Source organism: Rubrobacter calidifluminis (genome assembly GCF_028617075.1).
GTDB lineage: Bacteria > Actinomycetota > Rubrobacteria > Rubrobacterales > Rubrobacteraceae > Rubrobacter_E > Rubrobacter_E calidifluminis.
Map to the genome: position 1 here is coordinate 1 of NZ_JAQKGV010000003.1, position 215,968 is coordinate 215,968.

The window sequence follows — 215,968 nt, forward strand, 5'->3', positions numbered from 1 at the left end:
CCCGAGCTCCTCCCCGAGCGCCTCCCCGGCCACAACGTGCCCGCTCCCCACGGCGGCCGTGAGGATGAGGACGCGCCCGGCGGGAGAGCCGCCCGGCCCGGTCTCTCTACCCTTCGCCAAACCCCCTCCCCACCGCTCCGACGTCGGCGAAAGTCTCGGCGGCCCCGAGCAGACGCGGTTTCGCCCCCGGAGCGGGCTGGCGGGGCCTCTTGCCGAAGGTGGCCAGCCGCTCCAGCCGGGTGAGCTGCAGGGCGGTGGGCTTGGGATGCTGCCAGAGCTCCACCCTGAGCCTGGTCCCCCGCACGAAGACCCTCACGTGGGTGAGCATGAAGGTGGGAACGAAGACCGGCGGCCCCTTCAGCCAGGCCCGAATCGGGGTGAGCCAGCGCAGCCAGCAGCCGCTGTTCGCGACGATCGTCCGTCGTCCATCGTGCCGGTCGAGCACCCTCAGATCGGGCGTGTGGGTATGACCGGAGACGAAAGCATCGATGTGCGGGACGTCGCGGTCGAGCATCGGAGGGCGTCGGCCCTGGACGACGAGCTCGTCTATCCGCTGCTCCTGGGACGGCCCGACGCCCGAGTCCGTATTCACCTCGTGCATCGCCGAGACGAACCGGCGCAGCGTGCGCCCGAGCAACAGCACCAGCGCGGCGAACAGGAGAAGCGTTATGCTGACGAAGAAGACGACATCCTTTATGGCCGCATCCACCCTGGGAACCAGCAGGTAGGCTTTGTAGAAGATCCGGGGCGCATCGTCCGAGACCGTGGAGAAGAACGCTGCGGCCCGGTAGAAGAGGTAGAGGAGCATGAAGGGAAGCATGAGCTTCCCGGTTATGCTCCCCAGCACGTTGTAGAAGTACTTGCTCGACATCCACTGCGGGATCGCCGAGAGCGGACGGACGTCCCGCATCTCCGAGAGGTCGAGGTTGCGTGAGATCCTGCCGAGGGGCACGATCCGGCGCTCGAAATCCCGTACGATGTGGAAGCCGAGCGGGGTGCTCAACGGTGAAGAGTAGTCGTCCACGCGGTTCGGGGGGTCGAACTGATCCCCGTGCTCGCAGTAGACCGTATACCGCTCCCCGTCCCTCCCCCGCAGCCCCACTAGGTAGGAGAGCGCGAACTCGTCCACCCCGATCCCCTCTTCGAGGCTGCCGCGGGCCTTCTCGTTCCACCACACCTCGGCGTCGTGGTTGCCAGGCAGGTAGACGAGGTGCCGGGCCCTGGACCGGGAGAAACGGCGCAGCGCCTCAAAGAGACGCTCGTACTCGGGACGCCCGAGCACAAACCCGGCGCGATCTCCGCCTCCGACTGGTTCTCCGACCAGCAGCAGATCAAGGAAATCCCCCGCGAGGACCAGCTCGACCGGCCCCTCGTGGGTGGAGATGTCCTCGACGAGCTGGGTGAGTTCCTCCGCGGCCTCGAACCCGTCGCACCCGGGGTCCCCGCCTATGTGACAGTCCGAGACGAATACGACGAGCGCGTCTTCTCCGAGGACTCTCAACGGCCCTCCGACAGCCTCTCACATTCGGAATCCATCGCCGCCATTCTAGTTTCCCTTTTGAAGAATTCGGTAAGAATCAGATCGAGAACACAGGCAGAAGAGGAGGTGTTGAGATGTCCGACCTGGCGAGCAGGACGTGCGTGCCCTGCAAGGGCGGGACCCCACCGCTCAAAGGCAGGGAGCTCGAGGAGCTGGCCCGGCAGGTCCCGGAATGGGAGGTGGTAGATGAGCACCACCTGCGCCGGGAGTTCCGCTTCGAGGATTTCCGGCAGGCGCTCGAGTTCGTCAACCGTGTCGGAGAGCTGGCCGAGGAGCAGGGGCATCACCCGGACATAAACTTCGGCTGGGGCCGGGTGGAGCTCACCGTCTTCACGCACAAGATCGACGGGCTGACCGAGAGCGACTTCATCTTCGCCGCCAAGGTGGACCGGCTCCCCGGAGCTTCTTCGTAGCAGAGCTGGAGGGGCTCCCGGATGGAAGCCCCTCCAGCTCTCACCGGCTTTTCGGCCCTCAAACGCTCCGCGTCTGAGCCTCGTGCCGTCCCTCGGCGAACTCCTCGATGACCTTGGAGCAGAAGGCCTCGAGATCACCCGGATGGCGGCTGGTCACGAGCCCGCCGTCGGTGACGACCTCCTCGTCGACCCACTCGCCCCCGGCGTTGCGGATGTCCGTCTTGATACTCCAGTAGGAGGTCAGCCTCCTGCCACGCACCACGTCGGCCTCGACCAGGGTCCAGGGACCGTGGCAGATCACACCGACCGGCTTGCCCTGCTCGAAGAACGACCGCACGAAGCCGACCGCCTCCTCGTTTGCGCGCAGCTGGTCGGCGCCGACGCAGCCGCCGGGGACGACGAGACCGTCGTAGTCCTCGGCGGAGACCTCGGAGAACGCCTTCTCGACCGTGAAGGTATCTCCGGGCTCGGTGTCGTGGTTCATCGTCTGAACGTCTCCGGTCTCGACCCCGACGACGTCGACGGAAGCCCCGGCCTCCTCTAGTGCCCTCTTGGGCTCGGTGAACTCGACCTGCTCGGTACCCTTGGGCGCGAGCAGTATCGCGACCTTTTTGCCCCGAAGCTCTCCTGCCACCCTTATCAGCTCTCCTTCCGGGTTCGCCCGATCTACCAGAGAGAGCGTTACCCGCAGGGTGCGGCGGCTAAACAGAGACGCAGACTACCAGAGGTGGTGTACCTGCGGCCGGATGCTGCGGTCGTAGACCTCGCGGATGCGGTCCATCTCCTCGATGGAGAGCGGCGGCATCTCCGAAGCGGCGAGGTTCTCCTCGAGCTGGTCCGGGCGTTTGGCACCCGGGATGGCGCAGGAGACCTCGGGGTGCATCAGGATCCAGCGCAGCGCGAGCTGGGCCAGGGTGTATCCCTCGGGCACGAGCCCTTTGAGCTCCTCGGCGGCGGCGAGCCCGGTCTGGAAGTCCACCCCGGAGAAGGTCTCTCCGCGGTCGAAGGCCTGCCCCTCGCGGTTGAAGTTGCGGTGGTCGTCCGGGGAGAACTCCCTGTCCGGGCGCATCTTGCCGGAGAGGAGCCCGCTCGCGAGCGGCACGCGCACGATCACACCGACGTTCCGTCCGGAAGCGAGCGGGAAGAACTCCCCGGCCGGCTTCTGGCGGAAGATGTTGAAGATGATCTGGACGGTCTTCACGCCAGGGTAGTCGAGGGCGAGCCTGGCTTCCTCGACCTTCTCGACGCTCACCCCATAGTTCTTCACCATTCCCTGCTCCACCAGGCGATCGAGCGCCTCGAAGGTCTCGTCCTGGGTGTATACGGCGGTCGGCGGGCAGTGCAGCTGCAGCAGATCGAGGGCCTCGACCCCCAGGTTCTTCAGGCTGCGCTCGGCGAAGCGGGCGAGGTTGTCGTAGGTGTAGCCTCCGGCGGTGTGTGGGTCGAGGCGCCGCCCGGCCTTGGTGGCGACGAAGATCTCCTCCTCGCGCTCCGCGAGGAGCCTGCCCAGAAGCCGCTCACTCCTGCCGTCGCCGTAGACGTCGGCGGTGTCGAAGAAGTTCACCCCGAGGTCCACCGCGCGGTTGAGGGTGGCGTAGGACTCCTCGTCGTCCACCTCCCCCCAGTCTCCCCCGAAGGCCCAGGTCCCGAGGCTCACCTCCGAGACCCGCATTCCGGTCTTTCCAAGCTCTCTGTAGCGCAAGCGCATCCTTTCCGATCTCATCCTGCTCTGCCGGTCGTCATGAGGTTAGCAGGTCGGTGGCAGGTCATGCTCCGCTACCCGTAACGCGGGCTTTGCACCGGCCGCACCGGCACGCCACCCCGGTAGGAACCGTAGGGCTCGAGGCGCACTTCTCCGAGCCCCCCGCCGGAAGCATCCGGGTTCCAGACCGCCAGCGCGAGCGTGTTGTACCCGCGCGGGTCGAGCAGTCCCTCCGGCAGGTAGAAGAGTCGCTGGGGCCCGAGATCGTTCACGTAGCGCCCGACGAGCCATCCGTTGAGGAACACCAGCACCCGGTAAGGTATTGAGGGGTCGTCTTCGAAGCGCAGGCCGACCGGCACGTCCTCTCCCTCCGGGAGGTCGAGCCGGAAGACCGTCCTGTACCACGCGACGCCGGGCTCCCCGAAGCGGTGCGGCAGGGAAACCTCCCTCCAGCTCCCGTCCGGATAGCCGGGAAGATGCCAGCCATTTCTCTCACCGTACAGGCCGCCGTTGTTGAACGGCCCGCGCACCCCATCTCTGATGTCCTCCCCGCCGCGGTTTCCCTGTATACGCCAGGTGAGGCTGGCACCGGAGCCCTCGAGGCGAGCTTCACGCAGACCTCGGGGTGCCTTGTACTCGTCGCGGGCGGAATAGTCTTCATCGTGGCCCATGTTCTCGAGCAGCACGGCGAGCACGTTCTCCCGACCCGGCCGCAGGACGCCGTCGGGGAACCGGAAGGTGTTCGTACCGCTCCCGTGGCTCCCGAGGAAGGTCCCGTTGAGCCAGACGGCGTAGAGACCGTGGTCACCCCCCTCCCCATCCAGGGTGATGCCGGTCTCGCTCCCGGTCGCGGTGAAGCGACCCCTGAACCACACGTCGCCGTGGTGGAAGCCATAGTCGTCCTCGTAGAGTACCGGCAGGGTGGCGGGTTTGTTGGGGTTGTTGGTCGTGGTGTGGTCCGCCTTGCCCCACCCCGAATCGTCGAAGTCCGGGGATTTCTCGAAAGTCTCGTATCTGAAGCGCCAGCGCGAGAGGCCGGGCAGGTCGGTCCGCGATGGCCCCTGCACCCATGCCGTGAGGGTACCAGAGGGGCTGCGGTGGACCGGAATGATCTCCCCGTTCCAGCTCAGCCGGCGTATACCCGGAGTGCAGAAGACCTCGATCTTGCTCCTTCGGTCCGTATCACCACGCAACTTTAGGATGCCGCCCGAGACCTCCGCGGAGCGCACCAGGTAGGGTCCGCGCACCAGTACGGTCCCGCGCCGGGTCTCCTGACACCAGAAGCGGCCGGCTTCCTCGTCGGTGGCGATGAGCAGGAAGAGCGGCCGTCCTCTACCTTCCAGCAGCACCCTGATGAGCCCCTCGTGGGTGTAGTCGAGGCGGAGGTCGCCGCTCGCGGGATCATGGCGCGTGCGCACCGAGCCCGAGATGACCCGCACGCGCTGGCGTCCTCCGGGGTGACGCAGCACGGTCTCCCCGTCCTCGCCCCTGCGCCCGTAGAGGAGAAGAACGTCCCGCGGACCGATGCTGGCGTGGGTCATCAACTCAGAGGTGGAGTAGACGAGGTGGTGCGTCCCGAAGCGGTAGTTTATGACGAAGAGCTTGGAATCCCGCCCGTTCACCGTTATCGTGGTCCCCGGCTCCTGCGGAACCTTCGGGTAGTAACGGGCACCGGAGGTCGCCGGGGGAATGTCTATCGCGTCGATTACCACGTAGGAGCCGTTCGAGGCAGGGTTCTTCCTGCCGGTCACCTCGATCCTCAGGGTGTGCTCCCCGGAAGGGAGCCCGCTCTTCTCGAAGAGCACCTCCTGGTAGAGCTTGGAGGTGGCGTAGGTGTCTACCGTGGCGGCGAGCTCACCGTCGAGGTAGACGTTCGCGATACCGTGGTTCTGATCCTTCGAGGAGATCCAACGCACCCCCGTGCCGCTGAACGAGACCTCTGCATAATCCCCCGTGGTGTCGCTGTAGGTCTCGGTGTCCTGGTAGTCACCGGATGTCCAGCTCTGGTTCGAGGCGTGGGTCCAGCTGCCATGGTAATCAATGGCGGAATCCATGTCGTCGTAGGTGTAGCCAGCGTGGGCCGCGAGGTTTATGGAGATGTGTGTGGTATCCCGGGCGGTGGAGGTTCCGTCGGCGTGACGCAGAACGTAGAACTGGGTCTTGCTCGCGGGATCGATCCTCCCGTCGAGCCTGAGCGAGGGGTTCTCCGGCGCCGGTGGTTTGAAGTACTCCGTCCGCCGCAACGGCTCCACCGACTGCACCATGTAACCGAGCCTCTTCTGCTCTTCGTACTTGCCGGTGAGCCGACGGGCTTCGTCGATCGCGGCTCCGTAGTCGTAGGAGGAGTAGACGCCGGGGAACGGCAGCCAGCCCCAGCTCGTCCCGCCGTAGGTCATGTAGAAACTCTGCAGCGTCGCCCCGGAGGCTATGTTGGCCTTGTAGAAGACCTTCTCGAAGCTGGCGTTGGTGAGCTCGCGGCACTTATCATATCCGGCGCCTCCCCAGGGATCGAACGAGCCTCCCTGAAACTCGGCGAAGTAGAGCGGCGTCCCCGGAAGCGTCGCCCGCACCCCACTGTAGTCCGGGACCTGGTTCCAGTGCTCGGGGTTGGAGGCGTCGAACCCCTGCGGGTAGGAGTCGTACCCGGGGATGTCCACGGCCCCTTTCCCGGAGGAGAAAGTGGCGTTGTGGTTGCCGCTCAGCGGGACCTCGATGCCGTCGGCGCGGACCTTGTCCTCGATCTGCTGCATGTAGCTGCGGCCCTCGTCCGAACCGTCGTAGAACTCGTTCTCTATCTGGTAGAGGATGATGCTCCCGCCACGGGTGATCTGATGCCGCGCAAGAATCGGGTCTATGTGCCCGAGCCACTCCTTATACGCCGCGGTGTAATCGGGAGCGGTGCTCCTGGCGCGCCCCGCTATGGTCGTGAGCCAACCAGGGAAACCCCCGGAGTCCGTCTCGGCGTTTATGTAAGGCCCCGGACGGGCTATTACCCAGATCCCGACCTCCTCGGTGATCCTCAGAAGCTTCTCAACGTCCCTCACGCCGCTGAAGTCGTAGACACCTCGCTTCGGCGAGTGGTAGCCCCAGTGGAAGTAGATCGAGGCAGCGTTGAACCCGGCAGCCTTCATCTTCTCGAGCACGTCCCGCCAGAGATCAGGGCTCGGAAGCCGCCAGTAGTGAAATTCCCCGGACCATATATACACCCGCCTGCCGCCTATCCGGAGCGAGTAGCGGTCCCAGGTGACCTTCGCACCGGCAGCAGGTTTCGCCCTCGCAACCGGCCCGATCGTCCCGGTCAGGGCCACCCCCGCAAGCCCGGCCCCGGAGAGCCCGAGAAAGTCCCTGCGCGTCATGCGCCGTCTCGTAATCTCCACCATCATCCCCCTTCTCTCCCCACAGATGATGCTACCGCTTCAATATACGCCTCACCCTGCCGCATATCAACATCATTTGAGTTGTTTTTTGTGTGAACAGGTGTGAGACTCAGACGTCCAGAGCGACATCGATCTCGGACCAGAGGGCATCGGGGATGGGGGTGGAGACGAGCTCAAGGGTGGCCCTGACGTGTTCGGGGCTGCTCACGCCGACGATGGTCGAGGCGATGCGGCTCTCGCGCAGGGAGAACTGGAGGGCTGCCGCGGCGAGCGGCACGCCAGCCTCGCGGCACACTTCGGCGATGCGCCGGGCGCGCTCGAGCAGCTGTGGCGGGGCTTCGGAGTAGGCGTAGCGGGGGTATTCCTCCGGGCCGCGGGCGAGGATACCCCCGCCGTAGGGCGCCGCGTTGAGGACGGCCACCCCATGCGAGGCCGCCACGTCCAGCAGAGGAGCCGCGCTCTGGTCGAGGAGCGTGTAGCGGTTGTGGGTTATGGCCAGCTCGAAGCAACCGGTCTCCACGTAGCGGATCATCATATCCACCGGCCCTCCGGCGACGCCGAGGTGCTCTATTACGCCTTCGTCCTTGAGTTTCATGAGGGTCTCGACCGGCCCTCCTTTCGCCATCGCCTCCTCGAAGGTGGTGTGCTCGGGGTCGTGGAGGTGGACGATCTGCAGCCTGTTCAGGCCGAGGAGGCTGAGGCTGCGCTCGACGGAACGTCGCATCTGCTCGCCCGAGAACTCCCCCGTGGAGAGGTCGCGGTCGGCCTTGGTCGAGAGGACGAAGCCCTCCGGGAGACCACCGAGCTCCTTCAGGGCGAGCCCGATGCGCCGCTCGCTCTCCCCGTCGCCGTAGGAGGCCGCGGTGTCGATGAAGTTGACGGGGCCGCGGAAGATCTCGCGCAGCGTGGCGAGCGCCTGCTCTTCGGGTACACCGTATCCGAAGGTCTCGGGCATGCTCCCTAAAGGAGCGCAGCCGTAACAGAGAGGGGTGACGCGCAGGCCCGTCCGACCCAGCTCGCGCGGCCGCAGGGCGCCGCTCAAGGGTTCTCCTCCAGGAAAGACTCTATGCGGGAGAGGTCCCCGTCCGTCAGCGTGAGGTCCGCCGCGCCGACCACGCCGTCGACCTGCTCCGGGCGGCGTCCGCCGACGATGGCCGCCGTGACCGCCGGGTGGCGCAGCGTCCAGGCGATGGCGACCTCGGCCGGAGAGTACCCCCCATGGTCTGCGCCGATCTCGCGCAGCAGTTCCACCAGCGCCAGGTTGCGCGAGAGGCGCGGTTCGTTGAAATCGGGGGCGTGCTTGCGCCAGTCGTCGTCGGGCATGTTCTCGACGCGCTCGCGGGTCATTCGGCCCGAGAGGAGACCGCTCGCCATCGGCGAGTAGACGATCACGCCGATGCCGTGATCGCGACAGTACGGCAGGATCTCATCCTCTATCCCGCGGCGGATGATCGAGTAGGGCGGCTGCAACGTCTCGATGGGGGCTATCTTCTGGCAGCGCTCCATCTGGGAGACGTCGAAGTTCGAGACCCCGATGTGGAGGACCTTGCCCTCCTCCTTCAGCCCGGCCATCGCCTCCCAGCCCTCCTCGATGTCCTCTTCGGGCTCGGGCCAGTGGATCTGGTAGAGGTCGATCGCGTCCACCCCGAGACGCCTCAGGCTGTCCTCGCACTCCCGCTTTATGGAGTTCTTCTTCAGGCTGCCGTAGACGTTGCCCCTCTCGTCCCAGCGCCGCTCGCACTTGGTGAAGACATATGGCCTCTCGGACTCGGGGATGTCCTCGAGGGCGCGGGCGACGAGCTCTTCGGAGTGGCCGAGGCCGTAGACGGCGGCGGTGTCGATCCAGTTTATACCCAGCTCGACGGCGCGCCTTATCGCCCCGATAGCCTCCCTGTCATCCTGCTGCCCCCATGCCCCGCGCCAGCCGCTCCCGCCGATGGCCCAGCTCCCGAAGCCTATGGGGGTTATCTGCATACCGGTCCTGCCGAAAGCACGTTTCTCCAAAACCACCTCCAGAACTCCTAGATCGGCATCTCGATGAACGGCGAGGAGTAGTCCGGGGCCCGCAGAAGGACGTCCTCGGCGTCCATCCGACTCATTCGGTTGCGCTCGGCGGCTATCATCTTCGGTACGAGCCGCACGTCCCCGACCATCGCTATACCCGCGATCTCCTCGTGCGAGAGAGACCAGGAGACGGCCGCGTCCACGTGGCACTGCTCGTCGAAGGGTTCGTACCAGGTCGAGTAACGCTGGCCTTCGAGCGGATGGTCGCTCCGCCAGTTGCGGCGGGAGATCGTCTTTATCGTCATCAGGGCGGCGTCCTGCCGCCTCGCCTCGGACACGAGCGCCTCGAAGTCGTGGCGGAAGGATTCGTCGGTGGACAGGATGTAGTTCCAGGGTGTGAGCACCGTCTCGAACGGGAACCGCCTGAGCGCCTCCCGGTGGGTCGCCGGGGCACCGTTGCCGTGACCGGTGATGCCGATCGCACCGACGATCCCCTGCTCGCGTGCCTCCACCGCGGCCTCGAGCGCCCCTCCCGAACCGGTGACCCGGTCGAGATCCTCCGGGTCGCCCACGGCGTGCAGCTGGATCAGGTCTATCCTGTCCGTCCGCAGCCGGTCGAGCGAGGCGTGGATGTCGCGCCAGGCCCCGTCGCGGTCGCGGGCCTCGATCTTGGTGGAGAGGAAGATGCGGTCGCGGATCTCGGGCATCCAGCGTCCGTAGTGGAGCTCCGAGTCGCCGTAGTCGGGGGCGGTGTCGAAGTGGTTCACCCCGGACTCGAGGGCGAGCGCGATCGAACGGTCCGCCTCGTCGGGGTCGACGCGTGAGAGCGCCGCTCCCCCGTAGATGAGGACCGAGTTCATCCTGCCGAGCCTGCCGAGCCTCCGGTACTCCATCCTGAAAACCCCTTCCCTCGCGTGGTCCGCGGGGTATCTTACTCCTTCGACAGCCCGATGCGCAGCGTCACCACCTCGAAAGGCCGGACAGAGAAGCGCACCGCATCCCCTCTCACATCCAGCTCCTCCCCGGGCTCCTCGAGCAGGTTCGCCCGCCGCACCCTCTCGACCGGGACCCCGAAGCGCAGAGCGCACTCCCCCCTCGCCCCGTGCGGCTCGTAGAGCCTCAAGATCAGCCCCTCCCCGTCCCCGGCGAGCTTCAGGCTCCCCAGGGCGAGCTCCACGCCCTCGACGCCGCAAAACGAGAAAGCATCCGGCAACCCCCCACCACCGGAGACGACGAAAGAAGGGCTGTTGAGCCAGAGCGCCTCCCGCACCACCCCGGACTCCGTCCAATCTCCCCGGTGCGGCAGGAGAGAGAAGGTGAAGCGGTGGCGGCCCTCGTCCGCGAGCGGGTCGGGGAACACGGGGCCGCGCAGCAGGCTGATCCCGAGCACGTTACCCTCGGCGCTGTGGCCGTAGCGCCCGTCGTTGAGCAGCGCCACCCCGTAGCCTGGCTCGGAGAGGTCCGCGAAGCGGTGCGCCGGGACCTCGAAGCGCGCCTCGTCCCACGAGGTGTTGCGGTGGGTCGGACGGTGGTGCGCGCCGAACATCGTCTCGAAGGTCGCCTCGTGGCTGCGGACCCTCAACGGGAAGAGCGAGCGCAGCAGCACCCGCCGCTCGTGCCACTCGACCTCCGTCACGACGTCGAGACGCCGCGATCCCGCGAGGAGCCGGTAGGTCTGCGCGACGCGTGAGCTCCGGAAGCGGCGCCGCACCCACACCGAACCCCGCAGGGGCCCCTCCTCGACGACCTCGATCCCCTCGACCCCGCCGACCTCCTCCCCCTCGCGTCCGTAGTCCTCGTCTACGTCCCACGCCTCCCACTCGCGCGGCTCGTCGGTGTAGGCCCAGAGCTGGTTGCCCCGCCCGTCGAGCACCTCCCGCCCTACCTTTCGGTCGAAGACCCGCCAGAGCGTGCCGTCTGTCCCTACCTCGGCCCGGATGATCTCGTTCTCGAGCACGAACCGCCCGTCCTCCTCCGAGGCCCGGACGGTCGTAGAGGGCTTTCGAGAACCCGCCCCGCCGCGGCGCAGCGTGACCCATCCGAGCGGCGGCACGAGCCGCTCCGGGTCGCAGACCAGCACCCCCTCCTCCACCCGCTGGGTGGGCAGGGGCTCCCCTTCCAGCTCGACGCCCTCGTCGAGATCCGGGACCACGACCGAGAGAGGACGGGGCCACACCGAGGCGTTCACGACCCTCGAGGTCCCGTCCCCCGCCGGACCGCCGAGCGCATCGTCGCGTACCTCCTTTGCGGCCGTCACCACCCCCTCGAGCTGCGGCACGGCCTCATCGTAGACCTCGTGGATCGAAGAACCCGGCAGGATGTCGTGGAACTGGTTGAGCAGGAGGGTCTTCCAGGCCCGCTCCAGCTCTCGCGCGGGGTACTTCTCCCGCCCCAGCGCGTGTGCCACGGCGCGCAGAGCCTCGGCCTCCACGAGCCGGTGCTCGGCCTCGCGGTTGAGCTTCTTGATCCGACCCTGCGTGGTGAGCGTCCCCCGGTGCAGCTCCAGGTAGAGCTCCCCGACCCATCTCGGGAGCCCCTCGCGCGGCAGCGAGGCGAAGAAATCCTCCACGCGGGTCATCCTCAGGCGTGGAAGGGCGGGGAATTCCTTCAGGCGGGCGTAGTTCTCGAGCATCTCCTCGCTCGGCCCCCCGCCGCCGTCGCCCCATCCGAACGAGAAGAGGCTCTCCGGATGGTACCGCTTGCCCCGGAAGTTGCGCCAGGTCCCGAGCAGATCGTGCGGGGTGACGTTCCCGTTGTAGTCCTGGCCGGGATTGTCGAAGTGGTGGGCGAGGACCGTCGTTCCGTCGAGCCCTTCCCAGAGGAAGAGGTCGTGCGGGAAGCGATCGGCCTCGTTCCAGTTGAGCTTGTAGGTGAAGAAGCCCTCGATGCCGGCACCTTTAAGGATCTGGGGCAGCGCGGGGGAAAACCCGAAGGCATCGGGGAGCCAGGCCACCTTCGAGCGCACGCCGAACCTCTCCTCGAAGTAGCGCTGCCCGTAGAGGAGCTGGCGCACCATCGACTCGCCGCCCGGTATCTGGCAGTCGTTCTCCACCCACGAGCCGCCGACCGGCTCCCAGCGTCCCTCCGCGACCCGCTCCCTGACCCGCTCGAAGAGCTCGGGGTCGTCCTCCTCTATCCAGGCGTAGAGCTGCGCCGAGGACTGGTTGAAGGTGAACTCCGGGTAGCGATCCATCAGCGAGAGGACGCTCGCGAACGTCCGGCGCCCCTTGCGCCGCGCCTCCGCCACCGGCCAGAGCCAGGCCAGGTCCAGGTGAGCGTGTCCCGTCAGCGCCAGGCGCCCGGCCGGCGGGTACCCGGCCTCGATCTCTTCGATCCTCTTCGCCAGGAGCCTCCGCGCCCGGCGTACGGCCTGCCGCGCCTCCGGCGAGAGCGGGGTGATCCTCCCTGGATCCTCTGGCAGGCTCCACGGGAGCCTCTCCCCGGCAGAGGAGTACCTCCTGAGGTGGCGCGGAAGGAAGACGTCTGTCGCCGTGGGCCAGCTCCCGGCGAGAGAGGCGAACGCCTCCTCCGCCGCGTCCAGAAGCAGCGGCACCGCGTCGTGCTCCCCGAGCTGCCTCGCCGCTTCCAGCAAGACCCAGAGGTCCCGCTCGAGGCCCCGCACCTCCCTCTCGGGCACCACGAGCGCGGCGCGTTCGATCCTGGGCTCCGGGACCATCTCGCCCCAGACACCGTGCGGGACGACCTCGGCCTCGATCTCTATCCTCTCTCCGCCGCGAGCTTCATCGGTCACCCGGAAGCTCGTGTGGTACGGGTTCAGGCCACCGCTCGCGCCGGTCGAGAGCCGCACGAACCCCTCTCCCCCGAGCCACAGCTCGACCTCGACCGGCTCCCCGGCCCACTCCAGCGGCACCTCCACCTCGGCCGAGAGGCTTACCGGAAGCGCGACCTCCGGCCAGAAATCCCCGAGGCTCACCTTCTCGATCCTGCCGTTCCCGGTAGAAAAACGCCAGACCTCGATGTCCCGCTCCCTCGCGTTGTGCCAGCGGCGAAGTTCCCCCGCGCGGCGGTGCAGCCTCCCGAGCTGGCGCTCGTCCTCTTCTCTCAAGACCTCACCCTTTCCTCCGGTAACGCACACCAGGACAAGATAACCCACGAGATAGAGATCCGCGGAGTGCGGATGAATTCGGGCGAGCATATACTGTGAGCCGAGAAGAGTTGGGGAAAGGAAACGTTCATGCCTCAGGAGAAGGTCTACCGCAGCGAGCTCACCCCGGTGAGCTTCCTCAGGAGGAGCGCCGCCCTGTTCCCGGAGAAGACCGCCGTGGTGCACGGAGAGCGCCGGTACACCTACCGCGAGTTCGGGGAGAGGGTAGACAGGCTCGCCTCCCGGCTGCGCCGGGAGCTCTCCAGGGGCGACCGGGTCGCCTTCCTGTGCCCGAACATCCCCGCGCTGCTCGAGGCGCATTTCGCCGTGCCGCTCTCGGGGTGCGTGCTGGTCGCGATAAACACCCGCCTCTCCAAGGGTGAGGTCGGCTACATCCTGGAACACTCGGGAGCGAGGGTCGTCTTCTACGACGCGGAGCTGGAGGGGCTACTGGAAGGAGCGCCGGGGATCGGGAAGGTCCGCATCGAGGACACCGGAGGGCCAGAGGACCCCTACGAGGAGTACCTCTCGGCGGGCTCGCCGGAGCCCCTGCAGCCGGTGCTGGAGGACGAGGAAGAGACGATCTCCATAAACTACACCTCCGGTACCACCGGGAGGCCCAAGGGAGTGATGTACACCCACCGCGGGGCGTACCTGTGTGCTCTGGGGAACGTCATCGAAGCCGGGATGGGCTACGATACCCGCTACCTCTGGACGCTCCCGATGTTCCACTGCAACGGCTGGACCTTTCCCTGGGCCGTCACGGCGGCGGGAGGCATCCACGTGTGCCTGCGGAGGGTCGACCCCGAGAAGATCTGGGACCTCTTCGACGAGGAGGGGATAACCCACTACTGCGGCGCGCCGACCGTCCAGATAGGGATAGCCAACCACGAGAAGGCCCACCGCCTCGATAAGCCGGTCCGGACGGTCGTCGCGGGAGCCCCGCCCTCTCCGACCCTCATAGAGAGCCTGGAGAACATCAACATCCAGCCGCTGCACGTCTACGGCCTCACCGAGACCTACGGTCCGATCACGGCGTGCGTACGGCAGGATGGGTGGGAAGATCTCACCACCGAAGAGCGGGCCCGTCTCGTCGCCCGTCAGGGGCAGGGATACGTGACCTCCGAGGAGGTGCGGGTCGTCGACGAGAAGATGAACGACGTCCCGCGCGACGGGGAGACGATGGGCGAGGTCGTGATGCGCGGCAACATGGTCATGAAAGGCTACTTCAGGGACGCGGCGGCCACCGGAGAAGCCTTCCGGGGCGGGTGGTTCCACTCCGGGGACGTGGCGGTGTGGCACCCGGACGGCTACGTCGAGATAAGGGACAGGAGCAAGGATGTGATCATCTCCGGCGGCGAGAACATCTCGACGATCGAGGTCGAGCAGGCCGTCGTGAGCCACCCGGCCGTGCTCGAGTGCGCGGTCGTCGCGATCCCGGACGAGAAGTGGGGCGAGCGACCGAAGGCGTTCGTGACGCTCAAGAAAGGCAGAGAGGCCACACAAGAGGAGATCATCGAGCACTGCCGGGGGCGTATCGCCCGCTTCAAGGCTCCCGCGAAGGTCGAGTTCGTCGAGGAGCTGCCGAAGACGTCCACCGGCAAGGTGCAGAAGTTCGTCCTGCGCGAGAAGGAGTGGGCCGGCAGGGAGAAGCTCGTCAACTAGAGGAGGCAGAGAGATGCTCGGCGAGAGGACCTACGAGAACATCCTGTACGAGCGCGAGGGAGACATCGCCCTCGTCACGATGAACCGCCCCGAGAAGCGCAACGCCCTCTCCATGGCGCACATGCGCGAGCTCACCGACTGCTTCCGCAGGATAGGCGAGGAGCGCGAGGCGCAGATCGTCATCCTCGCGGCCAACGGCCCGGCGTTCTGCTCCGGTCACGACCTCTCAGAGATGATCGGACGCACCCCGGAAGACTACCGGCGCATCTTCGAAGTCTGCACCGAGCTGATGATGACGATCCGCTCCATCCCCCAGCCGGTCGTGGCCCGGGTACACGCGACCGCGACCGCCGCCGGCTGCCAGCTCGTCGCGACCTGCGACCTGGTCGTCGCCTCCGAGGAGGCCCGCTTCGCCACCCCGGGGGTGAAGATAGGGCTCTTCTGCTCGACCCCGATGGTCGCGCTCTCCCGCTCCGTAGGGCAGAAGAAGGCGATGGAGATGCTGCTCACGGGAGATTTCGTCCCGGCCGAGGAGGCGAGAGAAGCCGGGCTCGTGAGCAGGGTCGTCCCGGCGGAGAGGCTCGAGGAGGAGACCCGCGCGCTGGCGGAGAGGATCATCGAGGCGAGCCCGCTCGTCGTGGGGCTCGGCAAGCAGGCGTTCTACCGGCAGCTCGAGATGCCAACCGGGCAGGCCTACGCCTACACGAAGGAGGTGATGTCCTTCAACGCCACCTTCGAGGACGCCCAGGAGGGTATGTGCGCCTTCCTTCAGAAGCGCCGTCCGGAGTGGAAGGGCCGCTAGAGCCAGCCCTGCACGGACGCCCCTGGCCAGAGCGCCTGAAGGGCATTAAGATACGTCGCTGGAGTCGTAAACCACGCAAAGCATGGTGCGCGATGACGGATGCGACCACGAAACCGGCAGAGAAGGAGCAGAGCAAGACCCGCGGGATGCCCCCGTACAACGTGGTCCTGCTGGATGACGACGAGCACAGCTACGAGTACGTGATCACGATGCTCGGAGCCATCTTCGGCTACCCGCCGCAAAAGGGGTACGAGCTCGCCAGAAAGGTCGATACCGCCGGGCGGGTCGTGGTGGCGACGACGAACCTCGAGCAGGCGGAGCTGAGGCGGGATCAGATCCAGAGTTTCGGCCCCGACCCGCGCATCCCGCGCTGCAAAGGCTCGATGTCCGCGGTGGTGGAGCCCGCCACGCGGTAGTCCCTCACCAGCGGGGATCCGAGCGCAGGAGCTTCTCTGCCTCCCTCTCGGAGAGCAGGCCGGCGAAGTAGTCGCCGCGGGCGAGGTCGCACCCGACCCCGCGCAACAACCCGAAGATCTGCGCGTCGTCCACTCCCTCGGCCAGAACCCGGATGCCGAGCATGTGGGCCACCTCCACGATCGAGGAGAGCATCCTCTCCCTCACGCCGTCACCCTCCCCGAGCAACACCCCGCCCACCTTCAACTGGTCAGGAGAGAGCGAGGAAGGGGCGCAGAAGTCAAAACCATCCGCCGAGAACGTTGCGCCGCCGTCGCGCAGCCGCCCGAGCGCTTCGAGGGTCTCGGGTTCTGAATGGAGCGCCGCTGCACCTCCCACCTCCAGCACGAGCCGGGAGCGCAGGACACGCAGGAGATCCAGGGCCTCCCGGACGAGCCTGCTCTGCCGCAGAAACCGCGCCGGGAAGCTGAGGTGGAAATCCGGTACCCGGTCGCTCCCGCCCCAGCGGCCGGTGAGGCGCCGGATCTCCGCCAGCACCCTGTGCCCCAGCTCTCCGATGATGCCGCTCTCTTCGGCGAGCTGCAGGAAGCCGCGAGGCTCGACAAGCCCCTCGCGCGGGTGTTCCCAGCAGAGCACCATGTACAATCCGCTCGCCCGCCCGTCCTTGAGGTCGACTACCGGCCTGTAACGGAACGTGAACTCTCCCCGCTCGAGCGCCCACCACAACCTGCGCTCCATCTCGATCCGCTTCATACCGTCCTCTTCGAGCCCATCCTCGAAGAGCTCATATCCGCCTTTGCCCCGGGATTTCGCCTGATACATCGCCAGGTCGGCCCGCCGCAGAAGCTCCCGCGGGTCGTCCTTCCCCCCGCCCACCGCTATCCCGATGCTCAGCGTGATCTGCCAGCGGCGGCCGCCGAGCGTTATCGGTTCCGCAAAGCCGCGCTGGACGCGCTGCGCTATGGTGCGGGCCTCCAGCTCACCCGCCCCCTCCAGGAGCACGGCGAACTCGTCGCCGCCGACTCTGGCCACCAGGTCGCGCTCCCTCACCTTCGCCTGCAGCCGCCAGGCTATTATCCTGAGAGCCCGATCCCCCCAGTCGTGGCCCAGAGCGTCGTTTATGAGCTTGAACTCGTCGAAATCCACGAAGAGCACCGCGACGCTTTCTCCCGTGCTCCTGGTCCGCGAGATGGCCTGCGAGAGACGCTCGGTGAACAGCGTCCGGTTGGGCAAACCGGTCAGCGAGTCGTGGAATGCCTGGTACCTCAGGCGCTGTTCGAGCCTCCGGCGGTCGCTGATGTCCTTGACCACTCCGAGCATGCCGACGATCTTACCGGAGGGGTCGCGGTAAGGGCTGGCGCTCACCTCGACCCACACGTAAGAGCCATCCCTGCGCCGCAGCCTCATCTCGTAGCGCTCGGACATCCCCCGCATCCGCTGGCGATTGCGCCGGAGCATGACCTCATCCTGCCCGGGGTCGAACAGGAGTTCGTAGGCTTTGCGGCCGATGATCTCCTCCTGTTCATAGCCGCTCAGCTCGGAGAGGCGCGGGTTGGTGTAGAGGACCACGTCTTCGGTGTCGGTGATGAGGAGGCCCTCCCCCATCCCCTCGACGACGGCCCGGAAGCGCTGCTCGCTCTCCCGGAGAGCCTCCTCGGCCCGCTTGCGATCGGTTATGTCGAGCAGGATGCCCTGCCAGAGACGACCGCCCCTGCCGTCGTCCTCAAGCCGCGCCGCCTTGTCCAGGACCCAGACCACCGACCCGTCCCTTGCGACGAGTCGGTACTCCTCGCTGAATGGCTCACCGGTCCTCTTCGAGTGGTCGTCGGCGGCGAGCACCCGCTCCCGGTCCTCAGGATGCAGGCTCTCCCGCCAGAGGTCCCTGTTCGGGTCGAGCCATTCCTCGAGGGTGTAGCCCGTAAGCTCCTGTATCTGCGGGCTCGTATACTCGGCGATGTTGGCGGAGGAGCGCACCTCCTGGTCGCGGTCTATGTAGGTGACCGCCGGGATCTGCTCCACGAGCGTGCGGTAGCGGTGCTCTGCCTCCCTCAGACGGCGCTCGCTCTCGCGAAGCTCCTCTTCCATCCGCTTCCGGGCGGTCACGTCGTGAAACTGGGTGACGAAGTACATCGGCTCCCCGTCCTCGCCGCGCACGAGCGCGGCGTCCGAGATCGCCCAGACCACCCCACCGTCCTTGCGGACGTAGCGTTTCTCGAGGAGCACCCGCTCCGGCCCGCCTTCCTCCAGCATACTGCGGGCACGCCGCCGGCTCTCCTCCAGGTCGTCTGGGTGGGTGAACTCGAAGGACTTCCTGCCGACGATCTCCTCCTCCTCATACCCGAGCATCTGGCAGAAAGCCCGGTTGACGCTGAGATAGCGGTTGTCCAGCCCGACTATGGCCATCCCGCTGGAGGCGTTCTCGAACGCCCCCCGGAAGCGCGCCTTCCCCTCGTAGATCATGGCCTCGACACGCTTGCGCCCGGTGATGTCCCTCACGATGCCCGTGAAGGTGAGCTCCTCGCCGTCGTCGGCCACCCCGAGGGTGAGGCTCATCGGGAACTCCTCACCGCCCCTGCGCAACCCGGCGAGCTCGAAGGTACCCTTGCCGACCATGCGCGGCTCTCTGGTCTTCAGATAGCGCTCGAAGCCCCTCCTGTGCGCCTCGCGGAAGCGTTCGGGCATGAGTACCTCGAGGGGCCGCCCCACGACCTCCGCGGCCTCGTAACCGAAGATACCCTCCGCAGCCCGGTTGAAACGGCGGATCACGCCGGCTTCATCGGCCACGATCACGGCATTGGGCGTGGTACCGAGCAGGGTGCTGGTGAGCGCCTCGCTCTTCCTGAGAGCACGCTCCAGGCTCCCTGCAGTACAGCGCAGCGCTACGCTCACCTCCCCGGCCTCACCGCGCAGGATGTCCGTCAGAGCCTCGAAATCCCGCCAGGAGCCGTCCGCATGCCGCAGCCGGACCTTCCGGCGGACCCCCTCCCACCTCTCGGGATCTTCGACCACCCGGCGCAGGACCTCCGAATCCCCGGGGGCGAAAAACCCGCTCAGATCCCGTCCTACGACCTCTTCCAGCCTCCAGCCGAGCAGATCCCGGGCCGACCGGCTCAGGGAGATTATCTCCCCTTCAGGGGAGAAGACGATTAAAACATCCGCAGCATCAGGCACGTGCGAACCATGCCCCGCCGCTCCCAGCCCGCTGTGATCCACCAAAACTCCTGATCGTCAAGCTCCATGGTAGGGGCATCCCCCTCCCATGCCTCATCACATGCTTTGCGGCAACAATTCAAGCCGCCTGCAGGCATTTTAGATGACCCCGGCTCCCGTCGCGACTCCGGAGGCCATCGAGGGGTCTCCCAGGGTGCAGAAGGGCATAAAAAGCGGGGAGGGTGGCTCCCTCCCCGCCGGGGCGTGCCTGGGAGGCGGGCTAGCTCTGCAGGTTCTCGAAGATACCTGCGGCGCCCATCCCGCCGCCGATGCACATCGTGACCATCCCGTAGCGTGAGCCCCGCCGCCTCATCTCGTGGATGAGCTGGATGGTGAGCTTGGTGCCGGTCGCACCCATCGGGTGGCCGAGCGCTATCGCCCCGCCGTTGACGTTGGTCTTCTCCAGATCCAGGCCGACCTCCCGGATGACGGCGAGCGCCTGCGCCGCGAAGGCCTCGTTGAACTCGATGAGGTCTATCTGATCGAGCGAGAGCCCGACCTGTTTCAATACCTTCGGGATCGCGACCGTGGGGCCTACGCCCATCACCTCGGGCCTCACCCCGCCGACAGCGAACCCGAGGAAGCGCGCCAGGGGCTCGAGGCCCCGCCGCTCGGCCTCCTCCCGCTCCATGACGACGACCGCCGCCGCGCCATCGCTCCGCTGCGAGGAGTTCCCGGCCGTGACGGTCCCGCCCTGCTGGAAGACGGGCTTCAGCTTCGCGAGCGCCTCGGCGGAGGTGTCCCGGCGCGGCCCCTCGTCACGCCTGAAGGTCGTCTTGTGGTGGCGCACCTCCCCGTCGTCGTCGACCCAGCCGAAGGAGACCTCGAGCGGTACGATCTCCTCGTCGAAGAGCCCGGAGTCGACGGCCTTCGCGGCGAGCGTGTGGCTCCTGAGGGCGAACTCGTCCTGATCCTCCCGGGAGACGCCGAACTCCCTGGCGACCTGCTCGGCGGTGAGGCCCATCCCCATGTAGACGGCCGGGTTCGTCTCGACCAGCGCCGGGTTGGGGGCGAAGTTCGGCATCTCCAGCGTCGAGGACATGTGCTCGACCCCGCCCGCGACGATCGTCGTGGCATGTCCGACCATGATCCTCTCGGCCGCGATCGCGATGGTCTGCAGCCCCGAGGAGCAGAAGCGGTTGACGGTCTGCGCCGGCACGCTCTCCGGCAGGCCGGCGCGCATCGCCGCGAGCCGCGCGATGTTGTACCCCTGCGTCCCCTCGGGCATCGCGCAGCCGTAGATCACGTCCTCTATCTCCTGCGGGTCGAGCCCCTCCGCCCGGTCCACGGCCGCGCGTATCGGCGCGGCCGCGAGATCGACCGGGTGCATCTCCCTGAGCGTCCCCCGCGGCGCCCGGCCGACCGCCGTGCGCGCCCCGGAGACGATGACCGCTTCCTTCATCCTCCACCTCCTAGTTTCGGACCGGCTTCCCGGTCTTCAGCAACCCCGCTATCCGCTCCTGCGTCTTCTCGTTCCCGAGCAGATCGAGGAAGGCCTCTTTCTCCAGCGAGAGTATGTACTCCTCGGTGACCCACTGCGGGCCGGTGATGTCCCCGCCGGTCATCACCCACGCGAGCCTGGAGGCTATGACGCCGTCGTACTCGGTCGCGTAGCGGCCCCACTGCATGGTGCGCACCGCGAGCTCGAGCGCGGCGCGGGCGGCGGGCCCGGCGGCGTAGACGCTCTTCTCGCGAACGGGAGGAACGTATCCGTCGGCGAGCTCGAGCGCCTCCCTTTTGGCCGCGTGGACGAGATGGTCCGCGTTCATCACGACGCGGTCGTCTTCATCGAGGAAGCCGAGCTCGCGCGCCTCGAGCGCGCTGGTCGAGGCCTTCGCCGTCGCCATCGTCTCGAACGCCCGCTGCAGATAAGGCAGCGGCGGCACGGAGGACGAGGTGATCTCGCGCGAGACGAGCCTCCTGACCATCTCTTTGGTCCCGCCCCCGGCCGGGATGAGGCCGACCCCGGCCTCCACCAGGCCCATGTACGTCTCGCCCGCGGCGACCACACGGTCGGAGTGCAGGCAGATCTCGGCCCCCCCGCCGAGCGTCTGCCCGTGCGGGGCGGCGACGACGGGCTTCGGGGCGAAGCGGAAGCCCATGAGCAGCCCGTGCAGTGCGTCGATACTCCGCCCCACCTCCTCCAGCGCGCCGTTCTTCACGGCGTGGGCGATCTCGCCCAGGTTCGCCCCGACGCAGAAGTTGCGCGCCTCGCTGGCGATGACGAGCGCCTCCCAGCGCCCGCTCTCGAGCTCCTCGAGCGCCCGGCAGCCCATCTCCACCACCTTCTGATCGATGGCGCTCGCCCGGGAGTGGATCTCGTAGCAGAGCACCCCGTCCCCGAGGTCGAGCAGGCTCGCCGAGTCGTTGCGCGCAACCTCTTTACCCTCCTCGCGCAGGGCATCGAGCGATATCTTCAGCGGGTCCTCGCGCACCGGCTCGTAGCGCTTCGAGAGCGGGCTGTACTGCAGCTCCTTCGTGCCCTCCTTCCTGTAGAAGCTCTCGTTGCCGGAGGAGAGCATCTCCTCGACCCAGCCCGCGACCTCGATGCCGAGCGATCGCATCCGCTCTGCGGTCTCCCTGACGCCGAGGAGGTCCCACGTCCGGAAGGGCCCGGCCTCGTGCCCGAAGCCCCACTCCATCGCGTGGTCCACGTCCTCGAGGGTGTCCGAGATCTCCGGCACCCGCCGCGAGGCGTAGGCGAGGTCGGGAAGGATCGTGTCGCGCAGCATGCGGGCGTGGCGATCCTCGTCGGCTTTGTGCATGATGAAGCGCAGCCTCGCCCCGAGATCCCCCTGCTTCCACGCCTCCTCCGCGAGCGGCACCTCCGGGTTCTCCGGCGGTTCGTACTCGAAGGTCTCGAGGTTCAGGACGTCGAAGACGGTCCTCCCGTCGCGCTTCGTCCTCCTGTAGAACCCCCCGCCGGTCTTGATGCCGAGCAGGCCCCTCTCCTGCATCTCCTTGAGAAGCGGCGGGACTTTGAGCTGCTCGCGCGACTCGTCCTCCGGGACGAGCTCGTAGAGGTTCTCCGCTACCCCGACCGCGATGTCCAGCCCCACCTGGTCCATCAGCCGGAAGGTCGCGGTCCTGGGGCGTCCGATCAGGGGACCGGTCAGCGCGTCGACCTCCTCGATCCCGAAGCCGTTCTCGAGGAAGTAGCGGATCGAATTCATCCCCGAGAAGCTGCCGAGCCGGTTGCCGATGAAGTTGGGGGTGTCCTTGGCGATCACACCGCCCTTGCCGAGAACGCGCTCCCCGAAGGTGCGCACCTCCTCGACGAGCGCGGGGTCGGTGTCTCTGGTCGGGATGATCTCGAGCAGCTTCAGGTAGCGCGGCGGGTTGAAGAAGTGGGTCCCGAGGAAGCGCCTCCTGAAGCCCTCGCTGCGGCCCTCGGCGATCTTGTGCAACGGTATCCCGGAGGTGTTCGAGGAGAGGACGGCCCTCTCCGGCGCCAGCTTCTCGACCCTCGCCCACAGCTTTTGCTTGGGCTCGAGCCTCTCCACTATCGCCTCGACCACCCAGTCGGCCTCGGAGAGGCGCCCGAGGTCGTCCTCGAAGTTCCCGAGGCGGATGCGCTCCGCGACCCGCCCGCTCATGAGCGCCGCGGGCCGCGCCTTCCTCATCCGCTCGAAGCCGGCCTTCACGACAGCGTTCCTGTCCTCGCCTTCCGCGGCGATGTCGAGCAGGTCGACCTCGAGCCCGGCGTTCGCGCAGTGGGCGGCGATCGCCGCGCCCATCGTCCCGGCCCCGAGTACCGCTACCCTGCGTATGTGTCTCATCTGCCTCCTCCTGACTGGTCCTGCGACCGATCCCCTGCGGAGACCGGCTTCCTCCTCACGTAGACGGTCTTCTCCACCCGGGCGTGCACCACCCCGGCGGCATCCCTCAGCTCCACGGGGTACGTCCGCTCCACCGGCGCCCCGCCCTCCGCGGCCCTCCGGACGGCTTCGACCTCCTCCCCGCTCAGCCGGAAGCGGGCGTAGAGCGTCTCCCGGCCGGGCTTCTCGTAGAGGACCTTCGCCGCCCGGTCCCAGACTATGTACCCGCTGCCGAGGTTTTTGATGAGCATCAGCGCGTAGAAGGGGTCCACCGCGGCGTAGATGCTGCCGCCGAAGATCGTGCCGAAGTAGTTGCGCGTGCGCCATCCGAGCGGCAGCCGGATCTCGACCTCCCGCCAGTCGCCGGAGATGCGCATGACCCTGCCTCCCGTCCCCCGGTAGGCGGGGTAGAAGTTCATCCCGATCCTGAAGAGCCGGCTCGCGAGCGACTCCGGTTCAGCCATAGATCTCCTCGTGCAGCCGCTGCGCCACCTCTATGACCCGCAGCAGATGCTCCTCGAAGCGCTCTTTTATCTCGGCGTACTTCTGCTCCCCCCTCGGCGTGATCGTGTAGAAGCGCCGGCTGCGGGTCTCGGGTTTCTCCCACTCCCCGACGATGTACCCCTTCTCCTCCAGCCGCCGCAGGAGCGGGTAGACGGTGTTCGGCGAGACGCTCATCGACCCACCGGAGAGCTCCTTTATCTGCTGGATGATGCTGTTGCCGTACTCGGGCTTCCTGCGGACGAAGTGCAGGATGAGAAGCGGGAAGATGCTGCGGGTCTTGACCTCGCTGAGCAGTATGTCCCGCGGGCTCGCCGGGGCTTTCCCGGCTCTCTTCCCGCTCCCCGTGGTGGTCGTATCGGGCATCCTCCCCCTTCCTCGGAGCCTACGACTGGTAGAGGCTCTCTATCTCCCTCGCGTAGCGCTCGCGCACCACGTGCATCCTGACCTTGAGCGTCGGGGTGAGCTCCCCCTCCTCGACCGAGAGCTCGCGCGGCAACAGCGCGAACTTCTTGGGCCGCTCGTAGGGGGCGAACCGGCGGCAGGCCTCCTCGATCTCCCGCCCGACGATCTCCCGGCAGCGCTCGTCCCGCGCGAGTCTTTCCCCGCCGTCGTCCACGCCGAGCGTCCGTCGCACGGCGTCGTAGTCGGGGACGACGAGCGCCGCGACGTACTTCCTCCCGTCCCCGACGAGCACGGCCTGCAAAACGTGGGGCTGCGCGGCGATCGCCGCCTCGACCGGCTCCGGCGCGACGTTCTTCCCCGTGGAGAGCACGAGGATGTTCTTGAGACGTCCGGTGACCCGGAGGCACCCATCCTCGTCGAGCTCTCCCATGTCTCCGGTGCAGAACCACCCGTCTTCGGTGAACGCCTCGCGGGTGGCCTCCTCGTCGTCGAGGTAGCCGCCCGTAACCCCGGGACCTTTCACCTGTATCTCCCCCTCCTCCGAGATCCTGACGGAGGTGCCGAAGATCGGCGGCCCGACGGCCCCGAAGCGCGGGACCGGAAGCCGGTTGCAGCAGATGACGGGCGAGGTCTCGGTGAGACCGTACCCCTCTATTATCCTTATCCCGCAGGCGTAGAAGAACTCGCCGACCTCCTGCTCGAGCTTGGCCCCGCCGGAGACGAAGCAGCGCACCCTGCCACCGGTGGCCTCGCGCACCCGGCGGTAGACGAGCTTATCGTAGAGCGCGAGCCGGGCCCTGAGCAGGGCCCCCGGCTCCCGCCCCTCCCTCTCGAGGCGGTACTTCTCCCTGCCGGCCTCGACCGCCCGCTCGAAGAGGGCCCTGCGCAGCGGCCCGCCCGATTCTCCCTGCTCGCGCACCCGCTCGTACATCTTCTCGTAGAGCCGGGGCACGCAGAGCATAAGGGTGGGCCTCACCTCGCGCAGGTTCTCCGGGATCTTCTCCATCGACTCGGCGTAGTAGGTGGTCGCGCCGACGTACAGCGAGAGGAACTGGCTGCAGGTGCGCTCGAAGACGTGCGAGAGCGGCAGAAACGATAGGAAGACGTCCTCGCGCACGACCGGGAGCGCATCCCGGATCCCCTCCAGGTTGGAGAGGATGTTGCCGTGGGTGAGAACGGCCCCCTTCTGCCGCCCGGTGGTCCCGGAGGTGTAGATCACCGTCGCCACGTCCTCCCGCCGCAGAGAGCGCCAGCCCTCCTCCCAGGCATCCCCGAGCGGCTCCTCTTCCCCGAGCGCCTCGACCTCCCCGAAGGAGAGCACCCCAGTACCCCCCTCCATCGAGACGAGGTGCGAAAGGCCCTCCCCGGCCTCCCTCACCTTGCGCAGCAGCTCCTCCCCCTCGACGATCGCCACGCCCGCACCCGAATGCCCGAGGATGTACCCGATCTGCTCTTCCTCCAGCGTCGGGTAGACCGGCACCACGACGCCCCCGAGGCTCTGCACGGCGAGGTCACCGATCGGCCACTCCGGACGGTTGCCCGAGACGATCGCGACCCTCGACCCCCTCCCGACCCCGAGCCGGGCGAGACCCGAGGCGAAGCGCTCCACCCGCCGCCAGAAATCCCCGTAGCTCAGAGGACGCCACTCTCCCCCCTCCCTGCGCACGAACGCAGCCTTCTCCGGATCCGCCACCGTCCTCTCGTACAGCGTCTCGACCAGCGCCGGTCTCTTCTCGCCCCCGACGTAGGTCGTGCCAGCCTCCTGCTCCTTCTGCATGTGACAACCTCTCCCTGACCCTGTAGAATGTTGTCACAGATGATAATAACACGTATGATAGTTTCAAGGAACCCTGCTGGTCTGCGGGGGCGTGGTAGAGTGATCTGTCGACGAGAGAGGATCGCGAAGGAGGAGAGTTCTGGTGATTGCTGACGTATCGAGCTCGTTGGGGACCGATTTCTACCTTCTGGACGAGTTGCTCACGGACGAGGAGCGGCAGGTCCGGCAGAAGGTCAGGGACTTCTGTGACCGGGAGGTCATCCCGGTCATAAACGAGTACTGGGACAAGGCAGAGTTTCCGTTCCAGTTCGTGGAGAAGTTCGCCGAGCTCGGGATCGCGGGCACCAGCATAAAAGGCTACGGGTGTCCGGGGATGAGCCACGTGGCCGAGGGGCTCGTGGGAGCGGAACTCGCGCGGGGGGACGGGAGCCTCAACACCTTCTTCGGGGTCCACTCCGGGCTCGCCATGGGTTCCATCGCCATCCTCGGCAGTGAGGAGCAGAAGCAGCACTGGCTGCCGCAGATGGCGCGGATGGAGAAGATCGGGGCGTTCGCGCTCACCGAGCCCGAGCACGGCTCCGACGCGGTCGCGCTCGAGTCGAGCGCCGTGCGCGACGGCGATCACTACGTCCTCAACGGGCACAAGAAGTGGATCGGGAACGCCTCCTTCGCCGACGTGATCGTCTTCTGGGCCCGCGACGCGGAGGACGGGCAGGTCAAGGGTTTCCTGGTCGAGAAGGGAACCGAGGGGCTCTCGACGAGGGTCCAGACCGGCAAGACCGGCAAGAGGGCCGTCTGGCAGGCGGAGGTCGAGCTGAAAGACGCCCGGGTTCCGGCCGAGAACAAACTCGAGCACGCAAACTCCTTCAAGGACACCTCTAAGGTGCTCACCGCGACCCGCTACGGCGTCGCCTGGGAGGGCGTCGGGCATGCCCTCGCCTGTTACGAGGCCGCGCTGCAGTACGCTAAGGAGCGCAAAGTCTTCTACCGGCCCCTCACCAACTACCAGCTCATCCAGAACCGCCTGGCGAACATGCTCGCCGAGCTCACCCACATCCAGCTGATGTGCCTCAGGCTCGGCCAGCTCTTCGACCAGGGCAAGATGACCGAGGGGATGGCCTCGCTCGCCAAGATGAGCGTCGCCAGGAAGGCCAAGCAGATCTGCGCCGACGCCCGCGACATCCTCGGCGGCAACGGCGTCCTCCTTGAATACCTGGTAGGCAAGCACCTGGCCGACATGGAGATCGTCTACACCTACGAGGGCACCGACATCGTGCAGTCCCTGATCGTCGGGCGCGAGATAACCGGTGTGCAGGCCATAGCGCCGAGCCGCAGGGGTCAGTAAGGCTTTGCTCTTCCGGCGCCGGGGCGTCTTTCGGGGCGCCCCGGCGGTTACTCTTCTCCTGCCTCCGGGCAATAATGTGTGGCGTGACCTTTCCACGAAGAGGGAGGATGCATGAAAGCAGTGATCCTGCGCGAGCTCGGAGGCCCGGAGAGCCTCGCCTACGAAGAAGCCCCCGACCCCGAACCCGGCCCCGGAGAGACGCTCGTCCGGCTGCGCGCGGCAGCTTTGAACCGCCGCGACGTGTTCGTGACGCGCGGGCTCTACCCCGGCGCGAGGTCCGAGGCCCTGCCGGTCATACCCGGCTCCGACGGCTCGGGCGAAGTCGTGGCGCACGGAAGCGACGGCGCCGGCGGGCTCCCGCCGGAGGGGAGCGAGGTAGTGATAAACCCCGCACTCTACTGGGGAGATGACGAGCGCATACCCGGCAGGGACTACCGCATCCTGGGTCTCCCCGACGATGGCACCTTCGCCCAGCTCGTAAAGGTGCCCTCGGAGAACGTCTTCGAGAAACCCGCCCACCTCACCCACGAGCAGGCGGCGGCGGTTCCGCTCGCCGCGCTGACCGCGTACCGGGCGCTCGTGACCCGGGGCAACCTCCAGCCGGGCGAGACCGTCGTCATCCCCGGCGTCGGGGGCGGCGTCGCCACCTTCCTCGTGCAGCTTGCCTCCGCCCTCGGCGGGCGCGTCTTCGTCACCTCCTCGAGCGCAGAGAAGGTCGAGAAGGCGAAAGAGCTCGGCGCCGAGGGCGGGGTCACCTACGAGGACGAGAACTGGTCGCGCACGCTGCGCGAGATGACCGGGGGAGTGGACCTCTCGGTCGACTCGGTCGGGGGGGAGATCTTCGACGCGCTGCTCGCGCTGGCCAGACCGGGGAGTCGGATCGTCACGTTCGGGGCGACCGCGAGCCCCAAGGTCTCGCTCACGATGCCCCGCGTCTTCCTAAAACAGCTCGACGTGCTCGGCACCGCCATGGGCACGAACCGCGAGTTCGAGGCGATGCTGAAGCTCTACTCCGAAAAGGGTCTCGAGCCGCTGCTGGACCGCACCTTCCCGCTGGAGGAGACGACCGCCGCCATGAACCACATGGAAGAGGGAAGCGGGATGGGAAAGATCGTGCTCGAAATTCCCTCCTGATCTCCTGGAAGCGTAAAAGCCGCAGCACGAAGAGAGGGGCCCCTGGCGGGGCCCCTCTCTTCGTCCCTGTTGGATCGGCGCTCAGGCCGCGGCGCTGCTCGAGCGCTTCGTACCGTTGCCGCCGAACTCGCCGGCCCGCAGCATCTGCTCGGCCTCACGCTGCAGCTGCCGCACCCGCTCGCGCGAGACCCCGAGCTCGTCCGAGAGCTCGGCGAGCGTGGCCGCCTTCCTGTCGTCGAGGCCGTAGCGACGGATCAGGACGTAGCGGTTGCGCTCGGGCAGGCGCCGGATCATCTCACCGATGCGCGCGGCCTCCATGCCCTGCACGACCCTCTCCGGGGTGTTCGAGGCGGCCTCGTCCTCGATGAACTCCCCGATCTCGGAGGCGTCCTTCTCCTGGCTCAAGGGCTGGTTGAGGCTCGTGGCGTCGGGCATCGCGCTCTTCACGTCCCGCACCTCTTCCGGCGTCCAGCCGACCCTCTCAGCCACCTCCTCGTCGGTGGGTTCCCGCTCGAGCTCGGCGGAGAGCTCGTTGTACGCCCGGGCCATCTTCCTTATCTTCTCGGTCATGTGCACCGGTACCCGGATGGTGCGCCCCTTGTCCGCAACCGCCCGCTGCACGGCCTGGCGGACCCACCAGGTGGCGTACGTCGAGAAGCGGTAGCCCCGCTCGGGGTCGAACTTCTCCACCGCCTTCATCAGCCCGATGTTGCCCTCCTGGATGAGATCCTCGAAGGGCAGCCCCATCCCCCGGTACTTCTTCGCCACCGAGACCACAAGCCTGAGGTTCTTCTCTATCAGCCTCTGGCGGGCCCTCCTGTCACCCTTCTTGGCCCTCCTGGAGAGTTCTATCTCCTCCTGGTGGGTCAGGAGAGGACCGGTGTCTATGTGCGCGAAGTAGCTCGGGAGCAGCCCCGGAGCCTCCTCCCTGTTTACCGTCCGCCGCTCGCTGGTCTTTTCCATCTTCCCTCCTCGTGGTATAAAATCTGTGTTCGGGTTGCAGTTCTCTTTTTACCCGCGGGAGCCTCCCGCGCAATCCTTTTTGCGCCTCCAGAAGAGAAGGAGATCACATCCGGCAACGAGCCGGCTTACGCGGGTTTCCATCCGAGCCGTTTTCCCGAGAGATCGGTAGGGCTTTCAGCTCCCCAGAGCCAGATATTATATCTATTTGAACCCGTTTGTCAAATCAAGCAACGCCCCTGGGCCATCGGGCTCCCGATGGCCCAGGATTTAGGGTTGGCGCCGGGCCGGGAGAGAGCCTACCCGGAGAGCACGGCGAGTTCACGGACGGCCGCGGCGATGCCCTCGGCGTCTATACCGGCCTCGTGGAGTAGTTCGTCCGGGGTACCGGAGCCCGGCATGTTCCTGACGGCGAGATGCCGGAACTGCAGGGCGTCACCGTCCTCAGCGAGAGCCGAGAGTACGGCCTCGCCGAGCCCGCCTTCGGGGTGATGGTCCTCGGCGACCACCAGCCTGCCACCGGTGACGCGGGCGGCTTCGCGCAGGGTGTCGGCGTCGATCGGCTTCACCGAGTATGCGTCTATGACCCTGACGTGGATGCCGCTCTTCTCGAGCTCGTCGGCGGCCTCAAGGGCCTCGTGCACCGTTATTCCGGCGGCCACCACCGCGACGGCGTCTTCGTCGGAGGACCGCAGGACCCTGGAGCCGCCAACCGGGAACTCTTCATCCGGGGAGTAGATCACCGGGGTATTGCCGCGGGTGGTCCTTATGAAGCTGATGCCCTTCGTGTCGGCCATCTCGGCGACGAGCTTCGCGGTCTGGTTGGCGTCGCAGGGATAGAGGACGGTCGAGCCGTGCACCGCGCGCATCATCGCGATGTCCTCGAGCCCCATCTGCGAGGGGCCGTCCTGACCGATCGAAACACCCGCGTGCGAGCCGCAGAGCCTGATGTCCCCCTCGGAGATGGAGGCCATCCTGATGAAGTCGTAGGCCCGGGTCAGGAAGGCCGCGAACGTGGAGGCGAAGGGCGCGTATCCACGCACGTTGAGCCCGAGGGCCGCCGCGATCATCTGCTGCTCGGCGATGAACATCTCGAAGTAGCGGTCGGGATGGGCATCGGCGAACTCCTCGGAGTGGGTCGAGTTGGAGACCTCGCCGTCGAGTGCGACGACCTCGGGACGGGCGGCACCGAGCGCCTTCAGCGCCTCGCCGTACGCCTTGCGGGTCGCCACGGAAGAGCCGACTTCGTAGGTGGGCAGTTCCAGGGCGCCCGAAGGAGCCGCGCCGCCGTTCGTCGGAGCCGTCTCCGGTTTGTTCACCTCGACGACGATATTCCCCTGGCTGCCTATCTCCCGCAGTGCCTCCTCTTCCCGCTCGGGGTCGAGCGGCTTGCCGTGGAAGCCGTTCTTGTCCTCGACGAAGGAAACGCCGCGCCCTTTCCTGGTCCTGGCGATGATGAAGGTCGGCTTCTCATCCTGTTCCAGAGCTTCGGCGTAGGCGCGGTCTATCTGCTCGACGTCGTGGCCGTCTATGGTGATCGTATGGCAGCCGAAGGCGCGGGCGCGGGCCTCGTAGTGCTCGCCGTGCCAGCCGTCCATGGTCTCGCGGGTCTGCCCGAGACGGTTCATGTCCAGGATGGCGATCAGGTTGGAGAGCCTGTAGTAGGAGGCGTGCTGCAAGGCCTCCCACATCGAGCCCTCGGCCATCTCCGAGTCGCCGCAGAGCACCCACACGTGGTAGGGACGCTTCTCGAGGTATCTGCCCGCGAGAGCGACCCCGACGCCTATCGGGAGGCCCTGTCCGAGCGAGCCGGTCGCCACGTCCACCCAGGGGATCGCCGGAGTGGGGTGCCCCTGCAGACGGCTCCCGAACCTGCGGAAGGTGAGAAGCTCCTCGTCGGTGATCGCGCCGGCGGCCTTGTACATAGAGTAGAGCAGCGGCGAGGCGTGGCCCTTGGAGAAGATCAGGTGATCGTTGCCCGGGTTGTCCGGATCGTCGAAGTCGTAGACGAGGTACTTCTCGAGCAGCACCGCCATGAGATCCGCCGCCGACATCGACGACGTCGGGTGCCCGGAGCCCGCCGCGTGGCTCGCCCGCACGGAGTCCGCCCGCAGCTGCTGCGCCAGGGCGTGCCAGCGCTCGGCTCTTACGGCCGGCGTGCCCGTCTGAGATGTCACGTTATCGCACCTCCCGCTTCTGGTTTTGATATCCGCACCGTATGTTTAACGGTTTATCTACCCGCCGGGACGGCCAGCGAAAACCCGTCGGTTACAGGCTACCATCAAAGCGAGGTACGGTCCGGACGAGAGGAGGAACATGAGGCTCACGGGTTCATGCCACTGCGGGGCGGTACGGTTCACCGTCGAATCGCAGAGTCCATACCCGTATCAGGCGTGCTACTGCAGCATCTGCCGCAAGACGGCCGGTGGCGGCGGCTTCGCGATAAACCTCGGCGCGGACTACCGTACGCTCGAGGTCGAGGGCAGGGAGAACGTCACCGCCTTCCACGCCAAACTCTACGATCCGGAAGACCCGGAGAACTACGAGGAGAGCCCGGCCTGGCGACACTTCTGCGGCCGCTGTGGCAGCGCCCTGTGGCTCTACGACCCGCGCTGGCCGGAGCTGGTGCACCCCTTCGCCTCGGCGATCGACACGCCGCTCCCGAAGCCCCCGGAGCGCTACCACATCATGCTCGACTTCAAGGCCCCGTGGGTCGAGGTGCCGGAAGGAGAGGGGGAGCGGCACTTCGAGAGGTACCCGGACTCCTCGCTCGAGGAGTGGCACCGGCGCCACGGCCTCTACGACGCCTGAGTCACCTCCCCGACCGGTAGAGCTCCCTGACCTCGGGGGTGGAGAGGGCGCGGTCGTAGACGTGGACTTGGTCTATCCGACCAGACCAGAAGTCCACCTGCTGCCCGCCGTACTTTGCGCGTCCGATGACCGTGTGTCCCGGGGCGGCCTCGCCGGGGCAGTAGCCGATCATGCCGACCAGGTCGCCGTCGACGTACAGTTTGATCCTGCTGTGGAACGCATCCCTCACCCCGACCAGGTGGTACCACCGCCCGGTCTCTGGTGGCTCTCTGTCCAGGGCCCGCCCGGAGACGGTGCTGAAGGCGAAGCGGTCGTCGGCCCCCGAGTACTGCAGGAAGAACTCGCTCGCGTTCTCGCCGTCCTGGCTGACGGCGGTGTGGAAGCCGTCACTGTCGTCGAGCAGGACCCAGGCGGCCACGCTGTAGTTGCCGGTGGTATCCAGGATGCTCACGCCGGTGTCCACCCACTGGTTCTGCCCGTCGAAATGCAGCGCAAGACCCGTACGTCCGTCGGTCCAGTCGGGACCGTTCACGAGCGTGGCGGTGTGCCCGTTGCCCGAGGCGTCTGCGGTGGAGGACCCGCTCCCCTCCTCGAACGGCCAGAAGCCCACGCCGGTGAGACCGGGCGTGCCGGGCGGCGGGGGTTGGGGTTTCTCGACGCTGCCGGAGGCGGCTATCACCTGGTGGTTGGCCTCCCGCACCCGTCCGACGTCGGGCTTCAGAACCTTCCGGTCGTAGGTGAGGAGACCGTTGATCTCGGTCTCCACATCGGTGGTCTGGGTGTAGACGGCGGCGGAGAGGCCGCAGCGTTTCTCAAGCCTCTCGACCTGGCCGAGAAGCCCGGCGTAGCGTTCGGTCAGTTGGGCAGGGCTCGTCTCGGTCTCGTAGGCGTGGTTTCCCTTCTCGGTCCACAGGTGTCCCTCGACCAGAAGACCAAGCCCACCGAACTCCCCGACCACGGAGGCCCGCCCGTCGTCGGGCTGCGGGGCGGGTCCGGGACCGACGTAGTTGTGCAAATCGAGCACGTCACCGTCGTCCCCCGCACAGCCGCAGACGTTGGTGCCGCTCATCTCGTCCACCAGACGGCTCGGATCCCAGCCGGAGACCATCCTGGAGACGCGGGCGGCGTCGAACTCCCCCCACCCCTCGTTGAAGGGCACCCACATCACGATCGAAGGGTGGTTGCGGTAGCCGTCGACCATCCGCCTGAGCTCCCGCAGAAACTCCTCCTGGTCGGCCGGTGTGGGCTCGCGGCCGGTCGGCATAGAGGGCATGTCCTGCCAGACCAACAGCCCGAGCCGGTCGGCGAGGTAGTACCAGCGGTCGGGCTCGACCTTGACGTGCTTGCGCACCATGTTGTAGCCGAGTTCCCGGGTCTTCTCGAGGTCGAACCTGAGCGCGTCCTCCGTCGGGGCGGTGTAGATCCCGTCCGGCCAGAACCCCTGGTCGAGCGGCCCGAGCTGGAAGATGAACTCTCCGTTTATGAGGATATGCGGCCTCCCGCCCACCTTTCCGAGCGAGACGGAGCGCATCCCGAAGTAGCTCTCCACCTCGTCGGCCGCGTGTTCTCCGCCCCTGCCTTCCAGCAACCCGACCTTCAGGCCGTAGAGGAAGGGGTCGTCGGGGGACCAGGGACGCGGGTCGGACACCCGCAGCCTGAGGGGGCGGTTCGCCGGGCCCGTGACCGAGCCGACGCGTCTCTTCCCCTCGTAGACGGTGGCCTCGACGCGCGCGCCCGCGGAACCCCGGGCGCGGACGGTGAGCCACAGGGTTTCCGACCCGACCTCCGGCCTCATCTCGAGACGCTCGATGTACGTCGTCGGTACCGGCTCCATCCAGACGGTCTGCCAGATGCCGGAGGTGGGGGTGTAGAAGATCCCGCCGGGACTCTGCAGGGCGTACAGACGCTGTTTCCCGAGCGGCTGACCGCCGTCGTCGGTGGGATCGTAGACTTCCACGGCAAGCTCCTGCTCACCTTCGGGGTGCCCGCTCCTGCCGGTGCGCAGCGCGTCCGTCACGTCGAAGGTGAACCGGTCGTAGCCACCCCGGTGCCCACCCACCGCGTGCCCGTTCACCCAGACCTTCGTCTCGTAGTCCACCGCGTCGAAGTGCAGCAGCAGGCGTCGCCCGCGCCTTCCGATACCCCAGCGTTCGGGGACGAGAAAGCGCCTGCGGTAGAACATCCGGCTCTCGTGGCGCATGATCCCCGAGAGCGCCGATTCGACGGGGAAGGGGACCAGTATCCGCTCTGGGAGGTCGCGGCCCACCGGCGGCCCCTCTCCCTCGCTCGCGGCGGCGAACTGCCAGACACCGTTGAGGTTCAGCCACTCGCGGCGCACCATCTGCGGCCTCGGGTACTCCGGATGTACGTTCTCCGGTGAGACCCTGTCGGTCCAGGGCGTCGAGATCGGCGGCTGTTTGGGCTGCCAGCCGGTCTCCTCCGGGCGGGCGTAGATGCCGCGCCCGGTATCGGCGACGGCCACGGGCCCGAGAAACCCGGCCCCGGCCGCCACCCCTGCGGCTCCGGCCCCCTTCAGGAAGTCACCCCGGCTGATGAGTCCCCTCGAACGCTCCTTCATCTTCCCCCCTTCCTAGCGGGCCTCTATCCGGAAGACCGTCACCGAGATGGGCGGGAACTCGTGATGGAAGGTCCTGCCCACCCGGATCTTCCTCCTGACCGGCGCGACCTTGTCCGGGTCGGAGAGTGTGTTCTGGTCGCTCCCGCTCGCCGAGGTGAGGACGGTGGCAACGGCCTCCGGCCGCACCCTCTTCACGCCGTCGAGCACGACGCGCATCGTTCGCGGTGAGCCTGAAGCGTTGACCACCTTCAGGTAGATCGTCCCGCGCCGTTCGTCGCGGCTCGCGACGTACTGCAGGTCGGACGCCCTCCCGGCCGAGGCGTAGACGACGTCCGAGTTGGCCTGCGGGTCGTCGGCCGGGAGGCGGGAGAAGGCGAAGGTGCCGGTATCGTCCCGCTTTTGCAGGTAGAAGGCGCTCACCTGATCCCCGTCGATGCTGACGAAGGTCTGGTAGCCGCCGGTGGAGGCAAGGTTGACCCACGCGGCGACCGTGAAGCTCCGGCTGGTGTCCACCACCGGGGCCGGCACGTCCACGTACTGCCCGGAGCCATTCAACGAGAGCGAGCAGGACCCGACCCTCCCCGCCGCCCAGCCGGCGCCGTTCTCGAGCGTCCCGTCGTGGCCGTCCGCCGAGTCGCGGGCGACCGTGCCGCTCCCCTCGTCGAACTTCCACCATCCGGCGAGCCCGCTCCCTGAGAGCTTCCTCACCTCTTCGTCCCCGAGCGCCCGGGCGTAGAGGCGCACGTCGTCTATCCGGCCGTCGACGAAGTCGACCTGGTTGCCGGAGAACTTCCCCCGCCCGATCGCGGTGTGCCCCCGTCCACTCCAGGCTCCGGAACCCGAGTAGGGGACCGAATCGTAGAGCGTGCCGTCCACGTAGAGCCGCAGGTTCTCCGCCTCCCCGTCGTAGACCCCGGCGAGGTGGTACCACCGGCCGGCCTCGGGACTCGATATCACCGGCTTCTCCGGCCCTTCCACCGGCAGCACGACGTCCCCGGTGTTGTTCGAGAACATCCTCTGCACGTGGTAGGAGGGGGAGCCATAGCTGGATAAGGCGTCGTAGCCGATCAGGTTCGTCGGCCACTGGTTGTGCCCGACGCGGACGAAGAGTGGTGCGTAGGAAGCCATCACGACGAGGTCGGAGTTGCGCTCGAGCCCGGTCATGAACGCGGCCTCCCCCACCGCCGCCTCGAGCGTCCCGGTCGGGCTCCCCTCCGTCGCGGCGTACTCGCCGACGAAGATCTTCGTGCCGTCGCGCGGCGCCTCGTCGTAGCGGCGGGCGTTGTCCACGAAGAACCGCGGCGAGTTGTAGTAGTGCTCGTCGAGTACGTCCATCGGCCGGCTCTTCACCGGCGTCGTGGCGATCACCTGTATGTGCGGATATCTGGCCTTGATCGCGTCGTAGAACATCGGGTATCGGTACTCGTCGTAGCTGCCCGAGGTGTCGAAGAAGTCTTCGTTCCCGACCTCGACGTACCTGAGGTCGAAGGGCTCGGGGTGCCCGTCCGCAGCCCGCCGGGCCCCCCACCTGCTGCTGGTGGGCCCGGTGGCGTACTCTATCTCGTCCAGCGCACTCTGCACGTAGGGCCCGAGTTCCTCGCGCGGCACGACCGTGTGATCGAGCGTGTACCCCGCCCACACGCAGAGGACCGGCGTGGCCCCGAGATCCTCGGCGAGCTGCAGATACTCAAGCAGCCCGAGCCCGTCGTCGGACCAGTATCCCCAGGCGGTGTTCTGGTGCCCGGGACGCTCCCAGGGGGGCCCGATGCTCTTCTCCCAGTCGAAGCGGCTCTCGATCGTCTGTCCTTCGAGATAGTTCCCGCCGGGAAACCGCAGGAAACCCGGGCTCAGGGCCTCGAGCCTGTGCATCAGGTCCACCCGGTTGCCGTTCTCTTCTCGCCGGTAGATGGGCGGGAAGAGCGATACATACCCGAGCCAGAAAGATTGCCCCGCCGGATTTTCTCCTCCCCGGCCCCCGGCATATACGACGAGCCTCGCCCCCGAGGTCGGCCGCGGCGCCCCCCGCACACCCATCCTCACGGTGTGCATGCTCCAGTTCTCCCCCAACCGTCCGGTCGTCCCGCGCGCGTAGACGACCCCGCCATCCGGACTCTCCACCGCAACTTCTAGCGGCCCGCGGAAACCGGCCGTGGCCCGCGCGAAGATGCGCGCGGTGTAGGTCATGCCCCGCCTGACCGGCACGCCCCAGTAACCCTCGTTCGCAACCCCAAGTCTGCCCCGCCGACCGAGATCCCGCACGTCCACCCTGAGCGAACGCCGGTGCGCCTCGTTGAGCGGCTCGTCGGGATCGAGCGCCATCCCTCCCCGCGCACCCCCGTCCCTCACCAGCGACCAGTGGACCGGCTCGTCCGGATCCTCGTCGAAGCTCCGGTTGCGAATCAGCTCCCCGTACAGCCCCCCGTCACCGGCGAAGTTGATCTCCTCGAAGAACACCCCATACAGCGTCCGCGGGATGCGCGGCCCCTTCCTCGACGCCTCGACCCGCAGAACATCACCCGTGGTAGCCGCCCCGGCCCTTCCAGCTCCCCCGAACAGAGCCATCCCGGTGATCCCGGCACCACCGAGCTTGAGAAAACCCCTCCTGCTGAACCTCCTCCTCCACAACCCACCCTCAACGCTCATCATCTCCCCCTTCCTTCGTTCCCCCATCGGTGAGAACCGGTTCACATTGAATCACATCTTTCAACAAAAAACAACACCATATGCCCTTTAACAGCACTCACTCCCTCAAAATACGCCCTGCTGGCGGGGGTTCGCGGGTGCGGGGCTGAGGAGTCTGTTGTGTATTGTTTGATTCGCGGAGTTCACTGTGTTCTAATGTTGCATGGCAGGAGATCAGGGGAAAGGAGAAGAGATGGAGAGCGGCAGCGGGTCTGGACCGTCCGGCATGAGCCGGGGTGAGTTTCTCAAGGCTGGAAGCGTGGGGCTCGCCGGTGCGGCGTTTCTCGCGGCCGGCACCCCGGCGGAGGCGGCGCGCAAGGGATCGGCTGCGCCCCGGCACGGAGGCGGGCACCATCACGGGGGGAGCCTCGGCGTAAGCCGGGAGCTCTGGGGGAGCGCGCACGGCGAGGACGTCTATCTGTACACGCTCACCAGCGGTCGGCGGATGACGGTCAGGATCTCGAACTACGGCGGGGTGGTACAGTCCATCTGGGTGCCGGACCGGGCGGGGAGGGTCGAGAACGTGGCTTTGGGCTTTCCGAAGCTCGAGGACTACGTCAACGACTTCGAGAACCAGCCCTGGCCGGCCGAGGGAGGTTCGGGGGACACGTACTTCGGGGCGATCATCGGTCAGTATGCCAACAGGATCGCCAATGGGCGGTTCACCCTGAACGGCAAGACCTACCACCTGCCGCAGAACGACGGCTCCAACACGCTGCACGGCGGGCCCGACTCCTGGAACACCAAGGTGTGGGACGCAAGCACCGGGAAGGGGAAGGATTACGTGGAGCTGGCCCTGAGCCACACCTTCCCTCCCGACTTCAACGGGTTTCCCGGTCAGATCCGGGCGACGGTGACCTACAGGCTCACCCGGGAGAACGCGCTCTACATAAACTACGAGGCAAAGAACATCTCGGAGACCGACACGGTCATAAACCTGACCAACCACACCTACTTCAACCTGGCTGGGGAAGGCTCAGGGGACGTCTACGACCAGCTGCTCAGGATCAACGCCGACCGCTACACGCCGATAGACGAGAACCTTATCCCGACGGGGGAGCTCGCTCCCGTCGCCGGCACCCCGTTCGACTTCCGCAGGATGAAGCCCATCGGGCGCGACATCCGCGACGGTGACCCCCAGATAACCATAGCCCACGGCTTCGACCACAACTTCGTGCTGAACGGCTCGGGAATGCGGTTGATCGCTGTCGCCGAAGATCCGCGCAGCGGGAGGGTCCTCCTCACCTACACCGACCAGCCCGGCGTGCAGTTCTACACGGGGAACTTCCTCGTCGGGGATCTGGTGGGCACCGGCGGCAGGACCTACCGGCAGACCGACGGGTTCACGCTCGAGACCCAGCACTTCCCCGACTCACCGAACCAACCGGGCTTCCCCTCGACGGTGCTGCGGGCCGGGGACACCTTCACCTCGACGACCGTCTACAGGTTCGAGACCGCGGGGCGCGGGCTTTCGCACCACCGCTAGGCTCCACCCGCGCCGGGCTACGCCTGGGGCCCGTGATCATCCCTTCACCACGATCATGGGCCTCAGGCGGGCCACCTTCTTCCCGATGCCCGCCGCGTCGGTGACCTCCACCACCTCGGCCGCGTCCTTGTAGGCCTCGGACATCTCCTCGTCGACGGTGGCGCGTCCCGCCGCACGCACCAGGATGCCGCGTCTCTCCAGCTCCCCTATGAGATCACGGCCCCGCGCCGCCTTTTTGGCCCGGCGGCGGCTCATCCTGCGCCCGGCCCCGTGCGCGCTCGACCCGAAAGTCTCGCGCATCGCACCCTCGGTCCCGGCGAGCACGAAAGAGTAGCGCCCCATGTCGCCGGGCACGAGAACGGGCTGCCCATAGGAGCGGTAGCGCTCCGGGAGCTCGGGGTTTCCCGGGCCGAAAGCCCGGGTCGCGCCCTTGCGGTGCACCAGAACCCTCCTTCCCCCGTGCTTCTCGAACTTCGCGTTGTTGTGCGCCAGGTCGTAGAGGACGCGCAGGGACCCGCCGAAGCCGGTCCTCTCGAAAGCCCGGCGTACGTGGTGGGTTATGAGCTGGCGATTCGCGAAGGCGAAGTTGGCCGCGGCCGCCATGGCCCCCAGGTAGGAGCGCCCCTCCGGGCTGTCTATGGGCGCCGCCGCGAGCTGCCTGTCGACCAGTTCGATGCCGTACTTCGGGGCCACATCGAGGAAGCGCTCCACGTAGTCCTGGCAGACCTGGTGCCCGAGCCCGCGCGACCCGGAGTGGATGAGGACCGTCACCCTCCCCTCCTGCAGGCCGAACGCCGGGGCCGCCTCCCGGTCGTAGACCTCGTCGACGTACTGTACCTCGAGGAAGTGGTTCCCCGAGCCCAGCGTCCCGAGCTGGGAAGCCCCGCGTTTGTAGGCCCGCTCCGAGACCGCCTCAGGATCCGCCCCCGGCAGCATGCCCCGGGACTCGACGTTCTCGAGGTCGGCCGGATCCGTGTAGCCGCGGTCCACCAGAGCCCGCGGCCCCTCGTGCAGGATGGCGGAGTGCTCCCTGCGGCCGAGCCCCAGGTCTCTCCTGCCCCTCCCCACGCCGGAGGGCACGGCCGCAAAGAGGGCGTCCGCCAGCTCGCGGGCCCGGGGCACGAGATCCTCGCGCTCGAGGTCCGAGACCAGGAGCCTCACCCCGCAGTTGATGTCGAAGCCGACCCCGCCGGGGCTCACCACGCCCTCTCCCCCCGTTTCGAAGGCCGCGACCCCACCGATGGGGAAGCCGTACCCCCAGTGGACGTCCGGCATCGCCAGCGCCGGCCCGACGATCCCCGGGAGCGTGGCCACGTTCTCGAGCTGCTTCAGGGAAGCGTAGTCTTCGGCGGCGAGATCCGAGAGGATACTCTCCGAAGCGTAGAAGACGGCTTCGACCCGCATCGCGCCCTCGCGCGGTATCCGGTACCTGTTCTCGGAGAGCCGCTCGAAGTTCATCGCAACCTCCTCAAACGTCGAATATCACCCGACAGCTCCAGGTGTCACCCTCCTGCCTGATCTCGAGCCCGTGGAAGGTGACGCTCTTGATCTCACCGATCCAGCCCTGCTCCTCGACGTCCAGCGCGCTCCCGCGAAGCCGGGCCCGGAGAGAGCAATCCTCCATGTCGAGCCGGAGGGAACCGTCGGCGGGGACGAAACCCTCCTCCTGGACCAGGTACAACAGCTCGCTCAGCCACCGCACGAGCAGCACCTCGAGGTCCGGCCCCTCCAGCTCGACGGTGCGCAGGCATCCGCCGCCCTGTGGAGGCCGCTCGAACATCAGGAGCAACACACCCCGCATGGCCTCGAGGAACAGCCCCTCAAGGCTCTCGGCCGCGGCCTCGAAGCCCACGTCCGCCGTGTGGTCGAGAATCCTGATCACGTGAACCCGCCAGTATTCCTACCACAGCCCAGCGGATCCGGCCCTAACGGCGGATCACGTTCGGGTCCGGCGGTTCACCTAGCTTGCCGCCCACGTACCCCCCAAACAGGTCGGCCAGGAAGAGGCCGAAAGCCGAGATGAGCTCCCTCGAGGAGAGGCCGAAGCTGACCGGAGGGAGAGCAACGGCACCCATGAAAAACCGCCCGAACCCCGAGAGGATGACCGCCAGGATCACCCCGAGTACGAGCCCCAACACGGCGCACAGGGCGCCATTGAGCCCGCCCCGGTGCGGCGCCAGCCTGCTGGCCGCAAAGCCACCGGCCAGATAGGCCAGAAAGCCCGCCACCAGCGCGACCACGACGACGGTAGCGGAGAAACCGCCGGAGGTCGGGGCCACGCCGGTCACCCCGACATAGAGGGCACGCAGCAGCCACTCGAGCACACCGCCGCAGACCGCGGCCACGACCCAGCCCAGCAGTATCGCCGGGAGACTGATACCCCTCCTACTCAACTTCTCACACCCGCTTCTGCGTCCAAGACCCTCTCCGGAGAGCCGCCCGGCAAGGTCCCCCTTCAGGGCCATTCTCCTCCGTAGCCCTTAATCTTCCGTAAGGAAGGGTTAGCATTCTGTAAAGGTTCGGTTAAAGAAGGGCGCGCGGAGCACCGCGCAATTCCGTTAAAATCGTTCCATGCGGCTCGGGTTCAGGATCTCCCTCACGCTCCTGGTCTCTCTGGCAGTGGTGCTCTCGGTCGGTATACTGCTGCTCTACGGGCTACCCACCGTCCAGCGCCGCATCGAGGAGCACGCCAGGAAGGTCACGCTGGCGCAGGCCGCCGCCACCGCGGATGCCATCACCTCCGGGAGGGGAGGCGGCTGGCGGGCCATGCTCGGCGGCTCCGGCACCCCAGGGAGCTCCGGACAGCTTTTGCAGAGAACGCTCAACCTCTACGCGCGGCCGGGCGAAACCCGGGTGATCGTCGTAAACCGCCGGGGGAAGATCCTGGCCAGCGAGGGAGAGGCAGACTTCAGGGCCGAAAGGCCCCTGATACAAGCGGCGGCGGATGGCAAACGCTCCTTCCGGCAGTCCGGCGGATACGACGTCGCCGTGGCCCCGATCTTCTACAGGGAGAAGCTCGCGGGAGGCGTGATACTCGCCACTGGCGGGTTCGAGAATACCTTCTATCGCATCTTCATGCGGAGCTCCCTGGAGGCGGCGCTAATCTCGCTCATCGCGAGCGGCGGCGTGGCCCTGCTCCTGGCCACGGTCATGGGCAGGAGAGTAGAACGACTTGCGCTCGGTGCCCGTTCGATCGCCGACGGGGACCTCTCCTATCGCCTGGTTCCCGACCACGGCGACGAGCTGGGCGAGCTGGCCCGGGCCTTCAACGAGATGGCCGACAGGCTCGAGGGGTCCTTCGAGGAGCTCAAGCGGGGAGAACGGAACCTCAGGACCATACTCGACAATCTGAACGAGGGTGTCCTCGCCGCCGCAGCGGACGGGAGCATACTGTTTGCCAACCGCGCGGCCCGCAGGGTGGTTGGTAGCGACTCAGGGAGCGTGCCGGATCTCTGGGAGGAGTTCGACCTCAGGGAGGCGATAGCCCGATGCGTCGGGAGCAGGGAACGCATCGAGGCCATGGTGCAGGACGGCAGGATCTTCATGCGCGTCAACGTCGTACACCTTACCAGCGGCTCCGCGGACCACGGCGGGGCCCTGGTGGTGATGCAGGATCTCTCGGAAGGACGCAGGCTCGAAGTCAACCAGCAGCGGTTTATAGCCAACGCCGCCCACACGTTGAAGACCCCGATCACCACGATAGTCGGCGCCGCCGAGCTGCTGCTCTCGGGCGACGACGAGGATCCGGCGGTCCGGCGGCGCCTGCTGAAGCACATCTTCAACGAGAGCAACAAGATGCAACAGCTCTCGGATACCCTGCTGAGAATGGCGCGAACCGGCTTCGAGGCCAGCCGGCCGGAGCTGCGGGAGATAGACCTCAGGCAGGCCGCTGCCTCGGCTCTCTCACAGATGTCCCCGCTCGCGGAGCGCATGGGCGTCGGACTCTCCCTCACCGGCGACGCAGATCCGGCGCTCGCCGACGGCGAGCGCCTCGAGCATTCGCTGCTCATCCTGCTGCAGAACGCGATCAAACACTCCAGCAGAGGAGACGTCGTCACACTGCGGCTGAGAGGACGCTCGGTGAGCGTCGAGGACGAGGGCGAGGGCATAAGCGAACGTGATCTCCCACACGTCTTCGAGCGGTTCTACCGGGGCTCGGGAAAAGCCGAGGGGTTCGGACTCGGGCTTTCGATCTGCAAGGAGAACGTGGAGGCGATGGGCGGCGGGATAGAGATCTCCTCCGAGAGAGGATGCGGGACGACCGTCACCCTCACCCTGCTCTCGCCGTAGTGAAAGAGAAATTTTCCGTCTACAATCCCCAGAATCGCATGCTGCACCAGAGACCAGCGGGACAGGGGATGCACAGGGTTCTGATAGTCGAGGACGATACGGCGGTCAGAGACGTGGTGGCCCGGGCCCTGCAGCGGGAGCACCTCGAAACCCGGGAGGCCGAAGACGCCGAGTCGGCACTCGAGTACCTGCGTGGCGGCGGGCGGTGCGACCTGATCATCCTGGACATCATGCTGCCGGGGATGGACGGGATCGAGCTCTGCCGGCGGGTGCGCGCCTCGAGCGAGGTGCCGATCATCATACTCTCCGTACGCGACGACGAGACGAGCGTCGTGGTCGGGCTCGAGGTCGGAGCCGACGACTACGTCACAAAACCTTTCTCGCCACGCCAGCTCGTAAGCCGGGTCAGGGCACAGCTCAGGCGCAGGGAGATGGACCTGCAGAGCGTCGGCCCGCAGGACGACACACACAGGCTCGTCTTCCCCGGCCTGGAGATAGACCTCTCCCGCCGGCTGGTCACCGCAGGCGGAAGGCCGGTCGAACTCACGGCGAAGGAGTTCGACCTCCTCTCTCTGCTCGCCTCCCACCCCGGCAGGGTCTACACCCGCGAGCAGATCATGCGCCACCTGTGGGGCGGAGAGTTCTTCGGCGAGGCCCGGGCCGCGGACGTTCACATCCAGCACATCCGACACAAGATAGAGCCCGATCCCAAAAACCCCCGCTACGTCCAGACGGTGCGCGGGGCGGGCTACAGATTCACCGAGGGCTGAGCGGGAAAAACGCTCCCACGCCCCCACCCCGTTCTCTCCCCCGCCCTACAGGACGGGGGTTATCATGCGCTGTATGTATCGACCCCAGGCATCCGTCGGCTTCCGGGTGCGCCCTGGCGCGGTGACCTCCAAGGGGATCGTGATGCCACGCGCCCTGTACCTCGTCGCCGGGATATACGGCCCGGGGTGGCGTGAGTGACGCAGAAGGGTGCGCGGTGCTTAAGTTCGTCGGGCTCTGTAACTCCCGCAGGCGGCGGGCGGCGAACGTCTCAGGGGGATGCAGCGGAGGCTTCAGCTCACCGCCACTCCGGTGCACCGGCCGCAGCTGATGTTCGTGGACTAGCCCACCGCGAACCTGGACCCCATCCTGCGCAACGAGCTCTGGGAACGCCTCGAGGCCCTGTGCGACGAGGGGAGGGCGATCATCGTGAGCACCCGGTACGTCGAGGAGGCCGGCCGCTGCGACCGGATCTGGCTGCTCTCGGGTGGAAGGATGATCGCCGCGAGAACTGCCGCGCGAGGCCTTCGGTGGCGAGATAGTCGCCTGGAGCTCGGAGGGGACATCGGTCGGGCCGGGGGTACCTGCAGGCGCCCGAACGTCTCGGCCACCTCCCGGACATAAACGGGCTCTCCGCCGGCGGCAGGACGGAGGCGATAGTACGCCTCGTCGTCGACGAGGCGGACCGGTGCTGACGGAGGTCTTCCGGGCCCTGCAAGGGGCGGAGATACTCGCCGCCGACGTGCATACCCCCTCCTTCGACGAGGTCTTCGTCAGGCTCGAGGAGAGGGGCACAGAAGCAGGCTAGACCTCGACCCTCCCGCGGAACATCCGGTAGATGATCGCGAAGTAGGCACAGGCGAGGAGCAGCCCGAGCCCCCAGGCGATCAGGCCTACCACCAGGCTGTGGTGCGGGGCGGAGGCGTTGTAGATCGTCAGGCTGCGGGAGGGGTCGACCGCGGGCAGCACCTTCGGGTAGATCGCGAAGGCCGTCGAGGACATCATCCCCACGATGTACGCGCACGAGCCGCCGAAGGAGAGCCCGTCACGCCCCTTCATCAGGGCGTACCCCACCGTCAGGATGCCCCCGATCGCGACCGCGGGGAACACGAACCCCCACGGAGCGCTCTCGAAGTGGGAGAGGCGCTGCGGCAGCAGGTAGAAGGTCAGCGGCGTCGCGAGCGCGGTGAGCCCGACGGTGGCCACCCAGAAGGCCCCGGCGAAGATCCTGCTGCTGTTGCGAAGCCCTCCGGTGGTCTTCATCGTCAGGTAGGTGGTTCCGTGCAGAATCACCGCGCAGAGCGCGAGGAGCCCGATCATTACCGTGTACCAGTCCAGGATGCCGGGGTTCTTACTCAGGGGGTGCAGCGGGTCGGTCCAGAGCGCCTGGAAGAAATAGGAGCCGTCCTGCCCTATCGGCACGCCGCGCATCACGTTCGCGAGCGCCACCCCGAAGAAGAAAGGCAGCGGCAGACTCCCGATGAAGAAGACCCCATCCCAGAAAGAGCGCCATAGGTCGTTGTCGAGGAGGCCGCGCATCTCAAGCCCGATCCCGCGCAGGATCAGGAGCCACAACACCACGAAGACGGCGAGGTAGAATCCGCTCAGGCTCACCGAGTAGAGCAGCGGGAACGAGAGGAACAGCCCGCCCCCGGCTGCGACCAGCCAGGTCTCGTTCCCGTCCCACAGCGGCAGGATGGCCCGCTGCACCGCCCGGCGCTCCCGGTCGTCCTTGGTGACGAACGGGTAGATGGCCCCGGCCCCCAGGTCGAACCCGTCGAGCAGGACATACATGGTGAGGATGAAGGCTATGAAGATGAACCAGACCGTCTGCATCTCCTACCTCCTCTCCCTCACCACGTCTCGGGCCGGCCGCTGACCGGGGAGTATCCCCTGGATCTCAGCCTCGAGCTTCTCCAGGTCCTCGTCCACGGGCCCTTCGGGACCCTCGTACACCTCCTTGAGCACCACGATCACGTAGAGCACGCTCAGGAGCAGGAACAACCCCGCGAGCCCGACGATCGTGAAGTAGACGTTGCCGGCGTTTACCAGATGGGAGGCGCCCTCGGAGGTCTTCATCACCCCGTAGACGATCCAGGGCTGCCGGCCGACCTCGGTGACGATCCAGCCGACCGTGTTGGTGATGAACGGGAAGGGCATTATGAGCAAAAGGAGCCAGAGCATCCTGCGCGAGCGGAACAGCCACCCGCGCCAGAGCATCAGCGCCGCGAGCAGCATGACCGCGGCGAAGATGGTCCCCAGCCCCACCATGATGTGGTAGCTGTAGTAGGTGAGCGGCACGTTGGGCCAGAGGCTGCGCGGAAACGCCTCGAGCCCCTTCACCGTCGCCTCGAACGAGCGGTAGGAGAGGAAGCTCAGGATCTTGGGCAGCTCGATCGGGTTGTCTATCTGCATGGTCTGCAGGTTGGGCTGCCCGATGAACGTGAGCGAGGCGCCCTTCTCGGTGTGGAAGAGGCCTTCGGCGGCGGCTAGCTTTATGGGCTGCTTCTCCGCCAGGGCTGCGGACTCCATGTCCCCGCTCGGGTAGATCATCCACAGCGAGGAGGCGAGCCCGAAGATCACCCCGACAGTCACGAAGAGCCTGCCGAACTGCACCTCGCGTCGTGTGAGCAGATAGAAGGCCCCGATTCCGGCCATCGCGAACGATCCGGTGACGACAGCCCCGCCCATCACATGGATGTACTGGTGGAAGACCCAGGGGTTCAAGAGCAGCTTCCAGAAGTGCACGATCGCGAGGTTGCCGTCGGGGAGGGTGCGGTAGCTCACCGGGTTCTGCATCCAGGCGTTGACCGTGAGGATGAAGTAGCCCGAGGCCCAGCTCCCGAGGAAGACCATGAAGGCCGAGAACCACCTCACCCTCTTGCCGAACGCGTCCCCGCCGTAGAGGTAGAGCCCGAGGAAGGCCGACTCGACGAAGAAGGCGAAGACCCCCTCGAGCGCGACGGTCTGCCCTATGACCCCGCCCGAGACCGTCGAGAAGACCGCCCAGTTGGTCCCGAAGCCGAACTCGAGCGGGATGCCCGTCACCGCCCCGATGACGAACGCCGGGGCGAAGATCCTGACCCAGAAATCCGCCGCCTTCTTGTAGAACTCGTGCCCACGCCTGAGGTAGAGCGTCTCGAGCACCACGATGAGCAGGACGAGCCCCATCGTGAGCTGCGGGTAGAGGTAGTGGTAGATCAGGTTGAACCCGAACTGCCAGCGGTGCAGGAGCACCGTGTTGCCGGCGTCCTGCAGGGCGAGGACCGGTTGCAGACCCATCAGCACAGCGTTCACCTCAAGACCTCCTGTAGGGCTCAGGCGGGAGCTCCGGTTTCCTCTCAGGGCCTCTCTCTGTCATCCTCTTCTCTTCGGTCCTGGATTTTTCCATCCCGCAACCCGAGTATACGCGGCGCTGGATACGCCCGGGTGAGCACGCTTACTCCTCCTCCCGCCGCTCGTGAACTTCATCACGATGGGGTGTTCTCCACCCCGGTGCGGGAGGAGCCCCGCCTCTCACCACCGAGCACGGAGAAGCCGACGAGCATGAGGCCGATGCAGATGTGGAAGACCTCGGGGAGGATGTTGTACCGGCCGTGCACCGCGTTGTACTGCATGAAGAAGGGCGAGATGAACACCCACGCCCCGGCGACGGCCTCGAAGAGGCGCAACCGCCCGAGGGAGGGCCAGAGCGCGAGGAACGAGACGGCGGCGAGGATGGTCCCCGTGATCGTGTCACTCACCCCGGCGGGCATCCCGGCGTACCCGACGACGTAGGGGGACATCGCGAACCACACCCCGAAGAGGACCGCAGCGAGCCGGGGCAGGCGGGCGAGCGCCGGGCGGGTGTCCGGTTCCATTTCCAGAGCACCTTCCGCCGAGAGACCGCTCAGCGCGAGCGCGAGCGCCGCGGAGAGCAGGCAAAAGAACGACCAGCCTCCGGCGACGAGCGGCTGCAGGATCGCGAAGACAACCCCGGCGGCCGAGTAGAGGGCGGAGATGGCGAAGAGGAGCCTTCCTGCGCCCCGGCGCCCGAGGAACGCGGAGAAGAGGACGCCCGCCGCGAAGACGACGACCCCGGCGGCCGAGTAGGGCAGCGTCGGAGGGTAATCCGTAACGGCGCTGGCGTACCGGGAGAAGACCGGATCCTGGATCCCGGAGAGCACCCCGGTGAGATGGAGCAGCACGTACAGGGAAGAGCCAACCCCCGCGAGTGAGACGAGCACCCCGGCAATCTGGCGCTCTCTCATCGTATACCACCTCCCGTCGACAGCATCGTGCTCTGCAGCGCGTACATCCTGCCGTACAGCCCTCCGGAGCGGAGCAGTTCCGCGTGGGTCCCCCGCTCGACGATACGCCCGGAGTCGAGGACCAGGATCTCGTCCATCCGCTCCATCCCGACGAGCCGGTGGGTGATCATGAGCACGCTCCTGCCCTCCATCGCCTCGCGCAACGCCTCCAGGAACTCGGCCTCGGTCACGGTGTCGAGGTTCGCTGTGGGCTCGTCGAGTACGAGCACGGGGGCGTCCCTTATCAGGGCGCGCGCCACGGCGAGCCGCTGTCGCTCCCCGCCGGAGAGCCGGAGTCCCTGCTCCCCGACCCAGCTGTCCAGCCCGTCCGGCAGTCGCCGGACGAGCCCGTCGAGCCTGGCCACGGCGAGCGCCTGCCAGATCTCCTCGTCGGTGGCCTCCGGGGCAGCCAGAAGCAGGTTGCGCCTGAAGGTACCGTTGAACAGGTGGGTGTCCTGCGAGATAAGGGAGATCCTCGACCTGAGGTCTTCCTGCGCCAGCTCGCGCACGTCCTGGCCGCCGAAGCGGACCTCCCCGGCCTCGGGGTCCCACAGGCGCAGGGCGAGATGGGCCACGGTGCTCTTCCCCGCCCCGCTCGGCCCGACGATCGCGACCCTCCCGCCGGGGGGGAGCTCGAAGGAGAGGTCGTGCAACACCTGGGGCTCGCCCTGCGCGTACCGGAAGCTCACGCCGCGAAACTCGAGCGAGGTGTCCTCCGGCATCGGGGATGGGGGGGCGGGGTCCACGACCCGCGGCTCCTCGTCCGCGACCTCGAAGATGCGCTCCGCCGCCTCGCGCGAGCGGCCGAGGAGCCAGAAGGCCTCCCCGAGCGGGTTTATCGCCTCGAAGGCACCGAGGATTACGAGCGCGAGGAACGCCAGGTAGACCCCGCGTACCGCGCCGGAGGTGACGAGCGGGATCGCAAGTACGAGCAAAACGAGCACGGCCAGGTTGGAGAGGAGCTCGCCCAGGGCGCCCTGCAGCCCGCCGACGAAGGCCATCCTGCGCTGGACGCGCGAGAGCGCCCCGTTCACGGCCGCCAGCCTGCGCCCCTGCTCATCCTCCGCGCCGAAGGCCAGGATATCCTGCACGCCCTGTACCCCATCGACGATGACGGCCTCCAACTCGCCACGCAACCTCACCTCTTCCCGCCCCAGCCGTGAGGAGAGCGCGTTCGCCAGAACCGGAACCCCAACGCCCGCGGCGAGCAGGAAGGCGAGCGCGGCGAGCGCCAGGGTCGGGGAGAAAGTCCACAGCAGGGCGACCGTCCCCAGGGTCGTGGCCGCCGCGACCAGCATCGGCGAGAAGACGCGCAGGTAGACGTTCTGCAGTTCGTCGACGTCCTTCACGAGCCGGTCGAGCAAATCCCCGCTGCGGTGCCCCTGCAACCCGGCCGGGACGAGCGGCTCCAGGCGCGAGTAGAACCAGGTGCGCAGCCCGGAGAGAAGGCGGAAGGTCACGTCGTGCGAGACGAGCCGCTCGGCGTAGCGGGCGAACCCGCGCGAGACGCCGAACAGCCGGACCAGGTAGATCGGTACGCTCAGCGCCGCGAGCTCCGGCTTAAGGGCCGCTGCTGCGATGAGGAAGGCGGCGAGCGCCAGGAGGCCGACGTTGCTCGCGATGGTGGCCACACCGAGCGCGACCGCGAGTGCGGCCCGCCGCCCGAAGGGGCGCAGAAAACCCGCCAGGCGCAGCATCATCCTCACGGCCGGACCCCCTCCGGCGCGCAGACGAGCTCCGCGTAGAGCCCACCCCGGCGCACGAGCTCCTCGTGCGTGCCCTGTTCGACCAGACACCCGCCATCCAGCACGGCGATGTTGTCCGCCCGGTAGACGGTGTTGAGGCGGTGGGCGATGACGAGCGTGGTCCTCCCCGCCCTCAGGCGCTCGACGGCCTGCCTTATCGCCGTCTCGCTCTCCGGGTCGAGGCTCGAGGTCGGCTCGTCCAAAATCAGGACGGGAGCGTCCTTGAGGAAGGCGCGGGCTATCGCGATCCGCTGCGCCTCCCCGCCCGAGAGCCGCGCCCCCCGCTCGCCGAGCTGCGTGTCGTACCCATCGGGGAGCGCCCGGATGAAGCCGTCCGCTCCGGCGAGCTCGGCGGCCCGCTCGACCTCCTCGCGGCTCGCCCGCGGGCGGGCGAGCCGGATGTTCTCCAGCACGCTGCCGTAGAAGAGGTACGGTCGCTGCGGGACGAGCGAGACGTGCTCGCGCCAGCGCGCGGGCGGGATCTCCGAGATCGGGGCGCCGCAGGCGAGGATCTCGCCCTCCTCGGGATCGAGGAAACGCAAAAGCAGGCTGGCGAGCGTGCTCTTGCCCGCGCCGCTGCGCCCGACGAGCGCCGTCGTCGTCCCGGGCTCCAGGGTGAGGTTCACCTTATCGAGCGCCGGCCGCCGGGCGTCCGGGAACGAGAAGCTCACGTCCTTCAACTCTATGCGGGGAGCGCCGGCCGGTGGCTCCCACCCCGCTTCGCCTCCGCTCCGCTCCGGGAGCGGGGTGTCCAGGATCTCGAAGATGCGCTCCGCCGCGGCCTTGCCCTCCATCCCGGCGTGGCGGCTCGTCCCGAGCTCGCGCAGCGGGCGGTAGAACTCCGGGGCGAGCAGGAGCACGAGGAAGGCCGGCTGGAAGGCTATGTCCCCCCGCAACAGGCGCACGCCGAGCTCGACCGCTATGACCGCGATGGCGATCGAGACCATGAACTCCAGCACCAGCCCGGAGGCGAACGCGTAACGCAGCACCTTCATCGTCCTGCGCCGGAAGACCTCCCCGACCCGCCCGACAACCCTCCCCTCCTCCCTGCTGCGCCCGAGCGCCTTCAGCGTGGGGAGCCCCTGCAGGACGTCGAGGAAGTAGGCGCTCATGCGGGAGAGCGCCTCCCACTGGCGCTGGATGTGCCTCTCGGAGTACTTCCCGACGGCGACCATCAGGATCGGGATTATGGGGGCGGTCGCGAGCAGCAGGGCGGCGCTGATCCAGTCGACCGTGAAGAGATACCCGGCTATCGTGAGGGGGACGAGGGCGCTCAGCGCGGCCTGAGGCAGGTAGCTCCCGAAGTAGGCGTCCAGCCGCTCTATACCCTCCACGGCCGTCGAAGCCAGTTCGCCGCTGCTCTCGTCTCTGGTGTAGGCCGGACCGAGGCGCATAAGGTGCGAGAAGAGCCTCTCCCTGAGGGCGCCCTTCACCAGTATCGCCCCGTGCCTGCCCGCGACCTCCCGGCCCCACGTGAAAGCTGCCCGCCCCATCACCGCGCACAGCAGGAGGACGAGAAGCACGGACACCCTCCCCAGCGTCCCGCCGCCGAGGAAGACCCGCGAGACCACCTCGCTCAAAAACCGCATCTGCAGGATCGTAGCGCCGGTCCCCGTGAGCCCGAACAGGACGGCGAGCACGAGAAAGACGCGAGCCCGCCTCACCTCTCTGAAGAGCCTGGTATCCATACGTACTGAGACTTATACCCCTCCCGTCGCCCCTTCCGGGTGAAAGCTTTCCCGCAGGATGTGCTTTTTCTAACCAGCAGGGAGGGCTACCGCGGCCGAGATGTGGGCCAGGTGGGTCAGAACCTGCGGGAAGTTGCCCAGCAGCTCGCCGCTTTCGGTGTCGTACTCCTCGGAGAAGAGACCCAGGTCGTTGCCCGTGGCGAGGGCCCGGTCGAAGACCCGTTGCGCTTCGGCGAACCTCCTCTGGCGGGCCAGGCACTCGGCGAGCCAGAAAGAGCAGGCCAGAAACGCCCCCTCCTGCGGATTCCCCGGGAAGCGTCTTATGAGCCCGTCGTCGTCGAGCTCCTCCCGGATGGCGTCGGCGGTACGAACCATTCGCTCGTCGTCGTAGTCGACGAAGCCGGTCTCGGGCAGAAGGAGCAGCGCCCCGTCGAGGTCCTTGGAGCCGAACGACCGGACGAAGACGCCACGATCCGCGTCGTAGCCCTCTCTCTCTATGGCCTCCCGGATCTCTTCGCGCACCTTCCGCCAGCGGGTGGTCGGCGCCCGCCGCATGCACTCCTCGGAGAGCTTTATTCCCCTGTCGAGCGCGCACCAGCAACCGGCCTTGGAGTAGACGAAGTGCTCGGGATCCCCGCGCTTCTCCCAGATCCCGGCGTCGGGCTCGCCCCAGAGCTCGGCGGCGGTGTCCACCAGGTCCACTATGAAGCGCCAGTAGTCGTCGTCGGGGGAGTTGCTCCTCTTGTACCAGCGCCAGGAGAGCTCCAGCAGCTGCCCGAAGACGCCGAGCTGCATCTGTCCGGCGGCGAGGTTGCCCACCCGCACGGGTCTGGCTCCCCGGTATCCCTCCAGGTGCCCGAGCTCGCGCTCGACGAGCGTCCTCTCGCCCCCGACGCCGTACATTATCTGCAGCTTGCGGGCGTTGCCGGCGGCGCTGCGTTCGATGAAGCGCCGGAAGGCGTCCGCCTCTTCTTCGAACCCGACCTCGGCCAGGGAGCGCACCGAGAAGAAGGAGTCCCGGATCCAGCTGTACCGGTAGTCCCAGTTGGCCTCACCCCCGGGGATCTCGGGCAGCGAGGTGGTAGCGGCGGCGGCCACGGCGCCGGTCATCTCGTTCATCAAAGCCTTTATGGTGATCGCCGAGCGCAACACCCCGGGCCGGTAGCGGCCCTTGAAACGCATGCCTGAGGCCCACCCACGCCACCACTCCACCGTCTCCTCCAGACGCCGGTCGAGCTCCTCTGCATCCGGCGGCTCAGGGAGATCACGGTCGAGCCGGGCCGGGGGGACGGAGAGGATCGAGAGATGCACCCGCTCCCCGGCGTGAACGTCGACCTTCGCCGAGATCTCGTCCGTATCGGAGATCCCTACGTCGGCGTCGGAGTGGATGAGCAGACCATCGTTGCCGCCTATCGCGGAGAAGAGCCGGGCTCCTTCCTGCCGGATCCAAGGGTCTATCTCCCCGTAGTCGAAGCGGGGGGCGACCCGGATCTCGAGCTGCACGTGCCCGCGCACCCCCTCGATAATCCGTACGATCTGGCGGTGTCCCTCCCCGCTCGCGGGCATGGCGAAGAAGTCGTAGAGGCGCACCTCCCCGCCGCCGGTGGTGAAGGTGGTCTCGAGGACGAGCGTCTCGTCCAGATAGCGCCGGGAGACGTCCCAATCGCCCCCCGTGGGGCTTACGGAGCAGAACCCTCCCCTCTTCCAGTCGAGGATCCTCCCGAAGCAGCTCCCGGCGTCCACGCGCTGGATGCAGCACCAGTCTATCGAACCCGAGCGCGAGACGAGCGCCGCGGAGTTGCTGTCGGCGATGAGGGCGTAGTCGCCTATCGGCGGGTATCCTCCATCAGGCATCGCGCACCTCCCGAAGCCCCTCCGCCGCGAAGAGCGCGGCCACGACCGCGTCGGTCGCGGCGATCCTGCGGTGTCCGCTGTCGAAGGTCGCCAGCGCGACCATGCTCAGCGCGTGCAGCGCGTCGGTGGCCGCGCCGGCAGCGAGCAGCGGTCGGCCTCCGCCCCTCCCGACGACCGCGGCCTGCACCAGGTGGCGTGCGCCCAGGATGCGGGCCCCGAACCTGGCGGGGCGGTCCGCCTTCCCTCCGGAGACCCTCCGGACCAGCGCCCCGGGGAACACGAGCAGCGCGGCCCCGTAGGCGATCCTCCCCACCTCTGCGGTCCGCGAGGCTCCGCTCAACCTGCAACGGTATCTCAACCCTCTTCCTCCTCTCCGGGACGATCCCCTCGCTCCCTTGCCGATGCTCCGTCCTCACCGCGGTCCCGCAACGTCTCCGCCACGCTCATCTCCAGCGCGAACGCGAGCAGGTACCCCACGGTCGCCAGAAACGTCCCCACGGGCCACGCAAGCGACCGGTGCTCCAGGAAGCGCCCCGCGGCGAGCGCCGCCGTGAGCCCGAGCCCCACCGAGAAGACGCTTATCGAGCTGCCGAGAGCCTTCACCTGGCTCGGCTCGTCCTCGAGCCCGTGCCGAAACAGCCCGGAGACGGCGGCCTCCACGAGGGCGAACCCCATCACGGCCCCGCCCCCGAACCCGAAGACGTCCGCCGCTCCCGGAGATCCCCAGGCCGCGCTCAGGATTCCGAAAGACCCCGTTATCGTCACCGAGTAACCGTAAGCGGAGGCGTTGTTGCGGGCGGAGGCACGCAGACCACGCCGGTAGCGCCTCCCGAACTCCCCGCCGTCCAGGCTCACCGCGACCGCAGCAACGCGTAGAGTCCTGCGAGGCCCGCAACCCCCGCGGCGAGGAGCGCGCCACGATGGGTCGTTGCCCACAGCTGCGGGCTCCTCCCGTGCGCCATCCCGTCGAAGCGGCCGTGGGCGCCGGCGTCGCCCGGAACCGGCTCGAAGAGGTTGGAGGGCCGGTCCGGGTCGGCGGGCTCGTCGGTCTGCTGCGAGTCGTACCCGGTCCTGGCCAGGTACCAGTCGCCGAAGCCGGGGAGGAACTTGTTGCCCTCGATGGTGAGCACGGCCGAGATCCCGACGTACAACTCGCGCCTTCTGTGATGGGCGGCCCAGTAGACGCCCCGGGCCGCCACTTCGGGCTGGTAGATCGGGGGTACGGGCTGGGGTTTGTTGGGCATCTTCGACTCACAGTGGTCGAACTGCGGGGTGTTGAGCCCCGGCAGTTGCACCATCGTCACGTGCACGTTGCTGCCGTCGTGTTTGAGCTCGACCCTGAGCGAGTCGGTGAACCCCTTCATCGCGTGCTTGGCCCCGCAGTAAGGGGCCTGCAGGGGTATGGAGCGGTAAGCCATCGCAGAGCCCACCTGCACGATGGTCCCCCTATCGCGCGGGAGCATCCTCTCAAGCGCCACCTTCGTCCCGTAGACCGCCCCCAGGTAGGTAACCTCCGTCGCCCGTCTGAACTCCCGCGGGGTGATCTCCTTGAACGGCGCGAAGACGGTGGTCATCGCGTCGTTGACCCACACGTCTATCGGGCCGAGCTCCCGCTCGACCCTCGAGGCCGCCTCCTCCACCTGCTCGTAATCGGCGACGTCGGTCGGGATGGCGAGTGCCTCACCCCCGGCCGCCTCAACGTCCCGCACGGCTCCCTCGAGGCCGTCCGTGCCGCGGGCGAGAAGCCCGACCTTCGCCCCGTGCCGGGCGAACTCGCGGGCCACCGCCCGGCCGATCCCGGCGGAAGCCCCGGTGACGACGACAACCTCCGAACCATCGCGCTCCATCCTCATCTCCTCTTGCAGACGACACCCCAGCACACCCGGGCTCAGGAGATCCCGTAAGACCGGGTGCTCCCTGCGAGTCTTCCCGTCGCGCGTAAGCATCCTGTAAAGTTTTGTGGCAGATTCATAAAGATGGTGCAAAACACGCCGCACAGCCGGTTCTGTCGGGTTCCGCCCCCCGTCGCAGAGGGTAAGCTGGAGTTGTCCGAGCGGGCGTCGATTCTGGCGGGAGGCGATGACGAAACGGAAGGACCGGGGAGTAACCCGGCACACCCGGAGCGAGTTTCTGAAGATGGCCGCCGCATCGGCGGCCCTGGTGTCCGCCGGAGGCTGCGCGGCGGCGCGGGGCGAGAGCACGGGCCAGGGCAGGGTACGGACCCTGCGCGTGGCCGCCCCGCTCGAGGAACCCGTGTGGGTGCCGGGGAAGATGGTCCTCATCGCGAAGGTCGGGGGGGAACCCCGGTTAGCGAGGATCCAGCCGGCCGCGCGCCGGGCGCGCACGCTGCTCTCGGGAGCCATCGCAGGCATGGGCAGCAACGCGGACGTGGACCCTGAATCCGGTGGCGATGTCTACGTGCCGCAGACCCCCCGCGACCGTATCCTCGTGCTGAGCACGGACGATCTCAGGGAGCGGGACGCGATCGAAGACGTACCCTCGCCCGCCAAGATCTCCGTGCACCCCGGCTCCAAGACCATCTTCACGCTCAACCCGGCCGGAACGCGGCTGACGCCGGTCGATCTCTACACCTCGGATATCACGCCGGGGGTGGGCAAACCGGCGATCCGCCGTACCGTGGAGGCCATGGGTGGGGGAGCCGGGGCGGACATCCGGGCCCCGGCCAGGAACATAGACCCCACCGTATGGGTCGGGGGCAAGGCCGGGCTCGGCTACTATCAGGGCAAGCCCTACCCGGTCGAGAAGGAGAGCGCCGTCTCGAGAAGAGCCAGGACCTTCGCCGTGGACATGGTCAAGGACACCCGGGCCTACGTGGGCCCCTCCGGCTCCAGCGAGCTGCTACGGATCGAGCTGAACCCGGCGACCCGGCAGCTGCAGGTCACGGCCAGGATGAAGACCGGTTCGCCGGTGGAATACATAGCCGTGGACGAGAACAGGGTCTACGCGGCGACGGGGCGGGAGCTCATCGCGCTGCGCGCCGACAACTTCCTCGGGGTCGCCGGGTTCAAAGAGATCGAGACGATCCCGTTTCGCAGGAACCTGGGGAAGGGCCCGCTCGCCAGCGCCCCACTCTCCGGCCTCGCCACCGGGAACGACACCCACGAAGTGTACCTGACTTTCCGGGACAGGCCCTATGTGGCCGCCATCCTGAAGCCCAACGATTCTCTATAGCCAGAAGGAAGCTTCAACGCGAGAGGGTGTCGGTATCGTCCTCGGGGACTGTGTAGTCCTGCCCGGTGAGCCTCTGTATGAAGCCGGGATGCTCGGTCTGCCGGATCTTTTCCGACAGGTGATGCAGGCTCTCACGCGCCGCCCGCACCTCCTCCGTCGCGCCGACATCCCCGAGGATGAGCTCCGCGACCTCGTAGCCCGCCGGTCGGGCCGCGAGGCGCAAAGCCGAGAAAAAGAGCTCTTCGAAGCTCTGGATCTCCAGCAGGGAGCGGTTGATCAGATAGTCCCTCACCGCACCGAGCCGGGAGCCCTCGACGTTCGAGCGGGCCCCAAGCAGTATGCCCCGGGCCGGCTCGCAGATGCTCCCCTCTGGCTCGCCGCCCAGGACCTCCCGGAAGAGCCTCTCCAGCAGCCCCAGGTTGCGCCCGGTCCTCGCGAGCTGCGCGTCGAGCGCTCCCTGCAGCCTCACGTCCGCCGCGTGGCGCAGCATCTCCTCCAGCCCGAGCGAGAAGCGGCGCTCGGCATCGTAGAACTCGCGCAGCAGGTGGGAGAAGAGCTCCCGCGAGTGCCTCACCCGGATCTTCCGGGCCCCGAAGTTCCATCCGCCCGACATCAGACCTCCCCGAGAAAGTCGGAGCCGGCAAGCCTGAGGCCGGTCCTGTTGCCGCACCCTCTCCGGGTGCACCGTAGGGCCACCATGTACGTCCCGATCTCCTCGTTGAACCATATGTGCCCCAGCTCCATCGCCTCCCCGACCTCGAACTCCTCCGAGCCGCAGACGCCACACCTGAAACGCCGGCGTCCGGCCTCGTCGAGCACCCGGCGCTTCTGCTCCTCGTCGAGCCTGCGATAGGGGTTCACCGGCAAAAGAGACGCCCCCTCTCACCCCTGGCGCTCAGATCTCGCCCTCCTTGTCGTAGTAGACGTTGTCTTCGCGGTAGCCGCCCATCCCGTAGCCGATGTCGCGGTACTCGTCTATGAACTCGATGCGGTCTATCCACTTGACCATCTTGAACCCGACGCTGGTCTCTATCCTGAGGCGGAGAGGCGCCCCGTGCTCGATGGGCAGCGGCTCGCCGTTCATCTCGTAGGCGAGGATGGTCTGCGGGTGCCGGGCCAGTTCGAGGTCTATGACCTCGTAGAAGTAACCCGGGTTGTACATCTTGGCCGGCTCGTCGCGCCCCACGTCCTGCATCGAGTGGAAGTACACGTAGCGCGCCTCCGGGTGAGGCCTGACCAGCTCGACGATCTGCCGCATCGGGACACCGGTCCATTCGGCGATGCTCGTCCAGCCCTGGATGCAGTTGTGCATCACCCTCTGGCTCTGCCTGGTCGGGAAGGTCTTCAAGTCCTCGAGCGTGAAGGTCATGGGGTTCTCCACCAGCCCGCCTATCTCGAGCCTCCAGCCGGCGAAGCGGTGGGCGGCGAGGATCTTGTACGAGTCGTCGGAGGGCGGCTTGCCGTTCACGCGATGCTGCGGGGTGATCTCGGCCTTCGAATACTCCTGGTGCGAGGTGAGACGGTGCAGCAGGAGCCTGCGCGCGTTGTTGACGACGAAGCCGAGTATCTGCTGCGTCCTGCGCGGGTAGGCGAGCGAGAGCTTTGTCGCCGCGATGTGCATCAGCACTATGCAGAAGATGGCGAAGAGTACGATGACGGTCGACCACGCCTGATGCTCGACGCTCCCCCAGATCATGAGCGAGGTGAGCTCGCCGAAGCCCCAGATCGAGATCATCGTCAGGTGGATGATTATGAACACGACGAACGCCAGAAGCCCGAAGAAGTGGAGGCTCCTCGCCCACTGCCTGCCGCCCCACAGCCTGACGTACCAGGGGAAGCGTGCCTCTATCGCCGGGGACTGGGCGGCTCCGGTGGCTATCTGGAACGGGGCGAGGATGAAGACGACCGAGCCGTAGGCGAGCTTCTGGATCGCGTCGTAGGTCTCGCCGGGCATCAAGGGCGGCAGGTTGAAGCTCATGTAGGTGAGGATGTCGTTCCAGGCCTCGGGGAAGATCTCCCAGGAGTAGGGCACGAAGCGGTGGTACTGCCCGGTGACGAAGAGCATCAGGACGTAGAAGACGCCGGTTAAGATCCAGGCGATCACGCTGATGAAGTGCCAGTGTCTCCCGAGACCGAGGTTCTCGTGCCCCGGCAGCGCCACGAGCGAGGAGTAGTCCTCCTCCTCGTCGAGGGCATCCCAGAGCCTGTCGCGGGGCATCACCTTGCGGGTGAAGCGGGACCACTCGCTGCCGGGCTTCGAGTCGTCGTTCCAGTATAGCTTGGGATGGGTGGCCAGGATCTCCATCCCGCTCCGTATGAGGAACGTGATGAGGATGAGGTTCACCAGGTGGGTGATCCTGATCCAGCCGGGAAAGTCCAGTCCGGTCAAGCGTCTCTCCTAGTCGTGCCAGTCTCGTCTGTCGGGGTAGGCTACGGCGAGCCCGGTCGCGATCGCGAAGGTGATGGCTATGAACGCGAGCTCGAAAGCCACGGCGAAGCTCCCGGCCGGCGTATCCCACGCTCCCCGGGCCTCCGGGTAGCCGGGGAACCCGAAGAGCCGGCTCAGCACGTAGGCCACGATGGCCACGACGCACAGCGCCGCCCCGAAACCCCATCCCCATCTGAAGGAGCCCCGCGCTATGTTGCCCGCGGCGAAGAGCGTACCGGCGAAGAGCGCCGCGAAGGAGAGCCCCAGGTAGGGGGCGACGCCGAAGATGTCCGGGAAGGCGTACATGTGCGTCAGCCCGACCATCAGGATGAGGCCCAACCCCGTGAGCGTGGTAAGCACGGGCTGGTTTATGTAGATGTAGCGGTAGAAGGTGACCAGCGCCCTCACCCCCGGCAACCTGAGCAGCGCGTTCATCCCGCCCTCTCCTGGCGCCGCTCCCGCTGGTGCTCTACGGTGTACCTCGGGTCGCGCGCGGACTGGAACCCGGCCCTGTACACCGACCACCGCTCGCAGACGGCGCCGGCGAGGATCATCGCCCCACCCGCCACGGCCGCCGCCCGGTTCTTCCCGCCCGCGAGCCCGAGCACCGCCGCTCCCACCCCGGAGAGCGCGGTGGCTAGCTTCGAGTAGCGCCCGGCCTCCTCCTTCTCGTAGGGTTCGGCCAGGAGCTTCCCGAGGCGGCGCTTCATAAGCTCCGCGGCCCCTATCTCTGCGAGCGCGCCCCCGACGGCGAGCCTGCGGGCCGGGGCGGCCTCCTCCACCGGCGTGAAGACCACCGCGCACGCCCCGGCGCTCGCCGCCGCACCCGAGGCGAAGACGAGCGGAAGCTCCTCTCTCGCTTCGTGCCAGACCGGGACCGAGGTGTCCGCGAAGAGGACTGCGGTGTAGGTCGCGAGCGGGAGCCCGAGCAGGGCCGCGGCACCCTCGAAAAGGGTGCGGGCACGCGGGAAGACGCCGAACACGTCCGAGGTCGCCGCGATCCCGGAGGAGAGCCCGAACGAGGAGAGCACCCAGGTACCGATGGACATCGGGGAGGTGGGCTTCACGACCCGGAGCATGTTGAGGAAGCGCTCCGGGCGTCCGAGGTCGGAGATGAGGAGCACCGGGCTCACCATCGCCCCGCCCAGGGCGGCGAGGCGGGCGCTCCTGGCGAGCCTCTGGTTGCCGGAGAGGTCGGCGGCCAGCGCCAGCGGCGCCGAGGCCCCGGCGAGCCCCCCGGTGAAGAAGTACCAGGGGATCTCCCAGGTCCACACCGGCTCCTTTATGACCGGACGTCCGTAGTAGGAGCCCGTGCGCCGGCCGTTGCGTTCCTCGCTCATCTTCCACCCCCCACGAACGCGGCGACGACTCCGGCGGCGAGCGCCCCGGCGGCGAGCGCCGCCGCACCCCACAGGCTCCCGAGCTTGCGGGTCACGACCTCCGGGTCGGGCGGTAGCCCGTAGACCTCGGGCTCGTCCAGCAGGAGGAAGAAGGCCCCCATCCCGTACTCCTCTTCGTTCGCCCCGTAGAGGCGGGCCTCCTCCACGCCCGCCTCGTGCAGCATCTCCAGGCGCCCGTTGGCCTTCTCGCGCAGCTCGTCGAGGGGGCCGAACTGGATCGAGTCCGTCGGGCAGGCCTGGGCGCAGGCGGGCTCCATCCCGCCCTTGAGGCGATCGTAGCAGAGCGTGCACTTCCAGGCCCGCCCGTCATCCTCCCTCCGGTCGAGCACCCCGAAGGGGCAGGCCGGGATGCAGTAGCCGCAGCCGTTGCACACGTCCTCCTGCACGACCACGGTGCCGAACTCGGTGCGGAAAAGGGCCCCGGTCGGGCACACGTCGAGGCAGGGCGCCTCGGTGCAGTGCTTGCAGACGTCCGAGGACATCAGCCACCGGACGTCGCCGTCGGCGTCCGGGACCCCGGCGGGGGTGCGCTGCTCGATGAAGGCCACGTGCCGCCAGGTGTTCGCCCCGAGCGAGCTGGTGTTGTCGTAGGACTCCCCGGTGAGCTCCCCGATGACGTCGGGGACGTCGTTCCACTCCTTGCAGGCGACCTCGCAGGCCTTGCACCCGATGCACACGCTGGTGTCGGTGAAGAAGCCCATCCGGGGCCTCTCCTCCTCGTAGTAGCGCTGCCCGAGCGGGATCAGGGGGCGGGTCTCGGGGGTCTCGTGCCCCTCGATGTTGTAGGCGTCGGAGACGCCGGGCCTCCCGGACCCGGGGATTATGTGGCTGGAATCGCTCAACGTCTGCCTCCTCCGTCGTGGCTCTCCGCGCGGCGCCGGTAGTCCTCGACGAGCTCGACGAGCGCGCGGCCCCGAGGCTTCCGGCCGGGCCGGATGTCGCAGGTCGCGGCCTTGTACTCGCCGATGTGGACGTTGGGGTCGAGCGCCAGGGCGAGCAGGTCGTTGGCCGGGTCCCCCGTCACGAGCCCCTTGCTGCCCCAGTGGTAGGGCAGACCGATCTGGTGCACCATCCTCCCCTGCACCTTCATCGGCTTGATGCGGTCGGTGACGAGCACCCGCGCCTCTATGGCGGTGCGCGCGGTGACGATCGTCGCCCAGCCGCCGTTCTCGAGCCCGACCTCGCGCGCGAGCTGCGGGGAGACCTCGCAGAACATCTCCGGCTGCAGCTCGGAGAGGTGCCCGATGGTACGGGTCATCCCGCCGGCGGTGTGGTGTTCGGTGAGCCGGTAGGTGGTGAAGACGTACGGGAAGACCCGCGACCCCGAAGGGTTGTAGGGGTTGTCCGGGCGCGGGAACTGCTGGCGCACCGGGTTCGACTGCTGGGAGTAGAGCGCGTTCTCGAACGGGGACTCGTGCGGCTCGTAGTGGGTGGGGAGCGGCCCGTCGGTGAGCCCGGCGGGCACGTAGATCCAGCCGCGCCCGTCGGCTTGCATGATGAACGGCTTGTCGCCGCGGATGGCGTCCTCGGCGACGGCCCCCTCCTCGGGGACGTAGTCGGGGCGCTTGGTCTCGGCGATGTCCGGCACGTCGTAGCCGGTCCACCTCCCCTTCTCCTCGTCCCACCAGACGTACTTCTTACGCTCCGACCAGGGTCTGCCCTCGGGGTCGGCCGAGGCACGGTTGTAGATGATCCTGCGGTTCATCGGCCACGCCCACGCCCACTCGGGGGCGACGTAGCTCTCCTGCTCCCAGTAGGGCTTCTTGCGCGCGGCCTGGTTCACCTCGTCGGCGTAGACGCCGGCGTAGATCCAGCAGCCGCACGCGGTCGAGCCGTCGTCCTTGAGCGGCAGGTAGCCCGGCAGGGCGTCCCCGTTCTCGTCCCAGCCGCCGATCTCGCGCAGCACGGCCTCCGCGTCGGGCTCCTCGTGCGGCCCTTTGGTCGGGTAGTCCCAGGTGAGGTCGAGCACCGGGCGGTCTTTGGGGTCGTCGGAGCCGGCGAGCTTCTCGCGGATCTTCCGGCCGAGATGGTACATGAACCACAGCTCCGAGCGGCAGTCGCCCTCGGGATCGACGGCCTTGAAGCGCCACTGCAGAAGGCGCTGGGTGTTGGTGAAGGTCCCCTCCTTCTCGGTGTGGGCCGCCGCCGGCAGGAAGAAGACCTCGGTCTTTATCTCCTCGGTCTTGAGCTCCCCGGTCTCGAGCTCGGGGGCGTCGTACCAGAAGGAGGCCGTCTCGACCTCGGTCATGTCGCGCACGACGAGCCAGTCGAGGTTCGCGAGCGCCAGCCGCTGCAGCTTGCCGTTGGCCGCACCTACGGCCGGGTTCTCGCCCATCACGAAGAAGCCCTTGCACCAGCCGTCGATCATGCCCATGAGCGCCGGGTAGATCGAGTGATCCCCCGTGAGGCGCGGCAGATAATCGAAGCAGAAGTCGTTCTCGGCCGTCGCGGCGTCGCCCCAGTAGGCCTTGAGCAGGCTCACCATGTAGGCGCGCATGTTCCCCCAGTAGCCGCTCTTTGCGGCGTTGCGCTCGACGTAGGTGTCGAGGTCCTGGTGCGCGTGGGCGTGGGGCATCGGCAGGTAGCCGGGGAGGATGTTGTAGAGGGTGGGGATGTCGGTCGAGCCCTGTATGGAGGCGTGCCCCCGCAGGGCCAGTATCCCCCCGCCCGGACGCCCGATGTTGCCGAGGAGCAGCTGGATGATCGAGGCCGCCCGGATGTTCTGCACCCCGTGGGTGTGCTGGGTCCAGCCGACCGCGTAGCAGAACGCCGAGGTCCTCTCGCGCCCGGAGTTCTCGCAGAGGGTCTCGGCGACCTCCAGGAATCGCTCCTTCGGGCAGCCGCAGATCTCCTCGACCTTCTCCGGGGTGTAGCGGCTGAAGTGTTTCTTCAGGATCTGGAAGACGCAGCGGGGATGTTCGAGCGTGGGATCCAGCTCCGGCGGCTCCCCCTCGACCCCCAGCTCTCCGGCCTGCGCGTAGTGCGCCTGCTCGCCGGTCACCCCGCCCTGCTCGCGCTGACCGGCGGCGCCGTGCACGGTAGTTCTGGCGTACTGCCAGGTCTCGGTGTCGTAGGCGCCCTTCTCGGGGTCCCATCCGGAGAAGAGCCCGTCGAGGTCTTCGGTGTCGGCGAACTCTTCGTTCACGATCACCGGCGCGTTGGTGTAGTGGACGACGTAGTCCCTGAAGTAGCGCTCGTTCTCGAGGATGTAGTTGATGATCCCGCCGAGGAACGCGATGTCGGTGCCGGCACGGATGGGGACGTGCAGGTCGGCGACCGCGCTCGTACGGGTGAAGCGGGGGTCGACGTGCATTATCTTCGCACCCCGCAGCTTGGCCTCCATCACCCACTGGAAGCCCACGGGGTGGTTCTCGGCCATGTTGGACCCCATGATCAGGATGGAGTCCGCGTTGGCGAGGTCCTGCTGAAAGGTGGTCGCCCCGCCCCTACCAAACGAGGTCCCGAGACCCGGGACCGTGGAGGAGTGTCATATGCGGGCCTGGTTCTCGATCTGTATGGCGCCGAGCGCGGTGAAGAGCTTCTTTATCAGGTAGTTCTCTTCGTTGTCCAGCGTCGCCCCGCCGAGGTGGGCGAACCCCAGCGTGCGGTGCAGGGGGCGGCCTTCCTCGTCGGTATCTTCCCAGGTCTCCTCGCGGGTCTTTATGACCCGGTCGGCGATCATGTCCATCGCCGTATCGAGGTCGAGCTCTTCCCACTCTGTGCCGTAGGGCCTGCGGTACTTGACCTTGTACTCGCGCGTTGGGCTCTGCACGAGGCTGCGCGAGGCAGAACCCTTCGGGCAGAGCCTGCCGCGGGAGATGGGGCTCGCCGGGTCACCCTCGATCTGGGTTATCTTCCCGTCCCTGACGAAGACGCGCTGCCCGCAGCCGACCGCGCAGTACGGACAGACCGACTGGACAACCCGGTCCGCCGTCCGCGTGCGCGGCTCGAGGTCCCGCTGGCGCCGGGACTGCGCCGCCGGCCCGAGCCCCCACCTGTCCGCACTCTTCGCCTGCCGGAGCACGGACCACTCCGGGATGAAGCTGCGTATGCCCAAAGGTTTCATCCTCCTTCTCTCGAAAGAGCCCGCTCCTACACCGGAGCCCGGGCACCTCCGCCCTCTCTTCCGACTCCACTTTCATTCTAAGCGCAGAGATCCATCAGGCAAAGTTTTCTCCCTACCGTGGGCTCAGCAGGGCCAGGCCGGTCTCGGGGTCCGTCCGGCGCCTGAGGTGCTCCGGAGACTCGATGACGGTGACCTCCAGGATCGGCCTCGCGTACCCCCGGATGAGGTGTCCCCCGCGGGTCGATCCGTCCCGCCGCCCGACGACCGCGTGGGCGTGCAGGTTGGGCTCCTCTCCGGAGAGCGCGATGTCCCCCACGAGCGAGAGCACCTCGACCTGCTCTTCGACCGGGATCTCCTCATATTCCTTCCTCTCCACGTCGAAGTAGCCCAAAGTGGCCCGTGAGAAGGCCCCTATCGCGGTGAGGCTCGCCGCGTCGAGCCGGTTCTCCTTCGCGAAGTCCGTGATCCCCTCGACGACCTCCTCGCCCGGCTCGAAGGCGAGGACGAAGGTCCTCTGCCCTCGCTGTTCGTGCACCTGTCTCGCCTTCATCTACGCCCTCCTCCTCAGACCCCAGGCTATCGCGGCCGCAGCGGCGATCCCCCCGGCCGCGGCGAGCGCCTTCGGGTTCGCGCCCCCTCCGTCGAGCACCACGTCCGGGTAGCCCCTCTCCGGGTAGGTTCCCCGCGGCGGACCCTCCTCGCCATGATCGAGGGCCATCTTTATGACCTGCGCGAGGTGCAGCGGCCGACGGTCGGTCCCCTGCTCGACCTGCGTCTTGCAGGAGAAGCCGTCGGCGATGAGCAGCGTCTCGCCCCCGGCCTCGCGGACGGCCGGAAGGAGCCTCCTCTCCCCGATCTGCATCGAGATGTCGTAGTGGTCGCGCTCGAAGCCGAAGGACCCCGCGAGCCCGCAGCAGCCGGAGTCGAGAACCTCGTAGTCGAGCCCCAGCCTCTCCATCAGCTCCACGTCGGCCTGGGTCCCGATCACCGCCTCCCCCTGGCAGTGGCTGTGGAAGAGCGCCTTGCGGCCGAGCCTCGGCGGGACGTAGTCCTCCTCGACGAGGAACTCGCTCAGCGTGCGGGTATTCTTGACCAGGCGGTTCGCGTCCTCGTCGTGGGGCATCATGTTCGGCAGCTCGTCGCGGAAGGCCGCGGCGCAGCTCGGCTCCACGACGACCACCTTGATCCCCTCCCGCACGTACGGGGCGAGGGTGTCGACCAGCCGCCGCAGGAACGTCTTGGCCGTATCGAGCATCCCGTAGTCGTAGAGCGGCCGGCCGCAGCAGAGCGCCTCCTGCGGCACGAGCACCCGGTATCCGGCATGCTCCAGCACCTCCACCGAGGCCTTCATCGTCTCAGGGTGCAAAAAGTTGTTGAACGTGTCGGGGAAGAGCACCACGGGCGGCCCGTCGGGGTGGCGCGGCGTGCGCTCCCTCATCCAGTCCTTGAAGGTCCGGGTCGCGAAGGGGGGCATCTCGCGCTCGGCGGCGATCCCGCCGAGCCTCTTGACGAGGGCGCTTATCCCTGGGGTCTGGGTTACGAAATTGGCCAGGCGCGGGGCGTACTGCGCGATGCGCGCGTGGAGCATGATGAGCCCCATCGTGTAGGCGTACGCCGGGCGCAGACGCCCCTTGTAGTAGCGGGCGAGAAACTCCGCCTTGTAGGTCGCCATATCCACGTTGACCGGGCAGTCCCCCTTGCACCCCTTGCACGAGAGGCACAGATCCAGCGCGTCGAAGACCTCCCTGCTCTTGAAGCCGTCGGTGATCGGCCCCTTCCCCCGCAGCATCTCGTGCAGCAGCCGCGCCCGCCCGCGGGTGGAGTGCTCCTCCTCCCTGGTGACCATGTAGGAGGGACACATAGTACCCGTCTCTATGTCACGGCACTTGCCCACCCCGACGCAGCGCATCGTCGCGTGGGCGAACGAACCGCCGTCCTCGGGGTAGGAGAAGTAGAGGTGGTCCGGGTTGTAGGGGTTGTAGTCGGTGCCGTGGCGGAGGTTGCTGGTTATCGGGTAGGCGTCTATGACCTTCCCCGGGTTCATCTTCCAGTCCGGGTCCCAGATCCGCTTGTACTCCCGGAAGGCCTCCATCAGTTCCTCGCCGTACATCTTCGGCAGCAGCTCGGCGCGTGCCTGACCGTCGCCGTGCTCGCCGGAGAGCGAGCCGCCGTAGGAGACGACGAGGTCCGCCGCCTCGTCCAGAAAAGCCCGCCACTTCCTGATCCCCCCGGCGGTCTTGAGGTCGAAGTTGATCCGGCAGTGGATACACCCGTCGCCGAAGTGCCCGTAGAGGGCGGTTCTGTAGTCGTATCTGTCCAGAAGGGCCCGGAAGTCGCGCAGGTAGTCGCCCATCCTCTCGGGTGGGACCGCCGCGTCCTCCCAGCCCTCCCAGTAATCACCCGAGCCGGGCACGTAGGCGGTGGCCCCGAGCCCGTCCTCCCGGATACCCCAGACCTCCTGCGCCTCGGTGGGGTCCGCGAAGACCTTCATCTCCGGCGGGTTATCGGAGCGGCGGATGGCCTCCATCGCCCGGCGGGCCTTCTCCTGGCTCTCCTCGGGGCTCTCACCGCCGAACTCCGCGAGGAGCCACCCGCCCCCCTCGGGTAGCAGCTTGAGGTCCTCGTGGTGCATGTTCTGCAGCTTCATGTCCTCGATGAGGGCATCGTCTATCGCCTCGAGCCCGATCGGCCCCTGCTCCATCACCTCCGGCACGTGGTCCCCGGCGTCGAAGATCGTGGGGTATCCGAGAACGAGCAGCGTCCGCGCGGGCGGGCTGTGCACCAGGCGCACCTTCGCCCGGAGGATCGTAACCAGCGTCCCCTCGCTCCCGACCACCGCCCGCGCGGTGTTGAAGCCCTTCTCGGGCAAAAGCTCGTCCAGGTTGTACCCCGAGACCCGGCGTGGGATCTGCGGATAGCGCTCCCGGATCAGTCCAGCGTAGCGGTCGCGAAGGTCTCTCAGCTTCTGGTAGATCTCACCCTTCCTGCCGCCCTCGCGGATCACCCGCTCGAACTCCCCGTCGCTGGTCTCGCCGAGGGTCATCCTGGTGCCGTCGTAGAGGACGACGTCGAGCTCGTAGACGTTGTCCGAGGTCCTCCCGGCCATCACCGAGTGCACCCCGCAGGAGTTGTTGCCGATCATGCCGCCGAAGGTCGCCCACTGGTGGGTGGAAGTATCCGGGGCGAAGAACATGTCGTAGCGCTGCTGGGTCATCTCCGAGAGCTGGTCGCGGACCACCCCCGGCTGCACCCAGGCGCACCCCTCGTCGGGGTTGACCTCGAGTATCTCGCGCATGTACTTGGAGGTGTCCAGGACCACGGCGGCGTTGGTCGTCTCGCCGGAGAGGCTGGTGCCGCAGCCTCTCGGCAGGACCGGAGCGCCGTGGCGGTGGCAGACCCTGACCGCCTCGATGACGTCCTCCTCGTCGAGCGGCAGCACCACCCCGAAGGGGACCTGCCGGTAGTTGGAGGAGTCGTGGGCGTAGGCGGCGCGGGTGCCGGCGTCGAAGCGCACCTCGCCCCGCACCCGCTCGCGCAGCTCGGCCTGTAGCGCCAGCGTGTTCAGGTTGAGGCGCTGACGCTGACTCAGGCGCCTGTAACCTTCTCTCGTGGTCTCGGTCATCAGCCTCCTCCTGCTACAGACGTACTCGCCGGCCGGGAAAGATCGACCTTCCTCCTTCTGAGCCTCTCGGCCAGCCGCGAGGAGAGCGCCATGATCGTGAGCGCGGGGTTGGCCGAACCCTGGGTCGGGCACGCGCTCCCGTCGGCGACGAGGAGATTCGGCACCCCCCAGACCCTGTGGTCGGAGTCCACCACGCTGTTCTCTGGTGAGGTGCCCATGCGGCAGCCGCCGATGAGGTGTGCGTAGCGGTCGATGGTGAGCACGTCCTGCGCCCCGGCGTACTCCCAGATGGCCTGCATCGTCCGCTTGGCGTATTCGATGTTCTTCTTGTCGTTCTCGCAGAGGGTGTGGTCGAAGCGGGCGACCGGCATCCCGTAAGGGTCTTTCTCGTCGGCGAGCGTGACCCGGTTCTCGGGCTGGGGCAGAAGTTCGCACAGCGCCCCGAGCACGCTCCAGTGGTTGTAGTCGCGCATGTACTCCCTGAGAGCGCCTCCCCAGTGGCCGTCTGCCAAGACGTGCTCGGACCATCCGATAGGCAGTGGTCCGACGGTCTGGATCGAGAACCCCCGCGCAAATCCTCTGCGCTCGTCGGTCTCGTAGAACTGTTCGGAGGAGATCTCAGGGGGCGGCGCCTTGTACATCCGCAATGTCTCGGAGAAGCGCCCAGCGACCTGCGGTGCGCCCTGGACCATCACGTAGCGCCCGACCTGGTCCTCGCCGTTGCCGATCCCGTTCGGGAACCGGCTCGAGGTGGAGTTGAGCAGCAGCCGGGGCGTCTCGATCGAGTATCCGGCCACGGCCACGGCCGAGGCGCGCTGGAAGCGCTCGCGGCCGTCCTTCACGTAGACGACGCCCGTGACCCGGCCCCGCCCGTCGGTCTCGATGCGGGTCGCCATGCTATCCGCCCTTATCTCGGCGCCGTGGGCTATCGCGTCGGGAACGTGGGTGACGAGCGGGCTGGCCTTGGCGTTGACCTTGCACCCCTGCAGGCAGAACCCGCGGTAGATGCAGTGCGGCCGGTTGCCGAAGGTGCCGTTGGTGATTCCGACGGGCCCGACCCGCATCTCGATGCCGAACTTCTTCGCCCCCCGGACGGCGTACTCCGCCGCCCCGCCTATCGGGTGGGGGCCGAAGGTGTAGCGGTGCGGGTCGCCCCACGGCCAGTCCTGACCGGCGACCGGCAGCTCGGCCTCGACGATCTCGTAGTGCTTTCTGAGGTCCCAGTAGGAGATGGGCCAGTCGGCCCCGACCCCGTCGCGGGTATAGGTCTCGAAGTCCGAGGGGTGGAAGCGCGGGCAGTAGCCGGCGTAGTGGACCATCGAGCCGCCCACCCCCCTCCCCGAGTTGTTCTTGCCCATCTCGACCGGATCCTCGCCGCCGATGATCCTCTTCTGGGTCCAGTAGATGTGCGAGGAGCCTTTCTCGTCGGAGACCCAGTCGCGGTCGGGATCCCAGAACGGACCGGCGTCGAGGACCACGATCTTCCACCCGGCCCGCGCGAGCCGCTGGGCGAGCACCCCGCCCCCGGCCCCGCACCCGACTATGAGGAGGTCGACCTCTTCATCATCCCGGTAGCGGCGCATCCTCTCCACCCCGGGTACCCCGCGCCGGTGTACGTCGAGCAGGTAGCGCGAGTCGTTGTCCTTCGGGCCTATGGCGCCCTTCAGGAGACGCCTGGCGTCGGCGAACCTCGCCTCCGCCGGGCGGTTTCTCTCGCGCGTCCTCTCGGCGATCTCCCTCGCCCGGCGCGCACCCTCGAGCAGCTCCCGGACGTGCCCGGGGACGGGACCTTCGCCGTCCCGACCATCCTCCTGCTCCCCGACGTAGGGGACCGGGTCGACGTCGGCGGCGGGCTCCCCCTCGTAGGGCTCCTTCTGCCCGGCGGAAAGCCGCATGTATCCGCGGGGGTAGGCCGGCCCGCCGTAGCCGATCTCGTTCCACGCCCACGGGTGCGAGTAGAAGGCGGCGAGGACCGAGCGCATCACGACGTTCCAGGCACGCGGGATGCGGTCCCAAGGCTCTCCCGAGAGTTCGCCTTCCGCAAACGCAGAGCAGATCTCCTTTCTCACCTCCTCGGGCGCGGCGTGGAAGGGGCTTCCGCAGCGGGAGCGGGCCTCTTCGTCGAGCCCGGTCGCGACGAGATGCCAGGTGTCCCGGTCGTCGGGCATGTCGTAGAACTGGTAGCCGTCGAGCCCCTTCTCGTCGGCCTCGTAGAGCTTCTGGTCGACGAAGTTTATGAGCGGGATCTTGGGCTCCGAGTCCTGGGCGGTGACCGTGTCGCAGAAGGCGGAGAGGGTTGCGGCCTCCTCGAGCGAGAAGAACCGTATCTCCGGGACGTTCTCGACCCGATCCATCACGACCCTGCGGGTCACCTCGTCCCAATGTTCCTTCTGCTCGAGCACGTCGTAGTCCGGGTAGCGCCCGTGCATCTGCGGCGTGATCCCGCGCCGCTGGCGCGGCAGGCGGTAGGGGTCCGCTGGCTCCCTGCCCTCCCTGCGGTTCGGCAGGTGGTCGGGATCTCTGAAGGAGTAGGCCATACCCCTACTTCTCCCGCCGCAGGAGCGCCGCCAGTATTCCCATCCCCCCGACCATCGAGAAGAGGAGCGGGGCCATCACCGGCGGGCCCATGACGACGTTGTACGCCGCCTCGCTCCAGCCGCCGGGCTTGCGGGCGACCCCGCGGAAGTGGAAGTAGAGCCCGGAGAGCCCCGTGGCGACGTAGGCCGCCGAGGCTACGGGCAGCGCGGTCTTGGCAGCCCGCCTGGAGCGCACGCCGGCTATCCCCGCCACGACCACGGGCGGGGTCGCGATGATCGGGCTCCACATGAACTTGTTGCCGAAGCTGCCGCGGTAGTGCTCGTAGTAGACCTCCGCGGCGACGACGAGCGCGCTGAAGGCGGTGAGCCCCGAGAGGGAGCGCTCGAAGCGTCCGTGCTCGACGTTGCGCACCATCCTGTCTATCAGGTGTTCTTCCTCGGGCGGAAGAAACCGCCCGCCGGGCACCTTCGTCTTCCGGGGGAGCATTCTCTCCAGGATCGTCATCGCCTCAGAACTCCTTTCGGATCTCTCGCTCACGCAGCGTACTTCTCAGCCTCGGACCTCCTGAGCTCGAGCCCGAGACCCGGCCGCGATGGGTCAGGCCGGAGATAGCCGCCGGCGGGCTCGAGGGCCCCCTCGAAGAGCATCCGCTCGATGCGCACGTGGTCGTGGAAGTACTCCAGGTGCAAGAGCGTCTCCATCGCACAGCAGGCGTGGGCCGAGACGGCCGGGGCGCAGTGGGCGGAGAAGGGTATCTGATACCCCTTGCAGATGCCGTCGGCCCTGAGCAAACTCGTGATCCCGCCGCAGCGGGTCACGTCCGCCTGCAGGATGTCCACGCATCCTGCGAGATCGAAGAGCTGCGGCAGGGTCCACTCGTACTCCCCGGCGGCTATCGCGAGCCCCGCGGGCCCGTGGTCGCGCAGCATCCTCATCCCCTCTCGATCCTCGGAGGAGACCGGCTCCTCGAGGTAGGTGATCCCCTCCCCGGCGAACCACCCGGCCCAGTAGAGCGCCTGCTTGCGGGAGTAGGCGCCGTTGGCGTCGACGAGGAGCTCTACCCCGTCCCCGATCGCCTCCCGCGCCGCCCTCACCCTCTCCGGATCCTCCTCCGGCTTTCTGCCCACCTTCATCTTCACCCGCGGGATGCCTTCGGAGGCCCACCCGCCGAGCTGCTCCTGCAGCCTCTCGAGCGTGTAGGAGGTGAACCCACCGCTGCCGTAGACCGGGACCCGCTCGTGGAAGCGGGGCAAGACGTCGGCGAGCGGGAGGCCGAGCAGCTTAGCCTTGAGATCCCAGAGCGCTATGTCCACCGCGGAGATCGCCATCGCCCCCACCCCGGGTCGCCCGGCGTTGCGGATCGCAGAGTGCATCTCCTTCCAGACGGCGGGCGGGTTCATCGCGTCCGAACCCTCGGCCACCCCTTTCAGCTTCGACCCCACGAAATTTCCGACCGAGACGTCGCCGTAGGTGTACCCGAGCCCCCTCTCGCCACCCCCGGAAACCTCGACCAGGACCATGGTCGTCGAGTCCCACTCGAGGGTCCCGTCCGACTCCGGAGAGTCGGTCGGCACGGTGTAGGCGGAGACCTCGAGGGTCTCTACCTCAACCTCCGGTGACATCTACTCGCCCCGGCCGGAGAGGAACTCCTGCAGCTTGCCCTTTATGGCCTGCCGGACGATCTCGCCGCGCGCCGGATCTCCCCGGTAGAGCGACCTGAAGATGCCCTGCGCCTGCTCGAAGCGTATGTGCGGCGGCAGCGGCGGCACCTCCGGGTCGGTGATGGCCTCGTAGAGCACCGGCTTCCCGGAAGAGAGGGCCTCGTCCCACGCCGGGCCGACGTCGTCGGGGTTGTCCACTTTTATCCCCTTGAGCCCGAGCAGCTCGGCATATCCGGCGTAGTCGAAGTCGGGCAAGACCTGCGAGGCTTCGACCTTGGGGTCACCCTCCATCACCCGCTGCTCCCAGGTGACCTGGTTGAGGTCGTCGTTGTGCAGGACCAGGATGATGCACCGCGGGTCGCTCCAGCGCTCCCAGTAGCGGGCGACGTCGATGAGCGCGTTGACCCCGATCATCTGCATCGCCCCGTCGCCGAGACAGGCGATGACGGGCCTGTCAGGGTTGGTGAACTTGGCCCCGATGACGTAGGGGACCGCCGGGCCCATCGTCGCGAGCGTCCCGGAGAGCGCCGCCCGCATCCCCTCACGCAGCTTCAGGTGGCGCGCCCACCAGTTGGTCGCCGACCCGGAGTCGGAGGTGAGGATGCAGCCCTCGGGGAGCCTCGGGGAGAGCTCGTGGAAGACCCTCTGTGGGTTTATGGGGTTGGCACCCTCCATCGCCCGCCGCTCGAGTATCTCCCACCACTCGGCCACACCCTTCTCGATCTCTTCGCGCCAGGAGCGGTCCTGCTTGCGCTCGAGCATCGGGATGAGGGCCCGAAGCGTCTCCTTCGCGTCCCCGACCAGGTTGACCTCCATCGGGTAGCGCATCCCGATGAGCCGGCCGTCTATGTCTATCTGGACGCCTCTCGCCTGCCCCACCTCGGGCAGCCACTCGGCGTAGGGGAAGCTCGACCCGACCATGAAGAAGGTGTCGCAGTTCTCCATCATGTCGTCGGAGGGTTTGGAGCCCAAAAGCCCTATCGGCCCCGTGACGTATGGCAAATCGTCGGGGAGCACGTCGCGGCCGTTTAAGGCCTTGGCGACCCCGCAGCCGAGGATCTCCGCGACCTGCTTTATCTCTTCGGCCGCGCCCCTCGCGCCCTGCCCGACGAGCATCGCGACCTTCTCCCCGGAGTTGAGAACCTCCGCGGCCCGCTCGAGGTCCCGCTGCTGCGGGACGACGCGCGGCATGGTGATGTCGGTGCTCGAGTAGGTCGCCCCGTGGGTCCGCGGCGGCTCTGAGTACTCCATCTCGGCGACGTCGTTCGGGACGATCACGCAGGTCACCGTGCGCGAGGTCTTAGCGATCCGGTAGGCCCGGTCTATGAGGTGTCCGATCTGGGTCGGCTCCATGCAGTACTGCACGAACTCGTGCGCCACGTCCTTGAAGAGCGTCTGCAGGTCGACCTCCTGCTGGTAGTCGCTCCCCAACGACATCCTCTTCTGCTGCCCGATGATCGCCAGAACCGGCTGCCGGTCGAGCTTGGCGTCGTAGAGGCCGTTGAGGAGGTGTATGGCCCCGGGGCCGGAGGTCGCCATGCACACCCCCACCTCGCTGCTGAACTTGGCGTGGGCACAGGCTGCGAAGGCCGCCACCTCCTCGTGGCGCAGCTGTATGAACTCCGGGTCGTTGTTCGCCCGGTTGAACGCCCCCAGGATGCCGTTGATCCCGTCCCCCGGGTAACCGTAGATGCGCTTTACATCGAGCTCTCTTAAGCGCCTGAGTATGAAGTCTCCCACCGTCTCGGCCAACGTGGTCCTCCTGTCCGTCAGGTCCGACGGCCGCCAGCGGTCAGTGGCGGCATACAGGATTCATTATTTCCAGGGCCGGTAAAGCAGGGATAAAGTTCTGTGAGCCTCCGGTAAAGAAGCATTAACGTCTCTTCATCCCCCACAGCCTCTCCTCTAAGTAGTCGGATCTGCTGTAACGCAAACAATGGTACGATGCACCGGAATCCAACCGCACGAAGAGACCGGGAGAGACGGGTGAAGAAATCTCTGCTCAGCATCCTGCTCGGGCTGCTCCTGAGCGCCGCCGGCGTGATCGTCGCCGCCCTGAGCGTCAAGGGCTCGCTCAGGATAGTAGAGATCTGGCCCATAGTCGTCGGTGGTGTCGTCACGCTCGCGGTGTGGGTCGTGCAGGGTGCCACCCTGGCCGTGCTCTCACGCCACGACGTGGAGGCGAGTCCTGTCGCAGAGCGGCACCTCCTGGGCCTTCCCCTCTTGAAGACGACCCGCGTCTACCTGGTCACCCAGGCGGTCGGCGCGATCACCCCGTTCGCCGGCGGGGAGGTGGCCGCCCAGATCATGGAGCTCAAACGCCTGGGGCTCCCGGCGGACAAGGGCAGCGCCGTGGCGACCGTCAGGGCGATAGCGAACGTCACCTCCCTCGCCATCGGCGCCGTAATCGGCCTGTTCTTCGTCTCCCACGTCCCGTTCGTCGGCAGGGTAGAAGCCAGAGCCCATCAGGCCCAGAACGCCGGCATCCTGTGGCCTCTGGCCGGCGTCTTCGTCGGGGTGGTCGTGCTGCTCGCCGCGGGCGGCTTCGCGGTGCGTCGCTGGAGGAAGAGGCGCGAGCGGGATGAGCATACCCCAGAGAGCTCATCCCCCTCCTGGAGAGAGCGCCTCACCAGATTCTTCCGCAACTACAGGGACGACCTCCTCCTGCTCTGGCACGACAACCCGAAAGGCGTTGTCGCCGCCTTCGCCCTCATGGCCGTCTTCTGGCTGCTCTACCCCCTGCTCGGGGTTCTCGGCCTGCTCGCCACCGGATGGTCCGGGGAGCACTGGATCGCCGTCTTCACCGCCCAGTACATCCTGTTCATCGTCGTGCCCTTCGCCCCCACTCCGGGCAACAGCGGCGCCGCCGAGGTCGCCTTCGTCGCGCTCATGAACGCCTACGTCGGCCACGGCTCGCTGCTCGCCGGCGTCATCGTCTGGCGCTTCCTGAACCACTACTCCGAACTCATTGCCGGAGCCTTCCTCGCCGGACCCAGCATCTGGGACGACATCAAAATAGCCCGGGACGAGCTGGCCTCCCAGAAATCCGGCTGAAAGATACCGGACAACTCAAAAACCAATAACTGTTATTGTTTTCACATCTCCAATCCGGGGGGAGGTTTCGCGGGACCGGGCCAGGGGTAGAGGGTAACGGTGAGATGGCCTGCGGGAGAGAAGAGGGGAGGTGATCTCCGGAGCGGGTGGGTACACGCATGGACGGGCGTGTTTAGATCAGGGTTGACGGAGAAGATCCGGAAGATCCAACTAGAAAGGGGAGGATCGCATGTATCTCCGGATAGACAAGCTGCAGGTGGAGCTGCCGATGCCGGAGGAGCCCGATCCCAACGCCGCCGCGGCGGTGCAGGAGCTCCTCGGGGGGCGTTTCGGTGAGATGTCGACGCTCATGAACTACACCTACCAGTCGTTCAACTTCCGGGGGCGCAAGAAGGTTAAGCCCTACTACGACCTCATCGCCAATATAGCCACCGAGGAGCTCGGGCACATCGAGCTGGTAGCCGCCACCATAAACAGCATGCTCACCGGTGCCGCCGGCGAGACCGAGGACGGGCATGCGAACCCGACGAGCACACCTCTCTCCGGGCTCACGGGCGTACGCAACACCCATCACTTCATCAACAACGGGGCCGGCGCGCTCGTCGCCAACTCAATGGGGCAGCCCTGGCAGGGTGATTACGTGTTCAACTCCGGTGACCTCGTGCTCGACCTCCTGCACAACTTCTTCCTGGAGAGCGGGGCGAGGATGGGCAAGATCCGCGTCTACGAGATGACCGACCATCCGGTCGCCCGTGCGATGCTCGGTTATCTGCTCGTGCGCGGTGGCGTGCATCAGGTGGCCTACGCCAAGGCGCTCGAAGAGCTCACCGGCGCCAACGTCACCAAGATGCTCAACATCCCGAACATCCCCAACTCTGAGTTCCCGGAGACGAAGAAGTTCCTCGACTCGGGCGACCACCGCACCCTCTACCGCTTCTCGCCCGACGACTTCAAGGATATCGGCAAGATCTGGAAGGGGCCGCACCCCGACGACGGCCAGGAGGTCAGGGTGCAGGACGGCCCGCCGGAGGGTGGTCAGCCGGCCGATCCGCCGGAGGAGCCCAACGTCTACGCACCGGGTTATCATCCGGGAGAGCTCGCCGAGATCGCCCAGCGTCTCCTGAAGTAACGTCTGAAAACCCGGAGGACGGGGGCGGTGCGGAAGGCCTTCCGCGCCGCCCTTCGTACGTTCTTCCACAGGCTCGGGCGCCGGAGCGGATAGAATCAGGGTGCCAGGCGAACAGAAGGAGGGTTTCGTGCCCGGAGAAGCAAGCGGCATAGAGGATTTCGGAGAGGTGACGTTCAAGCGTGCCGACGGGACGGAGGTAAACCTCACCGAATTGCACGGCGGGCGTCCCCTCGTCCTCGCCTTTCTGCGGCACCTCGGGTGAATATTCTGCCGCCGGTGGGTCGCGCAGTTGCGCGGCGGGAGCAGAGAGTTCGAGAAGAGAGGCGCCCGGGTGGCGCTGGTGAGCATGGCCGATCCTGAGCAGACCGCGCGGTTCTGCGAGAAGATGGACCTGCCCTTCGAGTGCCTCTCCGACCCGGAGCGGCACGCCTACCGGGCATTCGGTCTCAGGCGCGGCAACATCCTGGAGGTCGCGGGGCCGCGCAACTGGGGCAGCGGGATCCGGGCGGTACTCGAGGGACAGAGACAGGGACCGACGGCGGGTGACCCGATGCAGCTACCCGGGGCCTTTGTCTTCGACGCCTCAGGGAGGCTGCGCCTGGCGCACTACGCCCGCGCCTCGGCGGACAACCCACCAAACGAGGTGCTCCTCGAAGCGCTCGACGGTGGCCGGTAGCGGAGGATCAGGAGCAGGTTCCCCTTGAATGACGCGCTTCAGAAGGCGCAAGCCTATCTGGACATGCTCTCCCGGGATACCATGGAGCTCGCCTGGGGCCGGAGAACCGCTCAGGATCGGTACAGGATCATGCTCGCCGCCCTCCTCTTCGGGGACGAATTCGAGCGTCGCACCCGGCATGGCCTACCAGCCGACGAGCCGGGAGAACGCCGGCTCCTGATGGATCTCATGAGCGCGGTCATAGACCGCTTCGCGGATCTGGAGGGTCTGGACCGGGAGGAGGCCGCCGCCTTCCTCGGAGATCTCACCAACCGCGACCACATACTGGAGCTCAACGAGGTCATCGAAACCTTCGAGCAGGAAGACTGCCAGAGGAGCCTCGACGAGGTGTTACGCGAGGCCGTCGGGCGGCGGAAGGAACGCCGGGTCTGGGCCCGGCACTGGAGCTCAGGATAAAGACATCAGAAAGGGGCCTCGGGTCCCGAGAGAAACTCCAGCTCTTCCGGCGTCGAACGCCGACCCAGGATCTCGTTGCGGTGCGGGAAACGTCCGAAGCGCGCGATCACCGCCTCGTGCCTGAGCGCGTACTCCAGCACCTCGGGCCTCCCGAGCTCCTCTTCCAGCGCCCGAAACAGCCTGACAGAGAGGCGCTGGTCTTCGAGATCCTCACTGTGCTCGAAAGGCAGGTAGACGAACATCCTCTCCATCGGGGTGAGGAGACGGTCGAAGCCCTTCTCGAGCGCCTCGCGGGCGACCTCGCGCGCCAGATGGTCGGTTGTGTAGGAGCGCGGGTCGCCCCGGAACATGTTGCGGGGGAACTGGTCGAGCAGCAGGATCAGGGCGAGGCAACCCCTGGGCGTCTCCTTCCAGTCTCCGAGCTCCCTGGAGGCAGCCCACTCGTAGTCGGCGCGGAACCGTTCGCTCACCTCACGGTCGAAGTCCTCGCCACCCCCGAACCACTCCTCGCGGAACTCCCGGCCCTCCCCGAACCAGAAGCGGAGTATCTCCTCCATGCGGTCCAGATCACCCACCGACGTGTATCGCCGGACGCCGCTTGGGGTTGGGCTCCGCCTCGCGCAGCACCTCGCGCGTGACCGGCGGGATGTCTCCCTCGCCGAAGAGGATGTAGCGGACCAGGTAGACCAGCGGGTTGCCCTCGGTCCATCCGAAGTAGCAGTGAGGCTTCGCGCCGGTTTTGTCTCTCAGGTACAGCAGGAAGGCCGCTATCGCGTTCGGGACGCTCGAACTCTCCGCCCGCAGCACCCGGTAGCCGTCCACCCTGGCCCCCCTCACCTCCATCACGTCGGTGAACTCCGAGGGGTCGGCCACCTCTACCTCGAGGAACAGAACCGGGATCTCGCGCGGGATGTGGTTCGCCTCCCGCTGTTCACGCTCTTTAAGCTCGTACTCCCGGCGGTCTCCCGCCTGACGTCGGTTGGCGATGATGTGTATCTCCCCCGAGTAGAGCGCCTCGTTGATGAACTCCCAGGCCGCATCGTCGAGTTCTATGGACTCCTGGCGCAGCTCCGTCGAGCGCAGCGCACGGGAGACGAGGGAGACGAAGATTATCGCTACGATAAACAGGATCGAGATCACGATCCCGTTCGGCTGGGAGCGGATGTTCTCGACGTCGGCGTAGAGCATCACCAGGGTTATGAGCCCGAAAACGAGCGTCGACCTGCGTTTGCGCTGCCGGCGCACGGCGATGGTCACGGCCACGGCCGCCGAGGTCATCATGATGAGCACACCCGTCGCGTACGGCCCGCTCTGGGAGTCGACCCCGGCGTTGAAGGCCAGCGTAATCGCGAAGGCTATCGCGCTGAAGACGAGCACCATCGGCCTTACCGCCCGGCCCCATTCCGGGGCCATCCCGTAGCGCGGCAGGTAGCGGGGCACGATGTTCAGAAGCCCGGTCAGGGCCGAGGCCCCTCCGAACCAGAGGATCGTGATCGTGGAGATGTCGTAGATCGTCCCGAAGGCATTGCCCATGTACTGGTGCGCGAGGTAAGCGAGCGCCCGGCCCGCGGCCTTGCCGCCCGGCTCGAACTCCCTGTGCGGGATCAGGACCGTGGTGACGAAGCTCGTCGTGATCAGGAAGAAGCTCATGATCAAAGCGGCCGCGGTGAGCATCTTGCGGGTGTTGCGGATACGCCCGGCGGGCCGCTGGGGGTCGTCATCCGGGTCGCCCTTCACGAGCGGCATCATCGAGACGCCGGTCTCGAAGCCCGAGAGACCGAGCGCGAGCTGCGGGAAGACAAGAAACGAGACGACGACCATGTCGAGCGGGTTGCCATAGCCGTGCAGCAGGGCATCCTTCCAGTGAGAGAGGTACGCCGGGTGCTGGAAGATCATGTAGAAGCCGAAGATGACGATGAGCAGGTTGAGGAATAGGTACGAGAAGACGAGCACGATCGCGATGCCTATGGCCTCCCGAAAGCCCTTCAGGAAAACCCCGCCGAGGATGGCGAGAAGTACGAGTGTAATCGCCGTCTCTTTGTCGTGCAGGAAAGATGGCACTATCGGGTTCTCGGCCAGATGCGTCGCGCCGTCGGCGGCAGAGAGGGTTATCGTGAACATCCAGGCCGTGCCGACGAACCCGAGCAGGCACAAGACGAAGATCTTGCCCTTCCAGAAAGAGAGCAGACGTTCGAGCATCGCGATCGAACCCTGCCCGTGCGGGCTGTGGTAGGCGACCCGGCGGTAGGCAGGGAGCATCCCGAAGAGGGTGAGAAGCACGATGAACATCGTCGCGATAGGTGAGAGCGCACCCGCGGCGAGCCCGGCTATGCCGGGGATGTACCCGAGCGTCGAGTAGTAGTCCACCCCGGTCAGGCACACCACCTGCCACCAGGGATGCTGTTCGCGGGCCTCCTTGATGTGTGGACCCTGGATCTCCTCGATCCGGTTCTCGAGCAACCAGCTGCGAAACCTCGAGGAAGCCCGGCCCTTGGAGCGGGTGGCCCGGATCATCTCGAAACGCTCCGTGCGGGTTCTCCCACCCGCGGACAGCGAAAGATGGTTCTCATCATCCCCTTCCTCTCACGCCTGCGGGGTTAGCTGTCGGGTTCGGGCCGGAAGAGAAAGCCCTACGCTCTCGTGGCGATTCACCCCGGAGGGAAAACCCCTCTTTCTACGGGTCCCCCGTCCTCCGGTCTCCCCGGAGGTTCGGCGACGGTCTGGCTCTCCGTCCATGGCTTCCGGAGATATACCCCCCAGCCACACCGTTGTCAACACGGCGGTGTGGCTCGTATCGCGTCGGGGCGGGTACGAAACCGCAAGTTTGGTTAGTATTTAGCCTAGAGGAGGTCATACAACGAGAGAGCAGGAGCCAAAGAGGTCATGTCCGAGGAGAGCAAACCGAATCCGCCGACTTCCGGGCGGCTGCGTCGGGCCTTGGGAACAATCTCACTGGTCCCGCGCGAGCGCCGCTTCTACGAGTACTTCGAGGAGCAGTCGAAGAACATCTCACGCTCTGCCCGGCTGCTCGAGGTGGCATTCTCGAACCCCGGTGAGCTCGCCGGACACCAGAAGCGGATCAAGGAACTCGAGCATCGGGGAGACGACACCACCCACGAGATAATCTCCGCCCTGCACCGGACCTTCGTCACCCCCTTCGACCGGGAGGACATATACTCGCTCGCCGCGGGCATGGACGACATAGTGGATTACATAGAGGAGATAGCCGACACGGCCAACCTCTACGACATCGGCGAGATCACACCCCCCGCCCGGGAACTGGCGGATCTCCTCGTCCAGGCCGCATCCCAGCTCGAGGAGGCGACGAAGAAGCTCGGTTCGGGCAAGCCCTACAAGGATCACATAATCGAGGTGCACAGGCTGGAGGACGTGGGAGACGCGGTCTCCCGGCGCGCGATAGCCGAACTCTTCGGGGGGAGCTACAGGACGCTGGAGGTGCTCAAGCTGAAGGATCTCTACGGATTGCTGGAGGATGCGCTCGACCGCTGCGAGGACGTGGCCAACGTACTCGAGGGGATCGCGATAAAGAATGCATGAGGCGCAGGTCGTTCTGCTGCTCTTCACGCTGGCAACCGCCCTCGGCTTCGACTTCACCAACGGCTTCCACGACACCGCCAACGCCATCGCCACGACGGTCGGCACCCGGGCACTACCGCCCTATGTCGCGGTCCTTTTCTCGGCCGCGCTCAACCTGATCGGGGCGGTCGTCGCGACCCAGCTGTTGCACGCCACGGTCGCCAACACGATCGGCAGTCTGGTTGGACCTTCGGGGGGTGTCGGGCTCGCGGAGATCATAGCCGTCCTGTTCGGGGCGATAGCGTGGAACCTGATCACCTGGAGGGCCGGTCTGCCATCCAGCTCCTCGCACGCGTTGATCGGTGCGCTCATCGGGATGGGCATCGCGGCCTACGGGGCGGGCGCGGTGGCCTGGGACGAGGTCTACCCGGTGTTCGTCGCGCTCGTCGCCTCCCCGGTGATCGGGCTCGTCGCGGCGTACATAGCCACCGTCGTGCTGCTCAACGTCTTCCGAAGGGCCCGCCCGAGCCGCGCCAACGACGCCTTCCGCAAGCTCCAGATCCTCTCCAGCGCTTTCGTCTCCTTCAGCCACGGGGCGAACGACGCCCAGAAGACCATGGCGATCATAACGCTGGCGCTGCTCAGTTCCGGCTTCATAGGCAGCTTCGCGGTGCCCCTGTGGGTCGTTCTGGCCTCCGCGCTCGCGATCGCGCTCGGCACCTGGGCCGGCGGGTGGAGGATCATCCGCACGCTCGGCAGCAGGATCATCCAGATGGAGCCGGTCCACGGCTTCGCGGCCCAGACGGTCGGAGCCCTGGTGATCCAGGCGGCCACCTCCTGGGGCTTTCCGGTCAGCACGACGCACGTGATCTCCGGCTCGGTGATGGGGGCAGGTGCGACGAAGAGGTTCAGCGCGGTGCGCTGGGGGGTGGCCTGGCGGATAGTGTGGGCCTGGATCCTCACGGTACCAGCCTCCGCGGCGCTCGCGGCGCTGGCGACGCTTTTCGCCCAAACCGAGTGGTACGCGAGTGCCGTCCTGGTCCTCCTGCTCGCGGCCGCTGCGGTCTACTACTTCGTCCTGCGCACCCGCCGCCGCAAGGCCAAAGGCACGCTCTAGCGCGTCCAGCCTTCGAGGAGCACCCCGGCCCACCGGCCGACGGCCGGCTCCCACATGAGCGTGTAGTGGTTGGTGTCCTCCAGGAGGATCGACCCTCTCACGTCGAACGAGTCCTCCATCCGACGCCGCACGTTCTCGGAGATGAGCGGCGCGCTCCCCGGGAAGAACCCCTCCGCGGCGCGCACCAGCGCGACCGGGCACGAGATGCGGCCCATCTCCGCGGTGGTCAACGCCGAGCGGGCGACGTCCTCCGCATCCTCCGTACAGGCCACTAAAGAGGCCTTGGGCCGGTAGCCACCTTCGACCTCCTCCAGGTCGTAGCGGTAGTAATCGGCGAGTTCAGGCGTCAGATCCCGCATCGTCACCCCCTCTTCCGGATACCAGAAACGGAGGTAATCGTCGGGGCTCTCGAAGGTCATCCGGAGCCGGCTGAAGGAGCGGGCGAGCCCCTCGGAGACCCCGCCGGAGAGCTCTTCCCGCCCCTCCACCCGCGGCCAGCCGCCGTCGAGAAGCACGAGCGCCCGCACCCGTTCGGGGTGCGAGAGCGCCACCCTCTGCGCGACGAACGCCCCCATCGAATGTCCGGCGAGCGTGGCCCGCTCCAGGCCGAAATGGTCTAGCACCCGCACCACGTCGCGCGCGTGGGCCTCGAGCCCGTAGGAGCCGGGGCCGGGCTTCTCCGAGTCCCCCCGGCCCCGCAGGTCAACCCCGATGAGCGGCCGCCCGCCGGCAAGACGCCTCGCGAGCGCGTTGAACGAGCGGTGCTGGGAGCTGATCCCGTGCAGGCAAACCACCGGCTCGTCCCCTCTGCCGGACCACCAGACGGCGAGCCCGACCTCCCCGTCTACCAGCTCTCTCCGCCAGAGATCAGACAAGATCCGCCTCCCTCCCGTACGCCTGAGCACGCCCGCATCCCTTCACCTCATAGCAGTTCATCGACCCGACGCCTTGCGCCAGACCAGCTCCGCCGTCGCCAAATCCTCCACCGCGAGCCCCACCGACTTGAACAGCGTGATCTCCTCTTCCGACCGCCGGCCGGGCTTCACCCCGGCGACGACCTCCCCGATCTCGGCGAAGATCTCCCCGGCGGCCCTCACGTCTCCCGCCTCCTTCATCGCGGCCTCCCGGGAATCCACGTAGAGGATAGCCCTCCGCAGCACCCCGTCGTCGAGTTCCCGCCACTCGGGGCGGGGTGCGCCGACCGCGTTCACGTGCGCTCCCGGTGAGAGCCATTCCCCGAAGAGCACGGGATCGGGCGAAGTCGTCGCCGTTACCACAACATCCGCCCCCCGCACCGCCTCCTCCGCTGAGGCTGTCGCGATCGCCCCGTGCTCCTCGGCGAACGCCCTGGCCCGGCGCGGGCTCCACACCCTCACCTCCCGGAAATCCCGCACCAGTCCGAGCGCCTCCAGGTGGCTGCGTGCCTGCGCGCCGGCCCCGAGGATCGCGAGCACAGCTGCATCACGCCGGGCGAGGTACTCCGTGGCTACTGCAGAGACCGCCGCGGTACGCACCTCGGTTATGAGCCGCCCGTCCATGCTCACCAGCGGCTCACCGGTCTCGGGCCTGAAGAGCAGGATCTCGGCGTGGTGGGTCGGAACCCCCTCGTTGTGCGGGTAGAGCGAGACCAGCTTGGCCCCGAGCGCGCTACCGGTGTACGCGGGCATGACGCCGAGAAAGCCCCGGTAATCTAAGACCGGGACCATGACGCGCCCGGGCTGTACCACCCTGCCGCCCGAGAAGTCCGCGAGGGCGTGCTCCATCGCGGAGATCACCTCTTCCATGCTCAGGAAACGCCCGACACCCGCCTCGTCGAGCCTCAGCAACGGAGTTCCCTCTCCCAGGTCTCCACCATGTGTTCATGATGCCACCCTTTCGTACCGGCTGCACCCCGAGGACCGGGCGCGTGGCAATCCACGCCGCTAAACTTCCTTCCATACTGGAGACCACACGAGGAGGAGAGACGTTGCAGGACAACACGCCGCTTCTGGAAGGCGTTCGTTCGAAAACCGTGCAGACCTCCCGCCTCCGCACGCACCTGCTGGAGAGCGGCCCCGAAGAGGGGATACCGGTGCTCATGATCCACGGGAACGTCTCCTCCTCGCGCTTCTTCGAGGAGACGCTCGCGGCCTTCCCGCAGGGTTTCCGTGGCCTCGCCCCCGACCTCAGGGGCTTCGGCGATTCCGAGGTCGCCCCCGTGGACGCCACCCGCGGCCTCAGGGACTTCTCCGATGACCTCTTCGCGCTGGTCGAGTCACTCGGGCTCCAGGGAACGCGGCTGCACCTCGCCGGCTGGTCCATGGGAGGTGCGATCGCGCTGCAATACACCATGGACCACCCGCAGAAGGTCGCCTCGATCACGCTCATAGACCCCATGTCACCCTACGGTTTCGGGGGAACGAAAGACGAGGGCGGCACCCCCTGCTGGCCGGACTTCGCCGGCTCCGGAGGCGGGACCGCCAACCCGGAGTTCGTCCGCCGTCTCTCGGAGGGCGATCGCACGGACGAGGACGCAAACTCTCCGCGCAACGTGATGCGGCAGTTCTACTTCAAGCCTCCCTTCGAGCCGGAACGGGAAGAGGTCTACCTCTCCTCGATGCTCTCCACCGCGACCGGTGAGGACAACTACCCCGGCGACCTCACCACCTCCCCCAACTGGCCCGGTCTCGCCCCCGGCAGGCGCGGCGTCAACAACGCAATCTCCCCCAGGTACTGCAACCTCTCCGGTTTCGCCGGGATCGAACCGAAACCGCCCGTGCTCTGGGTGCGGGGCGCAGACGATGTGATCGTCTCCGACGAATCGCTATTAGATTTCGGGACCCTCGGACGACTCGGGGCCGTCCCGGACTGGCCGGGTGAGGAAGTCTACCCCCCGCAGCCGATGGTCTCGCAGATGCGGGTCCTGCTCGAGAACTACGCCGCCGTGGGCGGCTCATTCCGGGAAGAGGTCATCGAGGACTGCGGCCACTCCCCGCACGTCGAGAAGCCGGACGTCTTCCGCAACCTCTTCTTCGGCTTCCTCTCATGACGATGGAGATCAGGGCGCTCGCCTTCGACGTCTTCGGGACCGTGGTCGACTGGCGTTCCTCGATCATCCGGGAGGGCGAGGAGCTGAGCAGAAAGAAGGATCTCGCCGTGGATTGGGCCGCCTTCGCCGACGCCTGGCGCGCCGGCTACCGGCCCTCACTGGAGCGGGTGCGGCGAGGTGAGATCCCATGGAAGAAACTCGACGCCCTGCACCGCGCCTCGCTCGAAGAGCTCGTGGAGAGGTTCGGGATCGAAGGTTTGGACGAGGCCGAGAAGGACCATCTGAACAAAGTCTGGCACCGGCTCGACCCCTGGCCGGACGTTCCGGAGGGTCTCGCGCGCCTGCGGGAAAGACACATACTTGCCACCCTCTCCAACGGCAACGTCTCGCTGTTGGTCGAGATGGCGAAGCGGTCCTCCCTCCCGTGGGACCTCATCCTCTCGGCCGAGCTCGTCCGGCGCTACAAGCCGGACCCGGAGGTCTACCTGATGGTCCCCCGGCTGCTCGACCTGGAGCCGCAGGAGGTGATGATGGTCGCCGCCCACCCCGACGACCTGCGCGCCGCCGCAGACGTCGGGCTCGCCACCGCGCTGGTGCGGCGGCCGCTGGAGTTCGGGCCCGGCAGGAGCTTCCGGATACCGGAGTCCGGCTTCGACCTCGTCGCGGGAGACTTCGTCGAGCTGGCGCGAAGGCTCTCTGGCCAGAGGGACTAACGCAGGACCCCGGCGTAGAGGCGCTCCCAGGCCTCCATCTCCGGGGTGAAGTAGCGCACGCGGGTCTTCTTGTACTCGCGGGTCGAGTAGAGCGAGTCGTACTCGGTGATGCCGCTCTCCTCGGACATCGCTTTCAGCACCGCCTCGCACTCCTCCTTCGAGCGGCCGTGGACCATCGAGAAGATCGAGTACGGCCAGTCCTCGTAGACGGGCCGCTCGTAACAGTGCGAGACCGCCTGATAGCCGGCGAACATCGCCCCCACCTCGTCCACCCGCTCCCTGGGCACCTTCCAGACCCCCATCGCATTCGCCCGGAAGCCGGCCTTGCGGTGGTAGAGCACGGCCGCGAAGCGCCGCATGATCCTGCGCGATCTGAGATCCTGCGCCCGCTCGATCAGCTCGGCAGCGTCCATCCCTGCCTGCTCGGCCCACAGGTCGAAGGGCCTGGGGGTCAGCGGCAGGTCCTCCTGCAGGATGCGGATCGCTGCCTTGTCCTCCTCGGTTATGTTGCGGTCAGCCGCCTGACGGTCGCCCTCGCCGTACGCCGGGGTCTCCTTGCGGGGCGTGGCGCCCTCCTTCATGTCCAGCGTCACCCCGATCTTGAACAGCTTCAGGGTGGGAAGGATGCGGGTCTTCTCTGCTCCGCTGATCCTGTGCAGAACCTCCACTGTACCCTCCAGCCCGAGCCTGGAGTCCGGCGGCACCGCGACCGTGTACCAGAGGTTGAACTCGTTGTCCCTCTCGTAGTTGTGCGAGACACCGGGGTGGGAGTTTATGGCCTTCGCCCCCTCCCGCAGGTGTTCCGGGGGTATCCTGGAGGCCACCAGGCTCGAGTCATAGCCCAGCACACGGGTGTCGAAGATGGCGCTTATCTGTCTTATGACCCTCGTTCTCTTCAGGGCTTCTATACGCCGGATCACGTCGTGATCTGACAGCCCGAGCCCGGCTCCCAGCTCCGCGAAAGGTTCCCTCACCAGCGGCAGGTCACGCTGGAGGAGGTTGAGAATCTCTTTGTCTGCCGTATCCATCATGCGAGACGTCGTGCTTATCAAGGCTGCAGATCCCTCTCAAAAACGTTTCTCCCTTTGCAAACAGATAATATCAGCCCGCACTCGGGCAATACCAGTAAAATTTTTACCCCGCCTCTAGCCTCGCCGGGCCTCCAGCGCCTTCAGGTACTCGGCGTGGACTGCCTGGATGTCCTTCCAGACCAGGCGTTTGGTCTGCTTGAGCTCTTCCCCGTGCTGGCGCAGGACGTAGGCCGGGTGAAAGGTCGCCATCGCCTTCGCTCCGAAGGCCTCGTACCAGCGCCCGCGGTCGCGGGTGATCCTGAAGTCCCTGTCTATTATCGTCTTGGCCGCGGGCCCACCGAGACAAAGTATGATATCCGGCTTTATAGCTTCGATCTGGGCTCGCAGGTAGGGGTTGCAGGCGTTTATCTCCGCGGTCCGGGGTTGCCGGTTTCTCACCCGCCCGTTCTCCTCGATGGCGGCGCGGCACTTCACTATGTTGGTCAGGTAAACGTCGTCGCGGGTCAGATTGACAGCGGCGAGTATGTCGTCGAGCAGCTTTCCGGCCCTGCCGACGAAGGGCAGACCCGTGGCATCCTCATTCTCCCCAGGCCCCTCGCCGACGAGCATCAGAGGCGAGTAGGGGTCACCACTACCGAAGACGGTGTTGGTGCGTGTGCTCGCGAGGTCGCACTTGGTACACACCGAGACCTGGCGCGCCAGCTCGGCGAGTCTTCCCTCGCGGTCCTCCCCTCCCTCCAGGGTGTCGAACAGGCTATCCAAGATCCCTCCAGCACCTAGGTTCTCTCTGCTCCACAATCTCCGGCCCCACACATTCTACATGTCCGCGTGGAGGGGGCTTCTAGAGGCTGGCGTACAGGCAGACCGGCCCCCCATCTTCTCCACCCGGCGGCCGGGCGGTGACGTCGATGGCGCGGCGCTTCTACGGGGACCGGCATCTCCCCTGTCATCCGTCTGGTGCCATCCCAGCTGGCATGCATCGTGCCGAGGGAGACGGCTCGACCTCCCTCTCTGATGGGTCAGACCCGGTGGGCCAACTTCTGAGGCAGGCTCGGCACGTTGTATACGTCAAGCACCACATCTCCGTTCGCAGCGTCGATCACGAGCGTGTCGGCGGACGAGATGCCCCGCGTGATGCTGGGTCTGGTGCAATCGCGCCTCCAGAGCCGCCGGCTCTCCTGGTAGAGTCCGTAATATGCCCAGCCGAGCCCCACCAGAACGGCGAAGGCGGCGAGCGCGGCCCGAGGTCTATCATCCCCGGCCTGTTCCTCACCTCCGGAACTGCGGGCGAAAACGCGCTCCCTGACATGCTTCGGCGGCTCGACAGGGGCGACGGGGAAGGACAGGAAGCCGAGCCTGCCCGCAGCCTCCCCCAGCCCGGCCCGGCATTCCCGGCAGACCGCCAGGGGGGACCTCACGCCGGGTGAACCCCGCTCTCCGGCCGGCTCAATCCTCCTCTTCCTCGTCCTCCTCCAGGCTCACGACCGGCGTACCGAGAGAGAGCCCCTGGCTCTCGATCAGACGCCGCTCGGAGGTGTACGCCTGGACCATCATGACCAGCTCCAGCCGGTCGCGGTCGAGGGGCATGTTCCCTTCTTGCTCCTGCCTGACGAGCTCCTCGCCCTTCACCTCGAGGGTGCTCTCGAGCTCGCCGATCTTCTTGCGCATCTTGAGCCTGCCGCCGGGGGTAAGGCGCAGGAAGAGCCGGTTCTCCGGCCCGCGCACGGGGTAGACCCAGGCACTCCTGAGCCAGGACTGCAGTATCTCGTTCCTCATCTCTTCTTTGCTCTTGAGTTCCATGGAGATACGATTCTCCTCCAGTAGGGATCATTCACTCACCAAACTCTAACCCCTGGCGGCCACAAACTCTACCAGGAGCTTATCTCAGTAGGTGGGCTGGGGCAGGACCTTCGGTGTCGCGTAGACGGTAACCGTCGAACCCTCTGGCGCCCTGGTTCCAATCGCCGGACGCGTCGCCCAGGTGACCCCGCGGTTGGCGAATCGGGAGTGCTGCTCGTAGACGAAGCGCACCCTGAACCCCCGCTCCTCCAGAACCCTCTGCGCGGCGTAGTCGAAGTACGCCCGTACATCGGGGATGACCGCGTAGGAGGTCTGCGACCTTCCCGAGGCAGGCCTCTTCCGGTCTGTCGTGGTATGCCCGGAGGATGCTTTCTCCTGATGTACGTCCGAGGCCCGCTTCTCCTGCGTGGGGTGCCCGGCGGCCGCGGCTGCGCGGTGCGTGCCGGAGACCGGCTGGATGAGGTTCGCAGCCAGGGAGACCCCACCACCGAAGACCACCAGCACGGCCAGCGAGGCGGCGGCGAGCATCCGCCTCCCGCGCAGGATCTGGTGACGCACCCCGCCGGGACGCTCTTCTTCGAGATCTCGCAGCATCTGCTCGGCCGAGGCGTACCGGTCCGACGGGTCTTTGGAGAGGGCTTTGAGGATCACGGCCTCCATGTGGGCGGAGATCTTTCTGTTCATCTGCCGGGGCGGCCGGGGGGGCTTGCGGAGCTGATCCCGCATGATCTTCTTGAGGCTGCCGTTGAACGGGGGACGCCCCACCAGGCAGTGGTACAGAAGCACCCCCACCGCATAGATATCGCTGCGGGGGGTCGCCTCCTCGCCCCGCAGCTGCTCCGGGGACATGTAGCGGGCGCTGCCGACTATCTCACCGCTCTCCGCTCCCTCTTCTTCGAGCATGCGCGCGATGCCGAAGTCGGCGACCTTCACCCGGCCGTCCCAGGTCGAGAGCACGTTCTGCGGCTTTATGTCCCGGTGGATAATGCCCCGGGCGTGGGCGTAGGAGAGAGCCCGGAGCACCTGCACTGCTATGTTCTTCGCGTGCTGCTCGCTCAGACGACCGCGCCGCTCTATCAGCTTCCCCACGTCGTTGCCGTCGACGTACTCGGCGACGATGAAGGGCAGCTGTCCGTCCCGGTAGATGTCGTAGATGCGCACGATGTTCTCATGGTCGAGGGAAGCCATCGCCCTCGCCTCCTGACGGAAGCGCACCCTGAAGGTCGCATCCTCGGCGTAGGCCTCGCGCAGCGTCTTGAGCGCGACCAGGCGGCCGAGCACGGTGTCCTCCGCCCGGTAGACTACGGCCATACCACCGGACCCGAGCGTGCTCTGGACCCTGTAGCGCCCCACGAGGGCGCTTTCGAGCCCGTCATCTAGCGCTTTACCGCCTCCTGACATCCATCCTCCCTGGGGGCACATTATATACTCCGCCGGCAACGAGCACCGCCGCAGGATACCACCAGCCACCACAAAATGTAGGTGCTCGCAGGCCCCGTGAGGCGGGGCGCAGGAGTCAGCTCCGCTTCAGGTACCACTGGGCGTAGAGCGAACCGGTCCAAACCGGGTGCACCCTGAAACCGCCCACCTTCGGCGAGACGAAGTCGTACTCGACCGGGTAGTAGAGCGGGACTATGGGATCGTCGGAGAGGATCTGGCGCTGGATCTTCTGGTAGAGCGCGAGCCTCTTCCTGCGGTCGAGCATGTACTGCGCCCGCTCCAGCTCCCGGTCGACCTTCGGGTTGGAGTATCTGGAGTAGTTGTTGGCCGGGATCTGATCTGAGTTGAACAGGATGTCGAGGAAGTCCGAGGGATCCGGGTAGTCCTGATACCAGTTCGCGAGCCCGGCGTCGGTCTTCCCGGCCTTGGTCTGGCTGAGATACTCGCTGAAGGAGACGTTCCTTATGGTGGCGTCTATCCCGATGTCCGAGAGGTTCTGCTGAATCACCTGCGAGATCTTGTCCCCATCGGGGTCTTTGGCGGTCCAGAAGTCGAGCGGCGTCCCTTTCTTGAAACCGGCATCCCGCAGCAGGCTGCGGGCCTTCTCCGGATCATAGGGGTATCCTTTTATGCTCCTGTCGTAGCCGGGCATGTTGGGCGGCAGGATCTGATCCGCCACCGTGGCCCGGCCGTTTATGACCTGAACGACGCGCTTCTTGTCTATGGCGTACTGCAGCGCCCGGCGCACCCTGGGATCGCTCCAGGGTTTCTTCTGGGTGTTGACGTAGAAGTACTCGAGCACGTTGAGCGTGCCGTGCTTTATGTAGTCCTTCCACTTGGGATTGTTCATCACCGCGGCAAAGTCCGAGGAGGGAATGCCTCCCCCGGCCACCTGAGAAGAGCCCTGCTCCACCCGCAGAAGGGCGACGTGCGGATCCACGCCGATGGCGAAGTCTATCTCGTCCAGCCTCGCCTCCGTGGTCTCGGGTCGACCCGAAGGGTTCTTGTAGTCGTCGTTCTTCTTGAGGACGAGCCTCGCCCCTCTCTTCCACTCGCCGAGCTTGAAGGGACCGTTGGCCACGACATGCCCGGCGAAGTCATCCCCGTACTTCTCGACGGCCTTCCGGGGCACCGCGGAGGCCGAAGGGACGCACATGGTCTGCAGGAAGACCTGATCCGGCTTCTCCAGGTCGAACTGCAGCCGGTACCTCGAGAGCACCTTTATCCCTTTTATGCCGCCCCTGGGCCTTTTCTGGTACGCTTTCGCCCCGACGATGTTGGTGTAGAACCCGGTCACAGGACTCTTGGTCTTGGGGTCCATTATGCGCTCTATGGCGTACTTGAACGCCGCCGCGTCGGTCGGCTCGTCGTCGACGAACTTTATCCCGGGCCGGATATCGAAGACGTACCTCCTGCCCCCGTTCTCGGGCCTGGGGACCTCCTTCGCCGCCCAGGGCACGAAACCCTTCCCGCTCTGATCATAGGTTATGGGCGTGAGGAACATCGCGTGGATGAGCGGCCAGCTCACGAAATCGTAGGCGAGCGCCGGGTCGAGCGTCGGGGGATCGCTGTCCAGACTCGTCCTGATGGTCCCCCCGCTCTTTGCCTGGCCCCCCTGGTCGCTACCGCCACAACCCGAAGCCCCGAACAGCACCGCACCGGCGAGACCCAGCCCTCCGGCCCTGAGAAAGCTCCTGCGGTCCATCAAACCCTGGGGCCCTTCGCCGCTCGCTCCCATCTCTCCTCCCCGCACGCGTTCTCCGGACGATACCCGGAAGCATACAACAGGCTTCCGCGTTTTGGAACCGCTACAGCCTAGGAGATAGTGCCGGTGCCCTCGAACCAGGACCTCCCCCGCCCCAGAATGGGCTCCAGAAAGACCTCACGCCCGATACAGGAGACCCTGAGCGCCTCCTCCACCTGGAGATCAGACGGAGGATCCAGAGCCACCACGCCACACCCCCTGCACGGCCCGAAGAGCACCGAGATGAGCTCCCCCGCACCCGTCCTGCGCGCCCGCCATCCCGTCTCCCCACAACGCCCGGCGAAACCAGCAGCATCTCCCTCCGAGCTGAACACCGGCAGTACCACCTCACCACCGCCCAACACCCTGGTGAAGACCTCCATCCGACCGGGCAGATACCTCACAACGATCCAGTAGTATGGCATGCGTACTTGGTGCCGGCCTCCGGCCGGCCTCAGCGTACGGGTCGTCTCTCCCATCCGCACCGCCTTCCTCTTCTGCCGCACCCGACGAAGCAAGTTCATGTTATCTCCACCGGCTTCCTCACGCAGCGTGTCCGGCGACTTCTTAACAGAGAGTTAATTCCCGGTAACAACCGTGCACATATTCGCAAAGTAACGTCCTGTAAGCGGTGGTCCTGTTAAAGCTTGTTGCTTTGGAGCCTGCATCTGATGTATATTGGCGCCCGATTGTGGCGAACCTGGAGGGGAGGATGGGCTTTTCCAGGCAGTATCAGGGTGCACCTGAGTTTTGCGAGCGTCTCTTCGGGCGCAGGGAATTTCTGAAGCTGGGGTCAACTTTTACCGTGGGAGCGCTCCTGGTGGGGGCATTGCCCGGAAAGGGCGAGGCACAGACGGCGGCCCTCTCGGGGATCGAGGAAGAATTCACCCGGGCGGCGGCCAGATATCGCCTGCCGGTCGAGCTGCTTTTGGCGATGGGCTACGTCAACACCCGCTGGGAGATGCCCCCTCCTGCCGCGAACGGCTACCGGGAGGGAGACCCGGACGCGCGCGGCGTCTACGGCATCATGGCGCTCGTGCAGAACCCCTCGGCCGACACACTGGGCGCGGCCTCCAGGCTCACCGGGCTCTCCCGGCAGAGCCTCGTCTCGGACCGCTTCTCCAACATCCTCGGCGGGGCGGCCCTGCTCGCCTCCTCCCAGGGCAGCGCGAGGCCCGTGACCCTCGCCGGCTGGTACGGGGCGGTCGCCGGCAACGGCGGAGGCGGGATAAGTTACAGCGCCACGGCGGGCGTGGGCGGCGGGGAGCTCTACGCTGCGCAGGTCTTCGGGACGCTACAGAGTGGGGCTTCGAAGGTAATCAGCACCGGAGAGAGTGTGACCCTCGAGCCCCAGGAGGTCTCCTAGTGGCGGCCGACTACCCCTACGCAGGCTACTACCCGGCGAGCACGGCGAACTACACCCCCGCAAACCGCCCCACCGACTACTCAATAGACAGGGTCATAATCCACGTCACCCAGGGCTCCTGGTCGGCCACGATAAACTGGTTCGAAAACCCCGCAGCCCAGTCCTCGGCCCACTACGTGGTGCGCTCCTCCGACGGCTACATAGGACAGTCGGTTCTCGAGAAGGACATCGCCTGGCACGCGGGCAACTGGTACTACAACGAGCACTCGGTAGGGATAGAGCACGAGGGCTACATAGACGACCCTTCGTGGTTCACGGATGCGATGTACCGCTCTTCGGCGAGGCTGACGGCGTATCTGTGCGAGAAGTACAGGATAGCGGTAGACCGCGAGCACATAATCGGGCATGATGAGGTACCGGACCCGAACAACCCTGGTGAGTATGGAGGGGCCGACCATCACAAGGACCCCGGTCCCTACTGGAACTGGGACCTCTACATGAGCTACGTCGCACAGTACGCGGGCTCGGTAGCGTCCGGCGGCGGGAACGGCGGCATAAACTACAAGCGCGTGATAGACAACGCGGACGACACCACCTCCGGCCGCTTCAGCGCCTCGGGCAACTGGCGCTGGAGCTCGTGGAACCCCGAGCGCTACTACTGGAACTACCGCTTCACGACGCCGAAGGCGGTGAGCGACACCGCGAAGTATCGCTTCGATCTTCCCCAGAGCGGAAGCTACGACGTCTACGCCTGGTGGCCGGCCAACCGCGGCTACAACAACTCGGTTCCCATCGGGGTCCTCACCACCTCCGGCTGGAGGTGGGTGCGGGTGAACCAGCGCAGGAACGGCGGCCGCTGGAATCACATCGGCACCTTCGAGATGCCGGCCGGCGATCAGTGGAACGTGCTCGTCTCCCGCTGGACGGCGGGCAAAGGGTACATCATCGCCGACGCGATCAAGATAGTGGGCAGGTAGAGGGGACGGCCCGGGTGTCGGCCGTCCCCTCCGTAGAGGCTCCTCCGCCGGCTAGAACCGGTAGGCCTTCGTGTCGGCGTGGGCGACTATGATCTCGGTCCCGACCGGGATCCCGAGGAGGTTCTGGGTCGTCACGTAGACGTGCAACCCGTTGACCTGTGTCCTCGCCGTCGAGGTCGGTTTCGGGATGATCTGCTGGTTTATCACCACGTAGCCGATCCCCGGGAGGGATATTCTGGTGTTGGGGCGGACGTTTATGGGAAGCGGGACATTGAGCACCTTGAGGTTCGCGAACTGTGTGCCCGCCGTCGAGCTCGTGCGCACGCCGTTTCTGTAGGTATCCTGCGCCGCGGCGGTTATCGTGTCGGCCTTGATGAGCCCGCCGAGCAGATCGACCCCGGCAACCCGCGCGCTCGTCTTCGCGACGCCGCCGCTCACGAGCTGCCGGCCGTAGGCCGTGGTATCCCCGGCCCCGAGGGAGAGGATGCCATCGATACCGACGTCACTTATGTTGTTGCGCTTGACTTTGCCGCCAGTACCCTCGCACCCGACGAAGATGAAGGCCGCCCGCCCCACCTCGTTGGCGAGCAGCGGGCTACTGGTCTTCGCGTAAGCGGTGTAGGCCTGCCCGCCGAGGTTGGCCTTGGGCTGGGTGCGCGAGAAACCGCTCGCGGCGTGTCCGACGACTATCCTGGCCCCAACCGGCAGTCCAAAAGAATTGTTCTGCGTGACCACCACGGTGATCATGTCCACCGAGATACGGCCGGTCTGCCTGCCGTTGCCACCTTTCTGAACGTGCTTGAGCTCGACGTAGCCTATGCCGGGCAGGTTGAGCTTGGAATTGGGCGACACGTTGGCCTTCACCGGCTTCCCGGCTATCTTGAGGTTGACGAGGCTGGAGCCGTTCGTGTTGCTCGTTATCCTCTTCGTGTTTGCGGAGGTGTTCGCAACGGCCTTTATCGCGTCGGCCTTGACGAGCCCGTTGAGCAGGCTCACCCCGGTGATGGTGGAGGTGTTGTGGACCGCGGCGGAGGTCGCGCTCTTCTTGGTGTAGACCGTGCTGCGGGTTACGCTGGCGCTGAGCACCCTGCCGTTCGCAGGGGCCTTGACGCTGTCGACGGTGTTGGAGAGCGTCTTCCCGTTGGTGCCGTTGCACGGACAGGGGATGAAAGCCGAACGTCCGAGAGAAGCTGCCACAGGTCCCGCCACGGCATTAGCGTAGGTAGCGTAGGCGTTGCCCTGGAAGGACCCCTTGATCGGGGCCTCCGCACCGGCCCGTCCCACCGTCATGACTAGCGCAAAGACGCTCAGAAGAACGCCGGCGACGAAAAGCGCCATGAGCCTCAGGGGAGCACCCCTAGAGGCGTGAGGCCCGGCCTCACGTACCGCGACACGTTCGATGGATCTCTTCAAGAGAGACTCCTCCTTCCCAAGAATGTTGATGTCAGAGCCCGGATGCAGGTTGAGCATCTTATCTCAATACCTCGATCACCTTCCTTTCCAGGACACTTTAGTTTCAACACCCTGTGTTTAGATTTATCGACCGCACACGGCACAATATTTAGGTCCTGGCGGTCTTTTTTACAAAGAAGCGCGGGGAGCGATCCTGCTCCCCGCGCTGGAGGTTCTCCAGCAGAAGCTCAGTTCGCCCCGGCGTCCCAGCGGAAGAAGCGAACGGCGAGGATGAGGCCCAGGAGGGCGGTGGCGAGCAGAGCAGCCGCGTCGGTCCAGAGGTGGGTGAACGGTGTACCGTAGACCATCGCCTGGCGCAACCCATCCGCCAGGTAGGAGAGCGGCAGAGCCTTCGATACCTCCTGCATCCACTGTGGGGCCTGGTTGATCGGGAAGAAGATCCCGGTCAGGAAGAGCATGGGGAAGGTGATCAGGTTACCCAGTGTGTTCGCGCTTTCGACCTTGCGCGAGATTCCCGCGACGAAAAACCCTATGGCCAGAAAGGCGAGCGCCCCAAGAAGCGAGAATACGGCGACACCCGTGGCGACCGAGACGATATCACCGCCCACGCGGAGGTCGAAGAGCGCCCGGGCCATACCGAGCAGGATCCCGACCTGGCAGAGCACCACGATGAGGTTGGAAACGATCCTGGCCCCGATGAAGCTCACGAGCGGGAAGGGCGTCATCCGGATGCGCCTGAGCACCCCCCGCTCGCGCAGGGCCACGAAAGCCGCCGAGAGGCCGAGGATCCCGTTTTGCATGATGCTCATCGCGACGAAGCCGGGCACCAGGTAGTCGATGGTGCTCAGGTGGTGGCTCTGCACCCCGCGCGTGTCCAGGGAGATCAGCCGCGGCCCCCGTTCCGGGCCCTGGTTGAACCGGTCGGCTATCTGCTGGAGAGCCGCCGAGACCGCCTGCGAGGTGGAGACTCTGGATCGGTCCACATAGGAGGTCACGTGTAGCGGGCGGCCGGGCGAGGCGCGCTCCGGGAAGACCAGGACTGCGTCCACGTCCCCCTGCTCGAGCTTCTTGAGCTCGGCCTCACGGTCCCCCGAACGCTGGACCTTGAAGAAACTCGACTTCTGCATCGCCTTCGTCATCTGGGCGGCGACAGGTGTCGAGTTGCCGTTCACCACGCCCACGGAGACGGTGATGTCCGAATTATTCTTGAAGAGAAAACCGAAAAGCAGAATGAAGAGTGCCGGGAAGGCCAGAAGCCAGAAAAGAGCGGTGCGGTTGCGCACCTGCATCTTGAGGTTGGCCCTGACCATCGACAGGAAAGCTCTCATTACTCCCTGAGGCTCCTTCCCGTGTAGGAGATGAACACGTCCTCGAGGTTCGCGCTCTGCACCGAGAGGTTGCGCAGCCTGACGCCCCTCTCGGAGGCGAGCCGCATCAGGGCGGTGATGGTGTCCTGGGCGTCGGACGTCTGCAGCCGCACATCGGTCCCTTCGTGCTCAACACCGCGCACCCCCGGCAGCCGCTCGAGCTCCCCGTCCAGCAAGCCGTCCACCGTCACCAGAACGGTGGCGTCCACATCCAGCGAACGGATCAGGGAGAGGGGGGTATCACAGACGAGCACCCGACCGTGGTCCATCACCGCGACCCGGTCGCACAGCTCCTCGGCCTCCTCCATGTAGTGGGTGGTCAGCACCACCGTGCGGCCTTCGGAGCGGATCTTTCGCACCAGATCCCACATGTTGCGCCGGGCCTGCGGGTCGAGCCCTGTGGTCGGCTCGTCCAGGAAGACAACCCGCGGGTCGTTGATCAGCGCGAGCGCCATCGAGAGCCGCTGCCGCTGGCCGCCGGAGAGCTGGTCCACGCGTGAATCCTTCTTCTCGGTGAGCGAGACCATCTTCAAGAGGCGCCAGACGTTCTCCCTGGAGCCATCGACCCCGTAGAGGTCTGCGAATAGCGAGAGCGTCTCCTCGACCGAGAGGTAGTCGAAGAGCGCGGTCGTCTGCAGCTGCACCCCGATGATCTCCTTGAGCCGCCCGGACTCCCTGACCGCATCATACCCCGCAACCTCTATACTCCCGGCGTCGGGCTTTCTCAGGCCCTCGATCATCTCCAGCGTCGTCGTCTTGCCCGCGCCGTTGGGCCCGAGGATGCCGAAGATCTCCCCCCGGTAGACGGTGAGGTCCACCCCATCGACGGCGACGACCTGCCCGTAGCTCTTGCGCAGGCCCTCCACCTGGATGACGGCCTCCGGGGGGCTGCCCGTTCCAGGCCCCGTTCCTGCAGACTCCGGCATACTCAATCCAAACCTCCCAACTCTCGAACCTTACGCCCGAATGTTAGGGTCGGAACCGCCAGGCATCATCGGACGAAAGGAGGATCGTGGGAGGAAAACCACCTCCCCCGGGAGTCATGTGACCCCGCGGGAGGCGCGGCGTCCAAGCAGCCCGGGCCGCGCGACGAACAGCAGAATCAGGGTGAACTCTGCCACGGTGGTACTGAAAAAGGATGCGGCGATGGCGAGCGCGAAGACTGCGATCATCGCCAGCATGCGGTGGCTGTACTGGCGGCGGAAGGAGCGTGGGTCCACGCCCGGCTCCATCAGGTGCGGGTTCCGTGCGGCGTGCAGCCCCAGCCAGGAAAGGGTGAATGTCGCGAGCATGAGGTGCACCGCGTAGACGACGAACGGGAGCTGCAGGTCCCCGTACCCGCCTATCAGGGACGAAGAGAACGGCATCAGCACGATCCACATCAAGAACAAGAAGTTGATCCTGAGCAGCCCGCCGTCGTAGGCCCTTATGCAGTTGAAGATGCGGTGGTGGGCCATCCAGTAAGCCGCGATGACCCAGAAGCTGATCAGGAACGCGTACAGTCTGGGGAGCAGCCCGACCAGATGCCGCACAATCTCACCGGAGGCCAGATCCTGCGGCAGCCTCAGCTCGAGCGCGAGCAGCGTGATCGCGATGGCTATCACCGCGTCGCTGAAGTAGATCGTGCGTTCGATCTCGCGGCCGCGCTCGATCACCGCTCCCCCTTTTGTCCGGTTACACCGTACCCTGCCCGGCTCCGTGCGGCAGCACTGCAGCTCCTCATCCGGCACGTTCACCGCGGAACCGCAGCAGGATGCCCAGATAGTAGAAGACGTAATAGCCGACGAACGCGAACAAGAGGGCCGAGGTCAGCGGGCCGTAACCGTGGTTCGCCAACACGAACCCTCCCACGCCGGGCGAAGACCCGGCCCTCTTCACCTCGAAAATCCTGTACGCCAGCCGTCCCACGAACAGCGCGAAGACCACGAAACCCAGGTAGGGATTCGGTATGTAGAATCTTTCCCCGGGCCCACCCTCGAACCGCGTGAGCCGGAGCCCGAAAAACGCCAGCACGACCCCGAACGCGAGCCCGGCTGCGGCCCCCGCGATGTCCAGCGGGCTCCCGGCGATCCCCACGAACACCGCCACGCCGATGATGACGAAAAGCATGGCCCGGAAGACGAGACGTCCCGGTATGATCGGCTGTCGGCCCACCATCTTCCTGAACCTCCGGTACAACATGAACAGGAACAGCAGTACCGCGGCCGCGGGCCCCAGCCACCCGCTCATCCGGCCACACTTTTCACGGCACCTCGATCCAACCACGCTCCGCCGCGTAGAGCGCGGCCTGGGTGCGGTCCCGGAAGCCGAGCTTGCGAAGTATGCTCGAGATGTGGTTTTTCACAGTACCCTCGGTGATGTAGAGGGTGCGGGCGATCTCGCGGTTGGAGGCCCCGGAGGCGACGAGCCTGAGCACCTCCATCTCACGCTCGGAGAGAACCTCCGAGCCCCCGCGCTGCGCGGCGGGCCCGGCCAGACGCCCGATCTCTGAGATGACCTTGAGCGTGATCGGACCATCCAGCACCGCCTCGCCGCGGTGGACCTTCTTTATCGCCGCCGCGAGCTCTTCGGAGGGCGTGTCCTTCAGGATGTAGCCCCTGGCTCCGGCCCGCAGCCCCCTGAAGACGTACTCGTCATCGTCGAAGGTGGTCAGGATGATCGCAGCGACCTTTGGGTGTTCCCGCCCGAGGCGTTCTATGAGCTCTATCCCGTCCATCCGGGGCATCCTCACATCCACGAGCGCCACGTCCGGCCTGACGTCCGGGATGATCTCCAGAGCCTCCACCCCATCCGAAGCCTCGCCCACCACCCGAACGCCCTCCTCGAGCTCCAGGAGCGTTCTCAAGCCCTCGCGCATGAGGGCCTGATCCTCTACGATCATCACCCGTACCGGCCCGCTCACACCCTCACCCCCACCGGAAGCTCCACCTCGAGCCTGAAGCCGCCACCGGGTTCACCCACCGCCTTCATGACGCCGCCCGCACCCTCGACCCGCTCCCGCAGTCCCCTGAGCCCGAATCCTCCACCGGGCTGGCCGCCGACGCCCCGACCGTCGTCTTTCACCGAGAGCCGCACGGACTCTCCGCAGAGGTCCAGCCTCACGTCCACCCTGTCTGCATCCGCGTGCCTGAAGGCATTCGTGAGCCCCTCCTGCAACGCCCGGTAGAGGATCAACTCCGTCTCCGGCGCGAGCGGTCGCTTCTCCCCGGCCACCTCGAAGGATACTGCCACCCCCGAGTCGCGGAACTTCCGTACCAGATCGTCCAGCGCCCGTAACCCCACTCGGCGCTCCATCGCGAGCGGCTTGAGCGACCGCACCGCCCTCCGTGCCTCCGAGAGGGCCTCGCTCGCGGCATCCTTCGCGCGGGCCAAAGCCTCGGCCGCCCGACCGGGGTCACGGGAGAGGAGCTTGCCGGCCGCCTCGAGCTGAACATTGACCACGGTCAGGTGATGTCCGACGGAGTCGTGGATCTCACGCGCCATCCTGTTCCTCTCCTCAGAGATGGCCAGCTCCCGGTCCTGCTCGGCGTAGCGCTTGAGCTCCGCGTGCGCGGTCTCCAGCTCCGCCAGGAGCTCCTGGGCGCGAGCCTGTTTCCTCATGGCCTCGACCGCAAGCGTGCACATCCCGATGACGAACGCGAAAGTCCAGGAGAAAGAGGCCGCCTGCTCCAGCGCCCACAGCGGTCCCCTCCCAGGGTGGGCCCAGAAGACGTCCCCAGCTACGAGGAGCATGATGAACCCCGCGTATACCATCCCACGACCGAAACCGAACACGAAGACGCCGTTGGCCACGGCGACGCAGAAGAACCCCACCGAAAGCCCGAACCCTGTCATGTGGACTATCAGGAAGGAGAGGAGGGCGAAGGCCGGGATGGCAAGCAACCCCAGTACCCCCGCCTCGAACCGCCACCAGGGCATGACCTCCATAAGGACCGCGACTCCCACGAACGCTGCCGTCACGGGCAGTATCCCGAACTCCCGCTCCCCGAAGAGGTAGATCGCGTAGGTTGCCAGCACGTAAGAGAACCCCGCAACCCGCATCAGAACCACCCCACGCCGCCTCTCCAGGCTCATCCGCACGGTATGACCGCCGAGCAGGCACCAGATCAAGGCACCCGCATGGCCCCCGGTCTTTACGTCCTTCTGCACAGCAACTTCCTGCCGCTAGAGTTCTCCAGATCCAACGAAGGTATGCTACCGTCGCCGGCGCCCACGCGCATGTGTCGGAAGTCATGGAGAAGTCATATTACGCCTGGAGGAGGGGTGCCTCGAGGCATCCCTCCTCCAGTGATGGACGGGCTCCGGGCCGGCGGAGACTACCTGGTCGAGATGATTGCCTGCCAGGTCGCGGCATCGGTGTTACCCGTGACCGCAAGGCCGTGCTTCTTCTGGAAGTCCTTAACGTCCGCCCGGGTCTGATCCCCGTAGTAACCGGTCACGGGGAGATTGTAGCCGTACTGGTTGGCCAGCTCGTACTGCAGGGCCCTTACCGCCTGGTTCCTCGCCCCGTAACGCAGGGGCTTTATCAGCTTCTGCCAGGTTGCCCCGTCGATGACGCCGGTCACCTTCAGCCCCTCGACGCTCTGAAACTTCTGCACCGCTGCGCGGGTCTGTGTCCCGAAATATCCGTTGTTGGGGGTGAGATTCTGCGCCCCGTGGTAGAGCAACAGGTACTGGGCGGCAGCCACGTCGGTGTCCACGTCCCGGTAGGAATAGACCGGCCAGCACCCCTTTGGCTCACAGCCGACCTGCGGTCTCATCTGGGCCTGGGCCACGGCCGCAAGCGAGAGAACGAGCAGCCCGGCCACCACGGCCAGAAACGAGAGTCTCCTCATCACCTTCCAACACCTCCCTCTCGCGGGGCTATGATCTCCGGCCCCATACTCTCCCTGTTTTTTCATATTACCCGAGGCACATAACAGGACGGGCACAGCAGGGTAACACTCTGGCAACATCCGATCTGGCCCGACCCGGCAAAACGTGGCAAAATCCCGGGGGTGAGCATCGACCAGACTGCGGCGGGGCAACCGGATCCCCCCAGGCATTCCTCCTGGATGCGGGTTCCTGCACATACCCGGGAGATGCGCTGAGCCGCCCCGGGGAAAACGTGCGGCCGCGGAGGGACCTGGTGGAGCGAGCAACCCCCCTGCTCCCCCCGGGCAGTGAGATCAGGCAGGCCTTTATCTGCCAGAGCGCGCCAAACTTCGCCTTCTTCATAATCACCTACCTCACAGGACTCACCATGTTCTGGATCAGGTACCGCTGCGTTGCGGTGACCCCGGAAGCGATCTACGTACTCGAGAGCAGCAAGCTCTCCGGAGGAGCCAGGCCGCGGGCCCTGATCGGCACGATGCCGCGTCGCACCCGGCTCGGGCCGGTCTATGGCCGGTGGGCAACGGTCGAACTTCTCGGCAAACGGCACTGGGTGCACCGGCGCTTCCACGATCAGATCACCGCCGCCGATCGAGAGGCAGGCTTCACACAGCCGCCGCGGTGAGGAAGATGATCCGGCGGGAGATCCGCGGAACATCGGGATGCAAAGACCCCCTCGCGCCACTCCGGTTAGAGTAATATCGATGGAAGGCAGAGGGAAGGGACGTCCGGCAAAAGAGAATAGGCTCCTCACCTACCCTCTCGTACTCCTCATCCTCTCGGCCTTCGCCTCCTTCTTCGGCTACCAGCTACTCCTCTCGGTGATACCGCTCTACGCTGGCCGGATCGGCGGCGGCAACACGGGTGCGGGGCTCGCCACGGGGCTGTTCATGCTCTCGACGGTCCTGACGCAGATCCAGATGCCGCGCATCCTCCCCCGTCTGGGCTACCGGCTATCTCTGGTGTCCGGGCTGGTGTTTCTCGGGCTCCCGGCGCTCGCCTACCCCTCCACCGGAACCCTCCTCACCGTGCTGGTCGTCACGCTCACCAGGGGCATAGGTTTCGGGATCATCACCGTGCTCTTCTCCGCGCTCGTCGCCGAACTCGCCCCCGAGGACCGCCGCGGTGAGGCTATAGGCATACTCGGGATCTCCATCACGATCCCCACGATCTTCTGCAATTCCCTCGGTCTCTGGCTCGTCCACCACGCCGGCTACGCAGTGACCTTCGTTATCGGAGGTGCCGCCCCCCTCGCCGGTCTGTTCGCCGCGGCGGGGATCGGCGCACCCCCGCCGGGGCGGGATGACTCGGGCGGCTTTCTGGAAGGCCTCCGGCGCGGACCGCTCCTCGGGATCCTGCTGCTCTTTACAGCCTCCACCATGGCTCTCGGGGTCTTCTTCACCTTCCTGCCGCTCCACAACCCCGGCTCCGGGGTCTACTCGGCGACGGGAGCTCTCCTCGCGGAGGGAGCCTCCTCCACCCTCGCCCGATGGTGGGCGGGCAGGTTCGGCGACCGGCACGACCCCCGTGCCCCGCTCGTCCCCGGGATGCTCGCGGGCGCCATCGGGATGGTGCTCATGACGTCCGGCGGTCCTCTCCTCCTGGTAGGCGCGCTGCTCTTCGGCTCCGGGCTCGGCGCGGTGCAGAACTCTACCTTGCTCGTCATCATGGCGCGCGTCCCGCGAACTGAATACGGCCTCGCGAGCGCCCTGTGGAACGCAGCCTTCGACGGTGGGACCGGGATAGGCGCCTTCATCTTCGGGCTCGTCATCTCCGGCTGGGGCTTCTCCCCGGCCTTCTACCTCTGCGCCCTGTCGCTGGCCTGCGCCACCCTGATCGTACCGCTCGACCGGCGTAGACTTTCCTCCTGACGGGAAGTATTTACGCTGAGACCAAACCAGAGAAGGAGGGACGATGCTGCAGGAAGGCGAGCAGTTCCCCGAGCTGAGCTTCCTGACCGAGGATGGGAAGACCATCTCTACCGAAGACCTCAAGGGCAGGACCACGGTCCTCTACTTCTACCCGAAGGACGCGACCCCCGGCTGCACGAAGGAGGCCTGCGCCTTCAGGGACCGCATGCAGGACTACGAGCGCGCCGGCGTTCGGGTCTACGGCGTCTCGCTCGACCCGCCCGAGTCCCACCGCCGCTTCCGCGAGAAGAACGGCCTGAACTTCCCCCTCCTCACCGACGAGGACGGCAAGGCCGCCCGCTCCCTCGGCATCCTCTCCGAGAGAGGCACGGCGAAGCGGGTCACCTTCGTGCTCGACCCCGAAGGTCGGGTGTCGAAGGTCTACCCGGAGGTCTCGCCCGAGACGCACGCCGACGAGATCCTGCAGAGCCTCTAGGGGCAGACACCGTGCCGGGCGGCCTGATCCTCACCGGGGGACGCCTGATCACCGCCGACCCCGAACTCCCGGAGGCCGGGGCGATCGCGATCAGGGGAGGCATCATCGTCGCGGTCGGCTCGAACGCGGACGCCCTCGCCTTCCGGGCCCCGGGCGTAGAGGTGATAGACCTCCGGGGCCGGACCGCGCTCCCCGCCTTCAATGACGCCCACTGCCACCCGATGGCCATCGGGCTCGCCGCCGGGCAGGTGGACGTGTCCCCGGACGAGGCCCCCGATATCGGAACCCTGCTGGGGCGCATCCGGGATCGGGCCGCCTCGACCCCGCCCGGCAGGTGGATTCTCGCCCGCGGTTACGACGACACCCGCCTCGCCGAACGCCGCCATCCGTCTCGGGAGGAGCTCGACCGGGCGGCGCCGCACAACCCGGTCCTCATCACCCGCGCCTGCCTGCACGTCGGCGCGGCGAACACGCAGGCGCTGCAGGAGGCCGGGATAACCCGCGACACCCCCGATCCTCCCGGCGGCACGATAGACCGCGACTCCCGCGGCGAGCCCACCGGCGTGGTGCGCGAGGCGGCGCTGGAGATGGCGCGGCGCGCGGTCCCAAAGCCCACGGTCGGCGAGCTCGAAGACGCCCTGCGGCGGGCCGCGAAGATCTACCACTCCCACGGGGTGACGAGCGTCGCCGAGGCCGGGGTACGCCGCACGGAGGAGATGGAGGCCTACCAGCGGGTGCGGGAATCCGGCGGTCCCCTCCTCCTGCGGACCTACCTCATGATCATCCTGGACGACATGCTGGAGGAGTTCTCCGGAACGGGACTGCGTACCGGCTTCGGGGACGACCTGTTGCGCCTCGGGCCGGCCAAGATCTTCCTCGACGGATCCATAGGCGGTCACACCGCCCGTATGCGCGAGCACTACGCCGGAGAACCAGAGAATCGTGGCCTCTGGATGCAGGACCCCGAAGAGATGAAGGCGAAGATAAGGCGGGCCCACGCTTTGGGCTGGCAGTGCACCGCCCACGCCATCGGCGACGCCGCGATAGACCTGCTGCTCGACGCCTACGAGGAGGCGCTCGCCGAGAACCCCCGCCGGAACACCCGCCACCGCATAGAGCACTGCGAGTTCGTGACCGACCCGCAGGCCTTCGACCGGATAGCGCGCCTCGGCTGCGTCCCCGTTCCCGGGACCACCTTCCTGCACGACTTCCGGCCCCTCTACGACGCCAGCCTGGGCGGAGACCGCCTCCGGTACGCCAACGCGATGCGCTCGTTCATCGAACACGGGATCGTCGCCGCCGCCTCGAGCGATGCTCCGGTGTGCAGCGTGGACCCCCTGCTCGGCATCCAGACCATGATGACCCGCAAAGATTTCGCGGGAGAAGAAGCCTTCCCGGAGGAATCCATATCATTCGAGGAGGCCGTCTACGCCTACACCGCCGCCGGAGCCTACGCCTCCTTCGAGGAGCATCTGAAAGGCAGCCTCACCCCCGGTAAGATCGGGGACGTCACCGTGCTCGGAGCGGACGTCCGGCAGGTGAAGCCCGAGGAGATCCCGGAAGTCGGCGTGGACCTCACGGTGATGGCCGGTAGTGTCGTTCACCCGGCCTGAGCCCTCCGGGTAGGAGGTTGACCGGAGACGGGGGCGGGTCTATCATCCCGGGGTCGGCGGGGTGATGCGGCAGGAGAGGGGGAAGGCATGCGGTTTTCGGGACGTTCGGGCATCCGGCTGATGCTGGTCCTCGCCGCGGCGCTCCTGCTCGTATCCTCGGGGTCGGCGCTCGCCTCCAGGCAGCATACCGACGCCGTTTCCCGCAAACCTTCCGGGAGGCTCGAAGCTGCTTTCGCCCATGCCTCGCGTGAGTTCGGGGTGCCGGAGAGCGTGCTCAAGTCCGTAGCGTACAACGAGTCCCGCTGGGACGAGCACCTCGGAGAGGTCAACACCTCTGGCGGGTACGGTGTCATGAACCTCACCGACGTCAGGACCACTTCGCAGGCCGGAAATAAGGGAACCAGAGGCCCGCGCTCCGGGGTCCCGAGCTCCCCGGGGCTGCATACTTTAGGCACCGCATCTAAGCTGCTTGGGGTCGGGCCGGGTGTCCTGAAGAGAGACCCGGCGCAGAACGTACGCGGCGGGGCGGCGCTTCTTGCCCTCTACGCCCGCCAGACGACGGGCCACCTCCCGAAGGACCCCGCGGAGTGGTACGGCGCCGTCGCGAAGTACAGCGGGTCCACGCTCGCGGGTCCGGCGGAGCTGTTCGCAAACGACGTCTACGCGACGATCAGGCACGGAGCCTCGCGGACCAACGAGGAGGGCCAGCGCGTGACGCTGCGCCCGCAGGAGGGCCTGCAGCCGGACCGGGCGACGGCGAAGCCGCTCGGACTCGCGACCCCCGCCTCCGGCCCGAAGACCGACTGCCCCGCCGGGCTCGACTGCCGGTTCATCCCGGCGGCGTACAAGCAGAACAGCCCCAACGACCCCTCGGACTACGGCAACTACGACCTCGCCGACCGCGAGCGCGACGGGCTCGACATCCGCTACATCGTCATCCACGACACCGAGGAGACCTACGCGAAGACCATCCAGATCTTCCGGGACCCCATGTCCTACGTCAGTGCGCACTACGTCTTGAGCTCGCGCAACGGGCAGGTGACCGAGATGGTCCGTCCCAGGAACATAGCCTGGCAGGCGGGCAACTGGGATATCAACGCCCACTCGATCGGTGTTGAGCACGAGGGCTTCGCGATAGACGGCGCGAGCTGGTACACCGAGCAGATGTACCGCGCCTCGGCCCGCCTCGTGCGCTACCTCGCCGCCAGATACAACGTCCCGCTCGACCGGGAGCACATCATCGGCCACGACAACGTCCCCGGCCCCCTGCCCGCTTACGTCGCCGGGATGCACTGGGACCCAGGCCCCTTCTGGGACTGGGGACACTACATGCAGCTCATCGGGGCGAAAGCTCCCAGGAAGGGGAACTCGGCCAGAAGCGCCGTGGTGGTCATAGACCCGTACTTCGCCACCAACCGCCAGCGGGTAAAGGACTGCGGGGGAAGCGGCAAGCTGCTCGCGCCGCAGCCGGCGAGCTTCGTCTACCTGCACACCGCGCCAAGCAACCGCGCCCCGCTCGTGAGCGACCCGGCGCTGCACCCGAACGGCTCCCCCGGTACCAGATGCGCCGACGACTGGGGAGACAAGGCCTCGTGGGGCCAGGTGTTCTACCGGGCCGGGAACCAGGGAGACTGGGAGGCCATCTACTACGGCGGCAGGAAGGTCTGGTTCTACAACCCCCAGGACATAAACGCCGACCCGGCCAGCGGTACGCTCGTCACCCCGAAGGCGGGTAAACACTCCATCCCGGTCTACGGCCAGGCCTACCCCGAGGGTTCCGCCTATCCAAAGAGCGTGCCCAAACAGGACATCGTGCCGCTGCAGTACAGGATCCCCTCCGGACAGGTCTACGTCGCAGACGGACTCGTGCGCGGCCAGTACTACTACGCGCCCACCTACACCCGCACCCCGGCGACCCACACGCTCGTAACCGGGAAGACCGCCTATTACGAGATCTCCTTCAACCACCGGGTAGCCTTCGTCAAGAAGAGCGACGTGCAGGTGATCTCACACCGCTGAACCTCATAACCTCCGCAGGTTCCCTTATCCCTCGGAGCCGGTCATATCCGGTAGTCCTCATCTGACGCCTCTTCTCCTTGACATTCGAAAGGTTGAGATATATTGTTGAAATATACGATATATCTTAATCAGAGGAGGCTTTCATGACCACGAAGGGAGTAGAGCGACGCCGTCTCCGTTGGGCTGTTGCCGTGGTGGTGCTGGCGGCGAATACGATGGACATACTGGATGCGACCATCGTCAACGTGGCGGCGCCCTCCGTTCACCAGGATCTCGGAGGGAGCACGAGTAGTGTACAGTGGCTCAGCGCCGGCTATACCCTGGCCTTTGCTGTTCTCCTCGTGACCGCTGCCAGGCTCGGTGACATCTTCGGCCGTCGCCGGATATTTCTGGCTGGTCTGGCCGGGTTTACGCTGACTTCGGCGGCATGCGCGGTGGCTCCGAACGTGGTGCTGCTCATCGGCGCCCGGGTGTTGCAGGGTGGTTTCGGGGCGCTCATGCTCCCCCAAAGTTTCGGGCTAATAAAGGAGGTCTTCGACGACGAAGAGATTGTAAAGGTTACCAACCTGTTCGGCCCCTCGACCGGTCTGGCGATGCTCGGTGCTCCGGTACTCGCCGGAGCGTTGATCGACGCAGATCTCTGGGGAATCGGGTGGCGATTGGTCTTCCTGATAAACGTCCCGATCGGGCTGCTCGCGCTGCCGCTGGCGCTGTGCTCGTTGCCGCGCAGCATAAGCCATCCGGGGCTCAGACTGGATATCTGGGGCGTATGGCTCATTGGGCTGGCGCTGGTCGCGATCATCTACCCCCTCATCCAGGGACGGTCCGAGGGATGGCCGATGTGGACTCTCGCGCTTTTCGCTGTGGGCGTGGTGCTGCTGTACACGTTTGTGCATTACGAGAGGACACGGTGTCACAACGCATTGATAGAGCCCGCGCTGTTCACCAACCGCGACTACCTGAGCGGCATCGCAATCGTGCTGTGCATCTTCGGTGCCTTCGGTGGTCTACTCTTCTGCATCTCCCTCTACGGGCAGCTCGGCGAGGGCTGGTCGGCGATTCGGTCGGGCCTCGCCCTGACACCGATGGTCGTCGGGATGATCCTGGGGATGCCAGCTTCCTCGACGCTGGCAAGAAGGATCGGACGTCGTGTGCTCTACTTCGGGACGCTGTTGATGGCATCCGGTGTGCTCGTGCTCTCCGGGATGCTTACCGTCGGATGGGGTGGCTCGATGTGGAGCCTCTTCCCCGGCCTCTTCCTTGTAGGGGCAGGGGCTGGCGCAACCTTCGGGCAGCTCTTCCAGTTCGTGCTCAACAGCGTGAGCATGGAAGAGGTGGGCTCGGCCTCGGGCATCATGGATGCCGCAGAGCAGCTCTCGACGGCGCTCGGGGTCGCTGTGCTCGGAACGATCTTCTTCGCGCTCTTCCAGCACCCGGGGGATGCACTGCGGGTGACTGCCCTGGCCTGTCTGCCGTCTCTTGGAGTTGCTCTGGTCTTCGTCTCCCGGCTGCCCGTATGGCCCGACTCGGAGAATAACTAGCGGAAGCCTGCGGATGCCTGGACGTCGGTGGGCATTTTACATCTATAGTTTACGCTGGTTTAGGCCCTCTTTAACATCGTCCAGAGACGGCGAGGGTACACTGCGCCCGCAGCCGTAAGCGGGACGAAGAGAGGGAGGGACGGGATGGTCTCAAATGGTGACGAAGGGAAGGGAGCTGCCTTCTCCCGGGCGCAGTTTCTCAGGTATTCGCTCGCCGGGATGGTCGCGGTATGGGCTGGTACGGAACCGCCGTTCGGCGTCGACCGGGCGCTCGCCGAGAAACTGTTTTATTGCAGGGGGATCAGCCCGAAGAGGTTCCCGCTGAGTGTGGCCTCCGGGGATCCCTCGCCGCACGGGATCGTGCTGTGGACGAGAGTCGATCCCGGCGTGGAGCGGATGAAAGAGCAGCTGGTCGGCTATGAAATCTCCGCGGATAGAAACTTCAGAAAACCCCTTCTGAGGGGGGTGGCGAAGACCGGCCCGGAGCGGGATTACACGGTCAAGGTCCAGATCGCCGGCAGGAAGGAGCTCAGGCCCTTCTCCGTCTACTACTACAGGTTCATCCACGGTGGGTGGGCGAGCCGGACCGGTCGGTTCAAGACGCTCCCCGAGCCGGACCAGCAGGTTCCGGCGCTCGCGCTCGGGTATGTGTCCTGCCAGGATTACACGAACGGCTACTACACCGCCTTTGCTCATCTGGCGCAGGAAGACGTGGATTACGTGGTCCATCTCGGAGACTACATCTACGAGACCACCTCCGCGGGCTTTCAGGGAGGTCAGGTGCGCACGATCTCTCTGCCGGGTGGGTCCGACCGGGCCAGGACCCTCTCCGACTACAGGTTCCTCTACAGAACCTACAGGTCAGACCGTAACCTGCAGAAGGTGCAAGAAAACTTTGCGATGATCGCGATCTGGGACGATCATGAGTTCGCGAACGACTGCTACCAGGCATACGACGACGATACCTCCGACCCGAAGAAAAACTTTGCCCCCAGACGCAGGAAAAACGCGAGCAGAGCCTGGGCAGAGTACATGCCGGTCGGAGTGCCCTTCGAAGCTGAGGCGGGACCGCTGGGCGACATAGTCATCTACAGGTCGGTGAGGTTCGGCCGGCTCGCGGAGCTGATCCTGACGGACGAGCGTCTCTACCGGGACGCCCATCCCTGTGGAGAGTCGACACCGGACAAATATCTCACCCCGGGTTGCGGTAGAGAGAAGGCCCGGGACAGGTCCATGCTTGGTCAAAAGCAGCGGGGGTGGTTCCTGAACAGGCTGGAGACTTCGCCGGCGCGATGGAAGCTCTGGGCGAACGAGGTCATGTTCATGCAGTTCAAGCTGCTGGATACTTACCTGCTGGGCAGCCTCACCACGACCGGGCTTGAGGATCTCACCGGCTCCGTCCTGCTGGGCCTGACGGGCTCCCGCACCGGAGACGGGGGACTTGGCGCCGTGGCTGAAATAGTGAAGAGGATCGAGAGCGCGGTGGGCGGGGTTTACCTGAACCTCGACCAGTGGGACGGGTTCCAGGCCGAGCGCAGTCTCATACTGGAGAGGGTCAAAAGAAAAGGCGTGGAGAACCTCGTCCTGATCACGGGCGACATACACTCCTTCGCCGCAGGGTACGCCAAGAAGGACTTCGAGAATCCCTTCAACGGAGATGCAAACGTGGTCGCCCCGGAGTTCGTGGGAGGTTCGATCACCTCCTCCAACCTGACGGAACTGCTGACCTCAGGCAAGTTCACGGCTCCCCCCAAAGTCGCGGACTTCACGCAGGCGGTCCGCATAGCCAACCCGCACATGCTGTTCTTCGATTCCTCGACCCACGGGTACAACGTGATGCGTATCGAGCCGGCGAAGATCCTCTGCACCATGAAGGCCGTGGAGAGCGTAAAGCGCCCACATTCGGGCATAAGGCAGCTCGCTGCCTTTGAGGTCTCCGCCGGGAGTCCACTGATCTCACGCGTCGGCTGAGAAAGGACGCCCTGGAATCGATGTCCTGCAAACCTGTTTGTGCGTAGATGTCACGCTCAGCGTGAGCAAAGAACTGTTTACCGACGAGTTGTATAGATCATCGAAGCTCTCTGCAGTCCGAACCAAGCATGCAGGCATGCCTCCCTGCCTGCATTACCTTTGTGCTCAAAGAGCAGCATGTCGCAGGAGCTGCTATCCAAAAGAGACGGGTTGCGGAAGCGGGAGCGCCTGCTGACGTCTCGCGCGGGTGACAGGAGGTGGGGAAAGAGCTGTGACAGGGTACTCCTGAACCGCCTTCGCAAGGCCGACCGGATCTAATTGGAGAAAGCCTCTTTGAACCTGGCGACTGTGAAGCTGCACACGGACAGGGTCTCCGACGCCTCGATGCCGCCAGGTGCTCTGGTTTCGCGCGGTACTCCTGGCCGACGTGCCATCGGGCTGCCAGGAGATCTCTGGCACGAGCGCTTTATCGCGCATCGGGTTGTAATGTAGCCAGCATGGAAGCCTTCCGGGCGTCAGACTCGCATTGAACACCCTCAACTACCAGATCATGCCCTACGACTGTAGCCCCTGAGAGATTACTGGGTTGATGACACGCTTCACCGCCGCTTCAAAAAGAGAGCGCAGCCGGCTTTCATCTCGTTTCCCATAGCCTGCAAAACGGGCCTTGACACCCTGCATCCTCCCCTATATGGTTGGTTAGTTACGAATTTCGGGGAAAGGAGGGCTTGATGACAGAGGTCGTCGGCGCGGGAGCGCTCAGCAGGGAGGATCTCCTCGAAGCCTACCGCACGATGCGTACGATCCGCGAGTTCGAGGAGAGGCTGCACACGGAGTTCGCCACCGGGGAGATCCCGGGCTTCGTACACCTGTACGCCGGTGAAGAGGCGGTCGCCGTCGGGGTGATCTCGCACCTCGGCCCCGGGGACTACGTGGCGAGCACCCACCGGGGCCACGGGCACGCCATCGCCAAGGGCTGCGACGTCAAGGCGATGATGAAGGAGATCTACGGCAAGGCCGGCGGGATATGCAAGGGCAAGGGCGGGAGCATGCATATCGCGGATCTGGACAAAGGCATGCTCGGGGCCAACGGGATCGTCGGCGGCGGGCCGCCGCTGGTCTGTGGTGCCGGTCTCTCGGCCAAGATGCGCGGCACGCGGGGGGTCGCCGTCTCGTTCACCGGCGACGGCGGCTCGAACCAGGGCACCACCCTGGAGAGCATGAACCTCGCCAGCGTGTGGAACCTCCCGGTAGTCTTCGTCATCGAGAACAACGGCTACGCCGAGGCCACCTCGACGAACTACTCGGTCAAGGGCCTGGACATAGCCAAGCGGGCCGAGGGGTTCGGCATACCGGGGGTGGTCGTCGACGGATTCGACTTCTTCGCCGTCCACGAGGCCGCAGGAGAGGCGATAAGGCGCGCCCGCGAGGGGGGCGGCCCCTCGCTCATCGAGTGCAAGACGAGCCGCTACTACGGCCACTTCGAGGGCGACGCCCAGACCTACCGCGCCCCGGGTGAGGTCGAGGAGCTTAGGCGCGAGAAGGACTGTCTCAAGCGTTTCTCCGAGAGGGTCGTCTCGGCCGGGCTCGTCGAGAAAGAGGAGCTGGAGAGGATAGACGATGAGGTGAGGAACCTCATAGACGAGGCCGTCCGGGAGGCCAAGGCCGCGCCTGACCCGAGGGCGGAGGACCTCCTCGCGGACGTGTACGTCAGCTACCGGTAAGGAGGCGACCGTGGCGCGCAGCATCACCTTCATGCAGGCGATAAACGAGGCGCTCGCGCAGGAGATGGAGCGCGACGAGCGCGTGATCGTCATGGGAGAAGACAACGCGGGCGGCGCGGGATCCCCCGGAGAGGACGACGCCTGGGGCGGCGTGATGGGCGTCACCAAGGGCCTCTACCAGAAGTTCCCCGGACGCGTGCTCGACACCCCGATCAGCGAGTCGGCTTTCATCGGAGCCGCGGCGGGAGCGGCCGCCTCGGGTCTCAGGCCCGTCGCCGAGCTGATGTTCGTCGACTTCTTCGGGGTGTGCATGGACCAGATCTACAACCAGGCCGCCAAGTTCCGCTACATGTTCGGCGGCAAGGCCGTGACCCCCCTCGTCATAAGGACGATGTACGGGGCGGGGATCCGCGCCGCGGCCCAGCACTCCCAGAGCCTCTACCCCATCTTCACCCACATCCCCGGCCTCAAGGTCGTCGTCCCCTCCAACCCCTACGATGCGAAGGGGCTCATGATCGCCTCTATCCGCGACGATGACCCCGTGATGTTTTTCGAGAACAAGGTCCTCTACGCCACCGAGGGCGAGGTGCCAGAGGAGCCCTACGAGATACCTCTGGGCGAGGCCGAGTACGTGCGCGAGGGAGACGACGTCACCATCGTCGCGATAGGCCGGATGGTGCAGATGGCCCAGGAAGCCGCGGAGGCGCTCGCCGACGAGGGTATAGAGTGCGAGATCGTCGACCCCAGAACCACCTCGCCGCTCGACACGGAGACGATCTTCGAGAGCGTCGAGAACACCGGAAGGCTCGTCGTGGTCGACGAGTCGAACCCGCGCTGCAGCCTCGCCGCGGACATCTGCGCGCAGGTCGCCCAGGAGCTCTTCGACGATCTCGAAGCCGCGCCGAAGATGGTCACCGCCCCCCACACCCCACCGCCGTTCTCCCCGGTGCTCGAGGACCTCTACGTCCCCGACGCGGAGAGGGTCGCCGCGGCGGTGAGGGAGGTCACGGGTGCGGGGGCGAAGGCTTGAGCGAGACGCAGCAGATCATCCGCCTCACCATGCCCAAATGGGGTCTCACCATGACCGAGGGAACGGTCGTGCGGTGGCTCGTCGGTGAGGGCGAGGAGGTCTCGAAGGGCGACGAAATAATCGAGGTGGAGAGCGAGAAGATCAACAACGCCGTCGAGTCCCCGGCCTCCGGCGTCCTGAGGCGGCACGTCGCGCAAGAAGGCGACGTGCTGCCCGTCGGGGGTCTCCTCGGCGTGATCGCCGACGCCTCGGTGCCGGACTCCGAGATCGAAGCCTTCGTCGAGGGGTTCCGCGAGAGCTTCGTCCCACAGGAAGAGGAGGCGGCGGGCCCCGCACCCGAGACCGTCGAGGTCGACGGGAGGGAGATCCAATACCTGAAGATGGGCGAGGGAGCCGCCACGCCGCTCATCCTCATCCCGGGCTTCGGCGGCGACATAAACATCTTCGTCTTCAACCAGCAGACCCTCTCGGCCGAACGCCCGGTCTACGCCGTAGACCTCCCGGGGCACGGCGGCTCCTCGAAGGACGTCGACGGCGGGAACCTCGCCTTCTTCGTCCATACCGTAGCGGGCTTCCTGGACGCTCTCGGAATCGAGCGGGCACACCTGGCGGGGCACTCGATGGGCGGGCTCGTGGCGGCGGCGTTCGCGCTCGAGCACCCCGGGAGGGTGTCATCGCTCACCCTGATCTCGAGCGCCGGGCTCGGGGAGGAGATAAACGGCGATTACATCGAAGGCTTCATCGCGGCGAACCGCCGCAGGCAGATGAAGGACGTCCTCGGGCTCCTCTTCGCGAACCCCGAGCTGGTGAACCGCCAGCTCGTGAACGACGTGCTGCGCTACAAGCGGCTCGACGGGGTGGACAACGCGCTGCGCACGATAGCGGAGAACCTCTTCCCCGGGGGACATCAGGCGAACGTGCTCGACCTCGGATCGCTCGGAGTGCCGGTCCTCGCGGTCTGGGGCTCGGAAGATGCGATCGTACCGGTCTCGCACACTGAGAACCTCCCCGAAGGCGCCCGGGTGGAGGTGATCGAAGGCTCCGGGCACATGTCTCACATGGAGGAGGCCGGGAGGTTCAACCGCATCCTCTCGGGGTTCCTCGCCGAAGCAGAGCGTTGACGAGCGCAGGCATCATCGCCAACCCGGCCTCCGGGCGCGACATCCGCAGGCTCGTCTCCGGGGCCTCGGTCTTCGACAACGCGGAGAAGGGCAACATGGTCTACCGCCTGATGGTGGGCCTCGGCGCGGCAGGCGTCGAGCGGGTCGTGATGATGCCCGGCGCCTCCGGGATCTCGGAGAGCCTCAGGCGCAACCTGCTCGGCAACTCTTCGAGGGGAAAAGACGCCCAGGCTCTCCCGGAGCTCGAGGTCCTAAAGATGCGGCTGCGCCACGACCCGCGCGACACGGCGGAGGCGACGGAGGAGATGTGCGAGCGGGACGTGTCGGTCCTGATCGTGCTCGGGGGCGACGGGACCAACAGGATCGTCGCCGGGCACTGCGGAGAGGTCCCGCTCTGCCCGCTCTCGACCGGCACCAACAACGCCTTCCCGGAGATGCGCGAGGCGACCGTGGCCGGCATCGCCTCGGGACTCGTCGCGACCGGCCGGGTGAAGGGCGCGCTGCGCCGGGAGAAGCTGCTGCGCGTCGCGGTGAACGGGGACCAGGAGGATCTCGCGCTCGTGGACGTCGCGACGAGCACCGACGCCTTCGTGGGGGCACGGGCCCTCTGGCGGCCGTCGGAAGTCTCCGAAGTCTTCGTCACCCGCGCCTCCCCGGAGTCGACCGGGTTCTCGGCGGTGGCGGGTCTCATCGAACCTGTCCCACCCGAGGCGCCGTACGGGCTCCACCTGAGGCTCGTCGCACCAGGGGAGGCGAAGATCACCATCCCGGCCCCGCTCGCGCCGGGGCTCGTCGTGCCGGTCGGGGTGGCCGAGGTACGGCGCCTGGAGCCAGAAGAGGAGGTCGAGCTCGCACCCTTCTCCGGATGTGTGGCGCTGGACGGCGAGCGCGAGCTTGAGGTCTCGGAGCGGGACCGGGTTACGGTGCGGCTGGATCCCGACGGACCGTTCACCATCGACGTGGGGAAGGCCATGCGCGAAGCGGCGCGGTGGGGCCTGATGAACGGCGGCATCCCCGGAAAGGAGGACGAAGGATGAGCCTGAACCCGCAGACGGAGCAGCTGCTCAGGCAGATGGAGCAGGAGCAGGTTCCGGACATCTCCGAGATGGACGTACCGCGGGCGCGGAAATTCCTGGAGGAGGCGTTCGGTGAGGCCGGCGCGGAGGAGGTCGCGCGGGTACACTCCCTCACAGTCCCGGGCCCTGCGGGGCGGCTCCCGGTCAGGATCTACGACCCGGGCGGCGACGGACGGCGGCCGCTGCTCGTCTTCTACCACGGTGGCGGCTGGGTGATCGGCAACATCGAGAGCCACGATCCCGTCTGCCGGGCGCTCGCGCGGGCCTCAGGGTACGCGGTCGCCTCGGTCGAGTACCGGCTCGCCCCGGAGAGCGCCTTCCCCGCCGCCCCGGAGGACTGCTACGCGGCGACCCGCTGGCTCGCCGGGAACGCCCGGGAGATGGGCTACGACGCCTCGCGCCTGGTGGTCGCCGGTGATTCGGCCGGTGGGAACCTGGCCGCGGTCGTCGCGCTCATGGCCCGCAGGCAGGGAGGGCCGGAGATCTCCCGGCAGGTCCTCATCTACCCCGCAGTGGACCTAGGGGGCCGTTACCCCTCCCACGAGGAGAACGGCGAGGGGTACTTCCTGACCACGGCGGCGATGGAGTGGTTCGTGACCCACTACATCCAGGACGAGGCCGCAGCGAAGAGCTGGATGGCCTCTCCGCTGCTGGCGGAGGACCACTCCGGGCTCCCGCCGGCTGTCGTCCTCACCGCCGGCTTCGACCCCCTGCGCGACGAGGGACGGGCTTACGCCCGGAAGCTGCGCGAGGCCGGGGTCAAGGTGGAGGAGATCCGCCACGACGACCAGATCCACGGCTTCGTCTCGATGCTCGGCCTCCTCGACGACGCCCGCTCCGCGATAGAGGAGCTGGCCGAGAGGATCAGATGAAGATATCCAGCGGCAGGAGCGCCGAGACCAGCATGTTCGGCACGTCGACGGTCTGGCTTATCCTGAGGTCCACCGCCACGCTGCACAGGGCGTAGGCCTGCTGGCGATCGTAGCCCCGCTCGCCGAGGTGTTCGATCATGTTGAGCAGCGCGTTCTTCGCAGCCAGGGTGATGTCCTCCCCCGTACTCTCCCCGTCCCGGCTCACCCCGATACCGGTGGTGGCGTAGAAGCGGCGCGGGGCGGCGAGCTCTGGCGCGGTGAAGTAGTCGTCGCGGTAGAAGCGCAGGTCGCGGATGCCCCTCCTCTCCGCCTCGCCCTTGTGGACGAAGAAGCGCAGGTGCACCCGGGAACGCATCTCTATCCCGGTACCGCACGCCTCGCAGTCTCCCTGCGCGTAGTGGATGTCCCCGGTCGAGACGAGCGCCCCTTCCCGGTAGACCGGGATCAGGACGGTGACCCCCGGAGAGAGCTGCTTGATGTCCAGGTTCCCCGCGATCTCACGCGGCGGGATGGTCCTCAGCCCCTCCTCCGCGATGCGCCCGCCGGGGACGGCCCCGGCGGGGTCCGGTGGGAGAGCAAACCCGCCGCGCGAGGCCACCGCCGCCTCCCGCTCGGTGATCGTGCGCCGGAGCTCCGCGCTCGGGGCGAGGCCGAGGGAGGCTAGGTGCGGGTTGTAGCGCAACCTCACGCCGGGGAGTTGTTCGGACTCGGCGTACTCGGTGCCGTTGAGACGCCAGTGGACTATGTAGGGCTCTGGAAACTCGTCGCGCAGGAAGCCGAAGCCGGGCACCTCGACGGTGTACCCCCACTGGTCCCACGGGTCGGGCTCTATGGCCAGCGCCTTGACCTCCAGCAGGTCTCCGGGTTCGGCGCCTTTGACGTAGACCGGCCCGGTCAGCGGGTGGACGGGACCGAGGTCGAGTCTGCCGACGTCATCGGCGGTCGATGTGGGGTCGAGCTGCCCGTCGAAGGCGTCGCGGGTCTCGTAGATCACGGCATCTCCGGGGTCCACCTCGACCACCGGCTCCAGGTCCTCGTGCCAGCGGTTGTGCCCGGTGTGGGGCTCGTCGGCGAGCCGCTTCGACGGATCTATCGAGATGATGTGCTCTTTGGGCATCCTCTCCCCTCTCTATCAGTCCGTGCCCACTTGAGGCTCATTTTAGCCGTTTTCACGCCCCGGACGCCCGGGATATAATCGCCGGGGATCAGGCGGAACTGCAGAGTCTCGTTCCCGGAGGTGCGGGTGGCGAAGAGGTTCTTGTACGGGCGCAGCGATGTAGGGGCTCACGGGAAGCCCGGGCGCCGGCGACCGATTTGGTGGGCGGGTGTGGCCGTGCTCACCCTGGCCCTGCTCGTACTCCTCGCCGCGGCGGGCGAGTGGTTCGTCTACCGGGACAGGATCTACCCTGGAATCACGGTTGCGGGCGTCTCCCTCTCCGGGAAGACCCCACAACAGGCAGCCGCAATCCTGCGCCAGCGCGCAAAAGGCCTCCCTGGAAAGTTCATCATCAGGCTGCCCGGAGGCAGGAGCGTCGCCCTCGACTCCTCCCAACTCGGCCTGAATCTCGACGCCGGAAAGAGTGCGAGGCGGGCCTACGAGGTGGGACGGGAGGGTTGGATCGGATCCCGCCTGGCGGGGATGGCCGGGGCCCTGCTCGGTTCGGGGCGCGTCGAGCCCGTCATAAGCTTTCGCGAGAAGTCGGCACGTCATGCCGTCGAGCAGCTCGCGGCGAAGCTCGACCACGGGCCCCGCGATGCCTCGGTAAATATAGACGGGGCCGATGTCAAGGTGATCCCCTCCCATACGGGGTACTGGCTCGACGTCTCCGCGACCGTGAGGAACATACACCGGGCGTCGGAGAACCTGAAGGCCCGGGCCGGGGCCGTCGGGCGCACCCTGGAACCGCGGGTCCGCACCCCGGCGGCGGAGGCTGCATCGGGCCAGATCCGGGCCGCCCTCTCCTCCCCGCTCACGCTCACGGCTGCGAACCACAGGTGGGTCTTCGATCCCGCTCAGGTCGCCCGGATGATAGACGTCTCCTCCCACGGCTCCCGGCTCGACGTAGGGCTGAGCAGGGAGGGCTTCGAGCGGGTGGCCTCCGGCATGCTCTCCTCCCTCGAGGTCTCCCCGCAGAGCGCCTCCTACAGTGTCTCCGGCGACGCCGTCGAGGTTCTGCCCTCGCACACCGGCCGCAGGGTGGAGGAGAAGAAGCTCCTCGCCGCCATGGAAGGCGGCCTGTTCTCCGGGGACCATTCCTTCCGCGTCCAGACCAGGATGGTAAAACCGAAGCTTACCACCCGGGAGGCACAGCGCCTGAAGCCCACCACGCTCCTCGGCTCTTACGAGACCGACTACACCTGGGATACCGAACCGGGACAGATGGCCAACTACAGGATAGCCTCCAACGCGATCAACAACACCCTCGTCGCACCGGGGCAGGTCTTCTCCTTCGACGACAAGACAGAGGGGCTACACTACCAGCCCTCCAAGGTGATCGAGAACGGCAAGGTCAAGGAGGCACTGGGCGGGGGGATGTGTCAGATCTCCTCGACGCTCTACATGGCGGCGAACTACGCGGGCCTCAAGGTCCTCGAACGCCACCCCCACTACGCCCAGCTCCCCTACATCCGGCCCGGCTTCGACGCGACGGTGTGGTTCGGCAGCGGGAGCGGCCCGGACTCCGGCAGGCTGGACATGAAGTTCAAGAACAACACGTCGGGGTATCTGCTCCTGAAGGAGTGGGTCGGGAGCGACGGCTACGTCCACGCCCAGATCTGGGGCCGCCCGACCGGCAGGCACGTCACGATGTGGTCGAAGGAGGTCGCCTCGGGTCCCGGCTACACCCGCTGGGTCACCTACAAAAAGGTCACGAAGGACGGCAGGGTCCTCTTCGACGGCGTGCTGCACGTGGACACCTACAAACCCCTGAGCATCTGAACCCGCGCTACAGCGCCCGCACCATGCCCCCGTCCACCAGCACGGCCTGCCCGGTGACGTAGGAGTTCGCCGGAGAGACGAGGAAGGTCGCGAGCCGGGCGAGCTCTTCCGGGGTGCCGTACCTGCCGAGCGGGATCCCGGCCTCGGATCGGGCCTTTGCTTCCTCGGGCGTGACGCCCATCTCCCGGGCCCGCGCCTCGTCGAGCTGCCTGACGCGGTCGGTCGAGATCCTGCCGGGTCCGATAGTGTTGACGAGTATCCCCTCGGGGGCGAGCTCCGCTGCCAGGCTCTTGGCGAGCCCGGCCACCCCGGCCCGGAAGGTATTGGAGAGCACGAGCCCCTCTATGGGCTGTTTTATCGAGGAGGAGGCGATGTTGAGGATTCGCCCGCTCCTGCTCGCACGCAGGTGGGGCAGCGCCTCGCGCACCAGCCGCACGACGCTGAGCAGGTTGAGCTCGAACGCCTCCCGCCAGGCCTCATCCCCGAAGTCCTCGAAATCCCCCGCCGGAGGCCCCCCGGAGTTGGTGACCAGCACGTCGAGCCCGCCGAGACGGCCCGCGGCCTCCGCGACCAGACGCCTCACATCCTCCGCCCGACGGAGGTCGGCCGCAACCCATCCGACCTGGCCCCCGGTTTCCCCGGCGATCCCGGCGGCGGCCTCCTCCAGCGTCCCTTTGCTCCGGCTCGTGATCACGACCCGCGCCCCCTCCGCCGCGAGCTCACGGGCCACCGCCCGCCCGAGCCCCCGGCTGGAGGCCGCGACCAGCGCTCTGCTCCCTTCGAGACCGAGATCCATCGCCTAACCAGCCTCCTCCACCCGACGCCCTATCTCCCCCAGCTGCTCCTCCGAAAGGCTCCGCTCGACGAGCGGGAAGAGCCGGCGCTCCTCGAGCCGGATGTGCTCGTCGAGCCGCTCCCCGATCTCGCTCAGTACATCAGCGTGTACTTCGTTTCTCTCCACCTGCTCCTCCAGCTCCATCACGAGCCCGCGTATGATGGCGTGGTCCCGCGCCGTGAGCACGACGGGCTCGGCCCCGAGATCCCCGCCGTAGCGGGCGTAGACCGGCAAGAGCACCTCCTCCTCGAGCCTGAAGTGCCCGCTCGTCTCCTCCCGCCAGAACGGCAGGAAGGCACGTCCGGCTCCGATCCTGGCCTCCACATCCTCACCCGCCGCCCGTCGCAACCTCCTGGCCTGCACGAGCCCCTGATGGTGGTCCTCGGAGAATTTCCTGAGCGCAGGATGCCGCTTCACGCCTCACCCCCGCCGCGTCCGATCCGGATCGGACCCTTCCGACGGTGCACCGAGAGATACGACACCCCCTCAGGCCTGGCCTCGAACGACCGGCGTGCCCCTTTGGGTACGAAGACGAACCTCCCAGGCCCGATCTCGCACCTCTCCCCCTCGACCTCCACGGTGCCGCTCCCGAAGACCCCGATCACCAGCACATCCACCTCCCCGTTCACGTGCTCCCCGATGCCCCCTCCACCCGGCAACCGCACCAGGTTGGCGTTCAGATCCTCGCTCCCCTCCAGTTTCCAGACCGTCCCCACCCCCGAACCCGCCACACGTCCCAGATCCTCCGAGACCACCGAACCATGACCTCTGCTCATCCCGGCCTCCCTCGACGAACGCCTCCAGAGTCCATCCCAGCCATCCTAGCACCGGCCCCGGCGTGTGACCCCTCACACCTCCTCCTTGCACCCACCAACCCGTGGTGTCAATATACTATTACGTTTTATGTGTCGTTTACTGGAGAAAGAGGTGGTGGATGATGATCCCGACCTGGAGGAAGGTTGGTGAGCTCGTGGCGGAGGTGCCCGGCCGGTCACGGGTGTTCGAGGAGGTGGGGATAGACTACTGCTGCGGCGGGGACGTCTCCCTTGCGGATGCCTGCGAGGCGGCCGGGGTAACCGTGGAGGAGATCGCGAAGAGGCTGGAGGGAGAAACGGGTACGGCCGGTGAGAAGCCGGACCTTGTGAGCATGGGCATGGGGGAGCTGGTCGAGCACATCGTGAAGGTCCATCACGACTACCTGCGCTCCGAGCTTCCCAGGCTGGAGCGGCTGATCGGGAAGGTGGAGGCGGCGCACGGGGAGACCCATCCGGAGCTCGGTGAGCTGAAGGAAGAGTTCGGGCGGCTGCGGGCGGAGCTCGAGGAGCACACCGCGGAGGAAGAGGCGGTGATCTTCCCGGCCGGGGTGAGGCTCGAGCGCGGGGAACCGGCCGGTGTGGAAGGCTCCCTCGGCGATCTGCTGGGGAAGAGCGTGAGGGAGCACATAGCGACCGGACGTCGGCTGCAGAAGATCCGGAAGCTCACCGACGGCTACCGCATACCGGAGGACGCCTGCAATTCCTACCGGGCGATGCTCGACGGTCTCGCCGAGCTCGAGCGCGACACCCACCATCACATCTTCAAAGAGAACAGCCTGCTCTTCCCCAGGATGAAATCCCGTGAAGAGGAGATGCGCGGATGATAGACGCAAATTTTCCCCAGCCGGTGTGGGCCTGCACGGGGTGCGGAACCTCCTACGCCCCAGAAGAAGTCCTCTTCCTCTACTCCGACGAGTCAGGCCCCCGTTGCAGGGAGTGCGGGAGCATCCTTCTCGGGCCCCTGATCCCTGCCGTCATGACCGGTGAGAAGAGCGCACAAATTCTCGTCGCTTCCGGCGAGCGTATCCAGACAGGAGGTTGAGCATGCAAAAGACCGTAAGCGAAGAGCGCGTCAGAGACCAGCTCAGGACCGTGATAGACCCCGAGCTCGGCCTCGATATAGTCGAGCTCGGGCTCGTCTACGACATAAAGGTGGAGCAGGATGGACGCCACGTCGACGTGACGTTCTCCCTGACGAGCCCGATGTGCCCCGTGGGCGACATGATCCAGGAGCAGGTCGAAAACGAGGTGCTCTCCATCGAAGGAGTCGAGACAGTCGACGCCCACCTCTCCTTCGAACCCCACTGGAACCCGGACATGATAAGCCCCGCCGCCAAGCTCTTCTTCGGCCGCTAGAAATCACACAGCCGCGTGATCCCGGTCATGCAGCCCTTGCCTCGCAAATAAAACGTTACATAATCAGTAACGGTTAGTGGTCGAGGAAGAGAGGAGGCGCGATGCCCTACGTGATCACGGAGCCGTGCATCGGGACGAAGAACCAGGCGTGTGTGGAGGTCTGTCCGGTCGACTGCATATATGATGCGGGGGATCAGTTCATGATCAACCCGGAGGAGTGCATCGACTGCGGGGCGTGCGAGCCGGAGTGCCCGGTCGAGGCGATCTTCCCGGAGGACGAGGTCCCCGAGGACATGCGGTCGTTCATAACCAAGGCGCAGGAGTTCTTCTCGTCCTGAGGCGTGGGATGGCGCGGGCGGGGGAGCGCAGGATGTTTCCCCGCCTGCTTTGGTGTGAGGAGGGAGATGGCGAAGACGCACAGGGTAACCTTCAAGAAGAGCGGCATCACCATAGAGTGCTCCGAGGACGAGTACATCCTCGAGAAGGCCGAGGAGAACGGGTTAGACCTCCCCTACGACTGCAGGAGCGGCACCTGCACCACCTGCATGCAGATGTGCCTCGAGGGAGAGATAGACCAGGATCTTGCGTTTGCGATCTCCGACGAGGAGCTTGCGGAGGGATATCGTCTGATCTGCATCGGCAGCCCCCTCTCCGACGTCGTGCTCGACGCCTGAGATAGGCTCACAGGCACCTCTCGAGCAGCTCCCGGCGCTCCTCTTCCGTCGTCACCCGGTCGAGGACGGGATAAAGGATGCTCTCCTCCCTCTCGTCGTGATGCTCGAGCAGCCGCTTGAACCAGTATCCCTCGTCGAAGAGCTCAATCACCCGGCGTCTCATGGTCCCCTGCCCTTCGTCCATCAGACGGGGCAGCATCTCTTCGAAGTGGTCGAGGATTCTGACCATCTTGCGGTGCTCGTTGATGTAGAACTTCGGGTCCCCTCCCGGGATCTTCCCGGCACGGGCGTACACCGGCAGCAGGATCTCCTCCTCGACCTTTATGTGTTCTCTCTGCCCCTCGCTCACCTGCTTCAAAAGCTCGGCGGCGAGAGGAATGTCCTGCGCGAGCAGGGCCTCCTGGTGCAGCAGGAAAAGCTCGTTCAGGTGCTCGTGGGTCTCCAGCAGCGCGAGGAAACTCGCCGGCGGCGGCTCGCGACGCGAGAGATCGAGCACCCGTTCGATCTCCCCGACCAACCTCTCCGGCGGGATGCCCCGCTCCCCGGCAAACCCCGCGACCGAACCCGCAGGCGGCTCCTCATCCTCGTAAGATCCGAACCCGTAGCGGGAGAGCACGACCCTCACCGCCGGATACCTCGCAGCGAGCTCCGCTACCGGCGTATCCGGCCCGATGATGGCACCCTCACCCATCTCCACCGTCTCTCTTGGCGATCGTGATGAGACCGACCGACTCCTCGAGCGCCTCCACCCTGTGCCTGACACCCGCATCACACGCCACCAGGGTCCCCGCCCCAGCCTCCATCTCCTCCCCGGCGGCCGCAAAGCGCACCCTGCCGCTCACCACGTTCAGGCTGAAAGGCCCCGGCGCCGCATGCTCGTCCAGCACATCCCCGGCACGCATCACCAGAAGAACCACGTTCATCCCCTGCCCCTTGCGCAGCGTGATCGCGTTCCTCCCACCCCGCTTCCACGCCTCCTCGGACCTGAGCCTGCCCGCCTCCTCCTCGATGTCGAACCTCTGTACCGGCCCGTGCAGCGCTCGACCGGATACAGGACGCTCCCTGCCACTCATCCTCCCACTCCTTCCAGACATCCTCACACAACTATGATCATTATAGTAATTCTATCGTCGAACCCTCCAGCCGGGAGAGAATTCGGGCACACCGGCGAGCGCAAAAGGCAAAACGGGGCTACTTCTCCAGGACCTTCGAACACATTCCTCACATCCTCAAAACCATTACGTTTTCCGAGCCTCTTTTCTGCTCCATCCTCCGTTGCTAGACTAACGGTGGTCGGAATGAGAAAAACGGAATTATCAGAGGCTCTGAGCGGGCTGAACCCGGCATGGTTTTCTCTGGTCATGGCCACCGGAATCGTTGGACTTGCGGCTCACACGCAGGGGATTTCGGTCGTTCCGACGGTTTTGATGTGGGTCAACGTCGTTTTTTATGCTCTGTCGTGGGCAGTCTACATGGCCCGGCTGGTTTTGTTTCCGCGTGACTTCTTCGGAGACTTCCGCAAGCACATGAGGGCCATGGGATACTTCACCGTGGTCGCCGGCAGCGGCGTGTTGGGAACGCAGCTCCTTCTGGTCGGCGGCTACCGTGGCGCGGCTCTGGCGCTGTGGGTCCTGGCGCTCGTACTCTGGTGTGTGCTCGTCTACGCCATCCCCGCCGCGCTGATCGCGCAGAGGGAGGGGAAGCCCACTCTGCAGCGGGGGATACAGGGCAACTGGCTCTTATGGACCGTTGGGACAGCCAGCGTCTCGGTGCTGGGCACACGGGTAGCACCCTCTTTCGGATCAGGGGCGAGCCAGGTGGTGTTCTGGAGTTTTTTGCTCTGGCTCATCAGCGTGATCTTCTATCTGTGGGTCATAGCGATGATCATCCAGCGTCTCTTCTTTTACGACCTCGAGGCTGGAGACCTCCTTCCCACATATTGGATAGACATGGGTGCCTTTGCCATCGCCACGCTCGCAGGAGCCGTACTCCTCTCTTCCCACGTCTCTTCCCCCCTTTTGAGACAACTCGAGCCCTTCACGATGGGCCTGACGCTGGTGCTGTGGGCCATCGCATCCTGGTGGATACCCTGGCTCTTCCTAATGGGGATCTGGCGCCACTTCATCCTACGCTACCCCTTGTGGTTCAACGTAGGATGGTGGGGAATGGTCTTCCCTCTGGGAATGTACACCACGGCCACCGCCACCCTCGCCCAGGCCATGCCGTTGCCGGCCATACTGAAGTACATAGCCGCGGTCTTCGTCTGGATCGCGATCGCCGCCTGGGTGGTCACGTTCGTCAACATGCTGATCACGCTGTGGAGACGACCGCTGTCCTCGGGTTTGTCGTGATGCCCGATCCCAAACGGACATCTCCTCGTGACCTGCATCAATGAAATCCGTGCCCCATATCACCCGGATCAGGCAACGAGATCAAAATAAACGGAGAAATAATTACTGATAGTGTAGCTGTAATATAAACTCCTATTTAGTGTCAGGTTGGCAACGAGAGGAGCATTCGCCGATGACGAGGGTGATCAGCCCGTTGCCGGGGGTTTCGGTACCTGTGCAGGGGGCAAAACGTTCGGGGGGCTGGGAACAGACCTGCACACCGGTGGTGTCGGTGACACTTTCTCTCATGGACCCGGCGTTTTCTGTGTATAGATTCTCAACAGGTGCAGACATCACGCTGGTACATTGAGTTTGGGTCTCCGGCTGAAACCGGGGACCGAACCTGGCGTATGGGTATTTCAGGCGACCCGGAAAGAGGTGTGAGTTGGCCAGGACGACGAGTGCTCTGACCAGGGGGTTGCAGTACCTGCGCAGGGGGCAGGAACGCTCCGGAGGGTGGAACGAGATAAGCGCCCGGGACAGGGGCTGGGAGTACACCTACGAGAACCGCTGGCAGCACGACAAGGTGGTGCGCTCCACCCACGGGGTGAACTGTACGGGCTCGTGCTCCTGGCAGGTTTACGTGAAGGACGGCATCATAACCTGGGAGACCCAGGCGGTGGATTACCCTTCCAACGGTCCGGACTTCCCGGAGTACGAGCCGCGGGGATGTCCGAGGGGGGCATCGTTCTCCTGGTACACCTACTCGCCCCTGAGGATCAAACACCCCTACGTGAGGGGGGCTCTGCTCGAGCTGTGGCGCAGGGCGAAGGCCGAGAAGGGTGACCCGGTGGAGGCGTGGGCCTCTATCGTCGAGGATCCCGAGAAGGCGAGAAGCTACAAGAGCCGGAGGGGCAAGGGAGGGTTGGTGCGGGCCTCGTGGGAGGAGGTCGTCGAGCTCATAGCCTCCGCCCACGTCTACACCATAAAGAAGTACGGCCCCGACAGGGTCATGGGCTTCAGCCCGATCCCCGCGATGAGCATGGTCTCTTACGCGTCGGGGACGCGCTTTCTCTCGCTCATCGGCGGTGTGATCCCGAGCTTCTACGACTGGTATTCGGACTTGCCTACGGCCTCGCCGCAGATCTGGGGAGACCAGACCGACGTACCGGAGTCCGCCGACTGGTACAACGCAAGCTACCTCATCATGTGGGGATCGAACATCCCCATAACCAGGACCCCGGACGCCCACTTCATGACCGAGGCGCGCTACAAGGGACAGAAGACGGTCGTCGTCTCGCCGGACTACTCCGACCACACCAAGTTCGCCGACCACTGGCTGCCGGCGCACCCCGGCACCGACGGGGCGCTGGCGCTGGCGATGGGGCACGTGATCCTCAAAGAATTCTACGTGCAGAGGCAGGTGCCCTACTTCGTGGAATACGCGAAGAAGTACACGGACCTGCCGTTTCTGATCACGCTTGAGGAGGGCGAGGGCGGCGCGCATCTCCCTGGCCGCTTCCTCCGTCTTTCGGACCTGGGTGGCAAAGAGGAGAACGCCGAGTGGAAGCCGGTCCTGCTCGACGGCGAAACCGGTGAGGTCAAGAGCCCGAACGGCACCCTCGGCACCCGCTACGGGGAAGAAGGAGAGGGTAGGTGGAACCTGGATCTCGGGGGGATCGACCCATCGCTCACCCTGCTGGGCCGCCACCACCAGCTCGTCGAGGTGAGCTTCCCCCGTTTCGATACCAGAGAGGTGATCGTACGCGGGGTGCCTGCCAAGCGGGTCGGGGATCATCTGGTGACGACGGTCTTCGACCTGCTGCTCGCGCACTACGGCGTAAGGAGGGAAGGGCTCCCCGGCAAGTGGCCCGAGGGGTACGATGACCCCGAACCCTACACGCCCGGCTGGCAGCAGGAGATAACCGGTGTGGACTCGGGGAGGGCAGCACGCATAGCCCGGGAGTTCGCCCGCAACGCCGAGAGGACCAATGGCAGATCAATGATAGTGATGGGCGCCGGCACGAACCATTGGTATCACTCGGATCAGATCTACCGGGCCATGCTCACGCTCGTCCTGCTGTGTGGATGTCAGGGAGTAAACGGAGGGGGATGGGCGCATTACGTAGGCCAGGAGAAGGTGAGACCGTTCACCGGCTGGTCGACGATGGCCTTCGCACTCGACTGGAATCGTCCCCCGCGTCACATGGCCGGCACCTCGCTGTGGTATCTGGCCACCGATCAGTGGCGTTACGAGCCGGGCTCTCCGGAAGAACTCTCTTCGCCTACTGCGAAAGGCATGTTCTCCGGCATGCACTTCGTGGATTGTCTCGCCCTTTCAGCGCGCCTGGGCTGGCAGCCCTCCCATCCGACCTTCGACCGCAACCCGCTAGAGATAGCCGAGGCGGCCGGGAGAGAAGGCATCCCGGTCGAGGAGTATGTCGTGAGAGAGCTCAAGGAAGACAGGCTTCACTTCGCCTGCGAGGACCCCGACGCCCCGCAGAACTTCCCCAGGGTTCTGACGCTGTGGCGCTCGAACCTCCTCGGTTCTTCGGGCAAGGGGCACGAGTACTTCCTCAAGCACCTGCTCGGGGTGCCGGACGCAGCGGTGCGCAACGAGGAGACGCCCGAAGAGCTGAGGCCAAAGGACGTGCGCTGGCGCGAGGAGGCTCCGGTCGGCAAGCTCGATCTTCTCGTCACGATGGACTTCCGCAAGAATGGCTCCTCCATGTACTCCGACATAGTGCTGCCGGCGGCGACGTGGTACGAGAAGCACGACCTCTCCTCCACGGACATGCATCCGTTTGTACACCCGTTCAACCCGGCGATCGACCCGCCGTGGGAGGCCAGAAGCGACTGGGACTCTTTCAAGGCCATAGCGAAGAGGTTCTCCGAGCTGGCGAAGGACCACCTCGGGGTGAGAAAGGACGTCGTGGCCACGCCCCTCATGCACGACAGCCCGGATGAGATCGCACAACCATTCGGTGAAGTCAGGGATTGGAAGAAAGGTGAGTGTGAGCCGGTACCGGGCAAGACGATGCCCAGGCTCACCGTTATAGAGCGCGACTACACCGCCGTCTTCCAGAAGATGTGCTCGCTGGGGCCTCTGGTCGAGGAGCTCGGCATCGGCAGCAAGGGCGTGACATGGAAACCGAAGCTCGAGGTCGACGAGATGCGCCGTCAGAACGGCGTCGTAAGGGAGGGTCCTGCCGCCGGCAGGCCGCGCCTGGAGCGCGCGGATCAGGTCTGCGAAGCCATCCTGGCGCTCTCCGGGACCACCAACGGGCGCCTCGCGGTGGAAGGCTTCAAAGCCTTGGAGAAGCGCACCGGCCTGAAGCTCGTTGATCTGGCGGAGGAGAGAGGCGATGAACGGATAACCTTCCGGGACATAACGGCGCAGCCGCGCAAGGTCATCGCCTCCCCGGAGTGGTCGGGGATGGAGAGCCGCACCAGGCGTTACTCTCCTTTCACTATAAACGTCGAGAAAAAGAAGCCCTGGCACACGCTGACCGGGCGCCAGCACTTCTACCTGGACCACGAGTGGATGCTCGAGTATGGAGAGGCGCTCCCCATCTTCAAGCCACCGCTGGACCTCGGGTACGATGCCCGTTCTCTCGGAGATGGCAGAACCGAGGTTACGGTGCGCTACCTCACCCCGCACTCCAAGTGGTCCATCCACTCCGAGTATCAGGACAACCTGAGGATGCTGGAGCTCTTCCGGGGAGGTCCCGTGGTGTGGATGAGCGTGGAGGATGCGAACAAGATAGACGTCAAAGACAACGACTGGATCGAGGTCTACAACGTGCACGGGGTCATCTCCGCCCGTGCAGTTGTCTCGCACCGGATCCCCGAGGGCACGGCGATCATGTACCATGCCCAGGACAGGCATGTCAACGTGCCCATCTCCGAGGTCAGCGGCACCCGCGGCGGAACCGACAACTCGACGACCAGGATAGTCGTCAAACCCACTCACATGATAGGCGGCTACGCGCAGTTCACGTTCGCACTCAACTACTACGGCCCGGCGGGATCGCAACGGGATACCGTGACCGTCATCCGCAAGCGCCAGAGGGAGGTGGCCTACTGATGCTGGTCAAGGCCCAGATCGGGATGGTGATGAACCTGGACAAGTGCATCGGGTGCCACACCTGCTCCGTGACCTGCAAGAACACCTGGACGAACCGGGAGGGTACTGAGTACATCTGGTTCAACGACGTGGAGACCAAGCCCGGGGTGGGCTACCCCAAAGAGTGGGAGAACCAGGACCGGTGGAACGGCGGCTGGCAGCTGAAGAAGGACGGCAAGCTGGAGCTCAAGGCCGGGGGGAAGCTCAAGAAGCTGGCGAACATCTTCTACAACCCGGACCTTCCGGTCATAGAAGATTACTATGAACCGTGGACCTACGACTACGAGACCCTGACCAGCGCGAAGCCTTCAGCCCACCAGCCTGTTGCAAGGCCTCAATCGAGGATAACGGGGGAGCCGATGGAGCTCGAGTGGGGTCCCAACTGGGAGGACGACCTGGCGGGCTCGCAGGAGAGCGCCCCCCACGATCCGAACATCTCCGAAGACATCCAGGAGCGGGTGCGCATGGAGTACGAGAAGGTCTTCATGATGTACCTGCCGCGCATCTGCGAGCACTGCCTCAACCCCTCCTGCGTCGCCTCCTGCCCCTCTGGAGCGATGTACAAGCGGGACGAGGACGGGATAGTGCTGGTGGACCAGGAGCAGTGCCGGGGCTGGCGCTACTGCGTCACGGGCTGCCCCTACAAGAAGGTCTACTTCAACTGGCACACGGGCAAGGCCGAGAAGTGCACGCTCTGCTACCCGCGCATCCAGAACGGCGACCCGACGATCTGCTCCGAGACGTGCGTGGGACGCATCCGCTACATAGGTGTTCTGCTCTACGACGCCGACCGGGTCGAGGAGGCGGCCTCCACCCCGGATGAGAAGGAGCTCCTCGACGCCCAGCGCTCCATCTTCCTCGATCCCCACGACCCCGAGGTCATAGAACAGGCGCGCTTCGACGGGATCCCGGAGGACTGGATCGAGGCAGCCCAGAGATCGCCCCTCTACAAGCTCGCGATCGAATGGGGCGTGGCGCTGCCCCTCCACCCGGAGTACCGGACGCTTCCCATGGTCTGGTACGTGCCGCCGCTCTCCCCGGTGATGAGCCTCATAGAAGACGGCGAGCCCGACCCGGACGCGGTCTTCCCGGCGATAGAGGAGATGCGCATCCCCAACAAGTACCTGGCCAACCTGCTCACCGCGGGAGACGAGGAGGAGATAAAGCGGGTTTTGAGGCGCCTCGCGGCGATGAGGGCCTACATGAGGGAGCTGGACATAGCCGGAGAGGCAGACCCCCGGCTCGCCGAGGATGCCGATCTCGGCGAAGATCAGATAGTAGAGATGTACCGGCTCCTCGCCATAGCCAACTACGACGAGCGCTACGTGATCCCGAAGGCCCACAAGGAGCTCGCCCTGGAGCTCGACGCGCAGGCGCAGGGCGCCTGCGGTCTGGACTTCGCCGGGGGCCCCGGAAGCTGCGCGAGCGTGGAAGGTACCCAGAGGAACGAAGCCTTCTACTCGATGAAGGAGGAGCTCGAGGAGAAGGCCCGGGCGATGGGCGGGAGGCTCAAGGCCCCGAACGTCAACTTCTTCCGCTCCAAGGCAGACTTCGAGGCGTTCCACCTCAAGGGGGCGGGCGCGTGATCTTCAAGATCATCTCGATCCTCCTGAGCTACCCGGACGAGGAGATGATCTCCTCGCGCGAGGAGATAGCACGGGTCGTGCAGGACCTCGAAGACTCCCCGGCCAGGGAGAGCATAGAGCGTTTTCTGCTCTACTGGCAGAACACCCCCCCGCTCAAGCTCCAGGCCGACTACGCCGAAACCTTCGACTTCGCGGCCAAGAACACCCTCTACCTCAGCTACTTCCGCTACGGAGACGAGAGAAGGAGAGGGCAGGCCCTCATAGACCTCAAATGGACCTATGCGAGGGCCGGATACGCCGTGGAGAGCGATGAGCTACCCGACTACCTGCCGCTCATGCTCGAGTTCGCAAACGAAGATCCCGAGACAGGTATGAAGCTCCTCTCGGAGTATCGGGCGGGGCTCGAGGTGATGAGGAAGGCGCTCCTCCAGATGCGAAGCCCCTACACCCACCTCATCGACGCCCTGAGGAGCCTCCTGCCAGAGGTGAGCGAGCGGGAGATGGAGGAAGCCAGGGAACTGGTGGCCAAGGGTCCGCCCCGCGAGCTGGTGGGCCTGGAGGCCTACGGCTCGGAGGGACCTCAGGCCCCTCCTCAAAGCAAGGTCGTCTTCGACGGGAGAAGAAGATAGATGAACCTGCTGGACAACTTCACGTGGGTGATCTGGCCGTATTTGGCCATGGCGTCCTTCGTCGTGGGACACGCGTTCCGCTACCGCTACGACCAGTTCGGATGGACCTCCGAATCGAGCGAGCTTCTCGAGAAAAGATCTCTCAAGTGGGGCTCGGTCCTCTTCCACATCGGGATCATCTTTGCGTTTCTCGGGCACGTGATGGGCATCCTCATCCCGATCCAGTTCTACCACGCCATAGGCTTCAAGGACCCCTGGTACGAGATACTCTCGCTGTGGGCCGGGACGGCCGCCGGGGCAGCCGCGCTCATCGGCATCCTGATCATAAACATGAGGCGCTGGCTGGTGAAGAAGGTGAGGCGCACGACCAAAAACAACATCAAGTTCTTCATAGACTTTCTGCTCCTGGTGGTGATAGCCATAGGCCTCGTAGTGACGCTCGGTTACAGGATATGGGTCGGGCTTCTGAACATGCCCGGTTCGTCGTTTTTCGGCAGCCCGACCTTCGACTACCGCACCTCGATAGGGCCGTGGGCCAGGAGCCTCTTCTCCTTCGCTCCAGACCCCAACCTGATGTCCCCCGTGCCGGTGATCTTCAAGATCCACATAATCCTTGCTTTCCTGCTCTTTGCACTGTGGCCCTACTCGCACCTGGTGCACGTGTGGAGCGCTCCGATAGGATACCTGCGACGCCGCCGCATCCAGTACCGCAGCAGAAACCCCGAAGTTGCGATGGCCCAGGCACGTCGCCGGCCAGGAGAGACCACCAGTAAGCTACATGCTGCGGACAGGCAGGAGCTTGAGTAACCTGAAAGACAGGGTGGTGGCGGTGCTCGGAGCCCAGGACGAGCCAGGAACGTCCGTGGCCCTGGCATTGGCCAGGGAAGGCGCGGTCCTGGTCCTCGGCGGGCAGGACCGCCACCGCCTCGAAGCCTTGCAAAGAGAGGTCGAGGCCCACGACGGACAGGCGGCGGTCGTGGGTGTGCATCCGGCCAAGCGTCACCATCCGTCACGTCTCGTAGAGACGGCCACAGACGCCTTCGGGGGCCTCGACGCGCTGGTCTTCGCCGTCGAGGCCAGAGCATCCTCGCTCTCCTCTGGAGATCTCGACTCCTGGGAACGGGCGCTGGAGGCGGGCCTGAAGGGCTTTCTGTACGCGATCTCAGCGGCCATACCTGCGATGCGTAAAAGAGGTGGCCGTATCGTATCCCTGAACAAAGCAGCACCCGATCCGATAACTGCCGCATCTCAGGAGGCACGCGGAGTAATTCTGAGAGAGCTGGCCCGGGAGCTATCCCCGGAAGGGATTAAAACCGGGGAGATCACAGTCGAAGAGGGAGCGGCCTCCGAAGAGGTTGTAAGGGAGGTCATCTCTCTCCTGACCGATGAGAAGAGAGGGTTCTCAATCCGCCCGACGGGACAGGGATGATCGGCTTGCCGAACAGATACCCCAGACCCTTCAAAATCCCGTGCGCCCGGTGAAGAGGTGGATAACGCCGATAGAAATTCCTCCCTCAGTTTGTTACACTCTCCGCTGCGCGGGGGCGTAGTTCAGTTGGTTAGAACGCCGGCCTGTCACGCCGGAGGCCGCGGGTTCGAGTCCCGTCGCTCCCGCCGACCAGCGAGGCGGGATAGCTCAGTCGGTAGAGCACGTGACTGAAAATCACGGTGTCCCCGGTTCGATTCCGGGTCCCGCCACTTACAAAATTCCTGCAGATAACGGGAAAGCAAGAAGGCCCCGGCGAATCGCCGGGGCCTTTTGACAGTTGCCGAAACCAGGGGTTGCCGGCGTCTATCCGAGAACCTCCTCCATAGCATCCGCCAGGCCGCCTCCCATTCCGGAGAGAACGTTGGCTGCAGATATCCAGGTTACGGCGATGGTAGCGTGCCCCAGAAGCTCCTGAACAAAACTTCGGGTGCTGCCATTTGAGAGCAGCATAATGAAGGCAAATCCACTCGGGTTGCAGCAGAGAGGCCTCGGAAATGCGGCCGAGATCTCTCTTTGCATCTGCAGAACACCGCCGTTTGCAGGGAGTTTAGAGTGGGCGATGGTGGGTTCGAACCACCGACCTCCTCCTTGTAAGGGAGGCGCTCTACCCCTGAGCTAATCGCCCCGCGAATAGACTACCAGACGGTCAATCATCGAACAATCGACGGTGCGGCGTCACCCGCCGCACCATGCCCCCAACGGGATTCGAACCCGTGCCGCCGCCTTGAAAGGGCGGAATCCTAGGCCGCTAGACGATGGGGGCCCGTGAGCCAGGTAGGAATCGAACCTACGACACGAGGATTAAAAGTCCCCTGCTCTACCACTGAGCTACTGGCCCACCCGAAAGTTTAACAAACAACGGCCCTAGTGCAGGAAATGTCTCCTTCCGGTGAAGATCATGGCGACACCGCGGCGCTCGGCGGCCTCCACGACCTCGGGATCGCGCTTCGATCCCCCTGGCTGGATGACGGCCGATACGCCGGCTTCGGCCAGGACTTCGAGCCCGTCCGGGAACGGGAAGAAAGCGTCGCTCGCGGCGGCGGCCCCCGTGGCGCGGTCCCCCGCCTTGCGCACGGCTATCTCCGCAGCCTCGACCCGGCTCATCTGCCCGGCCCCCACCCCGACCGTCGCACCGTCCTTCGCCAGGACGATGGCGTTGCTCTTGACCTGCCGCGCCACCCGCCAGGCGAAGAGCAGATCCCGCATCTGTCCTGCGGTGGGGGCTTTTCTGGTGGCCGTCCGGTACTCGTCGGGGGGCTCCACCACGTCGGCCTGCTGCTGCAGCATGCCACCGCTGACGTACTTCGCGGAGAGAGGCGAGCGGGGGGGTGGGGTTCCTTCGAGCAGGATCATGTTGGGCTTGCCGGAGAATATCCGCCTGGCCTCGTCGGAGAAGCCGGGAGCAACGAGGATCTCGGTGAAGACACCCGAGATCTCCTCGGCCAGCTCCCCGTCGACCTCCTCCCCGAGGGCGACGATCCCGCCGAAGGCGGAGGTGGGGTCCGAGGCGAGCGCCCTGCGGTACGCCTCCACCGGGCTGGCGGCGACCGCCGCCCCGCAGGGGTTGGCGTGCTTGACGATCACGGCCGCGCTCTCGTCCGGGAATCCACCCATGAGGTCAGCGAGCAGCGTCCTCGCCGCGTCGAGGTCGTAGAGGTTGTTGAACGAGATCTCCTTGCCCTGAAGCTGCTCGAGGTCGGAGAGCAGGTGCCGCTCCCCGATGCGGGCGTAGAAGGCAGCCTCCTGGTGCGGGTTCTCCCCGTAGCGCAGCGGCATCACCCTGCGGTAGCCCTCGACCAGAACCTCCGGGAACGCCTCCCCCCGCCCGAGCCAGCCCGCGATGGCCGCGTCGTAGAGTGCGGTGCGGCGGAACGCGGCGAGCGCCAGGCGCCTGCGCGTCTCGCGCGAGACGCCTCCATTCCTGAGCTCTGAGAGAACCTCCGCGTAGTGCTCCGGTCCGGGCACCACGACGACCGACTCGAAGTTCTTCGCCGCCGCCCGTAGCATCGCCGGTCCCCCGATGTCTATCTGCTCGATGGCCTCGGGCTCCGAAGCCCCGCCGCCGACGGTCCTCTCGAACGGGTAGAGGTCGATGCAGACGAGGTCCACCGGCTCTATGCCGAGCCCGGAGATCTCACGCAGGTGCTCCGGGTCTCTGCGGTCGGCCAGGATGCCGCCGTGGATCTTCGGGTGCAGCGTCTTCACCCTGCCGCCGAGGATCTCGGGCTCCCCGGTCACCTCCGAGACGGAGACGACCTCGACGCCCGACGCCTTGAGATGGCGCGCCGTCCCCCCGGTCGAGACGATCTCGAAGTTTAGCTCCACGAGCCCACGGGCGAACCCCACGAGCCCGCTCTTGTCCGAGACGGAGATCAGAGCCCTCTTCCTGCCCCCATCGCTCATACCTTCACCCTCCCCCAGAAGTAGTCCGCGACCGCCCCGACGAGCAGCCGGTGCTCGACCGGGTGCAGCCGCTCGAGCAGCGTCTCCTCGGTGTCGCCGGGCAGGATCGGCACCCGCTCCTGAGCCAGGATCGGCCCGGCATCCACCTCCTCGACCATGAGGTGCACCGTCACCCCCGTCTCCCTCTCCCCGGCCTCGAGCGCCCGCCTCACCGCGCCCAGCCCGCGGAAACGCGGCAGCAGCGAGGGGTGCACGTTGATGATCGCCGGGAAGCGCTCCAGGAATACCGGAGAGAGTATCCTCATGTATCCGGCCCCCACCACGAGCTCCACGTCATACGCCGCGATCCTCTCGGCCAGCTCGGCGTCGTACTCTTCGCGGGTGGCGAAGCATGCCGGATCGACGTGCTCGACCGGCACCCCCGCCCTCCGGGCTCGCTCGAATGCGTAGGCATCTTTCCTGTCCCCGCCGACGACCGCGACGTGTCCCGGGTAGGCATCGAGAAGAGCCTGGAGGTTCGTCCCAGACCCGGAGACGAGCACCCCGAAGCGTGCCCCCTCGGGAAGCCGTCTACCCAAACGACACCCCCCTCCGCTCCACGACCTCCCCGATGCGCCATGCCACACACCCCGCCTCCCGCACCACGCCGACCGCCCGCTCCGCCTCCTCCGCGGGCACCACGGCGCAGAAGCCCACCCCGAGGTTGAAGACCCTGCGCATCTCGTCCTCGGGGATACCGCCTGCCCGGCGTATGAAGCCGAATACCTCCGGCTCCTCCCACGAGGAGGCTTCGAGGTGCGCCCCGAAGCCGCCGAGGGCCCGCGGCAGGTTCCCCGGGAGCCCTCCCCCCGTGATGTGCGCCATCCCGCGCACCTCGATTTTCTCCCTGAGCGCCAGGATCTCCTTCACGTAAGCCCGGTGCGGTTCCAGGTAGAGCTCGCCCAGAGGCCGGTCCAGCCCCTCCGGCACATCCGCGTAGGAGAGGCCCGCCTCCGAGACGATCTTCCGGGCGAGCGTATACCCGTTCGTGTGCAGCCCGCTCGAAGCGAGCCCGATCACCGCGTCCCCCGCCCTCACCCTCTCGCCCCGCACCAGCTCGTCCCGCTCGCAGGCGCCGACGCACACCCCCACGACCTCGAAGTCCCCCGCCCCGTAGAGCCCCGGCATCTCCGCCGTCTCCCCGCCGACGAGCGAGATCCCGAGCCTCTGGCAGGCCCCGGCGGCCCCGCAGGCGATCTCCGCGACGGCCTCGGGGTCGAGGACGCCCGTCCCCACGTAGTCCAGGAACAACAGCGGACGCGCCCCGGCGGCGAGCACGTCGTTCGCGCAGTGGTTGACGATATCCTCCCCCAAAGAGGCGTACCGCCCCGTCTCCCTCGCGACGAGAACCTTCGTGCCCACCCCGTCTATCGTCGAGGCGAGGACGGGATCGCGATACCCGGAGAGCCCGTAGAGGCCGGCGAAACCGCCGGGGTAGGGGACGACGGAGGGGCCGTGGGTCGCCTCGACGGCCGAGCGCATCCGCGACAGGGCCTGCTCCGCGCGCTCCAGCGAGACGCCGGACTCCTCGTAGGCTCCGGACAGGGCGCTACCTCCTCTCCAGCGCAAACTTCTCCGCCGCTCCCTCGACGGGATACTCGCCGTCGAAGCAGGCCCGGCAGAGACGGCCCTTCGGGCGCCCGGTCGCCGCGACCATCCCGTCGACCGAGAGGTAGGCGAGCGAGGTCGCGCCGATCATCCGCCGGATCTCCTCGACCGAATAGCGGGCCGCGGCGAGCTGGTCCTCCGTGTCCATGTCTATCCCGTAGTAGCAGGGGCCGATCACCGGCGGCGAGGAGACGCGGAAGTGCACCTCCTTAGCCCCGGCCTCGAAGAGCATCCGGACCAGCTTGCGGCTGGTGTTACCCCGCACGATCGAGTCGTCCACCACGACGACCCGCTTACCATCGATGACCGAGGGAAGGGGGTTGAGCTTGAGGCGCAGCCCCAGCTGGCGCATCCCGTCGGTCGGCTGGATGAAGGTCCTGCCGACGTAGCGGTTCTTGATGAGCCCCTCGGCGTACGGGATGCCGCTGCGGCGGGAGTAGCCTATGGCGGCCATGATCCCGGAGTCCGGCACCGGGATCACGACGTCGGCGTCGGCCGGGGCCTCCTCAGCGAGCCGCTCGCCCATCTTCTCGCGCGAGTCGGCGACCTCCTGGCCGCCGAAGCGGGAGTCGGGTCGGGCGAAGTAGACGTACTCGAAGACGCACAGCGCGGGGCGGGGCTGCTGCGCCCGGTGGCTGCGGAGCCCGCCGTCGTCGATCACGACGACCTCCCCCGGCTCGACCTCGCGCAGGAAACGCGCCCCGATGATGTCCAGACCACACGTCTCGCTCGAGACGGCGTACCCGCCCTCGACCTCCCCGATGCACAGGGGACGGAAGCCCTGCGGATCGCGGAAGGCGACGAGCGCATCCCGGCAGATCATCGCGACCGAGTACGCCCCCTTCAGACGGCCCATCGCGCTCCCCACCGACTCCTCGACCGGGTATCCCCTCTCCAGGAAGGCGACGACGCACGCCGCGATCAGGCTGGTATCCGAGGTGGAGTGGAACTCGAAGCCCTCACTCGCCAGCTCGTCGCGCAACGCGGCTGAGCCCACCAGGTTGCCGTTGTGCGCCACGGCGACGTTTATCTCCCCTCTCCCGTGGAACTCGGGCTGGGCGTTCTCCCAGGAGGCCGACCCGGTCGTAGAGTAGCGCACGTGCCCCAGAGAGATGTGCCCGTCCTCGAGCGCGGCGAGCTTCGCCTCGTCGAAGACCTGCGAGACGAGCCCCATCTCGCGCATCGCGGTCGTCCTCTCCCCGTCGGAGATGGCGATCCCGGCGGACTCCTGGCCCCGGTGCTGCAGGGCATACAGCCCGAAGTAGGTCTGCTGGGCGAGCTCGCCCGCGAGCGCCCGGGAGTACATCCCGAAGACCCCGCAGGCCTCCTTCGGCTTGTCTTCAAGGCTCAAAGCGGCTCACCTCGCTCCAGAGGGTGCACTGCAAAGGCTTACACACGGCTGATTCTAACCGCTCCTCCCGCCATCGCCGAAGAGATCCCGCCCGTAGGCCTCCTCCATCTCTTTGAGCGAGAGGTCGATCAGGGCGCCGACCCTGAAGCGCTCCCCGCCGGTGCGCCCGACCCGGCGGCAGTCGGCGCCGGCATCACCCGCGATCCGCTCGACCTCCTCCAGCCTCTCCCCGGGCAGGGCGACGAGAAACCCGGCCCCACGCTCCCCGAACAGCAGGACGTCCGGGCGGGCTCCTTCCGCCGGGTCTCCCTCGTACTCGAACCCGATCCCCCCGGCGAGCGCCATCTCGGCGAGCGCGAAGACCTCTCCTCCACCCGAGACGTCGTGGGCGGTATCGACGAGGCCGCGCTCTATGAGGCCGCGGACGAGGTCCGCGTAGCGCCTCTCCTCCGCGAGGTCGGGCTCCGGGGGAACGCCCGCGACCCGGCCGTGGATCACCTCGAGGTACTCCGAGCCGGCGAGCGAGGGCTCGACCGGCGCGCCGACCGCCAGTACGACATCCCCCTCCCGCTTGAAAGCCGGCGTTGCGTGCCGCCGCACGTCCTCCATCACCCCGACCATCCCGACGACCGGGGTCGGGTAGATCGCACCGCGCGAGGTCTCGTTGTAGAGGCTGACGTTGCCACCCACGACCGGCGTCCCGAAGACCTCGCACGCCCGCGCCATCCCCTCGATGCAGCGGGCGAGCTGGTAGTAGGCGTCGGGCTTCTCGGGGTTGCCGAAGTTCAGGCAGTCGGTCACCGCCACGGGTCTCGCCCCGACGCACGAGAGGTTGCGGTACGCCTCGGCGACCGTGGAGGCAGCCCCACCCTCCGGGTCCAGGTAGCAGTGCCGCCCCCGACCGTCGGTCGTGAGCGCGTACCCGAGGTTGGTGCCCTTCACCCGCATCACCGCCGCGTCCGCCCCGGGCCGCACCACGGTGTCCGTCCCGACCTCGTGGTCGTACTGGCCGTAGACGCTCCTCCGCGAGCAGAGGTTCGGATGCGAGAGCATCCGGAGAAGCACCGCCCCGTAGTCCTCCGGAGGTGGGACGTCCCCGACCTCGAACCTTCGAACCTCCTCCAGGTACGCCGGTCGCACCACCTCCCGCTCGTAGGCCGGGGCGTCGGCGAGGTAGGAGGCGGGTACCGAAGCGGCAACCTCCCCGCCGGAGATCACGCACAGCTCCCCGTGTCCCGCGACGCGTCCTATCGGGGCGGCGACGAGCCCGTAGCGCCCTGCGATCCCGATCACCCGCTCCACCTTCTCCGGCTCGACGACCGCGAGCATCCGCTCCTGCGACTCGGAGAGCATTATCTCGTGGGGCTCCATCCCCTCCTCGCGCAGCGGCACCTCGTCCACGTCCACCTCGACGCCGACGCCGCCCCTGGCGGCCATCTCGGAAGCGCTCGACGTGATCCCGGCCGCCCCCATGTCCTGCAACGCGACGAGCAAACCCCCGCGCACCAGCTCGAGACAGCACTCGATGAGCATCTTCCCGCAGAACGGGTCGCCGACCTGCACGTTGGAGCGCCGCATCTCGGAGTCCGAGGAAAGCTCGTCGGAGGCGAAGGTCGCCCCGTGGATGCCGTCCCTGCCGGTCTTAGACCCGATGAGGACGAGCACGTTCCCCTCCCCCGAGGCCCTCGCGCTCATGATCCCGTCCGTGCGCACGAGCCCGGCGCACATCACGTTCACGAGCGGGTTGCCGGAGTAAGCCGGGGAGAAGGCGAGCTCGCCCCCCACCGTCGGGACGCCGATCGCGTTCCCGTAGCCACCCACGCCGCGCACCACCTCCCCGAAGAGGTAGCGGCTGCGCTCCTCCCCCGGCGGTCCGAAGCGCAGCGAGTCGAGCAGCGCCACCGGCCGGGCGCCGAGGGCGAGGATGTCCCGGATGATCCCGCCGACCCCCGTCGCCGCCCCCTCGTAGGGCTCGACGGCGGAAGGGTGGTTGTGGCTCTCTATCTTGAACGCGAGCGCCCAGCCCTCGCCGAGCTCGACGACCCCCGCGTTCTCCCCCGGCCCCTGCAGCACCCGCTCCCCGCCGGTCGGCAGCCGCCGCAGGAGCGGTCGGGAGTTCTTGTAGCCGCAGTGCTCGCTCCACATCACGCTGAAGAGCGAGAGCTCGAGGAAGTTCGGCTCCCGACCGAGGAGGCCGACGATGCGCCCGTACTCGGCGTCGGAGAGCCCGAGCGTGGCGTGGGTCTTCTCCGCGCTCAAAGCGCCGCCCCCACCAGCACCGAGCGCAGTATCCCGAGCCCGTCCTCCGAGCCGAGGAGAGGGTCCGAGGCCCGCTCGGGGTGCGGCATCACCCCGACAACGTTTCGCCCCTCGTTGCAGACGCCCGCGATGTCGTTGACCGAGCCGTTGGGGTTCTCCAGGTAGCGCAACACGACGCGCCCCTCTTCTTCGAGCGCATCGAGTGTCCCGCCATCGGCGAAGTAGCAGCCGTCGTTGTGGGCGACGGGGAGGACGAGCTCCTCCCCGGCCCCACACCCCGAGGTCCAGGGGGTGTCCGTCCGCTCGACGCGCACCCGCACCCGACGGCAGACGAAGCGCAAAGCAGCGTTGCGTAGCAGCGCGCCGGGCAACAGATGCGCCTCGCAGAGCACCTGGAACCCGTTGCAGACCCCGAGCACCGGACCTCCCTCGCGGGCGAAGCGCTCGACGGACTGCATGACGGGCGCGAAGCGGGCGATCGCGCCGGGCCGCAGGTAATCTCCATAGGAGAAGCCGCCGGGCAGGATCACGGCGTCTGAGCCCTTGAGGGTTCTTTCGGCGTGCCAGAGGGCGACGGGTTCGGCCCCCACCCTCTCGACCGCGTAGAGGGCGTCGCGGTCGCAGTTGGAGCCGGGGAAGACGACGACGCCTATCCTCACCCCTCGAGCACCTCCCACTCGTACTCCTCGATGGTCGGGTTGGCGAGCAGCCGGCGGCACATCGCCTCGACCTCGTCGGCCCGCTCGACCTCGAGCTCCACGAGACGTCCGACGCGCACGCTCTCCACCCCCTCGAAGCCGAGCGCGGGGAGCGCGCTCTTCACCGCCTCGCCCTGCGGGTCGAGGATGCCCCGCTTCGGCCGGACCAGCACCCGCACCTTCAAGAGCCCCTCACCCTCCTCAGTATCTCGGCGTAGGCCTCCTCCACCCCGCCGAGGTCGCGCCGGAAGCGGTCCTTGTCCAGCCTCTCGCCGGTTTCGGCATCCCAGAAGCGGCAGGTGTCCGGGCTGATCTCGTCGGCCAGCATCAGATTGCCCTCCGCGTCGCGCCCGACCTCTATCTTGAAGTCGACGAGGGTAACCCCCCGCTCCGCGAAGAAGGGGTAGAGGATCTCGTTCACCCGGAGCCCGAGCTCCTCGCAGAAGGCGAGCTCCTCGTCGGTCATCCCGAGCTCCCTGAAGTGATACCAGTTGAGCATCGGGTCCCCGAGCTCGTCGCTCTTGTAGCACAGCTCGACGATCGGGGCCTTGAGCTTGCGCCCCTCCTCGTAGCCGAGGCGCCTCGCGAGAGATCCGGCGGCGACGTTGCGCACGATGACCTCGACGGGGAGCATCTCGAGCTTTCTGGTCTTTATCGTTCTCTCGTCGGTCTGCTCGATGAAGTGGGTGGGGACGCCGTGCTCCTCCAGGTAGGCGAAGAGCGCGGCGCTCATCGCGGCGTTGGTCTCCCCCTTGCCCTCCCACGAGCCGCGTTTTTTGCCGTCGAAGGCGGTCGCCTCGTCCTTGTAGCGGTGCAGCAGCACCCCTTCCTCGTCGGTGACGTAGACCTTCTTGGCCTTGCCCTCGTAGATCAGGGTCTCACCCATCCTCGAGTCTCCTTCTGAGCTTCTGTACCCGCTCGTAGACGACCTCCAGGTTGCGCAGCGCGTAGGCGGGGTCGAAGAGGTCGTCGAGCCTTCCATCGAGCCTCTCCCTGACCTCCTCCCTCTTCTGCAGCAGCTCCCGGAAGCCCCCCTCGCCCCGCCAGGCCCGCATCGCGGCGTCCTGCACCACGGCGTAGGCGTCGTCGCGGTCCATCCCGCTCTCGACGAGCGCGAGCAGGACGCGCCCGGAGAAAACGATCCCGCCGCCGGAGTTCAGGTTCGCGAGCATCCTCTTCCTGTCGACCTCGAGCCCGCGCAGGATGCGCAGCGCGGTGCGCAGCATGTAGTAGGAGAGGATCGTCGCGTCCGGGAGCACCACCCGCTCGGCCGAGGAGTGGGAGATGTCCCGCTCCTGCCAGAGGGCGTTGTTCTCGAACCCGACCATCGCGTAACCGCGCAGCAGGCGGGCCATCCCGCACAGCCTCTCCGCGAGGATCGGGTTGCGCTTGTGGGGCATCGCCGAGGATCCCTTCTGTCCCCTCCCGAACGGCTCGGCCAGCTCGCGCACCTCGGTGCGCTGGGCTCCCCTTATCTCGAGCGCGATCTTCTCGATGGTCGAGCCGAGGACGGCGAGCGCCGAGAGCACCTCCGCGTGGCGGTCGCGCTGGACGATCTGGGTCGAGGCCGGCTCGTGGGAGAGCCCGAGCTCTTCGCAGGCCAGCTCCTCGACCGCAGGATCCACGTTCGCGTAGGTGCCGACGGCGCCGCTGATCTTGCCCACGGAAGCGACCTCCCGCGCCCGCTCGACGCGCTTCAGGTTTCGCTCCATCTCGAAGGCCCACACGGCGAGCTTGTGCCCGAGGGTGGTGGGCTCGGCGTGGACGCCGTGGGTCCTCCCGACCATCACGGTCTCGCGGTGCTCGAGGGACATCTGGCAAAGGAGGAGCGCGAGCTCCCTCGCCGCGTCCAGGATCAGACCGAGCGCCTCTTTGAGCTGCAGCGCCCCGGCGGTATCCACCACGTCGGAGCTCGTCAGGCCGAAGTGGAAGTGACGGGCCACCGGGTCGTCCACCGTCTCGGCGACGTTCGAGACGAAGGCTATGACGTCGTGGTTGGTCTCCTTTTCTATCTCGTGGATGCGCCCGACGTCGAAGTTCGCCCTGCGGGAGAGTTCCTCGACCTCCCCGGGCGGGATCTCACCGAGCTTCGCTCGCGCCCGGCAGACGGCGAGCTCGACCCTGAGCCAGGCGCGGTACTTCGCCTCCTCCGTCCAGATCACACCGATCTCCGGGAGGGTGTAGCGTTCGATCAAGCGTCCTCCCGCAGGATGTTCACAGATCCTCCAGCTCTATCGCCTCCAGCGCGATGTCCGTGCGGTAGTGCATGCCCTCGAAGTGGATCTGCTCGACGGCCGCGTACGCCCGGGCGCGGGCCTCCAGGATGCTCGGTCCCGTCCCGACGACGTTCAGGACCCGCCCTCCCGCGGTGTAGAGCCTGCCGTCACGCTCCTCGGTACCCGCGTGGTAGACGTAGACCCCCGCCGGCAGGTTCTCGAGGCCGGTTATCTCCACCCCGGTGTCGTAATCCTCCGGGTAACCCTCGGAGGCCAGGACGACGCACACGGTCTTCTCCGAGGACCACTCCACCTCGCGTCCCGAGAGATCGTGCTCCCCGCAGGCGATCATGAGCTCCAGCAGGTCGGATTGCATGCGGGGCAGGAGAACCTGCGTCTCCGGATCTCCGAAGCGGCAGTTGAACTCGAGCGCCTTCGGCCCCTCGGGGGTGACCATCACACCGGCGTAGAGCACGCCGGTGTAGGGAGAGCCGATGAGGGAGAGCTGGTGCAGCGTGGGGCGGATGATCTCCTCCAGGATCGCCGCGTAGGTCGCGGGTTCCATCCAGAAGATGGGCGAATAGGCCCCCATCCCGCCGGTGTTCGGCCCCCGGTTGCCGTCGTAAGCGGCCTTGTAGTCCTGAGCGGGGAGGAACGGGAGGACCTCCTCGCCGTCGGTGATGACGAAGACCGAGGCCTCCCGCCCCTCCAGGCACTCCTCGATCACGATGCGCCGGCCCGCCGGCCCGAACTTCCCGCCGAAGCAGGCCCTCACGGCCTCCTCGGCCTCCTCGCGCGTCCTGGCGACCGTCACACCCTTGCCCGCAGCAGCCCCATCCGCCTTGACCACCAGCGGATAACGTTCGGTCGAGTACAGGTAGGCGAGAGCCGATTCCTCCCGGTCGAAGACCTCGAACTCGGCCGTCGGGACCCCGGCGTGATGCATCAGTTCCTTGGCGAAGACCTTCGACCCCTCTATCCTCGCGGCGGCCCGCGAGGGACCGAAGACCGCGAGATCCTCCTCGGAGAAGCACTCCACGATCCCGCCGATGAGCGGGTCCTCCGGGCCGACGACGGTCAGGTCGATCTCGTTCTCCCTGGCGAAGTCCCGCAGGGCGGCGAGGTCCGAGGCGGGGATGTCCACGGTCTTGGCTATGCCCGCCATGCCGGGGTTGCCCGGCGCGGCGTACATCTCGGGCTCGAGACGGCTCGCGGCCAGCGCCTCGACCAGCGCGTGCTCGCGTCCCCCGCTGCCGACCACCATGACGCGCACCTCTTCAGGCCCCTATCTTCTCGACGATCGCCTGCTCACGCTCGGGGCCGACGCTGATCATGCACAGCGGCACCCCGACCTCCGCTTCGACGAAGCCGACGAACTCCTGCGCCGCCTCCGGAAGGTCACCGCGCATCCGGCAGCCGGTTATGTCCTCCTGCCAGCCGGGGAGCGTCTTGTAGACGGGCCGGGCGTGGTGCAGATCGGTCTGGCTCATCGGGAACTCGTCGGTACTCCTGCCCTCCACCTCGTATCCGACGCAGATCTTCACCTCCTCGACGGCCGAGAGCACGTCGAGCAGCGTGATCGCGAGGTGCGTGATGCCGTTGAGCCGGGCGGAGAACTTTATGGCGAGCAGGTCCAGCCACCCGACCCGCCGGGGCCTTCCGGTGGTCGTGCCGTACTCGTTTCCGGCCTCCCTTATCCTGTCGCCGGTCTCGTCGAAGAGCTCGGTGGGGAACGGCCCGTCCCCGACCCGGGTGGTGTACGCCTTGGTGACCCCCACGATCCGGTCGAGGTAACGCGGCGGTATCCCCGCGCCGACGCACGCCCCTCCGATGGAGGGGTTGGAGGAGGTGACGAAGGGGTAGGTGCCGTGGTCGTTGTCCAGCAGCGTGGCCTGGGCGCCCTCGAGCAGGACCTGCTCCCCCCGGTCGAGCGCCCGGCGCAGCCTGGCGCCGGTGTCGTCTACCATCGGGGAGAGCAGATCCCTGAAGGAGAGCAGGTAGGAGGCGAGCTCCTCGACCTCGAAGGGCTCCTCGCCGTAGATGCCCTCGAAGATGGCGTTCTTCTCGCGCAGCGCGGCCTTCAGCTTGGTCCTCAGGATCCCCTCGTCGAAGATGTCCTGCACCCGGATGCCCACGCGCGAGACCTTGTCTTCGTAGGCAGGGCCTATGCCGCGGTTGGTCGTCCCTATCTTGGCCTTGCCGAGCGCCTTCTCGCGGTGGGAGTCGAGCCGGATGTGGTAAGGCAGGATCAGGTGCGCCCTCCCGTCCACCTTGAGGCGGCTGCGTACCTCCACACCACGCTTCTCGAGCGCCTCGACCTCCTGCTCGAGCACCTGCGGGTTGACGACGACCCCGTTGCCGATGGTGCAGATGACCCCCTCGCGGACTATCCCCGAGGGGATGAGGTGCACCTTGAACTCCTCGTCGCCGACACGTACGGTGTGCCCGGCGTTGTTGCCTCCGGAGTACCGCCCGACGTATCCCGCGTCGGCGGCGAGCGCGTCGCAGACGCGCCCTTTGCCTTCATCCCCCCAGGCGAGCCCGAGCACGACCGTGGCCGTCACAGCAACTCCTCTCTCACAGACGGGATCATACGGAAAACTTCACAGCCTCACGCTGCCGGTGAACCGGCGGAGGATCTCCTGATTCGTGAGGATACTACGGCCGCCTCTCACCATTGCAATGTATCATATGCCCGGGTGGTTTTGAAACTCGCCCGGTCCTACTCGAAAAGCACCACCGGTTCGTCGTAGCGCCGAACCTTTCCGCTCTCCCACCTCTCTTCCACGAAGCGTCGGAGCTCGGCGTTCCGCTCGTCCTCTGCACCGTCCTCCATCTTCTCCAGCGGAAAGCATACGCCGAGCACCCGCTCGCCGATGCGGAACCGGGTGATGCCGGCCGGCAGCACCTCCCCCTGCCCCACCACATCCAGCAGCTCACCGGGCGAGAACCTGCGGTAGCGGACGAGCGCCTCGCCGGGAGCAGGGTCCGGTGCCCGCTCGGGCTCGACCCGGCGCACCGGCGAATCGGCGCGGTAGGCGCGCTGCAGCTCCCAGAGCAGGCCGACTTCCCTCATCACGCCACCCTTCTCGGGCCTCACGAAGATCTCTTCCCCTCCCGAGAACCTCGCCGAGAACAGCCAGGGATCATCACTCCTGCCGGAGAGCTCCACCCCTTCCAGTTCACCGAGTACCTCGCGCAAAGCGTCCTCCAAAACCAGATGCCCCCAGCTCTCGACCACGGCGGGCGGGCGCGCGAGCTGCACCAGGACCAGACCGCAACCGAGCTCGGAGAGCGCCCGGAACCTGTGCGCGCCGTCGAGTACCAGATAATCCTCCCCGAAGGGAGAGACGACGATCGGATTTCGCTGCACACCCTCCGCAAGGATGCGCTCCTTGAGAAGAGCCAGACGCCGGGGATCGTGGGCCTCGTGCAGAACGAGGCGGTCACCGGGAACCAGGCGGAGTTCGTGCAGAACCGGGATCACACGCCACGAAAGGAGGGCCGCAGGACTAGAGGTCGCCGCCCCGACGCTCCCAGAGGAAGTCCAGAAGCAGGAAGCCGCCGAAGAAGAAGACCGCGATCAGGACCATGAACCCGACGATCCCCAGTAGAAGATCCAGCGTCCCCAAAGCTCTCCTGAGACCTTTCCGTTACCGTTCACCGACACCGGAAGTCGGGACGGCCGGATTCGAACCGGCGACCACTCGGCCCCCAGCCGAGTGCGCTACCAGACTGCGCCACGTCCCGACGCCTTATTCCGTATTTCGAATCATATCAGACCGCACCCGTGATATCATCTGGCGCATGGCACGAGCAGCATACTATGTAAGAACGGATCCGGAAGGCCGGCTGCCCTCGCGTGAGGAACAGCTGGCCATCGTGGGGGGGTACATCGAGAAGATGGGCTACCAGCAGGTGGCCTCCTACGAGGATCTCGAGGCTCCCGGCAAGCTCCTCTACCACAAGCCGGCGCTCAAGGAGGCGATAAACAACATCAAGGAAGAGGAGGACTGGGAGGTTCTTGTGGTGGCGCGGGTGCGCTGTATCTCGGACGACGAGACGGCCGTCCACGAGCTGGTGCACAAATTCTCCCTCTACGGCAACCGCATCGAGTCCCCAGAACGGAGCTGGGAGGAGATGCTCTCGGCCATGAAGGAGTACCGGCGCGCCATGGCGCGTCGGTAGTCCCCTCCGGCAAGGATGAGCCCAGCCGGTATACTACCCGGCTGTGGGACGTAGAGAGTGAGGAAGGTATCCGGCACCGGTGGCGCTCATAAGGACCATACTCGTGCTCGTTATACTCGTGATCCTGCTACACCTGGGCGCCTCCTTCGTCGGTGTGTCCCCCTCTACCAATGGCTTCACCCGGGCCATCTACGGCCTTGGAGCGATACTGGAATCGCCGGCCGGTGCGCTCCTGAACGCCCTGCCACTCTCCGAAGGTGGACGCAGCCTCGTGCAGAAGAACCCGTTCTACGCCAGCGCGCTCGCCGCGGTGATAGGCTACTTCATCCTCTACCTGCTGCTCGGCGTGGGACGAGGCAAGTAGGAGCCGCCCGCAGAGGAGCCGAAACATCTCTATACTTATGCGGAACTGTCCGCAAGCAGGTCTCTGGAGGAGTCGTCGTGGCGAGCAAAAGTCTCAGGACCCGCAGGGGTGCCCGTTCCCCGTGGACGCGCAGGTGATGCGATGATCGAGTTTAGAGATGTGAGCAAAGTCTACCCCGGCTCGCGCAGCGCCGCGGTAAAGGAGCTCTCCTTCGAGGTTCCGGACGGGGAAATATGCGTGCTCGTGGGTCCATCCGGGTGCGGAAAGACGACGAGCATGCGGATGATAAACAGGCTCATCGAGCCCTCGAGCGGTGAGATACTCATCGGCGGCGAGCCGAACACCTCCATGAGCGGGACGGAGCTGCGGCGCAAGATAGGGTATGCGATCCAGCAGATAGGGCTCTTCCCGCACCGCACGATAGCCGGCAACATCGCCACCGTGCCGCAGCTTCTCGGCTGGAGCAAGGAGCGGATAAGAAAAAGGGTGGACGAGCTCCTGGAGATGGTCGGGCTCGACCCCGGCGACTACCGCGACCGCTATCCGTCGGAGCTCTCCGGCGGTCAGCAGCAGCGGGTCGGGGTGGCGCGGGCGATGGCGGCGGATCCCCCGATCATGCTCATGGACGAGCCGTTCGGGGCGGTGGACCCGATCACGCGCGAGAGGTTGCAGGACGAGTTCCTGAAGATCCAGCAGGAGATCCGGAAGACCATAGTCTTCGTCACCCACGACATAGACGAGGCGATAAAGATGGGCGACAGGATCGCCATAATGGAGCAGGGCGGCGTCCTGGCCCAGTACGATACCCCGGAGAACATCCTGACTCGACCCGCCTCCGACTTCGTCGCCTCTTTCGTCGGGGAGGACAGAATACTCAAGCGGCTCTCGCTCTCGCGCGTCTCGGAGATGGAGCTCGAGAGCGCGGAGGGTGCGGGGAAGGACCTTCCCCGCATAAAAGGCGACCCAACCGTACGGGACGCCCTTTCGCAGCTCGTCGGCGCGGGGGTGGAGGCCGCCGTGGTGGAGCGTGCCGGTGAGAGGAAGCTGCTCACGCTGCGAGCGATAGAGGAGACGCTCGGAAACCGGCGGGGTCGGACATGACGATCCTGCTGCAGGGGCTCGAGGGGCCGCTCTTCGACTGGTCCTGGGTGCGCTCCCATCTCACCTCGGACATAATCCCGGCCCTCGTCGGGCACGTCTACCTCTCCTTCGTCTCGGTGGCGATAGCGCTCGCGATCTCACTCCCGACCGGCGTGCTCGTGGCCCGTTACCGCAAGGCCTACGCCCCGGTGACGCTCGTGACGGGGGTGCTCTACACGATCCCGAGCCTCGCGCTCTTCGCCATCCTCGTCGTGGTGCCGGGGGTGGGGGTCGGGCCAAAGGCCGTGATCATAGCGCTCGTGGCCTACTCGCTGCTGGTGCTCATACGCAACGTGGTCACCGGGATAGATTCGGTTCCCCCGGAGACTATAGACGCGGCGAGGGGGATGGGGCTGACCGAGGGTCAGATCCTGCTCAAAGTGGAGCTGCCGCTCGCGCTGCCCGTGATCGTCGCCGGCATCCGCATAGCCACCGTCACCGTGATCGGGATAGCAACCATCGGGGCGTACGTCGCGGGCGGGGGGCTCGGGGCGCTCATCTTCGACGGAATAGACCGCAGCTTCCCGACGATGGTGATCACCGGCGCCATTCTCGCAACCGCGCTCGCGGTGGCGGCCGACCTTCTGTTGCTCTGGGTCGAGCGCCGCTTCAGGCCCTGGGCCCGCGCCGCGGGAAGGAGGGGATGATGGAGGGGCTGCTGCGGGTTTTCGGGCGTCCGGAATTCCCCGGGGCCGTCGAACGACACGTAGAGCTCTCGGCGGCGGCGCTTCTCGTGGCCGTCGCGATCTCGGTGCCTCTGGCGCTCCTGGTGAACCGCTCCCCCCTCGCCTCCCTCGTCGTCATAAACATCGGCAACATCGGGCGGGCGGTACCCTCGCTGGCGCTGCTCGCCCTCGCGATGCCGTTTCTGGGATTCGGGTTTGCACCCTCGCTTCTGGCGCTCGCGGCACTCGGCATACCCCCAATTCTGATCAACGCCACCACGGGTCTGCGGGAGGTCAGCCGGGAGGTGGTGGACGCTGCGAGGGGCATGGGGCTCTCGAACCTGCAGATCCTGACCCACATCCAGCTCCCGATAGCCGCCCCGGTCATCTTCGCCGGAGTACGCACTTCGGCGGTGCAGATCGTCGCGAGCGCGACCCTGGCGACTTTCATCGGGGGCGGGGGGCTCGGTGACATCATCGTCGAGGGCTTTCAGCTGAGCAGCACCCCGGTGCTGCTCGCCGGGGCCCTCACGGTTGCGGCGCTCGCGATAGTAACGGAGGTCATCTTCGGAGTGCTCGAGAGGGTCTTCACCCCCGAGGGCCTGAAGGTGGCGGGCAAACGTCAGGCCAGAGACTAAGGAGAAGAGCATGATGCTACGTAGCGCGATGGCGGGCGGGAGGAAGTGGTTCCTACTGGCCACGGCACTGCTTGCGGTCCTGATCCTCGCCGGTTGCGGGAACGTGGGCTCGAGCAGCGGGGGCGGGCCCCAGGCGAACGAGGGCTCATCTGGTAACGGACCGGTGATCACCGTCGGCTCGAAGAACTTCACCGAGGAGATCATCCTCGGCAACATGTACGCCGACGCCCTCAAGGCCCACGGCTTCCGGGTGCAGAAGAAGATGAACCTCGGTTCGGTCGCCATCTGCGACCGGGCGCTGCAGAGGGGTCAGATAGACCTCTACCCGGAGTACACCGGGACCTCCCTCGAAGCGGTCTTCCACAAGAGCAAGACGCCGAAGACCCCGCAGGCGACCTACCAGGAGGCGAAGAAGCTCTACGCCGCGCGCAACCCCTCCGACACGATGCTCCAGCCCGCCCCCTACAACAACACCTACGGCATCTTCGTCAGGAAACCGGTGGCCGAGAAGTACCACCTCAAGACGCTCTCCGACCTCGCTAAAGCCTCCCCCCACCTGGTCTTCTACTCGTTCTCCGAGTTCCAGCACCGCCAGGACGGCTTCCCGAACATAAAGCGCAACTACCCGAACATGGACTTCAAGAAGACGGTCGTGGTCAACAGCATCGGGCTCCGCTACCAGGGTGTCCTGCGCGGCGAGGGGGACGTCGGGATAGGCTTCACCACCGACGGTCAGCTGCGCTCGCCGAAGCTCGTGGTCCTCGAGGACACCAAGCACATCTGGCCCTGGTACCAGCCGGCTCCGGTCGTGCGTACGAGCGTGCTCAAGAAGCACCCGGAGATAAAGAAGGTCCTGGACGAGGTCTCCTCGCACCTGAGCGCGAAGACCATGCGCCGCCTCAACGGCGAAGTCGACCTGGACCACAAGGATCCCGACCAGGTGGCCCGTCAGTTTCTCAAGGAGCAGGGTCTGATAAAGTAGGGACATGCCGGCAAAAGCGCGGATAAAACCCGAGGTCCTCACCGAGAACCGCATGCGGATAGAGCTCTACGACCTCGAAGACGAGGACGTGGAACAGACGATCCGGATGAAGGGCTGGGCGTGGGTGCTGGCGCGAAACTGCTGGGCCTACGCCGGCGAGCCGGACTTCATCTACCGTCAGCTCCGGGAGGTCATCATCGACATACCGGGGATCGTCTTCGACGAAGACTCCATCGAGGAGACCATCCGCACCATTGAAGAGAAGGCCCGCTCCGAGGAGGAGCGCGAGGAGGGGCGAGAGCTCCTGCGAAGGGCTTTCGAGAAGACCGGGCAGCCGGAGGGCCTCAGGCTCCTGGCCTCCTCTCAGGGCTGAAACGGCAGCTTGTCGTAGCGAACGTAGCGCTCGATATCCGGGTAGAATCGGCTCGTCGAGGGGGCCTGGCGGGCGAAGCTCGCTAGCGGCTCCTCCTTTCCTCCGGGCTCTCGCAGGGTCACCCTCACGCTCTCCTCGTCGAGGTCTATGACGTTGTAGGTCGGTGGGCTGGTCCCGCGCACCCGCATGCACGAGACGGTGCCGGAGTGCACTATCCTCACCCCCGAGATGCTCCAGACCCACGGCACGTGCCGGTGTCCGGCGAGCACCATGTCCACCCTGAGCTCGCGCAGGATCGCCATCACGTCCCCCGCGTCGCGCAGGTTGTTGACGTCACGCCCGGTGCCGGGGACGGCGAGGATGTGGTGGTGGACGACGAGGATCTTCGGCCCCCTCTCCCAGCCGCGGAACTCGGAGTCCAGCCAGGCGTAGTGCTCCCGGCCGACCTCCCCCTCGTCGAGGTCAGGCTTGGTCGAGTCGAGCCCGACGACCTTCGCCTCCCCCTCCGGCACCTCAACGACCCTCGACCACTCCCGCATCCCGAAGATGTCCTCGAAGTGCCGGTATCCGACGCTGCGGGCGTCGTGGTTGCCCATTATCACGCAGACGTTCTCGCACTCTATGCGGTCGAGGTAGCCTTTCGCCTCCTCAAACTCCCACCGGTAGCCGTCGGTGGTGAGGTCCCCGGCTATCGCTACGAGATCCGGCCGGAGCGCGTTCGTCTCCTCTATGGCCGCCTCGAGCAGATCGGGCCGGAACAGGCTCGTCCCGACGTGGATGTCCGACATCTGAACTATTCGCAAGGCGAGATCACCCTTTCTTCCCGGCCGGATGGATCGCCACCTGCTTCGCCTGTACTATGAGGCGGTCCAGGCTCGGCGAGGAGGAGTACATCGCCGGGCCTATGGTCCACCAGTCGTTGAGCGACGTGATGCAGGTCTGCAGCGTGACCGTGGTCTGCCCCGGGATCGGCTCGGTAACCGACACGTCCTGCGGGGTGACGGCGAACACCCGGGTGACGACGTAGTCGTAGGTGTTGCCATCGGCGTCTCTCAGTATGACCCTGTCCCCCGGCTTCATAGCTGGCAGCCTGTAGAACTGGTAGTAGCTCTGGGTGCCGGCGTACCCGATGCGGTGCCCGGCTATGTAGGTGTTGGCCCCCTTCTGCCAGGGGAAGCCGGTCGCGGGCAGCTTTATCGCCTCCTGGTTCATGACCGCCTCGGAGTCGGTGTTGGCAACCGTATCCCCGTAGATACCGAGCCTGGGGATGGTAAGGTAGAGCGTGGGGTCGCTTGGGGGACTCTTTATCACCGCCGCGGAGGGTTTCTTCCCACCCTTGCGGGCCTGCTTCTTCTCGTGTACCTTCCCATGCCTCGCGGCCGGGTGCTCCTTATTCGCCACCCGATGCGCGGCCCGGTGGCGGGTGGCCTGCCCGTGCTCCACCCGATGGCCCGGGGTCGCAACCTGGTGCCGGGTATTCGCGTGCGACGCGGTGTGGGAGCGCTGCGCACTATGGTCCTGCCCGCAACCCGCGGCCACGAGGAGCACGATCGCGGCGAGGGCGGCCAGGACCAGCCGACCAGCAGTTCTATGAGATCGCCCGCACATGGCCCGACCACCCTTCCTCTCTTCGCGTGCTCACAACCCGTGGGATTCAGGCTCTACATTCTACCAGCGGGCGTTCCCGGCCGGAAGCCGGGGATGGCTCGATGCCGGTCATGGGGTAGTATTCTTCTCCGGGCGAGAACCGACGAACGGAAAGGATCCCGAGAGGTTGGAGTCGATCCCCAGAGCAGAGACCCGCGAAGATACACGGGCCACGGTTTTGGCCCGCAACCTGCGCAAGAGCTACGACGAGTTCGAGGCCGTACGCGGGATCGACTTCGAGGTTCGCCGGGGGGAATGCTTCGGGTTTCTGGGCCCGAACGGTGCCGGCAAGACCTCCACGATGCGCATGATCTACTGCTCGGCGGTTCCGACCGGCGGCACCCTCGAGGTCGTGGGACTGGACGTACGCCGCGACGAGCGGGAGGTGAAGCGACGCATCGGGGTCGTCCCGCAGGAGAACAATCTCGACGACGACCTGAAGGTGCGGGAGAACCTCATCATCTACGGTCGTTACTTCGATCTCCCGAAGAAGGTCATCGAGCGGCGGGTGGACGAGCTCCTCGAGTTCATGGAGCTCAAGGACAAAGCCGATTCTGAGGTCGAGCACCTCTCCGGCGGGATGAAACGCCGGCTGGTGATCGCCCGGGCGCTCGTCAACGACCCGGACCTGCTCATCCTGGACGAGCCGACCACCGGCCTCGACCCGCAGGCCAGGCATCTCGTCTGGGAGCGCCTGCGCGAGCTGGCCGCCCGCGGTAAAACGCTAATCCTCACCACCCACTACATGGAGGAGGCCGCCCGCCTATGCGACCGGCTGGTCATCATGTGGGGCGGGAGGATAATCTCCGAGGGCACGCCCGAGGAGCTCATCGAGCGGCACGTGAGCCCGCAGGTCCTGGAGTTCAACGCCGATGCGGGCACGCTCGAAGCTCTCTCCAGACTGCTCGAGGAGGACGCCGACGCCGTGGAGTACGGCAGCACCCGGGACACCCTGCTCGTCTACACGCAGGATGCCGAACCCGTCCTCGAGAAGGTGCGCGCCTCGGGGCTCGAGGCCGAGAACACCACCTACCGCAGGGCGGATCTCGAAGACGTCTTCCTCAGGCTCACCGGAAGGAGGCTCACCGACTGATGAGGGGCGTGAGGTGGCCCTCGCCGCGCGGCTCCTACCGCGTCTGGCAACGGGAGATGACCATCTTCGGCAAGTACTGGAAGACCCTCACCTTCCCGAACTTCGTCGAGCCGATGCTCTACCTGGCCGCCATGGGGCTCGGGCTTGGAGCTTACATAAGGCAGGGCGGGATAGGCGGCGAGAGCTACGTGCAGTACATCGCGCCGGGGCTGCTCGCCTCCAACGCCATGTTCGCGGCCTCCTTCGAGAGCACCTACAACACCTTCGTGAAGCTGAAGATCGACCGGATATTCGACGCCATAGTAGCAACCCCGGTCAACGCCGAGGACGTCGTCGCCGGAGAGTACCTGTGGGCCGGCACACGGTCCGCGCTCTACGGAACGGGCTTCCTCGCGGTGCTCGTGGCGATAGGCGAGATCTTCCTCTCCGGAAATCCCCTGATCACCTCGTGGTGGGGGCTTTTGATCCCGCCGTTCCTGTTCCTCGTCGGGATCACGTTCAGCGTGATGGGCATGCTCTTCACCAGCCTGATAGAGCGCATAGACTACTACGCCTACTACTTCACGCTCGTGATCACACCGCTCTTTCTCTTCAGCGGCATCTTCTTCCCCGTGGACAACTTCCCCGCACCGGTGCCCCAGATAGCCTGGTTCACCCCCCTCTACCACGCGGTGAACGTCTGCCGGGCCCTGGCGCAGGGCCCGTCCTCCGGCACCTTCGGCGACCTGCTCTGGATCGTCGTCTTCACCGCCCTGCTGGCGGCGCTGCCGGTACGCATCATGCGCCGCAGGCTCATCGGCTGAGGGCAGGATACCTCCAGCGCGCTCTCTCTGGTAGTATCCTGAGAGGATGCACACCGGACACCACACCGTGCGCCTCGCGACCCCGGAGGATCTCGACGCGGTGGCTACGCTCGTAATCGAGGGATTCCGGGACCAGTTCGAGCCCATCTTCGGCCGCCGGATGACCGAGGCCGGGGAGATCATGCGCCGGTGGATCGAGCTGGAGCACGAGCTCGGCGGGGTAAGCACGCTCGTGGTCGAAGACGCCGCCGGGGTGGTCGCGAGCGTCGGCGTCCGCACGGGGCGTTCCCGGGAAGAAGAGCTGGCGCAGGGCCTCTGGGAGACGCTCCGCGACTCCCTGGGCTTCTGGCGGGCGAGCTGGTCGATGTTCCTCCTCTCCTACCCCCGCTACAGCGTGGACCCCTCGGAGGCGTACGTCGAGCGCCTGGTGGTCGGCGAGGACTGTCGCAGGCGCGGCCTCGCGCGCAGGCTGCTCGACGGGGCCGAGAGGATCGGCCGCGAGGCCGGCAAGAGATCGGTGGGTCTGCACGTGAGCTGCACGAACCGCCCTGCGATCAGCCTCTACGAGAGCGCAGGTTACAGAGAACGCTCCAGGGAACGCTCTCTGGTGACCTCGCGCTTTCTGGGCGTTAGGTACTGGATCTACCTGCGGAAGCCCCTCTCCTGATCATCCGGAGGCTCATCCAAGCCTCCACGCTCTCCCCGCTCGAACTCCGGGGGCCACTCGAAGATCTCGTCCGGTAGCCCTCCCCGATGTTCCTGCCCCCCTCCGAGGTCCATCGTCTCGTCCAGATCGGGCCGAGGTGGTCCGCCGGTGTCCTGACGTCCAGCCCACTCCGTCCGTTGCGCCCCCCCGTCTGTCCGCTCCCCGCTCAGGAAAGCGCGCACCAGCGAGCAGAACTCTTCGGGGTACTCGACCATGGGCAGGTGCCCGCACCCCTCCAAGACGCTGATGCTGGCCTGCGGCATGCTCTTGGACCAGTCGTCGACCGCCTCAGGGTCGACTATGTAGTCCTCCTCACCGGTCACCACGAGCACCTCGCCCCTGATGGACCGCGCCTGGCGCGGGATCCTGCCGCGCGAGAGTTCTCGCCTGGCCATGCTCAGTGTGCGGCGGACGGCGGTCGGGGTCGAACGCCCGGCATCCTCGACGAGCTCCTGCCTCAGGCTCTTGCGGTCGGAGACGAAAGGCCGAAGCCACATCCTCCGCACCCATCCGGCGTGCTGCCCCAGGAAGTAGAACAGGGGCCCGACCACGGGCAGGGTGGCGAGCCAGAGTGGGGTGGGCAGATCAATCTGTCTCCCGTCCGCGGGCGTCGAGACGAGCACGAGACGCTCGACCATCTCCGGGTGGTCTGCGGCCAGTTTCACCGCCATCGCTCCCCCGAGGTCGTGTCCGACCACAGAGACCCTACCCAACCCGAAGTGTGCGCAGAACGCGTAGAGCAGACGACCGCCGTAGCGTATCCCGTACCTGCCATCCAGGGGCTTGTCCGAGGCCCCGAAGCCCTTGAGGTCCAGGGTGTAGATGGTGAACCCGTCCTCCAGGACCTCAACAAGATCCTCCCACACCCGCGAGGAAGAGAGCCAGCCGTGCACCAGAAGGACCGGAGGACCCTCACCCCGCACGTGGTAGCGGATGATGGATCCCTCGAGCTCCACGTAATCCTCACCTCTCGGGTTCTCGACCTCGAAGGCGGTGCGCCCGAGGACGAGCGCCGAGAAACCGAGCAGGCAGAATATAAGGACGACTGCGGCGACGATCACGCCCATCCAATCCCCCGCTTCCGGCCGGGTGCCGGAGCTCGGCCTAAGAGCTCCACCTCTTTCCAACGACGCTGCGCACGACGACCGAGGCAGCAAGGGTGGCGGCAACCGTAAACCCAGCCCTGAGCAGGGCCTCCTTCACGTCGTCTTTGACACCCCGCTCCTCGGGCAGGTCTATGAGCCGCTCGGAGAGCCGGCTGGCCAAAATCGAGGAGAGAGCCGAAGAGAGTATGGTTATCAGCCGCTTCTGCACTTCCTCGCTCATACCAGAGAGCGCCTTTCCTTGAGAGCCTGCACAACCCGGCGGCGTGCCTCCGCCGCCAGTAGGGGATTCTAACCTCTATGCGTCCCGAAGTCCGGCCCTCAGCCGGCCTTCAGCCCCTCACTGTAGAGTTCCCGCAACTGTCCGCGCAGAACCGCCCTTTCGTAGGGCTTCGCATAGCAGTCTATACAGAAGAGCACCTCCTCGGGACGCCCGGGATGCAAATCGTAGTCGATCATAAACTCCAGCAGCTCCCGGAAACCATCACCAGCCTGATCCACGAACTCGGAGAAGGATATCCTCCCGGAGATCAGAAGCTCACACGCCTCCCGCCGGTCGAGACTCCCGAGGCGGCGGCTGGTGTGCCTCACTATGAACCCCGGGGTGCCCTCCACCTCCTTCTGCATGGATGGCCCCTTTCTTTCAGGCCCGCCGCAGCGGGCTCGGCCCACCTGCTCCCCGTAAACCTCCCTCATACCGGATCACTCCATCCCGGCTCCCCAGTGTAATAGAGTTTACGTATCATATGCGGTTTTGTAAAGCCGCTTTCTCCAATTCCAACCCGGAGGCTCTATACTCATTCCCTCCACGAGGAGGCGAAGAGACTCGGAGGCGATCTTGGACCACAGAGCGCGGCTCGTGATCGTGGGGGCAGGTTTCGCGGGGGCCTCGCTGGTATGCAACCTCCCCGCCGCGCTGCGTCGTCCGGGCGCCACCCTGCTCATCGACAGGGCGGACCGCTACTCCTTCATCCCGCTCGTCCACGAGGTGGCTTCTGGCAGGGTGCATCCCGAGAGCCTGATCTCCCCCCTGGAGCCGCTCTGCCGGGGGCGCTGCGGCTTCCTGCAGGCGGAGGTGGAAGGGGTGGACCTCGAAAGGCGCACGATCCACACCTCGGATGGGAGGATCATCGGCTACGAGACGCTGGTCCTGACTCCGGGCAGCGTCCCCGCCGCCCCTCCAGGACATCTGGAGGGGCACGTCAGGACGTTCTGGTCGCTTGAGGACGCGCTCTGGCTCCGCGACGAGCTGGCCCGGAGGTGGGAAGCCGCCCGCCGGGGTGGTAGTGCACCCCCTTCCGTGGCCATCGTCGGTGGCGGGGCCACCGGCGTCGAGCTCGCCGCCGAGGTGGCGATCCTGTTCTCCCACCTGCAGAAGCTGCCCGGCAGAAAGCCATACCCATCGCCAGTGGTACACCTCATCGAGGGCGAGCGCAGGCTCCTCGGGTGGCTCTCCCCTTACTTCCATTCGGTCGCGGTGGAGGAGCTGCAGCGCATGGGCGTGGAGGTCAGGCTCGGGCACTTCGTCGACGAAGCCGACCCGGAGGGGGTGAGGGCCGGCGGCGAGAAGATCCCTGCCCCGGTGAAGATCTGGACGGCCGGAGTCGAGGCCAGCCCGCTCGTCAGGTCACTCCCCGGCGAGCACGACGGCATGGGGCGGGTGCGGGTGAGCGGCAACCTCACCCTCCCTGATCACCCGGAGGTCTATGTTCTCGGTGACTCGGCGCTCTGCGAAACCCTAAACCACGAACCCCTTCCCCCCACGGCCTCCGTTGCCGTCCAGCAGGGTCCGTACGCAGCCCGGAATCTGGGCCGCAGGCAGAGGAGGATCAAACAACCCCCGTTCCGCTTCTTCGACCGCGGCTATGTGGTTGGGCTGGGGCCCGGCAACGCCGTGGCGGAGGCGCTGGGGGTCCGTCTGAGAGGACCCGCGGCACAGGCGCTCTACCGCAGCATACTCCTGTACTACATGCGGAGCAGGGAGGGCCGCCTGCTCACCCTCTCCGACTGGACCTTCGATCCCGTGCTGGGGAGGCTGGGCTTTTCATCCTCATCCGTCTGAGAGATGCCTCTCGGCTATCTCCGGCACGTCCTCCGGACGGACGCGGGTGTACCACACGTCGTCCGGGAAGACGAAGACCACAGGCCCCTCGTGGTGCCGCCGGGTGCAGACGTTGGGGAGCACCACCGAAGGCGAGAGCCCCCGGCGCTTCGCCTCTTCTCTGAGGAGGCCCAGGATCTCGCCGCCCCCCTTCGACCCGCACCGGCCCTCTCCCTCGTTGGCGCAGACGAATATCTGGCAGAACCTCGCCACACCGAGATTTTAAGCCCGCCAGCGGAGCTCAGAAGCCCGAAGAAGTGATCCCCATCTCGTTCCTGTCCTCGACCTTGCGCGCCAGTCCGCTCCTCTGGGCCGCCTCGGCCACCGCCCCGGCCACCGCCGGCGCCACCCGCTCGTCGAAGACGGAGGGGATTATGTAGTCCTCCGAGAGCTGATCCTCTGAGATCACCCCGGCTATCGCCCGGGCCGCGGCCAGCTTCATCTCCTCGTCGATGCCGCGCGCCCGCACGTCGAGCGCCCCCCGGAAGATTCCCGGGAAGCAGAGAACGTTGTTGATCTGGTTCGGGTAATCGCTCCTGCCGGTGGCGACGATCCTGGCGTGCCCGGCGGCCTCCTCGGGCCTTATCTCCGGGTCCGGGTTGGCCATCGCGAAGACGATCGGATCCCGAGCCATCTTCTTCACGTGCTCCACACTCAGCACCCCGGGCGCCGATAGCCCGAGGAAGACGTCGGCCCCCTCTATGGCGTCCGCGAGCGTGCCCCTGAGACCCTCGAGGTTGGTGTTCTCCGCGAACCATCCCCCCGAGGTGTCCGCCGCCTCCCTGCCGCGGTAGACGATGCCGTCCCGGTCGCAGCCGATTATGTTGCGCGCGCCGGCGGAGAGCAGGATCTTCGCGCACGCGACCCCGGCCGCTCCCACGCCGGTTATGACGATCTTGAGATCCTCGATCCTCTTGCCCACGATCTTCAGCGCGTTTATGAGCGCGGCGAGCATCACCACCGCCGTGCCGTGCTGGTCGTCGTGGAAGACCGGGATCTCGAGCTCCCGCTTGAGACGCTCCTCGATCTCGAAGCACCGCGGCGCGGAGATGTCCTCCAGGTTTATCCCGCCGAAGGTGGGGGCGATGCTCCTGACGACGGAGACGATCTCGTCCGGGTCTCTGGTATCCAGGCAGATCGGGAAGGCGTCCACGTCTGCGAAGGTCTTGAAGAGCATCGCCTTCCCCTCCATCACCGGAAGCGCCGCCTCGGGTCCTATGTCCCCGAGCCCCAGAACGGCCGTACCGTCGGTCACCACCGCTACCGTGTTGCGCTTTATCGTCAGGTTGAAGGCGCGTTCGGGATCCTCGGCTATCGCCCGGCAGACCCTCGCCACCCCCGGCGTGTACGCCATCGAGAGGTCGTCGCGGGTGGCGAGCTGGCGTTTGGGCGTGACCTCTATCTTGCCGCCGAGGTGGATGAGGAAGGTCCTGTCCGAGACGTTCACCACCTCGACCTCGGGCAGCCCTTCTATGGCCTGGATGATCCTGCGCCCGTGCTCGGAGTCGCGGGCGTTGACCGTTATGTCCCGGATGGAGCGCTTCTGCCCCATCCTGACGATGTCCACCGCCCCGACTATCCCCCCCGCCCCGCCTATGGCGGTCATGATCTGGCCCAGCGCTCCCGCCCGGTGCGGATATTCGACCCTTATGGTAAGACTGTAGCTGGCGCTCGGTATCGCCTCCACGATCACCCTTCTCCGACTCGACAACACCCCTCTCAACAGTATCTTCGCATATCCCAACCACCATGGCCCCGGTTAATCCCACCCTCTAGACGGTTCCCTGCGTCATGCCCGTCGCAATGTTCTCTTCGAACCTCTCCGGGGTGCGCGGCATCCTCCCCGCAACCCTTGCCGGGCCGCGTATGGAACACGCTGCGGCCGCGATAGACTTCCTCAGGGGAAGCGGAGCACCCTACACAGGTAGGTAGCCGGTATCGTCGGGGAGGTCTCTGCCTGGCAGAGCGTCGCGGCGGGCCAGAAACCACCTCCCGAGCGGCGTGCGCTCGCCGGCCTCCTCCGCGGCCTTCTCGAGCCCGGCCCGGAGCTCCTGCAGGATCGGCGGTCGCTCTCCGTAGGAGACGACCTCGAGCTCCGCGACGAGCGCGGCGTCGATGAAATCTCCCCACGCGGAGGAGGTATCCTCATCCTCGGGCTCCGGCGGGGAGGCGAAGGCCCGCCTTATCTCCTCCGGGAGCGAGGCCCGGGAGATGATCTCCACCCGCTCCGGCAGCTCGGGACGGCCGGAACGTTCCAGGTACGCCCTCGCCCGGATCAGCAACATCCGCGAGGGCAGGGTGCGCTTCTGCCAGGACTCCCCCACGGCCTCCCAGTTCACGAACGATCCCCCGTAGAGGGCCTCGAGATCCACCGCGAACACCTCCCGCATCCTCTCTTCGGGAACTAGTTTAGCCCGAAGATCGCCCGCAGATGCTAGTATCTGCGTATGGCTACCCTGATCTGCACCGCAAAACGGGTGGGTGACCTCGAGAGCCGGACCGAGGAGTACCAGCTCGCCTTCGCCGTGGACGGCTCTCCCAAACAAGAGCTCCGGATAAGGTACCAGGCCGCGCGAGCCTACGAGATAAACGCGGCGCTGGACGCAGCGGTCGAGAAGGCCCGGCGCGCGATCTCCGAGGCCGGGTCCGAGTCCCACCCCACCGACGAGGCCCTCTCCCAGCTCGCCTGGCGCACCCTGCAGTCGGCCAAGTACGAGCGGGGAGAGGAGAAGCGCAACACGCTGGAGCTCTGAGTCCCTCCTACGGCCGGTCCGCGGCCTCCAGAAGCTCCTCCAGCGTGACCTTACCCTCGTAGAGCGCGGTCCCGACCACAGCCCCGATCACCCCCGGCGTGCGCGCGAGCGCCTCCACGTCCTCCCTGCCGCGCACCCCACCGCTCGCTATGGTCGGTATGATCCCCGCCACCTCCGCCGTCTCCTCGAGCGCCGCCCCCGCGCCCATCCCGTCGCGCTCGATGTCGGTGAAGAGCACCGAGGCGACCCCTTCCGCAGCGAGCTCCGCCGCGAGCTCTCTCACCCCCACCCCGCTCTCCTGGAGCCAGCCGTGGGTCGCGACGACGCCCCCGCGCCCATCCACGGCGACGACGAGCGCGTCCCCCAACTCGTCCAGCAGCCGCAGCCGTAGCTCCCTGTCCTCCACCGCCGCCGTCCCGACCACTACCCTCTCCGCCCCGGCCTCCCGCACGCTCCGCGCATCTTCGAGGGTGCGGATACCCCCGCCGACCTGCAACGGCACTTCGACCGCGCGGGCGATCTCTCGGATGATGTCGAGCTGCGCCGGACGACCTCCCCGGGCCCCGTCGAGATCCACGACGTGTATCGCCCGCGCGCCACGCCTCTCCCACTCGCGGGCGCGTGAAGTGGGGTCGGCGTCGTAGGTCCGCTCGCGCTCGAAGTCGCCCCGCACGAGCCGCACGCAGCGGCCGCCGCGCAGGTCTATCGCGGGGAATACGGTGAACGTGCCGCCTTCCACGCCTCTACTCTACCGCAGCCCGAGCACGACCGCCGCGACGAGCCCCGCCGCGATGCAGTAGTACCCGAACGGCCCGAGGGCCTCTATCTCCCGTCTCTTGAACAGGTACATGAGGGCCGCCGTAGAGAGGTAGGCCGCGATCCCCGCCACCACCCCGCCGAAGAGCGCCACCTCGAGCGTGTGGGCGGTGCCGTAGCGGACGAGCTTCGGCACCTCCAGGACCCCGGCGGAGAGTATTATCGGGGTGGCGAGCAGGAAGGAGAAACGCGCCGCGACCTCCGCCTTGAGCCCGGAGGCCATCCCTCCGACCACCGTCACGCCCGAGCGCGAGATGCCGGGGATGAGCGCCAGGACCTGCGAGGTTCCGACCGCCACGGCCTGCCAGAACGAAAGCTGGGCGGCTCCCTCCTTGATCCGCTTGCGCCTGATCCTCTCCCCGGCGAGGAGGAAGATCCCGTTGAAGACGAGAACTATCGCCGCGAGCATCGGACGGCCGAAGTTGGCCGAGAGGCCCTTCTCGAAGAGAAGCCCGACGAGACCGGCGGGTATGGTCCCCACGATCACGAGCCACGCGAGCCGCCCGTCCTCGTTGCCCCTGAGACTGCGCTCTGATAGAGAGAGGAAGAACCCCCGAATGATCGCCCACCACTCCCGCCGGAAGAACGCGAAGAGCGCGGCGGCGGTTCCGAGATGCAACACGACGAAAAACGGCAGGAAGGTGGGGCTGTCCTGGTTCACGTCCCAGCCGAGCAGCGAGGGAAGTATCACCCCGTGCCCCAGGCTCGAGACCGGCAGTATCTCCGTCGCCCCCTGCAGCAGCGCCAGAACGAACGCTTCCCAGATGCTCAAAAGTCCTCATTCCTTTCGATCCGACCCGCCCAAGCAGCCGCAAGGATAAACCAGCCGTACCCGCCCGTGATGGGCCGGAAGGGGGATCTTACGCAGGGTTAACCTACCTTTTACCTTCGTTTAACCCTCGGGCCCAGCGCAGGAAGTTCTCGTAGAGAGCGAGCCCGGCCCGGCTGGACTTCTCCGGGTGGAACTGCACCGCTACCAGGCTGCCCCGCGCCACGGCGGCGCAGAAGGGACCACCGTATTCGCTCTCCCCGAGCAGATCCTCCCCCCTATCCGGCACCGGATAGTAGGAGTGGACGAAGTAGAAATGCTCGCCATCGAGGCCCTCGAGCACGGGATGCTCCCGGACCACCGAGAGGGTGTTCCAGCCCATGTGCGGCACCCTGAGCTCCTCGCCGTGGAACCGGACCACCCGTCCGGGCAGGATCCCGAGCCCCTCCACCCCCGGCGACTCCTCGGAGGTCTCGAAGAGGACCTGAAGCCCGACGCACACCCCGAGGAAGGGCTTCCCGGAACGGTACGCCTCCCGGCACGCTCCATCCAGCCCCCGTTCACGCAGCTTCCTGACGCAGTCCCCGAACGCCCCCACGCCCGGCAGGACCACCGCGTCGGCGGCGAGGAACCGCTCCGGGTCCGGGGTGAGCTCCACCCGAGCGCCCACCTTCTCCAGCGCCCTCCTCACCGAGAGGGTGTTCCCCGCTTCGTAGTCGGCGACCGCGACCCGCAGCTTCTCAGCCACCGGCCCTTACCCCGCTCTCCAGCAGTCCGAGGCGGGCGAGCTCCCCGGCCAGGGCCTCTGGGCCCCGGAAGACGACCCCGTAAAAGCCCAGGGAACGCGCGGCCGCGACGTTCTCCTCCACGTCGTCCACGAAGAGCGTGCTCCGAGGATCCAGGCGGCACCGCTCGACGAGCCGCCAATAGATCTCGGCGTCCGGCTTGGCGACCTTCTCCTCGCCAGAGACCACGATCTCCTCGAACCACCCGAGAAATCCGTACCTTTCTCTGGCGATCGCGAACGTCTCCGAGGACCAGTTGGTCAGCGCGTAGAGCGGCACGCCCCGCCCGCGCAGCCTCCCGAGGAGCTCTACGCTCCCGGCGATGGGCCCGCCGAGCATCTCGCCCCACCGGCTGCGGTACGCCTCTATCTCCCGGGCGTAGCGCGGATGTCTCGCGCGCAGCTCCGCGACGGCCTCCTCGAACGGGCGCCCCAGGTCGAGCTGCCGGTTCCACCGCGGCGAGCACACCTCAGAGAGGAAACGCTCCATCTCCTCCTCGTCGGAGAAGAGCTTGCGGTAGAGGTAGCGCGGGTCCCAGTCGACGAGGACACCCCCGAGGTCGAAGACCACGCTCCTCAATCGATCACCCCCTTCGTCGAGGCGCTGCCCGAGGTACGGCGGGCGGCCGCGGCCTTCAGGGCGAGCGCGAGGGCCTTCACCCCCGACTCGACCTTGTGGTGGGCGTTCTCCCCGTAGTGACAGTTGAGGTGCAGCGTGAACCGCCCGTACTGGGTGAACGCCCGCAAGAATTCCGGGAAGAGCTCTGTATCGAACGTCCCGATCTTCTCGGGCATCCCCCCCAGGTTGCAGGTGAGGTGGCTCCGGCCGCCGAGGTCCACCACCGCCGTGGAGAGCGCCTCGATGAGCGGCGCAGAGGCGTCGGCGAAGCGCACCAGTCCCGACCGGTCACCGAGAGCTTCATCGAGAGCCCGCCCCAGCACGAGCCCGGTGTCCTCGACGGTGTGGTGGTCGTCCACCCACGTGTCGCCCTCTGCCTCCACCTCAAGAGCCATCCCGGAGTGGTGCGCCAGCAGATGCAGCAGATGGTCGAAGAACCCCACGCCCGTGGAGATCTCCGCCCGTCCCTCCCCGTCGAGCTCCAGCCTCACCCGGACGAACGTCTCGCCCGTCTTCCGCTCCACGCTCCCGCTGCGCCCCATCACGCTCCTTCTGCTCTCTGGCCTGCGCAAAGAGGCATTTTAGCCGACCAGTCCGAAAAACAATCGTCAACCGGGGTTGACAAACACCCGTGCGTCAACTACAGTTGACACATGGACGGGAGAAAGAGGGCGCAGGTCGGTGGGCCGCAGGACCCGCGGGAGGGGCTCGAGGCGGTCGTGGCGTTGAGGCGGACGCTGGAGGCTCTGGAGGCGGCGCAGGTGGAGAACGCAATACTTGCGGGGTGGTCGTGGGCGCAGGTAGCCGAGGTCCTGGGTGTGAGCAGGCAGGCGGTGCACAAGAAGCACGCGAGAAGGATAAAGGAGAAGTACCCCGGAGAGCCGCCGGGGAGGAAGGAGAATGGCGAGTGATCTTCAACCGTTTTGCCAAAGAAGCCCGGGTGTGCGTCGAGGCTGCCGTGGAGGAGGCCAAGATGCTGGGGCACGACTCCATCGGAGACGAGGACCTCCTGCTCGGTATACTGCACGCCAACGAGGGAGTCGCCGCGGAGGCGCTCTCTTCGCTGGGGGTGACGCTCGAAGCCGCGCGGGAGGAGTCCGAGGCGATGCTCTCCGACGCGCTCTCTTCGGTCGGGATCTCCTTCGAAGACATCCGCCAGCAGGCGGGTGACGCCTTCGAGATGCGCATCCCGGAGGGCCGCCGCATACCTTTCTCTCCCCGGGCGAAGAGGATCCTCGGGCAGGCGCTCAAAGAAGCCAGGAGGCTGGGAGACAACTACATCGGCACCGAGCACGTTCTTCTGGGGATTCTCGGCAACGACGGGACGGCCGTCAGGCTGCTGGCGAGGCTGGGCGTCCCGGCTGAGGCGCTGGAGGAGCGATTGTACGAGGTGCGCGGGGCCGAAGGCTAGAGTTCCATCGCGAAGTGGTAGTGGCGGATCTCCATCCCCTCCCGGAAGTAGAAGCGGTGCGCCCTTCCCCGCTGCACGCCCGAGTCGAGGTGCAGCTCCCGGCAGCCCTCCCTGCGCGCCTCCTCAGCGAGCCAGAGGAAGAGCATCCGGCCGTAGCCCCGCGAGCGGGCATCATCGGCGGTGACGAGGTCGTCCACGTAGAGGTGCCGGCCGGAGATCAGGGATTCCTGCACCCTGAAACCCGCGACGCTCCTGACCTCCCCGTCCTCCAGGACGGCGGCGAGCCGGTAGCCCTCCTTTCGCATCCTGCGCACCCGCCGCAGATAGTCCTCCGCCGAACCGAGGTGCGGCCGTAGCTGGCGCATCACGCCGAAGGTCGCCGCGACCTCTTCGTCGGAGAGCATCTCCCTCACCTCGACGGGGCTCAATCCAGCCTCACCCGGACGCTTCCCGCGTGGTTCTCGAAGCCTTCGAGCCGGGCGAGCCGCTCTACATGCGGCCCGAGCGCGGCGAGCCCGCGGCTTTCGTAACGCATGTAGCTGGTACGGGCGGTGAATTCGTGGGTCCCGAGCGGCGAGGCCCAGACGGCGGCCCCTCCGGTCGGCAGGGCGTGGGAAGGACCGGCGGCGTAGTCCGAGAGGGCGACCGGGCTCGCGTCGCCCACGGCCAATAGTCCGACCGCGTCGAGGCCGCGGGCGACCCCCCCGGCATCCGCGCAGATCACGTGCGCGTGCTCCGGGGCGTAGAGGTTGGTGAGCTCGACGGCCTGATCCAAGTCGCGCACCAGCACGAGCGTCACGTGCTCCGCCGGCTCGCCAAAGAGTAGGGGCGAGACCTCCTTGATGAGACCACTTTCCGGAGTGAGCAGGATCGAGGAAGCCCCGGAGAGGTGTTCAGCCTGGGCCATCAGGTCGCGGGCGACGTGCTCCGGGCGGGCGGAGGAGTCCGCGAGGACGACGAGCTCGCTCGGCCCCTGCGGGGCATCGATCCCCACCACCCCGAAGACCTCCAGCTTGGCGGCGGTCACGTAGTCGTTGCCGGGTCCGACGATCTTGTCCACCTTCGGGATGCTCTCGGTGCCGAAGGCCATCGCGGCTATCGCCTGCGCGCCTCCGACGCGGTATATCTCGCGCAGCCCGAGCATCCGGGCGACCGCGAGGACGAGCGGGCTTACCCGTCCGTCGGGGCCCGGTGGGGCGCACACGCAGACCTCCCGCACCCCGGCAACCTGCGCCGGGACGGCGCTCATCACCAGCGTGCTCGGGTAGGCCCCGTGGCCGCCGGGGACGTAGAGGCCCGCCCGCCGCAGCGGGCGGACGCGCTGGCCCACAACCGCCCCCTCCCGCCGCAGCTCCCAGCCCCGGTCGAGCTCCCGTTCGTGGAAGGCGCGCACGTTCTCGATCGCGACCCGGAAAGACTCCTCGATCTCCGGCGGTAGACCGGCACCCTCCACTTCCTCTTCGGGCACCCTCAGCGGATCCGGGCGCAGCCCGTCGAACCTCTCGGCGTACTCCAGGACCACCGCATCCCCGCGATCTCGCACGTCCTCCACGATCCTGCGGGCCGCCTCGCGCACCTTCCCGGCGAGGAAGCCCCCGGGCCGGCGCAGCCGCGCGAGCAGCTCCTCCATATCGAGCGTGCGGGCGTCCAGCGTCTCAGCCAAGGATGCTCCTCTCCATCCGCTCCGTCAGCGCCGCGACCTCCGCGTTGCGCAGCCGGTAGGAGCCGTGGTTCGCGATCAGGCGTGCGGTGGAGCGGGAGATCTCGTCCAGCACGACTAGGTTGTTCTCGCGCAGGGTGGTCCCGGTGGCGGTGAGGTCGACGATACCCTCGGCGAGCCCGACGAGCGGGGCGAGCTCTATCGAGCCGTGCAGCGCGATGATCTCGGCCTGCCGGCCCATCCCCTCGAAGTAGCGGCGGGCGGTCCTGGGGAACTTGGTCGCGACCCTTATCACCTCGGCGTGCGAGATCCTCTCCTGCACCCGCCCGGCGGTCTTCTCCGGTACCGCGAGTACCATCCGGCAGGCCCCGACCCTGAGGTCGGCGAGCTCGATGACGTTGGGCTCCTGCTCGTCGAGGACGTCCTTGCCGACGATCCCGACGTCCGCCGCCCCGTACTCGACGAAGACGGGGACGTCGGAGGGACGGCTCACGATGAAACGGAAACCCTCCCTCTCGTGCACGAGCCGGCGCCCGTTCTCGCGCAGGATCCCGGCCGGAACCCCGGCCCCCTCGAGCACCCGTAGGGCATCCTCGAAGATCGCACCCTTCGGCACGGCGACCCGCAGAGGCCCGCTCACGCCGAGACCCTCCCCGCCGCCTCCTCGGGCGAGAGCTCCTCGAACCCGCCAACACCCCGTTCCGAGACCGGGGCGAGCTTCACCCTCTCCCCGGCGGGATATGCGAGCCAGGAGGCCTCGACCGCGCGAGCGTAGCGGGCGGCCTTCTGCGGCGGCTCCTCGGCGGCGAGCTGCAGCACGGCCACGCCGAGGGCGCGCAGGGTGCGTGCGGCGGCCGTCGCCCCGGGCGAGGAGCCCACCAGGACGACGAGGGGATCGGGATCCCTCTCCGGCAATACCGCGAGAAGCCGCTCGAGTGAGATCGCGAACCCCGTCGCCGGCATCGGCGCCCCGAAGCGGGAGAGCAGCTCGTCGTAGCGTCCGCCGCTCGCGACGCTGAAGCCCAGGCGCGGAGAGTAGGCTTCGTAGACCACTCCCGTGTAATATCCGAAGCGCCCGATGAGCCCGAGGTCGAGGATCACCGAATCCAGGCACCCGTGGACGTCGAGGTGTACGAGGATCTCGCGCAGGTTCTCCAGCGCCCCCCCGGCCTCCCCCAGGGCATACCTCCGCGCCCTCTCCAAAACCTCTCCGGAGACCGGCCCGACGAGTCGCGGGATCTCATGGGCCCCGGCCGCGGCTTCGTCCGGCAGGGAGGCTGCGAGGGCGTCCACCCGCGCCAGGTCCTTGTCGGCGAGCGCCGAGAGTATTCCGGGTGCGGCCTCCGGGGCGACGTGGCGCAGCCACCCGGCGTAGAAGCCGCTCTGGCCGACCACGATGGCGAAATCCTCCCCGGGACGCAGCCCCACCGAAGAGAGCACGTCGGCGAGCAGGGCTATCGCCCCGGCGTCCTCCGCCGCGCTCGCCGACCCGACGACCTCGACCCCGGCCTGATGGAACTCCGCGCTCTGACCCCGCCCCACCCCAGTCCTGCGGTAGACGGGCAGCACGTAGGAGAGCCTGTGCGGCGGCGGGCTGTTGCGCAGCCTTTGCGCGACGAGCCGGGCTATCGGGGAGGTCATCTCCGGGCGCAGGAGGAGCATCTGGTTGTCCGCGTCGAAGAGCTTGAAGGAGGCGTCGCGAAGCCGCGGTTCTTCTATCACCTCCGAGTACTCGAGCGCCGGGGTGATGACCTCTCTGAAACCCCACGCCGCGAAGCGCCCGCGCACCCGACCCTCGAGCTCCACGAGACGCGTGGATTCCGGGGGCAGGACGTCGCGGGTGCCCGGCGTGGTGGCGAACCTGCTGCGTGCCCTGCGCTCCATGAACGAGGCTATCTTAACCGATACAGCCACCGGCGTGCCCCGAATCTGCCGGACGGGTGAGGTAGCATTCTCCCCATGAACGAGATATCCGATTCCCTAAAACAGCGATTCGCCACGATAGCCGACCTGGACGCCGCCTCGGCCGTCCTCTCCTGGGACCAGCAGACGCACATGCCGGAAGGCGGGCTCGCGGCGCGGGCGGAGCAGCTCTCTACCCTGAGCCGCATCTCGCACGATATGCTCGTCTCGGAGGAGACCGGGGCTCTGCTGGAGGAGACCGGCAACCCGGATCCCACCTCGGTGGCGGGGGCCTTTCTGCGGGTGGCCCGGCGGGAGTACGAACGGGCGGCGAGGCTCCCCTCGCGGCTGGTCGGGGAGCTCTCGCGCACCCGCTCGCTCGCGCAGGGGGCCTGGGAGAAGGCCCGGGCAAACTCGGACTGGGAGCTTTTCGCCCCGCACCTGGAGCGGATGGTCGCGCTGCAGCGGGAGGCGGCGGAACACCTGGGCTACGAGGAGCACCCCTACGACGCCCTGCTCGACGCCTACGAGCCCGGGATGCGCAAGTCACAGCTGGACGAGCTCTTCGCCCGGCTCAGAGAGGAGCTCGTCCCGATCGTGAAGAAGCTGCCGCGCGAGGCAACCGGCGAGGAGCCCTTCCGCGGCAACTTCGACGAGGAGAAGCAGGAGGAGTTCAGCACCCGCGTCATAACGGACTTCGGCTACGACTGGAGCCGGGGCCGGCAGGACCGGGTGACGCACCCGTTCTGCACCTCGCTCGGCGGCCCAGCCGACGTGAGGATCACGACCCGCTTCGATCCCACATGGTTCTCCTACCACTTCTTCGCCACGCTGCACGAGACGGGCCACGCCCTCTACGAGCAGGGCGTCGACCCCGCCTACACCCGCACTCCGCTCGCGGGCGGCGCCTCCCTCGGGGTGCACGAGAGCCAGTCTAGGCTGTGGGAGAACATCGTGGGGTGCAGCAGGGAGTTCTGGAACCACTACCAACCGCTGTTCGGGAAGATCTTCCCACAGGCCGCGGGGGCGAGCGCCGAGGATCTCTACCGGGCGGCGAACGTCGCCTACCCCTCCGAGATCCGCACCGAAGCCGACGAGCTCACCTACAACCTGCACATCCTCATCCGTTACGAGATAGAGACAGCTCTCCTCGAGGGTGATCTGGAGGTCTCTGGGCTGCCCGGGGTCTGGAACGAGAAGACGAGGAGCTACCTGGGCTTCGTCCCGTCGAGCACCTCTCGCGGCGTGCTGCAGGACGTCCACTGGGCGAAGGGCCTCATCGGGTACTTCCCGACCTACACTTTAGGCAACGTGCTCTCGGCTCAGATCTTCGAGGCGGCAGAGAGTGCACACCCCGAGATAAGGGAGCAGATCTCCGAGGGCCGCTTCGAGACGCTCCTCGGCTGGCTGAGGGAGAACATACACCGCCACGGCCGGCGCTACGAGCCGCGGGAGCTCATCGAGCGCGCGACCGGTCGCCCGATGGAGAGCGGCCCCTACGTCTCCTACCTGAAAAAGAAATACGGAGAGATCTACGATCTCTGACCCAGGAGGCCGTCGGAACCCGCTAAAGCCCGCCAGAGATCCTGACGAAAATCCCTCCAAAGGTCCCGCGATCAGGGAGGGAACATGAGAAGCAGGTTGGCGACGTACGTACTGCTGGCGGTGCTCGTGCTGGTCTTCTCGACACCGGTGGTAGCGCCCGCGGCGGGTGCGCAGGCCTCTCCGCAGCGTCCGGGGGCGTACATCAAGGGTTGCGGCAAACTCAGGATCTACCTGACCGCCAGGGAGAAGACCATCTACTACGCACAAAACCAGGTCAGGGAATCCCACGGGCTCAAACCTCTGTGCCTGAACAACAAGCTGGTCAAGGCAGCCTACCAGCACGCGACGAAGATGACGCGCTACGACCGCCTCTGGCACGGCAACGTCGGCAGGCGCCTGCACGAGTTCGGTTACGACTGGAAGATCTACGGCGAGAACATAGGCGTAAAACACTTCGACCCCGATGACATGTTCCACGCCTGGATGCGCTCGAAGCGGGATCGAGGCAACATCCTGAACCCTAAGTTCACCCAGGTTGGTGTTGGGGTGCAGTACGGCGTCTACAAGGGCGTCAGGCAGCCGGTCTACTGCGTGGACTTCGCAACGCCCAGATAAACGCCCGGACGGGAAGCCAACCCGGGCGTGAGCTACTCCCCCAAACGCCGGGTGGAGGTTCCCCAGCGCTCCTCTATCCGGCCCAGCCTCCAGACCAGGTAGGAGACCGCCCAGGCGCCGAGGAAGACCACGACGACCGCATACCCCAGATAGCCGAAGTCCAGCCGCTGTACCTCCCCCAGGAACCCACCGAGCTCCACCCGTGAAGTCGCGACCTGGAAGAGCTCCACGGTGCCGATGAGGAGCGCCACCGCAACCGAGAGCCCGGTGACGGTGAGGTTGTAGTAGACCTTGCGCACCGGGTTGGTGAAGGCCCACCCGTAGGCCTGGGCCATGAAGGCCCCGTCGGCTGTGTCCATCAGACACATCCCGGAGGCGAACAGAACCGGCAGCGTGAGCACCACCCAAACGGACATCCCCTGCGTCGCGACCCCGGCCGAGAGCGCGAGCAGAGCTATCTCGGAGGCGGTGTCGAACCCGAGCCCGAAGAGCAGCCCGATGGGGTACATCTGGTAGCTGCTCCGGATGGAATCGAAGAGCCTGCCGAAGAAGCGGCCGGCGAGCCCCCTCCCGGCGAGCAGGCCCTCCAGTTCTTCCCGGTCGTACGTCCCCCGCCGCATCCCGCGGAAGACTTTCCAGATCCCGACGAGCACGACGAGGTTCAAAACCCCGATCATGTACAGAAACCCACCCGAGACCACGGTCCCTATCACCCCGCCGACGGCCCTGAGAGCCGGCAGGTCCCTCTGCGCCTGACGCGTAGCGAGCGCGAGCCCGAGCGCCATGGCCGCGACCACGGTAGAGTGCCCTAAAGAGAAGAAGAACCCCACCCCGACCTGCTTCCTGCCTTCCTGCAGGAACTTCCTGGTGGTGTTGTCTATGGCGGCGATGTGGTCGGCGTCGAAGGCGTGCCTGAGGCCGAGCGTGTACGCGAGCACGCCGAGCCCGAGCATCTTCGGGTGCTGCGGAGCGACGACGAGAAACAAAAGCCCCCACCCCACGAGGTGCAAAAGCCCGGCCACCCCGAACACCCCTCCGAGCCGCAGCCGCACATCCCTGCCCCAGGAGACGCTCCTCACCCGGCTTCCTCCCCCGAGCATCGTGAGCACACCCCGACCGCGACCAGGTGCACCTCCTCAACCTCGAATCCTCCCGAGACCCCGCCGAGGACCTCCACCAGCCGCCTCTCGGCCTCCCTCTCCGGGTGGAAGACCCCCCTGCACTCCCTGCACACCAGATGCGGGTGCCTCTCCCCCCGGGCCTCGAAGAGACGGGGGCCCTCCGGCGGACGGCTCTCCACCACGAGCCCGGCATCACACAGCGCATCGAGCGAGCGGTAGACCGTAGAGAGCTCGAGCCCCGGCAACGTCCCGGACACCTCCCTCCATACCTCCTCAGCCGTGAGGTGCCGGCCGGAGCCGGCCAGAACCTCCCAGATCCTGACCCGCTGCGGCGTGACCCTCAAACCCCGCTCGCGCAGCGTCTCGTCTATGTTCCCGGCCATTGTGTGCAAATTATTTGCAGAAGCCTGGTCCTGGCGCAAGAGTCTCTGGCCGGGGAGGATTTAGAATTTTCATGGGGATAACGGGCGCGAGAGATCGGAGGCGGATTGCGTCTGAGTCCGGAGCTGCTGGAGCTGGCCTACCGGCAGGGGGCCTTCCCGATGGCGGACGAGTCCGGGAAGGTGCGCTTCTACCGCTGCGACCCGCGGGCGGTGCTGGAGTTCGGGGATCTGCACGTCTCGAAGTCGCTCGCGCGCGTGCTGCGCAAAGGGGTGTACGAGGTACGGGTGGACGAGGATTTCGAGGCGGTGATCCGGGGCTGCGCCGACCGGCCCGAGACCTGGATCGGCGAGGAGATCATCGAGGGCTTCCTGGGGCTCTACGAGCGGGGTCTGGCGCACAGCGTCGAGGCCTACCGGGAGGGCGAGCTCGTCGGGGGGCTCTACGGGGTCGCGCTCGGGGGGGCGTTCATGGGTGAGTCGATGTTCAGCCGGATGCCGGACGCCTCGAAGGTCTGCCTGGTGCATCTGGTGGAGCGTCTCGAGGAGCGCGGGTACGTGCTGCTCGACTGCCAGATCCAGAACGACCACCTCGCCCGCATGGGTGCCACCGAGATCCCGGAGGCCGAGTACATGAGGCGGCTCGAAGAAGCGCTCGGGCTCCGGAGGAGCTTCGTGTGAGGCCGGCGTGGTAAGCTAGCCCCATGGACGAGAGATATCTCAAGCTGGACCGGAGACCGGATCTGGAACGCCCCGTACTCGTGTGCGCCTTCACCGGATGGAACGACGCGGCCGAGGCGGCGAGCGTCGCGGTCGCCACGCTCGGCAGTTCGTGGGGGGCGGAGCGCATCGGCCGCTTCGAGAGCGAGGAGTTCTTCGACTTCCAGGCCACCCGGCCGCAGATAAAGCTCATCGACGGCATAACGCGCGAGATAGAGTGGCCGGAGAACGTCCTGTGGGCCACGTCCCGCAGCGTCGAGGCCGCCGGCGGGCGCGGGGCGGTATTCCTTTCCGGTCCCGAGCCGAACCTGCGCTGGCGGACATTCTCGCGTACGGTGGTGGAGCTCGCGCGAGAGCTCGGCGTCGAGATGGTCGTCACCCTCGGCGCGCTGCTCGCCGACGTTCCGCACTCGCGCCCGATCGCGGTGAACGCCAACTCCCAGGATCCCGCGCTGATAGAAGGGCTCGGCCTCAGCCCCTCACAATACGAGGGCCCCACGGGGATAACCGGCGTACTGCACCGGATGTGCGCCGACGCCGGGCTGCCCTCGGTGAGCTTCTGGGCCTCCGTGCCGCACTACCTGCCCGCGGTCCCCTCCGCCCCGGCGGCGCTCGCCCTCCTGGAGAGCTTCTCCGAGCTGCTCGGGGTCGAGGTGGAGGTCGGCGGCCTGCGCAAATCCGCCGAGGAGTACCAGGAGCAGGTCTCCGCCGCCGTCGCGCGCGACCCGGACCTCACCTCCTACGTCAGGATGCTCGAGGAGCGCTACGACGCGCAGGGGCCCGGGGAGCCGAACATACCCTCGGGAGACGATCTCGCCCGGGAGCTCGAGGACTTCCTGCGCAACCAGCGCAGGGAGGACGGCTAGGAGAGAACGGGCAGGCTCCTCTTCTTTCTCTTCAGCCCTTCGTTGAGGCTGCCGGAGCGGTACCCGGAGAGGTCGAGCGCGACGTAGAGGAAGCCGGCCTCCTTGAGCTCCGCGGAGATCTCCTCGCGCATCGCGAAGGCCCGCTCCATCTCCTCCTCGCCGACCTCGAGGCGGGCGATCTCGCCGTGGTGGCGCACCCTCACCTGCCGGAAGCCCTCCCGGCGCAGGAACTCCTCCGCCCGGGCCACCTGGGCGAGCTTCTCGGGGGTTATCTCCTGCCCGTACGGGAAGCGGCTCGAGAGGCAGGCGAGCGCGGGCTTGTCCCAGGTGGGGAGCCCGAGGTGACGCGCGAGCGCCCTCACCTCCTCCTTGCCCATCCCGGCCGCGGAGAGCGGGGAGAGGACCCCGAGCTCGCGTGCGGCCTTCCTTCCGGGCCGCCAGTCGCCCTCGTCGTCGGCGTTCGCGCCGTCCACGATGCAGCTGTAGCCGCGTTCCTCGGCGATCTTCTTCAGGTCGGTGTAGAGCGTGCTCTTGCAGAAGTAGCAGCGGTTGGTCGGGTTGCTCGCGTAGTTGGGGTCGTCGAGCTCGCGGGTGTCTATGATCACGTGCTCGACCCCGAGCGAGGCTACGAACCGCCTGGCCTCCTCGAGCTCCGAGGGCAGGTAGGTCTCGTTGTCCGAGGTGACCGCGAGCACCCGCTCCTTCGGGAGGGCCCGCGCGGCGACCGCGAGCGCGAGCGAGGAGTCCACCCCGCCGGAGAACGCGACGAGCGCGCTCCCGTGGGGACGGACGATCCCTTCGAGCTGCTGCAGCCTGCGCTCGAGCTCCTCGGGGGAGAAGTCGTGGTCCGGCACCTGGCACCCTCCTTCCGTCCGGCCTACGGTCACTGTTTTACCGCATCTCTCGAGAGCCAGCGCACGACCTCCTGCGCGTGGGCGTCCGGCGGGAAGACCGGGTAGAAGACGTGCCCGACCGCGCCGTCGCGCACCACGAGGGTGAGGCGCTTTACGAGGACCATCCCCTCCACCTCGAAGGTCGGGAGCCCGAGCGCGCGGCAGAAGCCCAGCCCCTCGTCGCTCAAAAGCTCGTACGGCAGGGTGAGCCTCTCCTTCGCCTCCCGCTGGTAGTCGGTGTCCTGGGTGCTCAGGCCGAAGACGCGGGCCCCGAGGGCCAGGATCTCATCGTGGTGGTCGCGGAAACCGCAGGACTCCGGGGTACAGCCGCGGGCGCCCGGGATACTGTCCCACCCCTCGGGCAGCGGCACGCCGGGGCGTCCGGTCATCGGGTAGCAGTAGACGACGGTCGTTCCCGGGAGCGAGGAGAGATCGACCCTCTCCCCGGAGGTGGCCGGAAGGGCGAGGGACGGCATCCGAGCGCCGGGGAGGTGGTCGCAGGCGCCGTCGTCTTCGGGGACGGGCAGGTCTTCCGGCAGATGTTCGTAGCCGCCCGCCACCTACACCCTCTCCAGCACGACCGCCGCGTTGTGTCCGCCGACGCCGAGGTTGGCGCAGAGGGCGACCTCGAGGTCGGGGGCCTCTCGCGGCTCGTCCACGACGTAGTCGAGCTTCGCGCAGTCGGGGGCGAGCTCTTCGAGGTTGCGCATCGGCGGGACCGTCCTCTCCTTGAGCGCGAGCGCGCACACCGAGGCCTCTATCGCGCCGGTCGCCCCCATCGCGTGCCCCAGCGTCGACTTCGTCGCCGAGACCATGGCGTTCGGGTTGATCTGGTACATCGCGCGCGACTCGGGGCCGTCGCCGGCCGGGGTGCCCGCACCGTGGGGGTTGATGTACCCGACGCGCCCGCCCTCGACCCCGGCCCGTTCCAGCGCGAGCTGCATCGCCCGCAGGATCCCGCGCCCCTCCCTGTCCGGGTCGACGGTGCTGTAGGCGTCCGTGGTGCGCCCGACCCCCGTTATCTTGGCGTAGGGGTCGGCGCCGCGGCACGCGGCGGATTCCTCGCTCTCCAGGACGAAGACCGCCGCGCCCTCCCCGAGCACGAACCCCCGGTGGTCGCGGTCGTAGGGCCGGCAGGCCCCCTCGGGGTCGTCGTTGAGGTCGCTCATCGCCCGCATCGAGATGAACCCCGCCAGGAAGACCGGCGTTATCACGGCCTCGGTGCCGCCGCAGAGCACCATGTCCGCGTCCCCGCGTCGGATCAGGTCGAACCCGAAGCCCAGGGCATCGGTGCCGCAGGCGCAGGCGAGCGCAGGGGAGGCGGAGGGTCCCTGCACGCCATACTGGATCGCGACGTGCGCCGCCGCGGCGTTCGGCATGATCTTGGTGACCGCGAACGGGTTGACCCGGGTGGGACCCTTGGTGTCCATCGTGCGCTGGGTCTCCTCCATGCTCGCCACCCCGCCGATGCCGCTGCCGAGGACCAGCCCGACCCGCTCGGGGTTGCTCTCGAGCTCCCCCCAGGCCCCGGCGTCGTCCAGCGCGAGCTTCGAGGCCGCGAGTCCGAAGTGGGTGAAGCGGTCGGTCCTCTGCACCGCCTTGCGGTCCATGAAGTCCCTCGGGTCGAATGAGCGGCACTCGGCGGCGATCCTCACGGCGAAATCCGAGGCGTCGAAGAGCGTGATCGGACCGACCCCGCTCTCCCCCGCGAGCAGGGCCTTCCAGAAGTCCTCGCGCCCCACGCCGAGTGGGCTCACGACGCCTATCCCCGTTATGTACGCCGCCGGACGACCGTTGTGCATAAAACCTCCAGAGAGCGCCAAACCCAGCCGTCAATCTTAGCATCCCGCAGCCGGGCTTACCCCGCCGCTACAATGTATCCACGATGGAAGGCGAGCACGGAACCGTGGACGATTTCGCGAGGAGATACCCGGGGATGTGGCTCGCGGTGGTGCTCGACGGCCCGGGGAGCCGTTCGGGGACCCTCATACTGGCCACGCCCTCCCGCGAAGAGGCGGGCCGGGCGGTGATGCGCTACGCCGCCGAGAGGCGCCCCGTCTACTTCGGACGGGCGCCGGAGAGGGAGGGCGGCCCTGGCGGCGCCACCGGCCCGCGGCTAGGATAGGGTCACGGTAGAAGTGGCTGCAATCCGCTCGGAGGGAGCTTTCGATGTTGGATCTCAGATACATCCGCGAGAACGCAGCGGCGGTGAAGGAGAACTGCAGGAACCGGGGCGTCGAGGCAGACGTGAACCTCGTCGTCGAGCTCGCCGGGCGGCGCTCGAAGCTCATAACCGATCTGAACGAGTTGAGACAGAACCAGAACCAGCTCGCCAAGCGCATCGGCAGGGAGAGAGACCCCGCAGCCCGGGAGAGGCTCATAGAGGAGTCGCGCGCCCTGAAGGACGAGATCCCGAGGAGGGAGCAGGAGCTGGCGGAGGTCGAGGAGAGGCTGCGCGAGGAGCAGCTCAAGATCCCGAACATGACCCACCCCGACGCCCCCATCGGGAAGGACGACACCGAGAACGTCGAGATCAGCCGCTGGGGCGAACCGAAGGAGTTCGACTTCGAGCCGAAGGACCACGTCGAGATCGGGGAGTCTTTGGGGATCATCGACTTCGATTCCGGGGCGAAGACGACCGGCAGCAAGTTCTACTTCCTGCGCGGCGAGGCGGTCCTGCTCGAGCTCGCGCTCGTGCGCTACGCGCTGGATGTGCTCGTGGCGCGCGGCTTCGAGCCCGCCATAACCCCGGATCTGGCCCGCGACGAGGCGCTCGTCGGGACCGGGTTTATCCCGCGCGGGCCGGAGACCCAGATCTACTCGGTCGAGGACACCGACCTCTCGCTCATCGCGACCGCCGAGATAACCCTCGCCGCCCAGCTTCAGGACGAGATCGTCGAGGAGGAGGATCTCCCGCTGCGCTTCGCCGGGCTCTCGCACTGCTTCCGCACCGAGGCCGGCTCCCACGGCCGGGCGAGCCGGGGCCTCTATCGGGTGCACCAGTTCACCAAGGTCGAGATGTTCGCGTTCACCACGCCCGAGGGCTCGGAGGAGATGCACCGCGAGATGCTCGCAACGGAGGAGGAGATCTTCCGCAACCTCGAGATCCCCTACCGGGTGGTGGACATCTGCACCGGGGATCTCGGCGGGGCCGCCTACCGGAAGTACGACGTCGAGGCCTGGATGCCGGGCCGGGGCGACTACGGCGAGGTCACCAGCACCTCGAACACCACCGACTACCAGGCACGCCGGCTGCGGATCCGCTACCGCCCAGAGGGGGGGTCCCCCAGGCTCCTGCACACCCTGAACGGCACCGCGATAGCGGTCAGCCGCGCCCTGATCGCGCTGCTCGAGAACCACCAGCAGCCGGACGGCTCGGTGGTGCTCCCGGAGAAGCTCGTCCCCTACACAGGCTTCGAACGCATAGGGATGAAGTAGCGCGGGGGCATCCGATGCCGGAGCGGGACCCGGCGGGCGCGCTGATCCGACGCTCCCGCACCTGGTCGCAGGCAGCCGACGAGGGAGAGCTCTTCCGGGCCGCCTCTAGCATGCTCCGGGAGGTCTTCGGCGTGGATACCGGCTACTTCGTCTACCGCCGGGGATCGATCCTGGGCGAACCGGCGGGCCCTCTGCAGGTGTACGAGCCGTGGGGGGTGCTCTCGGGGAGGCGCGAGGAGATCGCACGCCGGGTGGTCCGGCAGGATGAAACCCCGGGGGCACTCTCCGGTCTGAGCGAGCGCTGGATGGACCTCTCCGAGGTCCCGCCGGAGGTACGCTCCGACTGGAAGCGCTGGGGCGTGGAGCAGGGAGGTTCCTGGGCGCTCACCTTCCGCGGGGAGCGCGTGGGCGCGATGGTGCTGCGCCGCGCCCGGCGCGCACAGGACGACGACAGGGATCTGGTATCCCTGTGCGCGGTGCAGACCTCGCTGGTTCTGGAACTCATCTCCGCCCGCCGGGCCGCGGAGGAGGCGAGCGAGCGGGACTTCCTGACCGGGCTGTGGAACCGGCGGGGTTTTCTGGAACGGATCGCCGGAGCCACCTCCGGCGGGCACCCTGCCCTGTTCATCGGGGTCGTCGACCTGGACAACCTCAAGGAGACCAACGACGAGCTCGGCCACCCGGAGGGAGACCGCCTGTTGCGGAAGACGGCTCGCCTGCTGCGCGAGCACCTCGGCGGCAGCGGGATCGCCTGCCGGTGGGGTGGGGACGAGTTCGTGATCCTGCAGAGCGCGGCCGCACCGTGCAGCCCGCACCACGCGGCGCGTCGGCTGGAGGAACATCTCGCCGCCGGCGGGGTGACGGCCAGCGCCGGGATCGCAGTCTGGGGCGAGGACGGAACGAGCTGGGAGGAGTGTTACGCCGCCGCCGACCGCAGGCTCTACGCGCGCAAGATGGCCCGGCAGCCCGGCTGACCCTACAGAGAGACGCCGAGGAGACCCCGCGTGAGCTGGAAGGCGACATTCCCCCTCCCGAAGAGCTTCGGCAGGTAGCGGCGGGAGGCGACCAGCATGATCGCCTCCATCAGCGATTCGGTCCACCTCCCCGCCTCCCCCGCGAGCACCGCGTCGAGATCCTCCACGTACCGCTCTACCGTCCCCGGGTCGGAGGAGACCTGAACCAGCGGGACCATCCGGTGCGCCTGAAGCGGGCGGCCCGCCACGTGCGCGAGCATCACCTCAACCCCCGTCGCACCCATCCCGGTCGCGGTCTCGACCCAGTGCGTGGTCGGTGTCTCCATCACGTGCAGCCCCGGATTCTCCGCGACCTGTCCGTAGGCGAGGGTGATGCGGGGCCTCACATCCCCGAGAACCGCTCTGCGGTAGGCCCGGCTCTCGAGCAGGGCTCCGCGCCCCGGCACCACCACGGTCCCTCCCGCCCCGACCACGGCGAGCGTCACACCGGCCAGCGCGAGCGCCGCTCCCTCGGAGAGGTGCCCTGCGGCATGCAGCCCCAGACGGAGGTTCTCTAGCCCGACCTCGAAGCCCTCCATCTCCCCCATCCCCGCGAGCGCCGCCTCGAACCACTCCTCCACGCGGCGCGTCACACGCTCTATCCCGCCGTCGAGCTGGATGCTCGCCCAGCCGAACGCCTCCGGGTCGAGCCCGCGGGAGGAGAGGAGTGCCCGGAAGTAATCGTTGTGGGTCTTCTCGCAGCCGTGCTCCAGGAGCAAAGCGGCTCCGACGAGCGGATGGGCGAGGTAGCCGAGGACGGTGCGGGCGTAGATCTCCTCGGAGGAGCCGCCCGAGACGCCGCACCCCTCGGTGTGCGGCAGCGCGACGAACCGGGAGAGCTTCCCCTCGCCGAGGCCGCTTTCGTCGAGCTTCTGCGCGATGCGCAGCGCGATCTGCCCCGAGCACAGGCTGGTCGGCATGATGAGCCCGACCCTGTCCGCGGCGGGCCCGCGCCCGCCCCGCACGGCCTCGTAGGTCCATCCCCCGGAGGGCCGGGAGCCCACCACCGCGAGCGGCTCGCCGTCCGGGGTGGGCGAATCCAAAAGACGGTCGAGGTTCCCCGGGCCGGTCTGCCTCCACTCGCGCCAGATCGAGACCTGGGAGTGCCCGGCCCTCTCCCCGGCGGTCCTCTCTCCGGATGCGACGCGCAGGGTGAGATCGAAGGTCCTGCGGCCGAGCTCTTCCATCGGGGTGCCGTCCAGGTAGGCCCCGGCGTTCACGTCCATCTCGTCCTCGAGCAGCCGGTAGCGGCCCGTGGTGGTGACGAACTTGATGGTGGGTACGAACGGGAAGTTGGTGATCGATCCGTTGCCGGTGGTGAAGAAGATCATGTTCGCCCCCGAGGCGACCTGACCGGCGACGCTCTCCAGGTCGTTGCCGGGGCTGTCCATGAAGTAGAAGCCCGGTGCGTCCATCCTCTCGCCGTACTCGACGACCTCGTCGAGCCTGACCTCCGGGTCCTTCTTGCGCGCCGCCCCGATGGACTTTATGGAGATGTTGTAGAGCCCGCGGAGGTTGTTCCCGCCGGAGGGGTTGCCCTCGGCGGTGTGCCCGTGCCAGGCGGCGCGCTCTTCGAACCTCTCCACCATCGAGAGGAAGCGGCGGGCGACATCGAGGTCGCGCACCCGCGAGAGGACGTACTCCTCCGCCCCGATCAGCTCGTCGGTCTCAGCCAGGTTCGCGCTCCCGCCGTTCCGGAGCACCTCCTTCGCCACCCATCCGGCGAGCGGGTTGGCCGAGACGCCGGAGAAGGCGTCGGAGCCCCCGCACTGCAGCGCGACCCTGAGCCCCGAAAGCAGCTCCTCGGTGCGCCGGGCGCGTCCCACCTCCCCGAGCCAGCCCGCGGCGATCTTCTCCGCCCGCCGCAGCCCGGTCTCGAAGGGACAATCGAGCGTCATGAAGCGGTGCGGGACGTCGCCGAGCGGGTAGCCTTCCTGCCAGGCGTAGCGGCGCACCATCTCGCCGGTCACGGGCGACCCCGGCTCGTCCACCGCGAGCACGGCCCCGACGTTGGGGTGGACCATGAACCCCGCGAGCGTCCGGAGCAGGAGGTCGAGGTTGTTGGGCGTGCGGTCCTCGCCGCCCTCGGTGTGCGCGACGGCGACGACGCCGTCCAGGCCGGGATGCCCCTCCGCCACATCGCCCATCCTGCGCTCCAGAGCCTTCGCGAAGGAGCCGGTGCGCGAGGTTATCCCGAGGACCACGACGTAGTTGCGGGTCCCGACCCCGCGTCCGCCGCCACGCCGGTACCCGTAGAACGTGGCGCGATCCCGGTGCAGGGGCACCTGCTCCGCCGGGCGGAAGCGCTCCTCGTCGAGCCGGTAGGGCAGAAGCGGCGCGTCGGTGAAGTTGGCCTCCCGCGGGAGCCCGAAGCCCACGCGCCGCTCCTTCAGAACCCGCAGGATCTTCTCGTTGCACAGGTACCCTCCGGGCGGTATCCCGCGCACCGCCTCCCCGAACGGGAGCCCCCAGGAGAGGAGCGGCTCCCCCCTCCGGATGGCGCGCACGGCGAAGCGGTGCCCCTCGAGGACGGTGTGCCGGATCACGATCTCATCTTCGCCGCACATCACCCGCATCCCGGCCTTCAGGGTGCGCACGGCGATCGCAGCGTTGTCCCGAGGGTCCGGGAGCCGTCCGACGTCCTCGAAGCCGACCCGCTCGTACGCATCCAAGATGGCGCCCCTCCTCTCTCCCCGACGTTACCGGCTCCAGTGTAACCCGGATGCGGGGGCCGGCACCCGGAAGATATACTCTTCACCCAGCAGGGCAGGCTCGCATCGAGAGAGGAGACGCGCATGGCCGAAGTCGTCGAAAAGCTCACCAAGAAGAGCGAGGACCCCAGCCGCTGGTATCTGGACGTGATCCGGATGGCCCGGCTCGCCGACTACGGCCCGGTGCGCGGAACCTTCGCGATAAGACCCTACGGGTACGCGATCTGGGAGAGGATGCAGCGGGACCTCGACGACCGCTTCAAGGCGACCGGCCACACCAACGCCTACTTCCCGCTGTTCATCCCTGAGAGCTACCTGAAGAAGGAGGCCGAGCACGTCGAGGGATTCAACCCCGAGGTGGCCTGGGTGACCCGGGCCGGGAGCGAAGAACTCGAGGAACCCATCGCCGTCCGCCCGACCTCCGAGACGATAATCTGCGACTTCTACCGCAAATGGATCGACTCCTACCGCGACCTGCCCATCCTGATAAACCAGTGGTCCAACTTCGTGCGCTGGGAGAAGGTGACCCGGCCCTTCCTGCGCACCACGGAGGTTCTCTGGCAGGAGGGTCACACGGTGCACGCCACCGCCGAGGAGGCGCGCGAGGAGGCCCTGCGGATGCTCGGGGTCTACAGGGACTTCTACGCCGAGACCGCGGCCATCCCGGTACTCACCGGGGCGAAGAGCCCCTCGGAGCGCTTCGCCGGGGCCGTCGAGACGTTCACCTGCGAGGCGCTGATGGGCGACGGGCGGGCGCTGCAGGCCGCCACCAGCCACGACCTCGGGCAGAACTTCGCGAGGGCGTTCGACATCACCTTCCTGGACGAGAACCAGGAGCGGGTCTACCCCTACCAGACCTCGTGGGGCTTCTCTACCCGGGCGGTCGGCGCGCTCATCCTGGTCCACGGCGACGACCGGGGGCTGAAGCTCCCGCCGCGCCTGGCCCCCACCCAGGCGGTCATCGTCCCGATCTACCGGGGCAAGAGCAAGGGAGCGGTGCTCGAAGAGGCGCGGAAGCTCCTCTCGGAGCTCGAGAGCCCGGACCTCAGGGTCGAGGCCGACCTGGACGAGGAGCACTCCCCCGGCTGGAAGTTCAACGAGCACGAGGTACGGGGGGTGCCGGTGCGCATCGAGCTCGGGCCGAAGGACATCGAGAAGGATCAGGTCGTCCTGGTGCGCCGCGATACCGGCGAGAAGGAACCCGCAGGCCGCAGGGACCTGGCACGTCGGTTGCCGGAGCTCCTGGAGGAGATCCAGGAGAACATGCTGCGTCAGGCGCGCTCGTTCCTCGAGGAGAATACCCGCCACGTCGAGAGCTACGAGCAGATGAAGGAGACCATCGCCGAGAAGCGCGGCTTCGTCGTCGCCCCGTGGGACGGCACTGAAGAGACCGAGCAGCGGATAAAGGAGGAGACGAAGGCGACGATCCGCCTCCTGCCCTTCGAGCGGGAGGAGGGCAAAGACCCGGTCTCCGGCCGGCCGGGGAAGACCGCTGTCTTCGCCCGGGCCTACTAGGCCGCCACTTGACCGGGGCGCTGAGAGAGGCTAGGATTCCCGAACGCATGTTGTAAGCGGAGTTCTATTCATAGAACTTAGTACCCTTGGAGGGGGGAAAAGTGTACGATCTTCGTGGTGCCCCCGGGTCATCCGGCGCCCGGGCGAGGCTTTTTTGGATCATGGCCCTCGCGCTCGCCGTATCGCTCTCCGCAGTCGTGCTCGCGACCTCGGACCGAAAGGTCGAGGCACGCCAGCGGCCCGCGCTTCCCCCGGCGGGGAAGCCGGTGATTCCCTATCTTCTCTCCGATCCTGGAACCGTGACGGCCCTCGAGAAGAAGTTCGGTCTCGGCCAGGATGAAAAGGGCCGGCTCCTGCTCGCCGTCCGGCGCGAGAACCGCACCATCGCCGGCGCCTACGCCCGGAGCGAGCGGGTCCTGGGAGCCGGGAGGAACTCCATGGCCCGCAGCGGAGATGCCGTCGTCGTCTCCGCGTACAACCGCCGGGTGAGCCGGGCGGAGGAGCGGGCCAGAGCCGAGATCCTGGGGCTCGTCCCCGCCCGGGAGCGCCCCGCCCTGAGGAGCTGGCTCGGGAGCCGGTGGAGCCAGGCGGTGCAGCAGAACTGCGGGGGCTACACGCGGCTCACGTACAACACCAGATCCTCCCTGGGGGTCACCGACAGGGTCTACGCCACCCAGTACAACGGCTACACCAGCTTCGAGGTCGCCCTGCCGCACCAGGCGCTCAAACAGAAAGGAGGCTTCAGGGTCCGCCTGAGCTACGGCGGGCACAGCGTCTGGGTCCCGGTCAGGGAGGTCGGGCCGTGGAACACCCGCGACAACTACTGGCAGAGCAGCAGATACCGCACCATGTGGCGCAACCTCCCCCGGGGCGTGCCGGAGGCCAAAGCCGCCTACTGCCGGAACTACAACCGGGGGGAGGACGAGTTCGGCCGCACCGTCGCCAACCCCGCCGGCATAGACATAACCCCGGCCGTCGCGCACCGGCTCGGGCTCGCGACCTACGAGAACGCCAGGATCACGGTCTACTACCCCTGGGTCGGACACTAACCTCCTTGACCGCGGGGCGATGATGCTTTAGCATCTCTGCCCAAGCGCGAACCCGCATCGAGAGCGGTGGAGGGAACTGGCCCTGCGAAGCCGCGGCAACCGGCGGAGCCCCGGAGGGCTCCGTGAGGTGCCAAATCCAGCAGGCGGCGGCCCGGTGGTCTCCGGCCTGGAAGATGTGGGAAGAGCCTGAAAAGCGGCCTCTTCTGCGAGCGGGTTAGCGCGCCGGGCGGCGGGAAAGCCGCACCATGACGTGTAGACCCGACGAGGGAAGGAGGCTGTATTACTCCGCAGCATGGCACAAGATCCGGGGGCCGGGGCTAAGGAAGCCCCGGCCCGTTCGGGCAGGGCTCTCTGCCGCATAGGACCCTTCGAACCGGAGCTCGGCGGCCATCTCCCCGAGGTCGTTCTGGCCTACGAGACCTGGGGCGAGCCCAACGAGGCGAGGGACAACGCGGTTCTCATCGTCCACGCCCTCACGGGCGACTCGCACGCCGCCGGGGAGCCGGACGAGGAGTACAGGCGCGGCGGCTGGTGGCATCCCCTGATCGGGCCGGGGCGTCCGGTGGACACGGAGCGGTACTTCGTGGTCTGCTCGAACGTGCTCGGCGGATGCTCCGGGAGCACGGGGCCGGCCTCCCGCGACCCGATCTCCGGCAGGCCCTACGGGATGCGCTTCCCGCTCGTCACGATCCGGGACATGGTGCGGGCCCAGAAGCGCCTGCTCGAGGAGCTCGGCATAGAGCGTCTCGAGCTGGTCGCCGGGGGCTCCATCGGCGGGCAGCAGGCGCTCGAGTGGGCCGTGGAGTTCCCCGGGTTCGCGAGGAGGGTGATCCCGGTCGCCGCGACCGGCGCCCTCGGGCCGCAGGGGATCGGGATGAGCGAGATCGGACGCCGGGCGATCATGTCCGACCCCGACTGGCAGGGGGGCGACTACTACGGCACGGGGCGCTCGCCGGAGCGGGGGCTCGCCATAGCCCGGATGGCCGGGATGATGACCTACCAGAGCGCACAGGGGCAGTGGGAGCGCTTCGGGAGGAGGCCGGCGACGCGTCCGGCGCTCTACGAGGAGTTCGGCGGACGCTTCGAGGTGGAGAGCTACCTGCACTACCAGGGACGCGACCTGGTGAGGAGGTTCGACGCCAACTCCTACCTGTACCTGACGCGCGCGATGGACCTCTACGACGTGGCCGCGGGCTATCGGTCCGAGCAGGAGGCTCTCTCGCGCATGGAGTCGGAGTTGCTCTTCGTGGGCATCTCGAGCGACTGGCTCTTCCCGGCGGCCGAGGTGCGCGCCCTCGCGGAGAGGGCGCGGCGGGCGGGGGCGCGGGCGCACTACGTCGAGATAGAGTCCCCGAACGGCCACGACGCGTTCCTCAAGGACTGGGACGCGATGGAGGAGGTCTTCAGAGATTTTCTGGAGTAAGGAGCAGGAGAAGCGAACGGAGCGTGATCCATTGAGAGAGAAACCCCTGGTGATCAAGTTTGGGGGCACCTCGGTCGGCGGGGGCGAGCAGTTCGTCCGCGCCGCGGGGATAGCCGCCACGGAGGCTCGCAGACGCCCGGTGGCCGTCGTCGTCTCGGCCATGCGCGGCGTGACCGACGAGCTCATCGGGTACACCGGGGGGGCGGGCTCTCGAACCGCACCGGGGGTCGAGGCCCTGCTCGAAAATCTGGCCCGGCGACACCTCGAGGCGGCGCGGTGGGCGTGCTCCGGGGAGCGGCTCGCGGCGCTCGAGGACGATCTGTATCGTCTCCTGTCGGAACTGAGGGGGCTGTGCCTGGGTGGGGGTGCCGATCGCAGGGAGGCCATCGCGTCCTTCGGCGAGCGGCTCTCGGCGAGGATGATGGCTGCGGTGCTGGACGAGCTCGGCGTACCGGCCGCGGTGGCCCAGGACCCGATAGCGACCCGCGGCGGCGGCGACGGACCCGAGGTCGACCCGGAACGGACACGGCAGCGATGTAACCGCAGCGTCACGCCGCTGCTCGAGGAGGGGATGGTCGCGGTCGTCCCCGGCTACGTCGGACGCGACCCGGACGGCGGCGTGGCGACGCTCGGACGGGGAGGCTCGGACCTCTCGGCGACGGTGCTCGGCCGGGCCCTGGGCTCCGAGGAGGTCTGGATCATGACCGACGTCGACGGCGTGCTCTCGGCCGACCCGACCCTCGTGCCCGGGGCGGTGCCGATCCCCCACCTCTCCTACGAGCAGGCCGGGGCGTTCGCCCGCCTCGGGGCGAAGGTTCTGCACCCGAGGACGATGGAGCCGGCAGAGGCGGCCGGGATGGAGGTCGTGGTGCGCAACACCTTCAACCCCTCCTTCCCCGGCACGCGCATCTCCTCCGGAGAGGGAGGCGGGGCGCGCTGCGTCGGCCTCCGGCGGGGAATCGCCGTCGAGATCCCCTGCGGCGGGGGACGCAGGCGCCGGGCGGCGGCCGTCGTGTGCATCGGCGGCCGGGAGAGCGGGCTGCTCGAGCGCGGCACCCGCTGCCTGCTCGCGGCGGGGATCTCTCCCCTGCACGCCACCTTCTTCGGGCCTGGGGCGATCTTCTTCGTCGCCGAGGAGCGGGAGAGGGAGGCTCTGCGCGCGCTGCACGACGGGCTCGTCGTGAACTCCGCGGTGGTGGGCGAGGGGGTCGCATGAAGCGGCTCGAGATAGTCCAGCTCGGGCTCGGCAACGTCGGGCGGGCCGTCGCCCAGATCGTGCTCGAAGAGCGCAAGCGCTGGCGCGAGCAGATGGGGCTAGACATCCGCTACCGGGCGGTCTCGGACACCTCGGGGGCGCTCGTCGGCGAGGAGTTGCTGCCGCAGGCGATAAGGCTGAAGGAGCGGGGAGGCAGGCTCTCCGAGCTCGGCACCGAGCCGCTCGAGGACATCCTCCTCTCAGAGCCCGCCCCCGGCACGGTGAGGGCCGTCGTGGACCTGGCGGTGCACGGCGGGACCTACGACCTCGACCTGCTCGGGGTTCAGAACGGCTCATACCTCGTGCTCTCGAACAAGGGTCCGCTCTCCGGCACGACGGAGCAGTACGAGAAGCTCGTGCACATGCTCCCGGGCCGGCTCTGGCGGGAGGCGACGGTGGGGGCGGGGATGCCGATCCTCTCGACCATCGACGCCCTGCTCTCCAGCGGGGACGAGATCTTCGAGATCCAGGCCAGCCCGAGCGGCACCCTGGGGTTCATCATGAGCGCGGTGGAGGCGGGGCACTCCTTCTCGGAGGCGGTCCGCAAGGCCGTCGAGCTCCGCTACGCCGAGCCCGACCCGCGCGACGACCTCTCGGGGCTCGACGTGGCGAGGAAGGCGATAATCCTGGCCCGCGCCATCGGCCGCAGGATAGAGCCCTGGGAGGTGCCCTACCAGTCGCTCGTCCCGGAGGGCCTCGAGGACGTCCCGCTGGAGGAGTTCATGCGCAGGGTCGGCGAGGCGGACGAAGCCTTCGAGGAGCGGCTGCTCTCGGTCGAGCCGGGCCACATGCTGCGCTACCTGGCGCGCATCCCGAAGGAGGGGCCGGTGGAGGTCGGGCTGCACGACACGCCGGTCGAGAGCCCCTTCGGCCCCATCTCCGGGCCGGAGAACGTTTTCGAGTTCCGCACCCGGCGCTACTCGGATGTTACCCTCACGATATCCGGGCCCGGAGCGGGGCCGGAGCGCACCGCGAGCGGCGTCGTCTTCGACCTGCTCGACATAGCCAGAAAGCGAGCGACGGACGAGGAGATCTGAGAAGAGAATGTCCGAGGGATACAACGTCGCAGTAGTGGGAGCGGGGCTCGTCGGGGAGAAGCTCGTCTCCGAGCTCTACCGCCGCGGGTTCCCGGTACGTGATCTCAGGGTGCTCGCCCGCAGCCCCCGCACCGCCGAGCTCGCCGGCAGGACCTTCGAGATAGGCGTCGCCGAACCGGAGGCCTTCGAGGGGGTGGACATCGCCCTCTTCGCCGGAACCGAAGGCGAGAAGGGTGCGGCGGTGCGGCTCGCCCGCGAGGCGATCGTCCGCGGCGCGACCGTCATAGACAACGGCAGCGACTTCCGGCTCGACCCGGAGGTGCCGCTCGTCGTCCCGGAGGTGAACCCGCACGCGCTGGAGAACCATCGGGGTCTGATCTCCAACCCCAACTGCTCGACGATCCAGATGGTCGTCGCCCTCGCCCCCATCGCCCGCAGCTTCGGCCTCGAGCGGGTGGTCGTCTCGACCTACCAGGCGGTCTCGGGCGCGGGCAGAGCCGGGGTCGAGGCGCTCGAGATGGGCTCCGGGGAAGCCTTCCCCAGGCCCATCTCGGGCAACGTCCTCCCGCTCATCGGATCCGTCGGCGAGGACGGGTACACCACCGAGGAGAGGAAGATGCGCGAGGAGTCGCGCAAGATCCTCGAGATACCCTCCCTCCCGGTCTACGCCACCACGGTGCGCGTCCCCGTGCACACGGGCCACGCCGAGAGCATCTACGTCGAGACCTCCGAAGAGGTGACCCTCGACGCGGTCTTATCTGCCCTCTCCGAAGCCCCCGGGATCGAACCCTACGCCGACCCCCTCCAGGCCCCCACCCCAATCGAGGTGGCCGGCGACCCGAAGGTCCACGTCGGGAGGGTGCGTGCGGAGGGCAACGTCGTCGAGCTGTGGTGCGTGGCCGACAACCTACTCAAGGGCGCCGCCACCAACGCCGTGCAGATAGCGGAGGCGCTCGTCGGCGTCGGGGCCCCGAAGGCCGTATAATCCTTGAAGGTGCAAACAAAGCCGGGCCCTCCGGCGGGCGAGAGAAGGTGATAGCATGGCTGTCGAACATCCCTCATTCTGGAAGCGCCTCTTCGACGTCTCCCACCCCTCGAGCCGGGAGGAGAAGGTGATCTCCTACGTCTGCCACCGGCTGAGGGAGGGGGCACCTCTGGAGGAGGTCCTCAAGGAAGACTACGTACGAGATAACTGCTCCCCCAAAGACATCGAGGACATCCTGCGCAACCCGCGTCTGATCCACACGGCCCGCGAGAGCATGGAGCACGAGATACACGCGGAGGAGGAGAGCTTCAGACGCCGCCGCTGAGTGCTCCCGGGGACGGGAAGACCGGAGCTTTTCCCAGCGCTGTATAATTTTCGAGGCTGCGGTCTGGATGTTACGGGAGACTGGAGATAAGAGATGCCGATATACGAGTACAAATGTGATAACGATCATGTCTTCGACATAATGCAGAAGATCTCGGACGATCCCCTCACCTCGTGCATAGAGTGCGGCGCCCCGGTGCACAAGGTCCTCCAGCCGGTGAGTATCGCCTTCAAGGGATCGGGCTTCTACTCGACGGACTACGGCAGATCGAACGGCAGCCGTTCCTCATCCGAGAAGTCCTCCGGCAACGGGAGCGACTCCAAATCCACCGGGAGCAGCGACACCACCGGTACGAAACCACAGGCCAAAAAAGACGACTGATCCCGCTTGTCCCCTCCCCAGGACAGCAGCCCGCACCAGAGACGGCGAGACCCGCCGCTCCGGCGTGCGGCACGTCTGCTCGTCTGCGCCGTCACGCTCGCCTTCCTGCTCTGCTCCCTCTTAACCTCATGCACCCTGCTCGTCTTCTCCGCCCGCTCCCACGAGCTCAAGAGCGGCCTCTTCGCTCTCCTCTTCTGCACCCTCAGCGCCCACCTGACCCTGAGCTGGCTCTCCTGGCTCAAAGGGAACACCTGGCTTGCCCCCTTCGGAGAGCAGGATCTCTGAGAGAGGACTTTTCTCTCTTCCGGGAAAATCCTGCAAAACACGCCTCAAGTAGAGGTTAAACCTGCTCTGGACACCGGGTCCGGCAGGGTATATATTGCGCGCTGGTGAGGATGGATGGGGAGAACAGGCAGGCTCGCGGGGCCCGGATGATTCCGGGCTCTCCGTTCTTCTCTGGGGATCTTCCGGGAGGTGGTTCGGATTAGCGGCGCGTCCTTCGCACACCTGCACTGCCACTCCGAGTACTCGATGCTCGACGGGGCGAGCCGGATAAAAGACCTGGTATCCTTCGCCGCCTCGGAGGGCATGCCGGGGATAGCGCTCACCGACCACGGGGTCATGTACGGGGCGGTGAAGTTCTACCAGGAGGCGAAGAAGGCCGGGATAAAGCCCGTGATGGGCTGCGAGGTCTACGTCACCGCCGACCGCAGGAAGAAGGACAAGAGCCCCTACTACCACCTGACTCTTTTGGCGCGCACGCCGGAGGGCTACCGCAACCTGATGAAGCTCTCCACGGCAGGTTTCCTGGAAGGCTTCTACTACAAGCCGCGGGTGGACCTCGAGACGCTGAGGAAGCACGGGCGTGGGATCATCTGCCTCTCGGGGTGCCTTTCGGCGGAGGTTCCGAACAGGATCCTCGAGGGGAGGATGGACGAGGCGCGCAGGCTCCTCGAGGAGTACCGGGGGATCTTCGACGCCGTCTACCTGGAAATGCAGGACCACGGCATCCCGGAGCAGCGGAGGGTGAACGAGGGTCTGCTGCAGCTGCACCGGGAGACCGGGCTTCCGCTGGTCGCGACCAACGACAGCCACTACACGGCCAGGAGCGACGCGAAGATGCACGACGTCCTTTTGTGCATCGGGACCGGCAAATTCCACTCCGACCCCAACCGGATGCGCTTCGCCTCCGAAGAGTTCTACATCAAGCCCGTCTCGGAGATGGAGCGGCTCTTCCCGGACCATCCCGAGGCGCTCGAGAACACCGCGAAGGTCGTCGAGAGCGTCGAGGATCCGGGCATAGAGCTAGGCAAGACCCGCCTCCCCGCTTTCCCGAAGCCCGAGGGGTACACCGCGAGGGAGTACCTGAGGGAGCTGTGCGAGCGGGGGGTGAAAAAGCGCTACGGAGAGGTCACCCCGGAGATCCGCCAGCGGCTCGACTTCGAGCTCGAGACCATCTCCAAGATGGGATTCGAGGACTATTTCCTCATCGTGTGGGACTTCGTGCGCTACGCCAAGGAGCGTGGGATCGCGGTGGGCCCCGGTCGCGGGTCGGCCGCCGGCTCGCTCGTGGCCTACGCCCTGGAGATAACCGACCTCGACCCGCTGCGCTACTCGCTGCTCTTCGAGCGCTTCCTGAACCCCGACAGGATCAGCATGCCCGACGTGGACATAGACTTCTCGGTCTCGGGCCGGGCCGACGTGATGCGCTACGTCACCGAGAAGTACGGCGGGCACGAGCACGTCGCCCAGATCATCACCTTCGGGACTTTAGGAGCACGCGCAGCGATAAGGGACGCGGGCAGGGTCTTCCAGTACCCCTACGGCGAGACCGACAGGCTAGCCCGGCTCATCCCCGAAAAGCCTGTCGGGACCACCCTCAAGGACGTCCTGAAGAAGGAGAAGGACCGCTACCTGCCCACCGACAAGCACCCCGGTCCGGCGCGCGAGATCCTCTCCCTCATCGAGAAAGACGAGGGGGCGAAGAAGATCCTCGACATAGCCTTCGAGATAGAGGGCTTCGCCCGCCACGCCTCGACCCACGCCGCCGGGGTCGTCATCTCCGAGGAGCCCCTGACGGACATCGTGCCGCTGCAGAAAGGGGCCAAGGGCGAGGTCGTGGTCCAGCACCCGATGTCAGACGTCGAGGCGCTCGGACTCTTGAAGGTGGATTTCCTGGGCCTGCGCAACCTCGACGTCATCGAGGAGACGCTGCAGAACATCCGCGCGACGCGCGGCGAGGAGGTGGACATCCGGGGCATCCCCCTCGACGACGAGAAGACGCTGAAGCTCTTCGCCCGCGGAGATACCTTCGGGGTCTTCCAGTTCGAGTCGAGCGGGATGCAGCGGATGCTGCAGGAGGTGAAACCCGACCGCTTCGACGACCTGGTCGCCCTGAACGCGCTCTACCGGCCCGGACCGATGGAGCATATCCCGGAGTTCAAGCGCGGCAAGCACGACCCGGAGAGCGTCGAGTACCCCGACGAACGCATAAGGCCCATCCTGGAGCCCACCTACGGCGTCGCCGCCTACCAGGAGCAGCTCATGGAGATCGCCAAGACCCTGGGCGGCTTCACCCCCGGCGAAGCCGACACGCTGCGCAAGGCCATCGGAAAGAAGAAAAAAGACCTGATGGCCACCCTCAAGGACAAGTTCATCGAGGGGTGCCGGTCCAACGGCGTGGACCCGCAGACAACGGAGAAGCTGTGGAGCTGGATGGAGGCCGCGGGCGGCTACTCGTTCAACAAGAGCCACGCCGCCTGCTACACGTTCCTCGCCTTCCAGACGGCATACCTCAAGGCCCACTACCCGGCGGAGTACATGGCCGCGCTCATGAGCAGCGTGATGAACACCAAGGATCGCGTCCCCCAGTACGTCGCCGAGGCGCGGGCGATGGGCATAGAGGTGCTCCCGCCCGACGTAAACACCTCGGGCAAGCGCTTCACGGTCGTCGACGGCACCATCCGCTTCGGCCTCTCCGCCGTAAAGAACGTCGGCGAGGCGTGCGTCGAGGCGATCATCGCCGCGCGGGAGGAGGGCGGCCCATTCGAGGACGTCTTCGACTTCTGCGAGCGGGTCGACCCGAAGACCTACAACAAGCGCACGCTCGAATCGCTGATAAAGTGCGGTGCCTTCGACTTCTCAGGGCACTCGCGGGCGGCGCTTCTGGAGGTGCACGCGGAGGCGGTCGAGAGGGTGGCGAAGAGCGCAAGATCTGTAAGCTCGGACCAGTTCTCGATGTTCGAGGCCTCGGAGCTCGCCCCGCCGCGCCCGGAGGTTCCACGGGTGGAGGAGGACCGGCGCCGGGCACTGGAGTGGGAGAAGGAGACGATGGGTCTCTACGTCTCGGATCACCCCCTAAGGCCGGTGCTGCACAAGCTCGGCAGGCACACCGACACCTCGATCCCGGAGCTCGAGGGCTGTCGGGACGGGCAGGCGGTGTGGGTCGCGGGGCTAGCGACGAGCGTGCGGCGTAACACCACGCGCAAGGGAGATACCATGGCGGCGCTGCAGCTCGACGACACCCGGGGGCTCGCCGAGGTGATAGTCTTCCCCAAGGTCTACTCGAAGTGCGCGGCGGCGATCCGGGAGGATGCGATCCTGAAGGTCCGCGGCAGGGTGGATCGAAAGGAGGGCACCCCGCGCATCGTCGCGCTCGACGTCGAGGAGCTGGCGCTCGAGCCGGGCCCGGACCCGGTGTACCTGTACGCCGCGTCCTTCGTCGGCAAGCCTAAAGAGAAGGCCGAGGAGGTCTTCCGCCTGATCTCACGCCACCCCGGCGAGCAACCTCTGGTGCTGGTCTCGGGGGACGGGCTCCCCGACCAGGAGATCTGCACCGTCGAGGACTCCTCCGATCTGCACGCCGAGCTCAAGCAGATGCTCGGTCCCGGCTGCGTCTCCGCCGTGCGGCGCGCCGCCGAGCCGCAGATGGAGCGGGTCTCCTAGCCCCTCCCCACGAGCAAGAACACCTCGCCCGGGCGCAGCAGGTGGTAGGGGCGGTGCAGATTGCGCCGGTTGATGTAGTCCACGAAGTACGCCGGGTTCTCGGTGTTTCCCGCGACGAGGTCGTAGTGGGTCGGGAAGACCATCCCGACGTCGAGCGTCTCGGCGAGCTCTACGGCCTCGCGGAAGTTGGTGTTGCCGACGATCTCCTCAGCCGTACGGAAGTAGTCGCGCCCGTTTATCGGGAGGAACATCGCGTCTATGCGCCAGCGGGAGAGGGTCTCGATCATGCCGTCGTAGACCACCGTGTCGCCCGCGTGGTAGACGGTGACGCCGTTGCACTCTATGACGTAGCCCAGGTAGCGGTAGCCGCGGTCGGTCCTCTCCAGCCCGGTGTGAGCGGAAGGGACCGCGGTGATGCGCGCCCCCGCCACTTCGAACGGCTCGTCCACCGTGGGGACCGTGACCCTCTCTGGATCGATCCCGGTCTTCGAGAAGTCGCAGGCGTAGGGGGCGTAGAAGCGCGCCCCGGGAGAGGAGGAGGCGATGGGGCCGAGCGTCTCGGGATCGAAGTGGTCGACGTGCTCGTGGGAGACGAGGACGCAGGAGGCGTCGTCTATGGCGGCGGGATCCACCGGAGGCTCGAAGCACCTATCCAACCTCTCCCCCTCACCGCCGTAGTCGGTCAGGTAGGGATCCACGTAGATGACGCCCGCGGGGCCCCTGATCCCCACGCCGGCCTGCCCGAGACCGAGAAGACCGAGCGTTCCGGGCGGGATCGCGAGATCCCCGAACCGGAGGACAAGATCCCTTCCCCTGCTTTTGGCCATCTCTCTTCCCCCTCACGCGAAGCAGCAGGTTCTCAAGGAGGAATATACCAGCGCCGCGGAGCGCCCGTTACGCGCGAACATCGAAGATGCGCCGGTAGGAGTCCCACCCGTAGCTCGTCGGCAGGGGCTCGCCGGGAAGAAGACGAAAGGTGCGCGAGCCGTCCGGGAGACGCTCGGCGCGCAGAAAGAGCATCCCTCCGTCCCTCCTATCGTAGAGGCTGCGGGCCAGGTCGTAGAGGTGGGTAACGAAGAAGACCCGCACGCCGGACTCGACCATCGCCCGGACGACCTGACGGGCCATCTCGGAGCCCTCCCGCTCGTTGGTCGAAGAGAACGACTCGTTGCACAGCAGCATGCCACCGGGCCCGATGCGCTCCGCGATCCTCCCCATCCTCCCGAGCTCCTCGTCGAGTTTGCCGCTGCGCATCCGCTCGTCCTCCTCCCTGCGGTAGTGGGTGAACACCCCCGAGCAGACGCTGGCGCGAAAGGACCCGGCGGGCACGAACATCCCGCACTGCATCATCAGCTGTGCGAGCCCCACGCTGCGCAAAAAGGTGGACTTGCCGCCCTGGTTGGCGCCCGTGATCATCACGAGCCCTTTGCCGTCGGCGTCGATATCGTTGCCGACGACGCGCCCCTCGACGCTCAGGCTGAGGGAGACGTCGTAGAGCCCGCGGGCCGAGAGTGCCTTCTTTTCGGTGAGCTCGGGGGTGGGGAAGCAGAGCGGCTCCCCCCTGGCCGCGAGCCGGTCGTGCAGGTTGAGGCACCCGACGTAGAAGACGAGCTCGGCACGCAAAAGCTCGAAGAAACCGAGGATGTTGTCCGCCGAGCGGGCCGTGACGTCGGCGACGCGGTTGAGCCCCCGGTCGGAGAGCTCGTCCAGGGCCCGGAAGCCGCTCACGTCGCGGTCCGGGACGGTGAAGCCGTAGCCGGAGCGGTCGCCGAACGGGAGGCGTTCGAGGAGGCGCTGACGCCTCGGGACCCTCAGCACGTAGTCCCTCCCCCTGTTGCCCCGGCCGAGGCGCGCGCTGAAGAGCATCCCACGGCTGAACTCGAGCTCCCCCAGGTGCCGCTCGACCCCGGCGAGGTAGTCGTCCGAGAGATCCCGCCGGACCATCTCGAAGAACCTGCCGAAGGCCTCCGAAGAGAAGCTCCCGGCATGCTCGTCGGCGAGGCCCCTGAGCCTCCTCAGGTGCTCGAGGAACATCCCGAGAACCTGGACCGCACGGTTGAGTATCGAGCGCGGGGAGTCGTGAAGCAGGCCCACGAAGACCTTCCGCTCGCCTTCGATGGCTTCGATCGCGACGCGATGGATCTCCCTCACGACCTCCGCCTCCTCGAGGCAGTCGGCGAGCGCCCGCTGGCGGTAGAGTATCTCCTCCGGCTCGGAGAGCCCTTCGAGCAGCGCCTTCCTGGCGACCTCGTACACGAAGTCGTCCCCCGAGGCCATCGCCTGCAGGAGCGGCTCGAGGCCGAGGTCCCGCGTGAGATCCTCCGTGTTCTCCGGCAGCCCGCCTCCCGGGTCGAAGTCGCGGTCGCGGTGCATGAGGAGCACCCTCATCTCTTCACCCTCCTCTTGAGATCCTCGTAGGTGAGCCCGTACTTGCGGGCGAGCGCCAGCGCGTAGGCGAGCCCTTCGGGGGGCCTGCGCACGATCCGGAATGTCCGCACGGACGGGTCCTCGGGGTCCACGGTCCCGACCATGCTCACGGTCTCCTCCCCGAGGGTGGCCAGCTCGTCGATGAACGTGACGCAGACGCACAGCGCCCCGAGCCTCTCGATCCGCCCGAGCAGGTCGGTCCCGATGCGGACGGCGTCCTCGAGCGTCGTCGAGCTGAAGCTCTCGTTCAGGACGACGAGGCTCTCCCCGGTGGCCTCCCGCAGGATCTCGTGCAGCCGCACGAGATCGTCTTCGAGCTTGCTCCGCAGCCGCTCGACGCCCTCCTCCCTCTCGAAGTGGGTGAAGATCGCATCGGGGATGTGAAGGTGGGCCTCGGCGGCCGGGACCGGGAGCCCCAGGCTCGCCAGGTAGTGCAGCTGTCCGACCATCCGGGCGAAGGTGGTCTTGCCGCCCTGGTTCGGCCCCGTGACAACCAGGATGCGCTCCGGGTGGCGCAGGTGGAAGCCGTTTTTCACCACCGATCCCCCCTCGCGCAGAAACGAGGCGGCGAGCGCGAGGTCGAATCCCTCCTCGACCCTCGTCTCCCCCACCTCTTCGGAGACCTCCGGGTAGCAGAACGGGAGCCCCGCCTCCCTGAAGCGCCCGGCGTACTCCAGGTAGGCGAGGTAGAACTGCACCTCGCGGTCGAACGCCGCGACGGTCTCGTCCAGGTAATCGCGGCGGCGTCTGCAGAACCCGTTCAGCCTCCCGAAGACGTCCGGATTGAGCCGGGCGACGAGCTCCAGGATGCGCTCCTCGACGTGGCTCAACTCCGGGGGATCGCGGAAGTGCACCCGGTGGTCCTTCACCGCGCCGCGTGCGAACCGGGCGAAGACCCTCTCGATCTCGTCCCCGTAGTCCTCCTCGCCCTCGTAGGCGTCGACCCTGACCCGGTTGCCTCTTATGTGTACCGTGTAGACGACCCCGGCCAGGTCCTCCCGCAGCGCGCGCACCTCCTCTTCGAGCCCGGAGAACTCCTCCGAGCCGGCGTAGCCGGCGAGGTAGTCGCTCAGCGCCCGCAGACCGCGCGAGGCGGGCTCCCGCTGCGGGAGTTCCCGGGCCAGAGAGCGAACGGCCTCGCAGTAGACACCGGCGGCGTCCAGGAACCAGCGCTGCTTCTGCAGCTCGTGGTGGAGCTTCCCGGCGAGGGAAAGGCACTCGCGCATCGCCCGCATGCGCCGGGCGAAGTCCTCCACCACTTCCCGCACCTCACCACGCTCGAGATCACGCGCCACCTCCTGCCGGTAGGTGACCTCTCCGGGCTCGCGCAGAGGGGTGTGGAAGAACGGAGCGAGGTCGTACTCCTCCCTGCCCGAGAGAAGCTCCTCCACCACCGCATCGAGACGGAGGTCGGAGAAGAAGGTGGGCTCCGCGGCCCGGAGCTCTCCGGCCCTTCTATCCTCGAAGAGTATGCTCTGGAAGGTCTTCTCCATCCCTCTCACCTCCTCCGGGTGGAGGCCAAACAGAAAGGCCCCCACCGGTCGGGGAAACCGGTAGAGGCCATCAGCCGGCTCCGCCGGCGAAAGCCGCAGAGCTCTCTCTGCGGCCAGTGCGAGCCTCATCGCATCGGCGGGTTGGCCGCCGCAAGGGGATTGTAGCCATGCCCCGGGAGCCCATCAACCTCCGGCCGCCCTGCGGGTGGCGAGCAACACCGGCACGGCGAGGAGCTGCACCACGACTGAGAACGCCACGAGCCCCATGACCGAGTGGTCGTAGAGCACGCCGAGAAGCCAGCTCCCGACGAACCAGGCGACGCCGTAGCAGGCGCTGAAGACGCCGTAGGCGTAGGCCCTCCTCGCGGCGGGGATCATCCCGGCGACCGGGGCGCTCATCAGCGAGTCCTGTATGCCCATCCCCACCCCCCAGAGGACGACGCCGGCGGCCGCCGCCCCAGTTCCCCCGAGAAAAGCCAGCGGCGCGAAGAACGCGGAGATCACGACCGCGAGCGTCAGGACGGGCATCCCACCCCGGTCGAACCAGCGTCCGAAGAGGAGCGCCGAAGCGCCGGCGACCGCCATCGCCACCGCGTAGAGGATCGGGATGAGGCTGCCGGAGGTCTCCGAGGCGAGGTGGAAGGAGATCAGGCCGAAGTCCGCGTACCCGAGCGCGACGAGCATCATGGCCCCGAGGTAAGTCCAGAAGGCGGCGGGGAGCCTGCTCCCCACGTTTTTCTGCGCGAACGCCTCTCCTGTCCGCTCCATGCTGCGGGGGTTGGGGTAGCGCAGCCTGGCCTGCAGGAGGACGAGCAGCGAGACCGCGGCGGGTACGGCCAGGAAGGCGAAGGCGAGGTGGTAGCTACCGCCCAGGTAGAGGATCGCGGCCACTGCGAGCGGCCCCACGAGAGCCCCGGTCTGGTCGAGGGCCTCGCGCAGCGCGAACGCCCACCCCTGCCCGATGACCGTGCCGGCGTGGGAGAGCATGGCGTCGCGCGGCGGGTTCCTCAGGCCTTTGCCTATACGCTCCAGGACGATCAGGGCCGCGGCGAGCTGCCAGTCTCCCGCAAGCGCCAGAAGCGGCGCGGCGAGCAAATTCACCACGTACCCCACCCCCGTGATGAGCCAGTAGCGGCCGGTGCGGCTGCTCAGGTAACCCGAGAGCAGCCGAACACCGTAGCCCGCGAGCTCCCCGAGCCCGGAGACGAACCCGACGAGCGCCCCGGAGACGCCGAAGGTGGCGAGGAAGGGCCCGTAGATACCCCGGGCTCCCTCGTAGGTCATGTCCGCGAACAGGCTCAAGACGCCTATGAGGACGACGAAGGAGAGTGCCGCGGAGGCCTCCCTTCCCCTACCTGGGCGAGCTTTTCTCACGCCAGGATCACCCCTTCCATCATCCCGCAACCGCCGGACCACCGGGCGAGGAGATCTCTGGCGGCGTCGCCGACCCGTCCGCCCCCTTCCCGGCTCACCTCGCGGAGGAGATCGAGCGTCCCTTCGGATGGACCGAGCCTCTCGAGCGCCTCGACCGCGGCGAGCCGGACCTGGACCGGACCATTCCGCAGGGCATTCTCCAGCGTCTTTCTGGCCCGCTCGTCGCCGATGGCCCCCAGACCGCTCACGGCGGCCGCCCTCAGGTACGGGTCGGCCGCACCATCCTCCACCAGCTCGCTCAGAGGCTCCACCGCCTCGACCGCGCCGAGCTTGCCCAGGATGCCAGCCGCCCGCACCGCGGTCTCCCCCTGGGGGTGGTGCAGCGCCCAGATGAGCCTCTCGACGTAGTTCTCCCCCGTCTCGCCCCGCAACGGAGCACCGCAGCGGGCACAGTACTTCGCCTCCCGACCGTTGACCTCGTAACACCGCGGGCAGTAGAGCCAGCTCACCCTTCCATCCCCTCCGCTCCGTACATCACCCCGCCCAGAAACTGCGCAACATCTTCGCAGCGGTCGATTGCCTCCTCGAGCCGGTCGTAGATGTCCTTCCAGCGCATCGTCTGGACGGGGTCGGCTCCGAGCACCAGCAGGGCCGTGAGGACCGCCCGGTAGGCGACGTCGGCCTCGTTCTCCACGGCGGCCGCCGCGCGCACACGCTCGCTTATGTCCTCTCCTCTCTTCACGCCCTCGACGCAGAGCGACAGCTCCTCCGAGATCCGCCGCAGGTAAGAGGCCAGCCTGACCGACTGCTCGGTCGGGACTATCTCGAAGCGGTGGTAGATCCGCATGAGGTCCGAGATCTCCTCCAGCGCGTCCATCGCGGCGTCGAGGTGCTGGGAGAGGATGATGAGCCGGACCCCGCCGAAAGGGTGACCGTCTCCGGACCTCTCGGCCGCACCGAGCATCTGTGCGATGGTGAGGTCGGAGGCCTGCTCCAGGGAGTCTATGTATGTGGCGTGAGAGGCCATCCGAGAAGGGTCGACGAAGGCGGCGTGCAGAAGCTGCGCCCCTGCGACGAAATCCTCCACGAGGTCGGAGAGGGCCTCCAGCACGGCCCCGCCGGCGAGGCCTCGCTTCCCTTCCGTCTCACCGGGCATCCGCTCTTCCCCGCGTCACGAGCGCGCCGAGCGCGGCCTGAGCGACCTCCGTCCGCGGGTCTTCCGCGGCCTCCCGCAGCAACGCGAACGCGCCCGGCACCTTCGAGAGCGCCCGGGCCGCCGCGTTGCGCAACCCGGGATCCTCCCCTCTGAGGAGCGCGTAGAGCGGCAAGAGTCCCTCGCGCGCCTCGAGATCCCCCACGGCCCGCACCGCGGCGAAGCGGACCTCGGGATCGGGATCTTCCAGGAGCGGCAGGAGTTCAGGGGCCTGCTCTCGGGCCCCGAGCCAGGCCAGGGCGTCGACCGCGGCGCGGCGCTCTTCGGCCTGCGGAGAACGTAGAAGACCGGCGAGGAAGGCCCCGGCCCCCTCGCCGAGGATCTCCTGAAGGGCGCGGAGGGCGTACGGCCTGAGCCCCGGCCCCTCCCGGCAGAGCGCCTCGAAGAGCGGTAGGGCCGCCCGGTGGGCCTTCGAGCGGGCGAGCGATTCCGCCGCCACCCGGCGCACGTCGGTGCTGGGGTCGGAGGCCAGAGCTTCGAAGACGGGCTCGAGGTGATGCACGCGTACGAGCAGCGGCACCACCGCCTCCCGCACCCGGGGCTCGGGATCTTCGAGAGCCTCTTCGAGCACCCCGGCCGCCCTCTCCCCCGCGACCTCTGCGAGGGCCCAAAGCGCCACCCGGCGTACGCTCCAGGACCGGTCGCGCACGAGCTCCCGGAGGACCCTCTCCCCCGCACCGAGTCCTCCCAGCGAGCGGGCTGCCTCCGCCCTTACCTGCGGGTCACGGTCGCGGGCGAGGAAGACGAGCGCCGGCACCGCCCCACGGTCCCCGAGCCTCCCGAGCGAGCGCGCCGCCGCCCGCCGCACCAGCCCCACCTCGTCCGAAGCGAGGACGAGCAGATCCCCGAGGAACCTCCCGTCACCGATGGCCCCACCGCACACCGCGGCGGCGTAGCGGCGGGTGTAATCGCCGCTGCGCGCCAGTTCCTCGATCCCCTCGGGAACCTCCGTGACGCCGAGGGATTCGAAGGCCCGGGCGAGTTCGTCCACCTCGGCGAGCTCGCAGCTGCGCAGCCGCTCCACCAGCCGTCTGACGTCCCGGATCCGGCTCTTCATCGTGAGGTCAGCCTGTGCCAGAGGCTCCCGAAGAACCCCCGAGGCTCTTCGGGGGCCTCCATCTCGAGCACCGGGCGGGTGACGCTCTTCGGGAAGGGGGGCTCTATCCGGTCCAGATCCCCTCCCCTTCGCCTGAGCTCCTCCTCGAGGAGGGCGACCTCGCGGGCGAGGGCTTCTATCTCATCCCTCAGGGGCCGTACGGTCTGCTTCTCCATCTTTTCGAGCTCACCGGCGAGGTCGGTGTACTCGTCGCGCCCGGAGGCGTACTCGTGGCCCTCCGTGGCCTGCCACAGTTCGAGCACCTCGTAGGAGGCGCGGGTCTGCGCCAGCATGAGGACGAGGTTCTCGAGACGCTCCTTCGCGCTCCCCTCCATCGCGAGCTTCTTCACCTTCGGCTGCTCCAGGTACGAGCGCGCCCCGCGCTCGAAGACTTCTTCGGCGGAGAGACCCAGCATCTCGAGCCTGCGGATGGCCTCAGACATCACCCTTATCTGCACGCCGCCTCCTTTCCGCAAGGGCCATGCGCAGAGCCTCCCGGCGCCTCCCGAGGCGCTCCCGCTCGCTCTCGAGCCGCGGGATCAGGTACTCTCTGGTCGCCGCGACCTCACGCCTGAGGGCGGAGTTGATCATCCTGCCGGTCTGGTCGTCGCGGGCGGCCTCCGCCAGGGAGTGGTGCAGCCGGGCGTAGGCTCCCTGGTAGTCGGCGAGTTCCTGGTAGAGCTGTTCTGGGTCGTCCTCCGGCCGGGCGTCGAGCTCGCTCAGGGCGAGGCCGAGCAGGAAGACGTAGGAGAAGAGATCACGCTCCCTCGGGTACTCCTCCTCGCTCTCGAGCGCGGCGCCGAGCCTCTCGAGGAGCGCCTCCGGCGGCGCGACCTCGACGTGCGAGACCTCACCGCTCATCCGGACGACCTCCGGTCGGGGAGTGGTCGGCGGTCGAAGATCTGCGGTCCCCCAAAAGCGGTCTCCTTTCCTCTCGTACGGGAGCACCAGGGACCGTCAGCCTCGTGGAGAAGAGGCGGTTTGGCGGCTCTTCCGGCCGCCGCGCGAACCCCATCGCGCTTACACGCCTCATTATACCAGCGAGACCCTCTACACCCCGTATTCGTCCGCGCGAGCCGCGGCCAGGGCACGGGTCCCCTCGTCGAGCCGGACGCGCTCGCCCCCGAAGCGCTCCAGGGCCTCCGAGGCGAGCGCCTCGACGACCTCGTCCACAGGAGCCCGGCTTCCGGCGCGCCGCAGGCTCCCGACCGACTCCGGCCGCAGCGGCAACCCCATCGCTCCGTAGACCCGCGAGAGCACCCGCGCCAGCTCCTCCTCGCCCTCGACGATCACGATCCCCCCGACGCTCGCGGCGTCGCGGGTGATCCGCTGGGCGATCCCGCAGATCTTCATCCCCTCCCGGTATCCCCCGACGCGGACGCTGTGGTCGCCGGGGCAGAACTCGTCTTTGACCTCCCCGACCTCCGCCGCGATGCCGAGGCGCGAGAGGGCCCCGAGTAGCAGGGAGGAGGCCAGCTCGTAGCGCTCCATCGGGTCCATGCCCCGCCCGTCCGGGCTTACGATCGAGAACCCGAACGTGCTCTCCGAAGCCGCGATCGCACCCCCTCCCGCAGAACGCACCAGCACCGGGTAACCCTCCTCCCGGGCGGCGCGTACGGCCTCTTCGAAGCCCTCCCGGCGCACGTCGCGCCGGGTCACGCCGACGTGCCGGGTGGAGGGCGTGATCGAGAGCGTCGCCGGGCGCCTGCCCGCGGCGACCTGCTCGAAGAGCACCGAGCCCAGAGCGTAGCCGCAGGCGGCGTCCTCGAAACCTTCGTTCAGCAGAACCTGCACCGGGGTCATTCTACAGCGCAAGCTCCTTCAAGCAGGCACAACAGCATTGCAACCTGCCGGCGATGCGTGTATATTTGCGCCCGGTGTCAAAACCGAATGGGCGATGGGGCCCGCCCGAAACCGCACGCGGCGGCGTGCTGATGGCTTCTACTCCACGGCGCGTGGAGTAGGGGCCTTTCTTTTGTCTCCTCTCCCGCGCCGGTCGGGAAGATAGAGGAGAGGAGCGTGGCGATGGATGAAGAGCGCTATACCGGCGGATCTCCAGCCCCTGGGGCCTGCTTCCTCTGCGAGGGAGAGGAAGGGCCGGCGGTGGCGGTGTGCCACCGCTGCGGGGCCTTCGTCTGCAGGGGGCACGCGGTGAGGATGGTCTACCCCGAGGCGCGGCGTCCGGTGGGGCTGATGAGCCCACCGCGCCGACGGGCGAGAAGGACGGAGATAATCTGCGAGGTCTGCTACCTGGAGGAGCTGGCCTCGCGCAGGGAGGCGGTCTAGCAGGTGACGCTCCCTCCGGTCGTCCTGCAGATTTTGCAGGTACTCACCCTGCTCGTCTTCTCCCCGCTCGTAAGCGGCGTCATCTCGCGGGTCGAGGCGATGCTGCAGGCGCGCAGGGGCCCCAGCGTGCTTCAGCCCTACTACGACATCTGGAAGTATTTCCACAAGGGACGCTCGGTGCCGGAAGGCGTCTCGCCCGTCTTCACGCTCGCCCCCTACGTCGCGTTCGCCTGCTACATGACCGTCGCGATGCTCATCCCGGTGTTGACGAGCTTCGGGCTCCCCTTAGGGTACATGGGGGACATCCTGGGCGGGGCGTTCGTGCTCTCTCTGGCCGCCTTCGCCGTCGCGCTCGCCGGGCTCGACTCCGGCAGCCCCTACGCCGGGCTCGGCTCCAGCCGGGCGATGATGGTCAGCGTGCTCGCCGAACCGACGCTCATCTTCGTGTTCTTCACGGTCGCCCTGATCAGCAAGACCGATCTCCCCTACGTGATGGGCGAGACGCTCAGGAGTTCGTGGGGGGCGGTCTTCTCCCCGACCCACGTGCTCTCGGTCGCGGCGTTCTTCCTGATGATCCTGGTAGACACCGGGCGCATCCCGATAGAGAGCCACTCCTCGACGCTTGAGTTCGGCATGATAGACGAGGCTCGCATCTTCGAGCACTCCGGCCCCGAGATGGCGCTTCTGAAGTGGGGCTCGGCGATGAAACAGTTTCTGCTCTACACGGTCTTCCTGAACATCCTGGTCTTCCCCTGGGGCCTCTCTCACGACGGGAGCCCCTCGAGTGTCCTCGTCGCGCTCCTCGCGCTTTTGGCCAAGATGATGGTCGTCGCGGCGGTCGTCGTCGCGATCGAGTCCTCGTTCTCGAAGCTGAGGCTCTTCAAGATCCCGGAGTTCATGGGCGCCGGGTTCATCCTCTCGGTGCTCGCGATCGTGACGTTCTACCTGGGAGGAAGGTAGCATGCAGCAGGCGCTCGACGCCCTCGGCGGGTTTTCGGCGGTACTGGTCGTCCTGATGCAGTTCGGGCTTCTGCGCTCGCGCGCGATCCACGGCCACGCCGCCCTCTACGCCTTCGAGTCGCTCTTCGTCGCCGCGTTCTCCGCGCTGGCCGGGATCACGAGCGGAAACTTCGAGCTCTACGTGCTCGCCGCCGTGACGGTCGTGGCCAAGGTCTTCGTCGTCCCGGCACTCATAATGCGCTTCACCCGCGATCTGGACGAGCACGCCGAGGTCGAGATCCCGCTCGCCGTCGGGGTCCCCTCCTCCCTGCTCGCGGCGCTCGCGCTCACCGGTCTCGCCTACGCCGCCGCGCTCCGGCTCCCGCTGCACGGGCCGCTGTTGCCGCACACCTCCTTCGCGCTGGGGCTCGCGGTCGTCCTGATCGGTTTCTTCTTCATGGTCACCCGGCTGAACACGATCTCGCAGCTCGTCGGGATCCTGACGCTCGAGAACGGCATCTTCCTCGGCACCGTCGCCATCGCCCCGGGGTTGCCGCTGCTGGTGGGGCTCCTGATCCTCTTCGACGTACTCATGGCCGTGCTGGTCTTCGGCGTCCTGGTGCGCCTGCTCGCGGTCCGGCGGGCGACCGTGACGACGACCCCGCTGAAGGAGCTCAAGGGATGATCTACGTCCTCGCTGCGCTGGTCACGATCCCGCTCCTCCTCGGCCTCGTCAGCTACCTCTCGCCGCTGCCGCGCCTCTCGCAGGTGCTCACCGTCGCGGGTGCGGTGACGACGCTCACCCTCGCCGCATCGCTCGTCGGGACGGGCGGAGGCAGGGTCTCGGCCTTCGGCGGCCTCCTCTACGCCGACCCTTTGAGCGTCGTGCTGCTCCTCGCGGTCGCGCTCGTCTACGCGACGAGCGCCGTCTTCTCGATCGGATACCTCAGGAGCGAGGAGAACACGGCGAGCTTTCCCCGCTACGCCCGCAACTTCTACGCGCTGTTGAACCTCTTCGCGTTCACGATGCTCCTCGTCCCCGCGACGGACGACATGGGCGTGATCTGGGTCGCCATCGAGCTGACCACGATAGTCTCCGCGCTCATGGTCGCGCTGGAGGGGACCGCCGCTTCGCTGGAGGCGGCCTGGAAGTACGTGCTCATAGCCTCCTCCGGGCTCGCGCTCGCGCTTCTCGCGGTGGTCCTCCTGTACGCGAGCGGGACGAACGCCCTCGGCGAGGGGTACGATCCGAACTGGACCGTGCTGCTCTCGGCGGCCCCGAAGCTCCAGCCGGACACCGTGCGCCTGGCCTTCCTGCTCGCGGTCGTGGGCTTCGGGACCAAAGCCGGGCTCGTCCCGATGCACACCTGGCTCCCAGACGCCCACTCCGAAGGTCCGACCCCCGTCTCCGCGCTACTCTCGGGGGCGCTTCTCGCCGACGCAATGTACGCCATCTTCCGCTTCTACGGGATCACGGGCCACGCCGTAGGGTTCGGCTTCCCGAAGACCGTGCTCTTCGTCTTCGGGGTCGCCTCGCTCGTCCTCTCGGGGTTCTTCGTGCTGATCCAGCGCGACTTCAAGCGCCTGTTCGCCTACTCCTCGATCGAGCACATGGGGGTCCTGGCCGTCGGCGCGGCGTTCGCCACCCCGCTCGCGCTCTACGGGGTCGCGCTGCACGTGATCACCCACGCCGCGACCAAGAGCATGGCGTTCTTCGGGGCCGGGAGCATCCTGAAGAAGCTCGGCACCCGCGAGACCGCGAAGACCCGCGGGATCATCCACCTCATCCCCGCGACCGCCGTGCTGTTCCTGGCGGCCGGGATGGCGATCGGGGGGCTGCCGCCGTTCGGGATCTTCCGCAGCGAGTTCCTGATCCTGGCGGGGGGCTTCTCGGAGCCCGGGGTCCTGCTCGTCCCGGCCGTCCTCCTTCTGGCGCTGGTGAACCTGGGCTTCCTCGGGCTCTTCCGCTACGCGAACCGCATGGCGCTCGGGGAACCTCCGGAGGGGGCGAAGCCGGGCGAAGCTTCGCGCTGGATGGTCGCGGCGATGGCCCTGGATCTCGTCTTCGTCCTCGGCCTCGGACTGTGGGTGCCGGATGCTTTGAGCGCGGTCCTGCGCGGAGCGGCGAGCGTGATCGTGGGAGGTCTCTAGCTTGGACGAGATGGCGAGGATCGAACGGAGAACCGGCGAGCACCCGGAGCGCACGCGCTGGGGCGGGCTGCGCCTCTCGATGCCCCCCGAGCGCCTGGCCTACGTGGTCCCGGCGCTCGCCGTCGAGGAGGACGCCCGCTTCGTCGCCGAGTTCGCCTCCGAGCGCGACGGGCGCTTTTACCTCCACGCCGTCGTCGAGATCGGCGGGACCTACCTCATCCTCGAGGCCCCGCTCGCGGGTGGGCGGTTCAGCTCGCTCGCGCTCGAGCTCCCCGCCGCCGACTGGCCCGAACGGGAGATGAAAGACCTCTTCGGCCTCACCCCCTCGGGACACCCCCACCCGGAACGCCTCGTCCTCCCCGAGGGCTGGCCGGAAGGAGAGCACCCCATGCGCAAGGGCTTCGCGCGCGAGAAGGAGGTGGAGCTCGCGCCCCCCGAACGGGAGAGGCCCATCATGCACGATCCCGTCGAGGGCGACGGCGTCTTCCACATACCCTACGGCCCCATCCGCTCAGGTGTCTTCGAGTCCGCGCAGTTCGTCGTGGATACCCCGGGGGAGAAGATCCTCAGGCTCCACCTCAACATGTTCTACAAGCACCGCGGGATGGAGAAGATCTTCGAGGGGGTGCCCCTGGAGCAGGCCCCGCTCGTCGCCGAGCGGGTCTCGGGCACCGACTCGTTCGCCCAGTCTCTCGCCTTCTGCGAGGCCGCGGAGCGGGCCCTCGGCGTCGAGGTCCCCCCGAGAGCCCGCCACTGGCGCGTGATCCTCTCCGAGCTCGAGCGCCTCTACAACCACATCGACCACGTCGCGAAGCAGTGCGAGGCAGCCTCGCTCAACGTCGCGAACGCCCGCTTCGCGATCCTAAAGGAGCGCATCCTGCGCCTGAACGCCGCCCTCACCGGCAGCCGCTACCTGCGCGGCGTGAACCGCGTCGGTGGGCTCAGGTTTGAGCCGGGGGCGCTCGAAGGCACCCTACTGGAGGAGCTCGCGGGGATAGAGCGCGACTTCACCCGTGACGAGCGGCTCCTGCGGCGAACCGACTCGTTCCTCGACCGTATCGTCTCGGCCGGCCCGCTCTCGCGCGAGGACGCCGCAGCCCACGCCGCCGTGGGCCCCGTCGCACGCGGCTCCGGCACCGACCTCGACTGCCGCAGGGACCATCCCTACGCCGCGTACCCGGAGCTGGACTTCGAGGTACAGACGGCATCCGCGGGTGATGCCGATGCCCGCTTCGACGTGCGCCTCCGGGAGGCCCACGAGTCGTTCTCGCTCATCCGTCAGGCCAACGGCCGGATGCCCGAGGGGCCGGTGCACGCCGCCTCCCCCGCTCCGGAGCCGGGAGCCGAGGCGCTCGGCTGGGCCGAGGGCGCGCGCGGAGAAGAACTCTACTACCTGCGCTTCGGCGAGGAGGGTGCCCTGGACCGGGTGAAGGTCCGCACCGCCTCCTTCGCCAACTGGCCGCTCTTCGCGAAGACCACAGACGGACAGGTCTTAACCGACTTCGCGTTCATGGAGCACTCGTTCGCTATGTCGCAGGCAGCCTGCGACGGTTAGAGACGGGAGGTTTGCACGACATGCTCGGATGGTTCTACAGGGGGCTCACCGGGGGAAGGGTCACGACCCCCTACCCCCGGAGGGAAGAGCGACTTCCGGAGGGCTTCCGGGGGCGCCCGGTCGTCCACCCGGAGAGGCTGGACCCGGAAGGCTCCTGGGAGGAATACGAGAGGGCGTGCCTGCCCGGCGCGATCCGGGTGAGCGAAAAGACCCTCACGCTGGACCTCGGCCGCTGCATCTGCTGCGGGCTCTGCGCCTCCGTACCCGGGGGTGCTTTCACGATGGAGCCAGACTTCGAGCTCGCAGTGAGAAACCGCGGGGACCTCGTAACGGTGGTGCACCGTGACTAGGGAGGAACGGGAGGTCCGGGAGGAGCTCGCCGGGCGAGTGCGGGCGTTCGGGCGCTCGCTGCACATACGCCACGTGGACGCCGGTTCGTGCGGGGCGTGCGAGTCGGAGGTGCAGGCGCTGCAGAACCCGTTCTACGACCTGCACCGCGTCGGGCTCTTCTTCACCCCCTCCCCCCGTCACGCCGACCTGCTACTCGTCACCGGGCCGGTGACCCGGGCGATGGAGCGTCCCCTGAAGATGGCCTACGAGGCGATGCCCGACCCGAAGGTCGTGATCGCGGCCTGCGGCCCGGCGTGCGGCGGCGGGATCTACGGCCGCTCGTACGCCACGCTGGGCGGGGTGGACGCGGTGCTGCCGGTCGACGTCTACGTCCCGGGGAGCCCACCCCACCCGCTCTCGCTCCTGCACGGCATCCTGCTCGCCCTGGGACGCATCGAGCAGAAGATAGGCCGCGAGGAGCACGTCGCCGGGAGGGTCTCTTGAGCGGCATGACGTTCTCCCTCTGCCTGCTCTCGCTCGCGCTCGGCGCCGCCGTCTCGCTCCTCTTCGGGAAGCGCGGGGCGCAGGCAGGCCTCACCCTCGGGGCCCTGGGAGGGGCTCTTGCCATCGCCGCCGGGCTTTTGGCGATCTACGCCGGCGGCTTCACGCTCTCCGTGGATCTCGGATACGGGCCCGGCAGGGCCGCCTTCTCGCTCGACGGGCTCTCCGGGTTCTTCGTCCTCACGACCGGGCTCGTGCTGCTGCCGGTCTCGGTGTACAACCTGCATCAGCAGGTGCGAAGAAGCCGCGTGACCTACGCCGCGCTCTACGATCTTCTGGCCCTCGCGACGCTTTTGGTCTTCGCCTCGGAGAACGCTTTCGCCTTCCTGTTCTTCTGGGAGGTCGCGGCCGGGGCGTTCTACGCGCTCGTCGCCTTCGAGGACGGAAGGGAGGGGCGCGTCGGCGCCAGCTACCTCTACTCGGCCGCCTCGAAGCTGGGTACGGCGATGATCCTCGCGGCCTTCTTCCTGGCTTTCGCGCAGGCCGGCACCTTCGGCTTCCCGGAGATGGCTCGCTCGCACCTCTCCGGCGGGTACGCGAGCGCAGCCTTCGTCCTCGCGCTCGCCGGGTTTGCGGTCAAGGCCGGGGTAGTGCCGCTCCAGGTCTGGCTCCCCTCCTCCTACTCCTCGGCCCCGCCCGGCGCCGCAGCGCTTTTGGCAGGAGGTATCCTGAACCTGGGTTTCTACGGCATCGTGCGCTTCGACGTCCAGGTGCTCGGCCCGGGCCCCACCTGGTGGGGAATACTCGTGTTGCTCCTCGGTGGCATCTCTGCCGCGGTTGGGATCCTCTACGCCATCGCCCAGCGCGACCTCAGCCGCTTCGTCGCCTACTCCAGCGTGGAGAACGCCGGCATAATCCTGATAGGGCTCGGCATCTTCATGATCGGCTCCTCAGAGAAACTCTACCCCCTCGCAGCCCTCGGGGTGGTGGTGGCGCTCCTGCACATGCTGCACCACTCTTTGGCCAAGTCGCTGCTGTTTTTAGGGGTGGGAGCCGTAGACCGCGCCACGGGCACGCTCCAGATGGACCTCCTCGGGGAGCTGGCCAGAAAGATGCCAAAGACGGCCCTCCTCTCTTTCGTGGCCGTGCTCTCTCTGGCCGCGCTCCCCCCATCGAGTGGCTTTGCAACCGAGTGGCTCACCCTGGAGAGCCTGATGCAGGGCTTCAGGCTCCCTGAGCTCTCCGCACGGGCGGCGATGGCCATAGCGGGTGCGTTTCTGGCGCTGGCTGGAGGAGTCGCGATCCTCGGGTTCGTCAAGCTCTACGGAGGGGTGTTTCTGGGCAGGGGACGCTCGGAGGCTACGAGGAAGGCAAAAGATCCCTCCGTTGCGGGGCTTGTGGGGATGGGGACCCTGGCGCTGCTCGGTTTGAGCGTGGGGGTTCTGGCACCCCTCTGGATCCGGGTGGTGGCAAAAGCCACGGCGAGCCTCACCCCCGCGGGGGACATCTCGGGGAGGATGTTCTCGATGTGGCCGGTGCTGCAGCCCGCCTACGAAAACTTCTCTGCGCTCTCGCCCACGCTGCTCGCGCTCGCGCTGCCGGCGCTGGTGGTGATGGCGTGGGGGGCCGTGAGGATCTTCGGCGGCAGGGAGATGGTCCGGGGGAGGGTATGGACCTCCGGGGAGGCATCTACTGGGGGCGTGGGTTACACGCCGAGGGGCTTCTCCAACGCGCTGCGCACGGTCTTCTCGGACTTCTACCGGCCGAAGGAGGAGGTCGTGGGGCGTCTGTACCGCTCGCGCACGCTCTTCTGGCTCGAAGGTAGCTTCTACGAGTGGGCATCCGGCGTCCTCCTCGGGGTGACGCGGAGGATGAAGAGGATCCAGTCGGGCAACCTCTCGGCGTACCTCCTGTACGTCTTCGTGGTCCTCATGCTCGTGCTCGTCTACGCCTCGGCCGGGTAGACCGTGATCCGCCGGCTGCGACACGCTCCGGGTCCGGAGGAGACCGGCTCCCTCAGGGTCGCCCGGGCCGACGTCCTAGGCTCGCTCTCCTCCGGGGGGTGCATCTTCTGCCGGCGGGAGGGCGAGTCGGTCGGGCGGTTCTTCTTCTGGTACCTGCACGAGGGCTATTCCCAGCCGGAGAACGTGGAGCGACTGCGGCGATCGGGCGGGTTCTGCCCCGCTCACACCTCCTTCCTGATCCAGCAGGCCGTACCTCAGACGGTCGCGAGCATCTACCTGCCTCTGATCTCCGCGGCGGCGGAAGACCTGCGCGGAGAGGGAGGTGCCTTCTCTTTGGAGGCCCCGTGTCCGGCGTGCACCGCCGCAAGACGGGGTCGGGAGAACCTCCTGAGCTCGCTCGTATCCTCCCTGCGAGACAGTGAGGTGCGCGGCGCCCTCCGCCGCAGCCGGCCCCTCTGCCTGCCCCACCTGCTGTGGCTCGCGCCGACCCTCTCCTGGGACGAGCTCGCCTTCGTGGTGGGGGTGATGCTCGACGAGATCCAGGAGGGGATACGCACGGGCTCCCTCTCCACCCCGCTTTGGGGATCACCACATCCCGGGGAGAGCCCCCCGCCCGAAGCCCCACCCGCCACCAGCAGCACACCTGGAAGGGGCTGGTCTCCGGCCGTGGCGGAGCTCAGGTTCGACCTCTCCCGCCCCGGCTGCCCCGTATGCCGGGCGGAGGAGGAAGGGCTGGGACGCTACCTGAGCTGGCTCTCACGGGAGGTCGCTGAGCACCCCCACCACCGCTGGGAAGAAGCCCTCGGGCTCTGCGGGGAGCACGGACGGGCCTTCGGAGAGCTCTCGGAGGCTTCCGGTAGGCTCCTCATGGAGCTCGCCTCCCGCTGGCAGGAGAGGCTCGGCGCGCTGGGGGATGCCCTGCGAGAGGAGAGGCCCCCGGAAGGTTTCCTCCCCCGTCTGGCGCGCCTGCCCACCCTTTTCGGGAGCCTGCGGCGCGAGTCCGCGGCACTCCCGGCGCTCCGTCAGGCGCTCGTACGGTCGTTCGAGCCGCGCGAGAAGGTTCTGCAGAGGCTGCGCGGTCCGGTGCTGCAGCGCCCGCCGTGTCCGGCGTGCCGCAGCGTGAAGACGGCCGGGAGGTCGAAAGCGGACCTCCTCTGGCGCTCCCTCTCCGACCCGGAGACCCGGCGCACCTACGAGGAGTCGGACTGGCTCTGCCTGAGACACCTTCCACCGACGCTCTCGCTCTGCGAAGACGGTGCAGCAAGAGGAGCGCTGTCGGGCACGGCGAGGAGCAGGATGCTGATCCCGCAGTGGGAACTGCGCGAGTACCAGCGCAGGCAGAGCTGGAACGCACGGTACGAGAGAAAGGGGCCCGAGCAGGACGCCTGGCGCCGGGCCGTGGCGGCCTGTTCGGGGATCACTGGGGAGGTGAAGCCATGATGGAGGTGACGATCCCGGGACGCGGCCCCCTCACCTGGGAGCACCTGGTGCTGGATTTCAACGGAACGCTCGCCCTGGACGGAGCACTGCTCCCGGGCGTCGCCACCCGGCTGAGGAAGCTCTCCCGAAAGCTGGAGCTGCTGGTCATCACCGCCGACACCTTCGGGAGCGCCTCCCGCGCCCTCGCCGGGCTCCCGCTGCACCTGGAGGTTCTCGGCGAGGGAGTACAGGGAGAGAGAAAGGCCGCGGCGGTGCGAAGGCTGGGCGCGGAGAGGACCATCGCCGTCGGCAACGGCGCGAACGACGCCGCCATGCTCGAGGCGGCCGGTCTCGGGATCGCGGTCCTGGGCGGGGAGGGCGCCGCGCGCGGCGCCCTCCTCGGAGCGGACGTCATCGCCCCGGACATCCGCTGCGCGCTCGACCTCCTGCTCCTCCCCGGGAGGCTCGTCGCCACCTGGCGCCCCTAGGGATAAGAGCCGGGTGACCTCAGTAGGCTTCCTCTATCTCCAGGACGGTTATGTACCCCGGCTCCCCCGCCTCCACCGGATAGCCCTCGACCAGAAACCCCGAGACCCTCACGTGCTGCCCGGCGTACGCGCCGAGGTCTTCGGTGTCGCTCCTCAGGGCGTAGGCCACGTCCTCCTCGTCCTCGTCGAGGAGCGCCCACTCGGTGCCGTAGGTGTGCCTGAACTCGGCATCCTCCACCCTCTCCAGCATGCCTTCGGCTTCGACCTGCTGCTCCTCCACGGTCCCACCTCCGTCTCGCTCGTGCAGCTCCCTCTCTCTGCCTACCCCGAACCTCCTCCCGGC

The 215,968-nt window shown here is 67.0% G+C and carries 201 protein-coding genes, 6 tRNA genes, 1 pseudogene and 3 riboswitches; of the genes and pseudogenes, 89 read left to right on the plus strand and 119 right to left on the minus strand.

Going from position 1 to position 215,968, the window contains the following annotated elements; all coding sequences use genetic code 11:
- Window positions 1-106 precede the first annotated feature (106 nt).
- Window positions 107-1,501, minus strand: coding sequence for a metallophosphoesterase (locus PJB24_RS03045; RefSeq protein WP_273842571.1), 1,395 nt, complete (start codon window positions 1,499-1,501; stop codon window positions 107-109).
- Window positions 1,502-1,614: 113 nt separating this feature from the next.
- On the opposite strand from PJB24_RS03045, the gene PJB24_RS03050 reads away from it, so the two are divergent.
- Window positions 1,615-1,953, plus strand: coding sequence for a 4a-hydroxytetrahydrobiopterin dehydratase (locus PJB24_RS03050; protein ID WP_273842573.1), 339 nt, complete (start codon window positions 1,615-1,617; stop codon window positions 1,951-1,953).
- A gap of 58 nt (window positions 1,954-2,011) precedes the next feature.
- Here the strand turns inward: PJB24_RS03050 and PJB24_RS03055 are convergent, their stop codons facing one another.
- The 7 genes from PJB24_RS03055 to PJB24_RS03085 form a co-directional block, all read right to left on the minus strand.
- Window positions 2,012-2,587 (minus strand): type 1 glutamine amidotransferase domain-containing protein, encoded by a 576-nt coding sequence (locus PJB24_RS03055; protein ID WP_273842574.1) that lies wholly within the window; start codon window positions 2,585-2,587, stop codon window positions 2,012-2,014.
- 84 nt (window positions 2,588-2,671) lie between these two features.
- Complete coding sequence (locus PJB24_RS03060; protein ID WP_420541881.1) at window positions 2,672-3,655, minus strand: aldo/keto reductase; 984 nt, start codon at window positions 3,653-3,655, stop codon at window positions 2,672-2,674.
- 74 nt (window positions 3,656-3,729) lie between these two features.
- Window positions 3,730-7,035, minus strand: a complete 3,306-nt coding sequence (locus PJB24_RS03065) for a beta-galactosidase (protein WP_273842577.1) — start codon at window positions 7,033-7,035, stop codon at window positions 3,730-3,732.
- Between the two features lie 106 nt (window positions 7,036-7,141).
- Entirely contained in the window at window positions 7,142-8,074 is a 933-nt protein-coding gene (locus PJB24_RS03070; RefSeq protein ID WP_273842580.1) for an aldo/keto reductase, read from the minus strand.
- Window positions 8,071-9,036, minus strand: coding sequence for an aldo/keto reductase (locus tag PJB24_RS03075; protein ID WP_273842582.1), 966 nt, complete (start codon window positions 9,034-9,036; stop codon window positions 8,071-8,073). The genes PJB24_RS03070 and PJB24_RS03075 overlap by 4 nt, the downstream gene beginning before the upstream one ends.
- 17 nt (window positions 9,037-9,053) lie before the next feature.
- Window positions 9,054-9,929 (minus strand): aldo/keto reductase, encoded by an 876-nt coding sequence (locus PJB24_RS03080; RefSeq protein WP_273842583.1) that lies wholly within the window; start codon window positions 9,927-9,929, stop codon window positions 9,054-9,056.
- 38 nt (window positions 9,930-9,967) lie between these two features.
- Window positions 9,968-13,102 carry an alpha-mannosidase gene (locus tag PJB24_RS03085; protein ID WP_273842586.1) on the minus strand — a complete coding sequence of 1,045 codons (3,135 nt, stop codon included), beginning with the start codon at window positions 13,100-13,102 and terminating at the stop codon, window positions 9,968-9,970.
- 129 nt (window positions 13,103-13,231) lie between these two features.
- Between PJB24_RS03085 and PJB24_RS03090 the strand changes: the two genes are divergently transcribed.
- From PJB24_RS03090 to PJB24_RS03100, 3 genes are all read left to right on the plus strand, one after another.
- Window positions 13,232-14,806 (plus strand): acyl--CoA ligase family protein, encoded by a 1,575-nt coding sequence (locus PJB24_RS03090; RefSeq protein WP_273842588.1) that lies wholly within the window; start codon window positions 13,232-13,234, stop codon window positions 14,804-14,806.
- 13 nt (window positions 14,807-14,819) lie between these two features.
- On the plus strand, window positions 14,820-15,608 hold the full coding sequence (locus PJB24_RS03095) for an enoyl-CoA hydratase (protein WP_273842590.1): 789 nt from the start codon (window positions 14,820-14,822) through the stop codon (window positions 15,606-15,608).
- Window positions 15,609-15,700: 92 nt separating this feature from the next.
- The gene (locus PJB24_RS03100; RefSeq protein ID WP_273842592.1) at window positions 15,701-16,024 is read left to right on the plus strand and encodes an ATP-dependent Clp protease adaptor ClpS; all 324 of its coding nucleotides are present in this window, start codon (window positions 15,701-15,703) and stop codon (window positions 16,022-16,024) included.
- 4 nt (window positions 16,025-16,028) lie between these two features.
- Here the strand turns inward: PJB24_RS03100 and PJB24_RS03105 are convergent, their stop codons facing one another.
- The 6 genes from PJB24_RS03105 to PJB24_RS03130 form a co-directional block, all read right to left on the minus strand.
- The gene (locus PJB24_RS03105; protein WP_273842594.1) at window positions 16,029-19,235 is read right to left on the minus strand and encodes a PAS domain S-box protein; all 3,207 of its coding nucleotides are present in this window, start codon (window positions 19,233-19,235) and stop codon (window positions 16,029-16,031) included.
- Between the two features lie 217 nt (window positions 19,236-19,452).
- Window positions 19,453-20,634 (minus strand): thiolase family protein, encoded by a 1,182-nt coding sequence (locus PJB24_RS03110; protein ID WP_273842596.1) that lies wholly within the window; start codon window positions 20,632-20,634, stop codon window positions 19,453-19,455.
- A gap of 10 nt (window positions 20,635-20,644) precedes the next feature.
- On the minus strand, window positions 20,645-23,011 hold the full coding sequence (locus tag PJB24_RS03115; RefSeq protein WP_273842598.1) for a 3-hydroxyacyl-CoA dehydrogenase/enoyl-CoA hydratase family protein: 2,367 nt from the start codon (window positions 23,009-23,011) through the stop codon (window positions 20,645-20,647).
- Entirely contained in the window at window positions 23,008-23,514 is a 507-nt protein-coding gene (locus PJB24_RS03120; RefSeq protein WP_273842601.1) for a DUF4442 domain-containing protein, read from the minus strand. Before PJB24_RS03120 ends, PJB24_RS03115 begins: the two co-directional genes overlap by 4 nt.
- Window positions 23,507-23,917, minus strand: a complete 411-nt coding sequence (locus PJB24_RS03125) for a PadR family transcriptional regulator (RefSeq protein ID WP_273842602.1) — start codon at window positions 23,915-23,917, stop codon at window positions 23,507-23,509. Before PJB24_RS03125 ends, PJB24_RS03120 begins: the two co-directional genes overlap by 8 nt.
- A 19-nt stretch (window positions 23,918-23,936) precedes the next feature.
- Window positions 23,937-25,733, minus strand: a complete 1,797-nt coding sequence (locus tag PJB24_RS03130) for an AMP-dependent synthetase/ligase (protein ID WP_273842604.1) — start codon at window positions 25,731-25,733, stop codon at window positions 23,937-23,939.
- 142 nt (window positions 25,734-25,875) lie between these two features.
- Between PJB24_RS03130 and PJB24_RS03135 the strand changes: the two genes are divergently transcribed.
- Together PJB24_RS03135 and PJB24_RS03140 are read left to right on the plus strand one after the other, a co-directional pair.
- Window positions 25,876-27,078, plus strand: a complete 1,203-nt coding sequence (locus PJB24_RS03135; protein ID WP_273842606.1) for an acyl-CoA dehydrogenase family protein — start codon at window positions 25,876-25,878, stop codon at window positions 27,076-27,078.
- A 111-nt stretch (window positions 27,079-27,189) separates the two neighbouring features.
- Window positions 27,190-28,212: a zinc-binding dehydrogenase gene (locus PJB24_RS03140; protein ID WP_273842609.1), complete on the plus strand. Its 1,023-nt coding sequence runs from the start codon at window positions 27,190-27,192 to the stop codon at window positions 28,210-28,212.
- 81 nt (window positions 28,213-28,293) lie between these two features.
- Here the strand turns inward: PJB24_RS03140 and PJB24_RS03145 are convergent, their stop codons facing one another.
- Both PJB24_RS03145 and PJB24_RS03150 read right to left on the minus strand, forming a co-directional pair.
- Entirely contained in the window at window positions 28,294-29,175 is an 882-nt protein-coding gene (locus tag PJB24_RS03145; protein ID WP_273842611.1) for a sigma-70 family RNA polymerase sigma factor, read from the minus strand.
- A 296-nt stretch (window positions 29,176-29,471) separates the two neighbouring features.
- The gene (locus PJB24_RS03150) at window positions 29,472-31,349 is read right to left on the minus strand and encodes a transketolase (protein WP_273842612.1); all 1,878 of its coding nucleotides are present in this window, start codon (window positions 31,347-31,349) and stop codon (window positions 29,472-29,474) included.
- Window positions 31,350-31,488: 139 nt separating this feature from the next.
- Here PJB24_RS03150 and PJB24_RS03155 point away from each other — a divergent pair, with 139 nt between their 5' ends.
- Window positions 31,489-31,983 (plus strand): GFA family protein, encoded by a 495-nt coding sequence (locus tag PJB24_RS03155; RefSeq protein WP_273842615.1) that lies wholly within the window; start codon window positions 31,489-31,491, stop codon window positions 31,981-31,983.
- Window position 31,984: 1 nt separating this feature from the next.
- Here PJB24_RS03155 and PJB24_RS03160 read toward each other — a convergent pair whose 3' ends face one another.
- Window positions 31,985-34,561 (minus strand): LamG-like jellyroll fold domain-containing protein, encoded by a 2,577-nt coding sequence (locus PJB24_RS03160; RefSeq protein WP_273842617.1) that lies wholly within the window; start codon window positions 34,559-34,561, stop codon window positions 31,985-31,987.
- 12 nt (window positions 34,562-34,573) lie between these two features.
- Complete coding sequence (locus PJB24_RS03165) at window positions 34,574-37,204, minus strand: LamG-like jellyroll fold domain-containing protein (RefSeq protein WP_273842618.1); 2,631 nt, start codon at window positions 37,202-37,204, stop codon at window positions 34,574-34,576.
- Window positions 37,205-37,436: 232 nt separating this feature from the next.
- Between PJB24_RS03165 and PJB24_RS03170 the strand changes: the two genes are divergently transcribed.
- The gene (locus PJB24_RS03170; protein ID WP_273842620.1) at window positions 37,437-38,729 is read left to right on the plus strand and encodes an aldose epimerase family protein; all 1,293 of its coding nucleotides are present in this window, start codon (window positions 37,437-37,439) and stop codon (window positions 38,727-38,729) included.
- 36 nt (window positions 38,730-38,765) lie between these two features.
- Here the strand turns inward: PJB24_RS03170 and PJB24_RS03175 are convergent, their stop codons facing one another.
- The 3 genes from PJB24_RS03175 to PJB24_RS03185 are packed head-to-tail and all read right to left on the minus strand — an operon-like array spanning window position 38,766 to window position 41,122.
- A complete protein-coding gene (locus PJB24_RS03175; RefSeq protein WP_273842622.1) occupies window positions 38,766-40,187 on the minus strand; it encodes an RtcB family protein in 1,422 nt (473 codons plus the stop codon).
- 10 nt (window positions 40,188-40,197) lie between these two features.
- The gene (locus tag PJB24_RS03180; protein ID WP_273842624.1) at window positions 40,198-40,611 is read right to left on the minus strand and encodes an archease; all 414 of its coding nucleotides are present in this window, start codon (window positions 40,609-40,611) and stop codon (window positions 40,198-40,200) included.
- 43 nt (window positions 40,612-40,654) lie between these two features.
- Window positions 40,655-41,122 (minus strand): hypothetical protein, encoded by a 468-nt coding sequence (locus tag PJB24_RS03185; RefSeq protein WP_273842626.1) that lies wholly within the window; start codon window positions 41,120-41,122, stop codon window positions 40,655-40,657.
- A gap of 178 nt (window positions 41,123-41,300) precedes the next feature.
- On the opposite strand from PJB24_RS03185, the gene PJB24_RS03190 reads away from it, so the two are divergent.
- Together PJB24_RS03190 and PJB24_RS03195 are read left to right on the plus strand one after the other, a co-directional pair.
- On the plus strand, window positions 41,301-43,019 hold the full coding sequence (locus PJB24_RS03190; protein ID WP_273842628.1) for a sensor histidine kinase: 1,719 nt from the start codon (window positions 41,301-41,303) through the stop codon (window positions 43,017-43,019).
- Between the two features lie 38 nt (window positions 43,020-43,057).
- Window positions 43,058-43,789: a response regulator transcription factor gene (locus PJB24_RS03195; protein WP_273842630.1), complete on the plus strand. Its 732-nt coding sequence runs from the start codon at window positions 43,058-43,060 to the stop codon at window positions 43,787-43,789.
- An 802-nt stretch (window positions 43,790-44,591) separates the two neighbouring features.
- Here PJB24_RS03195 and cydB read toward each other — a convergent pair.
- From cydB to PJB24_RS03240, 9 genes are all read right to left on the minus strand, one after another.
- Window positions 44,592-45,623: a cytochrome d ubiquinol oxidase subunit II gene (gene cydB, locus PJB24_RS03200; protein WP_273842632.1), complete on the minus strand. Its 1,032-nt coding sequence runs from the start codon at window positions 45,621-45,623 to the stop codon at window positions 44,592-44,594.
- A 3-nt stretch (window positions 45,624-45,626) separates the two neighbouring features.
- Window positions 45,627-47,084, minus strand: a complete 1,458-nt coding sequence (locus PJB24_RS03205; RefSeq protein WP_273842634.1) for a cytochrome ubiquinol oxidase subunit I — start codon at window positions 47,082-47,084, stop codon at window positions 45,627-45,629.
- 173 nt (window positions 47,085-47,257) lie between these two features.
- Complete coding sequence (locus PJB24_RS03210) at window positions 47,258-48,037, minus strand: SPW repeat domain-containing protein (protein ID WP_273842638.1); 780 nt, start codon at window positions 48,035-48,037, stop codon at window positions 47,258-47,260.
- On the minus strand, window positions 48,034-49,776 hold the full coding sequence (cydC, locus tag PJB24_RS03215) for a thiol reductant ABC exporter subunit CydC (protein ID WP_273842971.1): 1,743 nt from the start codon (window positions 49,774-49,776) through the stop codon (window positions 48,034-48,036). Before cydC ends, PJB24_RS03210 begins: the two co-directional genes overlap by 4 nt.
- A gap of 2 nt (window positions 49,777-49,778) precedes the next feature.
- Window positions 49,779-51,509, minus strand: coding sequence for a thiol reductant ABC exporter subunit CydD (cydD, locus tag PJB24_RS03220; protein ID WP_273842640.1), 1,731 nt, complete (start codon window positions 51,507-51,509; stop codon window positions 49,779-49,781).
- A 69-nt stretch (window positions 51,510-51,578) separates the two neighbouring features.
- A complete protein-coding gene (locus PJB24_RS03225; protein ID WP_273842642.1) occupies window positions 51,579-53,363 on the minus strand; it encodes a glycoside hydrolase family 15 protein in 1,785 nt (594 codons plus the stop codon).
- Window positions 53,356-53,703, minus strand: coding sequence for a hypothetical protein (locus PJB24_RS03230; RefSeq protein ID WP_273842643.1), 348 nt, complete (start codon window positions 53,701-53,703; stop codon window positions 53,356-53,358). Before PJB24_RS03230 ends, PJB24_RS03225 begins: the two co-directional genes overlap by 8 nt.
- A gap of 14 nt (window positions 53,704-53,717) precedes the next feature.
- The gene (locus PJB24_RS03235; protein WP_273842645.1) at window positions 53,718-54,218 is read right to left on the minus strand and encodes a hypothetical protein; all 501 of its coding nucleotides are present in this window, start codon (window positions 54,216-54,218) and stop codon (window positions 53,718-53,720) included.
- A complete protein-coding gene (locus PJB24_RS03240) occupies window positions 54,215-55,210 on the minus strand; it encodes an SDR family oxidoreductase (protein ID WP_273842647.1) in 996 nt (331 codons plus the stop codon). Before PJB24_RS03240 ends, PJB24_RS03235 begins: the two co-directional genes overlap by 4 nt.
- A gap of 232 nt (window positions 55,211-55,442) precedes the next feature.
- Here PJB24_RS03240 and PJB24_RS03245 point away from each other — a divergent pair, with 232 nt between their 5' ends.
- On the plus strand, window positions 55,443-56,555 hold the full coding sequence (locus tag PJB24_RS03245; RefSeq protein ID WP_273842648.1) for a hypothetical protein: 1,113 nt from the start codon (window positions 55,443-55,445) through the stop codon (window positions 56,553-56,555).
- 13 nt (window positions 56,556-56,568) lie between these two features.
- Here PJB24_RS03245 and PJB24_RS03250 read toward each other — a convergent pair whose 3' ends face one another.
- The 14 genes and pseudogenes from PJB24_RS03250 to PJB24_RS03310 form a co-directional block, all read right to left on the minus strand.
- Entirely contained in the window at window positions 56,569-57,168 is a 600-nt protein-coding gene (locus PJB24_RS03250; RefSeq protein WP_273842650.1) for a DUF892 family protein, read from the minus strand.
- Window positions 57,168-57,422, minus strand: a complete 255-nt coding sequence (locus PJB24_RS03255) for a hypothetical protein (protein ID WP_273842653.1) — start codon at window positions 57,420-57,422, stop codon at window positions 57,168-57,170. Before PJB24_RS03255 ends, PJB24_RS03250 begins: the two co-directional genes overlap by 1 nt.
- Window positions 57,423-57,450: 28 nt before the next feature.
- On the minus strand, window positions 57,451-58,944 hold the full coding sequence (locus PJB24_RS03260) for a molybdopterin-dependent oxidoreductase (RefSeq protein WP_273842655.1): 1,494 nt from the start codon (window positions 58,942-58,944) through the stop codon (window positions 57,451-57,453).
- 9 nt (window positions 58,945-58,953) lie between these two features.
- Window positions 58,954-59,418, minus strand: a complete 465-nt coding sequence (locus PJB24_RS03265) for a hypothetical protein (protein ID WP_273842656.1) — start codon at window positions 59,416-59,418, stop codon at window positions 58,954-58,956.
- Window positions 59,415-60,323, minus strand: coding sequence for an NrfD/PsrC family molybdoenzyme membrane anchor subunit (gene nrfD / locus PJB24_RS03270; protein ID WP_273842658.1), 909 nt, complete (start codon window positions 60,321-60,323; stop codon window positions 59,415-59,417). Before nrfD ends, PJB24_RS03265 begins: the two co-directional genes overlap by 4 nt.
- Window positions 60,320-61,084: a 4Fe-4S dicluster domain-containing protein gene (locus tag PJB24_RS03275; RefSeq protein ID WP_420541882.1), complete on the minus strand. Its 765-nt coding sequence runs from the start codon at window positions 61,082-61,084 to the stop codon at window positions 60,320-60,322. The genes nrfD and PJB24_RS03275 overlap by 4 nt, the downstream gene beginning before the upstream one ends.
- Window positions 61,085-61,221: 137 nt before the next feature.
- Window positions 61,222-64,440, minus strand: coding sequence for a formate dehydrogenase (gene fdh, locus PJB24_RS03280; RefSeq protein WP_273842686.1), 3,219 nt, complete (start codon window positions 64,438-64,440; stop codon window positions 61,222-61,224).
- A gap of 121 nt (window positions 64,441-64,561) precedes the next feature.
- Window positions 64,562-64,999 carry a PPC domain-containing DNA-binding protein gene (locus PJB24_RS03285; protein ID WP_273842688.1) on the minus strand — a complete coding sequence of 146 codons (438 nt, stop codon included), beginning with the start codon at window positions 64,997-64,999 and terminating at the stop codon, window positions 64,562-64,564.
- Complete coding sequence (locus PJB24_RS03290) at window positions 65,000-68,071, minus strand: FAD-binding and (Fe-S)-binding domain-containing protein (protein WP_273842691.1); 3,072 nt, start codon at window positions 68,069-68,071, stop codon at window positions 65,000-65,002. It lies immediately after the preceding gene.
- Complete coding sequence (locus tag PJB24_RS15870; protein WP_420541883.1) at window positions 68,071-69,654, minus strand: GMC family oxidoreductase; 1,584 nt, start codon at window positions 69,652-69,654, stop codon at window positions 68,071-68,073. Before PJB24_RS15870 ends, PJB24_RS03290 begins: the two co-directional genes overlap by 1 nt.
- 345 nt (window positions 69,655-69,999) lie before the next feature.
- A pseudogene (locus PJB24_RS15875) lies at window positions 70,000-70,608 on the minus strand (gluconate 2-dehydrogenase subunit 3 family protein); the annotation flags it as partial.
- Between the two features lie 4 nt (window positions 70,609-70,612).
- A complete protein-coding gene (locus PJB24_RS03300; protein WP_420541884.1) occupies window positions 70,613-71,023 on the minus strand; it encodes a hypothetical protein in 411 nt (136 codons plus the stop codon).
- A gap of 119 nt (window positions 71,024-71,142) precedes the next feature.
- Window positions 71,143-72,231, minus strand: coding sequence for an enolase C-terminal domain-like protein (locus PJB24_RS03305; protein WP_273842696.1), 1,089 nt, complete (start codon window positions 72,229-72,231; stop codon window positions 71,143-71,145).
- The gene (locus tag PJB24_RS03310; protein ID WP_273842698.1) at window positions 72,232-74,022 is read right to left on the minus strand and encodes a thiamine pyrophosphate-requiring protein; all 1,791 of its coding nucleotides are present in this window, start codon (window positions 74,020-74,022) and stop codon (window positions 72,232-72,234) included. It lies immediately after the preceding gene.
- Between the two features lie 234 nt (window positions 74,023-74,256).
- Here PJB24_RS03310 and PJB24_RS03315 point away from each other — a divergent pair, with 234 nt between their 5' ends.
- The 5 genes from PJB24_RS03315 to PJB24_RS03335 all read left to right on the plus strand — a co-directional run bounded on the left by PJB24_RS03315 (window position 74,257) and on the right by PJB24_RS03335 (window position 77,585).
- Window positions 74,257-75,324 carry a lysylphosphatidylglycerol synthase transmembrane domain-containing protein gene (locus tag PJB24_RS03315; RefSeq protein ID WP_273842701.1) on the plus strand — a complete coding sequence of 356 codons (1,068 nt, stop codon included), beginning with the start codon at window positions 74,257-74,259 and terminating at the stop codon, window positions 75,322-75,324.
- A gap of 229 nt (window positions 75,325-75,553) precedes the next feature.
- Window positions 75,554-76,453 (plus strand): manganese catalase family protein, encoded by a 900-nt coding sequence (locus PJB24_RS03320; protein WP_273842703.1) that lies wholly within the window; start codon window positions 75,554-75,556, stop codon window positions 76,451-76,453.
- Between the two features lie 127 nt (window positions 76,454-76,580).
- Window positions 76,581-76,715, plus strand: a complete 135-nt coding sequence (locus tag PJB24_RS03325; RefSeq protein ID WP_273842706.1) for a thioredoxin domain-containing protein — start codon at window positions 76,581-76,583, stop codon at window positions 76,713-76,715.
- Entirely contained in the window at window positions 76,716-77,129 is a 414-nt protein-coding gene (locus tag PJB24_RS03330) for an AhpC/TSA family protein (protein WP_273842972.1), read from the plus strand. It abuts the gene before it with no gap.
- A gap of 24 nt (window positions 77,130-77,153) precedes the next feature.
- Window positions 77,154-77,585: a hypothetical protein gene (locus PJB24_RS03335; RefSeq protein WP_273842709.1), complete on the plus strand. Its 432-nt coding sequence runs from the start codon at window positions 77,154-77,156 to the stop codon at window positions 77,583-77,585.
- Window positions 77,586-77,590: 5 nt separating this feature from the next.
- On the opposite strand, the gene PJB24_RS03340 is transcribed toward PJB24_RS03335, so the two are convergent.
- Both PJB24_RS03340 and PJB24_RS03345 read right to left on the minus strand, forming a co-directional pair.
- On the minus strand, window positions 77,591-78,160 hold the full coding sequence (locus PJB24_RS03340) for a DUF924 family protein (protein WP_273842711.1): 570 nt from the start codon (window positions 78,158-78,160) through the stop codon (window positions 77,591-77,593).
- The gene (locus tag PJB24_RS03345) at window positions 78,153-80,099 is read right to left on the minus strand and encodes an APC family permease (RefSeq protein ID WP_273842713.1); all 1,947 of its coding nucleotides are present in this window, start codon (window positions 80,097-80,099) and stop codon (window positions 78,153-78,155) included. The genes PJB24_RS03340 and PJB24_RS03345 overlap by 8 nt, the downstream gene beginning before the upstream one ends.
- Window positions 80,100-80,156: 57 nt before the next feature.
- Window positions 80,157-80,310: riboswitch (cyclic di-AMP (ydaO/yuaA leader) on the minus strand.
- 158 nt (window positions 80,311-80,468) lie between these two features.
- Between PJB24_RS03345 and PJB24_RS03350 the strand changes: the two genes are divergently transcribed.
- Window positions 80,469-81,143 carry a DUF47 domain-containing protein gene (locus PJB24_RS03350; protein ID WP_273842715.1) on the plus strand — a complete coding sequence of 225 codons (675 nt, stop codon included), beginning with the start codon at window positions 80,469-80,471 and terminating at the stop codon, window positions 81,141-81,143.
- On the plus strand, window positions 81,136-82,239 hold the full coding sequence (locus PJB24_RS03355) for an inorganic phosphate transporter (RefSeq protein ID WP_273842717.1): 1,104 nt from the start codon (window positions 81,136-81,138) through the stop codon (window positions 82,237-82,239). The genes PJB24_RS03350 and PJB24_RS03355 overlap by 8 nt, the downstream gene beginning before the upstream one ends.
- Here the strand turns inward: PJB24_RS03355 and PJB24_RS03360 are convergent.
- A complete protein-coding gene (locus PJB24_RS03360; RefSeq protein WP_273842718.1) occupies window positions 82,236-83,114 on the minus strand; it encodes an alpha/beta fold hydrolase in 879 nt (292 codons plus the stop codon). The genes PJB24_RS03355 and PJB24_RS03360 overlap by 4 nt on opposite strands.
- Before the next feature lie 57 nt (window positions 83,115-83,171).
- Entirely contained in the window at window positions 83,172-84,065 is an 894-nt protein-coding gene (locus PJB24_RS03365; RefSeq protein ID WP_273842720.1) for an ornithine cyclodeaminase family protein, read from the minus strand.
- A 140-nt stretch (window positions 84,066-84,205) separates the two neighbouring features.
- On the opposite strand from PJB24_RS03365, the gene PJB24_RS03370 reads away from it, so the two are divergent.
- Together PJB24_RS03370 and PJB24_RS03375 are read left to right on the plus strand one after the other, a co-directional pair.
- Window positions 84,206-85,267 (plus strand): alpha/beta hydrolase, encoded by a 1,062-nt coding sequence (locus tag PJB24_RS03370; protein WP_273842722.1) that lies wholly within the window; start codon window positions 84,206-84,208, stop codon window positions 85,265-85,267.
- A gap of 2 nt (window positions 85,268-85,269) precedes the next feature.
- Entirely contained in the window at window positions 85,270-85,980 is a 711-nt protein-coding gene (locus tag PJB24_RS03375) for a haloacid dehalogenase type II (RefSeq protein WP_420541885.1), read from the plus strand.
- Here PJB24_RS03375 and ahbA read toward each other — a convergent pair.
- The 7 genes from ahbA to PJB24_RS03410 form a co-directional block, all read right to left on the minus strand.
- Window positions 85,977-87,011: a siroheme decarboxylase subunit alpha gene (ahbA, locus tag PJB24_RS03380; RefSeq protein ID WP_273842725.1), complete on the minus strand. Its 1,035-nt coding sequence runs from the start codon at window positions 87,009-87,011 to the stop codon at window positions 85,977-85,979. The two genes, PJB24_RS03375 and ahbA, sit on opposite strands and share 4 nt — an antisense overlap.
- Before the next feature lie 114 nt (window positions 87,012-87,125).
- Window positions 87,126-87,773, minus strand: a complete 648-nt coding sequence (locus PJB24_RS03385) for a uracil-DNA glycosylase (RefSeq protein WP_273842727.1) — start codon at window positions 87,771-87,773, stop codon at window positions 87,126-87,128.
- Between the two features lie 257 nt (window positions 87,774-88,030).
- Entirely contained in the window at window positions 88,031-88,429 is a 399-nt protein-coding gene (locus PJB24_RS03390) for a hypothetical protein (RefSeq protein WP_273842728.1), read from the minus strand.
- A gap of 28 nt (window positions 88,430-88,457) precedes the next feature.
- Window positions 88,458-88,811, minus strand: a complete 354-nt coding sequence (locus PJB24_RS03395; protein WP_273842731.1) for a hypothetical protein — start codon at window positions 88,809-88,811, stop codon at window positions 88,458-88,460.
- An 84-nt stretch (window positions 88,812-88,895) separates the two neighbouring features.
- On the minus strand, window positions 88,896-90,212 hold the full coding sequence (locus PJB24_RS03400; RefSeq protein ID WP_273842733.1) for a protein kinase domain-containing protein: 1,317 nt from the start codon (window positions 90,210-90,212) through the stop codon (window positions 88,896-88,898).
- A gap of 115 nt (window positions 90,213-90,327) precedes the next feature.
- Window positions 90,328-91,989, minus strand: coding sequence for an ABC transporter substrate-binding protein (locus tag PJB24_RS03405; RefSeq protein WP_273842734.1), 1,662 nt, complete (start codon window positions 91,987-91,989; stop codon window positions 90,328-90,330).
- Window positions 91,990-92,066: 77 nt separating this feature from the next.
- Window positions 92,067-92,519, minus strand: a complete 453-nt coding sequence (locus tag PJB24_RS03410; RefSeq protein WP_273842736.1) for a hypothetical protein — start codon at window positions 92,517-92,519, stop codon at window positions 92,067-92,069.
- Window positions 92,520-92,707: 188 nt separating this feature from the next.
- Between PJB24_RS03410 and PJB24_RS03415 the strand changes: the two genes are divergently transcribed.
- Window positions 92,708-93,361: a hypothetical protein gene (locus PJB24_RS03415; protein ID WP_273842738.1), complete on the plus strand. Its 654-nt coding sequence runs from the start codon at window positions 92,708-92,710 to the stop codon at window positions 93,359-93,361.
- Window positions 93,361-94,338 (plus strand): golvesin C-terminal-like domain-containing protein, encoded by a 978-nt coding sequence (locus PJB24_RS03420; RefSeq protein ID WP_273842740.1) that lies wholly within the window; start codon window positions 93,361-93,363, stop codon window positions 94,336-94,338. Before PJB24_RS03415 ends, PJB24_RS03420 begins: the two co-directional genes overlap by 1 nt.
- Window positions 94,339-94,389: 51 nt before the next feature.
- Here the strand turns inward: PJB24_RS03420 and PJB24_RS03425 are convergent, their stop codons facing one another.
- The 8 genes from PJB24_RS03425 to PJB24_RS03460 all read right to left on the minus strand — a co-directional run bounded on the left by PJB24_RS03425 (window position 94,390) and on the right by PJB24_RS03460 (window position 101,953).
- Window positions 94,390-95,751 (minus strand): choice-of-anchor P family protein, encoded by a 1,362-nt coding sequence (locus PJB24_RS03425; protein ID WP_273842742.1) that lies wholly within the window; start codon window positions 95,749-95,751, stop codon window positions 94,390-94,392.
- Window positions 95,752-95,978: 227 nt separating this feature from the next.
- Window positions 95,979-97,079: an ABC transporter permease gene (locus PJB24_RS03430; protein ID WP_273842744.1), complete on the minus strand. Its 1,101-nt coding sequence runs from the start codon at window positions 97,077-97,079 to the stop codon at window positions 95,979-95,981.
- Window positions 97,079-98,044: an ABC transporter ATP-binding protein gene (locus tag PJB24_RS03435; RefSeq protein WP_273842746.1), complete on the minus strand. Its 966-nt coding sequence runs from the start codon at window positions 98,042-98,044 to the stop codon at window positions 97,079-97,081. The genes PJB24_RS03430 and PJB24_RS03435 overlap by 1 nt, the downstream gene beginning before the upstream one ends.
- A 114-nt stretch (window positions 98,045-98,158) precedes the next feature.
- Window positions 98,159-98,773 carry a TMEM175 family protein gene (locus PJB24_RS03440; RefSeq protein WP_273842748.1) on the minus strand — a complete coding sequence of 205 codons (615 nt, stop codon included), beginning with the start codon at window positions 98,771-98,773 and terminating at the stop codon, window positions 98,159-98,161.
- A gap of 64 nt (window positions 98,774-98,837) precedes the next feature.
- The gene (locus tag PJB24_RS03445) at window positions 98,838-99,347 is read right to left on the minus strand and encodes a CcdC protein domain-containing protein (protein ID WP_273842751.1); all 510 of its coding nucleotides are present in this window, start codon (window positions 99,345-99,347) and stop codon (window positions 98,838-98,840) included.
- Window positions 99,348-99,360: 13 nt separating this feature from the next.
- Window positions 99,361-99,999, minus strand: a complete 639-nt coding sequence (locus PJB24_RS03450; protein ID WP_420541886.1) for a response regulator — start codon at window positions 99,997-99,999, stop codon at window positions 99,361-99,363.
- 17 nt (window positions 100,000-100,016) lie between these two features.
- A complete protein-coding gene (locus PJB24_RS03455) occupies window positions 100,017-101,267 on the minus strand; it encodes a sensor histidine kinase (RefSeq protein ID WP_273842755.1) in 1,251 nt (416 codons plus the stop codon).
- Between the two features lie 167 nt (window positions 101,268-101,434).
- Window positions 101,435-101,953 (minus strand): peptidoglycan-binding domain-containing protein, encoded by a 519-nt coding sequence (locus PJB24_RS03460; RefSeq protein WP_273842975.1) that lies wholly within the window; start codon window positions 101,951-101,953, stop codon window positions 101,435-101,437.
- 293 nt (window positions 101,954-102,246) lie between these two features.
- Between PJB24_RS03460 and PJB24_RS03465 the strand changes: the two genes are divergently transcribed.
- From PJB24_RS03465 to PJB24_RS03520, 12 genes are all read left to right on the plus strand, one after another.
- Window positions 102,247-102,615 (plus strand): hypothetical protein, encoded by a 369-nt coding sequence (locus tag PJB24_RS03465; protein ID WP_273842757.1) that lies wholly within the window; start codon window positions 102,247-102,249, stop codon window positions 102,613-102,615.
- A gap of 79 nt (window positions 102,616-102,694) precedes the next feature.
- Complete coding sequence (locus PJB24_RS03470; protein ID WP_273842759.1) at window positions 102,695-103,861, plus strand: MFS transporter; 1,167 nt, start codon at window positions 102,695-102,697, stop codon at window positions 103,859-103,861.
- 43 nt (window positions 103,862-103,904) lie between these two features.
- Window positions 103,905-104,336: a peroxiredoxin gene (locus PJB24_RS03475; protein ID WP_273842762.1), complete on the plus strand. Its 432-nt coding sequence runs from the start codon at window positions 103,905-103,907 to the stop codon at window positions 104,334-104,336.
- Between the two features lie 11 nt (window positions 104,337-104,347).
- Complete coding sequence (locus PJB24_RS03480) at window positions 104,348-105,949, plus strand: amidohydrolase (protein WP_273842765.1); 1,602 nt, start codon at window positions 104,348-104,350, stop codon at window positions 105,947-105,949.
- 87 nt (window positions 105,950-106,036) lie between these two features.
- Window positions 106,037-107,968: an N-acetylmuramoyl-L-alanine amidase gene (locus PJB24_RS03485; RefSeq protein ID WP_273842767.1), complete on the plus strand. Its 1,932-nt coding sequence runs from the start codon at window positions 106,037-106,039 to the stop codon at window positions 107,966-107,968.
- A 143-nt stretch (window positions 107,969-108,111) separates the two neighbouring features.
- Complete coding sequence (locus PJB24_RS03490; RefSeq protein WP_273842769.1) at window positions 108,112-109,509, plus strand: MFS transporter; 1,398 nt, start codon at window positions 108,112-108,114, stop codon at window positions 109,507-109,509.
- A 144-nt stretch (window positions 109,510-109,653) separates the two neighbouring features.
- Entirely contained in the window at window positions 109,654-111,480 is a 1,827-nt protein-coding gene (locus tag PJB24_RS03495; protein ID WP_273842771.1) for an alkaline phosphatase D family protein, read from the plus strand.
- A 731-nt stretch (window positions 111,481-112,211) separates the two neighbouring features.
- On the plus strand, window positions 112,212-113,204 hold the full coding sequence (locus PJB24_RS03500) for a thiamine pyrophosphate-dependent dehydrogenase E1 component subunit alpha (protein ID WP_273842772.1): 993 nt from the start codon (window positions 112,212-112,214) through the stop codon (window positions 113,202-113,204).
- 10 nt (window positions 113,205-113,214) lie between these two features.
- The gene (locus PJB24_RS03505; protein WP_273842774.1) at window positions 113,215-114,234 is read left to right on the plus strand and encodes an alpha-ketoacid dehydrogenase subunit beta; all 1,020 of its coding nucleotides are present in this window, start codon (window positions 113,215-113,217) and stop codon (window positions 114,232-114,234) included.
- 29 nt (window positions 114,235-114,263) lie between these two features.
- Window positions 114,264-115,355: an acetoin dehydrogenase dihydrolipoyllysine-residue acetyltransferase subunit gene (locus PJB24_RS03510; protein WP_420541887.1), complete on the plus strand. Its 1,092-nt coding sequence runs from the start codon at window positions 114,264-114,266 to the stop codon at window positions 115,353-115,355.
- Window positions 115,352-116,392: an ATP-NAD kinase family protein gene (locus PJB24_RS03515; protein ID WP_273842776.1), complete on the plus strand. Its 1,041-nt coding sequence runs from the start codon at window positions 115,352-115,354 to the stop codon at window positions 116,390-116,392. Before PJB24_RS03510 ends, PJB24_RS03515 begins: the two co-directional genes overlap by 4 nt.
- On the plus strand, window positions 116,389-117,303 hold the full coding sequence (locus PJB24_RS03520) for an alpha/beta hydrolase (protein WP_273842777.1): 915 nt from the start codon (window positions 116,389-116,391) through the stop codon (window positions 117,301-117,303). Before PJB24_RS03515 ends, PJB24_RS03520 begins: the two co-directional genes overlap by 4 nt.
- Here PJB24_RS03520 and PJB24_RS03525 read toward each other — a convergent pair.
- On the minus strand, window positions 117,296-118,420 hold the full coding sequence (locus tag PJB24_RS03525; RefSeq protein ID WP_273842778.1) for an acetamidase/formamidase family protein: 1,125 nt from the start codon (window positions 118,418-118,420) through the stop codon (window positions 117,296-117,298). The genes PJB24_RS03520 and PJB24_RS03525 overlap by 8 nt on opposite strands.
- 126 nt (window positions 118,421-118,546) lie before the next feature.
- Here PJB24_RS03525 and PJB24_RS03530 point away from each other — a divergent pair, with 126 nt between their 5' ends.
- Window positions 118,547-120,241: a VanW family protein gene (locus PJB24_RS03530; RefSeq protein WP_273842779.1), complete on the plus strand. Its 1,695-nt coding sequence runs from the start codon at window positions 118,547-118,549 to the stop codon at window positions 120,239-120,241.
- 7 nt (window positions 120,242-120,248) lie between these two features.
- Here PJB24_RS03530 and PJB24_RS03535 read toward each other — a convergent pair whose 3' ends face one another.
- From PJB24_RS03535 to PJB24_RS03545, 3 genes are read right to left on the minus strand one after another with little or no spacing between them, the layout of a single operon-like run.
- Entirely contained in the window at window positions 120,249-121,037 is a 789-nt protein-coding gene (locus PJB24_RS03535; protein ID WP_273842782.1) for an SDR family oxidoreductase, read from the minus strand.
- Window positions 121,038-121,040: 3 nt separating this feature from the next.
- Window positions 121,041-121,493 (minus strand): hemerythrin domain-containing protein, encoded by a 453-nt coding sequence (locus PJB24_RS03540; protein ID WP_273842784.1) that lies wholly within the window; start codon window positions 121,491-121,493, stop codon window positions 121,041-121,043.
- The gene (locus PJB24_RS03545) at window positions 121,490-121,852 is read right to left on the minus strand and encodes a cupin domain-containing protein (protein WP_273842786.1); all 363 of its coding nucleotides are present in this window, start codon (window positions 121,850-121,852) and stop codon (window positions 121,490-121,492) included. Before PJB24_RS03545 ends, PJB24_RS03540 begins: the two co-directional genes overlap by 4 nt.
- A 161-nt stretch (window positions 121,853-122,013) precedes the next feature.
- On the opposite strand from PJB24_RS03545, the gene ric reads away from it, so the two are divergent.
- From ric to PJB24_RS03570, 5 genes are all read left to right on the plus strand, one after another.
- Window positions 122,014-122,715 carry an iron-sulfur cluster repair di-iron protein gene (gene ric, locus PJB24_RS03550; protein WP_273842788.1) on the plus strand — a complete coding sequence of 234 codons (702 nt, stop codon included), beginning with the start codon at window positions 122,014-122,016 and terminating at the stop codon, window positions 122,713-122,715.
- Window positions 122,712-122,933, plus strand: a complete 222-nt coding sequence (locus tag PJB24_RS03555; RefSeq protein ID WP_273842790.1) for a hypothetical protein — start codon at window positions 122,712-122,714, stop codon at window positions 122,931-122,933. Before ric ends, PJB24_RS03555 begins: the two co-directional genes overlap by 4 nt.
- A 2-nt stretch (window positions 122,934-122,935) precedes the next feature.
- Window positions 122,936-123,247, plus strand: a complete 312-nt coding sequence (locus PJB24_RS03560; RefSeq protein WP_273842792.1) for a metal-sulfur cluster assembly factor — start codon at window positions 122,936-122,938, stop codon at window positions 123,245-123,247.
- Between the two features lie 101 nt (window positions 123,248-123,348).
- Window positions 123,349-123,585, plus strand: a complete 237-nt coding sequence (locus PJB24_RS03565; RefSeq protein ID WP_273842794.1) for a 4Fe-4S dicluster domain-containing protein — start codon at window positions 123,349-123,351, stop codon at window positions 123,583-123,585.
- 66 nt (window positions 123,586-123,651) lie between these two features.
- Complete coding sequence (locus PJB24_RS03570; RefSeq protein ID WP_273842796.1) at window positions 123,652-123,921, plus strand: 2Fe-2S iron-sulfur cluster-binding protein; 270 nt, start codon at window positions 123,652-123,654, stop codon at window positions 123,919-123,921.
- A gap of 7 nt (window positions 123,922-123,928) precedes the next feature.
- Here PJB24_RS03570 and PJB24_RS03575 read toward each other — a convergent pair whose 3' ends face one another.
- The gene (locus PJB24_RS03575; protein ID WP_273842798.1) at window positions 123,929-124,612 is read right to left on the minus strand and encodes a hemerythrin domain-containing protein; all 684 of its coding nucleotides are present in this window, start codon (window positions 124,610-124,612) and stop codon (window positions 123,929-123,931) included.
- Window positions 124,605-124,994, minus strand: a complete 390-nt coding sequence (locus PJB24_RS03580; RefSeq protein ID WP_273842799.1) for a cupin domain-containing protein — start codon at window positions 124,992-124,994, stop codon at window positions 124,605-124,607. Before PJB24_RS03580 ends, PJB24_RS03575 begins: the two co-directional genes overlap by 8 nt.
- Before the next feature lie 225 nt (window positions 124,995-125,219).
- On the opposite strand from PJB24_RS03580, the gene PJB24_RS03585 reads away from it, so the two are divergent.
- From PJB24_RS03585 to PJB24_RS03620, 8 genes are all read left to right on the plus strand, one after another.
- Complete coding sequence (locus PJB24_RS03585) at window positions 125,220-126,272, plus strand: tellurite resistance/C4-dicarboxylate transporter family protein (protein WP_273842801.1); 1,053 nt, start codon at window positions 125,220-125,222, stop codon at window positions 126,270-126,272.
- 424 nt (window positions 126,273-126,696) lie between these two features.
- Window positions 126,697-130,338, plus strand: coding sequence for a nitrate reductase subunit alpha (locus PJB24_RS03590; protein WP_273842803.1), 3,642 nt, complete (start codon window positions 126,697-126,699; stop codon window positions 130,336-130,338).
- Window positions 130,338-131,963, plus strand: coding sequence for a nitrate reductase subunit beta (gene narH, locus PJB24_RS03595; RefSeq protein WP_273842805.1), 1,626 nt, complete (start codon window positions 130,338-130,340; stop codon window positions 131,961-131,963). The genes PJB24_RS03590 and narH overlap by 1 nt, the downstream gene beginning before the upstream one ends.
- Window positions 131,960-132,592 carry a nitrate reductase molybdenum cofactor assembly chaperone gene (narJ, locus tag PJB24_RS03600; RefSeq protein WP_273842807.1) on the plus strand — a complete coding sequence of 211 codons (633 nt, stop codon included), beginning with the start codon at window positions 131,960-131,962 and terminating at the stop codon, window positions 132,590-132,592. Before narH ends, narJ begins: the two co-directional genes overlap by 4 nt.
- Window positions 132,593-133,399, plus strand: coding sequence for a respiratory nitrate reductase subunit gamma (narI, locus tag PJB24_RS03605; RefSeq protein ID WP_273842808.1), 807 nt, complete (start codon window positions 132,593-132,595; stop codon window positions 133,397-133,399). It abuts the gene before it with no gap.
- Entirely contained in the window at window positions 133,392-134,021 is a 630-nt protein-coding gene (locus PJB24_RS03610; protein WP_273842811.1) for an SDR family NAD(P)-dependent oxidoreductase, read from the plus strand. Before narI ends, PJB24_RS03610 begins: the two co-directional genes overlap by 8 nt.
- Before the next feature lie 111 nt (window positions 134,022-134,132).
- Window positions 134,133-134,206 (plus strand) — tRNA-Asp (locus PJB24_RS03615).
- An 11-nt stretch (window positions 134,207-134,217) separates the two neighbouring features.
- A tRNA-Phe gene (locus PJB24_RS03620) sits at window positions 134,218-134,290 on the plus strand.
- A 344-nt stretch (window positions 134,291-134,634) separates the two neighbouring features.
- Here PJB24_RS03620 and PJB24_RS03625 read toward each other — a convergent pair.
- The 16 genes from PJB24_RS03625 to PJB24_RS03700 form a co-directional block, all read right to left on the minus strand.
- Window positions 134,635-134,706: transfer RNA gene (locus PJB24_RS03625), tRNA-Val, on the minus strand.
- A 65-nt stretch (window positions 134,707-134,771) separates the two neighbouring features.
- Window positions 134,772-134,844 (minus strand) — tRNA-Glu (locus PJB24_RS03630).
- Between the two features lie 3 nt (window positions 134,845-134,847).
- Window positions 134,848-134,919, minus strand: a tRNA-Lys gene (locus PJB24_RS03635).
- 26 nt (window positions 134,920-134,945) lie between these two features.
- On the minus strand, window positions 134,946-136,484 hold the full coding sequence (purH, locus tag PJB24_RS03640) for a bifunctional phosphoribosylaminoimidazolecarboxamide formyltransferase/IMP cyclohydrolase (protein ID WP_273842813.1): 1,539 nt from the start codon (window positions 136,482-136,484) through the stop codon (window positions 134,946-134,948).
- A complete protein-coding gene (gene purN, locus PJB24_RS03645; RefSeq protein WP_273842814.1) occupies window positions 136,481-137,062 on the minus strand; it encodes a phosphoribosylglycinamide formyltransferase in 582 nt (193 codons plus the stop codon). The genes purH and purN overlap by 4 nt, the downstream gene beginning before the upstream one ends.
- The gene (gene purM / locus PJB24_RS03650; RefSeq protein WP_273842815.1) at window positions 137,055-138,092 is read right to left on the minus strand and encodes a phosphoribosylformylglycinamidine cyclo-ligase; all 1,038 of its coding nucleotides are present in this window, start codon (window positions 138,090-138,092) and stop codon (window positions 137,055-137,057) included. The genes purN and purM overlap by 8 nt, the downstream gene beginning before the upstream one ends.
- Window positions 138,073-139,482 carry an amidophosphoribosyltransferase gene (purF, locus tag PJB24_RS03655; protein ID WP_273842816.1) on the minus strand — a complete coding sequence of 470 codons (1,410 nt, stop codon included), beginning with the start codon at window positions 139,480-139,482 and terminating at the stop codon, window positions 138,073-138,075. Before purF ends, purM begins: the two co-directional genes overlap by 20 nt.
- Window positions 139,483-139,536: 54 nt before the next feature.
- Complete coding sequence (purL, locus tag PJB24_RS03660) at window positions 139,537-141,741, minus strand: phosphoribosylformylglycinamidine synthase subunit PurL (RefSeq protein WP_273842817.1); 2,205 nt, start codon at window positions 141,739-141,741, stop codon at window positions 139,537-139,539.
- Entirely contained in the window at window positions 141,738-142,400 is a 663-nt protein-coding gene (gene purQ / locus PJB24_RS03665) for a phosphoribosylformylglycinamidine synthase subunit PurQ (protein WP_273842819.1), read from the minus strand. Before purQ ends, purL begins: the two co-directional genes overlap by 4 nt.
- On the minus strand, window positions 142,397-142,624 hold the full coding sequence (gene purS, locus PJB24_RS03670; protein WP_420541879.1) for a phosphoribosylformylglycinamidine synthase subunit PurS: 228 nt from the start codon (window positions 142,622-142,624) through the stop codon (window positions 142,397-142,399). The genes purQ and purS overlap by 4 nt, the downstream gene beginning before the upstream one ends.
- A complete protein-coding gene (gene purC, locus PJB24_RS03675) occupies window positions 142,621-143,325 on the minus strand; it encodes a phosphoribosylaminoimidazolesuccinocarboxamide synthase (protein WP_273842820.1) in 705 nt (234 codons plus the stop codon). The genes purS and purC overlap by 4 nt, the downstream gene beginning before the upstream one ends.
- On the minus strand, window positions 143,318-144,634 hold the full coding sequence (gene purB, locus PJB24_RS03680) for an adenylosuccinate lyase (protein ID WP_273842821.1): 1,317 nt from the start codon (window positions 144,632-144,634) through the stop codon (window positions 143,318-143,320). The genes purC and purB overlap by 8 nt, the downstream gene beginning before the upstream one ends.
- A gap of 19 nt (window positions 144,635-144,653) precedes the next feature.
- Window positions 144,654-145,919 (minus strand): phosphoribosylamine--glycine ligase, encoded by a 1,266-nt coding sequence (gene purD, locus PJB24_RS03685; protein WP_273842822.1) that lies wholly within the window; start codon window positions 145,917-145,919, stop codon window positions 144,654-144,656.
- Between the two features lie 13 nt (window positions 145,920-145,932).
- Window positions 145,933-147,219, minus strand: coding sequence for an adenylosuccinate synthase (locus tag PJB24_RS03690; RefSeq protein ID WP_273842823.1), 1,287 nt, complete (start codon window positions 147,217-147,219; stop codon window positions 145,933-145,935).
- Between the two features lie 158 nt (window positions 147,220-147,377).
- Window positions 147,378-148,142 carry a ParB N-terminal domain-containing protein gene (locus PJB24_RS03695; RefSeq protein ID WP_273842824.1) on the minus strand — a complete coding sequence of 255 codons (765 nt, stop codon included), beginning with the start codon at window positions 148,140-148,142 and terminating at the stop codon, window positions 147,378-147,380.
- 189 nt (window positions 148,143-148,331) lie between these two features.
- A tRNA-Pro gene (locus tag PJB24_RS03700) sits at window positions 148,332-148,405 on the minus strand.
- Between the two features lie 57 nt (window positions 148,406-148,462).
- Between PJB24_RS03700 and PJB24_RS03705 the strand changes: the two genes are divergently transcribed.
- The 7 genes from PJB24_RS03705 (at window position 148,463) to PJB24_RS03735 (ending at window position 153,005) form a co-directional block, all read left to right on the plus strand.
- Window positions 148,463-148,843, plus strand: a complete 381-nt coding sequence (locus PJB24_RS03705; protein ID WP_273842825.1) for a recombinase family protein — start codon at window positions 148,463-148,465, stop codon at window positions 148,841-148,843.
- 79 nt (window positions 148,844-148,922) lie between these two features.
- Window positions 148,923-149,207, plus strand: coding sequence for a hypothetical protein (locus PJB24_RS03710; protein ID WP_273842826.1), 285 nt, complete (start codon window positions 148,923-148,925; stop codon window positions 149,205-149,207).
- A gap of 141 nt (window positions 149,208-149,348) precedes the next feature.
- Window positions 149,349-150,308 carry an ABC transporter ATP-binding protein gene (locus PJB24_RS03715; RefSeq protein WP_273842827.1) on the plus strand — a complete coding sequence of 320 codons (960 nt, stop codon included), beginning with the start codon at window positions 149,349-149,351 and terminating at the stop codon, window positions 150,306-150,308.
- The gene (locus tag PJB24_RS03720; RefSeq protein ID WP_273842830.1) at window positions 150,305-150,994 is read left to right on the plus strand and encodes an ABC transporter permease; all 690 of its coding nucleotides are present in this window, start codon (window positions 150,305-150,307) and stop codon (window positions 150,992-150,994) included. Before PJB24_RS03715 ends, PJB24_RS03720 begins: the two co-directional genes overlap by 4 nt.
- Window positions 150,994-151,650, plus strand: a complete 657-nt coding sequence (locus tag PJB24_RS03725) for an ABC transporter permease (RefSeq protein ID WP_273842832.1) — start codon at window positions 150,994-150,996, stop codon at window positions 151,648-151,650. Before PJB24_RS03720 ends, PJB24_RS03725 begins: the two co-directional genes overlap by 1 nt.
- Before the next feature lie 10 nt (window positions 151,651-151,660).
- The gene (locus PJB24_RS03730; protein ID WP_273842834.1) at window positions 151,661-152,632 is read left to right on the plus strand and encodes a glycine betaine ABC transporter substrate-binding protein; all 972 of its coding nucleotides are present in this window, start codon (window positions 151,661-151,663) and stop codon (window positions 152,630-152,632) included.
- 4 nt (window positions 152,633-152,636) lie between these two features.
- Window positions 152,637-153,005, plus strand: coding sequence for a hypothetical protein (locus PJB24_RS03735; protein ID WP_273842836.1), 369 nt, complete (start codon window positions 152,637-152,639; stop codon window positions 153,003-153,005).
- Here the strand turns inward: PJB24_RS03735 and PJB24_RS03740 are convergent.
- Both PJB24_RS03740 and PJB24_RS03745 read right to left on the minus strand, forming a co-directional pair.
- On the minus strand, window positions 152,996-153,808 hold the full coding sequence (locus PJB24_RS03740) for a metallophosphoesterase family protein (RefSeq protein WP_273842839.1): 813 nt from the start codon (window positions 153,806-153,808) through the stop codon (window positions 152,996-152,998). The genes PJB24_RS03735 and PJB24_RS03740 overlap by 10 nt on opposite strands.
- A 7-nt stretch (window positions 153,809-153,815) precedes the next feature.
- Complete coding sequence (locus PJB24_RS03745; protein WP_273842841.1) at window positions 153,816-154,613, minus strand: class E sortase; 798 nt, start codon at window positions 154,611-154,613, stop codon at window positions 153,816-153,818.
- A gap of 166 nt (window positions 154,614-154,779) precedes the next feature.
- On the opposite strand from PJB24_RS03745, the gene PJB24_RS03750 reads away from it, so the two are divergent.
- The 3 genes from PJB24_RS03750 to PJB24_RS03760 are packed head-to-tail and all read left to right on the plus strand — an operon-like array spanning window position 154,780 to window position 157,215.
- Entirely contained in the window at window positions 154,780-155,745 is a 966-nt protein-coding gene (locus tag PJB24_RS03750) for an ABC transporter ATP-binding protein (RefSeq protein ID WP_273842843.1), read from the plus strand.
- The gene (locus tag PJB24_RS03755) at window positions 155,745-156,548 is read left to right on the plus strand and encodes an ABC transporter permease (protein WP_273842844.1); all 804 of its coding nucleotides are present in this window, start codon (window positions 155,745-155,747) and stop codon (window positions 156,546-156,548) included. The genes PJB24_RS03750 and PJB24_RS03755 overlap by 1 nt, the downstream gene beginning before the upstream one ends.
- Window positions 156,549-156,594: 46 nt before the next feature.
- Window positions 156,595-157,215 carry a GNAT family N-acetyltransferase gene (locus tag PJB24_RS03760; RefSeq protein WP_273842846.1) on the plus strand — a complete coding sequence of 207 codons (621 nt, stop codon included), beginning with the start codon at window positions 156,595-156,597 and terminating at the stop codon, window positions 157,213-157,215.
- Here PJB24_RS03760 and PJB24_RS03765 read toward each other — a convergent pair.
- From PJB24_RS03765 to PJB24_RS03775, 3 genes are all read right to left on the minus strand, one after another.
- Entirely contained in the window at window positions 157,191-158,321 is a 1,131-nt protein-coding gene (locus PJB24_RS03765) for an alpha/beta fold hydrolase (RefSeq protein ID WP_273842848.1), read from the minus strand. The genes PJB24_RS03760 and PJB24_RS03765 overlap by 25 nt on opposite strands.
- Before the next feature lie 37 nt (window positions 158,322-158,358).
- Window positions 158,359-158,580, minus strand: a complete 222-nt coding sequence (locus PJB24_RS03770) for a hypothetical protein (protein WP_273842849.1) — start codon at window positions 158,578-158,580, stop codon at window positions 158,359-158,361.
- Window positions 158,581-158,678: 98 nt separating this feature from the next.
- Entirely contained in the window at window positions 158,679-159,053 is a 375-nt protein-coding gene (locus PJB24_RS03775; protein WP_273842851.1) for a hypothetical protein, read from the minus strand.
- A gap of 142 nt (window positions 159,054-159,195) precedes the next feature.
- On the opposite strand from PJB24_RS03775, the gene PJB24_RS03780 reads away from it, so the two are divergent.
- Window positions 159,196-160,419: an NAD(P)/FAD-dependent oxidoreductase gene (locus PJB24_RS03780; RefSeq protein ID WP_273842853.1), complete on the plus strand. Its 1,224-nt coding sequence runs from the start codon at window positions 159,196-159,198 to the stop codon at window positions 160,417-160,419.
- On the opposite strand, the gene PJB24_RS03785 is transcribed toward PJB24_RS03780, so the two are convergent.
- The 3 genes from PJB24_RS03785 to PJB24_RS03795 all read right to left on the minus strand — a co-directional run bounded on the left by PJB24_RS03785 (window position 160,408) and on the right by PJB24_RS03795 (window position 162,848).
- The gene (locus PJB24_RS03785; RefSeq protein WP_273842856.1) at window positions 160,408-160,671 is read right to left on the minus strand and encodes a (2Fe-2S) ferredoxin domain-containing protein; all 264 of its coding nucleotides are present in this window, start codon (window positions 160,669-160,671) and stop codon (window positions 160,408-160,410) included. The genes PJB24_RS03780 and PJB24_RS03785 overlap by 12 nt on opposite strands.
- A gap of 28 nt (window positions 160,672-160,699) precedes the next feature.
- Entirely contained in the window at window positions 160,700-162,148 is a 1,449-nt protein-coding gene (locus PJB24_RS03790; protein WP_420541888.1) for an NAD-dependent malic enzyme, read from the minus strand.
- 226 nt (window positions 162,149-162,374) lie between these two features.
- Complete coding sequence (locus PJB24_RS03795; RefSeq protein ID WP_273842861.1) at window positions 162,375-162,848, minus strand: hypothetical protein; 474 nt, start codon at window positions 162,846-162,848, stop codon at window positions 162,375-162,377.
- Window positions 162,849-162,905: 57 nt separating this feature from the next.
- On the opposite strand from PJB24_RS03795, the gene PJB24_RS03800 reads away from it, so the two are divergent.
- Entirely contained in the window at window positions 162,906-163,211 is a 306-nt protein-coding gene (locus PJB24_RS03800) for a hypothetical protein (protein WP_273842862.1), read from the plus strand.
- Between the two features lie 7 nt (window positions 163,212-163,218).
- Here PJB24_RS03800 and hisA read toward each other — a convergent pair whose 3' ends face one another.
- The 5 genes from hisA to hisB all read right to left on the minus strand — a co-directional run bounded on the left by hisA (window position 163,219) and on the right by hisB (window position 166,741).
- On the minus strand, window positions 163,219-163,950 hold the full coding sequence (gene hisA / locus PJB24_RS03805) for a 1-(5-phosphoribosyl)-5-[(5-phosphoribosylamino)methylideneamino]imidazole-4-carboxamide isomerase (protein WP_273842864.1): 732 nt from the start codon (window positions 163,948-163,950) through the stop codon (window positions 163,219-163,221).
- A 9-nt stretch (window positions 163,951-163,959) separates the two neighbouring features.
- Window positions 163,960-164,799 carry an undecaprenyl-diphosphate phosphatase gene (locus PJB24_RS03810; protein ID WP_273842866.1) on the minus strand — a complete coding sequence of 280 codons (840 nt, stop codon included), beginning with the start codon at window positions 164,797-164,799 and terminating at the stop codon, window positions 163,960-163,962.
- Between the two features lie 103 nt (window positions 164,800-164,902).
- Window positions 164,903-165,544 carry an imidazole glycerol phosphate synthase subunit HisH gene (gene hisH, locus PJB24_RS03815; protein WP_273842869.1) on the minus strand — a complete coding sequence of 214 codons (642 nt, stop codon included), beginning with the start codon at window positions 165,542-165,544 and terminating at the stop codon, window positions 164,903-164,905.
- Window positions 165,537-166,160, minus strand: a complete 624-nt coding sequence (locus tag PJB24_RS03820; protein WP_420541880.1) for an HAD family hydrolase — start codon at window positions 166,158-166,160, stop codon at window positions 165,537-165,539. Before PJB24_RS03820 ends, hisH begins: the two co-directional genes overlap by 8 nt.
- Complete coding sequence (gene hisB / locus PJB24_RS03825) at window positions 166,157-166,741, minus strand: imidazoleglycerol-phosphate dehydratase HisB (RefSeq protein WP_420541889.1); 585 nt, start codon at window positions 166,739-166,741, stop codon at window positions 166,157-166,159. Before hisB ends, PJB24_RS03820 begins: the two co-directional genes overlap by 4 nt.
- A gap of 111 nt (window positions 166,742-166,852) precedes the next feature.
- Here hisB and PJB24_RS03830 point away from each other — a divergent pair, with 111 nt between their 5' ends.
- Complete coding sequence (locus PJB24_RS03830; protein ID WP_219974764.1) at window positions 166,853-167,110, plus strand: hypothetical protein; 258 nt, start codon at window positions 166,853-166,855, stop codon at window positions 167,108-167,110.
- Window positions 167,107-167,610: a Clp protease N-terminal domain-containing protein gene (locus PJB24_RS03835; protein WP_273842877.1), complete on the plus strand. Its 504-nt coding sequence runs from the start codon at window positions 167,107-167,109 to the stop codon at window positions 167,608-167,610. Before PJB24_RS03830 ends, PJB24_RS03835 begins: the two co-directional genes overlap by 4 nt.
- Here PJB24_RS03835 and PJB24_RS03840 read toward each other — a convergent pair.
- From PJB24_RS03840 to hisZ, 4 genes are read right to left on the minus strand one after another with little or no spacing between them, the layout of a single operon-like run.
- Complete coding sequence (locus PJB24_RS03840) at window positions 167,607-168,038, minus strand: GNAT family N-acetyltransferase (protein ID WP_273842879.1); 432 nt, start codon at window positions 168,036-168,038, stop codon at window positions 167,607-167,609. The genes PJB24_RS03835 and PJB24_RS03840 overlap by 4 nt on opposite strands.
- The gene (gene hisD / locus PJB24_RS03845) at window positions 168,035-169,273 is read right to left on the minus strand and encodes a histidinol dehydrogenase (RefSeq protein WP_273842880.1); all 1,239 of its coding nucleotides are present in this window, start codon (window positions 169,271-169,273) and stop codon (window positions 168,035-168,037) included. Before hisD ends, PJB24_RS03840 begins: the two co-directional genes overlap by 4 nt.
- Complete coding sequence (gene hisG / locus PJB24_RS03850; protein WP_273842882.1) at window positions 169,266-169,910, minus strand: ATP phosphoribosyltransferase; 645 nt, start codon at window positions 169,908-169,910, stop codon at window positions 169,266-169,268. The genes hisD and hisG overlap by 8 nt, the downstream gene beginning before the upstream one ends.
- On the minus strand, window positions 169,907-171,184 hold the full coding sequence (hisZ, locus tag PJB24_RS03855) for an ATP phosphoribosyltransferase regulatory subunit (protein ID WP_273842884.1): 1,278 nt from the start codon (window positions 171,182-171,184) through the stop codon (window positions 169,907-169,909). Before hisZ ends, hisG begins: the two co-directional genes overlap by 4 nt.
- Window positions 171,185-171,229: 45 nt before the next feature.
- On the opposite strand from hisZ, the gene PJB24_RS03860 reads away from it, so the two are divergent.
- Window positions 171,230-172,717 (plus strand): carboxypeptidase M32, encoded by a 1,488-nt coding sequence (locus PJB24_RS03860; protein WP_273842887.1) that lies wholly within the window; start codon window positions 171,230-171,232, stop codon window positions 172,715-172,717.
- A gap of 84 nt (window positions 172,718-172,801) precedes the next feature.
- Entirely contained in the window at window positions 172,802-173,332 is a 531-nt protein-coding gene (locus PJB24_RS03865) for a CAP domain-containing protein (protein ID WP_273842889.1), read from the plus strand.
- A gap of 32 nt (window positions 173,333-173,364) precedes the next feature.
- Here the strand turns inward: PJB24_RS03865 and PJB24_RS03870 are convergent, their stop codons facing one another.
- Entirely contained in the window at window positions 173,365-174,411 is a 1,047-nt protein-coding gene (locus tag PJB24_RS03870) for a HoxN/HupN/NixA family nickel/cobalt transporter (protein WP_273842890.1), read from the minus strand.
- On the minus strand, window positions 174,408-174,836 hold the full coding sequence (locus PJB24_RS03875) for a Fur family transcriptional regulator (RefSeq protein WP_273842892.1): 429 nt from the start codon (window positions 174,834-174,836) through the stop codon (window positions 174,408-174,410). The genes PJB24_RS03870 and PJB24_RS03875 overlap by 4 nt, the downstream gene beginning before the upstream one ends.
- A gap of 105 nt (window positions 174,837-174,941) precedes the next feature.
- Between PJB24_RS03875 and aat the strand changes: the two genes are divergently transcribed.
- Together aat and PJB24_RS03885 are read left to right on the plus strand one after the other, a co-directional pair.
- On the plus strand, window positions 174,942-175,514 hold the full coding sequence (gene aat, locus PJB24_RS03880; RefSeq protein ID WP_273842894.1) for a leucyl/phenylalanyl-tRNA--protein transferase: 573 nt from the start codon (window positions 174,942-174,944) through the stop codon (window positions 175,512-175,514).
- A 23-nt stretch (window positions 175,515-175,537) separates the two neighbouring features.
- Window positions 175,538-176,419, plus strand: coding sequence for a PAC2 family protein (locus PJB24_RS03885; RefSeq protein WP_273842896.1), 882 nt, complete (start codon window positions 175,538-175,540; stop codon window positions 176,417-176,419).
- On the opposite strand, the gene larE is transcribed toward PJB24_RS03885, so the two are convergent.
- The 3 genes from larE to PJB24_RS03900 are packed head-to-tail and all read right to left on the minus strand — an operon-like array spanning window position 176,416 to window position 179,114.
- Window positions 176,416-177,273 (minus strand): ATP-dependent sacrificial sulfur transferase LarE, encoded by an 858-nt coding sequence (larE, locus tag PJB24_RS03890; protein ID WP_273842898.1) that lies wholly within the window; start codon window positions 177,271-177,273, stop codon window positions 176,416-176,418. The genes PJB24_RS03885 and larE overlap by 4 nt on opposite strands.
- 29 nt (window positions 177,274-177,302) lie before the next feature.
- The gene (locus tag PJB24_RS03895; RefSeq protein ID WP_273842900.1) at window positions 177,303-177,872 is read right to left on the minus strand and encodes a peroxiredoxin; all 570 of its coding nucleotides are present in this window, start codon (window positions 177,870-177,872) and stop codon (window positions 177,303-177,305) included.
- A complete protein-coding gene (locus tag PJB24_RS03900) occupies window positions 177,873-179,114 on the minus strand; it encodes a beta-ketoacyl-[acyl-carrier-protein] synthase family protein (protein ID WP_273842903.1) in 1,242 nt (413 codons plus the stop codon). It lies immediately after the preceding gene.
- 83 nt (window positions 179,115-179,197) lie between these two features.
- Between PJB24_RS03900 and PJB24_RS03905 the strand changes: the two genes are divergently transcribed.
- From PJB24_RS03905 to PJB24_RS03915, 3 genes are read left to right on the plus strand one after another with little or no spacing between them, the layout of a single operon-like run.
- Complete coding sequence (locus PJB24_RS03905) at window positions 179,198-179,437, plus strand: hypothetical protein (protein ID WP_273842905.1); 240 nt, start codon at window positions 179,198-179,200, stop codon at window positions 179,435-179,437.
- 44 nt (window positions 179,438-179,481) lie between these two features.
- Window positions 179,482-180,750: a serine--tRNA ligase gene (gene serS / locus PJB24_RS03910; protein ID WP_273842907.1), complete on the plus strand. Its 1,269-nt coding sequence runs from the start codon at window positions 179,482-179,484 to the stop codon at window positions 180,748-180,750.
- Between the two features lie 14 nt (window positions 180,751-180,764).
- On the plus strand, window positions 180,765-181,724 hold the full coding sequence (locus PJB24_RS03915) for a GGDEF domain-containing protein (protein ID WP_273842909.1): 960 nt from the start codon (window positions 180,765-180,767) through the stop codon (window positions 181,722-181,724).
- Window positions 181,725-181,726: 2 nt separating this feature from the next.
- Here the strand turns inward: PJB24_RS03915 and PJB24_RS03920 are convergent, their stop codons facing one another.
- The gene (locus PJB24_RS03920) at window positions 181,727-184,435 is read right to left on the minus strand and encodes a UxaA family hydrolase (protein WP_273842911.1); all 2,709 of its coding nucleotides are present in this window, start codon (window positions 184,433-184,435) and stop codon (window positions 181,727-181,729) included.
- A 123-nt stretch (window positions 184,436-184,558) separates the two neighbouring features.
- On the opposite strand from PJB24_RS03920, the gene proS reads away from it, so the two are divergent.
- From proS to PJB24_RS03970, 10 genes are all read left to right on the plus strand, one after another.
- Complete coding sequence (gene proS, locus PJB24_RS03925; RefSeq protein ID WP_273842914.1) at window positions 184,559-185,989, plus strand: proline--tRNA ligase; 1,431 nt, start codon at window positions 184,559-184,561, stop codon at window positions 185,987-185,989.
- A gap of 101 nt (window positions 185,990-186,090) precedes the next feature.
- The gene (locus PJB24_RS03930) at window positions 186,091-187,038 is read left to right on the plus strand and encodes a hypothetical protein (RefSeq protein ID WP_273842915.1); all 948 of its coding nucleotides are present in this window, start codon (window positions 186,091-186,093) and stop codon (window positions 187,036-187,038) included.
- Between the two features lie 51 nt (window positions 187,039-187,089).
- Window positions 187,090-187,218: riboswitch (SAM riboswitch) on the plus strand.
- Window positions 187,219-187,330: 112 nt separating this feature from the next.
- On the plus strand, window positions 187,331-188,461 hold the full coding sequence (metX, locus tag PJB24_RS03935) for a homoserine O-acetyltransferase MetX (protein WP_273842916.1): 1,131 nt from the start codon (window positions 187,331-187,333) through the stop codon (window positions 188,459-188,461).
- Between the two features lie 31 nt (window positions 188,462-188,492).
- Window positions 188,493-189,677 carry an aspartate kinase gene (locus PJB24_RS03940; protein WP_273842919.1) on the plus strand — a complete coding sequence of 395 codons (1,185 nt, stop codon included), beginning with the start codon at window positions 188,493-188,495 and terminating at the stop codon, window positions 189,675-189,677.
- Window positions 189,674-190,753, plus strand: coding sequence for a hypothetical protein (locus PJB24_RS03945; protein WP_273842922.1), 1,080 nt, complete (start codon window positions 189,674-189,676; stop codon window positions 190,751-190,753). Before PJB24_RS03940 ends, PJB24_RS03945 begins: the two co-directional genes overlap by 4 nt.
- 7 nt (window positions 190,754-190,760) lie before the next feature.
- Window positions 190,761-191,738, plus strand: coding sequence for an aspartate-semialdehyde dehydrogenase (locus tag PJB24_RS03950; RefSeq protein ID WP_273842924.1), 978 nt, complete (start codon window positions 190,761-190,763; stop codon window positions 191,736-191,738).
- 55 nt (window positions 191,739-191,793) lie between these two features.
- Window positions 191,794-192,063, plus strand: coding sequence for a hypothetical protein (locus PJB24_RS03955; protein ID WP_273842926.1), 270 nt, complete (start codon window positions 191,794-191,796; stop codon window positions 192,061-192,063).
- Window positions 192,064-192,156: 93 nt separating this feature from the next.
- Window positions 192,157-192,444 carry an FmdB family zinc ribbon protein gene (locus tag PJB24_RS03960; protein ID WP_273842928.1) on the plus strand — a complete coding sequence of 96 codons (288 nt, stop codon included), beginning with the start codon at window positions 192,157-192,159 and terminating at the stop codon, window positions 192,442-192,444.
- 6 nt (window positions 192,445-192,450) lie between these two features.
- Window positions 192,451-192,729 carry a hypothetical protein gene (locus PJB24_RS03965; RefSeq protein ID WP_273842930.1) on the plus strand — a complete coding sequence of 93 codons (279 nt, stop codon included), beginning with the start codon at window positions 192,451-192,453 and terminating at the stop codon, window positions 192,727-192,729.
- A 189-nt stretch (window positions 192,730-192,918) separates the two neighbouring features.
- On the plus strand, window positions 192,919-196,389 hold the full coding sequence (locus PJB24_RS03970; RefSeq protein WP_273842932.1) for a DNA polymerase III subunit alpha: 3,471 nt from the start codon (window positions 192,919-192,921) through the stop codon (window positions 196,387-196,389).
- Here the strand turns inward: PJB24_RS03970 and PJB24_RS03975 are convergent.
- The 10 genes from PJB24_RS03975 to PJB24_RS04020 all read right to left on the minus strand — a co-directional run bounded on the left by PJB24_RS03975 (window position 196,386) and on the right by PJB24_RS04020 (window position 205,795).
- Window positions 196,386-197,216, minus strand: a complete 831-nt coding sequence (locus PJB24_RS03975) for an MBL fold metallo-hydrolase (protein ID WP_273842934.1) — start codon at window positions 197,214-197,216, stop codon at window positions 196,386-196,388. The two genes, PJB24_RS03970 and PJB24_RS03975, sit on opposite strands and share 4 nt — an antisense overlap.
- 67 nt (window positions 197,217-197,283) lie before the next feature.
- Window positions 197,284-198,777 (minus strand): MutS-related protein, encoded by a 1,494-nt coding sequence (locus PJB24_RS03980; RefSeq protein WP_273842935.1) that lies wholly within the window; start codon window positions 198,775-198,777, stop codon window positions 197,284-197,286.
- Entirely contained in the window at window positions 198,774-200,309 is a 1,536-nt protein-coding gene (locus PJB24_RS03985) for a MutS-related protein (RefSeq protein ID WP_273842936.1), read from the minus strand. Before PJB24_RS03985 ends, PJB24_RS03980 begins: the two co-directional genes overlap by 4 nt.
- 183 nt (window positions 200,310-200,492) lie before the next feature.
- The gene (locus PJB24_RS03990; RefSeq protein WP_273842937.1) at window positions 200,493-201,683 is read right to left on the minus strand and encodes an MFS transporter; all 1,191 of its coding nucleotides are present in this window, start codon (window positions 201,681-201,683) and stop codon (window positions 200,493-200,495) included.
- Complete coding sequence (locus PJB24_RS03995) at window positions 201,680-202,192, minus strand: HEAT repeat domain-containing protein (protein ID WP_273842938.1); 513 nt, start codon at window positions 202,190-202,192, stop codon at window positions 201,680-201,682. The genes PJB24_RS03990 and PJB24_RS03995 overlap by 4 nt, the downstream gene beginning before the upstream one ends.
- Entirely contained in the window at window positions 202,189-202,839 is a 651-nt protein-coding gene (locus PJB24_RS04000; RefSeq protein WP_273842940.1) for a DUF47 domain-containing protein, read from the minus strand. The genes PJB24_RS03995 and PJB24_RS04000 overlap by 4 nt, the downstream gene beginning before the upstream one ends.
- A complete protein-coding gene (locus PJB24_RS04005; RefSeq protein ID WP_273842943.1) occupies window positions 202,829-203,953 on the minus strand; it encodes a HEAT repeat domain-containing protein in 1,125 nt (374 codons plus the stop codon). The genes PJB24_RS04000 and PJB24_RS04005 overlap by 11 nt, the downstream gene beginning before the upstream one ends.
- On the minus strand, window positions 203,950-204,450 hold the full coding sequence (locus PJB24_RS04010) for a hypothetical protein (protein WP_273842945.1): 501 nt from the start codon (window positions 204,448-204,450) through the stop codon (window positions 203,950-203,952). The genes PJB24_RS04005 and PJB24_RS04010 overlap by 4 nt, the downstream gene beginning before the upstream one ends.
- A complete protein-coding gene (locus PJB24_RS04015) occupies window positions 204,428-204,853 on the minus strand; it encodes a hypothetical protein (RefSeq protein ID WP_273842947.1) in 426 nt (141 codons plus the stop codon). The genes PJB24_RS04010 and PJB24_RS04015 overlap by 23 nt, the downstream gene beginning before the upstream one ends.
- Window positions 204,854-205,042: 189 nt before the next feature.
- Window positions 205,043-205,795, minus strand: coding sequence for a lipoate--protein ligase family protein (locus PJB24_RS04020; protein ID WP_273842950.1), 753 nt, complete (start codon window positions 205,793-205,795; stop codon window positions 205,043-205,045).
- Window positions 205,796-205,876: 81 nt separating this feature from the next.
- Window positions 205,877-205,943: riboswitch (Fluoride riboswitch) on the plus strand.
- A gap of 74 nt (window positions 205,944-206,017) precedes the next feature.
- Between PJB24_RS04020 and PJB24_RS04025 the strand changes: the two genes are divergently transcribed.
- From PJB24_RS04025 to PJB24_RS04070, 10 genes are read left to right on the plus strand one after another with little or no spacing between them, the layout of a single operon-like run.
- A complete protein-coding gene (locus PJB24_RS04025) occupies window positions 206,018-206,278 on the plus strand; it encodes a hypothetical protein (protein ID WP_273842952.1) in 261 nt (86 codons plus the stop codon).
- 3 nt (window positions 206,279-206,281) lie between these two features.
- Window positions 206,282-207,238: a respiratory chain complex I subunit 1 family protein gene (locus PJB24_RS04030; protein WP_273842954.1), complete on the plus strand. Its 957-nt coding sequence runs from the start codon at window positions 206,282-206,284 to the stop codon at window positions 207,236-207,238.
- A 1-nt stretch (window position 207,239) separates the two neighbouring features.
- Window positions 207,240-207,902 carry a hypothetical protein gene (locus PJB24_RS04035; RefSeq protein WP_273842956.1) on the plus strand — a complete coding sequence of 221 codons (663 nt, stop codon included), beginning with the start codon at window positions 207,240-207,242 and terminating at the stop codon, window positions 207,900-207,902.
- Entirely contained in the window at window positions 207,899-209,368 is a 1,470-nt protein-coding gene (locus tag PJB24_RS04040; RefSeq protein ID WP_273842959.1) for a proton-conducting transporter transmembrane domain-containing protein, read from the plus strand. The genes PJB24_RS04035 and PJB24_RS04040 overlap by 4 nt, the downstream gene beginning before the upstream one ends.
- 10 nt (window positions 209,369-209,378) lie before the next feature.
- Window positions 209,379-210,923 carry a hydrogenase large subunit gene (locus PJB24_RS04045; protein ID WP_273842981.1) on the plus strand — a complete coding sequence of 515 codons (1,545 nt, stop codon included), beginning with the start codon at window positions 209,379-209,381 and terminating at the stop codon, window positions 210,921-210,923.
- 20 nt (window positions 210,924-210,943) lie between these two features.
- Window positions 210,944-211,273: a hypothetical protein gene (locus PJB24_RS04050; protein ID WP_273842961.1), complete on the plus strand. Its 330-nt coding sequence runs from the start codon at window positions 210,944-210,946 to the stop codon at window positions 211,271-211,273.
- Window positions 211,266-211,757 (plus strand): NADH-quinone oxidoreductase subunit B family protein, encoded by a 492-nt coding sequence (locus tag PJB24_RS04055; protein ID WP_273842963.1) that lies wholly within the window; start codon window positions 211,266-211,268, stop codon window positions 211,755-211,757. Before PJB24_RS04050 ends, PJB24_RS04055 begins: the two co-directional genes overlap by 8 nt.
- Window positions 211,758-211,762: 5 nt before the next feature.
- Window positions 211,763-213,718 carry a proton-conducting transporter transmembrane domain-containing protein gene (locus PJB24_RS04060; protein WP_273842984.1) on the plus strand — a complete coding sequence of 652 codons (1,956 nt, stop codon included), beginning with the start codon at window positions 211,763-211,765 and terminating at the stop codon, window positions 213,716-213,718.
- Window positions 213,719-213,721: 3 nt separating this feature from the next.
- Entirely contained in the window at window positions 213,722-215,158 is a 1,437-nt protein-coding gene (locus PJB24_RS04065; RefSeq protein WP_273842965.1) for a hypothetical protein, read from the plus strand.
- Entirely contained in the window at window positions 215,155-215,625 is a 471-nt protein-coding gene (locus PJB24_RS04070) for an HAD family hydrolase (protein ID WP_273842967.1), read from the plus strand. Before PJB24_RS04065 ends, PJB24_RS04070 begins: the two co-directional genes overlap by 4 nt.
- A gap of 19 nt (window positions 215,626-215,644) precedes the next feature.
- On the opposite strand, the gene PJB24_RS04075 is transcribed toward PJB24_RS04070, so the two are convergent.
- The coding region (locus PJB24_RS04075; RefSeq protein ID WP_273842969.1) for a hypothetical protein at window positions 215,645-215,968 on the minus strand (324 nt) is incomplete at its 5' end.

Bases quoted from the DNA above. Each gene is read 5' to 3' on its own strand.
- PJB24_RS04050 (WP_273842961.1), top strand. From the start codon at position 210,944: ATGCTCGGATGGTTCTACAGGGGGCTCACCGGGGGAAGGGTCACGACC.
- PJB24_RS03165 (WP_273842618.1), bottom strand. From the start codon at position 37,204: ATGAGCGTTGAGGGTGGGTTGTGGAGGAGGAGGTTCAGCAGGAGGGGT.
- PJB24_RS03395 (WP_273842731.1), bottom strand. From the start codon at position 88,811: ATGGAACTCAAGAGCAAAGAAGAGATGAGGAACGAGATACTGCAGTCC.
- narH (WP_273842805.1), top strand. From the start codon at position 130,338: ATGCTGGTCAAGGCCCAGATCGGGATGGTGATGAACCTGGACAAGTGC.
- PJB24_RS03355 (WP_273842717.1), top strand. From the start codon at position 81,136: ATGCATGAGGCGCAGGTCGTTCTGCTGCTCTTCACGCTGGCAACCGCC.
- PJB24_RS03050 (WP_273842573.1), top strand. From the start codon at position 1,615: ATGTCCGACCTGGCGAGCAGGACGTGCGTGCCCTGCAAGGGCGGGACC.
- serS (WP_273842907.1), top strand. From the start codon at position 179,482: ATGTTGGATCTCAGATACATCCGCGAGAACGCAGCGGCGGTGAAGGAG.
- ahbA (WP_273842725.1), bottom strand. From the start codon at position 87,011: ATGATGGATACGGCAGACAAAGAGATTCTCAACCTCCTCCAGCGTGAC.
- PJB24_RS03090 (WP_273842588.1), top strand. From the start codon at position 13,232: ATGCCTCAGGAGAAGGTCTACCGCAGCGAGCTCACCCCGGTGAGCTTC.
- PJB24_RS03755 (WP_273842844.1), top strand. From the start codon at position 155,745: ATGAGGGGCGTGAGGTGGCCCTCGCCGCGCGGCTCCTACCGCGTCTGG.
- PJB24_RS03400 (WP_273842733.1), bottom strand. From the start codon at position 90,212: ATGTCAGGAGGCGGTAAAGCGCTAGATGACGGGCTCGAAAGCGCCCTC.
- PJB24_RS03460 (WP_273842975.1), bottom strand. From the start codon at position 101,953: ATGAGGAGACTCTCGTTTCTGGCCGTGGTGGCCGGGCTGCTCGTTCTC.
- PJB24_RS03485 (WP_273842767.1), top strand. From the start codon at position 106,037: ATGCGGTTTTCGGGACGTTCGGGCATCCGGCTGATGCTGGTCCTCGCC.
- purH (WP_273842813.1), bottom strand. From the start codon at position 136,484: ATGAGCGATGGGGGCAGGAAGAGGGCTCTGATCTCCGTCTCGGACAAG.
- PJB24_RS03765 (WP_273842848.1), bottom strand. From the start codon at position 158,321: ATGGGCGTGATCGTCGCCGCAGTCGTCCTTATATTCTGCCTGCTCGGT.
- PJB24_RS03580 (WP_273842799.1), bottom strand. From the start codon at position 124,994: ATGAGTGGCAGGGAGCGTCCTGTATCCGGTCGAGCGCTGCACGGGCCG.
- PJB24_RS03450 (WP_420541886.1), bottom strand. From the start codon at position 99,999: ATGATCGTAGAGGATCAGGCCCTCATGCGCGAGGGCTTGAGAACGCTC.
- PJB24_RS03415 (WP_273842738.1), top strand. From the start codon at position 92,708: ATGGGCTTTTCCAGGCAGTATCAGGGTGCACCTGAGTTTTGCGAGCGT.
- PJB24_RS03350 (WP_273842715.1), top strand. From the start codon at position 80,469: ATGTCCGAGGAGAGCAAACCGAATCCGCCGACTTCCGGGCGGCTGCGT.
- PJB24_RS03715 (WP_273842827.1), top strand. From the start codon at position 149,349: ATGATCGAGTTTAGAGATGTGAGCAAAGTCTACCCCGGCTCGCGCAGC.
- PJB24_RS04015 (WP_273842947.1), bottom strand. From the start codon at position 204,853: ATGAGCGGTGAGGTCTCGCACGTCGAGGTCGCGCCGCCGGAGGCGCTC.
- PJB24_RS04035 (WP_273842956.1), top strand. From the start codon at position 207,240: ATGCAGCAGGCGCTCGACGCCCTCGGCGGGTTTTCGGCGGTACTGGTC.
- PJB24_RS03110 (WP_273842596.1), bottom strand. From the start codon at position 20,634: ATGAAGGAAGCGGTCATCGTCTCCGGGGCGCGCACGGCGGTCGGCCGG.
- PJB24_RS03705 (WP_273842825.1), top strand. From the start codon at position 148,463: ATGGCACGAGCAGCATACTATGTAAGAACGGATCCGGAAGGCCGGCTG.
- PJB24_RS03265 (WP_273842656.1), bottom strand. From the start codon at position 59,418: ATGAACGCGCTGCTCAGGTTGCCGGGGGTGAGGGCGCTGGTCACCTTC.
- PJB24_RS03250 (WP_273842650.1), bottom strand. From the start codon at position 57,168: ATGTCGGGCGGATGGAACTTCGGGGCCCGGAAGATCCGGGTGAGGCAC.
- PJB24_RS03405 (WP_273842734.1), bottom strand. From the start codon at position 91,989: ATGGGAGCGAGCGGCGAAGGGCCCCAGGGTTTGATGGACCGCAGGAGC.
- PJB24_RS03490 (WP_273842769.1), top strand. From the start codon at position 108,112: ATGACCACGAAGGGAGTAGAGCGACGCCGTCTCCGTTGGGCTGTTGCC.
- PJB24_RS03565 (WP_273842794.1), top strand. From the start codon at position 123,349: ATGCCCTACGTGATCACGGAGCCGTGCATCGGGACGAAGAACCAGGCG.
- PJB24_RS04045 (WP_273842981.1), top strand. From the start codon at position 209,379: ATGGCGAGGATCGAACGGAGAACCGGCGAGCACCCGGAGCGCACGCGC.
- narI (WP_273842808.1), top strand. From the start codon at position 132,593: ATGAACCTGCTGGACAACTTCACGTGGGTGATCTGGCCGTATTTGGCC.
- PJB24_RS03760 (WP_273842846.1), top strand. From the start codon at position 156,595: ATGCACACCGGACACCACACCGTGCGCCTCGCGACCCCGGAGGATCTC.
- PJB24_RS03560 (WP_273842792.1), top strand. From the start codon at position 122,936: ATGCAAAAGACCGTAAGCGAAGAGCGCGTCAGAGACCAGCTCAGGACC.
- PJB24_RS03535 (WP_273842782.1), bottom strand. From the start codon at position 121,037: ATGGATCTCGGTCTCGAAGGGAGCAGAGCGCTGGTCGCGGCCTCCAGC.
- PJB24_RS03500 (WP_273842772.1), top strand. From the start codon at position 112,212: ATGACAGAGGTCGTCGGCGCGGGAGCGCTCAGCAGGGAGGATCTCCTC.
- PJB24_RS03095 (WP_273842590.1), top strand. From the start codon at position 14,820: ATGCTCGGCGAGAGGACCTACGAGAACATCCTGTACGAGCGCGAGGGA.
- PJB24_RS03985 (WP_273842936.1), bottom strand. From the start codon at position 200,309: ATGGAGAAGACCTTCCAGAGCATACTCTTCGAGGATAGAAGGGCCGGA.
- PJB24_RS03885 (WP_273842896.1), top strand. From the start codon at position 175,538: ATGGACGAGAGATATCTCAAGCTGGACCGGAGACCGGATCTGGAACGC.
- PJB24_RS03875 (WP_273842892.1), bottom strand. From the start codon at position 174,836: ATGGCCGGGAACATAGACGAGACGCTGCGCGAGCGGGGTTTGAGGGTC.
- PJB24_RS03955 (WP_273842926.1), top strand. From the start codon at position 191,794: ATGGCTGTCGAACATCCCTCATTCTGGAAGCGCCTCTTCGACGTCTCC.
- PJB24_RS03065 (WP_273842577.1), bottom strand. From the start codon at position 7,035: ATGGTGGAGATTACGAGACGGCGCATGACGCGCAGGGACTTTCTCGGG.
- PJB24_RS03195 (WP_273842630.1), top strand. From the start codon at position 43,058: ATGCTGCACCAGAGACCAGCGGGACAGGGGATGCACAGGGTTCTGATA.
- PJB24_RS03475 (WP_273842762.1), top strand. From the start codon at position 103,905: ATGCTGCAGGAAGGCGAGCAGTTCCCCGAGCTGAGCTTCCTGACCGAG.
- PJB24_RS03830 (WP_219974764.1), top strand. From the start codon at position 166,853: ATGGACGGGAGAAAGAGGGCGCAGGTCGGTGGGCCGCAGGACCCGCGG.
- PJB24_RS03080 (WP_273842583.1), bottom strand. From the start codon at position 9,929: ATGGAGTACCGGAGGCTCGGCAGGCTCGGCAGGATGAACTCGGTCCTC.
- PJB24_RS03430 (WP_273842744.1), bottom strand. From the start codon at position 97,079: ATGAGAGCTTTCCTGTCGATGGTCAGGGCCAACCTCAAGATGCAGGTG.
- PJB24_RS03960 (WP_273842928.1), top strand. From the start codon at position 192,157: ATGCCGATATACGAGTACAAATGTGATAACGATCATGTCTTCGACATA.
- PJB24_RS03345 (WP_273842713.1), bottom strand. From the start codon at position 80,099: ATGATCCGGGCCACCCGCTCCAAGGGCCGGGCTTCCTCGAGGTTTCGC.
- PJB24_RS03300 (WP_420541884.1), bottom strand. From the start codon at position 71,023: ATGGTGCGCAACGTCGAGCACGGACGCTTCGAGCGCTCCCTCTCGGGG.
- PJB24_RS03950 (WP_273842924.1), top strand. From the start codon at position 190,761: ATGTCCGAGGGATACAACGTCGCAGTAGTGGGAGCGGGGCTCGTCGGG.
- PJB24_RS03730 (WP_273842834.1), top strand. From the start codon at position 151,661: ATGATGCTACGTAGCGCGATGGCGGGCGGGAGGAAGTGGTTCCTACTG.
- PJB24_RS04025 (WP_273842952.1), top strand. From the start codon at position 206,018: ATGGATGAAGAGCGCTATACCGGCGGATCTCCAGCCCCTGGGGCCTGC.
- PJB24_RS03245 (WP_273842648.1), top strand. From the start codon at position 55,443: ATGACGAAACGGAAGGACCGGGGAGTAACCCGGCACACCCGGAGCGAG.
- PJB24_RS03975 (WP_273842934.1), bottom strand. From the start codon at position 197,216: ATGGCCAAAAGCAGGGGAAGGGATCTTGTCCTCCGGTTCGGGGATCTC.
- PJB24_RS03745 (WP_273842841.1), bottom strand. From the start codon at position 154,613: ATGTGCGGGCGATCTCATAGAACTGCTGGTCGGCTGGTCCTGGCCGCC.
- PJB24_RS03285 (WP_273842688.1), bottom strand. From the start codon at position 64,999: ATGAAGGCGAGACAGGTGCACGAACAGCGAGGGCAGAGGACCTTCGTC.
- PJB24_RS03190 (WP_273842628.1), top strand. From the start codon at position 41,301: ATGCGGCTCGGGTTCAGGATCTCCCTCACGCTCCTGGTCTCTCTGGCA.
- PJB24_RS03470 (WP_273842759.1), top strand. From the start codon at position 102,695: ATGGAAGGCAGAGGGAAGGGACGTCCGGCAAAAGAGAATAGGCTCCTC.
- PJB24_RS03860 (WP_273842887.1), top strand. From the start codon at position 171,230: ATGAACGAGATATCCGATTCCCTAAAACAGCGATTCGCCACGATAGCC.
- PJB24_RS15870 (WP_420541883.1), bottom strand. From the start codon at position 69,654: ATGCGCCGCTACCGGGATGATGAAGAGGTCGACCTCCTCATAGTCGGG.
- PJB24_RS03770 (WP_273842849.1), bottom strand. From the start codon at position 158,580: ATGAGCGAGGAAGTGCAGAAGCGGCTGATAACCATACTCTCTTCGGCT.
- PJB24_RS03175 (WP_273842622.1), bottom strand. From the start codon at position 40,187: ATGAACTTCGAGCGGCTCTCCGAGAACAGGTACCGGATACCGCGCGAG.
- cydB (WP_273842632.1), bottom strand. From the start codon at position 45,623: ATGCAGACGGTCTGGTTCATCTTCATAGCCTTCATCCTCACCATGTAT.
- nrfD (WP_273842658.1), bottom strand. From the start codon at position 60,323: ATGAGCGAGGAACGCAACGGCCGGCGCACGGGCTCCTACTACGGACGT.
- ric (WP_273842788.1), top strand. From the start codon at position 122,014: ATGATCCCGACCTGGAGGAAGGTTGGTGAGCTCGTGGCGGAGGTGCCC.
- PJB24_RS03570 (WP_273842796.1), top strand. From the start codon at position 123,652: ATGGCGAAGACGCACAGGGTAACCTTCAAGAAGAGCGGCATCACCATA.
- hisB (WP_420541889.1), bottom strand. From the start codon at position 166,741: ATGGGGCGCAGCGGGAGCGTGGAGCGGAAGACGGGCGAGACGTTCGTC.
- PJB24_RS03130 (WP_273842604.1), bottom strand. From the start codon at position 25,733: ATGCAGAAGGAGCAGGAGGCTGGCACGACCTACGTCGGGGGCGAGAAG.
- proS (WP_273842914.1), top strand. From the start codon at position 184,559: ATGGCCGAAGTCGTCGAAAAGCTCACCAAGAAGAGCGAGGACCCCAGC.
- PJB24_RS03900 (WP_273842903.1), bottom strand. From the start codon at position 179,114: ATGCACAACGGTCGTCCGGCGGCGTACATAACGGGGATAGGCGTCGTG.
- purD (WP_273842822.1), bottom strand. From the start codon at position 145,919: ATGGTGGTCGGCAGCGGGGGACGCGAGCACGCGCTGGTCGAGGCGCTG.
- PJB24_RS03725 (WP_273842832.1), top strand. From the start codon at position 150,994: ATGGAGGGGCTGCTGCGGGTTTTCGGGCGTCCGGAATTCCCCGGGGCC.
- PJB24_RS03735 (WP_273842836.1), top strand. From the start codon at position 152,637: ATGCCGGCAAAAGCGCGGATAAAACCCGAGGTCCTCACCGAGAACCGC.
- PJB24_RS03795 (WP_273842861.1), bottom strand. From the start codon at position 162,848: ATGCGGGAGGTGTTCGCGGTGGATCTCGAGGCCCTCTACGGGGGATCG.
- PJB24_RS04060 (WP_273842984.1), top strand. From the start codon at position 211,763: ATGACGTTCTCCCTCTGCCTGCTCTCGCTCGCGCTCGGCGCCGCCGTC.
- PJB24_RS03525 (WP_273842778.1), bottom strand. From the start codon at position 118,420: ATGCCCAAAGAGCACATCATCTCGATAGATCCGTCGAAGCGGCTCGCC.
- PJB24_RS03210 (WP_273842638.1), bottom strand. From the start codon at position 48,037: ATGAGAGAGCGCCAGATTGCCGGGGTGCTCGTCTCACTCGCGGGGGTT.
- PJB24_RS03800 (WP_273842862.1), top strand. From the start codon at position 162,906: ATGGCTACCCTGATCTGCACCGCAAAACGGGTGGGTGACCTCGAGAGC.
- PJB24_RS03865 (WP_273842889.1), top strand. From the start codon at position 172,802: ATGAGAAGCAGGTTGGCGACGTACGTACTGCTGGCGGTGCTCGTGCTG.
- PJB24_RS03320 (WP_273842703.1), top strand. From the start codon at position 75,554: ATGTATCTCCGGATAGACAAGCTGCAGGTGGAGCTGCCGATGCCGGAG.
- metX (WP_273842916.1), top strand. From the start codon at position 187,331: ATGGCACAAGATCCGGGGGCCGGGGCTAAGGAAGCCCCGGCCCGTTCG.
- PJB24_RS03720 (WP_273842830.1), top strand. From the start codon at position 150,305: ATGACGATCCTGCTGCAGGGGCTCGAGGGGCCGCTCTTCGACTGGTCC.
- PJB24_RS04000 (WP_273842940.1), bottom strand. From the start codon at position 202,839: ATGCCCGGTGAGACGGAAGGGAAGCGAGGCCTCGCCGGCGGGGCCGTG.
- PJB24_RS03305 (WP_273842696.1), bottom strand. From the start codon at position 72,231: ATGTCACCGGAGGTTGAGGTAGAGACCCTCGAGGTCTCCGCCTACACC.
- PJB24_RS03275 (WP_420541882.1), bottom strand. From the start codon at position 61,084: ATGGGCTTCTTCACCGACACCAGCGTGTGCATCGGGTGCAAGGCCTGC.
- PJB24_RS03170 (WP_273842620.1), top strand. From the start codon at position 37,437: ATGGAGAGCGGCAGCGGGTCTGGACCGTCCGGCATGAGCCGGGGTGAG.
- PJB24_RS03520 (WP_273842777.1), top strand. From the start codon at position 116,389: ATGAGCCTGAACCCGCAGACGGAGCAGCTGCTCAGGCAGATGGAGCAG.
- PJB24_RS04020 (WP_273842950.1), bottom strand. From the start codon at position 205,795: ATGACCCCGGTGCAGGTTCTGCTGAACGAAGGTTTCGAGGACGCCGCC.
- PJB24_RS03495 (WP_273842771.1), top strand. From the start codon at position 109,654: ATGGTCTCAAATGGTGACGAAGGGAAGGGAGCTGCCTTCTCCCGGGCG.
- PJB24_RS03945 (WP_273842922.1), top strand. From the start codon at position 189,674: ATGAAGCGGCTCGAGATAGTCCAGCTCGGGCTCGGCAACGTCGGGCGG.
- PJB24_RS03120 (WP_273842601.1), bottom strand. From the start codon at position 23,514: ATGGCTGAACCGGAGTCGCTCGCGAGCCGGCTCTTCAGGATCGGGATG.
- PJB24_RS03435 (WP_273842746.1), bottom strand. From the start codon at position 98,044: ATGCCGGAGTCTGCAGGAACGGGGCCTGGAACGGGCAGCCCCCCGGAG.
- PJB24_RS03510 (WP_420541887.1), top strand. From the start codon at position 114,264: ATGCCCAAATGGGGTCTCACCATGACCGAGGGAACGGTCGTGCGGTGG.
- PJB24_RS04070 (WP_273842967.1), top strand. From the start codon at position 215,155: ATGATGGAGGTGACGATCCCGGGACGCGGCCCCCTCACCTGGGAGCAC.
- PJB24_RS03410 (WP_273842736.1), bottom strand. From the start codon at position 92,519: ATGAACTTGCTTCGTCGGGTGCGGCAGAAGAGGAAGGCGGTGCGGATG.
- PJB24_RS03775 (WP_273842851.1), bottom strand. From the start codon at position 159,053: ATGAGGGAGGTTTACGGGGAGCAGGTGGGCCGAGCCCGCTGCGGCGGG.
- PJB24_RS03375 (WP_420541885.1), top strand. From the start codon at position 85,270: ATGGAGATCAGGGCGCTCGCCTTCGACGTCTTCGGGACCGTGGTCGAC.
- PJB24_RS03160 (WP_273842617.1), bottom strand. From the start codon at position 34,561: ATGAAGGAGCGTTCGAGGGGACTCATCAGCCGGGGTGACTTCCTGAAG.
- PJB24_RS03125 (WP_273842602.1), bottom strand. From the start codon at position 23,917: ATGCCCGATACGACCACCACGGGGAGCGGGAAGAGAGCCGGGAAAGCC.
- PJB24_RS03100 (WP_273842592.1), top strand. From the start codon at position 15,701: ATGACGGATGCGACCACGAAACCGGCAGAGAAGGAGCAGAGCAAGACC.
- PJB24_RS03290 (WP_273842691.1), bottom strand. From the start codon at position 68,071: ATGACCGAGACCACGAGAGAAGGTTACAGGCGCCTGAGTCAGCGTCAG.
- PJB24_RS03980 (WP_273842935.1), bottom strand. From the start codon at position 198,777: ATGAGGGTGCTCCTCATGCACCGCGACCGCGACTTCGACCCGGGAGGC.
- PJB24_RS03545 (WP_273842786.1), bottom strand. From the start codon at position 121,852: ATGAGCAGAGGTCATGGTTCGGTGGTCTCGGAGGATCTGGGACGTGTG.
- PJB24_RS03140 (WP_273842609.1), top strand. From the start codon at position 27,190: ATGAAAGCAGTGATCCTGCGCGAGCTCGGAGGCCCGGAGAGCCTCGCC.
- PJB24_RS03145 (WP_273842611.1), bottom strand. From the start codon at position 29,175: ATGGAAAAGACCAGCGAGCGGCGGACGGTAAACAGGGAGGAGGCTCCG.
- PJB24_RS03155 (WP_273842615.1), top strand. From the start codon at position 31,489: ATGAGGCTCACGGGTTCATGCCACTGCGGGGCGGTACGGTTCACCGTC.
- cydC (WP_273842971.1), bottom strand. From the start codon at position 49,776: ATGATGCTGCGCCTGGCGGGTTTTCTGCGCCCCTTCGGGCGGCGGGCC.
- PJB24_RS03905 (WP_273842905.1), top strand. From the start codon at position 179,198: ATGGAAGGCGAGCACGGAACCGTGGACGATTTCGCGAGGAGATACCCG.
- cydD (WP_273842640.1), bottom strand. From the start codon at position 51,509: ATGGATACCAGGCTCTTCAGAGAGGTGAGGCGGGCTCGCGTCTTTCTC.
- purC (WP_273842820.1), bottom strand. From the start codon at position 143,325: ATGGGTGAGACCCTGATCTACGAGGGCAAGGCCAAGAAGGTCTACGTC.
- PJB24_RS03575 (WP_273842798.1), bottom strand. From the start codon at position 124,612: ATGGGTGAGGGTGCCATCATCGGGCCGGATACGCCGGTAGCGGAGCTC.
- PJB24_RS03225 (WP_273842642.1), bottom strand. From the start codon at position 53,363: ATGCCTGATGGAGGATACCCGCCGATAGGCGACTACGCCCTCATCGCC.
- PJB24_RS03555 (WP_273842790.1), top strand. From the start codon at position 122,712: ATGATAGACGCAAATTTTCCCCAGCCGGTGTGGGCCTGCACGGGGTGC.
- PJB24_RS03585 (WP_273842801.1), top strand. From the start codon at position 125,220: ATGAGAAAAACGGAATTATCAGAGGCTCTGAGCGGGCTGAACCCGGCA.
- PJB24_RS03115 (WP_273842598.1), bottom strand. From the start codon at position 23,011: ATGAGACACATACGCAGGGTAGCGGTACTCGGGGCCGGGACGATGGGC.
- PJB24_RS03915 (WP_273842909.1), top strand. From the start codon at position 180,765: ATGCCGGAGCGGGACCCGGCGGGCGCGCTGATCCGACGCTCCCGCACC.
- PJB24_RS04005 (WP_273842943.1), bottom strand. From the start codon at position 203,953: ATGAAGAGCCGGATCCGGGACGTCAGACGGCTGGTGGAGCGGCTGCGC.
- PJB24_RS04040 (WP_273842959.1), top strand. From the start codon at position 207,899: ATGATCTACGTCCTCGCTGCGCTGGTCACGATCCCGCTCCTCCTCGGC.
- PJB24_RS03445 (WP_273842751.1), bottom strand. From the start codon at position 99,347: ATGAGCGGGTGGCTGGGGCCCGCGGCCGCGGTACTGCTGTTCCTGTTC.
- PJB24_RS03240 (WP_273842647.1), bottom strand. From the start codon at position 55,210: ATGGAGCGCGATGGTTCGGAGGTTGTCGTCGTCACCGGGGCTTCCGCC.